At 33.5% G+C, this 230,686-nt stretch carries 251 protein-coding genes, 6 tRNA genes, 1 other RNA gene, 4 pseudogenes and 1 riboswitch (1 of these 263 only partly in view); of the genes and pseudogenes, 188 read left to right on the top strand and 74 right to left on the bottom strand.

All coding sequences use genetic code 11. The features are described from left to right. Positions 1–96: 96 nt before the first annotated feature. From FHP05_RS02995 to FHP05_RS02950, 10 genes are all read left to right on the top strand, one after another. On the top strand, positions 97–732 hold the full coding sequence (locus FHP05_RS02995) for a helix-turn-helix transcriptional regulator (protein ID WP_147665736.1): 636 nt from the start codon (positions 97–99) through the stop codon (positions 730–732). A 19-nt stretch (positions 733–751) separates the two neighbouring features. Continuing rightward, positions 752–1,567, top strand: coding sequence for a pyruvate, water dikinase regulatory protein (locus tag FHP05_RS02990; protein WP_147665735.1), 816 nt, complete (start codon positions 752–754; stop codon positions 1,565–1,567). 340 nt (positions 1,568–1,907) lie between these two features. After that, positions 1,908–3,731, top strand: coding sequence for a DNA primase (dnaG, locus tag FHP05_RS02985; protein ID WP_147665734.1), 1,824 nt, complete (start codon positions 1,908–1,910; stop codon positions 3,729–3,731). A 27-nt stretch (positions 3,732–3,758) separates the two neighbouring features. After that, positions 3,759–4,868, top strand: coding sequence for an RNA polymerase sigma factor RpoD (rpoD, locus tag FHP05_RS02980; RefSeq protein ID WP_147665733.1), 1,110 nt, complete (start codon positions 3,759–3,761; stop codon positions 4,866–4,868). A 79-nt stretch (positions 4,869–4,947) separates the two neighbouring features. Further along, on the top strand, positions 4,948–5,511 hold the full coding sequence (locus FHP05_RS02975; RefSeq protein ID WP_147665732.1) for a hypothetical protein: 564 nt from the start codon (positions 4,948–4,950) through the stop codon (positions 5,509–5,511). 80 nt (positions 5,512–5,591) lie between these two features. Beyond that, complete coding sequence (gene cccA, locus FHP05_RS02970; RefSeq protein ID WP_147665731.1) at positions 5,592–5,969, top strand: cytochrome c550; 378 nt, start codon at positions 5,592–5,594, stop codon at positions 5,967–5,969. Positions 5,970–6,043: 74 nt separating this feature from the next. Next, entirely contained in the window at positions 6,044–6,757 is a 714-nt protein-coding gene (locus FHP05_RS02965; RefSeq protein ID WP_147665730.1) for a tRNA (adenine(22)-N(1))-methyltransferase, read from the top strand. After that, entirely contained in the window at positions 6,750–7,868 is a 1,119-nt protein-coding gene (locus tag FHP05_RS02960; protein WP_147665729.1) for a Nif3-like dinuclear metal center hexameric protein, read from the top strand. The genes FHP05_RS02965 and FHP05_RS02960 overlap by 8 nt, the downstream gene beginning before the upstream one ends. Positions 7,869–7,916: 48 nt before the next feature. Continuing rightward, the gene (locus FHP05_RS02955) at positions 7,917–9,227 is read left to right on the top strand and encodes a DEAD/DEAH box helicase (RefSeq protein WP_147665728.1); all 1,311 of its coding nucleotides are present in this window, start codon (positions 7,917–7,919) and stop codon (positions 9,225–9,227) included. Positions 9,228–9,255: 28 nt separating this feature from the next. Beyond that, entirely contained in the window at positions 9,256–10,149 is an 894-nt protein-coding gene (locus tag FHP05_RS02950; RefSeq protein ID WP_147665727.1) for a deoxyribonuclease IV, read from the top strand. Between the two features lie 35 nt (positions 10,150–10,184). Here the strand turns inward: FHP05_RS02950 and FHP05_RS02945 are convergent, their stop codons facing one another. After that, on the bottom strand, positions 10,185–10,472 hold the full coding sequence (locus tag FHP05_RS02945; RefSeq protein WP_147665726.1) for a DUF2624 family protein: 288 nt from the start codon (positions 10,470–10,472) through the stop codon (positions 10,185–10,187). Positions 10,473–10,624: 152 nt separating this feature from the next. Between FHP05_RS02945 and FHP05_RS02940 the strand changes: the two genes are divergently transcribed. Further along, on the top strand, positions 10,625–10,927 hold the full coding sequence (locus FHP05_RS02940) for a hypothetical protein (RefSeq protein ID WP_147665725.1): 303 nt from the start codon (positions 10,625–10,627) through the stop codon (positions 10,925–10,927). Between the two features lie 186 nt (positions 10,928–11,113). Here the strand turns inward: FHP05_RS02940 and FHP05_RS02935 are convergent, their stop codons facing one another. Beyond that, a complete protein-coding gene (locus tag FHP05_RS02935; RefSeq protein ID WP_147665724.1) occupies positions 11,114–11,443 on the bottom strand; it encodes a hypothetical protein in 330 nt (109 codons plus the stop codon). 64 nt (positions 11,444–11,507) lie between these two features. Between FHP05_RS02935 and FHP05_RS02930 the strand changes: the two genes are divergently transcribed. The 11 genes from FHP05_RS02930 to FHP05_RS02880 all read left to right on the top strand — a co-directional run bounded on the left by FHP05_RS02930 (position 11,508) and on the right by FHP05_RS02880 (position 19,630). Further along, complete coding sequence (locus tag FHP05_RS02930) at positions 11,508–12,140, top strand: NfeD family protein (RefSeq protein WP_147665723.1); 633 nt, start codon at positions 11,508–11,510, stop codon at positions 12,138–12,140. 161 nt (positions 12,141–12,301) lie between these two features. Beyond that, positions 12,302–13,930, top strand: coding sequence for a Na/Pi cotransporter family protein (locus FHP05_RS02925; protein ID WP_147665722.1), 1,629 nt, complete (start codon positions 12,302–12,304; stop codon positions 13,928–13,930). 283 nt (positions 13,931–14,213) lie between these two features. Next, a tRNA-Asn gene (locus FHP05_RS02920) sits at positions 14,214–14,288 on the top strand. Between the two features lie 3 nt (positions 14,289–14,291). Beyond that, positions 14,292–14,365: transfer RNA gene (locus tag FHP05_RS02915), tRNA-Met, on the top strand. A gap of 29 nt (positions 14,366–14,394) precedes the next feature. Continuing rightward, positions 14,395–14,470, top strand: a tRNA-His gene (locus FHP05_RS02910). A 7-nt stretch (positions 14,471–14,477) separates the two neighbouring features. Next, positions 14,478–14,551 (top strand) — tRNA-Ile (locus FHP05_RS02905). A 10-nt stretch (positions 14,552–14,561) separates the two neighbouring features. Further along, positions 14,562–14,654 (top strand) — tRNA-Ser (locus tag FHP05_RS02900). A gap of 37 nt (positions 14,655–14,691) precedes the next feature. Next, a tRNA-Phe gene (locus FHP05_RS02895) sits at positions 14,692–14,764 on the top strand. Between the two features lie 522 nt (positions 14,765–15,286). Continuing rightward, the gene (locus FHP05_RS02890; RefSeq protein WP_147665721.1) at positions 15,287–15,898 is read left to right on the top strand and encodes a superoxide dismutase; all 612 of its coding nucleotides are present in this window, start codon (positions 15,287–15,289) and stop codon (positions 15,896–15,898) included. 230 nt (positions 15,899–16,128) lie between these two features. After that, complete coding sequence (locus FHP05_RS02885) at positions 16,129–17,334, top strand: MFS transporter (protein ID WP_147665720.1); 1,206 nt, start codon at positions 16,129–16,131, stop codon at positions 17,332–17,334. 184 nt (positions 17,335–17,518) lie between these two features. Next, on the top strand, positions 17,519–19,630 hold the full coding sequence (locus FHP05_RS02880) for a peptidoglycan D,D-transpeptidase FtsI family protein (RefSeq protein WP_147665719.1): 2,112 nt from the start codon (positions 17,519–17,521) through the stop codon (positions 19,628–19,630). 48 nt (positions 19,631–19,678) lie between these two features. On the opposite strand, the gene FHP05_RS02875 is transcribed toward FHP05_RS02880, so the two are convergent. Beyond that, positions 19,679–20,248 carry a hypothetical protein gene (locus FHP05_RS02875; RefSeq protein WP_147665718.1) on the bottom strand — a complete coding sequence of 190 codons (570 nt, stop codon included), beginning with the start codon at positions 20,246–20,248 and terminating at the stop codon, positions 19,679–19,681. A gap of 41 nt (positions 20,249–20,289) precedes the next feature. After that, positions 20,290–20,493, bottom strand: a complete 204-nt coding sequence (locus FHP05_RS02870; RefSeq protein WP_147665717.1) for a hypothetical protein — start codon at positions 20,491–20,493, stop codon at positions 20,290–20,292. A gap of 176 nt (positions 20,494–20,669) precedes the next feature. Here FHP05_RS02870 and rpmG point away from each other — a divergent pair, with 176 nt between their 5' ends. The 3 genes from rpmG to FHP05_RS02855 all read left to right on the top strand — a co-directional run bounded on the left by rpmG (position 20,670) and on the right by FHP05_RS02855 (position 23,020). Continuing rightward, positions 20,670–20,819, top strand: a complete 150-nt coding sequence (rpmG, locus tag FHP05_RS02865; protein ID WP_146936974.1) for a 50S ribosomal protein L33 — start codon at positions 20,670–20,672, stop codon at positions 20,817–20,819. Between the two features lie 67 nt (positions 20,820–20,886). Further along, positions 20,887–21,447 (top strand): 5-formyltetrahydrofolate cyclo-ligase, encoded by a 561-nt coding sequence (locus tag FHP05_RS02860; RefSeq protein WP_147665716.1) that lies wholly within the window; start codon positions 20,887–20,889, stop codon positions 21,445–21,447. 28 nt (positions 21,448–21,475) lie between these two features. Next, positions 21,476–23,020 carry a rhomboid family intramembrane serine protease gene (locus tag FHP05_RS02855; protein WP_147665715.1) on the top strand — a complete coding sequence of 515 codons (1,545 nt, stop codon included), beginning with the start codon at positions 21,476–21,478 and terminating at the stop codon, positions 23,018–23,020. Positions 23,021–23,034: 14 nt separating this feature from the next. On the opposite strand, the gene FHP05_RS02850 is transcribed toward FHP05_RS02855, so the two are convergent. Then, complete coding sequence (locus FHP05_RS02850) at positions 23,035–23,862, bottom strand: hypothetical protein (protein WP_147665714.1); 828 nt, start codon at positions 23,860–23,862, stop codon at positions 23,035–23,037. 135 nt (positions 23,863–23,997) lie between these two features. Here FHP05_RS02850 and FHP05_RS02845 point away from each other — a divergent pair, with 135 nt between their 5' ends. Further along, positions 23,998–24,204, top strand: coding sequence for a YqgQ family protein (locus FHP05_RS02845; protein ID WP_147665713.1), 207 nt, complete (start codon positions 23,998–24,000; stop codon positions 24,202–24,204). Continuing rightward, complete coding sequence (locus tag FHP05_RS02840) at positions 24,201–25,163, top strand: ROK family glucokinase (protein ID WP_147665712.1); 963 nt, start codon at positions 24,201–24,203, stop codon at positions 25,161–25,163. Before FHP05_RS02845 ends, FHP05_RS02840 begins: the two co-directional genes overlap by 4 nt. On the opposite strand, the gene FHP05_RS15245 is transcribed toward FHP05_RS02840, so the two are convergent. From FHP05_RS15245 to FHP05_RS02830, 4 genes are all read right to left on the bottom strand, one after another. Next, positions 25,155–25,304 carry a hypothetical protein gene (locus tag FHP05_RS15245; protein ID WP_191126210.1) on the bottom strand — a complete coding sequence of 50 codons (150 nt, stop codon included), beginning with the start codon at positions 25,302–25,304 and terminating at the stop codon, positions 25,155–25,157. The two genes, FHP05_RS02840 and FHP05_RS15245, sit on opposite strands and share 9 nt — an antisense overlap. Then, entirely contained in the window at positions 25,304–25,711 is a 408-nt protein-coding gene (locus FHP05_RS02835) for an efflux RND transporter periplasmic adaptor subunit (protein ID WP_147665711.1), read from the bottom strand. Before FHP05_RS02835 ends, FHP05_RS15245 begins: the two co-directional genes overlap by 1 nt. Positions 25,712–25,833: 122 nt before the next feature. Then, the gene (locus FHP05_RS15640; protein ID WP_269144267.1) at positions 25,834–25,965 is read right to left on the bottom strand and encodes a hypothetical protein; all 132 of its coding nucleotides are present in this window, start codon (positions 25,963–25,965) and stop codon (positions 25,834–25,836) included. Positions 25,966–26,277: 312 nt separating this feature from the next. Next, positions 26,278–26,457, bottom strand: a complete 180-nt coding sequence (locus tag FHP05_RS02830; protein ID WP_147665710.1) for a DUF2759 family protein — start codon at positions 26,455–26,457, stop codon at positions 26,278–26,280. Positions 26,458–26,611: 154 nt separating this feature from the next. On the opposite strand from FHP05_RS02830, the gene FHP05_RS02825 reads away from it, so the two are divergent. After that, the gene (locus FHP05_RS02825; RefSeq protein WP_147665709.1) at positions 26,612–27,238 is read left to right on the top strand and encodes an MBL fold metallo-hydrolase; all 627 of its coding nucleotides are present in this window, start codon (positions 26,612–26,614) and stop codon (positions 27,236–27,238) included. A 244-nt stretch (positions 27,239–27,482) separates the two neighbouring features. Here the strand turns inward: FHP05_RS02825 and FHP05_RS02820 are convergent, their stop codons facing one another. The 9 genes from FHP05_RS02820 to comGA all read right to left on the bottom strand — a co-directional run bounded on the left by FHP05_RS02820 (position 27,483) and on the right by comGA (position 32,428). Next, on the bottom strand, positions 27,483–27,725 hold the full coding sequence (locus FHP05_RS02820) for a DUF2626 domain-containing protein (protein ID WP_147665708.1): 243 nt from the start codon (positions 27,723–27,725) through the stop codon (positions 27,483–27,485). Between the two features lie 72 nt (positions 27,726–27,797). Next, the gene (locus FHP05_RS02815) at positions 27,798–28,484 is read right to left on the bottom strand and encodes a helix-turn-helix transcriptional regulator (protein ID WP_147665707.1); all 687 of its coding nucleotides are present in this window, start codon (positions 28,482–28,484) and stop codon (positions 27,798–27,800) included. Between the two features lie 92 nt (positions 28,485–28,576). After that, entirely contained in the window at positions 28,577–29,005 is a 429-nt protein-coding gene (locus FHP05_RS02810) for a hypothetical protein (protein WP_147665706.1), read from the bottom strand. Continuing rightward, positions 28,977–29,429 (bottom strand): competence type IV pilus minor pilin ComGF, encoded by a 453-nt coding sequence (locus FHP05_RS02805; protein WP_191126209.1) that lies wholly within the window; start codon positions 29,427–29,429, stop codon positions 28,977–28,979. Before FHP05_RS02805 ends, FHP05_RS02810 begins: the two co-directional genes overlap by 29 nt. Beyond that, complete coding sequence (locus tag FHP05_RS02800; RefSeq protein WP_191126208.1) at positions 29,377–29,715, bottom strand: type II secretion system protein; 339 nt, start codon at positions 29,713–29,715, stop codon at positions 29,377–29,379. The genes FHP05_RS02805 and FHP05_RS02800 overlap by 53 nt, the downstream gene beginning before the upstream one ends. Continuing rightward, a complete protein-coding gene (gene comGD / locus FHP05_RS02795; RefSeq protein ID WP_147665703.1) occupies positions 29,708–30,127 on the bottom strand; it encodes a competence type IV pilus minor pilin ComGD in 420 nt (139 codons plus the stop codon). The genes FHP05_RS02800 and comGD overlap by 8 nt, the downstream gene beginning before the upstream one ends. Further along, a complete protein-coding gene (gene comGC, locus FHP05_RS02790; RefSeq protein ID WP_147665702.1) occupies positions 30,120–30,449 on the bottom strand; it encodes a competence type IV pilus major pilin ComGC in 330 nt (109 codons plus the stop codon). Before comGC ends, comGD begins: the two co-directional genes overlap by 8 nt. 13 nt (positions 30,450–30,462) lie before the next feature. Beyond that, positions 30,463–31,506 (bottom strand): competence type IV pilus assembly protein ComGB, encoded by a 1,044-nt coding sequence (comGB, locus tag FHP05_RS02785; protein WP_191126206.1) that lies wholly within the window; start codon positions 31,504–31,506, stop codon positions 30,463–30,465. Next, the gene (gene comGA / locus FHP05_RS02780; protein ID WP_147665859.1) at positions 31,478–32,428 is read right to left on the bottom strand and encodes a competence type IV pilus ATPase ComGA; all 951 of its coding nucleotides are present in this window, start codon (positions 32,426–32,428) and stop codon (positions 31,478–31,480) included. Before comGA ends, comGB begins: the two co-directional genes overlap by 29 nt. Before the next feature lie 274 nt (positions 32,429–32,702). Here comGA and FHP05_RS02775 point away from each other — a divergent pair, with 274 nt between their 5' ends. Continuing rightward, positions 32,703–33,203 carry a shikimate kinase gene (locus FHP05_RS02775; protein WP_147665700.1) on the top strand — a complete coding sequence of 167 codons (501 nt, stop codon included), beginning with the start codon at positions 32,703–32,705 and terminating at the stop codon, positions 33,201–33,203. 44 nt (positions 33,204–33,247) lie between these two features. After that, positions 33,248–33,445: a YqzE family protein gene (locus FHP05_RS02770; protein WP_147665699.1), complete on the top strand. Its 198-nt coding sequence runs from the start codon at positions 33,248–33,250 to the stop codon at positions 33,443–33,445. A 30-nt stretch (positions 33,446–33,475) separates the two neighbouring features. On the opposite strand, the gene FHP05_RS02765 is transcribed toward FHP05_RS02770, so the two are convergent. After that, complete coding sequence (locus tag FHP05_RS02765) at positions 33,476–34,261, bottom strand: YqhG family protein (RefSeq protein ID WP_147665698.1); 786 nt, start codon at positions 34,259–34,261, stop codon at positions 33,476–33,478. Further along, positions 34,248–35,906 carry a DEAD/DEAH box helicase gene (locus FHP05_RS02760; RefSeq protein ID WP_147665697.1) on the bottom strand — a complete coding sequence of 553 codons (1,659 nt, stop codon included), beginning with the start codon at positions 35,904–35,906 and terminating at the stop codon, positions 34,248–34,250. The genes FHP05_RS02765 and FHP05_RS02760 overlap by 14 nt, the downstream gene beginning before the upstream one ends. A gap of 150 nt (positions 35,907–36,056) precedes the next feature. Further along, positions 36,057–36,176, top strand: a riboswitch (glycine riboswitch). A gap of 228 nt (positions 36,177–36,404) precedes the next feature. On the opposite strand from FHP05_RS02760, the gene gcvT reads away from it, so the two are divergent. From gcvT to gcvPB, 3 genes are read left to right on the top strand one after another with little or no spacing between them, the layout of a single operon-like run. Continuing rightward, positions 36,405–37,517: a glycine cleavage system aminomethyltransferase GcvT gene (gcvT, locus tag FHP05_RS02755; protein ID WP_147665696.1), complete on the top strand. Its 1,113-nt coding sequence runs from the start codon at positions 36,405–36,407 to the stop codon at positions 37,515–37,517. 18 nt (positions 37,518–37,535) lie between these two features. After that, a complete protein-coding gene (gene gcvPA, locus FHP05_RS02750) occupies positions 37,536–38,888 on the top strand; it encodes an aminomethyl-transferring glycine dehydrogenase subunit GcvPA (RefSeq protein WP_147665695.1) in 1,353 nt (450 codons plus the stop codon). Further along, the gene (gene gcvPB, locus FHP05_RS02745; RefSeq protein ID WP_147665694.1) at positions 38,881–40,338 is read left to right on the top strand and encodes an aminomethyl-transferring glycine dehydrogenase subunit GcvPB; all 1,458 of its coding nucleotides are present in this window, start codon (positions 38,881–38,883) and stop codon (positions 40,336–40,338) included. The genes gcvPA and gcvPB overlap by 8 nt, the downstream gene beginning before the upstream one ends. A gap of 71 nt (positions 40,339–40,409) precedes the next feature. On the opposite strand, the gene FHP05_RS02740 is transcribed toward gcvPB, so the two are convergent. Continuing rightward, the gene (locus tag FHP05_RS02740) at positions 40,410–40,775 is read right to left on the bottom strand and encodes a rhodanese-like domain-containing protein (RefSeq protein WP_147665693.1); all 366 of its coding nucleotides are present in this window, start codon (positions 40,773–40,775) and stop codon (positions 40,410–40,412) included. A 260-nt stretch (positions 40,776–41,035) separates the two neighbouring features. On the opposite strand from FHP05_RS02740, the gene mntR reads away from it, so the two are divergent. Continuing rightward, positions 41,036–41,455, top strand: coding sequence for a transcriptional regulator MntR (gene mntR / locus FHP05_RS02735; protein WP_147665692.1), 420 nt, complete (start codon positions 41,036–41,038; stop codon positions 41,453–41,455). A gap of 144 nt (positions 41,456–41,599) precedes the next feature. Beyond that, a complete protein-coding gene (locus FHP05_RS02730; protein WP_147665691.1) occupies positions 41,600–42,499 on the top strand; it encodes a patatin-like phospholipase family protein in 900 nt (299 codons plus the stop codon). 23 nt (positions 42,500–42,522) lie between these two features. On the opposite strand, the gene FHP05_RS02725 is transcribed toward FHP05_RS02730, so the two are convergent. Next, entirely contained in the window at positions 42,523–42,891 is a 369-nt protein-coding gene (locus FHP05_RS02725; RefSeq protein WP_147665690.1) for an SA1362 family protein, read from the bottom strand. A 160-nt stretch (positions 42,892–43,051) separates the two neighbouring features. Here FHP05_RS02725 and FHP05_RS02720 point away from each other — a divergent pair, with 160 nt between their 5' ends. The 26 genes and pseudogenes from FHP05_RS02720 (at position 43,052) to spo0A (ending at position 64,512) form a co-directional block, all read left to right on the top strand. Next, positions 43,052–43,546 carry a YqhR family membrane protein gene (locus tag FHP05_RS02720; protein WP_147665689.1) on the top strand — a complete coding sequence of 165 codons (495 nt, stop codon included), beginning with the start codon at positions 43,052–43,054 and terminating at the stop codon, positions 43,544–43,546. 94 nt (positions 43,547–43,640) lie between these two features. Beyond that, positions 43,641–44,090, top strand: coding sequence for a type II 3-dehydroquinate dehydratase (gene aroQ / locus FHP05_RS02715; RefSeq protein ID WP_147665688.1), 450 nt, complete (start codon positions 43,641–43,643; stop codon positions 44,088–44,090). Positions 44,091–44,112: 22 nt separating this feature from the next. Beyond that, complete coding sequence (locus FHP05_RS02710; RefSeq protein WP_147665687.1) at positions 44,113–45,174, top strand: M24 family metallopeptidase; 1,062 nt, start codon at positions 44,113–44,115, stop codon at positions 45,172–45,174. 44 nt (positions 45,175–45,218) lie between these two features. Further along, the gene (gene efp / locus FHP05_RS02705; RefSeq protein WP_147665858.1) at positions 45,219–45,782 is read left to right on the top strand and encodes an elongation factor P; all 564 of its coding nucleotides are present in this window, start codon (positions 45,219–45,221) and stop codon (positions 45,780–45,782) included. Positions 45,783–45,916: 134 nt separating this feature from the next. After that, entirely contained in the window at positions 45,917–46,840 is a 924-nt protein-coding gene (spoIIIAA, locus tag FHP05_RS02700; protein ID WP_147665686.1) for a stage III sporulation protein AA, read from the top strand. After that, positions 46,837–47,349 carry a stage III sporulation protein SpoIIIAB gene (gene spoIIIAB / locus FHP05_RS02695; RefSeq protein WP_147665685.1) on the top strand — a complete coding sequence of 171 codons (513 nt, stop codon included), beginning with the start codon at positions 46,837–46,839 and terminating at the stop codon, positions 47,347–47,349. Before spoIIIAA ends, spoIIIAB begins: the two co-directional genes overlap by 4 nt. Before the next feature lie 82 nt (positions 47,350–47,431). Next, complete coding sequence (gene spoIIIAC, locus FHP05_RS02690; protein WP_147665684.1) at positions 47,432–47,638, top strand: stage III sporulation protein AC; 207 nt, start codon at positions 47,432–47,434, stop codon at positions 47,636–47,638. A gap of 11 nt (positions 47,639–47,649) precedes the next feature. Beyond that, positions 47,650–48,042 carry a stage III sporulation protein AD gene (gene spoIIIAD, locus FHP05_RS02685; RefSeq protein WP_147665683.1) on the top strand — a complete coding sequence of 131 codons (393 nt, stop codon included), beginning with the start codon at positions 47,650–47,652 and terminating at the stop codon, positions 48,040–48,042. Positions 48,043–48,068: 26 nt separating this feature from the next. Further along, positions 48,069–49,247, top strand: coding sequence for a stage III sporulation protein AE (gene spoIIIAE / locus FHP05_RS02680; RefSeq protein WP_147665682.1), 1,179 nt, complete (start codon positions 48,069–48,071; stop codon positions 49,245–49,247). A gap of 9 nt (positions 49,248–49,256) precedes the next feature. Continuing rightward, the gene (gene spoIIIAF / locus FHP05_RS02675) at positions 49,257–49,898 is read left to right on the top strand and encodes a stage III sporulation protein AF (RefSeq protein ID WP_147665681.1); all 642 of its coding nucleotides are present in this window, start codon (positions 49,257–49,259) and stop codon (positions 49,896–49,898) included. Continuing rightward, positions 49,885–50,514: a stage III sporulation protein AG gene (gene spoIIIAG, locus FHP05_RS02670; protein WP_147665680.1), complete on the top strand. Its 630-nt coding sequence runs from the start codon at positions 49,885–49,887 to the stop codon at positions 50,512–50,514. Before spoIIIAF ends, spoIIIAG begins: the two co-directional genes overlap by 14 nt. Positions 50,515–50,526: 12 nt before the next feature. Continuing rightward, positions 50,527–51,069 carry a SpoIIIAH-like family protein gene (locus FHP05_RS02665; RefSeq protein ID WP_147665679.1) on the top strand — a complete coding sequence of 181 codons (543 nt, stop codon included), beginning with the start codon at positions 50,527–50,529 and terminating at the stop codon, positions 51,067–51,069. Between the two features lie 341 nt (positions 51,070–51,410). Continuing rightward, positions 51,411–51,911 carry an acetyl-CoA carboxylase biotin carboxyl carrier protein gene (gene accB, locus FHP05_RS02660; RefSeq protein ID WP_147665678.1) on the top strand — a complete coding sequence of 167 codons (501 nt, stop codon included), beginning with the start codon at positions 51,411–51,413 and terminating at the stop codon, positions 51,909–51,911. A gap of 14 nt (positions 51,912–51,925) precedes the next feature. Next, positions 51,926–53,281, top strand: coding sequence for an acetyl-CoA carboxylase biotin carboxylase subunit (gene accC, locus FHP05_RS02655; protein WP_147665677.1), 1,356 nt, complete (start codon positions 51,926–51,928; stop codon positions 53,279–53,281). A 16-nt stretch (positions 53,282–53,297) separates the two neighbouring features. Then, positions 53,298–53,687, top strand: coding sequence for an Asp23/Gls24 family envelope stress response protein (locus FHP05_RS02650; protein ID WP_147665676.1), 390 nt, complete (start codon positions 53,298–53,300; stop codon positions 53,685–53,687). A 130-nt stretch (positions 53,688–53,817) separates the two neighbouring features. Continuing rightward, complete coding sequence (gene nusB, locus FHP05_RS02645) at positions 53,818–54,204, top strand: transcription antitermination factor NusB (RefSeq protein ID WP_147665675.1); 387 nt, start codon at positions 53,818–53,820, stop codon at positions 54,202–54,204. Between the two features lie 174 nt (positions 54,205–54,378). After that, positions 54,379–55,236: a bifunctional methylenetetrahydrofolate dehydrogenase/methenyltetrahydrofolate cyclohydrolase FolD gene (gene folD / locus FHP05_RS02640; RefSeq protein ID WP_147665674.1), complete on the top strand. Its 858-nt coding sequence runs from the start codon at positions 54,379–54,381 to the stop codon at positions 55,234–55,236. After that, positions 55,229–56,572, top strand: a complete 1,344-nt coding sequence (gene xseA / locus FHP05_RS02635) for an exodeoxyribonuclease VII large subunit (RefSeq protein ID WP_147665673.1) — start codon at positions 55,229–55,231, stop codon at positions 56,570–56,572. The genes folD and xseA overlap by 8 nt, the downstream gene beginning before the upstream one ends. Position 56,573: 1 nt before the next feature. Beyond that, positions 56,574–56,801 (top strand): exodeoxyribonuclease VII small subunit, encoded by a 228-nt coding sequence (gene xseB / locus FHP05_RS02630; RefSeq protein WP_147665672.1) that lies wholly within the window; start codon positions 56,574–56,576, stop codon positions 56,799–56,801. A gap of 2 nt (positions 56,802–56,803) precedes the next feature. Next, entirely contained in the window at positions 56,804–57,688 is an 885-nt protein-coding gene (locus tag FHP05_RS02625) for a polyprenyl synthetase family protein (protein ID WP_147665671.1), read from the top strand. 702 nt (positions 57,689–58,390) lie between these two features. Continuing rightward, positions 58,391–58,960, top strand: coding sequence for a hypothetical protein (locus FHP05_RS02620; RefSeq protein ID WP_147665670.1), 570 nt, complete (start codon positions 58,391–58,393; stop codon positions 58,958–58,960). Positions 58,961–59,005: 45 nt separating this feature from the next. Next, positions 59,006–59,821: a TlyA family RNA methyltransferase gene (locus FHP05_RS02615; RefSeq protein WP_147665669.1), complete on the top strand. Its 816-nt coding sequence runs from the start codon at positions 59,006–59,008 to the stop codon at positions 59,819–59,821. A gap of 44 nt (positions 59,822–59,865) precedes the next feature. Then, positions 59,866–60,315, top strand: coding sequence for a transcriptional regulator AhrC/ArgR (ahrC, locus tag FHP05_RS02610; RefSeq protein ID WP_147665668.1), 450 nt, complete (start codon positions 59,866–59,868; stop codon positions 60,313–60,315). 69 nt (positions 60,316–60,384) lie between these two features. Continuing rightward, positions 60,385–62,106 carry a DNA repair protein RecN gene (recN, locus tag FHP05_RS02605; protein WP_147665667.1) on the top strand — a complete coding sequence of 574 codons (1,722 nt, stop codon included), beginning with the start codon at positions 60,385–60,387 and terminating at the stop codon, positions 62,104–62,106. 148 nt (positions 62,107–62,254) lie between these two features. Further along, positions 62,255–63,544 carry a SpoIVB peptidase gene (spoIVB, locus tag FHP05_RS02600; protein WP_407923412.1) on the top strand — a complete coding sequence of 430 codons (1,290 nt, stop codon included), beginning with the start codon at positions 62,255–62,257 and terminating at the stop codon, positions 63,542–63,544. A 172-nt stretch (positions 63,545–63,716) separates the two neighbouring features. Beyond that, positions 63,717–64,512: pseudogene (gene spo0A / locus FHP05_RS02595) on the top strand (sporulation transcription factor Spo0A). Positions 64,513–64,557: 45 nt separating this feature from the next. Here the strand turns inward: spo0A and FHP05_RS02590 are convergent. Both FHP05_RS02590 and FHP05_RS02585 read right to left on the bottom strand, forming a co-directional pair. Then, positions 64,558–65,907: an aspartate kinase gene (locus tag FHP05_RS02590; RefSeq protein WP_147665665.1), complete on the bottom strand. Its 1,350-nt coding sequence runs from the start codon at positions 65,905–65,907 to the stop codon at positions 64,558–64,560. A 116-nt stretch (positions 65,908–66,023) separates the two neighbouring features. Then, a complete protein-coding gene (locus FHP05_RS02585; protein WP_147665664.1) occupies positions 66,024–66,251 on the bottom strand; it encodes a DUF2627 domain-containing protein in 228 nt (75 codons plus the stop codon). Positions 66,252–66,386: 135 nt separating this feature from the next. On the opposite strand from FHP05_RS02585, the gene FHP05_RS02580 reads away from it, so the two are divergent. From FHP05_RS02580 to FHP05_RS02545, 8 genes are all read left to right on the top strand, one after another. Next, positions 66,387–68,117, top strand: coding sequence for a sigma-54 interaction domain-containing protein (locus FHP05_RS02580; RefSeq protein WP_147665663.1), 1,731 nt, complete (start codon positions 66,387–66,389; stop codon positions 68,115–68,117). Positions 68,118–68,189: 72 nt separating this feature from the next. After that, the gene (bcd, locus tag FHP05_RS02575; protein ID WP_147665662.1) at positions 68,190–69,281 is read left to right on the top strand and encodes a branched-chain amino acid dehydrogenase; all 1,092 of its coding nucleotides are present in this window, start codon (positions 68,190–68,192) and stop codon (positions 69,279–69,281) included. Between the two features lie 28 nt (positions 69,282–69,309). After that, a complete protein-coding gene (gene lpdA / locus FHP05_RS02570; RefSeq protein WP_147665661.1) occupies positions 69,310–70,731 on the top strand; it encodes a dihydrolipoyl dehydrogenase in 1,422 nt (473 codons plus the stop codon). A 36-nt stretch (positions 70,732–70,767) separates the two neighbouring features. After that, positions 70,768–71,760: a thiamine pyrophosphate-dependent dehydrogenase E1 component subunit alpha gene (locus FHP05_RS02565; protein ID WP_147665660.1), complete on the top strand. Its 993-nt coding sequence runs from the start codon at positions 70,768–70,770 to the stop codon at positions 71,758–71,760. A 15-nt stretch (positions 71,761–71,775) separates the two neighbouring features. Further along, positions 71,776–72,759 carry an alpha-ketoacid dehydrogenase subunit beta gene (locus tag FHP05_RS02560; RefSeq protein ID WP_147665659.1) on the top strand — a complete coding sequence of 328 codons (984 nt, stop codon included), beginning with the start codon at positions 71,776–71,778 and terminating at the stop codon, positions 72,757–72,759. A gap of 24 nt (positions 72,760–72,783) precedes the next feature. Further along, a complete protein-coding gene (locus FHP05_RS02555; protein ID WP_147665658.1) occupies positions 72,784–74,058 on the top strand; it encodes a dihydrolipoamide acetyltransferase family protein in 1,275 nt (424 codons plus the stop codon). A gap of 105 nt (positions 74,059–74,163) precedes the next feature. Beyond that, positions 74,164–74,595 carry a BrxA/BrxB family bacilliredoxin gene (locus tag FHP05_RS02550; protein ID WP_147665657.1) on the top strand — a complete coding sequence of 144 codons (432 nt, stop codon included), beginning with the start codon at positions 74,164–74,166 and terminating at the stop codon, positions 74,593–74,595. An 87-nt stretch (positions 74,596–74,682) separates the two neighbouring features. Further along, positions 74,683–75,675 carry an aromatic acid exporter family protein gene (locus FHP05_RS02545; RefSeq protein ID WP_147665656.1) on the top strand — a complete coding sequence of 331 codons (993 nt, stop codon included), beginning with the start codon at positions 74,683–74,685 and terminating at the stop codon, positions 75,673–75,675. 18 nt (positions 75,676–75,693) lie between these two features. On the opposite strand, the gene prli42 is transcribed toward FHP05_RS02545, so the two are convergent. Continuing rightward, positions 75,694–75,831, bottom strand: coding sequence for a stressosome-associated protein Prli42 (gene prli42 / locus FHP05_RS15240; protein ID WP_191126205.1), 138 nt, complete (start codon positions 75,829–75,831; stop codon positions 75,694–75,696). 100 nt (positions 75,832–75,931) lie between these two features. Here prli42 and mce point away from each other — a divergent pair, with 100 nt between their 5' ends. From mce to FHP05_RS02530, 3 genes are all read left to right on the top strand, one after another. Then, complete coding sequence (gene mce / locus FHP05_RS02540; protein WP_230973906.1) at positions 75,932–76,360, top strand: methylmalonyl-CoA epimerase; 429 nt, start codon at positions 75,932–75,934, stop codon at positions 76,358–76,360. A gap of 200 nt (positions 76,361–76,560) precedes the next feature. After that, positions 76,561–77,688, top strand: coding sequence for a M20/M25/M40 family metallo-hydrolase (locus FHP05_RS02535; protein ID WP_147665655.1), 1,128 nt, complete (start codon positions 76,561–76,563; stop codon positions 77,686–77,688). 107 nt (positions 77,689–77,795) lie between these two features. Further along, positions 77,796–79,043, top strand: a complete 1,248-nt coding sequence (locus FHP05_RS02530; protein WP_147665654.1) for a DNA polymerase IV — start codon at positions 77,796–77,798, stop codon at positions 79,041–79,043. 123 nt (positions 79,044–79,166) lie between these two features. Here FHP05_RS02530 and rnz read toward each other — a convergent pair whose 3' ends face one another. Together rnz and FHP05_RS02520 are read right to left on the bottom strand one after the other, a co-directional pair. Next, the gene (gene rnz, locus FHP05_RS02525; protein ID WP_147665653.1) at positions 79,167–80,084 is read right to left on the bottom strand and encodes a ribonuclease Z; all 918 of its coding nucleotides are present in this window, start codon (positions 80,082–80,084) and stop codon (positions 79,167–79,169) included. Positions 80,085–80,110: 26 nt separating this feature from the next. After that, positions 80,111–80,857, bottom strand: coding sequence for a glycerophosphodiester phosphodiesterase (locus FHP05_RS02520; RefSeq protein ID WP_147665652.1), 747 nt, complete (start codon positions 80,855–80,857; stop codon positions 80,111–80,113). Between the two features lie 298 nt (positions 80,858–81,155). Here FHP05_RS02520 and FHP05_RS02515 point away from each other — a divergent pair, with 298 nt between their 5' ends. Beyond that, positions 81,156–82,370 carry a Y-family DNA polymerase gene (locus tag FHP05_RS02515; protein ID WP_147665856.1) on the top strand — a complete coding sequence of 405 codons (1,215 nt, stop codon included), beginning with the start codon at positions 81,156–81,158 and terminating at the stop codon, positions 82,368–82,370. A gap of 120 nt (positions 82,371–82,490) precedes the next feature. Here FHP05_RS02515 and FHP05_RS02510 read toward each other — a convergent pair whose 3' ends face one another. Next, on the bottom strand, positions 82,491–83,411 hold the full coding sequence (locus FHP05_RS02510) for an aldo/keto reductase (RefSeq protein ID WP_147665651.1): 921 nt from the start codon (positions 83,409–83,411) through the stop codon (positions 82,491–82,493). A gap of 114 nt (positions 83,412–83,525) precedes the next feature. On the opposite strand from FHP05_RS02510, the gene FHP05_RS02505 reads away from it, so the two are divergent. The 13 genes from FHP05_RS02505 to sigF all read left to right on the top strand — a co-directional run bounded on the left by FHP05_RS02505 (position 83,526) and on the right by sigF (position 94,147). After that, entirely contained in the window at positions 83,526–84,074 is a 549-nt protein-coding gene (locus FHP05_RS02505; RefSeq protein WP_147665650.1) for an NUDIX hydrolase, read from the top strand. A gap of 1 nt (position 84,075) precedes the next feature. After that, positions 84,076–85,251, top strand: coding sequence for an endonuclease Q family protein (locus FHP05_RS02500; protein ID WP_147665649.1), 1,176 nt, complete (start codon positions 84,076–84,078; stop codon positions 85,249–85,251). Between the two features lie 100 nt (positions 85,252–85,351). After that, positions 85,352–85,999, top strand: a complete 648-nt coding sequence (spoIIM, locus tag FHP05_RS02495; protein ID WP_147665648.1) for a stage II sporulation protein M — start codon at positions 85,352–85,354, stop codon at positions 85,997–85,999. A gap of 121 nt (positions 86,000–86,120) precedes the next feature. Continuing rightward, positions 86,121–86,585, top strand: a complete 465-nt coding sequence (gene fur / locus FHP05_RS02490) for a ferric iron uptake transcriptional regulator (RefSeq protein ID WP_147665647.1) — start codon at positions 86,121–86,123, stop codon at positions 86,583–86,585. 147 nt (positions 86,586–86,732) lie between these two features. Beyond that, positions 86,733–86,939: a DUF4227 family protein gene (locus FHP05_RS02485; RefSeq protein ID WP_147665646.1), complete on the top strand. Its 207-nt coding sequence runs from the start codon at positions 86,733–86,735 to the stop codon at positions 86,937–86,939. A 3-nt stretch (positions 86,940–86,942) separates the two neighbouring features. After that, positions 86,943–87,830 carry a site-specific tyrosine recombinase XerD gene (gene xerD, locus FHP05_RS02480; RefSeq protein WP_147665645.1) on the top strand — a complete coding sequence of 296 codons (888 nt, stop codon included), beginning with the start codon at positions 86,943–86,945 and terminating at the stop codon, positions 87,828–87,830. A 45-nt stretch (positions 87,831–87,875) separates the two neighbouring features. Further along, positions 87,876–89,057, top strand: a complete 1,182-nt coding sequence (gene deoB / locus FHP05_RS02475) for a phosphopentomutase (RefSeq protein WP_147665644.1) — start codon at positions 87,876–87,878, stop codon at positions 89,055–89,057. Between the two features lie 10 nt (positions 89,058–89,067). After that, positions 89,068–89,886 carry a purine-nucleoside phosphorylase gene (locus FHP05_RS02470; RefSeq protein WP_147665643.1) on the top strand — a complete coding sequence of 273 codons (819 nt, stop codon included), beginning with the start codon at positions 89,068–89,070 and terminating at the stop codon, positions 89,884–89,886. Between the two features lie 13 nt (positions 89,887–89,899). Next, positions 89,900–91,204, top strand: coding sequence for a pyrimidine-nucleoside phosphorylase (locus tag FHP05_RS02465; protein WP_147665642.1), 1,305 nt, complete (start codon positions 89,900–89,902; stop codon positions 91,202–91,204). A 90-nt stretch (positions 91,205–91,294) separates the two neighbouring features. Then, positions 91,295–92,470, top strand: coding sequence for a D-alanyl-D-alanine carboxypeptidase family protein (locus tag FHP05_RS02460; RefSeq protein ID WP_147665641.1), 1,176 nt, complete (start codon positions 91,295–91,297; stop codon positions 92,468–92,470). 107 nt (positions 92,471–92,577) lie between these two features. Next, a complete protein-coding gene (gene spoIIAA, locus FHP05_RS02455; RefSeq protein WP_147665640.1) occupies positions 92,578–92,931 on the top strand; it encodes an anti-sigma F factor antagonist in 354 nt (117 codons plus the stop codon). After that, entirely contained in the window at positions 92,928–93,374 is a 447-nt protein-coding gene (gene spoIIAB, locus FHP05_RS02450; protein ID WP_147665639.1) for an anti-sigma F factor, read from the top strand. The genes spoIIAA and spoIIAB overlap by 4 nt, the downstream gene beginning before the upstream one ends. A gap of 11 nt (positions 93,375–93,385) precedes the next feature. Next, complete coding sequence (sigF, locus tag FHP05_RS02445; protein WP_147665638.1) at positions 93,386–94,147, top strand: RNA polymerase sporulation sigma factor SigF; 762 nt, start codon at positions 93,386–93,388, stop codon at positions 94,145–94,147. Between the two features lie 286 nt (positions 94,148–94,433). Here the strand turns inward: sigF and FHP05_RS15730 are convergent. Continuing rightward, positions 94,434–94,565: pseudogene (locus FHP05_RS15730) on the bottom strand (DUF4368 domain-containing protein); the annotation flags it as partial. A gap of 450 nt (positions 94,566–95,015) precedes the next feature. Here FHP05_RS15730 and FHP05_RS02435 point away from each other — a divergent pair. From FHP05_RS02435 to FHP05_RS02405, 7 genes are all read left to right on the top strand, one after another. Continuing rightward, positions 95,016–95,633 carry a stage V sporulation protein AA gene (locus FHP05_RS02435; protein ID WP_191126204.1) on the top strand — a complete coding sequence of 206 codons (618 nt, stop codon included), beginning with the start codon at positions 95,016–95,018 and terminating at the stop codon, positions 95,631–95,633. Further along, positions 95,611–96,039, top strand: a complete 429-nt coding sequence (locus FHP05_RS02430; RefSeq protein ID WP_147665636.1) for a stage V sporulation protein AB — start codon at positions 95,611–95,613, stop codon at positions 96,037–96,039. Before FHP05_RS02435 ends, FHP05_RS02430 begins: the two co-directional genes overlap by 23 nt. 28 nt (positions 96,040–96,067) lie before the next feature. Then, entirely contained in the window at positions 96,068–97,552 is a 1,485-nt protein-coding gene (locus FHP05_RS02425; protein WP_147665635.1) for a spore germination protein, read from the top strand. Positions 97,553–97,844: 292 nt separating this feature from the next. Beyond that, positions 97,845–99,155: a diaminopimelate decarboxylase gene (lysA, locus tag FHP05_RS02420; RefSeq protein ID WP_147665634.1), complete on the top strand. Its 1,311-nt coding sequence runs from the start codon at positions 97,845–97,847 to the stop codon at positions 99,153–99,155. Positions 99,156–99,235: 80 nt separating this feature from the next. Next, entirely contained in the window at positions 99,236–99,670 is a 435-nt protein-coding gene (locus FHP05_RS02415; RefSeq protein WP_147665633.1) for a peptidylprolyl isomerase, read from the top strand. A 15-nt stretch (positions 99,671–99,685) separates the two neighbouring features. Beyond that, positions 99,686–100,153, top strand: coding sequence for a site-2 protease family protein (locus tag FHP05_RS02410; RefSeq protein WP_191126203.1), 468 nt, complete (start codon positions 99,686–99,688; stop codon positions 100,151–100,153). Between the two features lie 267 nt (positions 100,154–100,420). Further along, positions 100,421–100,780: a GNAT family N-acetyltransferase gene (locus tag FHP05_RS02405; RefSeq protein WP_147665631.1), complete on the top strand. Its 360-nt coding sequence runs from the start codon at positions 100,421–100,423 to the stop codon at positions 100,778–100,780. Between the two features lie 163 nt (positions 100,781–100,943). On the opposite strand, the gene FHP05_RS02400 is transcribed toward FHP05_RS02405, so the two are convergent. Beyond that, complete coding sequence (locus FHP05_RS02400; RefSeq protein WP_147665630.1) at positions 100,944–101,033, bottom strand: YjcZ family sporulation protein; 90 nt, start codon at positions 101,031–101,033, stop codon at positions 100,944–100,946. A 140-nt stretch (positions 101,034–101,173) separates the two neighbouring features. Between FHP05_RS02400 and FHP05_RS02395 the strand changes: the two genes are divergently transcribed. From FHP05_RS02395 to FHP05_RS02345, 11 genes and pseudogenes are all read left to right on the top strand, one after another. Continuing rightward, complete coding sequence (locus FHP05_RS02395) at positions 101,174–101,911, top strand: segregation/condensation protein A (RefSeq protein WP_147665629.1); 738 nt, start codon at positions 101,174–101,176, stop codon at positions 101,909–101,911. A gap of 51 nt (positions 101,912–101,962) precedes the next feature. Further along, positions 101,963–102,538: an SMC-Scp complex subunit ScpB gene (scpB, locus tag FHP05_RS02390; RefSeq protein WP_147665628.1), complete on the top strand. Its 576-nt coding sequence runs from the start codon at positions 101,963–101,965 to the stop codon at positions 102,536–102,538. A 102-nt stretch (positions 102,539–102,640) separates the two neighbouring features. Further along, a pseudogene (locus FHP05_RS02385) lies at positions 102,641–103,453 on the top strand (D-alanyl-D-alanine carboxypeptidase family protein); the annotation flags it as partial. 95 nt (positions 103,454–103,548) lie between these two features. Then, entirely contained in the window at positions 103,549–104,133 is a 585-nt protein-coding gene (locus FHP05_RS02380) for a nucleoside recognition domain-containing protein (protein WP_147665626.1), read from the top strand. Position 104,134: 1 nt separating this feature from the next. Further along, complete coding sequence (locus FHP05_RS02375; protein WP_147665625.1) at positions 104,135–104,665, top strand: spore maturation protein; 531 nt, start codon at positions 104,135–104,137, stop codon at positions 104,663–104,665. Positions 104,666–104,734: 69 nt separating this feature from the next. Further along, complete coding sequence (locus FHP05_RS02370) at positions 104,735–105,475, top strand: pseudouridine synthase (RefSeq protein ID WP_147665624.1); 741 nt, start codon at positions 104,735–104,737, stop codon at positions 105,473–105,475. Positions 105,476–105,529: 54 nt separating this feature from the next. Then, positions 105,530–106,102: a thiol-disulfide oxidoreductase ResA gene (gene resA / locus FHP05_RS02365; protein WP_147665623.1), complete on the top strand. Its 573-nt coding sequence runs from the start codon at positions 105,530–105,532 to the stop codon at positions 106,100–106,102. A 24-nt stretch (positions 106,103–106,126) separates the two neighbouring features. Beyond that, positions 106,127–107,797 (top strand): cytochrome c biogenesis protein ResB, encoded by a 1,671-nt coding sequence (resB, locus tag FHP05_RS02360; RefSeq protein ID WP_147665622.1) that lies wholly within the window; start codon positions 106,127–106,129, stop codon positions 107,795–107,797. Beyond that, a complete protein-coding gene (ccsB, locus tag FHP05_RS02355) occupies positions 107,794–108,975 on the top strand; it encodes a c-type cytochrome biogenesis protein CcsB (protein ID WP_147665621.1) in 1,182 nt (393 codons plus the stop codon). The genes resB and ccsB overlap by 4 nt, the downstream gene beginning before the upstream one ends. A 138-nt stretch (positions 108,976–109,113) precedes the next feature. After that, positions 109,114–109,830 carry a response regulator transcription factor gene (locus tag FHP05_RS02350; protein WP_147665620.1) on the top strand — a complete coding sequence of 239 codons (717 nt, stop codon included), beginning with the start codon at positions 109,114–109,116 and terminating at the stop codon, positions 109,828–109,830. Further along, a complete protein-coding gene (locus FHP05_RS02345; RefSeq protein WP_147665619.1) occupies positions 109,830–111,605 on the top strand; it encodes an ATP-binding protein in 1,776 nt (591 codons plus the stop codon). The genes FHP05_RS02350 and FHP05_RS02345 overlap by 1 nt, the downstream gene beginning before the upstream one ends. Positions 111,606–111,653: 48 nt before the next feature. Here the strand turns inward: FHP05_RS02345 and FHP05_RS02340 are convergent, their stop codons facing one another. After that, positions 111,654–111,911, bottom strand: a complete 258-nt coding sequence (locus FHP05_RS02340; RefSeq protein ID WP_147665618.1) for a ferredoxin — start codon at positions 111,909–111,911, stop codon at positions 111,654–111,656. Between the two features lie 216 nt (positions 111,912–112,127). Here FHP05_RS02340 and FHP05_RS02335 point away from each other — a divergent pair, with 216 nt between their 5' ends. The 49 genes and pseudogenes from FHP05_RS02335 to nth all read left to right on the top strand — a co-directional run bounded on the left by FHP05_RS02335 (position 112,128) and on the right by nth (position 156,254). Continuing rightward, positions 112,128–113,174, top strand: a complete 1,047-nt coding sequence (locus tag FHP05_RS02335; RefSeq protein ID WP_191126201.1) for a helix-turn-helix domain-containing protein — start codon at positions 112,128–112,130, stop codon at positions 113,172–113,174. Between the two features lie 18 nt (positions 113,175–113,192). Beyond that, positions 113,193–114,743 (top strand): RecQ family ATP-dependent DNA helicase, encoded by a 1,551-nt coding sequence (locus tag FHP05_RS02330; RefSeq protein WP_230973905.1) that lies wholly within the window; start codon positions 113,193–113,195, stop codon positions 114,741–114,743. Then, complete coding sequence (locus tag FHP05_RS02325; RefSeq protein ID WP_147665615.1) at positions 114,730–115,296, top strand: CPBP family intramembrane glutamic endopeptidase; 567 nt, start codon at positions 114,730–114,732, stop codon at positions 115,294–115,296. Before FHP05_RS02330 ends, FHP05_RS02325 begins: the two co-directional genes overlap by 14 nt. Before the next feature lie 9 nt (positions 115,297–115,305). Then, positions 115,306–115,557 carry a hypothetical protein gene (locus FHP05_RS02320; protein ID WP_147665614.1) on the top strand — a complete coding sequence of 84 codons (252 nt, stop codon included), beginning with the start codon at positions 115,306–115,308 and terminating at the stop codon, positions 115,555–115,557. Between the two features lie 401 nt (positions 115,558–115,958). Beyond that, on the top strand, positions 115,959–116,537 hold the full coding sequence (locus tag FHP05_RS02315) for a genetic competence negative regulator (protein ID WP_147665613.1): 579 nt from the start codon (positions 115,959–115,961) through the stop codon (positions 116,535–116,537). A gap of 137 nt (positions 116,538–116,674) precedes the next feature. Then, complete coding sequence (locus FHP05_RS02310) at positions 116,675–117,955, top strand: Glu/Leu/Phe/Val family dehydrogenase (protein ID WP_147665612.1); 1,281 nt, start codon at positions 116,675–116,677, stop codon at positions 117,953–117,955. Between the two features lie 114 nt (positions 117,956–118,069). Continuing rightward, positions 118,070–119,059, top strand: a complete 990-nt coding sequence (locus FHP05_RS02305) for a YpdA family putative bacillithiol disulfide reductase (RefSeq protein WP_147665611.1) — start codon at positions 118,070–118,072, stop codon at positions 119,057–119,059. Between the two features lie 135 nt (positions 119,060–119,194). After that, positions 119,195–119,836, top strand: coding sequence for a glutamic-type intramembrane protease PrsW (prsW, locus tag FHP05_RS02300; RefSeq protein ID WP_147665610.1), 642 nt, complete (start codon positions 119,195–119,197; stop codon positions 119,834–119,836). A gap of 269 nt (positions 119,837–120,105) precedes the next feature. Continuing rightward, entirely contained in the window at positions 120,106–120,936 is an 831-nt protein-coding gene (sleB, locus tag FHP05_RS02295; protein WP_147665609.1) for a spore cortex-lytic enzyme, read from the top strand. A 14-nt stretch (positions 120,937–120,950) separates the two neighbouring features. After that, the gene (gene ypeB, locus FHP05_RS02290) at positions 120,951–122,291 is read left to right on the top strand and encodes a germination protein YpeB (protein WP_147665608.1); all 1,341 of its coding nucleotides are present in this window, start codon (positions 120,951–120,953) and stop codon (positions 122,289–122,291) included. A gap of 90 nt (positions 122,292–122,381) precedes the next feature. Further along, positions 122,382–123,053: a flagellar brake protein gene (locus FHP05_RS02285; protein WP_147665607.1), complete on the top strand. Its 672-nt coding sequence runs from the start codon at positions 122,382–122,384 to the stop codon at positions 123,051–123,053. 98 nt (positions 123,054–123,151) lie between these two features. After that, positions 123,152–123,838: a (d)CMP kinase gene (gene cmk, locus FHP05_RS02280; RefSeq protein ID WP_147665606.1), complete on the top strand. Its 687-nt coding sequence runs from the start codon at positions 123,152–123,154 to the stop codon at positions 123,836–123,838. A 13-nt stretch (positions 123,839–123,851) separates the two neighbouring features. Continuing rightward, a pseudogene (locus FHP05_RS15725) lies at positions 123,852–124,007 on the top strand (lysophospholipid acyltransferase family protein); the annotation flags it as partial. A 258-nt stretch (positions 124,008–124,265) separates the two neighbouring features. Further along, entirely contained in the window at positions 124,266–125,399 is a 1,134-nt protein-coding gene (gene rpsA / locus FHP05_RS02270) for a 30S ribosomal protein S1 (protein ID WP_147665605.1), read from the top strand. Between the two features lie 119 nt (positions 125,400–125,518). After that, positions 125,519–126,124 carry a YphA family membrane protein gene (locus FHP05_RS02265; RefSeq protein ID WP_147665604.1) on the top strand — a complete coding sequence of 202 codons (606 nt, stop codon included), beginning with the start codon at positions 125,519–125,521 and terminating at the stop codon, positions 126,122–126,124. A gap of 96 nt (positions 126,125–126,220) precedes the next feature. Then, the gene (gene der / locus FHP05_RS02260) at positions 126,221–127,531 is read left to right on the top strand and encodes a ribosome biogenesis GTPase Der (protein ID WP_147665603.1); all 1,311 of its coding nucleotides are present in this window, start codon (positions 126,221–126,223) and stop codon (positions 127,529–127,531) included. Positions 127,532–127,543: 12 nt separating this feature from the next. Continuing rightward, a complete protein-coding gene (locus FHP05_RS02255; protein WP_147665602.1) occupies positions 127,544–128,572 on the top strand; it encodes an NAD(P)H-dependent glycerol-3-phosphate dehydrogenase in 1,029 nt (342 codons plus the stop codon). Positions 128,573–128,643: 71 nt separating this feature from the next. Continuing rightward, on the top strand, positions 128,644–128,901 hold the full coding sequence (locus FHP05_RS02250; RefSeq protein ID WP_230973904.1) for a stage VI sporulation protein F: 258 nt from the start codon (positions 128,644–128,646) through the stop codon (positions 128,899–128,901). 229 nt (positions 128,902–129,130) lie between these two features. Beyond that, the gene (locus FHP05_RS02245) at positions 129,131–129,328 is read left to right on the top strand and encodes a DUF2768 domain-containing protein (protein ID WP_147665600.1); all 198 of its coding nucleotides are present in this window, start codon (positions 129,131–129,133) and stop codon (positions 129,326–129,328) included. 21 nt (positions 129,329–129,349) lie between these two features. Then, entirely contained in the window at positions 129,350–130,066 is a 717-nt protein-coding gene (locus tag FHP05_RS02240; RefSeq protein ID WP_147665599.1) for a hypothetical protein, read from the top strand. Positions 130,067–130,260: 194 nt separating this feature from the next. Further along, positions 130,261–131,739, top strand: a complete 1,479-nt coding sequence (gene spoIVA / locus FHP05_RS02235; protein WP_147665598.1) for a stage IV sporulation protein A — start codon at positions 130,261–130,263, stop codon at positions 131,737–131,739. A 327-nt stretch (positions 131,740–132,066) separates the two neighbouring features. Then, complete coding sequence (locus tag FHP05_RS02230; protein ID WP_147665597.1) at positions 132,067–132,339, top strand: HU family DNA-binding protein; 273 nt, start codon at positions 132,067–132,069, stop codon at positions 132,337–132,339. 171 nt (positions 132,340–132,510) lie between these two features. Further along, on the top strand, positions 132,511–132,735 hold the full coding sequence (mtrB, locus tag FHP05_RS02225) for a trp RNA-binding attenuation protein MtrB (RefSeq protein ID WP_147665596.1): 225 nt from the start codon (positions 132,511–132,513) through the stop codon (positions 132,733–132,735). Positions 132,736–132,829: 94 nt separating this feature from the next. Then, positions 132,830–133,576, top strand: a complete 747-nt coding sequence (locus tag FHP05_RS02220) for a heptaprenyl diphosphate synthase component 1 (protein WP_147665595.1) — start codon at positions 132,830–132,832, stop codon at positions 133,574–133,576. Positions 133,577–133,603: 27 nt separating this feature from the next. Beyond that, positions 133,604–134,308, top strand: coding sequence for a demethylmenaquinone methyltransferase (menG, locus tag FHP05_RS02215; RefSeq protein WP_147665594.1), 705 nt, complete (start codon positions 133,604–133,606; stop codon positions 134,306–134,308). A gap of 35 nt (positions 134,309–134,343) precedes the next feature. Beyond that, on the top strand, positions 134,344–135,315 hold the full coding sequence (hepT, locus tag FHP05_RS02210; RefSeq protein ID WP_147665855.1) for a heptaprenyl diphosphate synthase component II: 972 nt from the start codon (positions 134,344–134,346) through the stop codon (positions 135,313–135,315). Positions 135,316–135,394: 79 nt separating this feature from the next. Next, entirely contained in the window at positions 135,395–135,841 is a 447-nt protein-coding gene (ndk, locus tag FHP05_RS02205; RefSeq protein ID WP_147665593.1) for a nucleoside-diphosphate kinase, read from the top strand. A gap of 68 nt (positions 135,842–135,909) precedes the next feature. Then, complete coding sequence (locus FHP05_RS02200) at positions 135,910–136,680, top strand: CheR family methyltransferase (RefSeq protein ID WP_147665592.1); 771 nt, start codon at positions 135,910–135,912, stop codon at positions 136,678–136,680. A 172-nt stretch (positions 136,681–136,852) separates the two neighbouring features. Beyond that, on the top strand, positions 136,853–138,097 hold the full coding sequence (locus FHP05_RS02195; protein ID WP_147665591.1) for a tetratricopeptide repeat protein: 1,245 nt from the start codon (positions 136,853–136,855) through the stop codon (positions 138,095–138,097). Between the two features lie 40 nt (positions 138,098–138,137). Then, positions 138,138–138,704 carry a ReoY family proteolytic degradation factor gene (locus FHP05_RS02190; protein ID WP_147665590.1) on the top strand — a complete coding sequence of 189 codons (567 nt, stop codon included), beginning with the start codon at positions 138,138–138,140 and terminating at the stop codon, positions 138,702–138,704. Positions 138,705–138,863: 159 nt separating this feature from the next. After that, the gene (locus tag FHP05_RS02185) at positions 138,864–139,322 is read left to right on the top strand and encodes a DUF2487 family protein (RefSeq protein ID WP_147665589.1); all 459 of its coding nucleotides are present in this window, start codon (positions 138,864–138,866) and stop codon (positions 139,320–139,322) included. 155 nt (positions 139,323–139,477) lie between these two features. Next, positions 139,478–139,990: a QcrA and Rieske domain-containing protein gene (locus FHP05_RS02180; protein WP_147665588.1), complete on the top strand. Its 513-nt coding sequence runs from the start codon at positions 139,478–139,480 to the stop codon at positions 139,988–139,990. Between the two features lie 6 nt (positions 139,991–139,996). Continuing rightward, positions 139,997–140,671, top strand: coding sequence for a menaquinol-cytochrome c reductase cytochrome b subunit (qcrB, locus tag FHP05_RS02175; RefSeq protein ID WP_147665587.1), 675 nt, complete (start codon positions 139,997–139,999; stop codon positions 140,669–140,671). 15 nt (positions 140,672–140,686) lie between these two features. Continuing rightward, on the top strand, positions 140,687–141,466 hold the full coding sequence (locus tag FHP05_RS02170; RefSeq protein WP_147665586.1) for a menaquinol-cytochrome c reductase cytochrome b/c subunit: 780 nt from the start codon (positions 140,687–140,689) through the stop codon (positions 141,464–141,466). Between the two features lie 77 nt (positions 141,467–141,543). After that, positions 141,544–142,128: a lipoprotein heptaprenylglyceryl N-acetyltransferase LhaT gene (gene lhaT, locus FHP05_RS02165; RefSeq protein ID WP_147665585.1), complete on the top strand. Its 585-nt coding sequence runs from the start codon at positions 141,544–141,546 to the stop codon at positions 142,126–142,128. 52 nt (positions 142,129–142,180) lie between these two features. Then, positions 142,181–142,432, top strand: a complete 252-nt coding sequence (locus FHP05_RS02160; protein WP_147665584.1) for a sporulation protein YpjB — start codon at positions 142,181–142,183, stop codon at positions 142,430–142,432. A gap of 53 nt (positions 142,433–142,485) precedes the next feature. Next, positions 142,486–143,172 (top strand): zinc metallopeptidase, encoded by a 687-nt coding sequence (locus tag FHP05_RS02155; RefSeq protein WP_147665583.1) that lies wholly within the window; start codon positions 142,486–142,488, stop codon positions 143,170–143,172. A gap of 326 nt (positions 143,173–143,498) precedes the next feature. Then, positions 143,499–143,828 (top strand): nucleotide pyrophosphohydrolase, encoded by a 330-nt coding sequence (locus FHP05_RS02150; RefSeq protein WP_147665582.1) that lies wholly within the window; start codon positions 143,499–143,501, stop codon positions 143,826–143,828. A 33-nt stretch (positions 143,829–143,861) separates the two neighbouring features. Continuing rightward, positions 143,862–144,659, top strand: coding sequence for a 4-hydroxy-tetrahydrodipicolinate reductase (dapB, locus tag FHP05_RS02145; protein WP_147665581.1), 798 nt, complete (start codon positions 143,862–143,864; stop codon positions 144,657–144,659). Between the two features lie 31 nt (positions 144,660–144,690). Beyond that, a complete protein-coding gene (gene mgsA / locus FHP05_RS02140; RefSeq protein WP_147665580.1) occupies positions 144,691–145,107 on the top strand; it encodes a methylglyoxal synthase in 417 nt (138 codons plus the stop codon). After that, the gene (gene bshA, locus FHP05_RS02135) at positions 145,104–146,216 is read left to right on the top strand and encodes an N-acetyl-alpha-D-glucosaminyl L-malate synthase BshA (protein WP_147665579.1); all 1,113 of its coding nucleotides are present in this window, start codon (positions 145,104–145,106) and stop codon (positions 146,214–146,216) included. The genes mgsA and bshA overlap by 4 nt, the downstream gene beginning before the upstream one ends. Positions 146,217–146,244: 28 nt before the next feature. Continuing rightward, a complete protein-coding gene (locus tag FHP05_RS02130) occupies positions 146,245–147,447 on the top strand; it encodes a CCA tRNA nucleotidyltransferase (protein ID WP_147665578.1) in 1,203 nt (400 codons plus the stop codon). Continuing rightward, positions 147,423–148,415 (top strand): biotin--[acetyl-CoA-carboxylase] ligase, encoded by a 993-nt coding sequence (locus FHP05_RS02125; RefSeq protein ID WP_147665577.1) that lies wholly within the window; start codon positions 147,423–147,425, stop codon positions 148,413–148,415. Before FHP05_RS02130 ends, FHP05_RS02125 begins: the two co-directional genes overlap by 25 nt. Positions 148,416–148,518: 103 nt before the next feature. Continuing rightward, on the top strand, positions 148,519–151,308 hold the full coding sequence (dinG, locus tag FHP05_RS02120) for an ATP-dependent DNA helicase DinG (RefSeq protein WP_147665576.1): 2,790 nt from the start codon (positions 148,519–148,521) through the stop codon (positions 151,306–151,308). A gap of 438 nt (positions 151,309–151,746) precedes the next feature. After that, positions 151,747–152,136, top strand: coding sequence for a cell wall elongation regulator TseB-like domain-containing protein (locus FHP05_RS02115; protein ID WP_147665575.1), 390 nt, complete (start codon positions 151,747–151,749; stop codon positions 152,134–152,136). Between the two features lie 166 nt (positions 152,137–152,302). Then, the gene (locus FHP05_RS02110) at positions 152,303–153,487 is read left to right on the top strand and encodes a pyridoxal phosphate-dependent aminotransferase (protein WP_147665574.1); all 1,185 of its coding nucleotides are present in this window, start codon (positions 152,303–152,305) and stop codon (positions 153,485–153,487) included. A gap of 18 nt (positions 153,488–153,505) precedes the next feature. Then, a complete protein-coding gene (asnS, locus tag FHP05_RS02105; RefSeq protein WP_147665573.1) occupies positions 153,506–154,798 on the top strand; it encodes an asparagine--tRNA ligase in 1,293 nt (430 codons plus the stop codon). 88 nt (positions 154,799–154,886) lie between these two features. Continuing rightward, positions 154,887–155,579: a DnaD domain-containing protein gene (locus FHP05_RS02100; RefSeq protein ID WP_147665572.1), complete on the top strand. Its 693-nt coding sequence runs from the start codon at positions 154,887–154,889 to the stop codon at positions 155,577–155,579. Positions 155,580–155,582: 3 nt separating this feature from the next. Then, entirely contained in the window at positions 155,583–156,254 is a 672-nt protein-coding gene (gene nth / locus FHP05_RS02095; protein WP_147665571.1) for an endonuclease III, read from the top strand. Positions 156,255–156,272: 18 nt separating this feature from the next. Here nth and FHP05_RS02090 read toward each other — a convergent pair whose 3' ends face one another. Together FHP05_RS02090 and recU are read right to left on the bottom strand one after the other, a co-directional pair. Continuing rightward, positions 156,273–159,026, bottom strand: coding sequence for a transglycosylase domain-containing protein (locus FHP05_RS02090; protein ID WP_147665570.1), 2,754 nt, complete (start codon positions 159,024–159,026; stop codon positions 156,273–156,275). A gap of 17 nt (positions 159,027–159,043) precedes the next feature. Further along, positions 159,044–159,631 carry a Holliday junction resolvase RecU gene (gene recU / locus FHP05_RS02085; protein ID WP_147665569.1) on the bottom strand — a complete coding sequence of 196 codons (588 nt, stop codon included), beginning with the start codon at positions 159,629–159,631 and terminating at the stop codon, positions 159,044–159,046. A 113-nt stretch (positions 159,632–159,744) separates the two neighbouring features. Between recU and FHP05_RS02080 the strand changes: the two genes are divergently transcribed. The 7 genes from FHP05_RS02080 to FHP05_RS02050 all read left to right on the top strand — a co-directional run bounded on the left by FHP05_RS02080 (position 159,745) and on the right by FHP05_RS02050 (position 164,455). Beyond that, positions 159,745–160,695 carry a DUF2515 family protein gene (locus tag FHP05_RS02080; protein ID WP_147665568.1) on the top strand — a complete coding sequence of 317 codons (951 nt, stop codon included), beginning with the start codon at positions 159,745–159,747 and terminating at the stop codon, positions 160,693–160,695. 238 nt (positions 160,696–160,933) lie between these two features. After that, on the top strand, positions 160,934–161,143 hold the full coding sequence (locus FHP05_RS02075; protein WP_147665567.1) for a hypothetical protein: 210 nt from the start codon (positions 160,934–160,936) through the stop codon (positions 161,141–161,143). Positions 161,144–161,233: 90 nt separating this feature from the next. Beyond that, the gene (locus FHP05_RS02070; RefSeq protein WP_147665566.1) at positions 161,234–161,596 is read left to right on the top strand and encodes a DUF1798 family protein; all 363 of its coding nucleotides are present in this window, start codon (positions 161,234–161,236) and stop codon (positions 161,594–161,596) included. Positions 161,597–161,610: 14 nt separating this feature from the next. Next, a complete protein-coding gene (locus tag FHP05_RS02065) occupies positions 161,611–162,009 on the top strand; it encodes a cytidine deaminase (protein WP_147665565.1) in 399 nt (132 codons plus the stop codon). Positions 162,010–162,446: 437 nt separating this feature from the next. Next, positions 162,447–162,746: a cell division regulator GpsB gene (gene gpsB / locus FHP05_RS02060; protein ID WP_147665564.1), complete on the top strand. Its 300-nt coding sequence runs from the start codon at positions 162,447–162,449 to the stop codon at positions 162,744–162,746. Between the two features lie 78 nt (positions 162,747–162,824). Continuing rightward, positions 162,825–163,197, top strand: an RNA gene (gene rnpB / locus FHP05_RS02055) — RNase P RNA component class B. Between the two features lie 127 nt (positions 163,198–163,324). Then, positions 163,325–164,455 (top strand): THUMP domain-containing class I SAM-dependent RNA methyltransferase, encoded by a 1,131-nt coding sequence (locus FHP05_RS02050; RefSeq protein ID WP_147665563.1) that lies wholly within the window; start codon positions 163,325–163,327, stop codon positions 164,453–164,455. Between the two features lie 31 nt (positions 164,456–164,486). Here FHP05_RS02050 and FHP05_RS02045 read toward each other — a convergent pair whose 3' ends face one another. From FHP05_RS02045 to FHP05_RS02035, 3 genes are read right to left on the bottom strand one after another with little or no spacing between them, the layout of a single operon-like run. Beyond that, on the bottom strand, positions 164,487–166,178 hold the full coding sequence (locus FHP05_RS02045; protein WP_147665562.1) for a b(o/a)3-type cytochrome-c oxidase subunit 1: 1,692 nt from the start codon (positions 166,176–166,178) through the stop codon (positions 164,487–164,489). Further along, the gene (locus tag FHP05_RS02040; protein ID WP_147665561.1) at positions 166,178–166,681 is read right to left on the bottom strand and encodes a cytochrome c oxidase subunit II; all 504 of its coding nucleotides are present in this window, start codon (positions 166,679–166,681) and stop codon (positions 166,178–166,180) included. The genes FHP05_RS02045 and FHP05_RS02040 overlap by 1 nt, the downstream gene beginning before the upstream one ends. Before the next feature lie 24 nt (positions 166,682–166,705). Continuing rightward, on the bottom strand, positions 166,706–166,843 hold the full coding sequence (locus FHP05_RS02035; RefSeq protein ID WP_147665560.1) for a cytochrome c oxidase subunit 2A: 138 nt from the start codon (positions 166,841–166,843) through the stop codon (positions 166,706–166,708). 227 nt (positions 166,844–167,070) lie between these two features. Here FHP05_RS02035 and FHP05_RS02030 point away from each other — a divergent pair, with 227 nt between their 5' ends. Further along, positions 167,071–168,165, top strand: coding sequence for a type III polyketide synthase (locus FHP05_RS02030; protein WP_147665559.1), 1,095 nt, complete (start codon positions 167,071–167,073; stop codon positions 168,163–168,165). A 1-nt stretch (position 168,166) separates the two neighbouring features. Next, positions 168,167–168,679, top strand: a complete 513-nt coding sequence (locus tag FHP05_RS02025) for an isoprenylcysteine carboxyl methyltransferase family protein (RefSeq protein ID WP_147665558.1) — start codon at positions 168,167–168,169, stop codon at positions 168,677–168,679. A 53-nt stretch (positions 168,680–168,732) separates the two neighbouring features. Here the strand turns inward: FHP05_RS02025 and FHP05_RS02020 are convergent, their stop codons facing one another. Continuing rightward, positions 168,733–168,933 (bottom strand): cold-shock protein, encoded by a 201-nt coding sequence (locus tag FHP05_RS02020; RefSeq protein ID WP_147665557.1) that lies wholly within the window; start codon positions 168,931–168,933, stop codon positions 168,733–168,735. Positions 168,934–169,197: 264 nt separating this feature from the next. On the opposite strand from FHP05_RS02020, the gene FHP05_RS02015 reads away from it, so the two are divergent. Continuing rightward, positions 169,198–170,868, top strand: a complete 1,671-nt coding sequence (locus FHP05_RS02015; RefSeq protein WP_147665556.1) for a formate--tetrahydrofolate ligase — start codon at positions 169,198–169,200, stop codon at positions 170,866–170,868. Then, complete coding sequence (locus FHP05_RS02010) at positions 170,868–171,467, top strand: HD domain-containing protein (RefSeq protein WP_147665555.1); 600 nt, start codon at positions 170,868–170,870, stop codon at positions 171,465–171,467. Before FHP05_RS02015 ends, FHP05_RS02010 begins: the two co-directional genes overlap by 1 nt. A gap of 61 nt (positions 171,468–171,528) precedes the next feature. Here FHP05_RS02010 and FHP05_RS02005 read toward each other — a convergent pair whose 3' ends face one another. Then, positions 171,529–172,563: a C40 family peptidase gene (locus FHP05_RS02005; protein ID WP_147665554.1), complete on the bottom strand. Its 1,035-nt coding sequence runs from the start codon at positions 172,561–172,563 to the stop codon at positions 171,529–171,531. A 179-nt stretch (positions 172,564–172,742) separates the two neighbouring features. Between FHP05_RS02005 and FHP05_RS02000 the strand changes: the two genes are divergently transcribed. The 17 genes from FHP05_RS02000 to FHP05_RS01920 all read left to right on the top strand — a co-directional run bounded on the left by FHP05_RS02000 (position 172,743) and on the right by FHP05_RS01920 (position 187,569). Next, a complete protein-coding gene (locus tag FHP05_RS02000) occupies positions 172,743–173,699 on the top strand; it encodes a thymidylate synthase (protein ID WP_147665553.1) in 957 nt (318 codons plus the stop codon). 15 nt (positions 173,700–173,714) lie between these two features. Beyond that, complete coding sequence (locus FHP05_RS01995) at positions 173,715–174,212, top strand: dihydrofolate reductase (RefSeq protein ID WP_147665552.1); 498 nt, start codon at positions 173,715–173,717, stop codon at positions 174,210–174,212. A gap of 5 nt (positions 174,213–174,217) precedes the next feature. Next, positions 174,218–174,796: a molybdenum cofactor guanylyltransferase gene (gene mobA / locus FHP05_RS01990; RefSeq protein WP_147665551.1), complete on the top strand. Its 579-nt coding sequence runs from the start codon at positions 174,218–174,220 to the stop codon at positions 174,794–174,796. Between the two features lie 110 nt (positions 174,797–174,906). Then, positions 174,907–175,107 (top strand): twin-arginine translocase TatA/TatE family subunit, encoded by a 201-nt coding sequence (gene tatA / locus FHP05_RS01985; protein ID WP_147665550.1) that lies wholly within the window; start codon positions 174,907–174,909, stop codon positions 175,105–175,107. A 22-nt stretch (positions 175,108–175,129) separates the two neighbouring features. Continuing rightward, complete coding sequence (locus FHP05_RS01980; RefSeq protein WP_147665549.1) at positions 175,130–175,276, top strand: twin-arginine translocase TatA/TatE family subunit; 147 nt, start codon at positions 175,130–175,132, stop codon at positions 175,274–175,276. 119 nt (positions 175,277–175,395) lie between these two features. Beyond that, entirely contained in the window at positions 175,396–176,121 is a 726-nt protein-coding gene (gene tatC, locus FHP05_RS01975) for a twin-arginine translocase subunit TatC (RefSeq protein ID WP_147665854.1), read from the top strand. Positions 176,122–176,135: 14 nt separating this feature from the next. Then, positions 176,136–176,348, top strand: coding sequence for a YozE family protein (locus tag FHP05_RS01970; RefSeq protein ID WP_147665548.1), 213 nt, complete (start codon positions 176,136–176,138; stop codon positions 176,346–176,348). A 292-nt stretch (positions 176,349–176,640) separates the two neighbouring features. Further along, positions 176,641–177,081: a VrrA/YqfQ family protein gene (vrrA, locus tag FHP05_RS01965; RefSeq protein WP_147665547.1), complete on the top strand. Its 441-nt coding sequence runs from the start codon at positions 176,641–176,643 to the stop codon at positions 177,079–177,081. 21 nt (positions 177,082–177,102) lie between these two features. Next, positions 177,103–178,059 (top strand): peptide-methionine (R)-S-oxide reductase MsrB, encoded by a 957-nt coding sequence (gene msrB / locus FHP05_RS01960; protein ID WP_147665546.1) that lies wholly within the window; start codon positions 177,103–177,105, stop codon positions 178,057–178,059. A 29-nt stretch (positions 178,060–178,088) separates the two neighbouring features. After that, complete coding sequence (locus tag FHP05_RS01955) at positions 178,089–178,301, top strand: DUF6501 family protein (RefSeq protein WP_147665545.1); 213 nt, start codon at positions 178,089–178,091, stop codon at positions 178,299–178,301. A gap of 131 nt (positions 178,302–178,432) precedes the next feature. Continuing rightward, positions 178,433–178,672, top strand: a complete 240-nt coding sequence (locus tag FHP05_RS01950; protein WP_147665544.1) for an indolepyruvate ferredoxin oxidoreductase subunit alpha — start codon at positions 178,433–178,435, stop codon at positions 178,670–178,672. Positions 178,673–178,925: 253 nt separating this feature from the next. Beyond that, positions 178,926–182,594: a nitrate reductase subunit alpha gene (locus FHP05_RS01945; protein ID WP_147665543.1), complete on the top strand. Its 3,669-nt coding sequence runs from the start codon at positions 178,926–178,928 to the stop codon at positions 182,592–182,594. Further along, a complete protein-coding gene (narH, locus tag FHP05_RS01940; RefSeq protein ID WP_147665542.1) occupies positions 182,584–184,134 on the top strand; it encodes a nitrate reductase subunit beta in 1,551 nt (516 codons plus the stop codon). Before FHP05_RS01945 ends, narH begins: the two co-directional genes overlap by 11 nt. After that, positions 184,109–184,642, top strand: coding sequence for a nitrate reductase molybdenum cofactor assembly chaperone (gene narJ, locus FHP05_RS01935; RefSeq protein ID WP_191126200.1), 534 nt, complete (start codon positions 184,109–184,111; stop codon positions 184,640–184,642). The genes narH and narJ overlap by 26 nt, the downstream gene beginning before the upstream one ends. Positions 184,643–184,678: 36 nt before the next feature. Then, positions 184,679–185,401: a respiratory nitrate reductase subunit gamma gene (gene narI, locus FHP05_RS01930; RefSeq protein WP_147665540.1), complete on the top strand. Its 723-nt coding sequence runs from the start codon at positions 184,679–184,681 to the stop codon at positions 185,399–185,401. A gap of 77 nt (positions 185,402–185,478) precedes the next feature. Further along, positions 185,479–185,898, top strand: a complete 420-nt coding sequence (locus tag FHP05_RS01925) for a hemerythrin domain-containing protein (RefSeq protein WP_147665539.1) — start codon at positions 185,479–185,481, stop codon at positions 185,896–185,898. Between the two features lie 117 nt (positions 185,899–186,015). Continuing rightward, positions 186,016–187,569: an FAD-dependent oxidoreductase gene (locus FHP05_RS01920; RefSeq protein ID WP_147665538.1), complete on the top strand. Its 1,554-nt coding sequence runs from the start codon at positions 186,016–186,018 to the stop codon at positions 187,567–187,569. Positions 187,570–188,082: 513 nt separating this feature from the next. Here FHP05_RS01920 and FHP05_RS01915 read toward each other — a convergent pair. Together FHP05_RS01915 and FHP05_RS01910 are read right to left on the bottom strand one after the other, a co-directional pair. Continuing rightward, the gene (locus FHP05_RS01915; protein ID WP_147665537.1) at positions 188,083–188,991 is read right to left on the bottom strand and encodes a chemotaxis protein; all 909 of its coding nucleotides are present in this window, start codon (positions 188,989–188,991) and stop codon (positions 188,083–188,085) included. Positions 188,992–189,094: 103 nt separating this feature from the next. Further along, positions 189,095–190,075 carry a helix-turn-helix domain-containing protein gene (locus tag FHP05_RS01910; RefSeq protein ID WP_191126199.1) on the bottom strand — a complete coding sequence of 327 codons (981 nt, stop codon included), beginning with the start codon at positions 190,073–190,075 and terminating at the stop codon, positions 189,095–189,097. 299 nt (positions 190,076–190,374) lie between these two features. Here FHP05_RS01910 and FHP05_RS01905 point away from each other — a divergent pair, with 299 nt between their 5' ends. After that, positions 190,375–191,544, top strand: coding sequence for a tyrosine-type recombinase/integrase (locus FHP05_RS01905; RefSeq protein WP_147665535.1), 1,170 nt, complete (start codon positions 190,375–190,377; stop codon positions 191,542–191,544). Between the two features lie 70 nt (positions 191,545–191,614). On the opposite strand, the gene FHP05_RS01900 is transcribed toward FHP05_RS01905, so the two are convergent. The 13 genes from FHP05_RS01900 to FHP05_RS01840 form a co-directional block, all read right to left on the bottom strand. Further along, positions 191,615–191,875 (bottom strand): metal-sensitive transcriptional regulator, encoded by a 261-nt coding sequence (locus tag FHP05_RS01900; protein ID WP_147665534.1) that lies wholly within the window; start codon positions 191,873–191,875, stop codon positions 191,615–191,617. A 100-nt stretch (positions 191,876–191,975) separates the two neighbouring features. Next, positions 191,976–192,839, bottom strand: a complete 864-nt coding sequence (locus FHP05_RS01895; RefSeq protein WP_147665533.1) for a 5'-3' exonuclease — start codon at positions 192,837–192,839, stop codon at positions 191,976–191,978. A 14-nt stretch (positions 192,840–192,853) separates the two neighbouring features. After that, on the bottom strand, positions 192,854–196,531 hold the full coding sequence (locus tag FHP05_RS01890; RefSeq protein WP_147665532.1) for a dynamin family protein: 3,678 nt from the start codon (positions 196,529–196,531) through the stop codon (positions 192,854–192,856). A gap of 108 nt (positions 196,532–196,639) precedes the next feature. Next, positions 196,640–197,107 carry a flavin reductase family protein gene (locus FHP05_RS01885; protein ID WP_147665531.1) on the bottom strand — a complete coding sequence of 156 codons (468 nt, stop codon included), beginning with the start codon at positions 197,105–197,107 and terminating at the stop codon, positions 196,640–196,642. 104 nt (positions 197,108–197,211) lie between these two features. Next, on the bottom strand, positions 197,212–198,741 hold the full coding sequence (locus tag FHP05_RS01880) for an acyl-CoA carboxylase subunit beta (RefSeq protein WP_147665530.1): 1,530 nt from the start codon (positions 198,739–198,741) through the stop codon (positions 197,212–197,214). A 21-nt stretch (positions 198,742–198,762) separates the two neighbouring features. Next, complete coding sequence (locus tag FHP05_RS01875; protein WP_147665529.1) at positions 198,763–199,539, bottom strand: enoyl-CoA hydratase; 777 nt, start codon at positions 199,537–199,539, stop codon at positions 198,763–198,765. Positions 199,540–199,565: 26 nt separating this feature from the next. Continuing rightward, on the bottom strand, positions 199,566–199,784 hold the full coding sequence (locus FHP05_RS01870) for an acetyl-CoA carboxylase biotin carboxyl carrier protein subunit (RefSeq protein ID WP_147665528.1): 219 nt from the start codon (positions 199,782–199,784) through the stop codon (positions 199,566–199,568). Between the two features lie 12 nt (positions 199,785–199,796). Then, entirely contained in the window at positions 199,797–201,149 is a 1,353-nt protein-coding gene (locus FHP05_RS01865) for an acetyl-CoA carboxylase biotin carboxylase subunit (protein WP_147665527.1), read from the bottom strand. 28 nt (positions 201,150–201,177) lie between these two features. After that, positions 201,178–202,320: an acyl-CoA dehydrogenase family protein gene (locus FHP05_RS01860; protein WP_147665526.1), complete on the bottom strand. Its 1,143-nt coding sequence runs from the start codon at positions 202,318–202,320 to the stop codon at positions 201,178–201,180. A 110-nt stretch (positions 202,321–202,430) separates the two neighbouring features. Further along, positions 202,431–203,006 (bottom strand): TetR/AcrR family transcriptional regulator, encoded by a 576-nt coding sequence (locus FHP05_RS01855; RefSeq protein ID WP_147665525.1) that lies wholly within the window; start codon positions 203,004–203,006, stop codon positions 202,431–202,433. 232 nt (positions 203,007–203,238) lie between these two features. Then, complete coding sequence (gene parC / locus FHP05_RS01850) at positions 203,239–205,692, bottom strand: DNA topoisomerase IV subunit A (RefSeq protein WP_147665523.1); 2,454 nt, start codon at positions 205,690–205,692, stop codon at positions 203,239–203,241. Between the two features lie 31 nt (positions 205,693–205,723). After that, entirely contained in the window at positions 205,724–207,676 is a 1,953-nt protein-coding gene (gene parE / locus FHP05_RS01845; protein WP_147665521.1) for a DNA topoisomerase IV subunit B, read from the bottom strand. 346 nt (positions 207,677–208,022) lie between these two features. After that, positions 208,023–208,439: a CoA-binding protein gene (locus FHP05_RS01840; RefSeq protein ID WP_147665519.1), complete on the bottom strand. Its 417-nt coding sequence runs from the start codon at positions 208,437–208,439 to the stop codon at positions 208,023–208,025. Between the two features lie 226 nt (positions 208,440–208,665). On the opposite strand from FHP05_RS01840, the gene plsY reads away from it, so the two are divergent. The 4 genes from plsY (at position 208,666) to FHP05_RS01820 (ending at position 210,825) form a co-directional block, all read left to right on the top strand. Next, positions 208,666–209,247 (top strand): glycerol-3-phosphate 1-O-acyltransferase PlsY, encoded by a 582-nt coding sequence (gene plsY, locus FHP05_RS01835; protein WP_147665517.1) that lies wholly within the window; start codon positions 208,666–208,668, stop codon positions 209,245–209,247. A 102-nt stretch (positions 209,248–209,349) separates the two neighbouring features. Next, on the top strand, positions 209,350–210,288 hold the full coding sequence (gene folE2 / locus FHP05_RS01830; protein ID WP_147665515.1) for a GTP cyclohydrolase FolE2: 939 nt from the start codon (positions 209,350–209,352) through the stop codon (positions 210,286–210,288). Continuing rightward, positions 210,285–210,554 (top strand): membrane protein insertion efficiency factor YidD, encoded by a 270-nt coding sequence (gene yidD / locus FHP05_RS01825; protein WP_147665513.1) that lies wholly within the window; start codon positions 210,285–210,287, stop codon positions 210,552–210,554. Before folE2 ends, yidD begins: the two co-directional genes overlap by 4 nt. Further along, on the top strand, positions 210,535–210,825 hold the full coding sequence (locus FHP05_RS01820; protein ID WP_147665511.1) for a HesB/YadR/YfhF family protein: 291 nt from the start codon (positions 210,535–210,537) through the stop codon (positions 210,823–210,825). The genes yidD and FHP05_RS01820 overlap by 20 nt, the downstream gene beginning before the upstream one ends. A 71-nt stretch (positions 210,826–210,896) precedes the next feature. On the opposite strand, the gene FHP05_RS01815 is transcribed toward FHP05_RS01820, so the two are convergent. From FHP05_RS01815 to FHP05_RS01795, 5 genes are all read right to left on the bottom strand, one after another. Beyond that, positions 210,897–211,328, bottom strand: coding sequence for an acyl-CoA thioesterase (locus FHP05_RS01815; RefSeq protein ID WP_147665510.1), 432 nt, complete (start codon positions 211,326–211,328; stop codon positions 210,897–210,899). Between the two features lie 272 nt (positions 211,329–211,600). Then, complete coding sequence (gene tlp / locus FHP05_RS01810) at positions 211,601–211,840, bottom strand: small acid-soluble spore protein Tlp (protein WP_230973903.1); 240 nt, start codon at positions 211,838–211,840, stop codon at positions 211,601–211,603. Between the two features lie 223 nt (positions 211,841–212,063). Further along, positions 212,064–212,636, bottom strand: a complete 573-nt coding sequence (locus FHP05_RS01805; RefSeq protein WP_147665508.1) for a peroxiredoxin family protein — start codon at positions 212,634–212,636, stop codon at positions 212,064–212,066. Between the two features lie 143 nt (positions 212,637–212,779). Next, a complete protein-coding gene (acnA, locus tag FHP05_RS01800) occupies positions 212,780–215,482 on the bottom strand; it encodes an aconitate hydratase AcnA (RefSeq protein WP_147665507.1) in 2,703 nt (900 codons plus the stop codon). Between the two features lie 288 nt (positions 215,483–215,770). Next, entirely contained in the window at positions 215,771–216,886 is a 1,116-nt protein-coding gene (locus FHP05_RS01795) for a PAS domain-containing sensor histidine kinase (RefSeq protein ID WP_191126198.1), read from the bottom strand. Between the two features lie 205 nt (positions 216,887–217,091). Between FHP05_RS01795 and FHP05_RS01790 the strand changes: the two genes are divergently transcribed. Next, positions 217,092–217,577, top strand: coding sequence for a DUF2621 family protein (locus tag FHP05_RS01790; protein WP_147665503.1), 486 nt, complete (start codon positions 217,092–217,094; stop codon positions 217,575–217,577). A gap of 49 nt (positions 217,578–217,626) precedes the next feature. Here FHP05_RS01790 and FHP05_RS01785 read toward each other — a convergent pair whose 3' ends face one another. The 9 genes from FHP05_RS01785 to FHP05_RS01745 all read right to left on the bottom strand — a co-directional run bounded on the left by FHP05_RS01785 (position 217,627) and on the right by FHP05_RS01745 (position 223,876). Further along, positions 217,627–218,121, bottom strand: coding sequence for a CcdC family protein (locus FHP05_RS01785; RefSeq protein WP_147665501.1), 495 nt, complete (start codon positions 218,119–218,121; stop codon positions 217,627–217,629). Positions 218,122–218,151: 30 nt separating this feature from the next. Continuing rightward, entirely contained in the window at positions 218,152–218,508 is a 357-nt protein-coding gene (locus FHP05_RS01780) for a response regulator (RefSeq protein ID WP_147665499.1), read from the bottom strand. 31 nt (positions 218,509–218,539) lie between these two features. Continuing rightward, positions 218,540–218,977 (bottom strand): Na(+)/H(+) antiporter subunit B, encoded by a 438-nt coding sequence (locus FHP05_RS01775; RefSeq protein ID WP_147665497.1) that lies wholly within the window; start codon positions 218,975–218,977, stop codon positions 218,540–218,542. Positions 218,978–219,058: 81 nt separating this feature from the next. Next, the gene (locus FHP05_RS01770; RefSeq protein ID WP_147665495.1) at positions 219,059–219,763 is read right to left on the bottom strand and encodes a cytochrome c biogenesis CcdA family protein; all 705 of its coding nucleotides are present in this window, start codon (positions 219,761–219,763) and stop codon (positions 219,059–219,061) included. Between the two features lie 139 nt (positions 219,764–219,902). Beyond that, complete coding sequence (locus FHP05_RS01765) at positions 219,903–220,124, bottom strand: YneF family protein (RefSeq protein WP_147665494.1); 222 nt, start codon at positions 220,122–220,124, stop codon at positions 219,903–219,905. 45 nt (positions 220,125–220,169) lie between these two features. After that, the gene (sirA, locus tag FHP05_RS01760; RefSeq protein ID WP_147665492.1) at positions 220,170–220,631 is read right to left on the bottom strand and encodes a sporulation inhibitor of replication protein SirA; all 462 of its coding nucleotides are present in this window, start codon (positions 220,629–220,631) and stop codon (positions 220,170–220,172) included. A gap of 132 nt (positions 220,632–220,763) precedes the next feature. After that, positions 220,764–222,770 carry a transketolase gene (tkt, locus tag FHP05_RS01755; protein WP_147665491.1) on the bottom strand — a complete coding sequence of 669 codons (2,007 nt, stop codon included), beginning with the start codon at positions 222,768–222,770 and terminating at the stop codon, positions 220,764–220,766. A gap of 107 nt (positions 222,771–222,877) precedes the next feature. Continuing rightward, positions 222,878–223,111 (bottom strand): DUF896 domain-containing protein, encoded by a 234-nt coding sequence (locus FHP05_RS01750; protein ID WP_147665489.1) that lies wholly within the window; start codon positions 223,109–223,111, stop codon positions 222,878–222,880. Between the two features lie 126 nt (positions 223,112–223,237). Next, positions 223,238–223,876 carry a YneB family resolvase-like protein gene (locus FHP05_RS01745; RefSeq protein ID WP_147665488.1) on the bottom strand — a complete coding sequence of 213 codons (639 nt, stop codon included), beginning with the start codon at positions 223,874–223,876 and terminating at the stop codon, positions 223,238–223,240. A 271-nt stretch (positions 223,877–224,147) separates the two neighbouring features. On the opposite strand from FHP05_RS01745, the gene lexA reads away from it, so the two are divergent. Further along, a complete protein-coding gene (gene lexA, locus FHP05_RS01740; RefSeq protein WP_147665486.1) occupies positions 224,148–224,771 on the top strand; it encodes a transcriptional repressor LexA in 624 nt (207 codons plus the stop codon). 137 nt (positions 224,772–224,908) lie between these two features. Here lexA and FHP05_RS01735 read toward each other — a convergent pair whose 3' ends face one another. From FHP05_RS01735 to mutL, 7 genes are all read right to left on the bottom strand, one after another. After that, positions 224,909–226,165 (bottom strand): methionine gamma-lyase family protein, encoded by a 1,257-nt coding sequence (locus tag FHP05_RS01735; RefSeq protein ID WP_147665485.1) that lies wholly within the window; start codon positions 226,163–226,165, stop codon positions 224,909–224,911. Next, positions 226,162–227,406 (bottom strand): GTPase HflX, encoded by a 1,245-nt coding sequence (hflX, locus tag FHP05_RS01730; RefSeq protein ID WP_147665483.1) that lies wholly within the window; start codon positions 227,404–227,406, stop codon positions 226,162–226,164. The genes FHP05_RS01735 and hflX overlap by 4 nt, the downstream gene beginning before the upstream one ends. An 84-nt stretch (positions 227,407–227,490) precedes the next feature. Then, positions 227,491–228,414, bottom strand: a complete 924-nt coding sequence (gene spoVK, locus FHP05_RS01725; protein WP_147665481.1) for a stage V sporulation protein K — start codon at positions 228,412–228,414, stop codon at positions 227,491–227,493. 101 nt (positions 228,415–228,515) lie between these two features. Next, positions 228,516–228,734, bottom strand: a complete 219-nt coding sequence (gene hfq, locus FHP05_RS01720; protein WP_147665479.1) for an RNA chaperone Hfq — start codon at positions 228,732–228,734, stop codon at positions 228,516–228,518. 39 nt (positions 228,735–228,773) lie between these two features. Beyond that, positions 228,774–229,712, bottom strand: coding sequence for a tRNA (adenosine(37)-N6)-dimethylallyltransferase MiaA (gene miaA / locus FHP05_RS01715; RefSeq protein ID WP_147665477.1), 939 nt, complete (start codon positions 229,710–229,712; stop codon positions 228,774–228,776). A gap of 191 nt (positions 229,713–229,903) precedes the next feature. After that, the gene (locus tag FHP05_RS01710; protein ID WP_147665475.1) at positions 229,904–230,353 is read right to left on the bottom strand and encodes a Dps family protein; all 450 of its coding nucleotides are present in this window, start codon (positions 230,351–230,353) and stop codon (positions 229,904–229,906) included. Between the two features lie 55 nt (positions 230,354–230,408). Continuing rightward, positions 230,409–230,686: the 3' portion of a DNA mismatch repair endonuclease MutL gene (mutL, locus tag FHP05_RS01705; protein ID WP_147665473.1), read on the bottom strand. The gene runs 1,549 nt beyond the window's last position; 278 of the gene's 1,827 nt are visible here — the last part of the coding sequence; its start codon lies beyond the right edge, outside the window; it ends in the stop codon at positions 230,409–230,411.

The raw sequence follows: 230,686 nt of genomic DNA, 5'->3' as shown, positions 1-230,686 counted from the left end.
ATAACAATTGTATGACATAGATACCCTTTCGCTTCATTATCATATATAATATAATATTAAATAGTATGTCATATTGAGCGGTAGGTGGTGATACAATTGGAATTATCAGAAAGGCAGAAGAAAATAGTAGAAATTGTAAAAGAAAATGGTCCAATTACTGGTGAACATATTGCTGACCGATTGGATTTAACGAGAGCGACCCTACGACCAGACCTAGCTATTTTAACAATGGCTGGTTTTTTAGAAGCAAGACCTCGTGTAGGCTATTTTTATACAGGAAAGACAGGTTCTGAATTACTAACGGAAAAAATAAAAAAATTTAAAGTGCATGAATATCAATCTGTACCAATCGTTGTAAAAGAAAATGTCTCTGTGTACGATGCGATTACTACCATCTTTTTAGAAGATGTTGGTACATTATTTGTTGTAGATGACCAAGCTCATTTAACGGGTGTTTTATCAAGGAAGGACTTATTAAGGGCGAGTATTGGACAAAAAGACTTAAGTGCCATTCCTGTTCACATTATTATGACAAGAATGCCGAATATTGCTGTTTGTCGAAAAGAAGATCCTTTATTTGAAGTTGCAGAAATTTTAATTGATAGGCAAATAGATGGAGTTCCTGTAGTTAAAGATAAAGAAAATGGACTTGAAGTTGTAGGTAGAATTACGAAAACAACGATAACAAAAGCATTTGTTGAATTAGTCACAGATACAGATCAACACTTTTAAAAAAGGAGGGAACAAATAGATGAAAAGAAAACCGATCGCTTATGTATTATCTGATTCGGTAGGGGAAACGGCAGAATTGGTTATGAAAGCAGGTTTAAGTCAATTTAATAATGGGGAATATAAAATACAGCGAATTCCATATGTAGATGATACAAAGACAATCGATGAGGCCCTTCAATTAGCGGAACAAGAGGCAGGGATTATTGGATTTACAATCGTTAATCCTTCATTAAGAGAATATATAAATAAGAAAGCAAGAAAATTAGATATTGAAGTAATTGATATCATGGGACCAATGCTAAAATCGATGGAGCAAGCATTTGATGAAAAACCAAAACTAGAACCAGGGCTTGTGCATAAACTTGATAAAGAATATTTTAAAAAGGTAGAAGCAATTGAGTTTGCCGTTAAATATGATGACGGTAGAGATCCACGCGGAATTTCACATGCGGATATTATCTTAATTGGTGTTTCTAGAACTTCCAAAACGCCACTTTCTCAGTATTTAGCATTGAAAAGATATAAAGTGGCTAATATACCTATTGTTCCGGAAGTTGACCCACCAGAGGAATTGTTCCATGTAAATCCAAAGAAATGTATTGGACTTCGCATTAACCCTGAAAAATTAAATGGTATTAGAAAAGAACGACTGAAAGCTTTAGGCCTGGGTAATCAAGCTACATATGCTGACATGGAAAGAATCCAAAAAGAATTAGCATATTTTGATAAAATTATCCAAAAGATTGGTTGTCAAGTTGTTGATGTATCAAACAAGGCAGTAGAAGAAACTGCTAATATCGTTATACACTATATGCAGAGTCAAAAACTCTCTTAAAGAAAATGGAGAATGGAATTAAACGTGGGTAAAGCAATATAGTAGTAATTTCAACTCAAGTATATTATAATATATTTTCTTGAAAAATACCCTATCTATCAAGGTTGAAAAACTTTAAGAGAAAAGCAGGAATCCAGCTATACATGTAGAACTAATATAATATAGCAAGATTTTTGTTTGAATCATTAATGCCATATCAAAATTTATGTTAATAATCGTGACCTTCTATGACAGACTTATTCTTTTAGAAGGACTTTTTTTCGGTTTTAATAAAAAAAATGTCGAATTTTGCAGGATTTATTAAAAATATAGCGAATACTATAAAAGCATGGTGGTATATTTGTCTAACTATGTGCCTGATGAAGTTGTTGAAGAAATAAGAAAAACAAATGATATTGTTGATGTTATTGGTGAATATGTTCAGTTAAAAAAACAAGGAAGAAATTATTTTGGATTATGTCCATTTCACGATGAAAAGACTCCCTCTTTTTCTGTTACACAAGAAAAGCAAATTTTCCATTGTTTTGGTTGTGGAAAAGGTGGCAACGTAATTACTTTTTTAATGGAACTTGAGGGATTTTCTTTTATAGAAACAATAAAGTATCTAGCAGATAATAGTGGCATAGCTTTACCGAAAACGATTGTTCAAAAAGAATCTGGACTATCCTCTAATGATCAGCAAGTTATCTCTGCTTACAAATGGTTAGAAAAACTATATCATTATCTTCTTCGTTACGCCAAAGATGGTAAAGAAGGCCATGAATATTTAGTGACGAGAGGATTAACTGAAGAAACAATGGATGTGTTTAAGTTAGGATTTGCTCCTAATGAAAAGGAATTTACTGCTTCTTTTTTAGAGAAAAAAGGATTTCAATTACAAGAATTAATAAAGGTGGGGATCCTAACAAATCATGGGAATGAACAAATAACCGATCGGTTTGCTGGACGAGTTATTTTTCCCATTCGAAATCACATAGGTGTAACAGTCGGCTTTGGAGCAAGGGCAATTTCAGGACAGGAGCCCAAGTATTTGAATAGCTCTGAAAGTGACTTATTTCAAAAAAGTAAACTACTTTATAATTTTGATCAAGCAAAGAAACATATTCGAAAACAAAATGAAGTCATTCTATTTGAGGGTTACATGGATGTGATATCTGCATATCAAGCAGGTGTTAAAAATAGTGTAGCTACGATGGGGACGTCTTTAACAAAATCACAAGCCCAATTATTAAAAAGATATGTTGATACAGTTATTATTAGTTATGATGCCGATCAAGCTGGGATAGAAGCTACATATAGAGCTGCAACTTTATTAAAAGAAGCTGGTTGCATTGTGAAAGTAGCAGAATTAAAACAAGGATTAGACCCAGATACATATATTCAAACGTATGGTGGAAATGCTTTTTTAAGAAACGTTATCCAAGCAAGTGTTACCTTTATGACATTTTACATGCGTTTCCTAAAAAAGGACTTTCAATTACATTCAGAGGCCGATCAATTACAATATGTACAAACTGTACTTAAAGAATTAGCCAAACTGGAGAGCTCCATTGAAAGAGAATATTATTTAAAAACGTTAGAAGATGAATTTGATCTCTCCATGGACTCATTGAAACGAGAATTAACAGGATACATTAAAAAAAATCCACTGTATAAGGATAATGGAGAAAAAGAAAGCAATACTAATAAAACATCTGGGATTATAAAACAAAAAAGGCTTTTACCTGCTTTCCATAATGCTGAAAGACAGTTGATTGTATATATGTTGCAAAATCGGACTATAACTGATAAGGTGCAAGAGGAATTAGGTGCATCTTTTAATATAGATGAACATAAGATTATTGTTACTCATTTATATGCATATTATGAAGCAGGGCACCCAGCCGATGTTAGTTTATTTATCGGAAATTTAGAGGATGACTCATTAAAACAACTTGTTACTGAGATGGTGATGACTATTCCTGCACATGAGATTAGTGATGCAGAAATCAATGATTATATTCGAATTATTCGTGAAGAATATGACGATATAACTTTTATTAATTCATTAAAAAGGGAACAAAAAATTGCTGAACAGCAAAATGATCCAATAAGCGCAGCAAAAATTGCTATGCAAATAATAGAACAGCAAAAAAAGGTAAAGAGATTAAGGGAAGAGGATTAAAACGGAATAATAGAAGGAGGGGGACTCATGGCTGATAATCAAACGACACAAACAGATGAATTTGATCCAGATATGTCATTAGACCAAGCAAAAGAAGCTTTAATTGAAATTGGAAAAAAACAAGGCATCCTTGAATATGAAGAAATTGCCAATCGTTTGGCACATTATGAGCTTGATTCAGAACAAATAGATGAATTTTATGGGTACTTAGAAGAAAAAGGGATTGAAATAACGGAGGAGTCCGAGGATAAAACAAAAGGGAAGGAAAAGAAACAAAAAGCAATTGATATCAGTGTACCGCTTGGGATTAAAATTAATGATCCTGTACGGATGTATTTAAAAGAAATCGGACGTGTTGATTTATTAACAGCAGATGAAGAGGTTGAATTAGCGAAACGTATTGAACAAGGTGATGAACTAGCAAGGCGTAGGTTAGCAGAAGCAAACTTACGATTAGTAGTAAGTATTGCCAAGCGATATGTGGGTCGTGGGATGCTGTTTTTAGACCTTATTCAAGAAGGTAATATGGGTTTAATCAAAGCAGTTGAAAAATTTGATTACACAAAAGGATTTAAATTTAGCACATATGCCACGTGGTGGATTCGTCAAGCAATAACTCGAGCAATTGCTGACCAAGCACGTACGATTCGAATTCCAGTTCATATGGTTGAAACTATCAATAAGCTGATCCGTGTTCAACGACAATTGTTACAAGATTTAGGTCGTGAACCTACACCAGAAGAAATAGGGGAAGAAATGGATTTAAGTACGGAAAGAGTTCGAGAGATATTAAAAATTGCTCAAGAGCCAGTCTCTCTTGAGACACCGATTGGTGAAGAAGATGATTCCCATTTAGGCGATTTCATTGAAGACCAAGAAGCAGTATCACCATCAGACCATGCTGCATATGAATTACTGAAAGAGCAGCTAGAAGATGTCTTAGATACATTAACAGACCGAGAAGAAAATGTATTGCGCCTACGTTTTGGTTTAGATGATGGAAGAACTCGCACATTAGAAGAAGTTGGTAAAGTATTTGGTGTAACTCGTGAACGTATACGACAAATTGAAGCTAAAGCATTACGGAAATTAAAACATCCTAGTCGAAGTAAACGATTAAAGGATTTCCTTGATTAATTAAAGAGAGTAATTTCTTTATATTGCATCTGATGAATGGGATAAAAACCTCTATTTGAGAAAAAATTGAGGTGAGCTAATGCTTGATGATAGAAAGACAATCATCATACAAAAAATCAGATTTTGGAAAAAGCATAAACTGCTTCCTGAAAATTATTGTGATTATCTTCTTGCTTTATACACAAAAGGGGAATCTACAGCTAAGGAGAGCAAGGTGATCAATAGACGATCAGGTGGATTAGTTATCCTCCTGGTCCAATTTTCTCTTCTTGTACTCATGATACCGTTTTCATTTCTTGTGATATATTTTACCCAATTTCACGTTCTATTGCAACTGACAATTTTAATCTTATTTATCATGTATGCAGCTTGGCTTTTATATGACCTTTATGGAAAGAGAAATAAATGGTATCAAATTCCTTTACTTGTCTTTTTAATTTTAATTCTTTTAGGAACAAACTTTCTTAGTAAATTAATGATACTAAATGTATATCTATCTGGAGTGATAATGGTTATAAACTTTATTGCTTGGTATTTGATTGGGAAAAAATTTCATTTAAAATACTTAATATATAGTAGTATACTGGCGCTTTTTATTACACTTTCATATATTATTTATAATTTTTCTCATGTAATACTTTAAAGTATTGTCATTTTCAAGTAAGATAGTATATAGCTTTATGCTACATAAAAATAAAGGGATTCATAAGGAGGAATACGACAATGAAAAGAAATCCAGTTATCCCTTATGGAATCATTGCAGTCATAGGGATTCTTGCTATCGTTATTGTTGCTGGAATGGGTGTTGGTCAGCGTGATGCCATTCAGGCTGAACAAGATGGGGAAGCAACTGAAGAAAAAGGTGGCGAAGAAGCTGCTGCAAGTGATGACCCAGAGGCAATCTACGAATCTAACTGTTTATCATGTCATGGAGAGGACCTAAGTGGTGGAATGGGTCCAGATATTTCAAAAGCTGGTGCTGACCATGATGCAGACGAGTTAGTTAACATTATCCAAAATGGAATTGGCGATATGCCACCTACCCAAGTTGGAGATGAAGAAGCAAGTGTTTTAGCTGAATGGCTAAGTGAGAAAAAATAATTCAATATTTAAAAGAAAAGCTTTCTGATTAGCAGAAAGCTTTTCTTTTACTGATTGACAATGGAGAATGTATAATGATAAAAGACTTACCACTATCTTATCGACTTAAAACAATTGCTACATACTTATCAAAAGGGACAAAATTTATTGATATTGGTTCTGACCATGCATATCTCCCTTCATATGTATGCTTAAATGACCCTTCTGCTAAAGCAATTGCGGGTGAGGTTAATGAAGGACCATTTAATAGTGCCAAACAAACCATTAAGAAGTATGATTTGACTGGGCAAATTGAGGTTCGTCTAGGAGATGGTCTTGATGTTTTAAGACCAAATGACAGTGTATATGAAGTTGTTATTGCTGGAATGGGTGGCACATTAATCAGACGTATTTTAGAAAATGGTCAACATAAATTAAGAAATATAACGAGAATCATTGCACAACCGAATATTGATGAAAGAGATACGAGGATAGCTCTAACTACATTGGGTTATACGATTGTTCACGAGCAAATGATAGAAGAGAATGAACATATTTATGAAATCATTGTGGCAGACCTTGTTACAGATGACAATCAGACAAAATGGACTGACAAAGAGTTATTCCTTGGTAAAATTTTGTTATCTAAACGTGATGATCTTTTGATTAAAAAGTGGCAGTCACAATTAGCTGCGCATCGTAAAATTATTCAACAGATGAAGCAAGCGAAGCATTTAAATCAATCAAAAATACGCCAATTCGAAAAAGAGCAGACATGGATGGAGGAGGTCTTAGCTAATAATGAGTAAAAATAAATGGACAAATAAAGATATATTTTCACTTATGGAAGAATGGGCTCCAAAACATTTAGCTTATGAGTGGGACAATGTTGGTATGCAAGTAGGTTCTCATAATAGGCCGGTTAAGAAAATCATGGTAACACTGGATGTAATGGAGTCTGTTGTTGATGAGGCTATTTCTGAGCAGGTAGATTTAATTATCGCACATCATCCACTTCTTTTTAAACCGATCAAACGTCTGAATATAGATCAAAGCAAAGGACGTATTTTACAAAAATTATTGCAGCATAATATTACAGTTTATGCTGCACACACTAATCTAGATATAGCGGATGGAGGGGTAAATGACCTACTACTTGATGCCTTAGATATTAAACAGCGTCAAATTTTGATAAAAACATACGAAGAACCACTGTATAAATTAGCAGTTTATGTGCCAGCTACACATCAAAAGCAGGTAATGGATGCATTGAGTTTAAAAGGTGTAGGTCATATCGGAAATTATAGCCACTGCACTTTTCAAACAAAAGGACAAGGTACCTTCATGCCTTTAGAAGGAACAAATCCTTTCATTGGCTCACAAAACAAGATTGAACACGTTGATGAGGTCAAGTTAGAAACTATTGTGCAACATTCTAAACGAAAAGATGCCATTATTGCTATGTTAGGAGCTCATCCGTATGAAGAAGTTGCCTATGACTTATATCCATTGGAAAATAAAGGGAAAGCATATGGAATTGGACGAATTGGGATTTTAAAGGAAAAAGTCAGCTTACAATCATTTTGTGAACAAGTGAAACAAGCATTATCGGTTCCAGCGGTAAGAGTTGTTGGGGATTCTCAAAAGGAAATTAAAAAAATTGCGATTGTTGGTGGAAGTGGTGAAAAATATATCAACCAAGCAAAACAACAGGGGGCAGATGTCCTTATTACTGGTGATATGACTTTTCATACAGCACAAGATGCTTTACAAATGGGATTAGCTATTATCGACCCCGGACATCATGTAGAAAAAGTAATGATAGAAGGTACAATAAACTACCTTCAAAGAAAAGTAAACAATGAACAACTTGAAATAATCCCTTCTAAAATTTCAACAGAACCATTTCAATTTATATAAATCGGTACAAAACCGATTCATGCGGGATACAAAGGAGTTTTTAAAATAATGAAAAAGAATTTATTTAGCGAATTATCACTTCAACCGCAAGTACTTCAAGTTATTGATAAGCTAAAGTTTAATGAGCCGACCAAAATACAGGAAAAAGGAATTCCAGCAGTTTTAAAAGGAAAAGATATCATTGCACAGTCACAGACAGGTTCAGGTAAAACACATACCTATCTAATACCTTCCCTAGAAATGATTGATGAAGACCGTAATGAAGTACAATTTATCATTACTGCGCCAACAAGAGAATTAGCCATGCAAATTTATGATGAGATTCGTAAAATGATTTCTTTGGCAAATAAAGAACAAGTATGGACTACACGTTTATTAGTAGGCGGTACAGATAAACAACGATTAATCAAAAAGCTAGAAAAACCTCCACATATTATTGTCGGAACACCTGGAAGAATCCTTGATCTGGTAAATGAAAATGCCCTATCTATATATTCGGCTTCTACTTTTGTAATCGATGAGGCCGATCTAATGTTTGATTTAGGATTTATTAAAGAGGTAGATCAACTGTTAGTGCGTTGTCAACAAGACATTCAAGTACTTGTGTTTTCTGCAACAATACCTATAAAATTAAATCATTTTTTAAAGAAATATTTAAAGAATCCGGAGCAAATAAAAATAGAAAATCAACTTGCACCAGAAACAATGGAACATCGATTAATTGCAATACGTCACAGAGAAAAAGCAACAATATTATATAATTTGTCACAAGTAATCCATCCATATTTAGCCATTATATTTACAAATGGAAAAGAAGAAGCTGAATCACTCGGAAAGCAATTAATCCAAAAAGGCCTTAATGTTGGAATTTTACATGGTGGGTTAAATCCAAGGGTTAGAAAGCGAGCATTGAAGGATATTCAGAACTTACGTTACCAATATATTGTTGCGACTGATCTAATTTCTAGAGGAATTGATATCAAAGGGGTAAGTCATGTGATTAATGCAAGCTTACCGAAAGAAGAACACTTTTATATTCATCGAGTTGGTCGAACAGCACGGATCAATATGCAAGGGACAGCAATAAGTCTCTATCATGATGATGATATTCCTCTTATACAGAAACTAGAACAAAAAGGAATTCAGTTTTCCTATGTAGACGTAAAAGATGGAACATGGCAAAATGCAAAACGATGGAATAAAAGAGAGCATCGGCAAAAGAAACATACATCCATTGACAGAGAAGCCTGGAAATATGTAAAGAAACCAAAAAAGCGTAAGCCTGGTTATCGAAAAAAAATGAAACAACAACATGAACAAGTGAAAAAGCAATTGCAGCAGAAAAGAAGAAAGAAATGACTTAAATGCAAAGAAGAGGGTGGAACAAATGTTAAAACTAGGGTCACATGTTTCAATGAAAGGGAAGAAAATGTTATTAGGATCTAGTGAGGAAGCTGTTTCCTATGGTGCTAATACATTCATGATTTATACTGGAGCACCACAAAATACAAGAAGAAAACCAATCGAAGAGCTAAACATTGAAGCTGGTTTAGAACATATGAAAAAGAATGGAATCGAAGAAATTATTGTCCATGCCCCATATATTATTAATATTGCAAATACAAAGAAAGCAAGTACATTTGAATTAGGGGTTAATTTCCTTCGTAGTGAGATTGATCGGACAAAGGCACTTGGGGCTAAACAGATTGTATTACACCCTGGAGCACATGTGGGGGTAGGGTCTGATAAAGGAATTGAGAAAATAATTGAAGGTCTTAATGAAGTTCTACAGCCAGAAGAAGATGTTCAGATTGCTTTGGAAACAATGGCAGGAAAAGGGACAGAAATAGGCCGAAATTTTGATGAAATCGCAAAGATTATTGATGGTGTAACATATAATGAGAATTTGTCTGTCTGTTTAGATACATGCCATATTCATGATGCTGGATATGATGTTATTCATGATTTTGATGGGGTATTAAATGAATTCGATCAAACGATTGGATTGGATCGTTTAAAGGTACTTCATATAAATGATAGTAAAAATGAACGTGGTGCTGGGAAGGATAGACATGAAAATATTGGTTTTGGTCATATCGGATTTGAACCTTTACATTATGTTATTAAGCACCCACAGCTAAAACATATTCCTAAAATATTAGAAACACCTTATGTTGGGGAGGATAAAAAAAATAAAAAACCCCCATATAAATTTGAATTAAATATGTTTCAATCTGGAGAATTTGATCCTGATCTATTGGATAAGATAAAAGGACAATAAGAATAAGAAAAGGATACCCAATGGGTATCCTTTTCTTATTCATTAAATAAATGTTGTAATCCGTGAGATTGTATAAGTTCTTCTAATAAATTCCTTGCCTTAATTGCCGTTTCAATGGATGTTATATTTGCTAAATCAGTCAACATTTTCTCTTTGCCCTTTTTATGAAATGGCTGGACTGGATTGGACTTTAAATAAGATACAATGTCCTTTGCTTCTTCTTTTGAGATAGAGAAGCCATATTGTTTGCTGTAATAAAGCACTTCATCTGCAGAAAGTAATTGAAGTCTTCTTATAATTAACTCTTTTAATAAATAAGACATTTACCATTCCCCTTTATGATATAACTTATACAGTATATGCAACAATATTCAATAAATAAACTTGTCCAATTGGTTACCATAAAATGACGATAGTATATTTGGTGAATCTCCATAAGCTATATACGAATTTCAGATAAAAGGGGGTTACAAATTTGGACAGAAATGATTTAGAACCAAATAAAAATAATAACCAAGAAGAAACAGCTACCGAAATAACGGGTGATATAGATCGAATGGATACAAATGATGATGTATCCGAAAATACCGTGATGGGATGGGTAGCGCTTGCCTTATCAATCATTTCATTTTTCTGGTTACCAATCGTATTAGGTGCCGCCGGTATTATTGTTGGTATTTTTGCCAGAAATAGAAATGCTGAGACATTAGGAAACATTGCGATCATTGCAGGTGCTGTGTCGATTATATTAAGTTTATTCATTCGGCCATTAGTATAAAATAAGAAAGCTCCCTTAGCTAAGGGAGCTTTCTATTTATATATATACAAAGATGTTTTATCGCAGGTTCACTGGCTCTGGCTCTCTCACTAAAGGGAAATCAAGAACTATAAGGGGGCGATGAAGAAAACCTCAACTGATTAAAATTTTACTTTATAGGTTATGAATGAATCCAATAAATATTTTTTATCCATTATTTAAATATTTTGGGAATAAATAGTATTTTCCTTGTTGTAACTGATAAGGATTTATGTTTTGATTTAACATTTTAAAATCACTTATCATTTGTTCTATGTTTATTTGCTCCAATTGTTTTATATCATTGATTTCTTCCAAAATTGATAAAACAGTATCCCCATGATGAATTTCTCTTTTTAACACATGAAAATCCTTATTCGTCTGTATAATTTCATCTTCATACATTGGAAATGCTTCATCAATCGCTATATCCTTGTATATACTTATCAAAAGGAGGATAATGATACCATATAGTGTAAGCCTTTTTAATAATCCCATTTATTTTTCTCCTTTATGAAACATTTTCTCCTCTTTTACGTAAATAAGGAAGGGAGGGTTGATGATGCAAATTTTTACTTATGATTGGATAGGCTTATTTATTACAGGATTTGCTACCCTATTTCTAATAGGAGAAGTCCTTGTTAATATGCGTGGTTTTTTTGGATTATTAGGTATTGGTTTTATTACTGTTTATTTTTCAGTTTATGTTGAAGCAGATTCGCTTATGCTAATGCTTTTGATGTATTTTATTGGAATTGTCTTGATTATTATTGATGGAAAATTATTAAATGATGGAACATTAGCAACGATTGGATTAGCTACCATGTTAGTGTCTGTAGCACTACCATCGGCAAGCTTTGTTGCGGGAACATATGCTGTATTAGGTGTTATCTTAGGTGGTGCATCCTCTTTATTATTTTTAAAAGTATTTAAACATCGAGAAATGTGGACGAAAATGACATTAAAAGACCAATTAACAACCGAGGCCGGTTATACTTCTATGAATATGGAGCATAATAAACTTATTCATGAAAAAGGAGTAACGGTGACAGATATGCGTCCTGTTGGAACTATTCGGGTGAATGGAAAGAATTATAGTGCAATAACAAATGGACATTGGATCCCGATTAATACATCCATCCGCATAATTCAAGTAGATGGAACAAGAATTCTTGTAGAGCCATTAAAAGAATAATACTATCCATAATTTTATGTTAGCTATAATTGATAGGAATTCATAAAAAAAGAATTGTAAATTTAATGTAAATTCTTCATGAATTATCTTTACAATTACTTTTTTTTTGTCATAATGGAGTAGGCTGACATAATACTGACATAATGAAGGGATGAAGACCATTGGATATTGATATTCAAGGAGTCGTTTTTGAATTTCTTGGTGGACTTGGAATCTTTCTAATAGGAATTAAATATATGGGAGAAGGACTTCAAAAATCAGCAGGAGATCGATTACGAGATATACTTGATAAATTCACAAGTAATCCATTTCTTGGGGTTCTTGCAGGAATAATCGTTACAATTTTAATCCAAAGTAGTTCAGGTACAACAGTTCTAACGGTAGGATTAGTAAATGCTGGTTTTATGACATTAAGACAGGCAATTGGTGTCATTATGGGGGCTAATATTGGTACAACTGTAACCGCATTTATTATTGGTTTTGATATTGGAGCATATGCATTACCGATTGTTGCGATAGGTAGTTTCATGCTATTTTTCTTTAAACATAAAAAAGTAACTGCAATCGGACAAGCTGTTTTTGGTTTTGGTTCATTGTTTTTTGGACTAGAACTGATGAGCAGCGGAATGAAACCATTACGTTATTTAGATACGTTTCATGAACTTACAGTTGATATGAGTGCAAGTCCAATCTTAGGAGTTGTTATTGGTACAATTTTTACATTAATTGTTCAAAGTTCAAGTGCGACTATTGGAATTCTTCAAGGTCTATTTTCGGAAGGATTAATTGAATTAAAAGCAGCTCTTCCGGTCCTATTTGGTGATAACTTAGGGACAACCATTACAGCTGTTCTTGCATCATTAGGAGCAACAGTTGCAGCAAAAAGAGCCGCATTAACACATGTTATATTTAACGTAATTGGTGCGACTGTTTTTCTTTTATTCCTAGGAGTATTTACTAATTTTGTGCAACTGTTACAGGGTTATTTTAATTTAAACCCGGAAATGACACTTGCTTTTGCACACGGAAGTTTCAATATAACCAATACGATTATACAATTTCCATTTATCGGTGCGTTAGCATGGATTGTAACGAAGATTGTACCAGGGGAAGATGTGATTGTTGAATATAAACCAAAACATTTAGACCCTATATTTATCCAACAATCATCAGCTGTCGCATTGGATCAAGCAAAGGCTGAAATTATCAGGATGGGAGAATATGCACATAAAGGATTGGAAGAGACGAATTTATACTTAACAACACAACAACAAAAGCACTCAGAAATGGCAATGCAAATAGAAGGGGCATTAAACAACTTAGATCAAAACATTACAGAATACTTAGTGAATCTTTCAGCAATGTCTATGTCAGAAGAGCAAAGCGGTAAACATACTTCATTAATGGACACAGTACGTGATATTGAACGTATTGGTGACCATTTCGAGAATATTATTGAATTAATTGACTATAAAATCTCTAATAAAGTTGTACTAACAGAAGAAGCCCAAGAAGATTTGAATAACATGTTTGATTTAACAATTTTAACTGTAAAACAAGCTGTACAGTGCTTAGAAAATGAAGATAGAGAAGAAGCGCTAGCTGTTGTTCAAAAAGAGGATCAAATAGATAAGATGGAACGAGTTTATCGTAAAAAACATATCATTCGGATGAATGAGGGCGTTTGTGTTGGTTCAGCTGGAATAGTATTTGTTGATATTATAAGTAATTTAGAAAGAATTGGTGACCATGCAGTAAATATTGCTGAAGAAGTCTTGGGAGATGAGTAAGGGGGAGAAAAAATTCTCTCCTTTTTTTATAATTTTTTCCATTTTACTATTGAACTTTTTAAAATATGATGGTATAGTAAATATTGTCGTTTTGAGGAATAAGTTTTTAATATATGTCATTTTGAAAAAGTTGTTGACGAATAAAGATGGATATGTTATTATAATTCTTGTCGCTGCTTTCAAAGTGATGAAATCCAAATGGATTATGATGTAGTAGAAAGTATAGGATGCAGGGGTTAAAATAGATCTAGCTCATTAAATTATAAATGAACTTATATAACATTCCACAGTAGCTCAGTGGTAGAGCAATCGGCTGTTAACCGATTGGTCGTAGGTTCGAATCCTACCTGTGGAGCCATATGGCGGCGTAGCTCAGCTGGCGAGAGCGTACGGTTCATACCCGTGAGGTCGTGGGTTCGATCCCCTCCGCCGCTATCCTTTGAAATTGAATACCTTAATTGATGGCGGTCGTGGCGAAGTGGTTAACGCACCGGATTGTGGCTCCGGCAGGCGTGGGTTCAAATCCCACCGGTCGCCCCATCAAAAAGGACCCTTAGCTCAGTTGGTTAGAGCTATCGGCTCATAACCGATCGGTCGCAGGTTCGAGTCCTGCAGGGTCCACTTTAGCTATGGAGGTATACCCAAGTCTGGCTGAAGGGGTCGGTCTTGAAAACCGAAAGGGGTGTCAAAGCCCGCGGGGGTTCGAATCCCTCTACCTCCTCCATTTATATTATTATTAAAATGATGGTAAATAATTATAAGGCTCGGTAGCTCAGTCGGTAGAGCAAAGGACTGAAAATCCTTGTGTCGGCGGTTCGATTCCGTCCCGAGCCATCATAAAAGGCTAATGATTCTAGAATCATTAGCCTTTTTGCATATTTCTTACTTGCAATAGAAAATCTTGCCTTTGTCGTGTTATTTACACCTTCAATAGAGCCATTATTAAGTGGATATTTAAAAGGATTTCTAATCTCTCTGTATGCCAGTCTTTAAACATTTTAATTGTTAGTTATATACCATTTAAAGTATTATTCCACCATTTCTACTCTAAGGTCTGGCAAAATTATAAGGACTTCCTTTTCTTCTACATTTACTCTACAATGATGATCTGATATTTATTTTTGTCCGCATTACTTAAAAATCATCAATCGCTAACATTTCTGGAAGCAGTCTTAGCCTTTATTAGATTCAATCATTTACACGACACTTATAGGGTAAACCTAGGTTGATAAGTCTTGTACGGATATTTTTTATGGAAAATCATGCAAAATTGTTGCAAGAATGTGGAACAATTGGTATCTTCAATATAAAGGATACAATAATTTCCTTTTAAAATTTTGAAGGAGGAATTAATTTATGGCTACATTTGAACTACCAAAACTACCATATGAGTATGATGCATTAGAACCTCATATCGATAAAGAAACAATGAATATTCACCATACAAAGCATCATAACACTTATGTAACAAAATTAAACGGTGCATTGGAAGGGCATGCTGACTTACAAAATAAATCATTAGACGAGCTAATCAGTAATTTAGACTCTCTACCAGAGTCTATTCGTACAGCTGTTCGCAACAATGGTGGTGGACATGCTAACCATAGTTTATTCTGGACTGTATTATCACCAAACGGTGGTGGCGAACCTACTGGAGAATTAGCAACAAAAATCAATGAAAAATTTGGCAGCTTTGATAAATTTAAAGAAGAGTTTGCAGCAGCTGCAGCAGGTCGTTTTGGTTCTGGATGGGGTTGGCTTGTACTTCATAATGGCGAATTAGAAATTATGAGTACACCAAACCAAGATTCACCAATTATGGAAGGAAAAACACCTTTACTTGGTGTTGACGTTTGGGAACATGCATATTATTTAAAATATCAAAACAGACGTCCTGAATACTTATCAGCATTTTGGAATGTAGTTAACTGGGATGAAGTTTCCAAAAACTATACAAATGCAAAATAAATAAGAGCTATGAAAAACACTGGAATTTATTTTTCAGTGTTTTTTTTGTGATTTAACATGGATAATAGCTTCGTGATGAATTTAATATAAACTATATTAGGATAAATGGTTAGCGAAAGGCAAGGCTGTTTTTTAAGAAGGAATGAGAGGTATTATCTTGTAAAAACATTTGATTTTTGGATAGAAGCCCCTAAATTGCCTACACTAAATAGGACAAAGGGGTAATTCAAATGGCAAAATCAGCAAATCAAACATTCTTCGCTAAGTTTAAACTGAATCGAGATCTTTATATATTGTTACTTATTGGGGGTCTTTATGCATTAGCAACATTTTTATCTAATACATTTGTAAATGTTTTTTTATGGAGACAAGCTGGAGACTATATCACAATTGCAAGTTATAATCTAGCTACATTTTTCTTTCATTTTCTTTCTTGTTTAGTAGCGGGAAAGCTAGTAAAAAAGATGAACCGTGTATATGTTCTTCGATTAGGAGTAACATTTTTGGCTCTTTTTTATATTGTAGTATTGTTTATAGGAGAGTCAGCAGCAACTTATCCAATGCTGCTAGGTAGTGTTTTGGGGATTGGTTCGGGTTTATACTGGCTTAGTTATAATTTATTAACATTTGAAATAACCGAACCCGATACAAGAGATTTATTTAACGGTGTATTTGGAATTCTAGAGTCTGTGGCACGGATGATTGGGCCAGTATTAGCAGGTTTTATCATAGCTAGAATGGATGATTTTGTTGGATATATAACTATATTTTCCATATCTTTTAGTATGTTTATCATCGCTGTGATTTGTAGTTTTTTTCTGCATTCTAGAGTTGTCCGAGGCAAGTTTTATATAAAAGAGGTTATTTCACAAATGCGAACAAATCAAGATTGGGGAAAAGTCATTTATGCCCACTTTTTCCAAGGTTTGCGAGAGGGAATTTACGCTTTTGTGATAACTATTTGGGTCTATATTGTAACAAAAAGTGAGCTATCACTTGGCATGTTTAATTTATATATTTCTGGAATGTCATTTATTTTTTATTTTCTAACTATGAAGTTTATAAAAAATGAATACAGAAAACGTTCTATCCTTTGGAGTTCACTTATTTTATATTTATCACTATTTATTTTTTTACCGCATATGACCTATATGACATTAGTTATTTATGCACTTGTCATTGGGATTTTTTATCCTTTATTGTATGTGCCATATACATCCATGTCATATGATGTAATAGGAGAAGCATATCAGGCAAAGGAACTAAGAGTAGAATACATTGTACTCAGAGAACTTAGTATCCATGCTGGGAAAATTCTTTCTGTAGTCATTTTCCTCCTTACTACACTTTCGTTTGGTCCAGATATTATTCCCACCGTCTTAATCATATTAGGTCTTAGTTACTTACTCATTTATTATTTTTTGAAAGATATATAATGGATGTTGCTTTCACATCACCTGTGACTAATGTGGTGTTGTACACTTTTTTAAAAAAACGAATAGGAAACAACGTATTTTTTAAAAAAACATAAATCTACCCATTAACGAAATCCTATTTGATGATATAATGGGATAAGCATCATGTTTGAATGTTTATTGTAGGATAAAATGGGGGAGAAAGATGGCAAAAATAAATCATAAAAAAGGAAAAAAATCACGCGTTCCTATTCGCTTAAATATATTATTTTTTATTGTGTTTTTATTATTTTCGGTTCTAATTGTTCAGCTCGGTATTGTACAAATATTAAAAGGAGAAGAGCATCAAAAAGAAATTGATCGTACGATTCAAGATCGAACAAAAATACCTGTCCCGAGGGGGAAGATATTTGACCGAAATCATAATATAGTGGTTGATAATAAACCAATATATTCCATAACATACACACCACCCAAGGGAGTACAAGCGAAGGACAGGTTAGAGGTTGCAAAAGATTTATCGAAGTATATTAAAATGTATGATGATAAGGAAGACAAAAAGAAGAAATTCAAAACCATTACAGACCGAGATTTAAAAGAATATTGGTTTTTATTAGGTAAAAATGAAGAAAAAGTCATAAAACGTTTGTCTAAAAAAGAAAAGGAATTAGATAATGCAAAACAATATAAAGTTATGTTAAAAAAAATTAAAGACGATGAAATTGCTCAATTAGATGAGAAAGATAAAGAAATAATTTTAATTAAGAAAGAATTAGATAAGGCATACTCATTAACACCACAAATTGTAAAAAATAAAGGAGTAACACCAGAAGAGTATGCTCTCGTTGCAGAACATCTTAGTGAGTTACCAGGAATCAATGCAACGACAGACTGGAATAGAGAATATCCATTAAAAGATACTTTGAAAAATTTACTTGGCTCGATTACAACTGAAAAAAGAGGAATACCATCTGAAAATTTACAAGATTATTTAGCAAAAGGTTATAGCCGAAATGACCGTGTAGGTATAAGTGGTTTAGAGAAAGAATATGAAGATGTATTACGTGGAAGAAAAGAACAAATTGAATACACTACAAATAAAAAAGGAGATGTAATAGCAGCTAAAACAGTTGTAGAAGGAGAACGCGGGAAGGATCTTGTATTAACTATAGATATGGAATATCAAAAGCGATTAGATAAAATCGTTCAAAAACATTTAAAAAATGCTATTCAGCAACATCCATATCAAAATAGATTTTTAGAAGATGCTTTGGCCATTGCAATGAATCCTAAAACAGGAGAAATTCTTGCGATGTCTGGTCAGCATTATAATCGAAAGAAAAGTAAGTATGAAAACCATGCATATAAAGTACTTTATGATGCTCATCGTCCTGGTTCAGTAATTAAGGGGGCAACAATGCTTTCAGGCTATCAATCAGGTGTTACATCACCAGGACAGCAATTTTTTGATGCACCAATAAAAATTGCTGGTACAAAGGTAAAAAAGTCAGTCTCTAGTATGGGCTGGGTGAATGATATTGATGCATTAAAACGGTCTTCAAACGTTTATATGTTTTACATTGCAATGCGTATGGGTGGGGAATACAATTATAGACCAAATAAAAGTATTAAATTTAACAATAGTGCCCTACAGGAAATACGTAACTACTATAGTCAATTTGGTTTAGGGGTTCCAACAGGAGTTGATTACCCGTATGAAGCGACAGGATATAAAGGTGATAAGCCCAAAAATTTATTGGACTTCTCAATTGGGCAATATGACACATATACAACCATTCAATTAGGTCAATATGTATCTACAATAGCTAATGGAGGATATCGTGTAAAGCCACATTTTGTAAAGGAAATACATGATCCAGTTCCAAAAAATGGCGAACTTGGTCCATTATTTAAAGAGATAAACCCGGAAATTTTAAATAAAATCCAAATGAAAGATTCTTGGATAGATAGGGTACAAGAAGGTTTCCGTCAAGTATATCAAACTCCAGGTGGTACTGCATACAGGACTTTTGGAGGTAAATCATATAAGCCTGCTGGTAAAACAGGAACAGCTGAGAATGCAGTATTTCATGAGATTACAGGAGAAAGACTAGCAGATACAAATAACTATGTACTTGTCGGATATGCTCCTCATGATGACCCAGAAATTGCCTTTGCTGTGGTCGTTCCAAATCTAGGCGTTATGTCTGGACAATATCCTGCCAGTCAAAAAATTGGTGAAGAACTTTTAGATACGTATTTTCAATTGAAAAAAGAGCGTGTACAAACAGATAAGAATGATGAACAAGAAGATTAAATTAATCCCCCTCATGGAATGGTTTATACTATCGATGAGGGGGATTAATTATTTAGTGATTGCTTCTGCGATTTCATAAAAAGACATATCGCTTTTTACTTTAAATTCACCTAATTGAACACGTAAACTATAATCTTTATCTTCAAGATATTTATTGAATTTAGATGCATCATCAATGATATCATTTGCGGCTAACATGTCTCCGATATCAGAAGAAGGCATACCAGATTCGATTTTTAATGTATATGTTTTTACTTTATCTTTTTTATCTTCTTTGTTATCTTTTTTGTCGCTATCATCTTTTGATTTCTTATCTTTTGACTCTAAATCTTCTTTATCGTCTTTTTCTTTTTTCTTATCATCGTCTGACTTACTCTTTGTAGAGGCGACTTGTGTTTTATCTGCATCTTTATTTACTTGATCCTTATCAATTGATAAAGTAATATATTGTTCTTCTGTAATGACACGATAACCTTCTTCTTTCATTTCTGCGATCATATCGTCAACGGACATCTTTACTGCCTTTTCTTTGGGCTCTTCGACGAAATAGTAAATCATGAGTAAAATAGTGCCTGCAGTTAATAAACCTAATGAAAACGAACGAATGGTTTGTTTCATGATGAACCTCCTCTCACACGGACGTACCTAAAATATTATTATTAAGAATCTTTCTGGAAACTATCTGATAAAATTTCCTCTTCAAGGACTTTTATTTTTTTCTTTAATTGATATGTGTCTTGCATAGTTGAAAGAGATAATTGTTCTACTTGATTCTCTAAATCTTCTATTTTATCTTTCATAAAAAAGGATAGTACAAACAATATAACCGCAACTATAATTATTGTGATTCCTGCAAATAACATTTTCACCCCTCCATTTCAGCTCACAATATAGTTATATCATATTTGAAGACAAGTTAAAACTATAAAATAATAAAATATTCTTGATTGCATTACGAACTTTTGCTATCATATATAAGTCGAATTGAATTAATAGTTGTGCCATTAAATGTGATAATAAAGAATTTGGAGGGATATTCATGCGTGTTAATATTACATTAGCTTGTACTGAAACAGGAGATCGTAACTACATCACAACAAAGAATAAACGTACGAATCCTGAACGACTTGAATTGAAAAAATATTCACCTCGTTTGAAAAGACATACATTGCACCGCGAAACAAAATAAATGACAACATAAACTCTTATCAGCTATGTTTGATAGGGGTTTTTTCATATACTTAAAGGGTGATTTTATGGAAAAAGAAAATTTAAGAAAAAAGACAATTCAATCATTATATTTATTGGCCGAGGAAAAAAAGAATATTGAGATACAGTTATACCACCATTTATTTACATCTACTTTATGGAAAGAAGCGACTATTATTGGGGTTACTATTTCACAGAATCATGAATGGAATACAAAACCAATCATTGAAAAAGCATGGGAAGAAGGAAAAACAGTTACAGTTCCAAAATGTATTCCTAAAACAAAACAACTTACATTTTACCAACTAACGAATCTACAACAATTAGAAAAGTCCTATTTTGATTTATTGGAACCAAATCCTAAAAAAACAAAAGAAATTATTAATAAGAAGATAGATTTACTCATTGTTCCTGGAGTTGTTTTTGATAGAAATGGCTACCGAATCGGTTTTGGTGGTGGTTACTATGATCGATTTTTAGAGAAATTTACTAATACAACAGTATCACTTCTACATACGACACAACTTCTCGAAGAAATTCCTAAAGAAAGCCATGATATTCCCGTAGAATATCTAATTACAGAAAACGGATGGATCCACAAAGGATGATAAACCACTGAGGCCAGAGGGGGATAACATGACATTGGGTAGAAAGTTCATACAATATTCTTTAGCATTTCAGCTTGTGAAAGAAAAATCGTATGATATTTTATATGTTTCAGACTCAAATAATGGTGAAATATGGCTAAAAAAGGAAGTAGATAGGAAAAATATTTCCGTTATACGAATTGCCGTAAATGGTTTTCATTGGAAAAATCATTTGAAAAATGATGTTATGAGCGTTTTTCAGAAGGTGCAAACAATAAAAAAAATGTTTAAAAGGAAAAATATAAATATATCAAATATTTACATTGCTACTCATAGTCCTGTCGATGATTGGGAAATATTGAAGAAACCAATGCATTTAAAAGATAAATATCCTATCCAAATGAATGTATTTTATTTGGATCAAACCAATAAATTAACTGAACTGGAAAGATTAACATCTGTGTTACAAATAAAACCAGTAACATTTGACGAAATTCCAAATGAGGCAGAACAATTACAGCAAGTTCAAGAAATGCAACATACATTTGTTTCTCTCGTGCAAAATAAAATCGATGCAGAAAAAAAGGTATTTTCTTACGGAAAATTATATTTAACCTATTTATTGATTGCAATGAATGTCATTGTATTTCTTATTATGACTTTTAACGGGGGAACAACAAATACTGAGAATTTGATTGCATTTGGGGCTAAGTTTAATCCAGCGATGATTATGGATGGTGAATGGTGGCGAATCATTACTTCCATGTTTATCCATATTGGTTTTCTCCATTTATTTATGAACATGCTTGCTTTATATTATCTTGGGAATGTTATAGAGAGAATCTACGGTTCCACAAGATTTATGATAATTTATTTTCTTGGTGGTATTGGTGGAGGACTTAGTAGTTTTGCCTTTACTACTAATGTGTCAGCAGGTGCATCGGGAGCAATATTTGGTTTATTTGGTGCTATTTTGTTTTTTGGCTTATTTTACAAAACATTATTCTTTAAGACAATGGGGTATAATATCCTTTTCTTAATCGGATTTAATGTACTCATTGGTTTTACGGTTCCAATGATTGATAATGCTGCACATCTTGGTGGCTTACTAGGTGGCTTTATTGCCTCAGCTATTGTACATTTACCATATAAAAAAAGTTGGGTTATCCGTTTGGGTTCCATAATTGTTTACTTCGTATTATTTACAGGTTTAACTTTTTACGGTATTTCAACTAATGTAAACTCCGCATCCTATCAATGGATATATACACAGGAACTACTTGAAAGTGAGGAATATGAACAGGTAGTTGTTCAAGCTACAAAAGGCTTAGAAAATGCAGAAGATTTAGAAGCACCTCTTTTGTTTCAGAGATCGTACGCCTACATTAAATTAAATAACAATGAATTGGCATTAGATGATTTAGAAAAAGTGGTTATGCTTGATCCTGACATGGCAGAAGCACATTATAATTTAGCAATACTTTATATCGAGATAGGGGAACAAGAAAAAGCTGAGGATGCTATTAAAAAAGCATATCAGCTTGACTCAGAACATGAATCCATTCATAAATTGTACAATCAGATGATAAAATGATTGTCAAAAGCGAATTAACTTGAGGAGATTTTTTGAATCAATTTCTTCTTTTCGTGGTTTGCTTCATATAAAACAAGAAGATGATTATGATTTTTATTTAATAAAATGATTGGAACATATGTGTCGGTTGGCTTATTACGAGTTACGATTGGCAAAAGATAGTTTTTATAAAGACCTTCCCATAATTGGCCCATGATCCTCCTTGTCTGTTCGTTTGTTAAAGATGGAAAAGGTTTTTCCTCATATTCATATAATTGAGTAAAGGGAATAATTTCATATTCTGAGCGATTAATTTCAAAATGGTCAATTAACTCGTCCCAGTGCGCCTGTAAGTCTTTTTCTAATTGTTGCTCAAGTGTTTTTTTGATTGCTTGTTGAGAAGGATTTGATGGTGTATGAAAAGATGTACTACCTTGAATATATAGCGTGTCATGAGACATTTCTTGGATGCTTTTTATGGATTCTGATGTATGGTGGGATTCACCATGATGTAGTGTAATGGTTTTCCATATCCCGTTTTTCTTTTTAAAGGATTCTTGAAATGTAATTAAATCTGTTTGTTCCAACCAATTATTATGAATTGCCTTTAATACTCCGTTTACATAGACAATTGAAATATCTTGTCGTAAATAAAGCGGTTCATCTGTTTGCGATGAAACTTTCCATTGAACAGAACCTTTCTTTTCTTGTAAATGTAGAGATGTATTACTATTTGAAAAATGGATAGATTCATCTGGTGGAAAATAAGTGATTGTTGATTTTGTTTTTGAGTGAAAATCAGACAAAATAAGGGATACTAGAATGATAATGAATATGCCAAGAATGGTTACCAGTTTTTTCATGAAAGATCAACCTCATTATTTTACCTATTTTTTTGATAAACTTGCTTCACATTATTCTATGAATGATTTGTAATGAATATGTCCGTAGAAGAATAACAATCAATCATTTTATGGTATAATTTATATGGTGATTATGTGAAAACAGTATATGACGTACAACAATTATTAAGAAGATTCGGTATTTTTGTTTATGTGGGAGATCGGATAGCTGACCTAGAATTAATGCAAATTGAATTGAATGAATTATATAAACAAGACTGTATTTTAGCGAAAGATTACCAGTTAGCTATCCTTATATTGAAAAGGGAAATAAGAAGTATTGAAAAGGAAGATAGCTTATGACTAGGCTAAGTGTTGGTATTGATATCGGGGGGACTACGATAAAGATTGGTTTTTTAGACAAAAAAGGGCACATCATTAAAAAATGGGAATTGAAAACAAATACGTCTCATTCAGGTACTTTTATTGTAGAAGAAATAATAAATAGTATTTTTATACAGAAGCAAACGTTGGGAATAGCTGATGAACAAATTATAGGGATTGGTATTGGTGCTCCCGGATTTATCGACAGAAAGAAAGGGACCATAACAGCGGTAAATATTGGTTGGAATAACTTTAAACTACAGCAACAAATGGAAGAAGTATCCGGTCTACCCGTGTTTATTGAAAATGATGCAAATATGGCTGTTCTAGGTGAGAATTGGATGGGTGCAGGAAATAAAAATAGTAATATTATTTTTATTACCCTTGGAACAGGAGTTGGGGGTGGCATTATAGCGAATGGAAATCTATTAAAAGGGGAGAATGGTGCAGCGGCCGAAATAGGTCATATGATAGTAGAAACAACCGGGCCAAAGTGTAATTGTGGAAGAAAGGGCTGTTTAGAGACCATTGTTTCTGCTACAGGTATGATTCGTCAAGCAATGGAGCGTATTGAAGAAAATCCAACTAGTCCATTGGCGTCTCTTTACCACAATGTACAAACACTATCCGTTGAAGATATTTTTGAATTAGCGGAAAAAGGAGATTCAGATAGTAAAGAAATTATTGACTATACAGCAGATGTCCTAGGATTAGCTATTGCAAATATAGCTACAATTATTAATCCATCATATGTATTAATCGGTGGTGGGGTCTCTAAAGCAGGTAAACCCTTATTAAAACCACTCCAGAAATATTTTAGAAAATATGCATTACCTAGAATTAGCAGTCCCTGTGAACTTAAACTTGCTCAACTTGGAAATGATGCAGGAATGATTGGAGCAGCATACCTTGTTAATGAACAAGTAAGCTTAGATTAAAGTTTCTTTATGAATGAATGCAAGAACTATTGGATTAATAATCGGTGTAAATGGTAAAAATTCTGCTGCTACAGTAGTGCCAAGTTTTGCAACTACAATTCCAGTTAATCCACCAAGTACTGTAATTAGCATGGCTTCCATTAACTTAAATTCATCATAGGATCATACATTTCGGGAGTTGGTGTATTGATAACTACTTCATCAAGTTTAACACCATCGATTTTTTCAACAAATTCATCATTCATATTCCCGGTTTCAATATCACGTTTTTCCAATGCTCCGTCAATTAACACATAGACAAATGATGTACCTTCTTGCATAAACTCATCATCCATTCCAAACATGTCATCCACCATATCTGAGTCTTCATCTTCTATATCCATCATCAAATCATTCATAATTGCCATATGTGGAACAGCAATTTTCTTATCTCCTCCAAGATTGACTTCTAACGAAACATGAAAGCCTTGACGGCGATCTTTTGTATCATCCGTAATACTAACTGTAAATGGATACATTGTTACATTGGTGTCTTCTTCCATATACATATCAATATCTCCTGATCTATCTTCATTCGGATATTGGGAAACAGATTTTATAGTTCCTCCCTTTCCATTTTCACTCTTTATACATTTTGGGATGATAGTTACATCTTGTTTTGGTTTAATCTTTACGGCATCGAATTCCTCATTGTACCGATGACGTTAAAAGGTTTATTAGAGATGAGTTGCACAACAGGCTCCATTGTTCCTTCTTCTATTTTTTCTTGATTTGTATTTACTTTTACAACCGTTCCGTCCATTTTACTTTTGACTGATAATGCTTGTTTTTGTTTATCAATTTCATTAATTATTCATAGTGATTTTCTCGAGGCTTAAGGCCGGGTTTGTAAAAAGTAGCCGCCTGTAGTGCAGGGTAACGGATTAAGTGATCCATTTAAATTGTTCATATTTTGAATGTGATTATTGAATTATGAAATTGATTCAAGTGGAAATAATATATAGAATTATATCTAAGTTTGAGATGAAAGGGGTATCTATAATAGAAGATGAAAAAAACGCAGAGAAAAAATTCTCTGCGTTTTTTTATTGAATTGTTTGTGAGGAACGATAATCTACATAGCTTCTTTCAAAACGTTAATAATCGTTGCGATTGAGAAAAAGCCAAATGTTAATGTAGACAATCCTGCGAAAACAATAGCGAGTCCGTTTTTAAATTTAAAGGAACGAAATAATCCTATGAGAGATACAACAGCAACAACTAGGAAAATAATTGCTAAAACAAGATGGTTCATAAATATTGTCCTCCTTAAATTTCGTATGTGAGTTGAATTTCATTGCTTACATATCCTATTATGTATTTAGTCACTAGTTCTTATCCTATTATACCATTTTGGTATTGTCAGGGCAAATTCAAATTAAATTATATAAAAAGGGTGGTATTAATAAATGGAAATCATGAAAATGCAATTAGGTCCATTGGGAACAAACTGTTATATCATTTATGTTGATAATCAAGCCTTAATTGTTGACCCAGGTGGAGATGCTGAGAAGGTAATTGCTTTTGTAGAACAGCATGATTTAATTCCACAAGCAATTATATTAACACATGCACACTTCGATCATATTGGGGCGGTACAGGAAATTCGAGAGCATTATAAATTAGAAGTTTATTTACACGAGCAAGAAAAACACTGGTTAGAGGACCCAGTTTTGAATCGTTCGATTTTGATGGGGACAGAATTAAAGGCAAATGCCCCTGACCAATTACTTGTTCCAGGGGAAGTAAACATTGGTTCATTTCACTTTAAAGTTCTTCATACGCCTGGTCATTCACCGGGTAGCACAAGTTTTGTGTTTTTTAAAGAAAAGTTTGTTATCGCAGGAGATGTTTTATTTAGAAGTGGAGTAGGGCGAACCGATTTGCCTCAAGGTGATTTTAAACAATTAGAGAACAGTATACGTAACCATCTATATCAATTGCCAGATGAATTTGTCGTATACCCTGGTCATGGACCAAAAACAACAATAGGTGAAGAAAAAAGAACGAATCCATTTGTTTCTATAACTGGGTAATATTAAAATAAAGAATAAAAAGAAAAGAGGCTGATGGGGATCAGCCTCTAAGGGGGGATGTGTTCTGCTCTATTGTTGGTTAGGGATATAAGTTAAGCTACAGTTCTTACTATAAAGGTATATTAACAACTTGTCAATAGTGTTATCTATAAAAACATAAAAAACCCCGCACAGTTTATGCAGGGTTTTTTACGATTTGTTGATAGCGTTAGCTAAGTAATAATTACTAAATCTTAAGCTTTTCCTAGTGAGCAAATCCTGGTACAAGAATAAATTCGGAGTACCAAGTGAAACCGATGACAAACAATGTACAATAAAGTCCAAATAAATACATATACATACGTTCTGACAGTTTCAAATAACCTACTGTAAGGAAAAAAGCTGTTTGAGCAAGGAATAATAATGCAATATCAGATCGATCTCCAACATAAAACATTACTGTAAATATCCCTGTCCAAAAGGCAAGCATACGGAATACTCTGTCCATGCTTTCCCCTCCTTTAGTTAACCTTTTCAATGTTATTATAAACGAGTCTTGCTCGAATGTAAATAAAACTTGTTAAATAACAGATAATTTCGCTATATACGTACAATTTTCACATCCATCAAAAATATTATTTGTCTCAGATAATTTAATATGTGTAAAAAGGGCTTCAAACATTCCTTTGAGAAAATACTTATGCATATCACAAATAGCATGATCTTTAGATGCAATTTCCTTAAAAGGGCAATTATTTATGGAGTAGGTGATAGAATCATCTTCCTTCGAATAAGTAAAACTTGCATACATGCCAAGCATTTTTCCAGCTTCTTCTAAAATCTGTAACTTTTCATCCATAGTTATTGTACTTTGTCTTTTATATTGACGGATAACCTGTTTACCATATTCATAACCTGTATCATATAATGCTTTTCTTCCCGGGTCACCCAATCTTGTTAAAGTATCTAGTGCAATGGTAGAGAGTAATTTGTAATCTCGGTGCGGGAAGTTAAGTTCAATGATATCATCAGCAAGTTCGTATAGCCTACTTGGTCTTCCACCTTTTCCTGTTTTTTTTGTGTAAGAGATAATTAATTCAACATCTTCTAGTTTTGACAAATGCATTCTGGCCACATTAGGATGTATATCGAATTCTTTTGCTACTTCATTTACTGTTGCAGCATTTGTACTCTTAATAATATATTGATAAATATTAAAGCGTGTAGGGTCACTTAATGCATTAGTTACTTTTAATTTCTGTTCCATTTTGACCACCTCTAATCTTTGTTACTACCATTATAGTAGAAAAAGCATTTTTTAGCTGTATAATTAAAAAAATGTCGAAAAAAATACACAATCTAATCGCTTGTTTTGTCATTTATATTAAATTTTGATTCATTATTCTTTTCAAGATCAGAAAGCTTGATATAACTTACCATTGTTAAAGAAGTGTTATTTTTTTTAGTAATAATTTCATAGGTGGAATGTACGAGATCACTGTTGAATTCATAATTTACTTTTACAACCCCAGTTGGAAAATGATACAAGTATCTGTTGTTTTTATGTGAACCATCATGGTTTTGTAGATCATTTTTAAAAGCGGTAACTCCCATTTGATATAGTGTTTCCATTTCAATTTGTTCCATAAGATTACGTGATATGGTTACTTCATTTTGATATATTTTAATACTTGTCATTAAAATAATGAAAACAACAGTAGTTAAAAATAAAACATAAGGAAGAAAAAAACCTTTTTTATTACTCATAATAAATAATTTGTTTTTCATATTGTTCACCCTTATTTGTTGTAATAGATACCTTCATTCCATAATCGTTGGGTGAGAAGTATATTTTATCTGTATTTCGTAGATAGACTTCATATCCCTTTTGATTTACTTTTCTTATTACAAGTTCTCCTTGTAGTTGAAAACTAATTAAATCACCTGTACTAGAACTTAATTGTAATTGGTTGTTAGAGATATTATAATCAGTTGAATGTTTCATTTCATCTTGTAAAAAATAGAAAAAATGTTGAATTGAAAATTGCTCATGGTTGGTTGTATAGTTATATGTTGATTGTAATAAGTAAATGAAAAGGGGAAGGGTAAGAGAGATGATGATTAGCGTAAATAATGAGGAAATCATCGTAAAACCTTGTTTATTCTTGGGGAAGTCCGTATAAACAGATGGAATCTCCTTTGTTTTTAACATTTGTCCATTTGACACATCCTTTGATAAAGTCATCTTCTCTTGTAAATGAGAAGATGACTTTTTTTGAATTAACCTTTTTTTGAAATTGTTTGGGAGCACTCTTATTGTTCCATAAAAAAGGCTGTAACTCATCATGCAACATATTTGCTAGTATTAAATTCTCACTTGCTAGTTTTCTTTCTTTAGTAAGTAATGTGGTTAGTGGAACCATTGTGGTGATGAGCATGAAAATAATCGTTGTGGCTACAAGCACTTCTAATAAAGTAAATCCTTTATGATTATTCACGAATATATCCTCTTCCTCTCCCAAGTGGAAATACAATTTGCAGATTTTCATTGTTCTTTTGAATGAGAATATGTCCAGCCTTGTTGATAGTACCGTTAACAAAGTAAAAATGTTTATATGTTGTATAAGTTATTTGCCAGTTTTTTGGTAAATATCGGATGATGGGTTTCTCTGTTCGTGTTTTAAAAATAGTGTAATGGTCTTTGTGGAATTCAATCGTTGAACGGCTTCTTGTTCCAAGGGACAGGTTTTGTATATATAAAATGTCAGATTCTAATGTGTTGAGAAACTGTTTTTCTTCTTGTTTTTCAAAAAGAGATTTTGATATAGGAACACTTAATGTAATTAAAATGGATAAAATACTAAGTACAATTAAAACCTCCAGCAACGTAAAACCTCTATGATCATTCATTGCTATTTGTAGGAGCAGTTACTTTTCCGGTAGTCTTATTGTACATTAATTGTTGTTTGTTAGATTTAGAACAATATAGTTGATCTTCTGTAATGTAATCTTTTTCTTTTAATACAATTAGACTGTCTGGGAAGGAGCCATTATCAAGTGAATATGACTCTACCTGTGCTTGTACAACGGCAACTAGAGCCTCACATCCTTTGTTATTTACTTCTTTCGTTTTACCAGTTAAATTAGGTATCATTAAAAGTACTAATACCGAAATGATCATCAAAACAATTAACATTTCAATCAATGTAAACGCAGCTTGGTTTTTTCGCATTGTAAATACTCCTTTATACTGTTTTTATGAGTTGAAACATCGGCCACATCAGGGCTATATAAATAAAAATAATGAAGCAAGCTAAGCAGATAAAAAATATCGGTTGAATGGAAATTATCATCTTCATTAAACGTTCATGAAATTCCTCCGCTTTTAATTCGGCGTAAATGGTTAAATCCGTTTCTAAAGCATAGCGATCGGAATGTTTTTGAAAAATCATTCCGAGTTTAGGATCAAGTAAAGGTAAACTTTGTAAGAGGCTTGTAATATATACACCTTTTTTTAATTGCTCTGTCATCAATCCTGTATAGAAAGCGATAATAGGAAGATTCTTTTGTTCGTGCATAATAGTCAGGATTTCCTTTAACGGTATTCCTGTTTTTAATAATGTGCTTATATGTGTAGCAAACAGATAAGATGTGTGTAATTGAATGTATTGGCGGAAGATTGGGATACGATGATAGATTTTTATTCGTCTTTCTATATTCCATTTGTGTTTTATAACGTACCAAACTAAAGCAGTGATAAGCGTAATAAAGATTATCATTACCATCGTTTGAAATAACAAATTAATAAAGAAAATAGAAAATTTTATGGTGATACCTGTATTTGGGGTGGATTGGAAAAGGTCAATAAATGAAGGTAGTACGGATTTTTTAATGAAAAACAGAAGAACTGCAAAAATAATGAATAAAATGAAGGGATATCTTGATATTTGCTTTAACTTCTTTGTGTGTTTCATACGTTTTTCAAATAATTCTGCACATTTCTCTATATTTTCTGTTAGATTACCATCTTTTGTAAAATATAAAAAAGAAGTAATTGTTGGATGAAAATCCGCCTCCTCAAGAGCTTTATCAAAAGAGACCCCATTTCTTAATGATAAAATAATTCGTTCTGCCGGTTTTCGTAATTCATAATCCCATTGAAAGGCTTCTAGTGCTGCTAAAAGGGGATAGCCATTATTAAGAGACTGAGATAATCTGTTTAAAAAGCGTAATTGAATGTCTGTTTTTAATGATTTATTTTTAAAAATCTGATTCGGAAATATATCCATATGCATAGGCCTTCTTTCGTAAATGATGAAAAGAATGCAAGGTATTTGCTGCCATTTTTCCCTTCCCTTCTAATGCAAGATGAATTTGTTTTTGATGAAGTGTTTCCATGATAGCAGCCCGTCTTGTTATTTTATTATCTACTCGAATTGGAAGTAATTGTAAGGAAGCGACTCCGATTAATGTTTGTGCTAAATCGGTTTTATTCAATCCCATCTCAAGTAAACGATATAATGTTCCAAACGTATCATTCGCATGCATGGTGCTTAAGACAAGATGTCCAGTTAAAGACGCATCAAATGCAAATTGGGCAGTATAAGCATCTCGAATCTCACCCACCATAATGATGTCAGGATCATGTCGTAATGCGGCTTTTAATCCTGTGTGATAGGATATTCCAGCTTTTTCATTAACCTGTACTTGTAAAATATCGTGTAGATTCTTTTCAATAGGATCTTCTAATGTAATCGTTTGGAAAGATCCTTCTTTGATAATGGATCTTAATAAAGCATATAATGTTGTCGTTTTCCCACTGCCGGTTGGGCCGGTTAGCAAGATTAACCCTGCACGATTAGTTATCCAGTTTTTCAATTCCTGGTACTGATTTGGAAAAAGAAATAAATTTTTCAGAGAATTCACTTCATTTTGTGGTAAAATTCGAATTGCGAGGCTTTCTTTTTGATTAATTGGTAAGGTAGACAAACGTAAGGAAAAAATTTCGTTTTGTAAATGGTATGGAAGCATTCCGTTTTGTGGCTTTCTTGTTTCACCTATATCCATTCCAGATGTAAACTTATAATATGTTAGCAAGATATCATATTGGCGCGGAGAAATGGATTGGTAGTACATTCGTTTCCCATGGATACGAAAATAAATTTTTGTATCATCCGTAAAAGGATAGAAATGAATGTCTGTTGCATACATTTGACAAGCAGCTGATAGTAATTTTTCTGAAAGTGAGGTAGCATGATTATTCACTCATATCTCACCTCCTTAAAAGGTCTTTTATACTGTAATTATAATTATTCGACAAAAGAACATAAAATCCTTCTTTTTTTTAAAAAAAATAAAAATATATTTATTTTGTAAAAATACTGTTTGTTATCGAAAACTTTATCTTTGAAAAGATAGATGAATTTGCTTCAACAATATATTTTTTTTAACAAAAGAAATTAAAAATAAGGGAGCTTAGGAAAAAATGAAAACAATTTATTTGATTGGATTTATGGGAAGTGGAAAGTCAACGATTGGAGGAAAATTGGGGGAAGTATTAATCGAGAACTATTTAGATACAGATAGGGAAATTGAAAAAGTATATAAACAAAACATTCCAGAAATATTTTCTGAAAAAGGAGAGGAGACCTTTCGTCAATATGAAACAGCAATTTTAAAAAAGGTGAATCAACCGATTATTTCTACAGGTGGTGGGATTGTTGAAAGGAAAGAAAATATACATATTATGAAACAAAATGGAACAATTATTTATTTGGCTACTTCTTTTAAGGAAATATTTAAAAGGCTAGAAAAGGATGTAAATAGACCATTATGGAATAAAGATATAGCAGATAGAAAAGCACTTTACAATAAGCGTGTTCATTTATATGAGAAACATGCTGATGAAATAATTGTTACAGATGGTAAATCACCAGAAATGATTGTAAATGAAATTTTAATGCGATTAAGGAATAAAAACAAATGAAAGTGAAAAAATAGTAATGATATACAAACTAAAGAGGTGAATGTATGTCATTTAATGATGTTATAAAATCATTAACAGTACAAGCTGTTGAGTTTCTAAATTCCTCTCCGAAAGAAAGAAAGGAAAAGAAAGAAAAGATGAAAGCATCTATGAAAAAACCTACTCATTCAACCTATTCCAATAAATGGTTTGGTGTCCTTCCTTTTGTTGTAAAATCATCTTTTAAACAAAAAGAAAAATAGCAAGTTCAGTAGAGCTTGCTATTTTCTTTTTTAGGTAAGACTTTTAGACAAATAAAATATCCCTCCGTTTACAACCTGTAGCTTTATTGTGGGCTGATACCGATTTTTTAAATCCATTTCTTCTTTTAGTAGTTGCTCCTCGTTTTCATCTTGATTATCCTTATAAAAATGATGTAATAATTTTAATTCACTGTCCAGTGTTCGAAGTGATTCTTCTGCCCATTGATGATTTTGATCCTGTATATATTGTTTTAACACATTTTCAATTCGTTTATACCCACTTTTAGGCATGATTATAGGAGAAATAGAATAGCAATAATCTGGAATTGTCATTTGCAATGATATATTTTTTAAAAGATCCATCATTTTTGTCCTCATCATTCCATTAACTAAGTTTAATCCAATGGAAAAAAGTTCTTCTTTCATTTGTTTTCCGATATAACTTATTTTTATATTTGTTACTAACCAAGGATATAATGCTTTGTTTTGTGCTGAGATGTCTTTTTGGTATAGCTTTGTATATCTTTCCTTTTCTTTTAAATGATGAATGATTTGTTGTAAACGAGGGCTTCCGAAATGAATCCATTCTCCTTTATACTCGCGTTTTTCTGAATTTGTAATAAATGTAAGTTGCATAGGGTCACCGGTTTTACCCATCTTTTTCATATAATGCCAGTAAAAAGGCCGGTTCATTAATGCTTTATCCATTTCTTCTGTTAGCTGGACTGTGAATACCCCTTCCTCACGTGATAAAATACGGCATTCGTGTGTTGTGAAAAAGGTTTTAAGAAATTGATTTAAATTAGACAGTGCCATATTGATCACCACTTTCGCTTAATGTCTGGCCTTGTATAATAGATGTTAAGTTATCGAGTTTTATTTTCATTTCACCAGATGTTTCTGATTGACGATAAATATTTTTTACTTCAGTCTCTAAATTATTTAATTTCAGTTCTGCTAATATGTCGTCAATTTTGCCTATTACTCCTTCAAATAAATTTAATTTATCGTATAGTGTTTTCATAATATGTTCTTCCACGGTGTTTAAAATGGCAAGGTTATAGATATAGACATCTTTTTCTTGACCATATCGATGAATACGACCAATTCGTTGTTCTAAACGCATTGGATTCCATGGTAAATCATAATTTATTAAGTGGTTTGCAAACTGTAGGTTAATTCCTTCTCCAGCAGCTTCTGTTGCGATTAATACTTGTGCATGGTCTTTAAAAATTTTTTGCATCCAATCTTTTTTTCCAGTTTTAAATCCACCGCGAAAAGGTACAGAAGAGATTCCGTGTTGTTGCAAGTACCACTGTAAATAATATTGTGTTGCTCTATATTCTGTAAAAATAATTACTTTCTCATCACCGATTTTCTGTACTAAATCTATTACTTTTTTTGCTTTTGCATGATGTGGTAATTGTTCTATTTCTATTATGAAATTATGCACAAGGTTTGAGTTGTTTTCTTGATTTTGCTTTTCCATTATTTTTTTAAATGACATAAAGCAAGCTTCCCTTGAAGAACAAATTTCTCGTAACAAGGTTAGCTTTACAAGGGGAGAAGAATAGGTATCTTTATCAAGTTTGCTATAAAATGCCTGCTCCTCAGGTGAAAAATTAATCCAAACTGTTTTAATCTTTCTTTTGGATGACGACATAGTTGTTTGTTCTCTTGTATGACGTACCATTACCTTTTGGATTAATTGTTTTAGATATTGTTTATCTGTATGATTTGACTGTTTATCATACTTCTTTTTAAAGGATTCATAATTTCCTAAATGACCTGGTTTTAAGATTGAAACAAGGTTAAATATTTCTATTAACTTATTCTGAATTGGTGTAGCTGTTAAAAGTAGACAGTATTTCTTTTTTAATTGTTTTACAAATGAATAGTTTTTTGTTCGATGATTTTTTAATTTATGTGCCTCATCAATAATAATAAAATCATAGTCAATTTGAAGAATGTCTTCTTGATGTGGTTCTCTTTTGGCTGTATCTAAAGAAGCAATAATCACATCACAATGTTCCCAGCTGTAATTTTTTCGGTAAGCAATAGCAGGAATATAGAATTTTTCATTTAATTCTTTTACCCATTGATTGACAAGTGAAGCAGGTACTAAGATTAGTATTTTTTTTGCAAGTCCTCGAACCATATATTCCTTTAAAATAAGACCTGCTTCAATTGTTTTTCCCAAACCTACTTCATCAGCTAAGATTGCCCGACCATTCATATTCTCTACCACTTGTTTTGCTGCTTTAATCTGATGTGGCAGTGGTTTAAGATGGGGTAAATGATTTACAGCTATTAAACCATCAAAATTAGGTGTTAGTGTAAACATTTCGGCATCATAAGCCAATTTGAAAAGTTCCCACGATGAAAGTGGTGTTTCTTTCTTTAACTTTAAATTCAAATTTTCAATAAAATTGTTATCATATTTAATATCCAATTGATTCATATTTTTACACCCTTTTTTAAATGTGGAGACAAATGCAAAAAGAATTAAGGCGAATCCACAATTTCTATGCTATAATGATTTTGAAATAGGTAGATTTCACTAAGTAATACATAGTTTAACCAAAGAATAAAAAAACATCATAAAAAGCGGATGATTGTAAGGGGAGAGTGTACAAGGGAATAATATTATTCAGAATATTATCTCCTGTTTGTGCCGCCGAAGGAGCAAACAATCAGTGAATCTCTCAGGCAACAAGACTCTTATATGACGCATCTCTGGAGAGTGTTTACAGCATTCTGTAAACCACCCAAGAAGCAAGCACTAAAAGGAATTATGTTTTTGTGTGCGCAACTTTCTGGTTAAAGGACAGAGGCTTTCAACCATTCTGGTGGAGTCTCTATTTCTTATGTGTATTTTTAGAAAAAACGAAAGGTTCTAGATGTTGCAAAAAATATTTGTGACGTCAACTAACCGAATAACAGAAAGGAAGTGGGCTAAATGAGTGAATTAAAAAGAACCCCATTATATCCAGAGTATGAAAAACATGGGGCTAAGACCATTGATTTTGGTGGTTGGGATTTACCAGTTCAATTTGCTGGGATTAAGCACGAACACGAAGTAACAAGAACGAAGGCTGGCTTGTTTGATGTCTCTCATATGGGCGAAATTATTGTAAAGGGTCCCGAAAGTCTTATCTTTTTACAAAAAATGACAACGAATGATGTTTCTAAACTAACCCCAAATAAAGCACATTATACATTTATGTGTTATGAAAATGGCGGAGTAGTGGATGATTTCCTAATCTATATGATAGAAGAAGATCACTATCTATTAGTCGTTAATGCGGCAAATACAGTGAAAGATATGGATTGGTTGAACAAACATAACACATATAGTGAAGAAGATTTAAATATTGAGGATGTTACCAAAAACTATGTACAGTTAGCTTTGCAGGGACCCAAAGCAGAAGAAATTTTACAGAAAATAACAGATACAGATCTTTCAACGATTCGATTTTTTCGCTTTTTATCAGATGTTCGTTTTACAGGAATAGATAGTGAAGCAATTGTTTCTCGGACAGGATATACAGGGGAAGATGGTTTTGAAATATATATTGATAAAAATGAAGGACAAAAGCTTTGGAAATTACTTTTAGAAATAGGTAAAGAAGATGGCCTAGAGCCAGTTGGTTTAGGGGCAAGGGACACACTTCGTTTTGAAGCAAATCTACCACTATATGGACAGGAATTATCACAAGATATAACACCGATAGAGGCTGGATTAAAATTTGCCGTTAAGCTGGATAAAAAAGTAGATTTCATTGGAAAAGAAGTTTTACAAGAACAAATAAATAATGGAACAGACAGAAAATTAGTTGGACTAGAGATGATAGATAGAGGAATCCCAAGACATGGATACTCTGTTTTATCAGGTGATGAGGTAATTGGCCAGATTACATCCGGAACACAAGCACCGACTTTAAAGAAAAATATCGGCCTCGCGTTGATTCAAACAAATTTCGCTGAAGTAGGCACAGAGGTTGAGGTACAAGTTCGTAAACGTAAATTAAAGGCTATTATTATTGAAACACCATTTTTAAAAAGAAAATAAATAAGGGGAGGCTTTCTAATGGACTTTCGTTACTTACCAATGACTGAAGATGATAAACAGAAAATGTTGGATACAATTGGAATAAATACAACGGACGAGTTATTTTCTGATATTCCAAGTAGTATTCGATTATCAGAACCACTAAATTTAAAAAAACCAGCAAATGAACCAGCATTAAAAAAAGAATTAACGAAGATGGCAGGTAAAAATGCTAATCTTATTGACTATACATCTTTTTTAGGTGCGGGTGTTTATGATCACTTCATTCCTTCTGTTGTAGACCATGTCATTTCAAGATCTGAATTCTATACTGCTTATACACCGTATCAACCTGAGATTTCACAGGGAGGCTTACAAGCGATTTTTGAATTTCAAACAATGATTTCGGAATTAACCGGACTTCCTATCGCTAATTCCTCTATGTATGATGGTGGAACAGCATTAGCAGAAGCAGTTACCTTAAGTGCTGGTCAGACGAGAAAAAACAAAGTACTTGTTTCTAAAGCGGTTCACCCCGAATCAAGAGAAGTTATTCAGACGTATGCAAGGGCACAACATATTGAAGTTGTTGAAATTGATATCAAAGATGGAAAAACAGATCTTCATCATTTAGAAGAGCTTTTAGATGATGAAATTGCTGGTGTAGTCATTCAATATCCGAACTTCTTTGGGATAGTAGAGCCACTTGCAAAAGTAAATGAATTAATTAAACAAAAGAAAAAGACAATGTTTATTGTTTCAAGTAATCCATTAGCTTTGGGATATTTAACACCACCAGGGGAGTTTGGAGCAGATATTGTCGTTGGGGACACACAAGTATTTGGTATTCCGGCACAATTCGGGGGACCACATTGTGGTTATTTTGCAACAACCAAGAAGCTTATGCGTAAAGTTCCTGGCCGCCTAGTTGGACAAACGGTTGATGAAGATGGAAAAAGAGGATTTGTTTTAACTTTACAAGCAAGAGAGCAGCATATTCGCCGTGATAAGGCAACATCAAACATCTGTTCAAACCAAGCGTTAAATGCACTTGCAAGTTCTGTTGCAATGAGCTCCATTGGCAAACATGGTTTAAAACAAATGGCTGTTTTAAATATGCAAAAAGCGCGTTACGCAAAACAAAAACTTGATGAACTTGGTTTGAAAACTATCTTTGATGAGGCATTTTTCAATGAGTTTGTGATTGAATTACCTGTATCTGTTCAAAAGGTAAATGAACAGCTTTTTGACAAAGGTTTCATAGGTGGGTATGATCTTGGCTTTTTCTATCCTGAATTAAAAAATCATATGTTACTTGCAATCACTGAAATTCGGACAAAAGAAGAAATAGACACTTTTGTAGAAGAATTGGGGGCGATTATCCATGGCTAATAAAGATTTTCCATTGATATTTGAACGAAGTCAAGCAGGAAGAGTAAGTTTTAGTTTACCTGAAATGGATGTTCCAGAAGTCGAGCTTACGGATGAATTTGATGAGGAATATGTTCGTGATACACCTCCGGAACTTCCTGAATTAAGTGAATTGGAATTGATGCGTCATTATACTGCATTATCTACACGTAATTTTGGTGTTGATTCTGGTTTCTATCCACTAGGATCATGCACAATGAAATATAATCCGAAAATAAATGAAGATGTAGCTAGATTACCTGGATTTAGTCATATTCATCCATATCAAGATCCTGAAACAGTGCAAGGTGCATTGGAAATGATGTATGATATGCAACAAGAACTAAAAGAAATTACTGGAATGCATGAAATATCATTACAACCAGCTGCAGGTGCACATGGGGAATGGGCAGGTCTAATGATGATTCGAGCATTTCATGAAGCAAATGGTGATTTTCATCGAACAAAAGTGATTGTTCCTGATTCAGCGCATGGAACAAACCCCGCATCTGCAACAGTTGCTGGATTTGAAGCGGTGACAGTGAAGTCCAATGAAAAAGGACTGGTAGATTTAGAGGATTTAAAACGTGTTGTCGGTGATGACACTGCTGCCTTAATGTTGACAAATCCAAACACATTAGGACTTTTTGAAACGGAAATTTTAGAAATGAAACAAATTGTTCATGATGCAGGTGGAAGACTGTATTATGATGGGGCTAATTTAAATGCCATTATGGGGTATGCGCGTCCAGGAGACATGGGATTTGATGTTGTGCATCTAAACTTACACAAAACATTTTCTGGTCCACATGGTGGAGGTGGCCCTGGTTCAGGTCCTGTTGGTGTTACGAAGGAATTAGAGCCATTTTTACCGAAACCAGTGATTGTTAAACGAGATAATTTCTATGATCTTGACTATGATCGTCCAAAATCAATCGGTCGTGTAAAACCATATTATGGAAACTTCGGAATTTACTTACGTGCCTACACCTATATACGTACATTAGGTGCAGAAGGATTGAAAAAAGTAAGTGAATATGCTGTATTAAACGCAAACTATATTATGCGTAGATTGGAAGATGCTTATGTACTACCGTTTAATCAGCATTGTAAACATGAATTCGTATTATCTGGAAAGAAACAAAAACAATTAGGTGTACGTACATTAGATATCGCAAAACGCTTACTTGATTATGAATATCATCCACCAACCATTTACTTCCCATTAAATGTAGAGGAAGCAATGATGATTGAACCACCGGAAACTGAAACAAAAGAAACGTTGGATGATTTTATTGAGACAATGCTTCAAATTGCTGAGGAAGCAGAAAATAATCCAGAACTTGTTCAAGACGCACCACATACGACAATTGTAAGACGACTAGATGAAACATTAGCAGCAAGAAAGCCTGTTCTGCGTTTCACAAAATAAATAGATTAGAAATATAAAAAACCAGGCATTGTAATAGTAGATACAATGCCTGGTTTTATGATATATCTATCTTATTTAACTTTTCCTGTCCATTTTTTAAAACCACCTTTTAGATGGCTCAAATCTTGATACCCATTTTTATGAAGAACCTGTGCAGCTCTTGCTGAACGAAATTCACTTTGGGCATAGAGATAGATTGGCTTATCTTTTCTTAATTCAATTAATCTTTGTTTTAACTGTGTTAAAGGAATATTTCTAGCACCTAAAATATGTCCATTCTTAAATTCTTGTGGTTCGCGAACATCAATGAGTTGTGCTTTTCGATAACCTTCAATAAATTGTGCCTCTGTTAATGTCTTTAAATAAGTACGTTGCCTAAAGTATCTAAAGACACTAATTGTAAGTAAAATAACAAGAACAATAATTAAAACCTTCATGCATACTTCCCCCGTATTTCATTAATACTTATAATTATATGGTCAAACTAATTTTTTTTCAAAGGTTTTCCTGTATTTATAGAATAACATAAAAGCTATAAAATAATAAGGAAACAGTTTTTACCTAATACAAAATTATTTATGTAAACAATGAGGTGTTTGTCAAATAGAAAAAGAAAGGTTGTATGTATGACCTTTTTAAGGTATGCTATGTATGAAAGATTTTTGCCCTAAATGAAAAAAGTAAAAGGGGAGATACAATGCCAACACCTAGTATGGAAGATTATATTGAAAAAATATATTTATTAATAGACACGAAAGGATATGCACGGGTATCCGATATTGCAGAAGAATTAGAAGTCCATCCATCTTCGGTTACTAAAATGGTACAGAAACTTGATAAAGATGATTATTTGGATTATGAAAAATATAGAGGATTCGTTTTAACAGATAAGGGGAAGAAAATAGGAGAACGTCTTGTATTTAGACATGAATTACTTGAAGACTTTTTAGAAATCATTGGGGTGGATAAAGAAAACATTTATAATGATGTGGAGGGAATTGAACATCATTTAAGCTGGAATTCAATTGATCGTATCGCTGATTTGGTGAATTATTTTAAAGTAGATGAAACAAGGGCAAAAGAATTGCGAAAAATGCAAAATTTAACATCAAAATAAGTTCTACATCCTATCTCTCTTGCTTATACTATACAAACGGGACAGCAAATGAAAAATTTTACTTCATTTAAATATATGATCCCTTGTTAAAATAAGCATCACATAGTATCTGACTTTGTATTATGCTGTAAGGGGAGATAATGGATGAAAATTGATGCTGTTTTTTCTGGTGGTGGTGTGAAAGCATATGCCTTTATAGGTGCCCTAGAAAGCTTGGAAGCAAAAAGTCTACGTATCGAAAGGGTTGCGGGGACATCCGCTGGAGCCATTTTCGCTTCATTACTAGCTGCGGGCTTCTCACTTGAGGAAATTAAGCAGAAATTACAAGGTTTAGATTTGAGAAGATTTTTAGATGCACCAAAGCTAACTTCCATTATTCCAGGTAGTAAATGGCTTTTTTTATATTTTCAAATGGGTCTTTATCATGGTAGAAAATTGGAGCAGTGGATAAGGGAATTATTAGCTGAAAAAGGTGTTTATACATTTGCTGATCTTAAGGAAGGTTACTTAAAAGTTGTTGTAAGTGATTTGACTCTAGGAAAATTAGTTGTCCTGCCAGATGATTTATATAGGGTTTATGGGATAGATGCAAAGTATTTTCCTGTTTCCGAAGCGGTTAGAATGAGTGCGGGATTCCCATACTTTTTCATGCCTAGTAAATTACATGGAACAAAAAAAGAAGCCAGTTTTGTAGTAGATGGAGGGCTTTTAAGCAATTTTCCATTATGGATATTTGAAAATAATAACAAGCAAAAAAAGCCGTATCAACGACCTGTTCTGGGAATAAAATTAAGTGAATCAGTCGAAAATCCACGTCCAAAAAAAATCAAAAATGCAATCGATATGTTTTTAGCTCTTTTCTCAACTATGAAGCAAGCACATGATGCTAGGTACATATCAAAGTCAGACCAACATAATATTGTTTTTATTCCTGTACAAGGAGTGGAAACAACAAATTTTCATATTCGTGAATCGTCTATCGAACAATTAATTAATCTTGGGAAAGAGCATACAGAGATATTTTTAAAACGGTGGCCATCCTAAGAATGATACAAAAAACGAACTTCTTAGTTTGAAGCTCGTTTTTTCCTTTTTGACTTATTTCCATCAATTACTCGAAGATGGGAATATTTTTTATTAGCATTTTTTCGAATGGGAGATTCTTTTTTTGTCTGATTGTGTTTTGGTTTGTTTGTGTTGGAATATTTTCGTTTTGATTGTTTGACGGCCTGCTGGTATTTCTTCATCTCATTTGAATTGTTTCGATTTCTGAAAAAGAAGAAATAGATCCCCGCGATGATGAGTGCACTAATGGCTAATCCAGTAAGTGTTCTTACAAGAAAACCTGTTAAATTGGTAAATACTTGTGAGGTAACCCCGATTATGGCAAGACCGATTATCACATAGATGAACAGAGATGCCTTACCTTTTTTCATTGATTTTGTCACCCTCCTTATTTAAATCCTACTTTCTTGTATTCCACTATTTCTAGTAATTATACCTTTTTTTGCAATATCTATTCCATTTGATAATTCGTAATTCCTTTGCATTTCTTTTTATGTATTTGGTGATAGTAAGAATGGAGGTGTTTTTATTATGTCAGAAAATAATAAAGTAAAACAAGATGATAAGCCTATTCCAGCTGAAGAATCTACTTTAAAAAGAGCGTTAATGACTGGTTTTATTGGTGGATTATTTTGGAGTATAATTTGGGTGTTTACATATTATTTTAGTTTTTCAGAGCTTGCACCTAAATCGTATTTACTTCGTTCATGGTTGCATAGGGAGTGGACAGATAAATTATTAGGTGATGTTGTATCCATTTTATTAACTGGTATTATATCAATGATTATTGCTTTAATATACTATATGCTCATAAAAAAAGCTACAACTTACTTAGCAGGAATAATGTATGGGATTGTATTATGGGTGATTCTTTTTTATATATTACAACCTATTTTCCCTAATATACCATCATTACATGAATTAGACAAAGATACTATCATTACAACATTATGTTTATTCATTGTTTATGGTACTTTTATTGGATATTCTATTTCTTATGATTATCATGAATACCAAAATGAATAAGGAAGTTTTAAAATAGAAAAAAATGACAACAATAATTATCTTCCAGCTGTTTTTATGATAAGATAATAGAAGAAATAGCAAGGGGAATGAAGATATGAATAGAATTTTATTACTTAATGGCCCGAATTTAAATTTATTAGGCAAGCGTGAGGTAGACGTTTATGGCCAATTTACATTAAATGATATAGAGACAGAAGTAAATAAAGTTGCCAAAGAAAAAGGCTTTGAGGTTGATTGTGTCCAATCAAATCATGAAGGAGTTCTAATTGATGAGATTCAAGTCGCGGTAGGAAAATACGCAGGAATTATTTTTAATCCAGCCGCTTATACACACACAAGTGTTGCCCTCCTTGATGCTATCCGTTCGGTTGATGTTCCAATAATCGAAGTACATATTTCGAACATTCATAAGCGGGAAACATTTCGCCAAAAATCGATAACAGCATCAGCATGTGTTGGGCAAATTGTTGGTTTAGGATTAGCTGGATACCGATTAGCATTTCTAGCTCTTGTGGAGGAAATCATACCTTATCATAATCATTAAGTGTTCAAAGGAGATGGAGATATTGGAGAAAGTTACAAAAATAAGAGAAATATTAAATGAGCAAAATTTAGATGCACTTTTAATTACAAAACCAGTAAATAGAAGATATGTGACTGGATTTACTGGTACTGCAGGTGTTGCGATTGTAGGTGACTCAGACGCTGTATTTATTACTGATTTTCGTTATACCAAACAGGCAGATGCACAAGTGAAACAGTTTGACATTATTGAGCATAAACAAGGGATGCTTCAAGAAATAAAAGCACAATTAACAAAAATGCATGCGAAAAGAATAGGTTTCGAAAAAAATGATTTAACTTTTGCTGCTTATGAACAGTATAAAAAACATATTGAAGGTGAATTAATCCCAACGGAGCAGATTGTGGAACAACTTCGTCTTTACAAAACAAAAAATGAATTAGCTATTATGCAAAAAGCTGCTAAAATTGCGGATGATGCATTTCTACATATTCAAAAATATATTAAGCCTGGCGTCAAGGAAATTGAAATATCGAATGAACTCGAATTTTTTATGCGAAGGGAAGGTGCCACATCATCTAGTTTTGACACAATTGTAGCTTCTGGCTATCGTTCTGCATTACCACATGGTGTTGCATCAACAAAGGAAATCCAATCTGGAGAACTTGTTACAATGGACTATGGTGCCCTGTATGAAGGATATTGCTCTGATATCACAAGAACGGTTGGGGTTGGAGAAATTAATGATCAATTGAAGGATATTTATGATACCGTTTTAGAAGCACAACTACGGGGAGTTAAAGGTGTTAAACCCGGAATGACTGGTAAAGAAGCAGATGCACTGACAAGAGAATATATCACAGAAAAAGGCTATGGCCAATATTTTGGTCACTCAACAGGTCATGGTCTAGGTATGGAAGTACATGAAGCGCCTTCATTATCAAAAGCATCTGGCACAGTATTAGAACCTGGAATGGTTGTAACTGTTGAACCGGGGATTTATATTCCAGATATTGGTGGATGTAGAATTGAAGATGATATTTTTATCACTGAATCTGGAAATGAACGCTTGACAAAGGCTCCAAAAGACTTGATTATATTATAGATATGGATTTTCATTGATTGTGAATTGAAGGAGGAAATAATATGATGATTTCAGTTAACGAATTTCGAACTGGACTTACGATTGAGTTCGAAAATGATGTATGGCAAGTAATTGACTTTCAGCATGTGAAACCTGGAAAAGGTGCTGCGTTTGTACGTAGTAAATTACGTAGTTTACGAAGCGGTAATATCCAAGAGAAAACATTCCGTGCAGGTGAAAAAGTGGCCAGGGCCCATGTAGACCACCGGAAAATGCAATATTTATATGCATCTGGTAACACACATGCATTTATGGATACAACTACATATGAACAAATTGAATTACAGTCCAGTCAAATTGAATATGAATTGAAATTTATTAAAGAAAATACTGAAGTTGCACTTGTTATGTATGAAGGAGAGGTATTAGGTATTGACTTACCGAATACGGTTGAGCTTGAAGTGAAAGAGACAGATCCAGGTATTAAAGGAGATACAGCAAGTGGAGGCTCTAAACCTGCAACACTTGAAACAGGTCTTGTTACACAAGTACCATTTTTTGTTAATGTAGGTGATAAATTAGTTATCAATACATCGGACGGTAAATATGTTTCCCGTGCTTCTAATTAAATGAGATAACTATACTTTTAAAACAGTCCATTCGGGCTGTTTTTTCTTTTGGAAAAATAAATGATAAGTCATAATTTGTCCAAACAGACATACATTTACTATAAAGCTGATGATATAAAAAAGTAGGGGTTACAATGGATGAAATTTTACGTCTTTTTCCTAAGCAGATCCGAGATAATATGGAAAAACAAATCGCAAAACGTTGGGGGAGCCTTCAGGAAATTCGCTTTCGATTACATCAACCGATTGAACTGATTTTTGATTATGATATTGAATGGATGAATCACCCAATCCCCACAGCCGAAGACAGTGTTTTTGTTGTAAATCAGTTAAGTGAATTTTCCCTATATCGTTTATCAGATGAACTTCGGGAAGGTTTTATCACAATAGAAGGTGGTCATCGAGTAGGGATTGCTGGGAAAGTGAACACTGTAAATGGGGCAGTAAAGGCAATTCAACATATTACATTTTTTAATATTCGGATTGCTAAACAAAGGATTGGTGTTTCACAGCATATCATTCCCTATTTATATGAAAATGGTTATAAAAATAGTTTATTTATTGGAGCTCCTCAGACAGGAAAAACAACCTATATTCGTGATTTAGTTCGAATTATTTCAACAGGGTGGGAAAATGTTTCACCGAAAAAAGTGGGTGTAATTGATGAAAGGTCAGAGATTGGCGCATCTATTAAAGGAATCCCACAGCATGATCTTGGGCCTAGGACAGATGTTCTTGATGCTTGTCCAAAAGCAGAAGGAATGATGATGATGATTCGATCGATGTCCCCAGAAATATTAGTTGTTGATGAAATCGGAAGCAAAGAAGATGTGGAAGCACTATTAGAAGCAATTAATGCAGGAGTTCATGTTGTTTGTACCATTCACGGTAATTCCATTACAGAATTGAAAAAAAGGCCGTCTATACGACCTTTATTTAAGCAACAAGTTTTCGAGAGGTTCATCCTCATTGATCAAAAGCAAGTTGGAAAAGTGAATACCATTTATGATGAAACGATGCAAAACTTACTACGAAAAAAAAGGTATGTTGTCAGATGAAGTGGATTGGAGCACTTCTTGTCATGATTGCAACAACGTGGATTGGCTTTGAATGGAGTAGCAAATTTTCGAATCGGCCAAAGCAGATTCGCCAATTAAAAAATGCATTACAAATTTTAGAAGGGGAGATCTTGTATAGCCAGTTACCACTGCAGGAGGCATTTTTTGTTATCAGTAAACAAATTCCCCAACCGATCAAACATTTTTTTCAAACATTAGCAGAACAAATGGAAAAAAACCAAGCAGCATTTCCATTAATATGGGAAAAGGAAGTCTCTAAATTAATTCGACATTCCTACTTAGGAAAAAATGAAGGAGAGATTTTGTATCAATTTGGCCGCTCAATTGGTCAGCATGATTTTTCTCAACAACAAAAACATATTTTTTTAACAATGAGTCATTTAGATAGGGAGTTACAAGAGTCAAGAGACGAGCAACTAAAATTTGCAAATATGGCAAAATCACTTGGATTATTATTAGGCATATTTATTGTGTTAGTACTTCTGTAATTTTGCTAGGTAAAACCATGTTAGTGGTTCACTTACCATTTATACAGAATAAATATACAGATAGTTGGGGGGGTCATGAATCATGATATTAGATGCTACCATTTTATTTCAAATTGCCGGAATTGGCATAATTGTTGCAATTATTCATACTATATTAAAACAAATGGGAAAAGAGGAAATTGCCCAATTTGCAACATTGGTAGGCTTTATCATTGTCCTAGCTATTGTCATTCATGGTCTCTCTGATTTGTTTCAAGAAATTAAATCTATATTTCTGTTTCAAGGTTAGGTTAGATTTATATGGAAATTATTCATCTTGTTGGAATTGGAATAATCGCCAGTATTTTATATATTACTTTACGAGAATTAGGAACGACATTTGGATTTTTAATTATATTGATTGCTAGTGTAATTATCTTTTTGGCTGTCATTAAACAGATTGGTACTATTTTTCAATTAATTCATCATTTAGGACAAAAAGCATCTATTGAAGGAATGTATATAGGAACTATTCTAAAAATCATTGGAATTGCATATATTACAGAAATTGGAGCAGATTTGACTAGGGATGCTGGATTACATGGTGTTGCAACAAAAATTGAACTAGCTGGCAAAATATTTATTTTAATTATTGCGATACCAATCATAACCACTGTTATTGAATCTATTTTAAATTTTCTACCGATTACTTAATTGGTATTCTCGAAAGAGGGAACTTGATGAAAATTAAACGACTAATATTATTCATCCCCCTTTTTTTACTGTTTACCGGGCAAACTTTTGTACAAGCAGAAACGGAAGAAGATAGTGACTTGTTAGTGGAAGAAGAAATCTTTGAACAAATTTCATTGGATCATATTGAAACATATTGGAAAAGATTAGGAAATGATTATGGGGGTTATTTACCCGAAATTAAAAAGACAAGCTTAATGGAGTTTGTTAAAGAAAATAATACATTTTCGATTAAAAATAGTTTGCTAGGTGCTTTGAAATATTTATTACATGAAATTATTTTAAATGGAAAATTATTAGGAATGATTTTTTTACTTACTTTATTTTCCGTATTTTTACAAACCTTACACACCTCTTTTGATAACGGAACAGTTAGTAAAATTGCTTATTTTGTTGTTTATATTGTGCTATTGTTTTTAGCTTTAAATAGCTTTTATATTGTTGTTTCTTATGCAAAAGACGCAATTGATGGGTTGAGTAGTTTCATGATTGCGTTAATTCCGCTTATGCTTGGTTTAATGGCTAGCTTTGGAAATGTAATGGCAGTCTCCTTCTTTCATCCGATTATCGTATTTTTAGTCCATGTTAGTGGTGTTCTTGTAGCAAAGATTATTTTTCCACTACTACTTATGTCAGCACTTCTTTTTATCGTTAGTAGTTTAAGTGATAAGTATAAAGTAACTTATTTAGCAAATTTATTTAAAAATATTGCTTTAGGTTTATTAGGCGCCTTTTTAACCATTTTTTTAGGTGTTATGTCTGTACAAGGAGCGGCAAGTGCGGTACAAGATGGAATTGGAATGAAAGCGGCAAAATTCGTTACTGCAAATTTTATCCCTGTAGTAGGACGAGCATTTACGGATGCAACAGATACGGTTTTAAGTGCATCATTATTGCTAAAAAATGCAGTAGGAATCGTAGGCGTTGTCATTATTTTGTTTATCACTTTATTTCCAGCCTTAAAAATTTTTGCGATTGCGCTTATATATAAAATAGCTGCAGCATTACTACAACCAATTGGTGATGGACCGGTTATTACCAGTTTACAAACCATCAGTAAATATATTATGTATATCCTTGCCAGTTTAATGGTTGTTTCTATTATGTTTTTTCTAGGAATTGTCATTATTATTGCGGCAAGTAATTTGACAATGCTTTTAAGGTAGGGTGATCTCGTGGATTATATTATTCAATGGACAACACAAATTATTATATTTATAATCCTAGCCATTATTATCGATCTGATCATTCCTAATAATGCATTGGAAAAATATATCCGGTTTGTAATGGGGCTGATTTTACTATTACTATTTTTGCAACCCATATTACAACTTTTTCAAGTAGATGTTCAATCAACTGTTGAAAAGACATTTGCCCGTACAATGAACCAAATGGAGACAAATTATTCTAAGGGGTCACTAGAAAATATGATTGAAATTGAAAAAAGTGAAATAGAATTGACACAACATGCATATATTTTAGAAGAAATGGCTGTCCAATTAAAAGAACTTGCAAAAGAACCCCTTCAAGAGGAGTTTCAAGTCGAAATTATGACCATCGATTTTCTATTTGAAAATGAGGAGGATTTCTCTTATGAAAACTTGCAAGAGGTAATTGTTTATGTAGGAGAAGAAGAAAACAAGGATAGGGAGGGAGTAGTTAATGAAGTGGATGAGGTAGTCATTGGTCCAGAAGACAAAGAAACAGAAAAAGATGAAATAGACAAAGAGGAGATAATCTCTCATTTAGAGGAAATTTGGCAGCTATATGATAAAAAAATAGTTATCGAATGGGAGGGGGGAAATGTTGTTTCGTAAATTAAAAGATTTTCTGTCTAGTAGAAAGGGAGATGAACAAAAAAAGCCCTTAAAAGGATATATCATCATAATTGGATTGATTGGGCTTTTGCTTTTGATTGTTGGTAATATATTTACCCCTGAGAAAGAGAATGATTTAGAAGTAGAACAATATTCACATGAAACAACACAAGAATCAAACCAGAATAATCATGATCCATCATCAACGACAACGGATTATAAGACATTAGAAAAAAGTTATGAAAAAGATCTACAAAACATGTTAGAAAATATTCAAGGAGTTACTGGAGTAGAAGTGATGGTTAATCTAGATTCAACTAATATTAAAATATATGAAAAGAATCTAATTAAAGGGAAGCAAGTAACAGATGAACAAGATAAAAATGGAGGAAGTAGAGAAATAGAAGAAAATACCGAGGAAACACAAATTGTTGTTGTCCGGCAAGGGGACAAAGAAACTCCTTTACAAGTTCAAACAAAAAAACCTGATGTAAGAGGGGTCTTTGTTACTGCAAAAGGAGTTGAACAGCCAACGACAAAGAAATGGGTCATTGAAGCAGTTTCCAGGGTGCTCGATGTCCCTACACACAAAGTCTCTGTTATGCCAAAAAATTAAGGAGGAAAGAAAATGTTAAAAAAGCAAACTGTATGGTTATTGACGATGTTAAGTCTTATTATTGTTTTAAGTGTTTATTATATTTTTTCACCGGATAGGGAAGACCTAGCTTTTAAAAACGATGATGGACAAGAGGAACAAATGAATACAGATGAAGTCACAGAAGATGTGGATGTAGATATTACAAATGCAAGTAATGATGAATTATTTACAACCATCCGAATGGATATTGAGGATGAGCGTAGTAGAACAAAGGACCGTTTTAAAGCAATAGTAGCTTCCAGTGAAGCAACTTCAGAAGAAAAAAATGAAGCATTGAATAGTATAGAACAAATTGAACAAACTACATCTAAAGAATTTATTTTGGAAAAAATGTTATTAGACTCAAAAGAATATAAGGATGTTTTAGTCCGTTCTAATGATGACAAAGTTCAGGTGCATATTAAAGAGGATCAATTATCAAAAGAAGAAGTAGATCATATCATGCAAATTGCCAGAGACGAGTTTGGAGATAAAACAGTCGATGTTATTTTTCAAGAAGCTACAACAAAATAAGTATATAAAAATATGATCTAGGAAAATGCCTGGATCATATTTTTTTGCTTCTAGATTTTAATCAAATGAATGAAGATTCGCATGAAATGAATAACACTGCTATACTAAAATCATAAAATGACAGCAATAACTAAAATAATTAAAGTGATGTTTTCGTAAAAACTTTATATTGTGCAAATTTTATCGCCCTACATGTTATCACTATAATATAATAAGTTCGGTGGAAGGAAATATATTTTATAATTAAAAATAAGTTATGTATTGAAGTTTCCCTTCGTATTGGCGTAATATATTAAGAGGAGTTATTAATACCTAATCATAATTTGAAGGGGTGTACCATATTGTTAACAATTGAAGAAATTCGAGAATTAATAAAAATAGTTGATGAGTCATCACTTGATGAGTTTACTTATGAAACCAACGGTGCAAAAGTGAAAATGAAAAAAGATACACAATATCATGAAGGATATACAATATATCAACCAGTTCAGACAGATGAAAAAACACAGGAGCAGATGTCTGTTGAAACGATGCCTGTTCAGTCAGATTCCAAACAAACGGAAACAGGTGAATCATCGAAAAAAGAAACAACCTCTGACTATGACCATGAAATCGTTTCTCCTATGGTTGGAACGTTTTATGCTGCACCAAATCCTGAAAGTGATCCATATGTGAAAGTTGGCTCCGAAGTTCAATCTGAATCAATTGTTTGTATTGTAGAAGCGATGAAATTATTTAATGAAATTGAAGCGGAAGTGACTGGCGAAGTTGTGGAAATAATGGTAGAAGATGGAGAGTTAGTGGAATATGGTCAGCCATTGTTCAGAGTGAAAACAACATGAGGGGAAGAAAAAAAGTGATAAAAAAACTGTTAATTGCCAACAGGGGAGAGATAGCCGTACGTATTATACGCGCGTGCAAAGAAATGGATATTAAAACAGTTGCAGTATACTCAGAAGCTGACCAAGAGTCCCTACATGTGCAGTTAGCGGATGAAGCATATTGTATAGGGCCAGCTTCTAGTGCAGAGAGTTATTTGAACTTCACGAATATAATGAGTATTGCAACATTATCAGATGTTGATGCAATCCATCCAGGATATGGTTTTCTTGCGGAAAATGTAGACTTTGCTGAAGTGTGTAAAGCTTGTAATATCATATTTGTCGGTCCGTCACCTGAATCTATTCAAAAAATGGGGATAAAGGATGTAGCTAGGGAAACAATGAAAAATGCTGATGTTCCTATTGTTCCGGGTTCAGATGGTGTAATTAAAGATGAAGCAGAAGGAAAAGAAATTGCTGAAAGAATCGGTTATCCAGTTATAATTAAAGCAACAGCTGGTGGCGGTGGCCGAGGAATTCGAGTTGCCTACAATGAAGAGGAACTCATAAAAGGAATTCAAATTACACAAAAAGAAGCGGAGACTGCTTTCGGAAATCCTGGGGTCTATTTAGAGAAATATATAGAGGATTTTCGTCATGTGGAGATACAAATACTAGCAGACCAATATGGAAATGTGATACATTTAGGTGAAAGAGATTGTACTATTCAAAGAAGACTACAAAAGCTCGTAGAAGAAACACCTTCCCCAGCAATTACACCAGAAATTCGCCAATTAATGGGAGATGCAGCTGTAAAAGCGGCTCAGGCGGTTAACTATGTTGGTGCAGGTACAATTGAGTTTATCTTTGATCGTACAAGTAAACAATTTTATTTTATGGAGATGAATACAAGAATCCAAGTAGAGCACCCTGTTACAGAGATGGTAACTGGTGTTGATTTAATAAAAGAACAAATTAAGATTGCAAATCAAGAGCCCTTAAGTATGAAACAAGTAGATATTCAAATCAAAGGTTGGTCAATGGAGTGCCGCATTAATGCTGAAAATCCATATAAGCAATTTATGCCATCACCTGGTAAAATAGATATGTATTTAGCTCCGGGTGGATTAGGAGTTCGAGTTGATTCAGCGGCATATACTGGTTATAAGATTCCACCACATTATGACTCTATGATTGCGAAACTAATTACATATGGATCGACACGTGAAGAGGCAATCAGTAAGATGAAGCGTGCACTTGATGAATTTGTGATAGAAGGTATTCATACAACAATTCCTTTTCACCATACATTGATGAACCATGAAGTCTTTAATAATGGAGATTTTAATACAAATTTCTTAAAAGAATATCCAATTGTTGAAACGAAATAATTAGAGGAGTGAGGCTATGAGTGAAAATCCTTTATTAGATGTAAGTGAAGATACAGGCTTGGGTAAAATTGAAATTGCTCCCGAAGTAATAGAGGTTATTACTGGAATTGCGGTGTCTGAAGTTGATGGAATCGCATCCATGCAAGGAAATTTTGCATCTGGAGTTGTTGAACGATTTGGGAAAAAGTCACATAGTAAAGGTGTAAAGGTAGATTTATCAGAAGAAAAGGTTTCCATCGACCTTTATGTGAATTTAAAATTTGGTGTATCTATACCAGAAGTTGCTGGAAAAGTACAATCAAATATTCGTCAAACAGTTAAAAATATGACAGCATTAGAAATTTCCGAAATCAATGTACACATCGTTGGTATTGAAATGAAAAAAGAAAGCAAAGAAAATCATTAATAATCAAGGCCAAAAGAAATTTATTCCTTTTGGCCTTGATTTATCATGTTCACAATTCATATGTTTGATAGCATAACATGATGAATCATGGTATTCTTTGTAAGAGAAATAATTGAAGGAGTACGGTCAAATGAATAGGCGAGAAGCACGTGAAAAAGCATTTCAAATATTATTTCAATTGGATATTAATGATTCTGCAACAGAAGAAGTCATTCGAGATTTTCTGAAAAAGGAAAAGGAAGATGCCTACTTAAAAAGTGTTGCAGAAGGTGTTCTAATGAACAGAAAAGAAATTGATGAAAGAATCTCAGATAAACTGAAAAACTGGTCATTCGATCGACTAGCTTCAGTTGAAAAAACTACTTTACGTATTGCTACGTATGAAATGTATTACATAGATGGAATTCCGTTAAAGGTAACGATTAATGAAGCGGTTGAATTAGCAAAAAAGTATGGAGAAAGCTCTTCTGGAAAATTTGTTAATGGTGTTTTGTCCCGTATGAATGAAGAAAAATAATTAATGGATAAATCCTATGACATAACAAAAAAGTCACTTTTAAAATGCTTATTATATGGAATTATTTTGAAGTAAAAGATTTATTTCAATAGCGCTAATCTTGACAATAAAGTATAGGGAACAACTATAAGTAAAATACTTCTTAGAATCTTGTTATAAGAAAGGTATGATAACATGGGTGCAGAAATAATTAATGGGAAAGAATTATCTAAATCTCTAAAGGGAAAAATGAAAAAAGAGGTATCTATATTAAAGGATAAAGGTCTAATTCCGCATTTAACCGTTGTTTTAGTCGGGGATAACCCAGCATCGAAATCTTATGTATCCGGAAAGGAAAAAGCCTCTCGCGAAGTTGGTATTTCATCTGAAATCATTCATTTAGAAAATTCAATAGCGGAAAAGGATTTGCTTGAAGTAATCGATAAACTGAATAAAGATAAAAATGTACATGGGATATTAGTACAGCTTCCACTTCCAGAACACATTCAGGAACAACATGTTATTGAAGCCATTAACCCAGCGAAAGATGTTGACGGCTTTCATCCGATAAACATTGGTAGAATGATGACAGGTCAAGATACCTTCTTACCATGTACACCATATGGAATTATAACCATGTTAAAATCAAAAAACATTCCAATGGAAGGAAGACATGCAGTCATAATTGGACGCAGTAATATTGTTGGTAAACCAATTGGACAAATGTTATTGAATGAACATGCAACCGTTACATATTGTCACTCAAGAACTCCTAATTTGAAAGAACATACAACAAAAGCAGATATTTTAATTGTCGCTATTGGAAAAGCAAATGTAATTACTGCCGATTATATAAAAGAAGATACAGTTGTTATTGATGTTGGAATCAATCGATTAGATAACGGTAAGTTGACGGGCGATGTGCACTTTGAAGAAGTAGAGAGAAAAGCAGCGTATTTAACACCAGTTCCTCGTGGAGTTGGTCCAATGACAATTACAATGCTTTTAGAAAACACAATTAAAGCTGCAAAAGGATTGACAAATATTGATTGACAAATATTTGACCGTTACTGCCTTAACAAAATATATTAAGCGTAAACTTGATATGGACAAGCATTTACGTACAGTATGGCTTAAAGGGGAAATCTCTAATTTTAAGCACCATAACCGAGGACATATGTACATGACAATAAAAGATAAACAAACTCGAATTCAGGCTATTATGTTTGCTGGAAATAATCGTTATTTGAAATTTATGCCTGAAAATGGAATGCAAGTCCTTATAAAAGGGGAAGTTAGTGTCTTCGAAGCAGCAGGACAGTACCAGTTATACATTAAAGCCATGGAACCTGATGGAATTGGTGCATTGTATGTTCAATTTGAACAACTAAAAAAGAAGTTACAAGAAAAAGGGTATTTTTCTGACCACTATAAAAAGCCGATTCCTTCTTTTCCGAAACATATCGGTGTAATTACATCTCCGACAGGGGCTGCGGTAAGAGATATTATAACAACGATTAAACGAAGATATCCAATTGCTGAGATAACCATAATTCCCGTTCTGGTTCAAGGACCTACGGCAGCACAAACTGTTGTGAATGGAATTAAATTGGCCAATGAAAAGGAAATTTTTGATGTTTTAATTGTCGGTCGTGGTGGGGGTTCCATTGAGGAATTATGGTGTTTTAATGAGGAAATCGTGGTAGATGCCATCTATCATTCCAAATTGCCAATTATTTCTGCCGTTGGCCATGAAACGGATACAACTTTATCAGATTTTGTTGCTGATTTAAGAGCTCCAACGCCAACAGGTGCCGCAGAACTTGCCGTGCCATCCTACCAACAATTGATGGAAAAAATAACTGCATTAAGAAATATGATTCAAGGAACAATCCAGCAAAAATTAAATCATCATCAAAAGATGCTTAAACGTTTAGAGGAATCATATGCATTCCGTTATCCAGAACAATTAATAAGACAAAAAGAACAAGAACTAGATAAAGAAGTTGATCGTCTCAGAAGGCAGACGCAGAATATTTATCGACAAAAACAGGAAATGCTTCATTTTCTTAATAGACGTTTAAATACCCAATTTCCTAAAAAAAAGTTAGACCATGCTTTATTAGAGTTTTCTCGAATAATGAATCGCAAAAGTGAAAGCATGAAAAGTTATATAGAACAAAAGTCGAACCAACTTGCTCTAAATATTGAAAAACTAGTTTTATTAAACCCACTAAAAACATTAGAACGCGGATTTTCAATAACATATACTCCACAACAGGAAATATTAAAAACAAGTGAACAGATTGAGGAAAACGAACAAATTACCGTTCGAATCACAGATGCTACCTTACACTGTAAAGTTTTAAATAAAGAGGAGATTGAATAAGATGTCCACTGAAAAAATATCATTTGAAGCAGCTATGGAGAAATTAGAAGAAATTGTAAAAAAGCTAGAAGAAGGGGATGTACCATTAGAGAAAGCACTAACCTATTATCAAGAGGGAATGAAACTATCCAAACTTTGTAATGATAAATTGACTCATGTTCAAAAACAAATGGTACAGATTATGAATGAAGAAGGAGAAATGACATCTTTTGATATGCAGGAGGAATGAAAATGGATACACCACTCCAGAAATTTATTTTAGAAATTCAAGAAATACTTGATGAAGAATTTAGTAAGTTGTATAGTGTAATGGATGCTCCGAGTTTATTAAAAAAATCTATGCTCTATTCATTAGAAGCAGGCGGTAAAAGAATTCGACCAATGTTATTAATAGCGACATACAAAGCGTATAAATCTGATATTCAAAAAGTGCTTTCCTCAGCAACAGCATTAGAGATGATTCACACCTATTCTCTTATCCATGATGATTTACCAGCAATGGACAATGACGATTATCGTCGTGGTAAATTAACAAATCATAAAGCATTTGATGAAGCAACTGCAATCCTTGCAGGGGATGCATTATTAACACACAGCTTCTATCTTATTGCGAATGATACGTTGTTATCTGATTCAGAAAAGGTACATATGATTCGTCTGTTGTCCCTATATAGTGGACCAAATGGCATGGTTGCTGGACAGGTTTTAGACATGGAAGCTGAAAATGATCCAATCAGCATCGAGCAACTGGAACAAATTCATGTATTAAAAACTGGTGAACTAATCAAGTTTGCTGTTAAAGCTGGAGCTATATTAGGAAATGCAACAAAGGAACAAATCCAACATTTGGAAACCTTCTCCTATTATTTAGGGTTATTGTTTCAAATCCAAGATGATATATTGGATGTCATTGGCAATACTGAAAAATTAGGGAAAGCAGTTGGTAGTGACGAAGACCAAAACAAGAGTACCTATCCAAAACTTCTAGGATTGGAAAATGCAAAAAAACAACGTGATGCTTACGCAGGAAAAGCAAAAGCTTCTCTACAAAAAGCAGGTGCGGATACAATTATACTAATGGAGTTAGTCGATTATTTTAGTCAAAGAGATCATTAAAATAGATAACCTTGGGTAGAAATTTTACGTTATTTATGATACAATATACATATACAATAGGATGGTGCAGTATTCTAGTCAGTCCTCTGTTTCTGAAGGCGGGGCTAAAAATTCGCCAAAGGGCATATCGATGAAGTTTCTTGTGTTGGCTTGAGGCGCCCAGCCTTGGGTTAATGCTGGAAGTTAAGGTTTTTGGGCGATCCACAAAGGCATGTGGGCGTTGACCCAATTACCGCGGAGGCCCATATCTGTGAGGATAGCTGAGCCAAGTTATTTTTATGGAATGGGGTATGAACCTGCATAAAGAGTGAAGGGATACTTTACATGCAGCGTAGCCTGCCTTGAGTGGTGGTTGAGGGGATTAGAGGAAAATGATAAAACCATTTAGCGGCCACTAAATGTTTATATCTATCTCTATGAAATCAACATTGCAAAAGAGGCTAGGGAACAGTAAAAGACTGTTGAGGAAATCTCCTAGACTGTTCATCAGACATTTAAACGGGATTATAGTATGGACTAAGTGGTAATCCAGTCTAGCTTTTGGTGACAAGGCTAAAATGAATTTAAAGGGGAACCACCCTAATGGCAACATAGGGTATTCATTTGGGAAAACCTACTGGACCTAAGCCATAGTTTTTACCGTTTAAATGGCCATCCTAGAGAAATACATAGTATGAAAATTACACATTTAAGAGGTATCTAATGGATGTACATATAAAAAATTCGATTAAATTCAGTTTAACAATTGCCGTTATCACATTTGTGCTAGCGGCTATTTTTTCAATTGTTTCATCATCTATTCTCAGTAACGTAATATGGATCATCGGACTTTTTGTTGTGTTGGGCATTGTCTTGATTGGGATTGTTTTTGATATGCTTGGAATTGCTGCAACCGCTGCAAATGAAACGCCATTTCATGCGATGGCATCAGAAAAAGTTCCTGGTGCAAAAAGTGCCATCCGTATTGTTCGAAATGCTGATAAATTTGCTAGTTTTTGTAATGATGTGATTGGAGATATTTCTGGTATTGTAAGTGGTACAGCCTCAGGAATTGTTGTCATCCAAATAGCAAATTTATTAGGCCACCAAGATGGTTCTACAGTGTATATTGTTATTTCAGTTGTTTTAACCAGTTTTGTTGCAGCGCTTACTGTAGGTGGAAAAGCAATTGGTAAATATTTTGCTATCCGTCAATCAACGTATATTATTTTTCGAGTAGCTAAAATAATTGACTTTTTTGAAAAACGGTTAAAATTGAAAATATTCCCATAAATCAACAACATATATTTAAATTAAATGTAAAGGATAAATGAACGTATGAGTAAAAAGAGATTAGACGTGCTACTAGTAGAACGAAACCTAGCCCCGACAAGAGAGAAAGCAAAACGACTTATCATGGCAGGATTAGTTTTTTCAAATGAAATGCGTCTGGATAAACCTGGTATGAAGATAGATGAGCAAATTCCATTAAAAGTAAAAGGAAAAGACATCCCATATGTAGGACGCGGAGGATTGAAGTTGAAAAGAGCATTAACAACATTCTCCATCGATGTTCATGAAAAAATAATGGTAGATGTCGGTTCATCAACTGGAGGATTCACCGATTGTGCTCTACAAAATGGAGTAAGATTAAGCTATGCTGTTGATGTCGGCTACAACCAATTAGACTGGCGATTAAGAAATAACGAACGTGTAATCGTCATGGAACGGACTAATTTTCGCTATGTAACTAAAGAAATGTTTGAAGGCGCATTTCCAAATTTTGCATCCATCGATGTGTCTTTCATTTCTTTAACATTAATTTTCCCAGTATTAAAAACAATTTTACAAAATAAAAGTGAAATTGTTGCTTTAGTAAAACCTCAGTTTGAAGCTGGACGTGATCAAGTTGGCAAAAAGGGAATTGTTCGTGATAAAAAAATACATCTCGATGTACTAAAAAGAATTGTTAAGTTTGCGAAAGACGAACAATATCAACTTTTTGGATTAACATTTTCTCCAATCACAGGAGGAAATGGAAATATTGAATTCCTTTTACATCTTGGTTGGAATAATGATGAGCGTGAAGAACAAATAATGGATGATTCATTTATTATTAATGTCGTAGAAGAGGCACATACTACGTTAAAATAAGGATATGGATATATACATTTTAAATAGAAATGTTGGGAGTAAATATGAGTAAATTGCAACGACAAATTAAAATTAGGGAATTAATTATGGAAAACGATATAAAAACACAGGATGAGTTAGTGACAAGGCTAAAAAACCTTGGCTATAATGTCACACAGGCCACTGTTTCTAGGGATATTAAAGAGATGCATCTTGTGAAAGTACCATCTACAAGTGGTGACTATAAGTATAGTCTTCCTGGAGATCAACGGTTTAATCCATTAGCAAAGTTAAAGCGTTTATTAATGGATGTTTTTGTGAAAATAGACTATGCAAACCATTTTATAGTCTTAAAAACCTTACCAGGGAATGCCCATGCAATTGGTGTTCTTATCGATAATTTAGAATGGGAAGAAATCATGGGTTCTATCTGTGGTGATGATACATGTTTAATTATATGTCGAAATGAAGAGGACTCTGAATTAGTAAGAGTTCGTTTTTTAGAGATGCTGTAAATATGTGTATAGTGCTAATTACAATTTCAATGATTTTGTAATATTTTTTGTAAGTGGGGGTGTCTATTGATGCTTACAGAATTATCAGTACGAGATTTTACCATAATCGATGAAATATCTATTCATTTTCGTGACGGTTTGACCGTATTAACTGGTGAAACAGGTGCTGGGAAATCGATTATTATTGATGCCATTCAATTATTAATCGGTGGAAGAGGCTCTGTAGAATATGTTAGACATCAATGCAAAAAGGCGGAGATTGAAGGGTTATTTATTATTGAAGATGAACATCATCCTGTGTTTTCTTTAAGTAAACAATACGGTATTGAAATATCAGAGGAACAAATCGTATTGGAACGAACGATTACCGCTAAAGGCAGGAGTATTTGCCGCATTAATGGCAAGTTAGTAACATTAGCAATTTTACGAGAAATTGGTTCTACATTAGTTGATATTCACAATCAACATGAAACGCAATCATTAATGGACTCTTCTTATCATATTGAATTATTGGATAATTACAATGCCAATACAATTCGAAAAGCAAAAGAGGAATATTTGATTTTATATCATAAATTAAAGAAACTGAAAAAACGATATAAGGATTTAAGTGAAAACGAACAAAAAATAGCTCATCGTTTAGATTTGTTGGAATTTCAATATCATGAAATTGAAACGGCAGACCTACAGATGAATGAAGATGAACTTTTAGAAAAAGAACGTTATCAATTGGCTAATTCGGAGCGAATTCATCAAGCTATTTTAGAGGCGTATAATGCACTATATGGTGAAAATAAAGGTTTAGATTGGTTACATATTGCACAACAAGCATTAACAGATAAACAAGAATATGACCCCTTTATACATGAACAGGCTGAAAAATTATCTAATTTTTATTATGATATAGAGGAATTAACGTATGATTTAAGGAATTATACAGATAATATCATGTATAATCCAGAAAGATTAAATGAAATCGAATTAAGGTTAGATGAAATTAATCATCTGAAAAAAAAGTACGGACCATCTGTAGAAGCTATATTAGACTATATGGGAAAGATTGAGGAAGAGATTGAGCAAATTAAGTATAAAGATTCTCATTTAAGTAAATTAGAACATGAAATGAAGGAACTTGAAAAGGATGCCTATCTAGAAGCGAAACACTTGCATGAAACACGTAAGCATGTCGCTAAATTATTAACACAGGAAATACATCTCGCATTTAAAGATTTGTATTTAGAAAATGCAAAATTTGTTATTTCTTTTCAGAAAGAGGATCAATTAAAATTTTATCAGAAACAAATTCCCTTACATGAGAATGGCTTTGACCAAATTCAGTTTTTAATTTCAACGAATCCTGGTGAACCCGTAAAAGAATTAGATAAAATTGCGTCTGGTGGAGAATTATCAAGAGTGATGCTTGCATTAAAGGGAATTTTTGCGAAACAACAACAAATAACAAGTGTAATTTTCGATGAAGTAGACACTGGTGTGAGTGGAAGAGTTGCTCAAGCAATGGCTGATAAAATTTATTCAATTTCTAATCAATCACAAGTTCTTTGTATTACACATCTTCCGCAAGTAGCTGCAATGGCAGATGCACATTTATATATTAAGAAAACAGAAAAGAATCATCGTACAGTAACAATTGTAAAGGAATTAGAAAAAACGGATAAAATTGATGAATTAAGCAGAATGCTCACTGGTTCAGAATTAACAGATACAACTGTTAAACATGCGAAAGAATTAATTGATATCGCGAAAGAACGAAAAGAATCAACGGTAGTATGAGGAAAAGGTTGGTAATGCCAACCTTTTTTTATTACAAAAAAGGAAATGTTATACATCTTTACTTATCTTTAACGAGTTTAAAAATAGGAGTAAAAGGTCAAATTATAAGTACAGACATAAAAATTGGTGTGGGTTTAAATAGAGGAGAGTGAATGGATTGAAAAATAATATTAAAAAAGTAATTGGTTTCATGCTTTTAGCTATTTTGTTCACCATTCCTTTTTTAACCCCAGTACAAAAATATTTAGCCATCCCAAATGAAATAACGATATTAAATCAAGATATTCCGTTGCAACTTCCTAATTTAGGTAATACTGTAAAGGTAAATACAAAAGAACAATCAGTTGTTGAAGCCTATGATTCGTCTAATATTGAAATGAGTGAACTTGAATCCGGGACGGAGGAACTAACTTATCAAGTTGCAGGTGTACCCATTAAAAAGGTTGATGTTTCTGTTTTAAAGGATAAGAAAGTTATTCCTGGAGGACAATCCATTGGTGTAGAATTACAAACAAAAGGAGTACTTGTTGTTGGCCATCACTTAGTTTCTACAGATAATGGTACAGAATCACCGGGCGAAGATGCCAAAATTCAAACAGGTGATGTTATATTAAAAATAAATAAACATGATATTAAAGAGATGACAGATGTTAAACCAATTGTGGAAAAGGCTGGAAAAGAAGAACAAGCATTAAATGTGACACTAAAACGTGGAAATAAGACAATGGATACAACTTTAAAGCCTATAAAAGATAAACAATCGAATGAATACCGTATTGGTTTATATATTAGAGATTCCGCTGCAGGAATTGGTACGATGACATTTATTGATCCAGAAACAAAGAAATATGGTGCTTTAGGACATGTCATTTCAGATATGGATACAAAAAAGCCTGTTGAAATTCATAATGGAACGATTGTTCGTTCATCTGTCACGTCCATTGAAAAGGGAAATAACGGGACACCAGGTGAAAAACAGGCGAAGTTTTCCGTTAAGGACAATAAAATTGGAACAATCGATAAAAATAGTCCTTTTGGGATATTTGGTAAATTAACAAAACAAATTACCAATGGAAATTATGACAAACCCCTATCGATTGCATTACCACATGAAGTTAAGACAGGTCCGGCTACAATCCTTACTGTTGTAGAGGGGGAAAAGGTGGAGGAATTTGATGTAGAAATCGTGAATACTACTCCCCAGAAAAAAGCCGCAACGAAGGGTATGGTTGTAAAAATAACTGATCCTAAATTACTCGAGAAAACTGGTGGAATTGTTCAGGGGATGAGTGGTAGTCCAATTATCCAAAATGATAAAATTGTTGGTGCCGTAACACATGTATTTGTAAATGATCCGACATCAGGTTATGGTGTTCATATTGAATGGATGTTACAAGAAACCGGAGTTGATCTGACATCAGAACAAAAGGCTAGTTAATAAAGGAAGGCTTGTAGGGGACTACAAGCCTTCCTTTATAATTGCATGAAAAAAGACTAATAAAGCATAAAAATCTATATTTTTAGAAAAATAAAGAGGATAATTTAAACAAATGTCGAATATATAACTATAGATGACCTGTTACGAGATGGGAATAAGGGAGGAATCATGAGTGGAGAAAATTAAGATTTGTTTAGTCGATGATAACAAGGAATTAATCCAAATGTTAGAGGATTTTTTTGCAACACAGGAAGATATAGAAGTAATTGGAGTAGCGCATAACGGAAAAGAGTGTCTTGAAATGCTACAGAATTTAGAGCCAGATGTTCTTATTCTGGATTTAATTATGCCACATTTAGATGGCTTAGCTGTATTACATGAATTAAAAGGGGCAGAAGGAGAAGTACCAAATGTTATTATGCTAACAGCGTTCGGCCAAGAAGAAGTGATGAAAAAGGCTGTTGAGTTAGGAGCTTCTTACTTTATTTTAAAACCGTTTGATTTAGAGTATTTAGCAAATCAAATTAGACAAACAAAAGGAAAAGTGTCCCCAATATTTACCTCTACTATGAATTTGTCTGTAGGGAAAACAAAAACAAAAAGGAAAAATCTAGAATCAAGCATTACAGAAATTATCCATGAAATTGGTGTACCAGCACATATAAAGGGTTATATGTACTTACGTGAAGCAATTACAATGGTATATAATGATATTGAATTATTAGGATCCATTACAAAGGTGTTATACCCTGATATACCCTGATATCGCAAAGGAATTTAATACAACATCTTCACGGGTAGAACGGGCAATTCGCCATGCAATTGAAGTAGCATGGAATCGTGGGAATGTGGATTCCATTGCTAATTTATTCGGTTACACTGTAAGTGCTTCCAAAACAAAACCAACTAACTCGGAGTTTATTGCGATGGTTGCTGATCGCTTACGATTAGAAAATAGTGTAGTATAAATGAAATAAAGTGATGATTCTATAGAATCATCACTTTATTCTTTCTTATTCCGCAAAAAATACTTTATAAAGTGAAACAATGGCCTTATTAATATCCTTCTCTAATACTCCAAACATCATAGATACTTCAGATGAGCCTTGATTTATCATACGAATATTAACATCTGCTTGTTTTAATGCGGTTGTAGCTTTTTGGGTAACACCAACTGTATTCAACATTCCTTCGCCAACAATCATAATTAATCCTAGACCGTGTTCAATTTGAACGGTGTCTGGTTGCAAGGTATGATTGATTTTATTTATGATTTTTTCTTCTTTTTCAGGTGTTAATTGTCCTTCATGAATAATAACGGACATGTCATCAATACCGGAGGGTGCATGCTCAAAAGAAATATTCTCTTCTTCTAGAATTTCAAATATTTTCCTACCAAACCCTATTTCACGGTTCATCAAGTATTTATGGATATATAAACTACAAAAACCAGCATCACTAGCAATCCCTACAACACATTGTTTATGCTGCTTACGCTCAGCAACGATATATGTTCCCTCAGATTGAGGGTTATTCGTATTTTTAATAGCAACTGGAATATTTGCTTTGAATGCAGGTATTAATGCTTCATCATGAAAAACAGAGAAACCAGCATATGACAATTCACGCATTTCTTTATATGTTAAAACATCAATATTTTTAGGATTATGAACAATATTAGGGTTTACTGTATAGACGGAATCAACATCTGTAAAATTTTCATATAGATCCGCTTTTACACCTGCAGCTATAATAGACCCTGTAATATCAGAACCACCCCTTGAAAAGGTAACTAGCTCCCCTGATTTTGAAAATCCAAAAAAACCTGGAATTACCATAATCCCTTTCTTTTTTCGTAACTTATATATTTGTTGATAACTTTCATCTAAAACTTGTGCATTTCCTGGTTCATTACTGACAATGATACCAGCTTCTTTTGGGTTTAAATAAGTTGCCTCCATTCCACATTCTGTTAAATAAGCACTAATTATTTTGGCTGAACTATCTTCACCAATTGCTTTCATTTCATCTAGTTTTGCTTCTGGCGGCAAATGACTTTCCAAAACAGAATATATGGAATCCTCGATACTTGTTAAAACGGCTTGGTTAATATTTAAATTATGTATAATCTCAGAAAAGCGTTGTAATATAGAATCTAGATAGGAGTCATATGTGTTAGATTCCTGTGATGCCTCGAACAATTTAATTAATTGATCCGTAATTTTATAATCATATAATTTACTTTTTCCAGGTGCAGATACAATAATAAGTTTTCTTTCTTCATCTTGTTGGATGATATTAACTACTTTTTTTATTTGTTCTGCATCAGCGACAGAACTTCCACCAAATTTAACAACTTTCATTATTTAATCCTCTCCAAAAATTAAAATTATGTTTTATCATAACACATTTAAGAAAATATTGTGAAAAAACACAATAAAAAATAAAAAATCTTGCACAAGCTGCAAGATTTTTTGGATTAATCCTTCTTTTTAATAAGATTTTTCTTTCGGTCCCGATGTACAATGAAGCCACCAATAAACCAAAAACCACCAATTAATAAAATGAAACCTACAATAAATTGAATACTCGTATGAAAGAATATTGGATGAAAATCATCAAATAAAGTGTCGCGCATCAGTTTAATTCCGATAACTGATAAAATACCCGGAATAAATAATAATAGAAATGCAATTATTCTTGCCACTTTATATACCCCTTTATCAATTTGTCCATGTTTAGTATACAGAAAAAATTAGTAAAAAGCTAAAATAATTATTTGAAATTATTTGCAGGTTCATTTAAGATATAAGTGTGCAGTTCTTTGCAGGAGGAGGTCGATATGAAAAATGTTTTAATTGTTGGTGCAGGAAAAATAGGTGAGACATTTTTAAAATTGCTTCATTCTTATAAACATATGCCATCTATTTATATTATTGATCATCAATCTGATGCGCCAGGTTTAAAACTCGCAAAATCTTATCAAATTCCTCATGGTAAAGATTGGAGCGAATGCACCAAAGAAATTGGTATGTATGACATTATTATCAATACAATTGATGATGGCAGTATTCAAAATGAATTATACGAGATTACACAGCGTCTTCAGATGACATTTATACCTAATGAAGTAGCGAAGTTTTTGTATCGTCTGTTTATTGAAAGAGAGAAGAGAGAAAAAGTTACACAAGAAAAATACCATGAACGCAGGCAAATGCAAGAATTGTTAGAGTCGATTATATACTCTTTTAACGATGCGATAAGTGTTGTTGATAAAAATGGAAACGGTCTCTTTATTAATCCGGCCTATACAAGGCTTACAGGACTTACTGAGAATGATGTAATTGGAAAGCCTGCTTCAACAGATATTATTGAAGGCGAAAGCATGCATATGGAAGTTCTAAGAACAAAACGTCCTGTAAGAGGTGTTCGTTTAAAAATAGGGCCAAATAAAAAAGAAGTCATTGTGAATGTGGCTCCTGTCATTGTGAACCATGAATTAAAAGGTAGTGTCGGGATTATCCATGATGTTTCTGAAATTGTTTTATTAACAAATGAATTAAAAAGAGCAAAGGAAAGAATTCGAAATTTAGAGTCTACATATACTTTTTCTGATATCATTACCCAATCATCAGAAATGACACTGGCTCTTGAGCAAGCTAAGGTTGGTGCTAAAACTTCAGCAACTGTTTTATTAAGAGGACAATCGGGAACAGGAAAAGAGTTATTTGCCCATGTTATTCACAATGAAAGCAAACATCAATCGAAACCTTTTATTCGTGTTAATTGTGCATCTATATCGGAATTGATGTTGGAAAAAAACTTATTTGGTTATGTGAATCACGAAGGTAAACAAAACATTGTCAAAGGATTATTTGAGGAAGCAGATAAAGGTACTATTTTTCTTGCCGAGATTGATGAACTGTCATTAAAAATTCAGGAAAAATTATTGCATGCCATTCAAAACAATGAAATTTTTCGTGTGGGTAGTAATGAGGCAATACCTATCGATGTTCGAATCATTGCTACAACAAGTATTCATATCGAGAAAGCGATTCAGTCAAAAACGTTTTCTGAGAAGCTATATTATCATATAAATCGAATACCGATTTTTATTCCATCTTTAAAAGATCGTCTATCTGATATTCCATATTTGGTAGAGCATCTTATTGAAAAGCTAAATCATGAATATGGAAGAAATGTAACGTCTATATCAAATGCAGCCCTAGAACGATTATATGAACATGATTGGCCTGGGAATGTTCGTGAGCTAGAAAATACTATTGGTAGAGCGATGATTTATATGGGTACAACTGAGAGAGTCTTAGAAAAACATCATTTACCAAGTTTTTGGGTATATCCGATATCTTATCAAAAAATGGATATAGCTCCACATGCGAATCAAACATTGGAAAAAGCGATGGAACAATTTGAAAGGGAATATGTACTACATGCATACCGTGCAAATGATTTTAATAAAACAAGAACAGCAAAGGCTTTAAATATTTCAATTCGCAGTTTATATTATAAAATTGATAAATATCATTTGGAACGTGAAAAGAATCAAGAATAATAATGATTTTTTTCATATAATTTAAGCGCTTACATTTATGTTGGAAATATATTTTTTAGGGAGGAATTATAAATGAAAATATTTAATTACATGGAAACGTATGACTATGAACAACTTGTTTTTTGCCAAGATGAACAGTCTGGATTGAAAGCAATTATTGCCATTCATGATACAACATTAGGACCTGCACTTGGTGGTACAAGAATGTGGACATATAAAACAGAGGAAGAAGCAATAGAAGATGCTTTACGCTTAGCAAGAGGGATGACTTATAAGAATGCTGCAGCTGGATTAGATTTGGGTGGTGGAAAAACAGTTATTATTGGTGACCCGAAAAAAGATAAAAATCCAGAAATGTTTCGCGCTTTTGGAAGATATGTTCAAGGATTAAATGGTCGGTACATTACGGCAGAAGATGTTGGGACAACAGAGGAAGATATGGATTTAATTTATACTGAGACAGACTATGTCACAGGAACCTCCGGAGCTAAATCATCAGGAAATCCGTCACCTGTTACTGCGTTCGGTGTATATAAAGGAGTCAAGGCCGCTGCCAAAGAAGCATTTGGTGATGATTCTCTTGAGGGTAAGACGATTGCTGTACAGGGTGTTGGAAATGTAGCCTACAATCTATGTGAGCATTTGCATAAAGAAGGTGCAAAATTAGTCGTTACAGATATTAACAAAGAGGCAGTTCAACGTGCAGTGGAAGCTTTTGATGCAGAAGCAGTAGACCCGGATGATATTTATGATGTTGATTGCGATATTTACTCACCATGCGCTTTAGGTGCAGTCATTAATGATGATACAATTAAACGGTTGAAAGCAAAGGTAATTGCAGGTTCTGCAAATAATCAATTACAAGAATCCAGACATGGTGATATTTTATTTGAAAAAGGCATCGTGTATGCGCCAGACTATGTCATTAATTCTGGTGGAGTAATTAATGTAGCAGATGAATTACATGGATATAACCAAAAAAGAGCACTAAATAAAGTGAAAACAATTTATGATACATTGCTTCGTGTTTTTGAAATCTCTAAGCGTGACCAAATTCCATCATATATTGCTGCTGACCGTATGGCGGAGGAACGAATTGCAGCAAAAAAACAATCCCGAAGCCAATTTTTATTAAATGAACACCATATTTTAAGTAGAAGATAGACAATCTGTCTGAGATAGGAGTGTTAAGATGTCAAAAGAATATGATTTAGTCATCCTCGGTGGGGGAACTGGAGGATATGTTGCAGCTATTCGCGCTGGACAACTCGGAATGAAGGTAGCAGTAGTGGAAGCAAAGAAGTTAGGTGGTACATGTTTGCATCATGGATGTATTCCATCAAAGGCTTTACTCCGTAGTGCAGAAGTGTTTCGTCAAACGAAAGAAGCTTCCATATACGGCGTCGAAACAAACGAACCGACATTAGACTTCGGAAAAGTTCAAGAAAGAAAAACTCAAATTATTGAACGACTTCATTCAGGTGTACAAGGTTTAATGAAAAAGGGAAAGATAGATATATATCATGGTTTTGGGCGTATTTTAGGACCAAGTATATTCTCGCCAATGCCTGGAACCATATCTATTGAACATGGAGACGGAGAAGAGAATACCATGTTAGTTCCTAAAAATGTTCTAATTGCTACTGGATCTAGACCGAAATCTCTGCCAGGCTTAGAAATTGATGGAACTTCTATCATGACTTCTGATGAAGCTTTAGAAATGAATCAATTACCAGCTTCTATTATTATCGTTGGAGCAGGAGTTATAGGAATTGAATGGGCATCCATGTTAGCAGATTTTGGAGTAGATGTGACGGTTATAGAGTATCTTGACCGTATTTTGCCAACAGAAGATTCAGCTATTGCAAAGGAAGTGGAGCGTCAATTAAAGAAAAAAGGTGTACAATTTTATACCAATGCCAAAGTTCTACCTGAAACTGTTGATAAAGAAAAAGGTGTTTCCATTACGGCTGAAATGGAAGGTGAAAAACAAGTATTTCAGGCAGATAAAATGCTTGTTTCTGTAGGAAGAGCCGCAAATACATCCAATATAGGTCTTGAAAATACGAGTATTGTTGTGGAAAATGGCTTCATTCAAACAAATGAATGGTACCAAACGAAAGAAACGCATATTTATGCGATTGGTGATGTAATTGGTGGCATGCAGTTAGCACATGTTGCTTCACATGAAGGAATTACCGCGGTTGAACATATGGCTTCTGAAAAAACATATCCGATTGAATACGATAATATTCCATCATGTGTATACTCCAGTCCAGAAGTTGCTAGTGTTGGTTTAACTGAAGCTGAAGCGAAGGAAAAAGGTTTCACTATAAAAACTGGTAAATTTCCTTTTCAAGCAATTGGAAAGGCCCTTGTTCATGGTGAATCGGATGGTTTTGTGAAAATAATTGTTGATAAACAGACTGAAGATCTTCTAGGAATTCATATGGTCGGACCACATGTTACAGATTTAATATCAGAAGCAGGTTTAGCCAAAGTATTGGATGCAACAGCTTGGGAGATATCTCAAACAATTCATCCGCATCCATCTTTATCTGAAATTATGGGTGAAACTGCTTTGGCAGTCGAAAAGTTACAAATTCACGGATAGTGCAATCTCTGTTTAATTTTAAGGGAGGGAATAATCATGACTAAGAAACGACATGAATCATTAGGATTATCTGATGAACAAGTCATTGAAATGTATAAAATGATGTTACTAGCTAGAAAAGTAGACGAAAGAATGTGGTTATTAAATCGTGCGGGGAAAATTCCGTTTGTTATTTCCTGTCAAGGTCAGGAAGCTGCACAAGTAGGTGCATCGTTTGCTCTGAATAGAGACGAGGACTACGTTGCGCCATACTATCGGGATTTAGGAGTTGTTTTGGCCTTTGGAATGACGGCAAGAGAGCTTATGTTAGCTGCTTTTGCAAAGGCAGAGGACCCTAACTCTGGTGGACGCCAAATGCCAAGTCATTTTGGTCAGAAGAAAAACCGTATCCTAACAGGTTCATCTCCAGTAACAACGCAAGTACCACACGCAGTTGGCGTAGGTTTAGCCGCTAAAATGGAGGAAAAGGAGATTGTCTCTTTTGTAACATTGGGAGAAGGCTCGTCTAATCAAGGAGACTTTCATGAAGGACTAAATTTTGCTGGCGTTCATAAATTACCTGTAATCACAATGGTTGAAAATAATGGATATGCCATTTCTGTTCCACTTGATAAGCAACTAGCATGTGAAAGTATTGCAGATAGGGGAATTGGATATGGAATGCCTGGTATTTCTGTGGATGGAAATGATCCATTAAAAGTATATGAGGTTGTAAAAAACGCCCGAGAAAGAGCAATAAACGGAGAAGGGCCAACACTGATTGAAGCTAGAACAGCTCGATTTACAGCCCATTCTAGTGATGATGATGACAGTACCTACCGTGACATGCAGGAGGTTGAAAAGGCACGTGAAAATGATCCAATTCTAACGTTTGCAACCTATTTAAAAGAAGCGGATGTTTTAACGGATGATTCACTGAAAGAAATAGATGATGCATTGAAGAAAATTGTCAACGAAGCAACGGACTATGCTGAAAATGCACCATTTGCTGAACCGGAATCCGCTTTAAAATATGTGTATGAAGAATAGGGAGGGAGTATTACAATGACTGTGATGACTTATATCCAGGCAGTAACGACTGCTTTAAAGGAAGAAATGCAACTTGATGAGAATGTGTTTATTTTAGGGGAAGATGTTGGGAAAAAAGGTGGAGTATTCCGTGCAACTGACGGTCTTTATGATGAATTTGGTGAATACCGAGTACTAGATACACCTTTAACAGAATCTGCTATTGCAGGTGTTGGTATTGGTGCGGCGATGTATGGGAAACGCCCTGTTGCAGAAATGCAATTTGCTGATTTTATTATGCCGGCAGTTAACCAAATTATTTCCGAAGCAGCACGGATTAGATATCGTTCCAATAACGACTGGACATGTCCAATCACAATACGAGCTCCTTATGGTGGGGGTGTTCATGGAGGGCTATATCACTCTCAATCTGTTGAAGCTGTGTTTGCTAATCAGCCAGGACTTAAAATTGTTATGCCTTCCACACCATATGATGTAAAAGGATTATTAAAAGCAGCTATACGTGATAATGATCCAGTATTATTCTTTGAACATAAGCGAGCATACCGACTATTAAAAGGGGAAGTTCCTGAAGAAGATTACGTACTTCCAATCGGTAAGGCGGATGTGAAACGAGAAGGTTCCGATGTAACGGTAATTACATACGGACTTTGTGTGCATCTAGCATTACAAGCAGCTGAGAAATTAGAAAAAGAAGGAATAGACACACATATTCTTGATTTAAGAACAGTCTATCCGTTAGATAAAGAGGCTATTATCGAAGCTGCATCCAAAACTGGAAAAGTTTTATTAGTAACTGAAGATAATTTAGAAGGAAGTATTATTGGTGAGGTTTCTGCTATCATTGCTGAAAACTGTTTATTTGATTTAGATGCACCAATTCAACGATTAGCTGGACCAGATATCCCGGCAATGCCATATGCGCAACCAATGGAACGTTATTTTATGGTAGATGAGACAAAAGTAGAAGCAGCAATACGTGATTTGGCGGAATTCTAAAAGGGATTATAAGGAGGGATTATAATGGCCATTGAAAAAATTACAATGCCTAAACTTGGAGAGAGTGTTACCGAGGGCACAATTAATACATGGCTTGTAAAAGAAGGGGATCATGTAGATAAATACGATCCAATTGCAGAGGTAATGACGGACAAGGTAAATGCAGAAGTGCCTTCATCCTTTTCAGGAACAATTAAGGAAATTATTGCAAAAGAAGGGGAAACATTAGAAGTAGGTGAAGTTATTTGCTCGATTGAATTAGAGGGCGGAGCTGCAACTACAGATGAAAAAGCGGATCATCTCGAAGAAACAGAGAATAAACAAGCACAAACAACAGAAGATACTTCTGACCAAACGATGAAAAAGCGTTATTCCCCCGCTGTCTTAAGATTAGCCCAAGAACATGATATTAATTTACTTGATGTAGAGGGAACTGGACGTGGTGGAAGAATCACCCGAAAAGATGTCGAAAAGGTCATTGCTAGTGGTAAAGCAGAAACGAACAATGTAATTTCTAACCAACAAGAAACATCAGAAAAAGCTGAATCAAAAAGCGTTCCTTCTAAACCGGAAACATCTATAACTCCTGAAGCTGATACAGGTGATATAGAAATACCAGTTAGTGGTGTGCGTAAAGCAATCGCAAATAATATGGTTCGTTCTACGACAGAAATTCCACATGCATGGATGACAGTGGAAGTGGATGTTACAGATCTTGTTTCATACCGAAATGAAATCAAGCAATCATTCAAAGAAAAAGAAGGATTTAATGTAACGTATTTTGCGTTTTTTGTAAAAGCTGTAGCACAGGCATTAAAAGAATTTCCACAGATGAACAGTATGTGGGCAGGGGATAAAATTATCCAGAAAAAAGATATTAACCTTTCCATTGCTGTAGCAAAAGATGACGAATTATTTGTTCCTGTCATTAAGCACGCTGATGAGAAAAGTATTAAAGGAATTGCAAAATCTATCCATGAACTTGCCATGAAAGCACGGTCTGGTAAACTTTCTATGGATGATATGCAAGGTGGTACATTTACGGTAAACAATACAGGATCATTTGGTTCTGTACAGTCCATGGGTGTCATTAATCCACCACAAGCAGCTATTTTACAAGTAGAATCAATTGTAGAGCGTCCCGTCGTTCTAAATGGAATGATTGGTGTACGAAATATGGTTAATCTATGCTTATCACTTGACCATCGTGTTTTAGACGGATTAATTTCAGGTCAATTCTTAGCTAGAGTGAAAGAAATACTAGAAAATATGAATAAACAAACGACAAATGTTTATTAATTGATTACCCGAAAGGCTGCAAATTGAATTATTTGTTTAAAATTGGTAAGCTAGAAATGTGAAATAAAATACTTTAACATTTAATGATAAAAGGTGGGTAATCAGATGGATTTCAATATGTTTATGAACGATGTAGTCAATGTTGCACGCGAAGATATGAAGGAAGCGGGTTACGAGGAGCTTACAACTCCAGAAGAAGTAGACACTGCTTTAAGTCGAAAAGGAACTACATTAGTAATGATAAATTCTGTCTGCGGTTGTGCTGGCGGTGTTGCTAGACCAGCAGCAGCAAATGCAATACATTATGATAAACGTCCAGAACACCTAGTAACTGTATTTGCTGGACAAGATAAGGAAGCTACAGAAAAAGCACGTGAATATTTTGTTGGATTTCCTCCTTCTTCACCATCTTTTGCTTTCTTAAAAGATGGTGAAATTGTTACAATGGTTGAGCGTCACGATATTGAAGGTTTTAGCCCAGTAGATGTGATGACAAAACTTCAAAATATTTTTGATGAACATTGTGAAGAAATATAATTTTTAATATGATATAAAGAAGGCTGTCTCTATATTGGGCCAGCCTTTGTTATTTTTTAAAGTTATTGAGTGGAGAGGGACATTCCTATGAAAATTGGCTATCGAACAATTAAAACTGCTGTAGGTACCCCAATTGCTATTTCTATTGCTCAATTTTTAGAGTTGGAAAATTTCGTTACCGCTGGGATCCTTACGATGCTCTGTATCCAACCTTCTAGAAAGCAATCTGTTGATAGTGCATGGAATCGTTTTGCAGCTTCTATTCTTGCTAGTTTATTTTCCTTCTTCTTTTTTGAAGTATTTGGTTATAATACAATTGTATTAGGGGTGATGCTTGCCTTTTTCATTCCTACTACAGTTTTATTGAAAATTAGCCAAGGAATTACAACGAGTTCTGTCATTATTATTAACTTATATAGTGCAGAGTATATTGATTATCTATTTTTATTCAATCAATTTATGCTAATTTTTGTAGGTGTAGGTGTTGGACTTTTAGTGAATTTATATATGCCGAGTCTGGATAAATCACTAAAAGGAAAACAAAAAAGATTAGAAAGTTATTTCCAAACTATTTTACATGAAATTGCGTTATATATAAGAAATAAGAATATGGATTGGGCTGGGAAAGAATTAGTTGAAGCGCAGAAATTGCTTGACGAGACGCTTGATTTAGCAGAATTAGATCGAGAAAACCATATGTTTCGCTCAAAACACACATATTATGATTACTTTAACATGCGTAGGAAACAATTCATTCTTCTAGAAAGAATGCTCCCACTTGTAGTAAAATTACCAAATACAGATACAGTTTCAGAACAAATAGCTAATTTTTTCGAAAAACTGTCAAAATCTGTACACCCTGAGAATACAGCGGTTGTTTTCTTAGAGGAGCTGGAGGATTTACGTGAGCAATTTTTAGATGAAGATTTACCATCAACGAAAAAGGAATTTGAAACAAGAGCAAATCTATTTCGTTTATTACATGAAATTGAAGACTATTTGATTTTAAAAAAGCGATTCAAAAAAACAGATTTCGAATTTGTGAAACGAATGAAAAAGACTGGTAAAAAAAGTGTTTAATAACCAGTCTTTCCCTTTTTATATAAACACCGATAAGCCCATTGTAATTGCAGATAATACCATAGCAAAAATCATGACGTAGATAGCCATCTTCATTCTACGTTCACGTTTTGATTTCCTTTTTGGATAAGCCTTTTTTGGTTGGTTTTTGGCCATTTTAATGTCCCCTTTCATACAAGCATACTAACTGTATTTTATCGTTAAATGTGGATTTGGACAAGAGGAAAATGAAATATTCGTTAAGGAGTGGGGAAGGGTGAATGATATTCAAAAGGTTTTTCCTCCAAGCAAAATAGACCATATTGGAATTGCAGTTCATTCTATTGAGAAAGCTTTATCTTTTTACATAGAACTTTTGGGTCTATCACTGGAAAAAATAGAAAGTGTTCCTTCTGAAGGAGTAAAAGTTGCTTTTTTAAAAATAGGAGAAACACGAATAGAATTGCTAGAACCGCTACATAAAGAATCATCCATTTATACATATTTACAAAAAAATGGAGAAGGTATTCATCATATTGCATTGGAAACGAAAAATATGGAAAGCCAATTAGAACAACTAATGAAGAATGGTGTAAAAGTCATTCCTAAAACCCCGAAAAAAGGGGCAAATAATAAACAAATTAGCTTTATTCACCCCCATTCTACTCACGGTGTGTTATATGAGCTATGTTCTAAAATAAACTAGGTTGCTTTCTAAAAAATGGTGGTATCGGAATTCAACTTTAAAAAATATGATCAATAATGTATCAAAAACATTCTAAACTAAAAAGAAGACTGGGGAATCTCCCTTGGTTACTTACTGCAATGGTTAAATACTTTATGATAAAATTGTAATTGTGATTTTATTTATGGATAAAAAGGTTTAAAATAGGAGGACTTGGATCTATGATCAAAATTAATCAACAACGACTAATTGATGAATTTATGGAATTAGTACAAATTGACTCAGAAACAAAAAATGAAGCCAATATAGCCAAGGTGCTAAAAGAAAAATTTACTGGACTTGGTTTAGAAATAGTAGAAGATGATGCCAAAGAGAAAACAGGGCATGGAGCTGGTAATTTAATCTGTACACTAAAAGGTACAAAAGAAGATGCAGATACAATCTATTTTACATCCCATATGGACACTGTTGTTCCTGGACAAGGAATTAAACCGTCTATTAAGGATGGATATATCGTCTCTGATGGAACAACTATTTTAGGAGCAGATGATAAGGCTGGATTAGCAGCTATTATAGAAACCATTCGTTCTTTAAAGGAAAATAATGTGGAACATGGAGATGTTCAATTTGTCATTACAGTAGGAGAAGAGTCAGGATTAGTCGGTGCAAAAGCGCTTGATTCTAGTCTGATTCATGCAAAATATGGCTATGCCATTGATAGTAATGGTCAAGTTGGTGATATTATTGTAGCCGCACCAACACAAGCAAAAGTATTTGCTGTCATTAGAGGCAAGACAGCACATGCAGGTGTTGCACCTGAAAAAGGAGTTTCTGCCATTACCTTAGCTTCTAAAGCAGTTGCTAAGATGCCACTTGGTAGAATTGATGAAGATACAACCGCAAATATCGGTCGATTTGAAGGTGGGAAACAGACAAATATTGTTTGTGATTATGTAGAGATATTTGCTGAAGCAAGATCACTCGTACCAGAAAAAATGGAAAAACAAGTAGCGAAAATGAAAGAAGCTTTTGAATCAACTGCAAAAGAATATGGTGGTGAGGCAGAAGTTGATGTGAAAGTAATGTATCCTGGCTTTAAGCAAGAAGCTGGTGATGAAGTTGTTGAAGTGGCTAGAGAAGCTGCTAAAACAATTGGGCGTGAAAGTAAATTATTAAAAAGTGGTGGAGGTAGTGATGCAAATGTCATTAGTGGATTTGGCATCCCCACTGTCAATCTAGCGGTTGGATATGAAGAAATTCACACAACAAATGAACGCATACCTGTTGATGAGTTAGTAAAAGTGACAGAATTAGTACAAGCGATTATTATAGAAGTAGCAAATAAATAATATGTATAAAATCCTAGCAAATCGTTGTTAGGATTTTTTGCATTTGTTATGTGGTATAATAGAAACAATTGTTCTTGTTTGTATTATTTACAAAAAGGGTGTTTCACATGTTACAGTTCAAACCACAAAAAGGGAGAATTATTTTTCACATCGATATGAACTGTTTTTACGCATCAGTGGAAATGGCCTACGATAAAAAGTTAAAAGGAAAAGCCTTGGCGATTGCTGGTAATCCAGAAGAAAGAAAGGGAATCATCGTAACGAGTAGTTATGAAGCAAGAGCAAAAGGTGTTAAAACAACAATGCCTTTATGGCAAGCAAGAAAATTATGCCCAAATTTAATGGTGAAAAGACCTAATTTTGAACGATACCGTAAAGCCTCCCGAAAAATATTTCAGCTGTTATCTGAAATCACGCCATTGGTGGAACCGGTTTCTATTGATGAGGGATATTTAGATGTCACAGAAGTTGACTATCCAAGAGGCTCTATTCAGTTAGCAAAAGATTTGCAACAGGCTATTAAAAATAGATTAGATCTACCTTGTAGTATCGGGATTGCACCAAACAAATTCCTTGCAAAGACAGCTTCTGATATGAAAAAACCAATGGGAATCACTGTATTACGTAAACGCGAATTAAACGAAAAGCTTTGGCCACTTCCAATTGAGAAAATGCATGGGGTAGGGCAGAAAACAGCAGAAAAATTACATTCTATCCAAATTAAAACAATTGGTGATTTAGCCAAGAAGGATGTCTATATATTAAAACAATTATTAGGTATAAATGGAGAGCGTTTGAACAATCGAGCAAATGGGATTGATCCGAGGATAGTTGACCCTAAGGCTGTTCATGAGTTTAAAAGTATTGGTAGTTCACAAACACTTCCAAGGGATACAACAGATGAGCAAGTCATTGTCCAACTAATGAAACAGCTTTCTCTTCAGGTAGAACGTAGAATAAAAAGAAAACAATCATCAGGAAGAACGGTTCAATTAATGATACGTTTCCAGGATAGAAATACAATTACAAGAAGTAAAACATTACCATCTTATATTGATAATGAAGAAGATATTATGTCCGTAGCATATGAATTATTTAAAACACACTGGGATGGAAAGCCTATTCGTCTAATTGGAATTACTTTACAGGACATAGAGGAGAAGAAAAATATTGTCCATCAGCTCGATTTATTCACGTATGAAAAAGAAGAAGGAAAAGAAAAACTTCAAACTGCTATCCAAGAATTAACATCTAAATATGGAGAAAATCCTTTTAAACAACTTGACGAACAACCAAAGGATGAGCAACCAAGAACCAGCTTTCAAAAAGACTTTCTAGATGATTATTTAAAATAATTATTACACTGTGTAGTTTATTGGATTCTATTCAAAAATTATTCAAATCAATTATAAACAAAACGAAGATTAAGAAGGAATCAAAGCCTTTCTCAATCTTCGTTTTCCTTTGGATTGAATCAACTATTCTATCGTGGTTTCAAAAAAGTCCTCTGCTAAGATTGTATTATGAAAGATATCTTTCGCTTCTTCTAACAAGATAGGGTAGTCTATTGACTGATAGCGTGAAGAAATATGGGTTAAGATAAGTTTTCTTACAGCACTATTTTTCGCTAACAATGCAGCCTGTTCTGTAGTGGAATGATAGTATTTCTCTGCAAGTTCCTTATTTTCCTTATTAAATGTTGCTTCATGAACAAGTACATCGGATCCCTGGACAAATTTTTGGTTTTTTTCTGTTGATTTTGTATCGCCAAGAATGGATATAATTCTTCCATGTTTTGTAGGTCCAAGGAAATCTTTTCGGAAAATAACTTCCCCATTTGGTAGTGTATATGTTTCATTTTCTTTTATTTGTTTATAAATAGGTCCTGGTGGTATCCCCATTTTTATTAGTTTGTCAACTTGTAGTTTTCCTGGTCTATCTTTTTCAACAATACGAAAACCGAAGCTAGGAATTCCATGATTGAGTTTTTTACAATACATTTCAAAATTTTCACTTTCTGCTATTTTTCCTTCCTTTAATTCTTCAATTATAAGGGGATAAGTGAGGTGCGTTGCACTTAACTCTAAACTGGTTTCAATGTATTCTTTAATTCCTGTTGGTCCATAAATGGTTAATGGTTGATTTCCCCCTTGAAAAGACCGGCTACTTAAAAAACCTGGTAAACCAAAAATATGATCTCCATGCAAATGTGTAACAAATATTTTATTTATTTTTCGTGGTTTGATAGAGGTGTAAAGAATTTGATGTTGGGTTGCTTCCCCACAATCAAATAACCAAACACTATTTGCTTCTTGTAATAAAGAAAGAGCAATGCTTGATACATTTCGTTCTTTCGAAGGCATACCAGCACCTGTACCTAGAAAAGTTAATTTCATATACTATCACTCCTACATTCCATACCTTATTCTTTTATTATTTGATTATATATGTTTTGTATGTTTATTGCTTTGTCAGGAACATCTGTTATTATACCATCACATTTATAATGAAGACATTTGAGTAGATGTCTTTTTTTATTAACTGTGTAGACACGTAAAGGAATTTCCGCCTTTTTTGATTGATGGACCATGTTTTTACGTAATAGGCGATAATGAATATGTAGTGCATCTGCCCCTATCTCTTTGCTGTATGGGATTAAATCTTTTTGGCGTTTGGATGTGATGAATGCTTTGTGTACCCTTTGAGGTGTCTTCGTAAGGCGTTGAATACTTTTTGGATTAAAACTAGATAAAATAGTACGATCAATTAATTGATAATGCTCTAGCATTTCTAAAACGATTTCCTCTAAATTTTTATAATCTATTTTACTATTTTTTAACTCTAGATTTAAGGAGATTGATTTCGATTGAACCCATGCTAAAAAATGTTCTAACGAAACGATGCTAGTTCCTCTATATTTTTTAGAAAAATGAGTACCAACATCAAGCGCAATGATTTCATCATATGTAAAATCTTTAATATAACCTTTATGACTGGTTACTCGGTTTATTTTGATGTCATGAAATAAAATGGGAACACGATCTTTTGTCAATTGAACATCGGTTTCAATGATATCTGCGCCTAACTCATATGCCATTTGAAATGCTGGCATTGTATTTTCAGGTGCATATTTACTTGCCCCTCGATGAGCAATTATTTTAACAGGCATCTTTGCATCCACCTCTCTATTTGATTGTGTTTTATTTTCGTTAAGATGTCAATTCCTTTTTCATTTCCCTTGGCAAAAAATACAACTTGAAAACAGGAACATATATTCGTATAATTTATAATATGCTATAGAAAATAAAAATATTTTCGATACAGTATTATTGCTTCGAATTGATTCATTAATTTTTCCAATAACAATAACCTTTAAGAAAAGAGTTTAAAACAGAAAGGGGTAATTTCTGTTGAATTCAAATATTGATTATTATGCACTTCCTAGACGAAATATTTTATGTATAGATATGAAAAGCTTTTATGCAAGTTGTGCTGCCTTAATTAATGGACTTGATCCACTAACTACTTATTTAGCAGTTGTGGCTGATGTAAATAGAAAGGGAAGTGTTGTATTAGCTGCCACCCCTGCATTAAAGCGGGATTTTGGTATACGTACAGGAAATCGTTTATTTGAAGTTCCGCATGATGATAGAATTATACTTGTATCCGCCCAAATGAGTTTATATTTACAAGTATCTATGGAAATTACACGCTTATTTAATAAATATGTTCCAGAAGAGTCTATTCATACGTATAGTGTGGATGAAAGTTTTTTAAATGTTGACGGAACAGAGCATATTTTCGGTGATGCCGAAACAATTGCACATTTAATTATAGAAGAGTTAAAGGATACATTTGGTTTGACAGCGGCCATCGGGATTGGCCCGAACATGCTTATGGCGAAATTATGTCTTGATTTAGAGGCGAAGAAAAAAGGAGTAGCCCGGTGGACATATGCAGATGTTTCAAAGAAATTATGGCCTGTCTCTCCTTTATCTAAAATGTGGGGGATTGGTCTGCCACTAGAGAAAAGATTAAATCGAATGGGAATTTCTACAGTTGGGCAATTAGCTAATTATTCCTTAAAACAATTAGAAAAAGTATTTGGTGTGATGGGAAATCAATTATTTTATCATGCCAATGGAGTGGACTTATCGGAATTAGGTGCTCCTATATTAGAAGGACAAATAAGTTATGGAAAAAGTCAAGTTTTATTACGAGATTATCAACATACAGAAGATATTGCCTATGTTATTTTAGAAATGTGTGAGGAAGTGACTAGAAGGGCACGTAATAATAAAAAAGTAGGTAGGACTATTTCTCTTGGAATTGGATATAGCAAAGAAGAAGGTGGTGGAGGCTTTCATCGCTCATTTACACTGCAAACACCTACTAATATTACAATGGAAGTATACCATACATGTATGTACTTATTTAAAAAGTTTTACAACCAACAAACTGTACGAAAAATATCTATTACTTTAGGAAATATGACAGATGATGAAGGAATCCAACTTCAGTTATTTACAAAGTCAAGAGTTCATGAACGAAAGCTTGGTTATGTGATGGATCATGTACGTGAGCAGCATGGACAAGATGCATTACTACGAGCAGTATCATTTACAGATTCAGGAACAGCTCGTAGGCGTGGGAAACTTATTGGAGGACATTATGCAAAATAAAGTGGAACTTCAATTAGTGTGAGAATTTTTCCCCACTACCTTTGAAATCTTGAAGTAAGGATCTTACAGTTAGCTAAGTGATGTTTAACAGGACTAATCTTGAAATTAGTCCTGTTAAATTCATCGATGACTCGCATAGCTGATTGGTTTTGTAAGTTCTTGTATTTTTCTATATATTGTACCATTCATTGGAGTATTTAAATGAATATGGATATTCTCCTTTATTTGCTCTAGAGAACTTGCGCCAAATACAGCACTACTTACAACCGAGCTTTTTAGAATATATTTTAAAGCAAGTTCATTCATAAATTGTCCTTCTTCTAAATAGCTAGATAGCTCTTTAAAAATTGTTTGTAGTTCTGTCACTGTATAGTCAAGATAACCATCAGCACCTTTTTCTTGGATAATATGATTTCCGTTTGATGAGAGCATTCCTTTTGCTAAAGGGCCACGTGCAAGTACACTAATCCCATTTGATTCAAGTAAAGAAAGTATCTCTTCTTCAGGTCGTCTATCCAATAAGTTGTATTGCATCATAACAGCATCAATATTGGAGTGTTTTACATACTCACGAATAACATTTGGACGAATAGAAGATATTCCATAAGCTCGAATTAATCCCTCTTTTTTCAATTGTTCAAAGGCATCAATCGTTTCTTCAATTGGATCATCAATAGTTCCGCCATGCAACATATAAAAATCGATATAGTCTGTTTGCAAACGGCGAAGGCTTTCCTTTACAGCCGTTTTTATATATTTCTTAGAAGGATCCCAAAACCAGTCTCGTTTTTCAGAATCAAAATGGTTTCCAACCTTGGTTGTTAAAATAATCTGATCACGTTTCTTTTTAATGACTTCACCAATTATTTCTTCATTTTTACCGAAATCATATAAGTCTGCTGTATCAAGGTGATTAATTCCATTGTCTAAAGCATAATCAATTATTCGTTCTGCATCTTGTTTATTTGTTCCAAGGGACATAGTTCCTAATGTTAATTCAGAAATACATAGATCAGATTTTCCTAATCTTTTTTTCTTCAATACTGTCACATCCTTTAATATCTATTGTAGAAAGACTTCCACCGAATGACAACCATTTTATAATGGACATATGCTACAATATAAGTTGAGAACTGATGTAAAGGGTGAGATATTGTGCAAAGTTTTTTTGAAAAAACAACGAAAACAAAACCAATTTTTAAAGGTAAAGTTGTTCAATTACAGGTAGATGATGTAGAGCTACCAAATGGAGAAATGGCAAAACGTGAGATCATTAGACATCCAGGTGCAGTCGCTGTTATTCCAGTAACAAAAGAAGGAAAAATTGTTTTCGTGAAACAATATCGAAAACCACTTGAGAAAGTATTGATTGAAATTCCAGCAGGTAAATTAGAATCTGGAGAAGCACCTGAAAAAACAGCAGTAAGGGAATTAGAAGAAGAAACTGGGTTTACAACAAACGATTTGACATTTGTAACTTCTTTCTATACATCACCAGGTTTCGCTGATGAACTGATGTATATTTATTTAACGACGGAATTAGAAGCATTGGAACAACCTCCAGCAGGTGATGAAGATGAATTCATTGAGTTAATAGAATTAACATTAGAAGAAGCAAAACAATATGTAAAAGAAAACAAAATACATGATGCAAAGACAAATTTTGCCATATTGTATCTGGAAATGTTGGAGTGTGTAAAGTGATATGAATGCATACTTTGCTGACCTGCATATACATATAGGTCGGGATATGTACGGTCATCCTGTAAAAATAACAGGATCAAAAAAGCTTACATTAACAAATATATTAAAAGAGTCTAGCCGTAATAAAGGAATTCATATTATTGGCGTAATTGATACCCATGCACCAAATGTACAACTCGAAATAAAGAAATTGATGGATCAAGGCTTAGCAAAAGAGCTTGCTGATGGGGGAATTCGATTCGAGGATGTAACCCTTATTTTGGGAAGTGAAATAGAAGTTTATGATGAGTTTTGTCAAGGACCAATCCATGTTCTCTGTTTCTTTCCATATTTAAAGGAAATGGAAGCATTCTCTAAGTGGCTATCCACTAAAATGAAAAATATTACCTTAAGCTCACAAAGGTATTACGGGACAGCAAAAGAACTGCAATACAAAGTAAAGGAGCTTTCAGGAATCTTTATACCTGCCCATGTTTTCACTCCTTTTAAAAGCATGTATGGTAAAGGAGTGAAGCAATCATTAGCAGAGGTTCTTGATCCTGATTTAATAGATGGTATTGAATTAGGACTTAGTTCAGATACATGGATGGCTGATAAAATCGAGGAACTTCATAACTATACTTTCTTATCGAATTCTGATGCTCATTCTTTAGGTAAAATTGCACGTGAATATCAACAAATTTATGTGAAGGATCCTTCTTTCAAAGAGTTGGTATGGGCACTTCACAATATCAATGACAGGAAGTGGTTAAAAAACTTCGGCATGAATCCAAAGCTTGGTAAATATTATTCCACTGTATGTCAAGAATGTTTTCAATTACATCCGCCAACTGCAAAACAATGCAAACATTGTGGTTCGAATAAAATAATTAAAGGTGTATTTGACCGTATTCAAGAAGTTGGTCAAACAGATATAGAACATCCTAAACGCCCACCATATTTGTATCAAGTGCCTTTAGAATATCTGCCATCACTAGGGCCAAAAACATATCAAAAATTACTGCTAGCATTTGGAACGGAAATGAATGTAATCCATCACGCTTCTTACGAGGAATTACTAGAAGTTGTTCCAGAGAGGCTCACCAAGATGATCATGAGCATGCGAGAAGGGAAATTAGCTATTGAAGCTGGTGGAGGCGGAAAATATGGCCGTGTTTCAGAAGGAAAAACAAAATAAGTAAAAACTCTTAAAAAACAAAAATATAGATTGAAAAGACATGTTCACTAGATATCCTTCATAGATTTAATATAGAACTGAAAATGAATGGAGGATATCTATGTATGAACAAAAAACGATTGCCATTGCCCACATAAAAGAACATGCAACAACCTATGTTTTTATGATTATTTTATTTCTAACTGGAATCACGTTTGGTGCATTTATTGTAAATAGTATGCATTTCGTTCAAAAACAAGATTTATTTTTTTATTTAGAAAGATTTTTTGGTGAATTTGTAACAGAAAATTCAATTAATCGTTTGGAAATATTAAAAGGAAGTTTTCTATACCATGTAAAATATTTATTGCTCATCTTTATTTTAGGACTATCAGTTATTGGTCTACCAATTGTATGGATATTATTATTTCTAAAAGGATTAGTTGTTGGCTTTACGGTAGGATTTCTTGTGAATCAGCTCGGAATAAAAGGTTTTTTAATTGCTTCGTTATCTATTGCTCCACAAAACTTATTTATCATACCAGTTTATTTAATAGCTGGTAGTTTATCAATGATTTTCTCGATATCATTAATAAATAAGTTGTTTTCTCGGAAAATATCACAACAAGTTTTTCGACCATTTGGCCAATATATGGTTATTTTTGGTATTCTTTTGATCATTTCGTTTTTTGCAGCTAGTGTTGAGGCGTTTGTTTCTAATGGGGCAATGCAATCTTTTATTAAGGCATATTACTCACCATCAAAATAAAAAGCATATTTTCATTTTGAAATTACGGCGTTTTCTTATATAATAATAATACTAATTATATTTTGACAGTCATTTTTTGTGTGCATATAATAAAGATGGGATATGAGGGAGGGAATCTGTCATGGAACATCGTCTTGACCGAATTAAAAAACAACTCCATGCACAAAGTTATAAATTAACTCCGCAAAGAGAAGCAACTGTAAAGGTTTTATTAGAACGAGAAGAGGACCATTTAAGTGCAGAAGACATTTATTTATTAGTAAAAGATAAAGCACCAGAAATTGGATTAGCAACGGTATATCGTACATTGGAATTATTACTCGAATTACAAATTGTTGAAAAAATTAATTTTGGTGATGGAGTTTCTAGATATGATCTTCGTCAGGAAGGGTTTGAACATTTTCACCATCATCTTGTATGTGTTGAATGTGGTTCCATTGAGGAAATTTTCGATAATTTATTAGAAGATGTTGAAAAAAGAGTTGAAAAAGAATGGGGATTTCAAGTACAAGACCATCGTTTAACTTTTCACGGTGTTTGTAAACAATGTAAAAAAGAAAAAGCAGCAATGAAAACAACAACATAAAAAGATAGTTAGCCTTTTTTCACAAGGAAGAAAGGCTTGTTTATGTTATTTTAGTGAATAAATAGAAAAATTTAATAGAAAACTGTATAAAACCATTCATTTTTGGCATATCTTTTAATAAGTGAGTAAAAAGAGAGGTAATGCTAGATGAAAAGGATGGTTTGGCGTTCGGTAAAATTATTTATTGTGTTCATTGCATGCACTGTTTTGTTTTATTTAGGATTGCGTATTATGCATATTGAATATGAGCAGTTTCAACGATATGATCCACCAGAGGGACCTGCTATAAAAGTTTTTAATAATGAAGGGGAGTATAAAAATCGTTTTCACCCTTTTTTAAGATTTGGAGAGTAATATATGCTAAAATATGCTACAAAGGATTTTTATCATTATTTACAAATAGAAAGAGGCCTTTCTGATAACACAATAACAGCATACCGTCGAGATATAGATAAATATTGTATTTTTATAATGAAAGAGATTAAAAAAAAGGATTGGAAATTCGTAACAAGATTAGATATTGTTTCCTTCTTACGTCAGCTAAAAGAAGAAGGAAAATCATCCGCAACAATTAGAAGAACAACTTCTTCCTTACGCATGTTCCATCGATTTTTATATAGAGAAGAAATTGTAGACATTGATGTAAGTCAACATATTGAAATCCCCAAAAAAGAACGAAAACTACCAAATATTCTCTCAACAGAAGAGGTTGAAGCTTTATTAAATATAAAACAGGACACGCCACTACATATTCGAAATAAGGCAATGCTTGAGCTTCTTTATGCTACAGGTTTACGTGTAACAGAGCTGATTGAATTAAAAGTAGGAGATTTTCATTTGACAATGGGTTTTGTCCATTGTTTCGGAAAAGGTTCAAAAGAACGAATTATCCCGGTTGGAGATTTAGCTTTACAGGCAGTGAGTGATTATTTACAACATGCACGACCTATGTTAAAAAAAGGTGATGAAAATACATTGTTTTTAAATCATCATGGTCGTCCTTTAACAAGGCAAGGGTTTTGGAAAATCATTAAGAAACTTGCAAAACAAGCACATATCAATAAAAAGATATCTCCACATATGTTACGCCATTCATTTGCTACTCATTTATTAGAAAACGGTGCAGATTTACGTGCCGTTCAGGAAATGCTTGGTCATGAAGACATTTCAACAACACAAATTTATACACATGTAACAAAAGCTCGTATGAAAGATGTTTATAAAAAATATCATCCAAGAGCATAATATAGTTGTCTGACATCATACAACCAATATGGAGGAGGTATTACAATGGAGAAGTTTAAACGAATTTTTTTAATTGTATTAGATTCGGTCGGTTTTGGGGAAGCACCAGACGCGGAACAGTATGGTGATAAAGGTGCAGATACGATTGGCCATATTGCAGAACATATGGATGGACTTCAAATGCCGAATATGGAAGAATTAGGATTTGGTAATATTCGACCAGTTAAAGGAATTTCTGAAGTGAAACCCGCTTTAGCGCATTACACCAAAATGCAAGAAGCTTCTGTAGGAAAAGATACTATGACAGGACATTGGGAAATAATGGGACTACATATTGATAAGCCATTTCAAACATTTCCAAATGGTTTTCCGGACGAGCTTATAAAAAAACTAGAAGAAAAGTCTGGCAGAAAGGTAATTGGGAATAAAGCAGCTTCTGGAACAGTAATTATTGAGGAATTAGGAGAAGAGCATTTGAAAACAGGTGCAATTATTGTCTACACTTCTGCAGATTCTGTCTTACAAATTGCAGCACATGAAGAGGTTGTACCATTAGAAGAATTATATAAAATTTGTGAAATTGCTAGAGAGCTAACTTTAGATGAAAAGTATATGGTGGGGCGTGTCATTGCCCGCCCATTTATCGGTACATTAGGGAATTTCGAAAGAACCGCAAATCGACATGATTATGCTTTGAAACCATTTGGTCATACGGTAATGAATGAATTAAAGGATCAAGAATATGATGTCATTGCACTTGGGAAGATCTCTGATATATATGATGGCGAAGGGATAACCGAAGCAATACGAACATCTAGTAATGATGATGGCATGACAAAACTAGTTGAATCAATGGATAAAGATTTTACTGGATTAAATTTTATTAATCTTGTCGATTTTGATGCGAAATATGGTCACCGCCGTAATCCAAAAGGATATGGGGAGGCATTGGAAGCATATGATAAGCGACTTCCAGAAGTGCTTGAAAAATTAACAGATGATGATTTATTAATAATTACAGCAGATCACGGTAATGACCCAATACATCACGGAACAGATCATACGCGTGAATATGTGCCACTGATTATTTATCATCGTCATATAAAAGAAGGAAAAGAATTACCAACTCGAAAAACATTTGCTGATATTGGAGCAACGGTAGCTGATAATTTCGAAATTAATTTACCAAAGCACGGAACAAGTTTTTTAAAAGATATTAATAAATGAGGGAAAGCGGATGGATAAACATAAGATAAATGAAGCAACTGCATTTATTAAAAAGCAGTTTCACATAACACCTTCCATTGGATTAATTCTAGGTTCAGGCCTAGGAGTTTTGGCAGGGGAAATTGAAAATCCAATAAATATTGATTATAAGGATATTCCCCATTTTCCAGAATCAACTGTTTCTGGACATAAGGGACGTCTTGTCATCGGAACTTTGCAAGGTAAGTCAGTTATTGCAATGCAAGGGCGCTTTCATTTTTATGAAGGATATACAATGAAACAAGTAACGTTTCCTGTTCGCGTGATGAAAGCCTTAGGTGTTCATTCTTTAATTGTAACTAATGCAGCCGGTGGCATTCGGGAAGATTTTAAACCAGGGGACTTAATGCTTATAACAGATCATATCAATAATATGGGGACGAACCCATTAATTGGGCCAAATGACACGGAAATGGGGGCGCGTTTTCCAGACATGTCAGAACCATATGACAGGGAATATATTGATTTAGCAACAACATGTGCAAAAGAGCTTGATTTGAATATCCGTAAAGGAATTTATGTTGCAAATACAGGTCCAATGTATGAGACGAGTGCAGAGGTGAAAATGCTTCGAATGCTAGGTGCAGATGCAGTCGGTATGTCTACCGTACCTGAGGTTGTTGTTGCTAATCATGCACAAATACGTGTGCTAGGAATTTCTTGTATTTCAAATATGGCTGCTGGGATTTTACCTCAACCATTGACACATGATGAAGTAATTGAAACGACGAATAAAGTAAAAAAGCATTTCTTACAGTTTGTTCAACATGTGCTTAAAAAATTACCATAAAAAGGTGATCATAATGCGAATGTACAATATTATTGAGAAAAAACGAGATGGAAAAGTACTAACGGAAGAAGAGGTTCGCTTTTTCATTGAAGAATATACAAATAATCGTGTTCCCGATTATCAAGTCAGTGCTTTACTAATGGCAATATATTTACAACAAATGAATGACTCAGAATGTGTGCATTTGACAAATGCAATGGTAGATTCGGGAGATATCATTGATTTATCACAGATTGATGGTGTCAAAGTAGATAAGCATTCCACCGGTGGAGTTGGAGATACCACAACACTAGTTCTAGCCCCCTTGGTTGCATCCTTAGGTATACCAGTAGCTAAAATGAGTGGACGAGGTCTGGGACATACAGGTGGAACATTAGATAAATTGGAATCTATTCCAGGTTTTCATATCGAACTAACAAATGATGACTTCATTCGAACCGTCAATCAGAATAAAGTTGCTGTCATTGGGCAAACAGGAAATTTAACCCCTGCAGATAAAAAATTGTACAGTTTAAGAGATGTTACAGCAACTGTTAATTCCATTCCTTTAATAGCAAGTTCGATAATGAGTAAAAAAATTGCTTCTGGTGCAGATGCGATTGTACTAGATGTTAAGATTGGTTCTGGGGCATTTATGAAAGAAATGAATGACGCGGTACAACTTGCTAAAACAATGGTAGCAATCGGAAAAAAGACAGGAAGAAATACAATGGCCGTGATTTCGGATATGAATCAGCCATTAGGATGTGCCATTGGTAATGCGCTTGAAGTCAAAGAGGCCATTGATACATTGCAAGGAAAGGGACCAAAGGATTTAACAGAACTTTGTCTTACACTAGGTAGTCAGATGGTTGTTGTAGCTGGTAAGGCAAAAACAGTTGAAGAAGCTAGAACAAGATTAGAAGAGAATATAGCGAATGGAAAAGCATTCCAGACATTTCAAACATTTATAGCTGCACAAGGTGGAGATATAAATGCCATAGATAATCCTGAAAAATTACCACAAGCATCTTACCAAATTGAATTACTTGCAAAATCCTCAGGAACTGTTGTTCAAATGGATGCTAATGCAATTGGAACGGCTGCAATGCATTTAGGAGCTGGAAGAGTAACGAAAGAAACGGAAATAGATTTGTCTGTAGGACTCATTCTCCATAAAAAAATTGGTGATCAAGTTAAAGAAGGGGAAACACTATTAAAGATTCATTCTAATGATAGGCAAGTAGATTATGTCAAAGATATTTTGTACAATAGTATCATCATCGAAGATAGTCAAGTGGAACCTCCTCCACTTATTCATCAATTAATCACGATATAAACGCACTTATTTATAAGTGCGTTTTTTTTGTTATAAAAATATTTAAAAATGGGAATCATATATTTTATATTGAATGTTGGAGGTAAAGTTATGAAAAATAAAATAGTTTTATTCTTTTCCCTATGTATTGTTTTCCTTGTTCTATCATTTCAAATCCCTGTTTTTGCTGAAGAGGAAAAAAATGAATTAGAGTTAGCACCTGATGCACAGTCTGCCATTTTAATGGAACGTGATACTGGAAAGATTATGTTTGATAAAAACGCACATAAAAAACTACCACCTGCTAGTATGGTGAAAATCATGACTTTATTATTAATAATGGAACAGATTGATAAAGGCGAACTGAAAAAAGAAGAGATGGTTCGGATTAGTGAAAATGCTGCTTCAATGGGCGGTTCACAAGTATTTCTAGAAAACGGTGAAGAAATGTCTGTTGATGACTTAATTAAAGCCGTTGCTATTGCTTCTGGAAATGATGCAAGTGTTGCTCTTGCAGAAAGAATTGCGGGAAGTGAAGAAGCATTCGTAGCTAAGATGAATCAAAAAGCAGAAGCATTGCAATTAAAAAATACAGTGTTTAAAAATGTAACAGGTTTACCTGTTAAAGGACAATATAGCACTGCTCATGATATGGCGATTATTGCTAAAGAATTACTTAAATACGAAGATATAACAACATACACTTCTATCTATGAGGATTACTTACGAAAAGGAGAAAAAAATGAATTTTGGTTAGTGAATACAAATAAACTTGTACATCATTATCAAGGTGTGGATGGATTAAAGACAGGATACACGAATGAAGCGAAGTACTGTTTAACTGCTACAGCTGAGAAAAATGAGATGCGTGTTATAACTGTTGTGATGGGAGCAGAGACAATTAAAAAAAGAAATAAAATGACATCTAATATGCTAGATTATGCATTCAATCAATATGAAACAAATCAATTATATAAAAAAGGGGAAAAGGTAGAGAAACTACAATTACTGAAGGGAGATAATAAAAATGTCAATATTGTAACATCGCAATCCATTAGTACGCTTTTTAAAAAAGCAGAGCCATTAAAAGATGTTAAAACAGAGATGACAATACAAGATGATTTTCAACTACCATTAAAAAAAGGTGATAAAGTGGGTGTGTTAAAAATAATGAAAGGAGATAAAACACTGTCTGAAACACCATTAGTGGTAGATGCGGATGTCAATAAAGCATCTTTTCTAACACTCTTTAAAAGAACGATACAAAATATGTCGAAAGCACCATGATATATTCGACTTTAAATGAATTTCTTCTTCTTTTGTCTAAAAGAAGGAATTCATTGGATTTATAAAGAAATAGTTTAAGTACATACTTTGAGCAAAGGGGGATTTCAATGAGTTTACAATACAAATTTGATGTGAAACAAGATGTTTTGATTGTAAGGTTAAGTGGGGAATTAGATCATCATGAAGCAGAAAACTTAAGAGAGCACTGGAAGGATATGATATACAATAATCCTATCAAACATGTTGTTTTAAATTTAGAGTCTGTCACGTTTATGGATAGTTCGGGATTAGGTGTTATTTTAGGTAGGTATAAAGAAGTACTGCAATTAGGTGGGGAACTTGTTGTATGTTCTGTCTCATCTTCAATCAAACGTCTGTTTGAAATGTCTGGTTTATTTAAAATCATCCGATTGGAAAAGAGTGAACAATATGCTTTAGTAACATTGGGGGTGGCTTCGTGAAAAACGAGATGTATTTAGAAATTATGAGTATAAGTGAGAATGAATCATTTGCAAGAGTGGCTGTAGGAGCATTTATTTCCCAGTTAGATCCAACAATGGAGGAGTTAACGGAAATAAAAACGGTAGTGTCTGAAGCTGTTACAAATTCTGTTATTCATGGCTATCAAAATGAACCTAGTCATAAAATAGCTATTACATGTATTTTGCATGAGGAAGAAATCGAGTTGATCATTGCGGATAAAGGTATAGGAATAGAAAATATTAACGAAGCAAGACAACCACTATACACATCAAAACCAGAATTAGAGCGATCGGGAATGGGCTTTACGATTATTGAGAATTTCATGGACTCTGTTGAAGTAGTATCATCTAAAGAAAAAGGAACGACCATGCATATGAAAAAGATACTAACATCAAAAAAAAGTAAAGTAGCTTATAAATAGGAATGGGGCCTATGAAAGTTAATGTTAAAAAAGACTATAAAAAAAGTAAAGACCTATTAACCGATAGCCAAATAAAAGAACACCTACTTAAGAGCCAACAAGGTGATAAAGCTAGTAGAGATTTACTTGTAGAGAAAAATGTTCGCTTAGTTTGGTCTGTTGTACAGCGATTTATGAATAGAGGTTATGATCCCGAAGATCTCTTTCAGATAGGTTGTATAGGATTAATTAAGTCCATTGATAAATTTGATTTATCGTATGATGTTCGTTTTTCAACGTACGCTGTACCTATGATCATAGGGGAAATTCAACGGTTTCTTCGTGACGATGGAAGTGTGAAAGTAAGTCGGTCATTAAAGGAAGCCGGTAACAAAATACGAAAGAAAAAGGATGAATTAACAAAAAAGTATGGAAGGTCGCCTACCATTAATGAAATCGCTGATAACCTTGGACTATCAAGAGAAGAAATTGTACATGCAGAGGAAGCTGCTAAAACACCACAATCCATTCATGAAACTGTCTTCGAAAATGATGGAGACCCAATCACATTACTCGATCAATTAGCAGATGACCAGAAAAGCTGGTTTGAGAAACTTACATTAGAAGAAGCAATTCGTGGATTGAATAAGCGTGAGCGACTTATTTTATATTTAAGGTATTATAAAGATCAAACACAGTCAGAGGTAGCAAAACGATTGGAAATATCTCAAGTACAAGTTTCAAGATTAGAGAAGAAGATTCTGCAGGAAATGAAAAATAGAATAAATCATTAAAAACCACCTATTAGTGTGGGACCTGACCCCCAAAGTTAGAGTTAAAAAACTAACTTTTGGGGGTCGCCACCGTGGTGCTAGTAGTGGTGAATAGATTTTTTAAAAAAGGCATAGTCTAAATGCTTTAGGCTATGCCTTTTGTCTGGCTTTCTCACTCCGTTGATTTCCACTTCAGGTGGACGCTTTCCGCGGGCATGGCCTCAACTCTTATTGTTCCACTGTCGTGGAACAATAAGGATTTTCGGACTCATGCTATTCCCGCTGGAGTCGCCACCTTACGTTCCAATCAACTGGTCTGCATCTTTACATTTGGTTCAATTTCAATTGCTCTGATACAGTTGTAGTAGATTTGAATGCGTTGTTCTTGTTTACCGTTTACTTTTTCAGTTTGATAAATAATAATTTTATTGACAAACTCTCGTGTTAATTCAGCTCTGCCTCATAACCTGCAGACATTTTACGGAAGCGGTCATCGGAAATTTTACCGAATACATTATCTTCATACAATTTTTTGATAATCGTATCAAGTGATTTCATTCTTTCTTTTACTTTTGATTTTAGTAATTTAAAATGAATTTCCTCATCTGGTGCAGTTATTTTTTCGGAAACAATTGAAAACTTAGAAGAAGGAAATATTGAACTAGAATATATTGACTTAGATTTAACATCTTAATAATTTTAAAACCGAGTAACGAACACATCTTGTTCGTTACTCGGTTTTCACATCCGCTCAAAGCCTGTCATTCCACTTAGTTTTATTCATCACTGTCAGCAATCCTTATTTCGGTGTTTTTTTTAATAAAATTTAATTTTTATCAAATAATATATGATACAGATGGAATGGAAAGTGGAAAGGAAGTTTAATCCCTTGTCAACTATTGTATATTTGCGAATGAAAGATAAAATCCAATTAAAACAAAATCAACGGGTTGCATTAAAGGATATTGCCTATATTTCAACCGATGCTTCTATAAAAGAAGATTTACAAAATATGTTTATTTATCAAATTACAGAAGAAGACAAGAATATTGTTGTTCTGGATTGTTTTATTATTATCGATTTTCTCCGCAAGTATTATCCACAAATTCAATTTGAAGTTTTTGGAGCTGAACAAACCATTATTAATGTTAAAGAAAAACAAAAAAAGCCTTCCATCTTTTTGATTGTATTGGTGTGGTTTCTTCTATTTATCGGGACTGCAATGACAATTATGAATTTTCACTATGATGTGAGCATGCAAGAAGTGCAGCAAAAATTACATTATTTATTAACAGGTGAAAAGGTAGAATTTCCTCTTTGGATTCAAATACCTTATTCCCTTGGCTTAGGAGTAGGAATGCTTCTGTTTTTCAATCATTGGTTTAAAAAGCGTATTAATGAGGAACCAAGCCCAATTGAAGTGGAACTTTTTAACTATCAAGAAGCCCTCAACAATTATATAAAGAAACATGAAAATGTTCTCTATGATCACAAACATCCTGATTAATGTTTTAGAAATCGTCATTGGTTTTTCAAGTGGTATTGCAGTAGGTTGTGGGTTTATTGCATTAATTATGATGTTACAGATTATTCCAAGATTAATTCAACTTACAAACTCAAGTAAGTTTTTAAATCTATATACGAGTGCCATTTTATTTGGGGCAATATTTGGATCATACATATCCTTTGTTCTAGTGACATGGAACTATCCATTGGTTGTATTGATTCTTTGGGGAGCTTTTCATGGTATTTTCAATGGTATGTTAGTTGCGGCATTAGCTGAGGTGTTAAATGTGTTTCCAATCCTTTTTAGAAGAATTGGGATGGAAAGGTACCATGTATTGTTATTAATGGCATTTTTATTTGGGAAAATAGGTGGTTCTCTTTTTCAATGGCTTTTCTTTATAAAATAAAAAGTATTTTATATTTGGAGTGAAGGAAATGACACAAGAATCGGTTCCAAAATCGAATCATGATGTAGAAGAATACATGACAAAAAGAATTGGAATAGGAAAGTCTTTTGATGTTGGCGTTCGTCAATTACTTGTTTTAAAAACCAATGTTCAGCTGTACTATGTTAATGGATTAGTCGATAGCGTTATGATAACTAAAATGATTGAGGAATTAGTGGAAATTAATGACAATGAATGGGCTAATAAAAGAAACATAGCGAAAATAATTGAAAATCGATTACTGAATATCCAAGTGGAAAAAGTAGAAACAATGGATGAAGCAGTTGATCAAGTTCTAACAGGGTTAGTTTCTATTTTTATAGATGGAATAAAATATGCAATCATTGTTGATGTAAGAAGTTATCCTGGAAGAACACCAGAAGAACCAGATACAGAGCGGGTAATTCGCGGTTCTCGGGATGGCTTTACTGAAAACATTATAGAAAACACTGGTTTAACAAGAAGAAGAATTAAGGATGAGCGCCTTCGAAATGAGATGCATACCGTTGGTGAGAGATCCAAAACAGATGTTTGTATTAGCTATTTACAAGACGTCGCAGATAATCATTTTATTGATTTTGTAAAACAAAAAATAAGTGAAATCGAAACAGATGGAATACCGATGGCCGACAAAACATTGGAAGAATTCATTATGGGCGGTAAATGGAGCCCTTTTCCAATGGTGCGTTATACAGAACGGCCTGATGTAGCTTCCAAACATTTAATGGATGGACATGTTTTATTATTTGTCGATACATCACCAACCGTTATTATTTTACCAACCACTTATATTAATTGTTTAGAACATGCGGAGGAATATCGCCAAGCTCCAGCAGTAGGTACATTTATTCGCTGGATTCGTTTAATAGCAATCCTTGGCTCTTTATTCATCCTTCCTTTATGGCTTTTATTTGTAATGGATCCATCGCTTTTGCCACCACAACTCAGCTTTATTGGTCCAAATGAGGAGGGGAATGTCCCCATCTTTATTCAAATCATTTTGGGATTAATTGGTGTGGAATTTCTACGAATGGCTGCTGTTCACACTCCAACACCTCTAGCTACTGCAATGGGTTTAATTGCTGCTGTACTAATTGGTCAAATCGCGATTGATGTAGGACTACTTAGTCCAGAAGTGATTCTTTATCTAGCGCTTAGTACGATTGGATCCTATGTAACCCCAAGCTATGAGGTCAGTATTGGAAATAAAATTACTACATTCTTTTTGGTGATTCTTACAGCTCTCTTTGGTGTCCCGGGTTTTATGATTGGAACATTGATTTTCATCTTATATTTAGTCAACTTAAAAGCATTCAATACGCCTTACTTGTGGCCATTTATTCCATTTGATTTAACGGCAATGTTTCGTTTTATAGTGCGTGTTCCTGTTCCATTAGTAAATAATCGGCCGAGCATTGTTCATCCGAAGAATGTCTATTCACAGCCACTTCAAAAACGAGGAAGAAATAAATAATGAAATCTATTATTTTGTAGGGAGGTACGAAAATCTCTCACTAATTAATTTTCGCAGATTAACTGGCTGTAAGACCTCCACTTCAAGAATTCGAAACCCTAAGAATTATAAGCGGAGGATTAACAGCCATTAAAGGCCCGATTCGTTCAACTAACAATCAGTGGGAGATGAAGAAAAACTCCCACTGATTGAAGTTTCACTTTATCGCTAATTTTTAAATTTTGTAACTTTTGTTTTTACCCTTCTTGTGATAAAGTAAACATTAATTATAAAACTATATGGGGGTGCTAAGATGCAATCAGTACATGAAATTTATCAAGTTAATGAAAAGGGTCATTTGGTTATTGGGGAAGTAGATGCCACTACCCTTGTTGAGAAATATGGTACTCCTTTGTATGTATATGATATCAACATTGTAAGAAATAATTGTCGCGAGTTTGTTGATACATTTAAACAAAATAAAGTAAAAGGACGAGTCGCATATGCAAGTAAAGCTTTTTCATCCATTGGGGTTTTACAAGTAATCCAACAAGAAGGTCTATATGTTGATGTTGTTTCAAAGGGAGAACTGTATACGGCGATGAAAGCTGGTTTACCACCAGAGAAAATCCATATGCATGGCAATAATAAGAGTAGAAGTGAATTAGAAATGGCCATACAACATAAAATAGGATGTATTGTCATTGATAATATTTATGAAATCCATTTATTAAGTGAACTATTAGATGAATATAACCAAGAAATGGATGTCTTGCTTCGAGTAACACCTGGTATTAAATCAAAAACACATCGTTATATTATGACAGGTAATGAGGATTCCAAATTTGGCTTTAATCTTCAAAATGGTCAAGCGAAAAAGGCTTTCGAAATATTACAGAACCACCCATCCATTCATTTGAAAGGACTCCATTGCCATATTGGATCACAAATATTTGAAACAGAAACATTTGTATCTGCTGTTCAATTAATATTTGAAGAATTATCTGAATGGCGTACATCTTATGAGTACATTGCCGAAGTTGTCAATTTCGGTGGCGGTTTTGGTATTTCTTATACGAAAGATGATAATCCCTTAGCACGATCGGCATATGTAGAACAGCTTATAGAAGCTGTACAAGAACAAACAAACCGATTAAACATTCCAATACCCGAAATTTGGATTGAACCAGGTCGATCGATTGTTGGTGATGCAGGCGTTACACTGTATACAATTGGTTCAATGAAGGAAATCCCTGGCCTTAGAAAATACATATCTGTGGATGGTGGAATGACAGATAATTTACGTCCTGCACTTTATCAAGCAGAATACGAAGCCGTAATTGCTAATAAAGCCAATTTGCCAAATACCCAAAATGTTTCAGTAGCGGGTAAATGTTGTGAATCCGGAGATATGCTTATTTGGGACTTACCCATACCTCAAGTTGAGGCAGAAGATATATTAGCAGTGTTTACAACCGGTGCTTACGGTTATTCGATGGCCAATCACTATAATCGATTTTCTAAACCAGCTGTTGTTTTTGTTGAGAACGGGCAAGACCAGTTAGTTATCAAAAGAGAAACATACCAAGATGTTGTGAAAAATGATCTTCCGTATTTAAAATAGTTGTTTTCTTTTCATATAAAAAGATACATGTTAAGATAGTTTTTGAAGAGTTTATATTAAATAGGAATAAGGTGATTAAAATGACAAAAGGATATATTCTAATGGAGAATGGTAATAAAATAGAGTTTGAACTTTATCCAAACGAGGCGCCAAAAACGGTAGAAAATTTTAAAAAATTAGCTAATGATAAGTTTTACGATGGTTTAACATTTCACCGTGTTATTCCAGGATTTGTAAGCCAGGGTGGTTGTCCTATCGGTAATGGTACAGGAAGTGCTGGCTATACAATCAAATGTGAAACAGAGGGAAATCCACATAAACATGTTGAAGGTTCATTATCAATGGCCCACGCTGGAAGAGATACGGGAAGTTGTCAGTTCTTTGTTGTTCATGAACCCCAACCACATCTTGATGGTGTACATACTGTATTTGGTCAAGTGACATCTGGAATAGAGCATGCAAAAGCAATGAAAAACGGAGATGTCATGACAACAATTCAGATAACAGAAGAATAAATACTCACAATCACAGTGGATATTTATTTATTAATATACTTAATTTTAATTGTTGCACCTATTAGCACAATCATACATGAAAGTGGTCATATGATTGGATCATTCTTAAGTAAATCTGATCATATGAAACTTTCAATTGGCTATGGGAAAGAAATTATTCATTTTTCTAAAAAGAATATCGAGGTAACAATCCGTCTCTTTTTCTTTTTAAATGGAAATACAAAAAGTGAAAGACATAGACCATATGGCGTGATGGAACATATTTTAATTTCTGTTTGTGGCCCTCTTAACAATATTATATTTGTCTTTTTATTTTATTTCATTTATATGATTCACCCTAATGATTATATTTTATTGTTTATATTTTTCAATGGATGGCTTGCGATTACCAATATTATCCCGTGTAAAATAAAAGATAGGTACTCCGATGGGTACCTAATAGTAAAAATGATAAAAACTAAAATACTTAAAAATGAAATATAAAATCAAAAAATTATTTACACATTGTTTCAGATAAAGGATGAGCTATTTTGAATCAACGTAAAAAAAATATAATCCTTTTTATTACATTGCTTGTGTTAGGTATTATATGGGGGATTGCTTATTGGTTTATTTTTGTTTTATAAAGCATTTACAAATTTATGTAACAAAAACATATTATTACTAAATACTTGTGAATATTTGTAAAACTTTGCTCGATAAAGCATAAATTAATAACAAAAGCAAGTCACTTTATGATGAGGGATACTTATGTTAATTCGTTATAAAAAGAATATAGAAAAAATAGCAATGGGTTTATTGTCTTTTATGCCTACAGTAAAAGATGTAAAAACATTACAACAAATTATTAAAGAATATGACACGAATCCTAATTGGCATCTTCATCTTTGGAAAGCAGAAGACGATATGATTGGTGTGATTGGATTACAAGTTGATGATGATCGATTGGAAGCAGGCATTCAACATGTTGCAGTTAGTCCATCCCACCGTAATCAAGGTATTGGTAAGAAGATGATTGCCGAAATTAATCAACAATATCACAACTATCATATTTGGGCAGAGGCAGAAATTGATGACTTTTATAATAAATGTTGCGATGATGTCGATTAACAGGATAATCATATAACTTTATATAATAAAAAAGTGAACCCAGCCCATATGGAGGGCTGGATTTTTCATTTCTTTATTATTTGGAATGTTTAACTTAAAATATGTGGACCGTATTCAGTGGGAATAGAATCCCACTGAATACAGTCTTAGTTATTGCGTCGCTTTAAAACCAAGCAGCACCTACAATAATTAACAAGATGAATAATACGACGATTAATGCGAAACCGCCACCGTAACCATATCCTCCACTCATGAACAATTCCTCCTTTTTTCATTGTGAAAATGAATGGAAATATTTATCTTACGTTAATACTTTATGTAACATGTTATCATCATGTATGGGCGCTCATAATAAAATTTACTTTTTTAAAATAAGGGGAGCGAAGAAACAGAATGGGCCAAGCATATAAAGTGAAATTAGATATGTTCGAAGGGCCGCTCGATTTACTATTGCATTTGGTAAATCAATATGAGATTGATATTTATGATATTCCGATGGCAGAATTAACAGAGCAGTATTTACAGTATGTTCATACAATGAAACAGCTCGAATTAAACATTGCAAGTGAATATCTTGTCATGGCGGCAACATTATTAACTATTAAAAGCCAAATGCTTTTGCCGAAACAAGAAATTGATCCAGAATACGGAGAATATGAAGAAGACCCGAGAGAAGAATTGATGCTACGCTTAATCGAATATCGAAAATATAAAGAGGCAGCAAAAGTATTTCAAGAAAAAGAAATAAAAGCAAATCAGACCTTTACAAGAGCCCCATTAGCCATAGAAAAAAAAGATGTAAAACCGATAATGACTCGTGGTGAGACATCTATTTATGATATGTTAGATGCATTACGAAATATGTTTCAACGAAAACAATGGAATAAACCATTGGAAACAAAGATTGAACGTCAAGAAATCCCAATTGAACGACGGATGGAGGAAGTATTAGAATTGGTCAACCATTCTAAAAAAGGCATTTTGTTTGATGACCTCTTCCCATATCCCTCACGGTCGCATATTGTTGTCACATTTGTGGCGTTATTACAATTAATGAAAAAGAATAAGGTAGTTTGTAAACAAGAGGAAAACTTTGAAAAGCTTTACCTATACAGAGCTTTCGATAACTAATTTATAATCGCTTATTTGATAAGTATGTTTTTTTATAGGGGATGGTTCAACATGAAGAAAGACGAACATAAAGCAATAGTCGAAGGTCTTTTATTTGCTAGTGGAGATGACGGGATAACAATAAGACAAATCGTAAAAATTTTAGAAATAGATAAATCATCTGTTAAACATATTTTAGACGAATTAAGCAATGATTATATGCAGATGGACAAAGGTATTATGATCATGCAGGCAGATGAGGTTTTTCATTTAACAACGAAGCCTGAACATAGTCATTTTTATAAGAAATTACTTGAAACACCTCAAACAAATCGTATGTCCCAAGCAGCATTAGAAACATTAGCAATCATAGCTTATAAACAACCAATTACAAGAGTGGAGATTGAGGAAATTAGAGGAGTAAGAAGTGATCGCGCTGTACAAACGTTACTTAATCGCTCCTTAATCGAAGAAGTAGGGCGTAAAGATGCTGTAGGTAGACCAATATTATATGCAACAAATAAAGTGTTTTTAACTTATTTTGGTTTAACATCTTTAGAAGAACTTCCGCCATTACCTGAAGACATAGATAAGGATGTAATAGAACAGGAGGCAAGTTTGTTTTTTCAACAAATAGAAAATGAATAAAAATAACCTTAATCATAGATAGTCCTGTCGCAATTCAATTGTGACAGGACTTACTTACTTCTTGTGGCAAATATAATCATAATAAGAAAAGTCCTGCATAAAATGTACAAATCACAATACAAGCAGGGGGCAACCACTTTGCGTATTTGGATATGCTTAATAATTGTTTTATTTAGTTTTTCTTCTAGTGTAAGTGGACAAGGTTCATTAGATGTTTCCGCAAATAATGCTGTGTTAATGGATCATTCCACAGGCAAGGTATTATTTGAAAAAAATGCACATGAAAAGAAGCCGATTGCCAGTATTACGAAAATAATGACCGCTATTATTGCAATAGAATCTGGACAAATGTCAGAACAAACAAAAACAAGTAGACGGGCAATTTATACGGAAGGATCTTCCATTTATTTAGAACAAGGAGAAAAAATGTCCATTGAAGATTTAATATATGGGCTTATGCTGCGGTCAGGAAATGATGCAGCGGTAGCTATAAGTGAACATATTGGCGGCAGTGTAGAAGGATTTGTTCATCTGATGAACGAAAAAGCAGATTGGCTTGGAATGACTAACACAGCTTTTAAAAATCCGCATGGTCTTCATGAGGAGAATCATTATTCTACCGCCTATGATATGGCTATTTTAATGCGTTATGCAATGAATAATAAGGTTTTTAGGGAAATATCTGGAACCAACTTTTATCAGGCAAAAATGCGTTCATATGGTTGGAAAAACAAGAATAAATTATTAACTTCTCTGTATGATTATTGTACAGGTGGTAAAACTGGTTTCACTAAAATATCAGGTAGAACGCTCGTTACAACAGCAGAGAAAGAAAATCAACAATTAATTGCAGTAACATTAAATGCTCCAGATGATTGGAATGATCATATTTCTATGTATGAATTAGGCTTTAAAGAAGATGTGGATGCCGTGAACCAGCTAGAATCCAATCATTCTCTTGTTCGAGATATATTTGCTATGATAGGACGGATTATAAGGGTGAACAAGCCATGGTCAATTTAATTTGGGCTTCCATGGCGATTATCGGTATCGTATATGCTCTCTTTAATGGGACAATGGACCAAGTAAATCAAGCAATCTTTGAAAGTGCGAATCAAGCAGTCACATTGACAATTGGCTTAATCAGTATTTTAATATTTTGGTTAGGTATTATGAAAATAGCAGAAAAGGCAAGCATTCTAAATATGTTAGCAAAATTATTTCGTCCGATTATTTTAAAAATTTTTCCGGATTTACCTAAAGATCATCCAGTAATTGGTTATATATTATCGAATATAACCGCAAACATCTTTGGATTAGGAAATGCTGCCACGCCAATGGGAATTAAAGCGATGGAAGAGATGAAAAAACTAAGTAATTCGGATGAAGCATCACGATCGATGATTACCTTTCTTGCATTAAATACATCAAGTCTAACGCTGATTCCGACAACAGTTATTGCGATACGTATTCAATTTGGTTCACAAGAGCCTACTGAAATTGTTGGTACCACAATCATTGCTACCATTATTTCGACTGTTGCTGCTATTTTAATTGATCGCTATTTTTATTATAAAAGTTTACGGAGGAAATAAAATGGCATTTATATCAATGATTAGCTCCTGGATTATCCCACTGTTTATTTTGATTGTTTTATTAGTTGCAACATGGAAAAAACTCCCAACATATGAATTATTCGTCGAAGGAGGAAAAGAAGGAATTCAGATGGCCCTTTCTTTACTTCCTTTTTTATTAGGAATGATAGTTTCCATTGCAATTTTACGAAGTTCGGGTGCATTGGAAGCTTTTATTCAACTTATTTCCCCTTTATTAAGTTGGTTAGGTATACCACCTGATATTATTCCACTAGCACTTGTTCGACCAATTTCAGGTACTGCTGCTTTAGGTATGACAACAGAATTAATTAATACCTATGGACCAGATTCTTTTATCGGTAGACTTGCTTCAACCATGCAAGGTAGTACGGACACAACACTGTATATCTTAACAATTTATTTCGGTGCAGTTGGTATAAAAAGAATGCGTTATGCACTTAAGGTTGGACTACTAGCAGATTTGATTGGTATAATAGCTTCAGTAATCGTTGTAACGTTTATTTTTAGTTAAAAAATTGTGCAGCGTTAACAAAATGTTAGCGCTGCTCTTATGTTTAAAAAAATATAATGTGGTGATAAGATGACGAATTCAATGATAAGATTACAAAAAATGATTGCCCAAAGTGGTATAACGTCAAGAAGGAAAGCAGAAGAACTTATTCAAGCAGGGAAGGTAAAAGTTAATGGAGAAACTGTAACAACATTGGGGACAAAGGTATCACCGAAAGACAATATTGAAGTAAATGGTGTTAAAATTGAAAAGGAAGAACCTGTTTATTTTATGTTATATAAACCACGTGAAGTAATTTCTAGTGTGGAAGATGAAAAAGGCAGGAAGGTTGTGATTGATTTACTCCCAAACATTGAGGAACGAATCTTTCCAATCGGAAGGCTTGACTATCAATCGTCTGGATTAATTTTATTAACGAATGATGGAGAATTTGCTAATATATTAATGCATCCGAGGCATGGAATAGAAAAGGTCTATATTACAAAAGTAAAGGGTGTTCCAGATAAATCTGCATATACACAAATGAAAAAAGGAGTACGTGATGGGAAAGATACTTTAAAAGCCATTCGTTCTAAGGTTATTTCTGTTGATTCTAAGCAAAATACTTCCATTTTAGAAGTTACGTTAAGAGAAGGAAAAAATCGACATATTCGTCGTATGATGGAGAATTTAGGATATCCGGTTTTAAAAATCAAACGAGAAAAATATGGTTTGCTTACACTTGATGGATTAAAGCCAGGAGAGTTTCGATCACTAACCCCGAAAGAAGTAAAGCAAATGTGGGGCCTTGCTTCTAAAATTGTTAAATAATCGACATAATTTCCACTATGCTTGAGTGGTATAATGGTCTGAGGAGTGATGGAGATGAGTTTGGAGGAACGAAAAGCAAAGAAAAAGAAAAAAATGAGGAAACGTTTTATTTTCCGTTCTGTTATTTTAGTTGTCATGTTGGCTGCCATTACTTATGCTTTGATTGCTAATTACAATAAAGACAAATCAATATACCGTGCTGGGGATAAAGCACCAGATTTTAAATTGGAGCAATTTAATGAAAATAATGAATTGGAAAGTATTCAATTAAGCGATCTAAAAGGTAAAGGTGTCATGCTTAATTTCTGGGCAACTTACTGTAAGCCTTGTGAGGCAGAAATGCCATTTATGGAAAAATTATATCCGGAATATAAAGATAAAGGGATTGAGATAGTCGCTGTTAATCTAGATGTAAATACATTAGTTGTTGACCGATTTATTGATAAATATGATCTAACATTTCCGGTTCTTCCTGACCATAAAGAACAAGTTATGGATTTGTATAATGTAGGCCAACTACCTAGCACATTTTTTATAGATGAAAATGGTGTTATTGTAGACAAGGTTGACGGTGCATTAACACTTGAACGACTAGAAGAACAATTTCAAGAAATTGTACCAAAATAATGTTAAATGTTAGGAGGGGCTAATATGGAAAAAATCAAATGTGAGTGTGGGCATGTTAATCCACTAGGTACAGTTCTTTGTGAAGCCTGTGGTAAACCTATTGAAGGTAATCAGCATATCGACGGTAACGAAAATAAAAAACTTTTGAATATGCGTTATGAAGGATCTGCGCGTAGATCTAAAACATATACAAGTTCATTTATTGATAAAATATGGACTTTCTTTTCATCTGTTAAGGTTGGTGTCTGGTTAATTGTTATTGCTTTAATCGCATCTGCGTTAGGCACGATTTATCCACAAGAACAATACATACCTGCTGAAGCGATATCCAGGGATCCAGCAGTCTTTTATGAAGCTACATATGGAACTACAGGTAAACTTTATTATCAATTAGGTTTTCATGATTTATATGGATCATGGTGGTATATGATTTTACTAGCTCTAATAGGTGTTTCTTTAGTGATATGTAGTTTAGATCGATTTATTCCTTTGTATCGAGCACTAAAAAAACAAAGAGCAAAAAGACATGAAACATTTATAAGAAGACAGCGATATTTCAGTGAAACAGAACAAGTATCAGAAGATGAAATAACAAAAGTAAAGAATAGACTTCGAAAACAGCGATATAAAATTTCGGAAGAAAATGGACATATTCTTGCAGAAAAAGGTAGGTTCTCCCGGTGGGGTCCTTATGTAAATCATATTGGACTTATTATTATTTTAATTGCAGCATTGTTAAGACAAACACCATTATTGTTTTTAGATGAATATGTTTGGGTCAGGGAAGGTCAACAAACCGTTATTCCCGGAACAAAAGGTGAATATTATATTGAGAATAAAGAATTCATTTTAGAAATATATGATGAAAGCGATGGAGAAATTTATAAAGATGCACTGGAAATGCAAGGGGAAGCTGTTGCGAAAAACTACCAGACGAACGCCATTATTTATAAAAAGAAAGAAGAATCTGTTGTTGGGGCTGAACCTGAACTTGAAGTGATTAAAGAAGCTGAAATAAAAATGAATAACCCTTTAAAATTTGATGGGTATACACTATATCAGGCAGGATATCAGTTAGACGAATTTGATACGATGTCCTTTAAAGTACATCAAACCGATGATACAGATAAAGAATCACTTGGCACATTTACGGTTGATTTAACAAAACCAGATCAAACGTATGAATTGGATAATGGTCTTCGTGTACAAATTGATCAATACTACCCAGACTATGAATTGGATAAGGGAGAACCTAGATCAAAAACTAAATTTCCGAGAAACCCTGCATTTGTCTTTTTAATATATCCACCTGAAGAGAACAAACCTGAAGTAAGCTTTGTAGGTATCGGAAGAAATATTGATCCAACAAATGAAAATCAATACAAATTAGGAATTGCTGATTTTTCTATGCGCGATGTTAGTGGGTTAACTGTACGTAAAGATTATACATTACCATTATTTATAATAGGTGCTGCAATCTTCATGATTGGTGTTATTCAAGGAATGTACTGGCAGCATCGTCGTGTATGGATTCATCCAAAGGGAAAAAATGTCCTCCTAGCTGCACATACAAATAAAAATTGGCATGGTCTAAAACAAAATATCGAAAAAGCTATTACTGATACAAAAATTAATCTTGTTGAAGATCAACAAGAGTTAGAAGAAGAAGTTAAGAAAAAAGGAGGAAAATCATGAGTTTATTAGAAATTAGTAGTACGATGCTGTATACAGCATTTATTCTTTATTTGATTGCAACAGGATTTTTTGGGGCAACAATCAAAAGCAAAAAACAAAAAAGGGGTATCTCTGAAAAAATAGGTATTACTTTAACAATTATTGGGTTTATTGCACAGCTTGTATATTTTATTACCAGATGGATGGCAAGTGGGCATGCTCCAGTAAGTAATATGTTTGAATTCGTAACTGCTTTTGGTATGGCAATGGTGTTAGCGTTTATTATTTTGTATTTTATTTATCGGTTAACGGTTTTAGGTTTATTTGCCTTACCGGTAGCTATGATTGTTATTGCTTATGCAAGTATGTTTCCAAGTGATGTTGCGCCGCTTGTACCTTCATTACAAAGTAATTGGCTTGGAATACATGTTACAACAGTAGCATTGTCAATTGGAATTTTATCCATTAGCTTTGTTGCTGGATTGATTTATTTAATTAAATTTGTTGACCAATCAAATAGAAGTAAACGAACAACCTGGCTGGAAATCATACTTTTCACATTGTTTGTGTTTATCGGTTTTAGTGTGATCAGTGTCATCTTTAATTTCATTGACTATGAAGCGAAATTTCAATATATAGATGGGACAAATGAAGTAGAAACTGTCTATGAGATGCCTGCAATTGTTGGACCACATGATGGTACTGCATTGACTGAAGATGCAATGAAACCATGGTTTGAAGCACCAGGATGGATGCTTGGGAAAGATGCGGGTCGGAAATTTAATACATTAATTTGGTCATTTATTACTGGCCTTGTTATCTATCTACTATGTCGCTTAATTGCTAGAAAAAGAATTGGTGCTGCATTACAACCTCTTATGAAGAAGGTTAATCTTGACCTTGTAGATGAAATTTCGTATCGTGCAGTAGCAATCGGATTCCCATTATTTACGCTTGGTGGTTTGATTTTTGCTGCTATTTGGGCTCAAATCGCATGGGATCGCTTCTGGGGTTGGGATCCAAAAGAAGTGTGGGCATTGATAACATGGTTTTTCTATGCTGCATTTCTACACTTACGTTTATCGCGAGGTTGGCATGGAGAAAAATCAGCATGGTTATCCATTGTAGGATTTGCTATTATTATGTTTAACCTTGTTGGTGTGAATTTATTATTAGCTGGGTTGCACTCATATGCGTGAGAATTTAATGGAAAAATGAAACAAGAAAAACATGGCACAAGCAACCCAATTTGCATGTGCCATGTTTTTTTCTTATACATTTTTGTGATATTCATTTATACTATAAATGGTAGACTGAATTTATGAGGGGGATGAACAATGGGGAAAGACAAAAAAATATTAGTTGTAGATGATGAAGAGAGAATCCGCCGTTTATTAAAAATGTATTTAGAGCGAGAAGATTTCATAATTGAAGAAGCTGAAAATGGAACGGAAGCATTAGAACTTGCGTTAAAGAATGATTATGATTTAATTTTATTAGATATAATGATGCCAGAAATGGATGGTATTGATGTTTGTCAGGAACTACGCAAAGAAAAAAATACACCTGTTATTATGTTAACTGCAAAAGGGGAAGAAACAAACCGGGTACAGGGATTTGAAGTAGGGGTTGATGATTATATAGTGAAGCCCTTCAGCCCACGTGAGGTAGTTTTACGCGTGAAGGCAATATTAAGAAGAGCCTCTCAAAGTGGTTATAATCAAGTGGATGCTCAAGCGAGGAATATTCTAGTTTTTCCGCATTTATCGATTGACCATGATGCACATCGTGTGACAGCAAATGGTGAAGAAGTAAATTTAACACCAAAAGAATATGAATTGCTCTGTTTTTTAGCAAAATCACCGGATAAAGTTTATAATCGGGAACAATTATTAAAAGAAGTATGGCAGTATGAATTTTTTGGCGATTTACGAACAGTAGACACACATGTGAAACGATTACGGGAAAAATTGAATTCGGTTTCCAAAGAAGCTGCTAAAATGATTGGGACCGTTTGGGGTGTAGGATATAAATTTGAGGTAGATGATGATTAATGAAATTTTGGCGTAGTGTTGTAGGTAAGCTAGCAGTAACCATTTTATTGCTAGTTTCTTTTGTTTTATTTATTTTAACCATTTTATTACTAGAGTTTTTCGAGAATTTCCATACAGAAGAGGCAGAAAAAGATATGTTACAAACAGCCACAAAAGTATCAGTCATGGCTGAGCAGTATAAAGATAAGGATTTAATTACAGATACAACAGAAAGGGTAAAGGATCCGTCCAGTCGAATTGTAATTTATTTTCCTGATGAAACCGTATGGGTTTCTGGTAGTAATGATGAACATTTAAGCAAAATTAGTGAAGAATGGCTTTTAAACAAGGCAAATAAAAAAGAATTGTTGACAGATAAACAAAAAGTAAAAAAACAGGTGAAATTACCTGATCATGATATGGGAGCATTTTTGGTTGGTACGACGACAAATGATAATGATACCGCGGTTTTTATTTATCAATCGTTAGCTATTATGGATCAGACGAAGCAAGAAACGACAAAAATAATAGTTTTAGCTGCAGGTATAGCGATTATTCTTACAACTATTTTCGCCTTTTTTTTATCAACTCGTATTACATCACCTTTAATCAAAATGAGAGAAGCTGCATTTGATCTAACAAGAGGAGAATTTAATACAAAAGTACCTATACTGACCCATGATGAAATTGGGGAACTAGCAATGGCATTTAATCGCATGGGTAGACAGTTAAAATTTCATATTAATGCTTTGCGTCAAGAAAAAGAACAATTATCAAGCATACTAAGTTCTATGGCGGATGGTGTCGTTACATTGAGTCGTAATGGTGAAATGATTGTTACGAATCCACCAGCAGAAAGGTTTTTTGATGATTGGTTTTTTGAGTATAATTATCCAGAACAAACAAATCATCTTCTATTGCCGGTTGAACTAAATGATGTACTAGAGGAAGTTATCCAAGGTGAAAAAGAAGTTCTAAAAGAAATTAGTTTACAAGGAAGAAGTTGGGTAATGATCATGACTCCTTTATATGATCAATCCTATGTTCGTGGAGCTGTAGCTGTTATTCGAGATATGACAGAAGAAAGACGCCTAGATAAATTAAGAAAAGACTTTATTGCAAATGTTTCCCATGAATTAAGAACACCAATTTCCATGCTTCAAGGATATAGTGAGGCAATTGTTGATGATATTGCAGAAACAAAAGAGGAAAAAAATGAATTAGCACAAATTATTTATGAGGAATCCTTAAGGCTAAGTAGGTTGGTAAACGAATTACTTGATTTAGCACGAATGGAAGCTGGTCATATTCAATTGAAGATAGAGCCAGTCTATATAGATGAATATATTTCTCGTATTTTACGTAAATTTAGAGGGGTATCAGACGATAACCAAATTGACCTTAAAGTGAAAAAAGATATATCTGTTGAAATTGCTTATTTTGATGTTGACCGTATTGAACAAGTTCTTACCAACTTAATTGACAATGCAATAAGGCACACCAGTGAAGGTGGTTTTGTAACTGTCGATGTGATTTATCACGGTAAAACATTAGAAGTTTCTGTGCAAGATACTGGAAGTGGGATACCAGAGGAAGACTTGCCGTTCGTGTTTGAGCGGTTTTATAAAGCAGATAAATCAAGAACACGAAAAGATAATAAAAAAGGAACTGGACTAGGTTTATCAATCGCGAATAATATTATTAAGGCACATCAAGGAACGATTACTGTTAAAAGTAAACTAAATCAAGGAACAACATTTTCCTTTAAAATTCCTTCCAAGAAAATGGAAGAGTAAAATGATTCCCTCCAAGTTAGTCTATACTCTTGGAGGGAATAATAAGTTTCATTTGCTTGGTTCACTTATATTTGGATTACTATGAAATGGTTGCTTGGAAACTTTAATAGACTCACTAGGGCATGCATCATAAGCATCGAGTACATCATCAATAAATGATGTAGGAACGAGCATGTCTCCTGAATTATTATCTAAAATGGATTGTGAAATACCTTCCTCATCATAATCAAATACATCTGGACAGGCAGCCCCACAAACACCACAAGCAATACAGGTTTCCTTATCAACCATTGTATATATACGCATAATTAACGACCCCCAAAATATGTCAAACACCTAATTCCTTTGCTTCGTAAAATCTCTTATTTATATTTTATAGGGAGAAACTTTCAAATTCAATATGATTCACATAAATTCAGGCTTTCAATGAAACAACTATGAATTGTTAATTTTTAAAAAATATACTATTTTTAAGATGGTTTTAGTAGTGTAGCGAAGATTAAGAAAAAAAGGATGAGCACCATGTATTTTGATAGTATTATTTTATACAGTACAAAAAAAATTGGTCAATCTCGGACAAGTTCTGCAATTTATCATTTATTAAATGGAAGAAAATCTATTCAAACATTACAAGATGCTAAAATCTTTGAACTTGAATCCTTTTATTCTATCTATCCAAATTTAAGTAAAGTAGTGTTCCAACAAAAATTAACTAAACTGGTTAAAAACGGCTATTTAACAATTGTAAATAATGATAATGTATTTGATATTACAGATGCGGGAGAAAAATGGTTACAAACACAACAAAGCCATTTTTGTTTTCAAGCATTAAATGGAATAAAATATGCTAAAACAGCTGATATATTTTTCAAACGTTTATTACTATTTATTCAAACAATCATTAATAGTAATGAGGAATTCTTTTCATTTATACCTATTAATGATGAAAAGGAGATAACAGCTTGGGTAAAAATATTCTATAAAAAAGTACGTCCATATCAGAAAAAAGTTAAAAAGAATCTTTTTAAAGAATTAAAGCTTCTTTTAAAAACCATACCCGAAGAATTATCTAATATGTTTGTTGATCGATTATCAGGTTATAAAAATTATGGTTTAAGCACACAGCAATTAGCTGCTAAATATCAATTATCTGTTGATGATATTAACATACTATTCGTTGGAATGACTCATCACATTTTGTCTGAGTTAGAAAGGGAAAAATTTAAATATAATCTTTTGTCATTATTTGTAGAATTACCATCAGAACGTCTTCCGATTTCTCTATCAGCAAATAAAACAAATCAATTATTACGAAAAGGCTCTTCGTTAGACGAAATTGCAAAATTAAGGAAATTACGAATAAATACAGTGGAAGATCATATTGTGGAAATTTCATTGTATGATCCATATTTTCCCTTTGAAAGTTATGTTTCTGAAGAAGAACAAATAATAATTACAGATGCAATTCAAAGAACAAAATCATACAAATTAAAAGATATTAAGGAAAAAGTTAATGAACAAATTAGCTATTTTCAAATTCGACTTATATTAACGAAACTAACCAAGTAAATGGGAGGTGGTGATAGATTGAATACAACAGGTGCTTTAGAAAAAAAGCTAAAAAAATATTTTAATTATGACTCATTTCGTAAAGGACAACGAGAAATAATTGAGGATGTATTACAAGGAAAAGATGTTCTGGGAATATTACCAACAGGATCAGGAAAATCAATTTGTTACCAGCTTCCTGCATTGCTCTTACCAGGAACAGTCATTGTTGTTTCTCCTTTAATTGCTTTAATGATGGATCAAGTGAAACAATTGAAAGCAAAGCACTTTAAACAAGTTATCGCTTTAAATAGCTTTTTAACACCTATAGAACGGCAGCAAATATATCAAAGATTACATCAATATCGCCTTGTATATGTTTCACCTGAACTTTTACAGCAAGAGCAATTTGTATTCTATCTTAAAAAAATGAATATCAGTCTCTTTGTTATTGATGAAGCACATTGTATTTCTCAATGGGGGCATGAATTTAGACCAGATTACATGAAATTAAAAGAAACAATTCAAATTATACATAATCCTCCAGTATTAGCACTTAGTGCAACAGCAACTCCAATGGTGCAACAGGATATTATGAAATCATTAAATAAACCAGAGATGAACAAGCATATTTATCCAATCGATCGAAAAAATCTTATCTTTTCGATCAGGAAGGTAAATGAACACGAAGAAAAACTAGCAAGTATTATCCATCTATTAACTATTTATAAATTACCTACACTTATTTACTTTTCTAGTAGAAATACAGCCGAATGGATGGCACAAACACTTGCTTATGAAATACCTGAATTAAGGGTTGCATTTTATCACGGAGGAATGGAACCAATGGATAGAGTAGCAATTCAACAACAGTTTATGAATGATCAACTACAAGTCATTTGTTGTACAAGTGCTTTTGGTATGGGAATTGATAAAAGTAACATCCGTTTGATTATCCATTACCATTTGCCGACACAAATTGAATCATTTGTTCAAGAAGCAGGTAGAGCGGGAAGGGACGGCAAAACAAGTTTAAGTATATTACTATACTCTGACAAAGACTTTTTTATACCAAAACAAATCATCCAAAATGAATTACCGAGTATAGAAATCATTCAGAACGCATTTCGTGTTTTATATACTTTACAAAAAGAAAGTAATATATTTTCTTTAACGGAAGAGCAAATAGAACAATTATTTCAAATAAATGAAATACAATGGAGATTTATGCATGCACAGTTTGAAAAACATGATATCATTAGAGATAATAAGATTATCTATGATAAAGGTAAGTGGAAAGAGGCATATCAACAGATAGTGGACAACATTCAAGAGAGAACCCGAATGAAAGAAAGTAAGTTACATGAAATGTTAAGATGGATTCATGAGGAAAATTGTTTGCGTGAAGCTTTATATCAACCATTTCAATCGACATTTACGAAGCCAGAAGATTACTGCTGTAGCAATTGTGGTTTTACAGTAGAACAATGGAAACCAGATATCCAAACAAGCCATCATAATCAACCTACATCTTGGCAAGAAAAATTACAGCAACTATTCCTTATCGGTGATGAAAATGAAGCAAAGTGAATTATTAAAACAACTAACTGATCAGGAAGTTAAGAAGTCTTTATTATTAAGTCAAACTTTCATTCTTCTTATCGCATTTGGATTAAGTTTTATTTTATTTCAATATTTCTCTGATTGGTTGACTTTGTTTTACTGGGATGTAAACGAAATATTCATTTATGGCGTTATTCCAGGCTTTATAATTGTTTTAGTTGATATATTTCTCATGCTTTTTCTACCTAAAAAATGGTTGGATGATGGTGGAATAAATGAACGAATTTTTAAGGTTCTTTCACTTGGGGAAATTTTTTTATATACGTGGTTTATTGCAATAGCGGAGGAACTTTTATTTCGAGGTGTCTTACAAACAGTTTTTGGTTTTTTTAGTGCAAGTGTCATCTTTATTCTTGTTCATTTTCGCTATTTAAACAAACCTGTGTTACTTATTTCTGTTATCGTTACAAGTTTTCTTCTAGGGTTTCTTTATGAAGCAACAGGTAATTTATATACTGTAATAGTGACTCATTTTATTGTTGACTTTTTATTAGGAATGATTATTCATTTTAAAAGGTAGGTGTATCTAGTGGTAGATTCCATATCAAATGATCAAGCAACAACATTAAGAAATTTAGTGGATAAGAATGAAGGAACAACCGAACAATTATCACACGATTCCAAAGAACGAGAGATAGATGTGTTAAATTTACCACCAAGAAGTGTCGTTCACCAAAAACATACAAAAACCTATTTAAAACTAAGTAAACCTTTACTACGGCTTGTATTTGTTTTTTTCGTGTTATTAGTTGTATTTTTAACTTATTTTCTAGTTAATTAATATGTAGTTCTATTGGCTGTGTTTTAAGGGGGGCTTTCAATCACCTATAACGGATTTGCTTCATCCTTACCTAAAATAAATTTCTTTACATACATAGGCATTACGTGTTCTTACTTTATTAAAATAGGTACAGCTTTTAAGTTTGACAAACATAAAATGAGGTATTCAACATAATGATTTTAATAGTACATCTAAATAATTGTAATGATGCTCCCGAAACTTTATTTAAAATACATGAACGAAAAGTCCAATTTTATTTTGACTGGAAAGAAATAAAATATTATCATTTTTGAAATACTATTCAAATAAAATTAAATAGCATATAATATAACAAATAAAGAAATTTATATGGTTTTTAGATAAAAACAGAAATGTAGTTAGGTTAAAGGAGGGTGCTATGTATGAGAATTGAAAGAGTATCACCTAACCAGTTTACAATATTTTTAACGTTTGATGATCTGATAGACCGAGGTTTTACAAAAGATGATTTATGGTATGATGCTTCAAAAATTCGCAACCTTTTTAGTGACATGATGTATGAAGCAAGTTCCGAGTTAGACTTTGAACTTGAAGGTGAGCTTGTTGTGCAAGTGCATCTAATGCAGGCACAGGGAATGCATATCATGGTTACACAGGAGGCAAAGAGTTTAGATTGGGAAGAAGATTATATTGAAATGAAAGTGACGCTTGATGAAAGTACAGAATTGAATTTCTCCTTTGTTGACTTTGAACATTTAATTCATGTTTCACCACATCTCGCTAATTTGTCAATTGTTGGTGGTAAGGTATTTCATATGAATGATCAGTATTATTTTTTATTACAAGAATCTGATTTAAAGGGAAATAATAAGGATGATATTATCGCAATTTTGTCTGAATATGCAGCACCCAGCATTCTAACATCCCATCGTTTGATGGAATACGGAAAACCAATTTTTGAAAAAGAAGCAATACAACAACTGATGGATAAATTCCAATAAACTCAAAAAAATAGTGGATTGAAGATTATTAATCCTGTTAATTGCGAAGATATAATTGTAATATTATAATGTAAGTGTATACTAATGCATGAGTAAAGGATTTTATATATTCAAAGGATATTTTAGGAGGTAAATTCATGGTAGCCGATAAAGCAGCAGATTCTACGAACGAAGAAAAAAAGAATATAAATATTTTAACATCGACCAGATCGGTAATCAAAACCGCGTTAAGTAAGTTGGGTTATCCAGACGAGGTATATCAACTATTAAAAGATCCAGTACGTATGATTACTGTAAGAATTCCAGTGCGTATGGATGACGGTTCAATTAAAGTATTCACAGGATATCGTGCTCAACATAATGATGCAGTGGGTCCAACTAAAGGTGGTGTACGATTTCATCCGGATGTTACAGAAGAAGAAGTAAAAGCCTTATCTATCTGGATGACATTAAAAGCTGGTATTGTTGATCTACCTTATGGTGGTGGAAAAGGTGGTATCATTTGCGACCCAAGAGAAATGTCATTCCGTGAGTTGGAAGGTTTAAGTCGTGGATATGTACGTGCACTAAGTCAAGTAGTTGGACCAACGAAAGATATTCCAGCACCAGATGTGTTTACAAACTCACAAATAATGGCGTGGATGATGGATGAATATAGCCGAATCGATGAATATAATAGTCCCGGATTTATTACAGGGAAACCGATTGTTCTTGGAGGGTCTCATGGTAGAGAATCTGCTACTGCTAAAGGTGTAACAATTGCTATAAATGAAGCAGCGAAGAAACGTGGTATCGATGTAAAGGGTGCCCGAGTTGTCATTCAAGGATTTGGAAACGCCGGTAGCTTTCTTTCTAAATTTTTATATGATGCAGGTGCGAAAATCGTTGCGATATCTGATGCATATGGAGCTTTGCATGATCCAGATGGTTTGGATATTGATTACCTATTGGACCGTCGTGATAGCTTTGGAACGGTAACAACTTTATTTGATGACACAATAACTAATCATGAAATGCTAGAGTTAGATTGTGATATCCTAGTTCCTGCAGCTGTTGAAAATCAAATCACCGAAAAAAATGCCCATAATATTAAAGCAAACATTGTTGTCGAAGCTGCAAATGGACCAACAACAATGGAAGCAACAAAAATTCTTACTGAAAGAGGCATTCTTTTGGTACCAGATGTGCTGGCATCTTCTGGTGGTGTAACAGTATCCTATTTTGAATGGGTTCAGAATAACCAAGGATATTATTGGACTGAAGAAGAAATTGACAAAAAACTTCATGAAACAATGATTTCTGCATTTAATACAATTTATGATACAGCTCAAACAAGAGGTGTTGATATGCGTTTAGCAGCATATATGGTTGGTGTAAGAAATACTGCTGAAGCATCTCGATATCGTGGTTGGGTTTAGTAGTTAATATAAAAAAATAAAAAAATATCTTTAAATAAAAATATAAAAAACTCTTATCGTATCTATAAGATAAGAGTTTTTTATGGTGCATATTATAAAAGGAAGTGCTAAACAATGCAAAAGGAAGAAATAATTATTATTGGAGGCGGCCCATGTGGGATGTCTTGTGCTATTGAACTACAAGGAAAGGGATATCAGCCACTAATTATAGAAAAGGGAAATATTGCTAATACAATTTATCATTTTCCTACACATCAAACATTTTTTAGTTCTAGTAATAGACTAGAAATTGGAGGTATGCCATTTATTAATGAAAGGCAAAAACCAGTACGAATTCAAGCTTTAGCATATTATCGTGAGGTTGCCAAACGAATGGATTTACGTGTTCATACTTTTGAAAAAGTAGAGCATGTTGCAAAAAAAGAAGGCCTATTCTCTATAACAACGAAAAATCAGACAGGGGACCAACAACAATATACCGCCGAGCATGTTGTTATTGCTACGGGATATTATGATCAGCCAAATTACATGAACATTCCTGGAGAAAACTTAAAAAAAGTGTCACATTATTTTAAAGAAGGACATCCATATTATGATAAAGATGTCGTTATTATCGGTGGGAAAAATTCTGCAGTAGATGCCGCCTTGGAACTTCATAATGCAGGTGCAAATATTACTGTTCTATATCGTGGAAGCACATATTCTAAAAGTATTAAACCATGGATTTTACCAGATTTTGCCTCACTTGTTCGAAAAGAAATTGTTCAAATGGAATTTAATGCAACTATTACAAAAATAACCGAAACAGAGGTTTTCTATGAAGTGAATGGAACAGAGCATCGTGTTAAAAATGATTTTGTCTTTGCGATGACTGGATATCGACCCGATGTTACATTACTACAAAATGCTGGTGTAATAATTGATGAAATAACTGGGAAGCCATTATATAATGAACATACTTTAGAAACAAATATTTCAAATTTATATGTAGCTGGTGTGGTAGCCTCTGGAAATGATAATAATGCCATTTTTATAGAAAACGGGCGTTTCCATGGAGGAGCAATCGCCGAAAATATCGCTAACAAGGAAAAAGTAAACCATTAATTTTAAAAATAGCATGCTTTTAAGCTTGCTATTTTTTTCATTTTTAGAATATAATTTAAAAATTATATTCAATTCCATTCATATACATGATAAGCTTTAATTATTAGTAATAAATAGGAATGAGGTTTATCGATTATGATTGCCATTCTATCAGCTGCTATAGCTCCTGCAATTGCCTTAATGGCATATTTTTACTTAAGAGATTATTATACAGAACCACTAACTTTAATTATACGTACCTTTATCTTTGGCGCATTACTCGTTTTTCCTCTAATGTTTGTTCAGTACACATTTAAAACAGAACTATTTTTAGGTTCGTTTGTTCACGCTTTTATTATAAGTGGATTAACAGAGGAATTTTTTAAATGGTTTGTATTTATGTATGTTGTATATCAACATACGGAGTTTGATACACATTATGATGGAATAATTTATGCTGTAGCTATTAGCCTTGGCTTTGCGACTGTTGAAAATATATTGTATTTACTTAGTAATGGAATAGAATACGCATTAACAAGAGCAATTTTTCCTGTATCATCTCATGCTTTATTCGGAGTTATGATGGGCTATCACTTTGGAATGGCGAAAATTATTCAGAAAAGACAAAAGTGGAATATTTTTTTAGCACTTTTATTACCATTTATATTACATGGTACATATAATTTCATTTTAAAAACATCGGAAAACTGGCTACTAGTTTTAATACCATTTATGATCTGTTTATGGGGAATAGGAATATACCGTATAAAATTAGCTTCTCGGCATCCTATAAGTTAATCATTTAAAGCAGTTTTCTAAAAAATGATGCTATCGGAAGATTATTTGTAAAAAAAGATGAAATCGTATCAGTATCAAAGGATGCGAGAATAATCTAATACAATAAATAATGCATAATCACTGTTATTAAAACAGTGATCTTTTTGTTTTCTTAGTTTGAAAGATAGAAAATATTATTATTGTGTTAAATCAATTCGTATATTCATGAATAAAAATATCATTTTTTCGAAAAATAGATAACACATGAATGAGTTATATGGAGGTAAAACATGTTATCTAACAGAATATTTCAAGTTATTGTTGTTGTTACGTTACTAAGTGTTCTTCATTATGCCTATCCAAGTAAACCAGTAAATGCATTTAGCTCGCAAGTTGTTCAACATGGTGCTGTTGGAGATGATGTGATTGAATTGCAAGCTCGATTACAATATTTAGGTTTTTATAACAAGGAAATTGATGGAGTTTTTGGTTGGAGTACATATTGGGCCTTACGGAATTTCCAGTATGAATTTGGATTAGAAATCGATGGCTTAGCAGGTACGACGACAAAACAAAAATTAGCAAAAGCAAGTAAGTACAATGAGCAATATGTTAAAGAGAAGATTTATAGCGGTAAAAAGTTTAGCCATTATGGTGGGACAAAAGAGAATGAATCCACCAAAACAAAGAATCAGGGACAAGCGAATGAGAATACATCAAATCAAGCAAATCAGGCAACCCCTGCAGTAAATGTACCTAATGGATATTCTCAAAATGATATCACATTACTATCTAATGCTGTACATGGAGAGGCAAGGGGGGAACCTTATGAAGGTCAGGTTGCAGTAGCTGCAGTCATTTTAAATCGAGTACAAAGCCCAACTTTTCCAAATACTATTTCTGGTGTAATTTTTGAGCCACGTGCATTTACTGCGGTTGCTGATGGACAAATCTGGTTAACCCCTAATGACACATCGAGACGAGCTGTTTTAGATGCTATTAATGGTTGGGATCCATCTGGAAATGCCCTTTACTATTTTAATCCAGATACAGCTACATCTGAATGGATTTGGACCAGACCACAAATTAAGAAAATAGGGAAACATATATTTTGTAAATAGAAAGGTTGATAAAAATGTTACGTTCCATACTTATCGTTGTGTTAACGATTGGGGTCTTAGGAACATCTTTTTGGGGTTATAAAGAACACCAAGATAAAAATGCTGTTTTAATTCAAGCAGAAAACTCCTATCAGCGTTCATTTCATGAATTAACATATTATACAGATCTACTACATGATAAAATCGGAACATCATTAGCAATGAATTCGAAGTCAAGTTTATCTCCTCAACTGGTTGAAATTTGGAGAATATCATCAGAAGCATTAGCAAATGTAGGTCAATTACCATTGTCTTTGCTTCCATTCAATAAGACAGAAGAATTCCTTTCGAATATTGGAGACTTTACGTACAGAACTGCAGTTAGGGACTTAGATAAAGAGCCCCTTTCCGATAAAGAAGTAGCCTCTTTAAAGGACTTGTATGAACAATCGAAGGAAATTAAAAATGAACTACGTCAAGTACAGCATGCTGTGCTTGAAAATGATTTACGTTGGATGGATGTTGAGTTAGCACTTGCTACACAAGAGGAACCACTAGATAATACCATTATTGATGGTTTTAAAACGGTAGAAAAGAAAGTAGAAGGCTATGCAGAAACAAATATGGACTCCCCTATTATTGGAGAGATAGGAAAAAAACAAGATTTAACAAACCTAGATGGAAAGAAAATATCAAAGAAAAATGCCATCACGTATGGGAAGAAACTATTTAATATCAAAGATCACAAAGATATCCAGCTATCTCAAAGTGGTGAAGGGTCTGATACCCCTTTATATACGCTTTCTTATGAAGGAAAAGATAAACGAGCATATTTGGATATGTCTGTACATGGAGGCCATCCCATATCCTTACTAATTGAACGACCGATTGAAAAGAAAGAATTAAGTTTAAATGAAGGGTTTGAACGAGCAAAAAAATATATTGAAGAGAATGATTTTAAAAATATGTCCCTTTATCAAAGCACGGAATATAAGCAGATTGGAGTATATTCATTTATTTATGAAGAAGATGATGTGAAAATTTATCCTGATTCATTAGAAGTTAAAATTGCACTTGATAACGGTGATATATTAGGGCTTACAACAAAAAACTATTTCATCAATCATAAAGAAAGAGATATACCAACACCTGATCTAACAAAGGATGAAGCACTACAAAAAGTAAATAAAAATGTGGAAATATTGGAGGACTCTTTGGCGGTTATTCGTAATGAACTAGGAGAAGAGGTACTAACATATGAATTTTTAGGAACCTATGGTGACGAAACTTACCGGATTTTCATTAATGCAATGAACGGTAAGGAAGAAAAAGTGGAAAAATTAGGTAGTTCGGAAATGAATTATTCTGGAATGTAAGGAAGGGTTTTATTGCCTTTCCTTTTTTTTATTAATCTGTAATAATAGACATATATTGTCTAAAAAGGGTATGGCAAAGGGGAACTTCCTATGAAAATTGGTACAATGATAACATTACAGCGATATGAAGAACGATCAGATACTACGCTTAAATATAATAGTAAAATAATCGAAAAAAGTGAAGATTATTTTTTTATAACACTTCCTATTGAAGAAAAAACAAACAAGACAACTATTTTACCTAATGGATCAAAATTGTTAGTAACTTTCTTGAAAAAAGACTCTACTGGGAACCACGATATTTTTCAATTTAAAACAAAAATACTAAAAAAGAAGAACTTGGAATTACCGGTATTAGTTATAGCAAGCCCTAAGGAAGACGATATAAAACGTATTCAAAGACGTCAATTTGTACGTGTTAAAACGACGCTAGATTTGGCAATACATCATCAAAAGGGAGAAGTCTCGCCATTTACGACCGTTACAACAGATATCAGTGCAGGTGGGCTTGCCATGATTGTTCCACAAGGAGTTACATTAATATTAGATGAGGCTGTTTCTATATGGCTTGTCCTTTTAAAGAATGAAAAGAATATTGAATACATGAATTTTGAAGGAAAGATTGTTCGTATACCGAAACCAGAAGATCCCATTCAAATTGGTTCTGTGAAATTTAATGATTTAAGTATGAAACAAGAACAACAACTAACACAATATTGTTTTCATGTTCAACGGCAACGGATAAGAGAGAAAAAGCTTTAAAGAGCATGATTTTAAATGTTTATGATTAATTGAGTATGATATGATAATAACGAGTTTATTTCATAGAAATATTTTTTGACGACAAGAGAGGAATGACTATGTTGGTTAACAGACATACAATTAAAATTGCAATTGATGGGCCAGCCGCGGCTGGAAAGAGTACCGTTGCGAAATTGGTAGCACAAGAGTTATCTTATATATATATTGATACAGGTGCAATGTACCGAGCTATCACTTTAAAAGCATTAGCACATTCTATTCCTTTAGATAATGAAGCACAATTAACACAATTACTAGAACAGACAGTAATTAAACTCAAACAGGCAAAAGAGGGACAACAAGTTTTCTTAGATGGAGAAGACGTAACACTACAAATTCGGTCACAACAAGTAACCAATCACGTGTCTTACATTGCTAAACTACCTAAGATTAGACAGGAGATGGTGAACCGCCAACAATCTTTTGCAAAACAAGGTGGAGTTGTGATGGATGGGCGAGATATAGGTACATATGTTCTTCCAAATGCTGAAGTAAAAATATTTTTAGTGGCTTCTGTAGATGAACGGGCTAAAAGACGGTTTAAGGAAAATAGGAGAAAAGGAATCCCATCTGATTTAGAAGAAATTAAAAATGAAATTAGAAAGAGAGATCAAATCGATTCAAGTAGAAAGGTTTCTCCTTTAGTAAAGGCAGAAGATGCAATTGAGATTGATACAACAAATCAATCAATCAAACAAGTAGCAGAACTTATATTAGAAGAAGCTTATCATGTCTTAAAGCGATAGGTGTGACATAAAGATAAACCTTTATAAAATTGCGAAAATAAATGTATCCATCATCTTCTATCAATTATATCGAATCAAAGTATATGGAAAAGAAAATATTCCTAAAAATAGGCCTGTAATTATTTGTTCGAATCATATTTCTAATCTTGACCCACCAGTTGTTGGAATAGAAGGAAAATATAAACCTTTCAGGCGTTTAACAGTTACATAAGGAAAACCTGTTAAAATGGACGGTTTTCGTGGTCGAAGAGCAAGTCCCGAAGAGGCTGCAGACACAATTATGCAAGAAATTGGTAAATTATTTCACCATTCTTAATAATTTGCTTGACAAATATATACAATTGTTAGAAGTTATTAAGAGAGGATATTTTTTTAAAAAGAAATGGACTAATTTTGTTACATTCGTTTTGTCGAAGGAGGAAAAATGATGGATGAGCTAAACAAAGAATTGCCTGATCTTAATGTAGGGGATACAGTTACAGGAACTGTAGTAAAACTGGAAGAAAAACAAGTACTTGTTGACATTGGGTATAAAACAGAAGGGATTGTCCCAATTAGCGAATTATCAAATCTTCATGTTGAAACTCCTAGTGAAATCATTAATGAGGGGGATGAACTTTCGTTAATGATTAAGAAAAAAGAAGATGATAAAATTATTCTTTCCAAAAAAGCTGTCGATGCTGATAAAGCATGGGTAGAATTAGAACAAAAACTTGAAAATGATGAAGTCTTTGAAACAGAAGTGAAAGATGTTGTAAAAGGTGGACTTGTTACTGATGTTGGTGTCCGAGGATTTATCCCAGCATCTTTAGTTGAAACTTATTTTGTGGAGGACTTCTCTGAATACAAAGGAAAAACATTAGCAGTAAAGATAGTTGACTTAGATCGTTCTACAAATCGTGTTATTCTTTCGCATAGAGCAATCGCAGAGGAAAAAGCTGAAAAAGAAAAAGAAGCGGTGTTACAATCGCTAGAAAAAGGACAAGTTTTAGAAGGAACAGTTAGCAAATTAACACCTTTTGGAGCATTTATTGACCTAGGTGGAATAGATGGACTTGTCCACATTTCTGAACTAGCTCATGAACATGTAGAAAAAGCTTCTGATATCGTTTCAGAAGGCGAAACAGTAAAAGTAGAAGTGCTTTCTGTTGATCGAGATAGTGAAAGAATTTCTTTATCACGTAAGAATGTTATTCCTGGTCCATGGGAAAACATTTCTGAACAAGTTAAATCTGGTGATGTTTTAGAAGGAAAAGTAAAAAGACTAGTAAGTTTTGGTGCTTTTGTTGAAGTTATTCCTGGTGTTGAGGGTTTAGTACATATTTCTCAAATTGCTAATCGTCATATAGGAACACCTCAAGAAGTATTAGAAGAAGGTCAAGATGTTCAAGTTAAAGTATTAGAAGTAAATGAAGAAGAAGAAAGAATGTCTCTAAGTATTCGAGCATTAGAAGAAGAGGAACAGGAAAAAGAGTTCAAGCAATATGAAAAAACGGAAGACCAATCTAGTTTTCAATTTGGAGAAATTATAGGAGGTAAATTAGATAAGTATAAAAACTAATCATCATTCTAATTTACCTAACGAAAAGACCTTTCTATTATTAAATGGAAAGGTCTTTTGTTTAAAAGATACGAAAACCGTCATAATAGTAGTAAGTTATATTTGACGGAGGTAGTATTATGACTTCAGGCCTTATGTTTTATTGGTTAGGTTGGATATTTTGGGTGATCAGTTATTTTTTTATAAAACAAAATAAAGAGCAACAATTTTTCTCCTTTTGGATACTCATCATTATTGGAACATCTAATATATTTATCTCAATTGGATTTTTAGATTTCTCTATTGCATATTTTATCTTATTTTTTGGTTCCTTTTTACTTTTGCTGCAAAACTTAGACATGTTTTATCATTTATTTGTATCATTTACGATTATGGTTGGATATGCTAGTTATTTAATTTGGGAAAATGAAGCACCTTTCTTATCTATTTTTCCACGATTATTTCTCTTATCCGCATTAATAGTGTCTATGTCCTCCTTTTTAACACAGGGGTTAAAATCTAGGTGTATTGTAGCTATTGTAGGAGTTTGTGGTGGTGAATTATTATATTATTTATTTTTACTTCATTATCAAGCACATAGTACAATGGGGAGCCTCGTATTCTTAGATACAACTATTATAATTATTAGTTCTTTATTTTTATTAGAAATACTCTTCCGATTATATACAAAAATAACTGCATTTTTTCATCACTTAAAAAGCCAATATATTGGATATACTAGATGATAAAATAATGAGCTTAAACAATATATAATTGTTTATATTTCATTCTTTTGCTAGAATAAATGAAGTTACAAAAAAGAGAGAAAGGGTGATCCTTTCATGCAAAAGCCCATCGTAGCAATTGTTGGAAGGCCTAACGTTGGAAAATCGACTATATTTAACAGACTAGTGGGAGAGAGAATTTCCATTGTAGAAGATAAACCGGGGGTTACACGAGATCGTATCTATGCTCAAGCGGAATGGCTTGCAACCACATTTCATCTTATTGATACAGGTGGAATTGAAATTGGTGATGAGCCACTATTAGAACTTGTAAGGCAACAAGCAGAAATTGCTATTGATGAAGCACATGTCATTATTTTCATGGTTAATGGGAAAGAAGGAATTACGGCTGCAGATGAAGAAGTCGCCAAACTATTGTATAAATCAAATAAGCCTGTCGTACTGGCTGTAAATAAAATTGATAATCCAGAGTTACAAAGTGAGATATATGAATATTATTCATTGGGATTTGGTGAACCTTATCCAATTTCTGGTGCCCATGGCCGTGGCCTTGGCGATTTATTAGATGAAGTTGTGAAACATTTCCCTACTCTATCAAGAAATGAAAAAGATGATGATATCATCTATTTTAGTTTAATTGGAAGGCCAAATGTTGGAAAATCGTCATTAGTTAACTCTATTTTAAATGAAGAACGTGTTATTGTTAGTGATATAGAGGGTACAACAAGGGACGCCATTGATAGTTATTTCAAAAAAGATGATCAAGAATACACAATTATTGATACAGCTGGTATGCGTAAACGGGGTAAAGTGTATGAAACAACGGAAAAATATAGTGTCTTACGTGCATTAAAAGCAATTGATCGCTCGGATGTTGTCTTAGTTCTTATCGATGCCGAAACTGGTATAAGAGAACAAGATAAACGAATAGCGGGCTATGCTCATGATGCAGGAAGAGGTATTATTATTGTTGTTAATAAATGGGATACAATAGATTCAAAAGAACAATCAATGAAAACATTTGAAGATGATATTCGAAAACATTTTCAATTTCTAGATTATGCGCCAATTGTATTTTTGTCAGCTAAAACAAAGAAACGGATCCATACATTATTACCAGTAATCAATGTAGTAGGCGAGAATCATGCAAAACGCATCCCAACAAATGTCTTAAATGATGTCATTATGGATGCCATTGCAATTAGCCCACCATCTACAATGAAGGGGAAACGACTTAAAATCTTATATGCAACACAAGTCTCTGTCCAACCACCATCATTTGTTATATTTGTTAATGATCCAGAATTAGTACATTTTACTTACAAACGTTTTTTAGAAAATAGAATTAGAGAGTCATTTGGTTTTTTAGGGACACCAATTAATATCTTTGCAAGAAGACGGCAATAAGGAGTGGAGATAATGTCCAAAATAGCGGTATTAGGTGCAGGAAGTTGGGGAACAGCTTTAAGTATTGTCTTGGCTGATAACGGTCATGATGTTAGATTGTGGACACATAATGAAGTGCAAGAAGAAAATATAAATGAAACCCATAAAAATGAAAAATACTTGGAAATTATGATTCCAGAAAAAATCATAGCGTATTCAAATATGAAAGAAGCTATTTCCAACACAGATGCTATCGTACTTGTTGTTCCGACAAAGGCAATTAGGGAAGTGTGTCAAGAATTGAATAGCATTATGACACATAAACCAATTTTAATTCATGCCTCAAAAGGAATTGAACCAAATACATTTAAACGAGTATCAGAAATGATTGCTGAAGAAATGAATTTATATTCATATGAAGATATTGTCGTTTTATCTGGTCCAAGCCATGCAGAAGAAGTTGCAATGAGACAACCTACAACAGTAACAGTTGCCTCATTAACATCAGATTATGCTAAACATGCACAAGATTTATTCTTTAATGAATCTTTTCGGGTGTATACAAGTGATGATTTATTAGGTATTGAATTAGGTGGAGCGCTTAAAAACATTATTGCTTTAGGTGCAGGAATTTCTGATGGACTAGGCTATGGAGATAATGCAAAAGCAGCCTTAATAACAAGAGGGCTTGCTGAAATAACACGTTTAGGAACATCCTTAGGAGCAAACCCATTATCCTTTTTAGGATTACCTGGGGTAGGTGATTTAATCGTTACATGCACAAGTGTTCACAGTAGAAATTGGCGAGCAGGAAACTTATTGGGGAAAGGATTTAAACTAAATGAAGTTTTAGAACAAATGGAAATGGTTGTAGAAGGAGTCAGGACAGCAAAAGCTGCATATAAATTTGCAGAAAAAGAAGATGTAGATATGCCAATCACAAACGGTATTTATCACGTATTATTCCATGACAAACAACCTAAAGAAGTTGTTGAACAATTAATGAATCGAACGAAAAAAGAAGAATTAGATGATATTTATCATATGTTCAAACAAGAATGAAACACAAATAGCACACAGCCTCCTCCGTTACATATACTATGTTGAATGAAAAATATAAGGAGGAGAAATGTGTGAAGAAAGAAAACCCTTTTGACAAAATTCAACAAAAAACAAATTTAAACCCTAGTGAAATATACAAAGTAGCTGATTCTATGAAAAGTGCAGATTTTTCTGATGAAAGTACGGTTAGAAATTTAGTTAAAAGATTGTCTAAATTGGCAAATAAGCCATTATCAAAAGAAATGGAGGACAAAATTGTCCAATCGGTTACTTCAAATAATATGCCTCTAGATATGCAATCATTAAACAAGTTTTTGAAAAATAAGTAGATGTAGGCAAATGATTATACAGTGAAATGTTTTGTTGCATACAATACAACGCATGAGCATTCATTGAAGGAGTTGCTACGGGTGTTATTTAGTCAAACCGAGGTAAAGTTGACCCCATTTTACCTCGGGTTTTTCTTATGTATAATTATATATAAGCTAATCTCGATTTACATCTTCTAATTATGTTATAATGAATTTTTAATAATGGAAAGAATTCGGGAGTGAGAACATGTCTGCAGCAGAAATAAAGGAAATGATTTCTTTTATTGGAATTGGTTTATTAATATTATCAATCGCATTGATTCATATCGGAAGAAATAAACTTAAAGGATGGTTTGCTGGAATTGTTTCATTTCTTGCGTATGTATGTCTAGTGTTTGGTGCACTTATTGTATTTTATGTCGTTTTAAGTGGTCCAACCCAATAGGATTTGTAAGGAGAGAAATTTATGAAACGTACATATATTTATATAATAGGAGTCATACTTCTTATCTTAAGTGGGTGTATGTATCCGAAAGAAGAACTAGCTAAAAATAAAGTTCCAAATGAAGTACAAATGGAAATGGTACAAAATGCTGTAACGAAATATAAAGAAGAAACAAATGGATTAGTACCAATCAAAACGAAGGACAGTGATACACCCATTTTCGAGAAATACTTAATTGACTTTTCACAGTTAAAAGAAAGGAATTTACTTACAGAAATACCAGCAAATGCATATGAAAATGGTGGAGTATATCAGTATACATTAGTTGATCCGGAAAATAACCCAACAGTAAAATTACTTGATTTACGAACAATAGAAGCAATACGAAATGTAAATGTACATTTAAATATTTATCGAAATAAACATATTTATCCACCATTTGATAAAGAAGTTGTTCCGGGGGTATACACAATAAATTATAAGAAATTAGGTCTAGATGAACCCGCAAATGTGACAAGCCCATTTTCCGGAGAAAGCCTACCTATAATTATTGATACAGATGGTAAATTATATATCGATTATCGTAAAGATTTATATGATGCTTTACAAACATATGATCATGATTTTAAAGAGGGAGATGATATTCGATATATTTTAGTTGAAAATACACCATTTGTACCTGCTTATTCCCTTCCTTACACTATTAAAAATAATGAGCCTGTTTTTTTAAAAAAATAATTAGCATAAATAAGCCCTTGTAGCAATATATTGTTGCAAGGGTATGTTTATGGACATTTTTAGAATCCGTAAAGGACTATATTCTTTTTCTTCATATCAAGTCATATTTTGATAGGACAACATCATAGACTTGTAATAATCAATTATCCGAATTGTGTTCATTATTAATAGCAGGGATATCAGGAGGGGTTCCCATGAAGAAGGTTGATATTTTTAAAGATATTTCCAAACGAACAGATGGGGATATTTATCTAGGTATTGTGGGTGCAGTGAGAACAGGAAAATCAACATTCATTAAAAAGTTCATGGAATTGGTTGTATTACCAAATATGAACGATGAAAATGAGCGAGCACGTGCACAAGATGAATTACCTCAAAGTGCAGCAGGTAAAACAATTATGACAACAGAACCGAAGTTTATTCCGAATCAAGCAGTTTCTGTTGAAGTAGATGAAGGTCTCGATGTAAATATTAGGCTTGTTGATTGTGTTGGATATGCTGTAGAAGGAGCAAAGGGATTTGAAGACGAAAATGGACCAAGAATGATTCACACTCCATGGTATGAAGATCCAATACCTTTTCACGATGCTGCAGAAATTGGAACAAGAAAAGTTATTCAAGAACATTCTACAATCGGAGTTATTGTTACATCAGATGGATCAATTGGTGAAATTGCTCGCCATGATTATGTAGAAGCAGAAGAACAAATTGTAGAAGAATTAAAAGAAGTAGGTAAACCATTTATTATGGTCATTAATTCGACCAAACCTACTAGCCAAGAAACGGAATTGATGAGACAAGATTTGGCAGAAACACATGATATTCCTGTATTGGCAATGAATATAGAATCTATGACAGAGCATGATGTAAACAATGCATTACGAGAGGCACTTTACGAATTTCCAGTGCTTGAAGTAAATGTGAATTTACCCAGTTGGGTAATGGTCCTTCATGAAGATCATTGGTTACAGCGAAGCTATCAAGAAGCTATTCAATCTACCGTTAAGAATATTAAACGACTAAGAGATGTGGATCATATAATTGGAGAATTTACAGCATATGATTTTATCGAACAAGCAAATATTGCCGGAATGGAAATGGGTGAAGGTATAGCAGAAATAGATCTTCATGCACCAGATTACTTATATGATGAGGTATTAAAGGAAATTGTTGGTGAGGAAATACGGGGCAAGGATCATCTTTTACAATTAATGCAAGACTTTTCTATTGCAAAACGAGAGTATGATCAAATTGCCGGTGCATTACAAATGGTGAAGCAGACTGGTTATGGAATCGCTGCTCCCAGCCTAGAAGATATGGAGCTAGATGAACCAGAAATCATTCGTCAAGGAGCAAGATATGGAGTTCGCTTAAAGGCTGTTGCTCCATCCATTCATATGATAAAGGTAGAAGTTGAGTCTGAGTTTTCACCAATTATCGGAACAGAGAAACAAAGTGAAGAATTAGTTCGATATTTGATGCAAGATTTTGAAGAAGATCCACTATCTATCTGGGAATCAGATATCTTTGGAAGATCCTTAAGTTCTATTGTAAGAGAGGGGATTCAAGCTAAAATAGCTTTAATGCCCGAGAATGCAAGGTATAAATTAAAAGATACACTTGAGCAAATTATAAATAAAGGATCAGGCGGACTAATTGCCATCATTTTGTAAAAATAATCAATCATTTGTTCTACAGCAACAGTAAATGTTGCTGTTTTATTTTTAAAAAATAGCTTGAAAGGCTAGTATTTTCAGTATACTAAATGTTATAATTATGGTGAAAAATCGATGTAAAAACCTTTAAAAGTTACTTTTTTATTAAAATTTGCAAGAAATGGCAAGTTTTTGTTGAATTTTTTCTGAGTGTAAGTTATTATATTCCTTGTCACCATTGATTTTAATGGCTTTCAAGTATAAAAGGAAGCAGATTGGTAAACAAATGATGATAGTAATAATTGTTCCAATTTAAAAGGATCATCTTGGGAGGAGGTGAATATCATGAATAAAACAGAATTAATTAATGCAGTTGCTGAAAAAAGCGAACTTTCTAAAAAGGACGCTGGAAAAGCAGTTGATGCGGTTTTTGAAACTGTCATGGATTCACTTAGTGAAGGTGAAAAAGTTCAATTAATTGGCTTTGGAAACTTTGAAGTGCGTAATCGTTCTGCACGAAAAGGACGTAATCCGCAAACTGGTGAAGAAATCCAAATACCTGCAAGTAAAGTTCCAGCATTTAAGCCAGGAAAAGCCCTAAAAGATGCTGTTAAATAAAATTACATAGGGCAAAAGGGTGCGTGTTGCGCACCCTTTTTATTATGTGAATATGTGCTCCTTTTACACGTACTTGCAAAACAATATACGAATATGAATTAGCTTGTTATAATCAATACAGAGAAAGAAGCGAGATTATATATCCAATTCATTAAAAGGGGGAGCTAGAAAATGGAAGATGCTACTAGTAAAACTGACTTTTTTGTTGTAAAGGCATTGGAAGACGGTGTCCATGTTATTGGATTAACACGTGGTACGGAAACACGCTTTCATCACTCAGAAAAGCTTGATAAAGGAGAAGTTATGATTGCACAGTTTACAGAACATACTTCTGCTATTAAAGTAAGAGGGAAAGCTTTCATACAGACAAGCCATGGCGAGCTTAGTAATGAATAAACCTTTTAAGCATTTGTTAGTTATCTAACAGCTTGTATTATGTTATAATAACAAAAGCTGAACGGAATAGTAAGAAGGGCCAGGGTGATGTGTTTTGCATAATATTTCTTCTGAATTAGAAAAAATAAAAACAGACATTGAAGATGAAGTACACTATAAATATTTAGAAAAATATATTCAAAAGCCCAAGATAGAACAAGAAAAATTATTTCTTATATACAGTATATTGTTAAATCACAATATATCATTTTCAAAAAAAAATAATTACATAATTACAACGATGTTAGTACAACTTGCATTAGATACGCATGATTTAGTAAATAATGATGAAACAGTGGATCAATCCGGAGTCACCATTGAACAACAATTGAATGTATTAGCAGGAGATTATTATAGTAGTTTGTACTATTTGTTTCTTTCAAAAATAGAAGAGCAAAGATTAATTCATACGCTTGCCGTAGCTATTCGCGAAATTAATGAAGCCAAAATTAAATTATATTACCATGAATTTAAATCTTTTGAGGAATTATTAGATATTGTTAAGAAAATAGAATCTACCCTATATACACATATAGCGTTATTTATAGATGAATCTACTTTGGTCCCATTTATTGAAGAATGGTTATTACTAATCACTTTATCAAAATTAAAATATAAAAAAGAACCAACAATTTTTGATAAGATGTATATTTCATCAAATGATACAGACTTTATGAACTTTATCGACACACAAATGGAGCAACAAATGAGACAATTGAGGGAGATTACTTCTCAACTCCCTGAACGCTATATATCTTTAAAAAACCATTCAGAAATATTTTTAAACAAATTAGTAAAATAAAAATCGGACTGTAGGAAGGGCTGCAAAATGAAACAACAATCTAAAGAAGAGCGTGTACATCATGTGTTTGAAAAAATATATAATAAATATGATACGATGAATTCAATTATATCTTTTCAAAAGCATAAGTCGTGGAGAAAAGATGTCATGAGTCGGATGAATGTACAAAATGGAGAAAGTGCTTTAGATGTATGCTGTGGTACAGGAGATTGGAGTATGGCTTTAGCGGAAGCGACATATCCAAATGGACAAGTAATCGGTTTGGATTTCAGTGAAAACATGTTAACAGTTGCTAGAGAAAAACAAGAATTAACAAATTTTAGTAATCTTGAATACATTCATGGAAATGCAATGGAACTACCATTTGAGGATAATACATTCGATCATGTGACGATTGGGTTCGGTTTACGAAATGTACCAGACTATATGACTGTTCTTAAAGAAATGTACCGTGTTGTAAAACCTGGTGGTAAAGTTACTTGTTTAGAGACATCACAGCCAACTATGCCAATATTCCGTCAGTTATATTATTTTTATTTTCGCTTTATCATGCCGTTTTTCGGTAGAATTTTTGCAAAAAGTTATAAAGAGTATGCCTGGTTACATGAATCAGCTAAGGACTTTCCAGAGAAAAACAAACTAAAAGAAATGTTTTTACAAGCTGGATTTTCTAAAGTTGATGTGAAAAGCTATACAGGTGGTGTAGCTGCCATGCATATGGGATACAAATGAGTAATTTACCTCAAAAATCACAAAAGGTGAATCGCATGAAATTAGCCAAAACATATAGTTATTTAAAAAAAGAACTTCACATAATAGAAAAGGCTTTAGGGACAGTTATTCAGGCGGAACATCCTGTATTAAGAACTGCATCAACACAATTATTAAAAGCAGGAGGAAAGCGAATTCGTCCTGTATTTGTTTTGTTAACAGGGAAGCTTGGCCATTTTAATGTGGAACAAATTAAAACAATTGCCGTTTCATTAGAATTAATTCATATGGCTACACTAGTACATGATGATGTAATAGATGATGCTGAATTAAGAAGAGGACATCCCACAATCAAACATCAATATGATAATCGTGTAGCTATGTATACCGGAGATTATATGTTAGCTAGAGCACTTGAAAGCATCACAAGTATAAAAGACCCAGCAATTCATAACTCTCTATCAAAAGCCTTAGTCGAAGTTTGTATCGGCGAAATTGAACAAATGAAATATAAGTATGACTGGAATCAAAATTTACGTACTTATTTAAGGCGAATTAAACGGAAAACAGCACTACTAATTGCGACAAGTTGTCAGCTTGGTGCTCTTTCAGCAGGATTGAACCAATCAGAAGTTCGCAAATTATACAAGTATGGGTACTACATTGGGATGTCTTATCAAATTATTGATGATATCCTGGACTTTACCTCTACACCAAAGGAACTCGGAAAACCTGCAGGAAATGATCTTTGTCAGGGGAATATTACCTTACCAGTACTGTTTGCAATGCGAGATGAAACATTTAAAAAACAATTAAAAAACCTGTTTGAAGATAAGGATAAAATCACTCTTAATAATATGGATTATTATATTGAAAAGATAAAAGATTTAGGTGCAATCGAAGCTTCTTACTATGTAAGTGAACTTTATTTAAATAAAGCATTAAACATTATTCAGGATATTCCTGAATCGACTTCAAAACGTACTTTAGAAAATATTGCACACTATATCGGAAAAAGACGTTCTTAATCTATATTTGTATATTTATTGGAAGTTTGGTAAAATTTTATCGGTTACATGAATTATAATAAAAACAGAGGTGTTAAATATGGAAAAAACTTTTCTAATGATTAAACCAGATGGTGTACAACGCAATCTAATTGGAAATATTGTTGAAAAATTTGAAGCAAAAGGATTTAAATTAGTTGGAGCAAAACTAATGCAAATTTCCGACAGCTTAGCTGAAAAACACTATGGAGAACATAAAGAGCGCCCATTTTTCGGAGAATTAGTTGAATTTATTACATCTGGTCCTGTATTTGCAATGGTATGGGAAGGGGAAGATGTAATCAAAACTGGACGCACAATGATGGGAGAAACAGATCCTAAGGAAGCTCTACCTGGAACAATCCGTGGTGACTTTGGTTTAACTATCGGTAAAAACGTTATTCATGGGTCAGATTCTCCAGAAAGTGCTGAAAGAGAAATTAACCTTTTCTTTAATCAAGATGAACTGGTTACTTACACAAAACAAGATAGTACATGGATTTACTAAATATGTAGGCCTCCGCTGTTACGGGGGCTTTTTATCAAGGAGAAATACATATAAAAGAGGTTAATGAAATGCCAGATTATCATTCATTTATTTCACGAATTTATTCAAAACTTGGTATTGATTTATCTTTATATAAAGAAGCGCAAATGAAACGGAGACTCACTTCCCTTAGAAATAAACATGGCTTCAGTGATTTTTCAACTTATTTCCACGCTTTAAATCAGGATGAACAATTACTGCATGAATTTACAGATCGAATTACAATTAATGTATCAGAATTTTTTCGGAATCCAAAACGATGGGATGTTTTACGAAAATCAATCATTCCTTCACTTATTAAAAACAAACAAAAGTTATCGATTTGGAGCGCAGCATGTTCTACTGGAGAAGAGCCTTATAGTATTGCCATTTTATTTAAAGAATACTTTCCCAAAATCGATATAAAAATTTTAGCGACAGATATTGATGAAAATATTTTGGGAAAAGCAAAGCAAGGTATATATAAAGAGCAATCTTTAAAGGAAATACAGGATATATTAAAACGGAAATATTTTAAGCCTGAACATCATTTATATAAAGTAGATCCATCAATAAAAGCGAATATTACTTTCAAAAAACATAACCTACTAGCAGATCCTTATCCACCCAATATTGATCTTATTCTTTGTCGAAATGTGCTGATTTATTTTACAGATGATGCAAAAGAAAGCATATATATGAAGTTTGGTAAATCGCTACAAAAAAATGGTTTCTTATTCGTTGGTAGTACAGAACAAATATTTAACCCTAATTATTATGGATTGCATTTATATGATACTTTCTTCTATCAAAAATCATAAAGATAAACACTCTTATCTATTACATAAAGGTAAGAGTATTTTTATCATAAGTTGATTGGCTGTAAGACCCCAACTGATTGAAGTTTCACTTTATAGAAATGAATGAATCATTACATAGAAAACCAAAACCTATGGACGAGGAAAACGAATAGAATTAGAAAGGAGAAAATTTATGGATATCATATTACAAGCAACACAACTACTAGAAAAAAATCATGCAAAGGAAGCAATTCATCTTATTAAATCTCATTTATCTGAATTAAATGATGAAGAAAAGCGGATATGTGCTGATTTCTTCATGCAATGGGGATTCTTAGATGAAGCAATGGCCATTTTACATGATTTACGTAAAATAGATCCTGAAGATAGCGAACTAAAACTCATGTTGGCTGAGATTTACACAGAGGATGAAAATGATAGGGAGGCAATGGAATTACTATTGCAAATTAATGAGAATGATGAAGCATATTTGCCTGCATTAATCCAATTAGCAGATTTATACGAAGCTCAAGGGTTATTTGAAGTAGCTGAACAGAAACTACTTCAAGCAAAACGATTAGCGCCTGAGGAAGAAATAATTGACTTTGCTCTTGGTGAGTTATTGTATTCAGTAGGCGAGTTCAACCGAGCAATTTTGTATTATGAAAAAGTAAGCGTAGATATAAATGGTGTATCGACAAGAGAAAGATTAGCAAATTGCTTTGCTTCAATTGGAAAGTATGAAGAAGCCATTCAAAACTTTCAAGCTATCGAAAAACCCAATACAGATACTCAGTTTAAATATGGTTTGACAGCATATTACGCAGATCGATTAGATATTGCAATCTCTGTTTGGAAAGAATTGCTTATGAAAGATCCTTATTACCATTCCTCATATAAGTTGCTTGCTCAAGCTTATGAAGAAAAAGGAATGATTCAAGAAGCATATGAAACGGCAATGAAAGGTATTTCGTATGATGAATTTAATAAAGAACTTTATTACTATACTGGAATACTTGCTCAAAAATTAAATGATTTAGCTAAGAGCGAAGCAATGTTTAGACAAGCTATTTCTCTTGATCCGGATTATAAACATGCTATCCTTTCTTTGGTGAAACTTTTTAAAGAAAAAGAAAAGCCCGAGTTTGTTGTTGATTTATTGACCTCTATCAAAGAAACAAAATCTGAAGATCCCTTATATGATTGGGAATTAGCAAGAGCATATCGTGAATTAGAGCAGTTTGATGATGCATTAAAATACTTCCAAGATGCATATACTAATATGAAAGACGATAGTGATTTTTTAAAGGAATATGGATATTTTCTAATGGAAGAAGGGAGGAATACCGAAGCAATTGATATTTTTACCAAATACCTGACGCTTATACCTGATGACTTTGAAATTGTGGCATATAAAGAAAGATTATTGGATATGTAGTAGGGATAAGTGTTTATAAGGAAGGTGACAAGACTCATATATGAAAACACCTATACCGATTAGGGATAAAAAGAAATTCATTGCATGGTTTCTAAAGAATTTTCAACTAAAAAAACGGGAAAGTGTATGGATTTTAAATTATTTATTAAATCATGATTCTATCCTGAAGAACATTCATTTTGTTAGAGAAGCGAGATTTTGTCCGAGGAGTATGGTGATATCAACTGTTTGTTCAGAAAAGGTACCTTTTCGCTTTTATAAACGTCATATTGTTACAACAAACGCTGAAAAATCCTTCCATGATTTACGAATGAATCGTGATGAAGCCCTTTATATTGAACTTCATTTTAAACATGCAAAAGATGATCTGATGTATGCATCCGTTTTAGAAGAAAACCCTTTTATACCTGAAGATTACTATATATCAGAAGATGATAAGAAGGCAGCATCACAACTATTAGAACAAACTCTTTATTTATATCAGAAAAAGCAATTAAACCATAAGATTGATGCCGCTTTAGACGCTGGAAATAAAATGGAGTTTTTAAGGCTTTCTAATAAGCTAAAAGAACTTGAATATAAAAAAAATCAACCTCCACTTAATTAAAGGTTGATTTTTTTTTATGATTCAAGCTATGATTACATATAGAAACTTATTTTATTTAGAAAATGGCTTTTTTCGTATGAATTGATGCCACATACACCTCTTGTGAGGAAATTTATGCAATAATAATTTAGGAAACGACCTAAAAAAGGAGTGAATGCAATGCAGTGGCAACAAGATGACATTAAAAAATATGTACAAGCCAAGGAATATATCGATACAATTATTATGCCATTACAACCCTTTCATCTTACAAAAGATGAAAAAATCGCACAAACGAGCTATGAAAATGAAATATTAACTATCTTTTCAAATGAATTGGAAAAAGAATTATCTGGTAGGACCATGCGTATACCTTCATATACATATGTTCGTTCAGCTGATAAAGAAAAAGAAATCGAGAGAATGAAGACTTGGGTAACGGATATTCAAGAACAACCATTTGAACATCTCTTTTTCCCTACTTTCGATATGACTTGGAAAAAACATGAAATTAATTTACCTGGTAATTTAATTTGGTTACCTGTTACTCAGGTCGAAGAAATACAATCAAAGGAATTTAAAAAGTGGATTCATGAAAATGTTTTACAAGTAAGTGAATTAATTCGTTCTTATTGGTAGATAGTTTTTCGTTTTTTAAAAAGAAAGAACAACTTTTTGACATTTGTTAGATATTGATTGACCCTGTCCTAAGTTTACGCTATCATGGTAATGTCCTAGTAATCTGATTGAATATATTATGTCCGTGACATCAAAGTAAAAGAGGGGGGAAATTCATGAGTGATAAAAAGAAACAAGTAACCCGTAGACAGTTTTTAAATTACACGCTAACTGGTGTAGGTGGATTTATGGCAGCAGGATTATTAATGTCACCTTTACGTATGGCAATTGACCCTGTGCTGCAACCATCCGGTGATGGGGACTACGCAAATGTTGGTCTAGCTGTTGATGACATTACAAAAGATCCTCAACCAGTTGAATGGGAAATTGAACAAGTAGATGCTTGGTACAAATCAGATGTTACTCAAAAAGCATTCGTATTTAAAGACGATAAGGATGAAATAGTGGCTCTTTCCCCAAAATGTACACATCTAGGTTGTATGGTTTCATGGGAAGGAAGCGAAAGTCATCCAGATCAATTCTATTGTCCATGTCATGACGGACGCTTTACAAAAGATGGTACGAATATTGAAGGAACACCACCAACAGAGCCGTTACATGAATATGAGCATAAAGTTGAAGATGGAATGCTGTTTCTCGGAAAAGCATATCCAAGAGGGGAGGCGTAATAGTATATGTTACAAAAAATGTATGATTGGATTGATGAGCGTATAGATATTACGCCGATATGGCGGGATATCGCAGACCATGAAGTACCAGAGCATGTAAACCCAGCACATCATTTTTCTGCTTTTGTTTACTGTTTTGGTGGATTGACATTCTTTGTTGTTGTTATTCAAATCTTATCTGGTATGTTTTTAACGATGTATTATGTTCCAGATATTGAAAACGCTTGGAAATCCGTTTACTATCTGCAAACACAGGTAGCACATGGTCAAATTGTACGAGGAATGCACCACTGGGGCGCCAGTGTAGTAATCGTCATGTTATTATTACATACACTTCGAGTGTTTTTCCAAGGAGCATATAAAAAACCACGTGAACTAAACTGGATGGTTGGAGTACTATTATTCTTTGTCATGCTTGGTTTAGGTTTCACTGGATATTTATTACCATGGGATAACAAAGCTTACTTCGCAACAGAAGTTGGTTTAAACATTGCTGGTCAAGTTCCATTAATTGGTGACTGGCTCATTACACTATTAGGTGGTCACCCTGAAATTATTGGTGCGCAAACTCTAACAAGATTCTTTGCTATCCATGTATTTTTCTTGCCTGGAGCATTGTTTGCATTACTAGCAGTACACTTTATTTTAATACGTAGACAAGGTATTTCTGGTCCACTATAAGAGGAGGGATAAGCTGTGAAAAGGGGTAAAGGAATGAAATTTGTCGGCGATTCACGTATAAACGCCGAAAGTACATCAACCGTTCCGAAAGACTATTCTGAATATCCTGGTAGAACGGAAGCATTTTGGCCAAACTTTTTATTAAAAGAATGGTTAGCTGGCTCTGTGTTTCTAGTAGGTTTTCTCACGTTGGTATTAACACATCCATCACCATTAGAAGGTATGGCTGACCCAACTACTGCAGGTTATATACCATTACCAGACTGGTACTTTTTATTCTTATATGAATTATTGAAGTACAAATATGCGAGTCAAGACTTTATTTTACTCGGTGTCATCGTCATTCCGGGGCTTGCATTTGGAGCACTTTTATTAGCGCCATTCCTAGATAATGGACCTGAGAGAAGACCAAATAAACGCCCAATTGCTACTAGCTTAATGTTATTAGCTTTAGTTGCTACTATTTGGTTAACATATGACTCTGCAGGTGCTGTAGACTGGGAAGCTCGTGCAGAGGCAAATAAACCTATTCCTGCATCAGAAGTAGAAATCGATACATCTGATCCAGGTTATGCAGTTTATGAAAACAGCTGTATGTCTTGTCATGGAGATGATTTGACAAATGGAGCTGCCGGACCACCATTAATTGGAATAGAACATACAACAGAGGAAATTGCTGACATTTCTGTTAATGGTATTGGTGATATGCCGGCCGATGTTTTCCAAGGAACAGATGAAGAATTGCAACAATTAGCTGAGTTTATTACTTCTGTAAATGAACAAGCTGGTGAGTAATTAAAAAAAAGCACCTTTGCCATTATTTTTGGTAAAGGTGCTTTTTTAGTAAATACTATAAACAGGAGGGATGTACTTTGTTAAGATATTTATTAAGAGATCGGCGTGTACTTATCTTTCTATTTATTACGAATTTGATAGGTACAATTTATGGATTTTACTGGTATCGCTTCCAATTAGCCGATACACCACCTATTTTTTATTTATTTGTTCCAGATAGCCCGACAGCCAGCTTGTTTTTTACAGTATTTTTGCTCTTCTTTATTTTTGGAAGAAATTTACCCTACATAGAAGCATTAGCAATCATTACATTGTTTAAATATGGTATTTGGGCTGTCGTAATGAATGTTTTTACATTAATCATAGAAGGTTCATTAAGCCCTCAGGGTTATATGTTAATTCTTTCACATGGTGCTATGGCCATAGAAGGATTATTATATGCACCATTTTATAAAATTAAATTAAAACATATTGTAGTTGCGAGTATTTGGACATTACATAATGATGTGATTGATTATGTATTTGGTATGATGCCAATTTATTCCTCTTTAACGGATTACATGGATAAAATCGGGTATTTTACATTTTGGTTAAGTATGTTATCAATTTTTATAGCATATAAATTAATGCAAAAACATAACCATGCGGCCTTGAAGGTGTAATAAAGTATTCTTCCCTCACATATATTAAATAAAAAGAATGTGGGGGATCTCTATGAGAAAACTTACGAGATTAGTGTTAAAAAACTTTTTGTGTATCATAGGGATAATGGTTGTTCAAGGAAGTGTAGTTTATGCTGAACCAAATCAAGAGCTAGTTCATAAAAATGTAGCAATGACACCATTTTATTGGGTGATAATTATTGTGGGTGGCTGTATTGCTATTACACTAACTTATGTAAGTTGGCGAAAATATAAGGGTGAAAAAAAGAAAAAAAAGTTAAAAGAAGACAAAACAGTTGACTGATTTGTTCGATTTGACTAAAATTGACCTATATCATAGCGTGGAGGTTTGAATAGATGTTTAACAGTTTAGGTGGATTACTCATTTATTTTGCTCTATTAATGATTATTCCAATATGGACCCAATCAAAAGTAAAACGCACATACCAAAAATTCTCAAAAGTACCTACCTCATCTAGGATGGCAGGTGCACAGGTTGCAAGACAGATATTAGATGATAATGGACTATATCATGTAACTATTGAAGAAACAAAAGGAATGCTTACGGATCACTATGATCCTCGTTCTAAAACAGTTAGACTGTCTAGTTCAAACTATCATGGACATTCGATGGCTTCTTCGGCTGTTGCTGCCCATGAAGTTGGACATGCTATTCAAGATGCAGAAGAATATGCTTTCTTAAATTTTCGTTCCGCTTTAGTTCCTGTTGCAAATTTCGGTTCAAATGCTGCATTTTTCCTTATCTTTGCGGGACTTATTTTCGATATGTTGAATTTAGCTGTCTTTGGACTAATATTTATGGCGGCTGCTGTATTGTTTCAACTTGTTACACTGCCTGTTGAATTCGATGCTTCTAATAGAGCAATGGGACAGCTAGTAAGTGGGGGAATTATTACAAATCGAGAAGAAAGAGACACGAAAAAAGTATTGAGTGCCGCAGCAATGACATATGTTGCTGCCGCTGCTATTGCTGTAGCAGAACTATTGCGATTTGCGTTTATTATATTTGCTAATAGAGAATAGTCCTTTTAAAAATGAAATTTAATTCAGTGGGGGTATTCTCAACCACTGATTGATAACTGAACGAATTAGGTGTTTACTGGCTAACCGTCCTCCGCTTAAATTCTTATGTTGTCTAAAAGTTTTGAAGTAGGGGTCTTACAGCCAGTTATCCTGTGATAAACGTTTTAAAATATTTGTATTGGAATGGGGGTGGCTATTTATGTCACCCTTTTTATATTTTATACTATTTAAATGTCATTCTCTTAAATATTTGTCAAAGAGGGTGCAATTAGCTAACATAAATATATATTCTAATGTTTATTAAGTGAAGGAGATTTATACTAGCCATGTCAAATTATAATTCAAAAGAAATTCAAACTCGTGTTGATGACTATATTTCACAATTTAAGGAAGGATATTTTTCTCCATTAAGCCTAATGGCGAGAATGACAGAAGAAGTTGGAGAATTGGCGCGAGAAGTCAATCATTATTATGGTGAAAAGCCGAAAAAACCAAGTGAAGTGGATAAAACGATAAAAGAAGAACTTGGTGATATGATATTTGTACTAACATGTTTCGCGAATTCTCTTAACATTAATCTATCTGAAGCATTTGACATTGCTATGACAAAAATTGAAACAAGAGATAAAAATCGCTGGACAAGAAAGGATAGCTAAAAGATATACTTAAAAACTAGGAGTGAACTAAAATTGACAATAAAAGTAATTATTTCTGGACCAAGAGGACGAATGGGTCGAGAAGCGTTAGATATGATTATAAATGATAAAGATTTAGAACTTGTTGCTTGTATTGATCGAATGAATGATGGTAAGAGACTATCTGATGTTGAAGGAATGCCGAATGTAAATGTTCCTATTTTTGTTGAACCGAATCAATGTTTTCAATCAGTTTCTGCCGATATATTTTTAGAATTATCCATACCAGAAGTAGGTTTCGACCATACTAAATTAGCGTTGATGTCTAAGATAAAATCAGTTGTCGGTACATCTGGTTTTACTTCAGAACAAATTGATTTATTAACCAATATTGCAAATGAAAATAAAGTAGGTTGTATTATTGCACCTAACTTTGCGATTGGAGCTGTTTTAATGATGCAGTTTGCTAAGAAGGCTGCTACATATTTTTCAGATGTTGAAATTATCGAAAAACATCACGATCAAAAATTGGATGCTCCATCAGGTACAGCAGTGAAAACAGCTAAAATGATTCAAGAATCAAGACAAGCGAAACGGCAAGGTCATCCAAATGAAAAAGAAACAATGGATGGTGCAAGAGGTGCGGATACGGAAGGTATTCGGATACATAGTGTTCGCTTACCTGGACTAGTTGCTCATCAAGAAGTTATATTGGGTGGCTTAGGACAAACATTAACCATTACACATGATTCATATAATCGTAAATCATTCATGACTGGTATAAAATATGCTCTTGGAAAAGTAATGCAATTAGAAAAGTTAGTTTATGGAATGGAGAATGTAATGGATTAGTTATTTATAGATAATAAAAGGAGTTGACTATATGAAAATCGCATTAATTGCACATGATGAAAAAAAGAAAGACATGATTCAATTTACTACTGCCTATTCACCCATTTTAAAAAGTCACCAATTATATGCGACAGGGACAACTGGTGCACTAATTAGTAAGAAAACCGGTTTACCTGTACATAAAGTTAAATCAGGTCCATTGGGTGGTGACCAACAAATTGGTGCAAAGGTTGCCAATAATGAAATAGATATTGTTATCTTTTTTAAAGATCCATTAACAGCGCAACCACATGAGCCGGATATTAGTGCATTAATGCGTTTATGTGATGTTTATTTAATACCATTGGCAACAAATATGGCTACTGCTGAAGTGATGGTTAAAGGATTGGAACATGGTGATCTTTCCTGGAGGGAAATAGTAAAAGAGCAGGAAGGAAATGATATATGAAAATAGGAATTACGTGTTATCCTACAGTTGGTGGATCCGGTGTCATTGCCACAGAATTAGGCATGTTATTAGCAGAATTAGGCCATGAAATTCACTTTATTACATCTGGGCTACCATTTCGTTTAAATCAAGTAAATCCAGCAATCTACTACCATGAAGTAGAAGTAAGTCATTATCCCGTTTTTCAACATGACCCATATGACTTGGCTTTAGCATCTAAAATGGCTGAAGTTGTTGATCAATACAAATTAGATATTTTACATGTGCATTATGCGATGCCACATGCAATCTCTGCTATTTTGGCACGTGACATTGCAAAACATAACGTAAAAATTGTTACAACTCTACATGGGACAGATATCACTGTCTTAGGAATGGATCAAACATTTAAAAATATGATTAAGTATGGTATTGAGCAATCCGATGCAGTAACGGCTGTTTCCAATAGCTTAGCCAGACAAACAAAAGAATTATTAGATATAGAAAAAGAAATTAACGTTATTTATAATTTTGTTAATGAAAATGATTATTATAAAAAACAACTACCATTATTAAAAAATGAATATGGTATTTCAGAGTCAGAAAAAGTCATCACACATATATCTAATTTTCGTAAGGTTAAACGAATAGAAGATGTTATTCGTACGTTTTTCCTTATTCAACAGAAATTAGACGCAAAGTTAATGCTCATTGGAGATGGGCCAGAATGTTCCAAAGCTTTTCATCTCGTTAAACAACTGCAAATAGAAGATAAAGTATTATTTCTTGGAAAACAGGAAAATATAAGTGATTTACTTTCTATTTCCGATTTGAATTTCTTACTTTCTGAAAAAGAAAGTTTTGGTCTAGTTTTATTAGAAGCAATGAATTGTGAAGTACCTTGTATTGGAACGAATATTGGTGGTATTCCGGAAGTAATTAAGCATAATAAAACTGGCTATCTTATTGATGTAGGAGATGTAGAACAAGCAGCTGCACACGCTATTGAGCTACTTTCTGATATAGATAAATTAAATCGTTTCTCTAAACAAGCTTATAATTATGCTAGGAAGAATTTTCACTCCACTCAAATCGTGGATCAGTATGTAGATTTATATAAAAAACTTTAAAAAGTTAGTCGAGAAATTTGGTGATATAATGTTTACCAAGCCTTTCCTTGATGCACTTTACATTATTGAAAAAATTGAAGCAAAAGGATTCAAGGCGTATTTTGTAGGTGGATGTGTTCGTGACTTATTATTAGAACATGATATGAAGGATATTGATATTGCTACATCTGCAACACCTAATCAAATACAAAATATCTTTGATAAAGTCATACCAGTAGGGATTGAACATGGAACGGTTATTGTTCGGCATCAGAAAAAGTCATATGAAGTAACAACATTTCGCTTAGATGGTTCTTATTCTGATGGGCGCCATCCTGATTCCGTTCAATTTATTGATCGAATTGATGAAGATTTAGCAAGAAGAGATTTTACAATGAATGCTCTTGCAATGGATAAATACGGAAATTTGGTTGATTTATATGGTGGTAAAGAGGATTTGAAAAAGAAACTTATACGTAGTGTTGGAGATGGAATGGAGAGATTTACAGAAGATCCATTACGTATTATAAGGGCGATCCGCTTTGCAAGCCAGTTAGGGTTTTCAATTGAGGAGAAAACTCTATTAGCTATGGGAGATTTAAAAAATGAAATTGAACATTTAGCAGTTGAACGAATACAACACGAAATGGGAAAGTTTTTTGCTGGAAAATATGTTGATATTGGATTTTCCTATTTAACATCTTTGTGCTTACATAGGCATTTACCTTTGTTTAAAGAAAACCCTTATATTATTGATAAATTCCCTAGACCAATCGAATCATTTCTATCTTTTGGTGAAGTCATTGCAGTCTGTCACCTTCTTGAACCAAAATTAACAGTGCAAGAGTGGGTTAAACAATGGAAATGTTCCAATAAAATAAAAACAGAAGCCATTACCCTTGTAGATATATTTAATCATTATAAAAAACAAGGACTAGATGAATGGCTTGTTTACCAACTAGATCCAATATATGATGAAGGTTTTTTGAGAATTGTCCATTATTTAGATAAGAATCATGAAATAAATAAACATGAAATAAAGTGTTTAAGAAATAGTTTACCAATTACTTCAAAAAAAGATTTAATACTTAATGGGCATGATATTATAAAGATATTTCCACAAGAAAAAAAGGGGCCATGGATTCAAAAGTTAATAAACAAAATTGAAAAAGAAATTGTTGAAAAGCGTTTAAAAAATAATAAAAATGATATAAAGGAGTGGATCAAATGCAATCCACCCGAAATAAACTAATTGAAATTTTATCAAATAACCAAGAAACATATATTTCTGGACAATTAATTTCCGAAAGATTAAATATTTCTAGAAGCGCAATATGGAAACATATGCGGGAATTGGAAAAGGATGGTTATGTTATTGAAGGCAAGCCCAAACGAGGCTACCGTATTTTAGAATTCCCTAAGAAAATAAGTGAAAATACACTAAAATGGGGATTAGAAACAGAGTGGATTGCTAAAACAATCATTCATAAACCAGAAACAACATCCACACAACATATAGCACATCAACTTGCACAAGAAGGCGCTTCTCATGGAACGATAGTTATTGCGGATGAACAAACAAAAGGAAAAGGGAGAATGAATCGCAAATGGCATTCTTCTAAAAATGAAGGAATTTGGATGAGCATCATTCTAAGGCCGGCAATACCACCACATAAGGCACCACAATTAACCTTACTGACTGCTACAGTGTTAGCAGATGTCATCATGAAAGAAACTAATATAAAGCCTTATATTAAGTGGCCGAATGATATTATCATTCATAATAAAAAAATGAGTGGAATTCTTACAGAAATGCAAGCTGAACAAGATCAAGTACAATACATTATTATTGGAATTGGAATGAATGTAAATCAAGATATAAAAAGTTTACATAAAGAAATCCACACAAAGGCAACATCTTTGAAAATGGAAGCAGATAAAGAATTTGATATCCGATATTTAGTCCAAAAAATTTTACAACAATTTGAAAAAACATATGAGCTTTATTTACAGAAGGGGTTTCCTGTTATTAAAACAAAATGGGAAAGTTATGGTTTTCGTATTGGAGAAAAGATTTTAATAAAAACAATGAATCATGAATGGAAGGCAACTTTTTCTGGAATTGATCATGATGGAGGATTACTAGTAAGAAACCTTGATGATGGAAAGATGGAAAAATTATATTCCGCAGAAATAGATTGGTTTAGGGAAAATTCGTAATTTGTTAAAAAGGATTTTTATAATCTTAAATAACTTAAAACTCTTATCATAGATAAGGGTTTTAGCTGTGGATGACTAGGAAAAGTTAGGTGGTGGAATACATTTGGAAAGATATATTGTTGTGGATCTTGAAACAACAGGCCATTCACCAAAGGCAGGAGATAAAATTATTGAAATTGGAATTGTCGTAATTGAAGAAAATGAAATTACGGAAACATTTTCATCTTTTATCCAACCAGGGAGGGTTATCCCATCTTTTATAACAAAACTAACAAATATAACTAATGATGATGTAAAACAAGCACCAACATTTAAAGAAATAGAAAAAGAAATCAAATCATTTTTTCATGAGGGAATTTTTATAGCTCATAACGTAAAATTTGATTTTGAATTTTTAAATGCAGAATTGGTCATGAATGGGAACGAGCGATTAAAAAACGCAGCAATAGATACAGTAGAATTAGCAAGAATTTTATACCCGATGGCACCAGGATTTAAGCTAGGACAACTTGCAGAATACGTCCATTTAGAACATCAAAATCCTCATCGTGCATTATCAGATGCTTATGTAACAGCAAAATTATTTTTGCTAATGAAGAAAAAACTAAATCAATTACCAGTAGAAACAATAAATAATTTATTAAAGTTAGAACCTTTTCTAAGATCAGACTTGTTTGGGTTGCTTCAAAAGCAAAAACAAGTCCTACGTCAAAATCCAAGAAAATCGGAAGGTATAACAAGCTTCCATGGTCTTGCATTTCGTGAAGTTGAAGAGATAAAAACAAATTCGACCTCTAACATTTCTTCGTATGGAGACTTTTTAGATAATATTTACGAACAAGGTGGACATCTAGAAAAAACTCTACCGAAATATGAAAAACGTATTGGTCAAAGGCAAATGTCTGAAATCATTTATGATGCATTTAAAGAACATAAGCATGCACTTATTGAAGCTGGAACAGGAACTGGTAAGTCACTTGCTTATTTACTTCCGGCAATTTATGAAGCAGTTGTACAGGAAGAACGTATTGTGGTAAGTACATTTACTACTCAATTACAAGCACAATTAATGGAGGAAGATATCCCCCTTGTAATGAAACTTATTCCTTTTCCTTTTCAAGTTGCTTTATTAAAAGGGAAGCAGCATTATATTAGTCTAGAGAAATTCGAAAATGAATTAGAAGATGTAGAGGGTAATCACTATGGGGAAATTCTTACAAAAGCAATGATTTTAGTATGGCTTACAGAAACAAAAACAGGTGATATTGATGAGATTCAGCTTCCTTCAAGCGGATATTCATTCTATCGAAAAATATCTACAGAGGCTGAAGGAACGATTGATCCAACTTCTCCTTGGTTTCGGATTTCTTATTATCAAAAAGCAAAAGAAAAAGCAAGAATTGCAGATCTTATTATTACAAATCATGCTTTATTATGCACGGATTTATTCCATGATACAAAACATTTACCTAGCTACCAGAAGGCAGTCATCGATGAAGCACATCATTTAGAAGAAACAGCTTCCAGACATTATGGTTTACAACTAGATTATATGCATACAGTATTTTTACTAAATCAAATTGGTACATCAGACGGGAAGAAGTGGTTAAGTAAAGTATTGATGGAAAATCCAATCTTTACACAGCGGGTATCTATCCAAAAGTGGGATTCACTGTTTATTCAAGTTAAATCAGATTTGGATGAGTTATTTCGTTATATTTATCAGTATGTACTAGATAAAAATAAATATAATAAAACATTAAGTGATATTGGTCGATTGCAATTTGAGTTAGTAGAAGAAAAATGGGAAAGTAATCATTGGGATTTTTTAAAAGAAATGGTTGCAAGAATAACGATGTCTATAACAGAAATGACATTTTTATTTGAGCAAATGCTGTTAAACTCTTATGGTGATTCGCACCTTCATGATAAAATCAAACAGTACCAAGAAAGAATAGAAAACATCAAGGATAAATTAACTCGTTTGTTTCTTATAGAAGACTCGACCCAATTTAAATGGATTGAAATTGAAACATTTGGAGCGAAGAATGCAGTGTATGTTTTTTCTGAACCAAAAGAAATTGCTTCTGCTTTGCAAGAACGATTATTTAATAAAAAAGCTAGTATCATTATGACCAGCGCAACATTAACAACGAAAAATTCCTTCTCTTTTATGGAAAAAAGACTAGGGTTAAAAGAAGAACATACACTCAAAAACCAAATTGCATCACCCTTTGATTATAGAAGTCAAGTTCAATTATTAATACCGAACGACTTTCCTGATATTAGACAACAAAACCAAGATGAATTTCTTTATGCTACTTGTGAGGCAATTTTATCTTTAGCAGATATAACAAGAGGAAGAATGCTTGTCCTATTTACCTCTTATGATATGTTGCGTAAATCATATTATTTATTAAAAGAAATGATGGCCGAAGAATATATCCTAATTGCTCAAGGAATAACCAGTGGAAGTCGTATGCGCCTAAAGAAAAAGTTTCAAACATTTGAAAAGGCTATATTATTAGGAACGAACTCTTTCTGGGAAGGAATTGATATTCCAGGAGAAAGTTTATCTAGCTTAGTAATTGTTCGATTGCCATTTCAGCCACCAAATCATCCTGTTTATAAAGCAAAGACAGAGCTTCTAGAAAGTAATGGTAAAAATCCTTTCTTTCATTTCGCATTACCACATGCAATTATACGTTTTAAACAAGGATTCGGCAGATTAATTCGTTCAAAGGAAGATCGTGGGATTATTTTTGTTTGTGATGCACGTTTAAGAAAATCACGTTATGGGTCTCAATTTATAAACTCTATCCCCAATGTCCCGATTCATTTCGATACAACAAATCATTTAATGAGATTTGCAAAAAATTGGTTTCAAAAATAAATTCGATGCTATAGCTGTTTTATCGAGATTAGCTTAGCTGGCTGTAAGGTCCGATTTCTAGAATTTATCAAAAATTATAGGTAGGGGACAGGTAGCAAGTCAAACGACCGATTCGTTCAAGGGCTTTTAGCTCATACCCTTCCGGTGTTAACAATCAGTGGTGGATGAAATAATTCGCACTGAATGAAATTTCACTTTATGTAAAAACATACTGATTTAGGAAAAAATCAGTATGTCTAAATATTGGTGTAGGTTTAAAAAAATTGTTGAAATTCATAAAAACGAAACAAATCCTGTGAAAAATTGCTATACTATATATGGGATGAAGTTTCACCTTATGTTCAACATTATCTATTATTATGTACGTTTTGGAAAGTGATATAAGTAACATTTTTTTCATCGAATGTTTTATTTTTGATAAGTTTGTGGAGTGAGAGTATGAAAAATGAGTACAAACAAATAATCCCAAATTGGCTCAAGTGGAGTATCCTTATTTTTTGCTTATTTTTAATTGGTATGATAATTTATGGATTCACCCTTTATTTCAACGTATTACATAATAAAGAGGGCCAGTTTGATCAATCAGAAAAAATCATTCTTAATGAAACTAACCTGGTTTCTGTCGAGAATGTTAGCCGTTTTCATGGTGAACAGCTTTTCCATGTGCTTACAGGAAAAGATAAGACAGGTGATATCTTTTATGCTTTTTTGCCGAAAGTAAAATCTGATAAGAAGCAAGAAATTACGATGATAAATCATGCAAATATCTTATCGAAACAAATGATAAAAAAGAATGGAAGGATTCATGCCAATCTTGTCAATATATAGACATGGTACCAGGATTAGTTGATGAGCAACCAGTTTGGGAAATGAAGTACATGGATCAATCAGGAAGATATGTGTTTGATTATTTATCGATGTATGATGGTTCGAGTGTAGAGGAATTTCGTTTAAAACGTTTTTATAATCATGAGTGAGAAAGGCGGTTTTACATATGGAATTAGCAAGTCGAGTGAAAAGCTTAACACCTTCTTCAACATTGGCCATTTCTGCAAAGGCTAAAGAATTAAAAAAGGAAGGCCATGATGTTATTGGGCTCGGTGTTGGTGAACCAGATTTTAATACACCCCAATATATATTGAATGCTGCTATGAAAGCTATGGAAGAAGGAATGACAAAATACACGCCTTCTGGTGGAATAGTCGAACTAAAGCAGGCTATTATAGATAAATTAAAAGATGATAATAATTTAGACTATAAGGAGAATGAAATCATTGTTACAACGGGTGCAAAACATGCATTATATACGTTGTTTCAAGTTATTTTAAATAAAGGGGATGAGGTGATTGTCCCTGCACCATACTGGGTGAGCTACCCCGAGCAAATTAAATTAGCAGAAGGAGAGCCCGTATTTGTTAAGGGGTCAGAAACGAATGATTTTAAAATTACTCCACAGCAACTGGAGGAAGCAATAACAAAAAATACGAAGGCTTTTATTCTTAATTCTCCAAGTAATCCTACGGGAATGATGTATTCCAAAGATGAATTAATAAAACTTGGTGAAGTTTGTCAAAAGTATAATATAATTATTGTTTCTGATGAAATATATGAAAAACTCATCTATACGGAAGATGCCCATGTTTCCATTGCAGAACTATCTGACACATTAAAAGCACAAACAATTGTCATAAATGGTGTGTCTAAATCACACGCAATGACCGGTTGGAGAATTGGTTATGCAGCAGGACCTGAAGCAATTATTAAAGCAATGACAAATCATGTTTCCCATGCAACATCCAATCCAACATCTATTGCACAATATGCTGCACTAAGAGCATATAACGCAAATGAAGATCCTACAATTGAAATGCGTAAGATTTTTAGTGAGCGATTAGATACCCTTTATGAATTGATGACTAACATTCCGGGAATTTCATGCGAAAAACCAAAAGGGGCATTTTATTTATTTCCAAATGTGAGTGAGGCAGCCAAAATGAATGGATTTAATAGTGTGGACGACTGGGCAAAAGCACTTTTAGAAGAAGAGAAGGTTGCACTTGTTCCTGGTTCTGGTTTTGGCTCACCAGAAAATGTTCGACTATCATATGCGGTATCTAAAGAAAATTTGGTTGAAGCTGCACAAAGAATAAAACGATTTGTAGAAAAACATCAAGAATAGTTTTTGGAGGGAATTAATATGAAAACAACTATACAACATGTAGCAAAACACGAAGGACAAGAAGTTACAATTGGTGCCTGGTTAGAAAATAAACGTTCAAGTGGAAAAATTGCCTTCTTACAGTTGCGAGATGGTACTGGATTCATGCAAGCAGTTGTAGCAAAAAATAGTGTGGATGAAGAAGTTTTTAAACTTGCAAAAACATTAAACCAAGAATCTTCTATATACATAACTGGAACAATTGTAGAAGATAAACGTTCACCACTTGGTTTTGAAATGCAAGTAAAACATATTGATCTAATCCAAGAAGCAGTTGATTATCCGATTACACCTAAAGAACATGGAACAGAGTTCTTAATGGATCATCGTCATTTATGGCTACGTTCTAAACGTCAGCATGCAGTAATGAAAATACGAAGTGAAATTATCCAAGCAACATATAGATTTTTCTCAGATCATGATTTTATGAAAGTAGACCCACCAATTCTTACTGGGGCATCTGCAGAAGATACAACAGAATTATTTCATGTTGAATATTTTGATGAGGAAGCATATCTTTCACAGAGTGGACAACTTTATTTAGAAGCAGCTGCAATGGCATTGGGCAAAGTATTTTCTTTTGGACCAACTTTTCGTGCGGAAAAATCAAAAACAAGACGTCATTTGATTGAATTTTGGATGATGGAACCGGAGATGGCTTTTGTTGAACATGAAGAAAGTTTACAAATACAAGAAGAATATGTCAGCTTTCTAGTGAAATCAATTTTAGACAATTGTCAGCAAGAACTTCAAGTCTTAAATCGTGACATTTCAAAATTAGAAAAGATTACTGCACCATTTCCAAAGATTACATATAAAGAAGCAATTCAATTATTAAAAGATAAAGGATTTACAGATATTGAATGGGGTGATGATTTTGGTGCCCCACATGAAACGGCTATTGCTGAGAACTATGACAAACCAGTATTTATTACAAACTGGCCAAAGGATATAAAAGCATTTTATATGCAACCACATCCTGAAGAACCAGAGCTTGTTTTATGTGCTGATTTGATTGCACCTGAAGGATATGGGGAAATCATTGGTGGTTCGGAACGTATTCATGATTATGAGTTGATGAAAAAGCGCTATGAAGAACATCAATTATCAGGTCCAGCATATGAATGGTATCTAGAATTACGAAAATATGGAAGTGTACCACATTCTGGCTTTGGGCTTGGCTTAGAAAGAACTGTTGCATGGATAGCAGGTGTAGAACACGTCCGTGAAACGATTCCGTTTCCACGTCTTTTAAACCGTCTGTACCCTTAACCTAAAACGAAATCCCTTGCCTGATGCAGGGGATTTTTATTTTTAGTTATTCTGTTGCATCATGATATACTATGAATGAGGTGCTAATATGGATAAGCAAATAATGTTACAAGATCTTTTAGTTAATCAATTGTCCATTCCAATAAAACTGCTTACAAATTATCATAAATTAGGTCTAAATGAAACAGACGTGATGGTAATTATACAAATTCATCGATTTATTGTGAAAGGTGATACATTTCCTACACCTGATGATTTATCGTCCTGCACTACATTAAATAAAACGGAATGTTCGCATATATTACGTAAACTTATTCAAAGGCAGTTTTTATCTATTAATCAAATAGAAAATGAAAAACATCAATTAAGCGAAAGATACTCGCTGGAACCATTATGGAATAAGCTGTTTACTGTTGATGAAGATGAGCAAGAAAAACCTGATGAAGGAAATTTATTCATTTTATTTGAACAAGAATTTGGTCGCCCATTATCACCATTTGAAATAGAAATGATAAATGCATGGTTGGATGATGATGGTATTGTTCCAGCTTTAATTAAAGCAGCTTTACGTGAGGCAGTATTAATGGGAAAATTAAACTTTAAATATATTGATCGTATTTTAAGAAATTGGAATAAAAAGGGAATTAAAACTGTAGAAGAAGCGAGAGAATTATCCAGATCTTTTCGAGGTAATCAACAACCACCAAAACAAACTTCATATAAGAAAAATGAAGAGAAAGATGATTCCTTATACTTTAACTGGTTAACAGGGGAGGATTAGTGGATGCTTAATAATCGTGAAATTCGTTATTGTCTAGATGAGATGGGGAAGATGTTTCCAAATGCAGCGTGTGAATTGGTACATACGAATCCATTTGAATTAGTTATTGCTGTTGTTTTGTCTGCTCAGTGCACGGATGAGTTAGTAAATAAGGTAACTAAAAAATTATTTAAAAAATATAAAACTCCTGAAGATTATCTATCTATTCCTTTAGAAGAATTACAACAAGATATTCGTTCAATTGGGCTATTTCGCAATAAAGCAAAAAATATTCAAAAATTATCACATCAAATCATTCATGATTATAATGGACAAGTTCCTCAAGAGAGAGAGGAATTAATAAAACTTGCTGGTGTAGGAAGAAAAACAGCCAATGTAGTTACATCTGTCGCATTTAATCACCCTGCAATTGCTGTAGATACCCATGTGGAACGGGTAGCTAAACGTTTAGGAATCTGCAGGTGGAAAGACTCTGTAATGGAAGTTGAAAACACATTAATGAAAAAAGTTCCAGAAGATGAATGGAGTATGACGCATCATCGAATGATTTTCTTTGGTAGATATCATTGTAAAGCAAGAAATCCAAATTGTTCTGAATGTCCCTTGCTAACTTTATGTAGAGAGGGAAAGAAACGGATGAAAAAGCGAAACAAAGAAAAAAACCCCGTACAATAAACATGTACGGGGTTTTTTTTAATTATTAGCATCTTCATCTTTTTCATCGTTGTCTTCTTCGCTTTCTTCGCCTCCTTGATTTCCTTCATTACCTTTATTTCCTTCACCTTTTTCACTTTCTTCTTGTTCTTCATTTTTATTATTGTCTTCTTTCTTATCTTCGTCTCCTGTCACAGGTTTTTCTTCCATTGGGACAGTAACTTGAACAGAGTTTGCTTCACTTCGTTTACCATTTTCATTACCAATAGCGGTAACAACAATTGTATACGTTTCTCCAGGCTGTGCACCTTTTATATCGACACCCATAGATTCCTTTATTTCTTTTTGTCCATTTACAGATACTTCAAATTTAGCTGGTGGACCATCATAAGCCCAATTTACTTGGATGATGGTATCTTTATAATGTGCATTTAAATTTTGAACAGATGGGATGTTTGTATCTTCATCTTCAGTATCCTCATCTTCATCTTCTGGATTACCTATTTTCAGTTTAACTGTTCTTGCCTCACTCTTGTCATTATTATTACTTATGGCAACTACTTGTATTTCATATTCCGCGTCCATTTCAACTTGATTAATATCTAACGACAGTTCATCTGTTGTAGAAAGTGATTGCATTTTACCATCATTAATTCGGGCACTGACTTCAAATTGAATGTCTTCTTTTTTATCGTAAGACCATTCTACATGAATGGATTGCTTATCTTCATTATATGTTGCTTTTAATCCACTAACAGGATCTAATTGCTCATATTTAACAGATTCCTTTTTAGGCTCTGTTCCTTTCACAAATAATTCTGTTACAATTTGTGAGCTTGGTGTTTGGTTACTTGGAAGAGAAGGCGGATTAGAACCTTTTTCTACACCTACCTTCACAACAGAACTAGGCATTTTAAAATCAGGAGTTTCCACATCTTTCGATATCTCTGTCATTGTGTTACGAAATAGATCTCGGGCTATCTTTGTATATCCAGAAGGAATAGATAACTTTTTATCATTCTCATCAAAATTCCCCGTCCAAACTGAAATAGTATAGTTTGGAGAATAACCGATAAACCAGGAGTCTTTACTATCGTCTGAAGTCCCTGTTTTACCTGCAATTGGGATTCCAGCTACATTTGCAGAGCGTCCAGTACCTTCCTGAACAACTGATTTTAACATATCTGTAACCATATATGCTGTGTAGTCTGACATTGCAGCTTTTGGTTCTGGTGTTAAATCAACGACTTTCCCATCTGGAAATTCCACTTTTGTCACGGTATATGGCTCAATATAAACACCTTCGTTCCCAAATGCTTGATATGCTCCAGCCATTTCGATTGGACTAAACTCATTACTTGTTCCACCAATGACATCTCCAACACCAATTGGATGTTCATAGTGAAGACCTAATCCTTCCGCAAATTCCTTGACCTTATTTGCACCAACTTCTTCAAATGTTTTTAATGCCGGTACGTTTAAGGAGTGAGTTAAAGCATATCTGGCACTTACCCAGCCTTGATATGTTCTTGTAACATTATTAATCGGATTTTTAACATTTTTGTCATATGGTTTATCATCATTGATTTGATGATATGTGGACCATTTATTATACTCTATGGCTGGTCCGTATGCCATAATTGGTTTGGCAGTTGATGCTGGTTGAAACGTTTGTTGGGCATAGTTTAATTCACCTTTCCCTTCACTGTTTCTTCTCCCACCAATTGCTTGAATAGCGCCTGTTTTCGTATCTACAACGGTCATCCCGGCTTGCATCGTGTCATTTGGGAATTGGATAGGATTTTGCTCACTGTCTGTTAATAAAGACTCAACATATTCTTGAGCGTCAGAATCTAATGTTGTATATATTTTTAATCCGTCTGTATAGATGTCTGCACCATCCAATTTTTCACTTACTTCATCTTTTACTTGTTGGATAAATCCTTGGTATTTTGCGCCTTCTGGTACTTTATCTGTTAGTAATGATGGAATATCTACTTTACGTGCTTCGTCTGCTTCTTTTTGGCTAATTTTATCATGGCGAACCATTAATTTTAACACAGTATCCATTCGTTCTTTGGTAAGTTCTGGGTTCTTATATGGATTGTATGCTGTTGGTCTCTGAGGTAAACCAGCTAGTATGGCAGCCTCAGGTAATGTCAAATCATGTAGGTCTGTTTTACCAAAATAAGCTTTCGCTGCGCTAGCTACACCATAGGCATTATTCCCATAGAAAATTTTATTTAAATACATTTCTAAAATTTGCTCTTTTGAATACTTTCTTTCCAGTTTTAGTGCTAGCCATTGTTCTTGCACTTTTAATTTAATTTTTTTATCTTTTGCAAGAAAATAATTTTCAACTACCTGTTGAGTAATTGTACTTGCACCTTCAGACCCAAATCCATGTTTAAAGTTTGCAACAATTGCTCCTCCAATTCTTCTTATGTCAATTCCAGGGTGCTTGAAGAAACGGGCATCTTCGGTTGCAGTCACTGCATCTACCAATACTTCAGGTAGATCATCATAAACGATTTTTGTTCGCTTTTCTGTTCCAGGTTCGGCAACTACTTCTCCCTCTTTATCTAAAATTTGTGATGAAAATGGATCAGATAATTTTGCTGCATCAATTTTTGGTGCTGTGGCAATATAATACGTGAATAGAACACCAATCCCTATTCCTATTGCCAAGACAAGGAATAAGGTGGATAACATGATTTTTTTCCATAATGGTTTTTTCTTTGTTGTAGGTTTTTGTTTTTTTCTACCCATTCGGGTTTGGTTATTTGCAACCATTTTTTTACCTCCGATATTTAAAAATACAGTTGATCGACTACAGATAAGTAATCAATTCTTGCTTGATATTTAAAAGGAATTAAAACGCCGTCCTTCTGAATACTAGTATATGGGACTGACTTACGTCCATCATTATTTTGTTGCTCCCAAAAATAAACTATTTTTTCTCCAGGATATAAATATGTTTCGTCATGCTCTTTGAAACGAATAATAAAAAAACTAATACCCCCATGTTTTAAAATTGCATTCATATGCCTTATTTGATGTTCATGAATATTTGCTAAAGGAAAGGATGTTTTGTTTTTCGTTTCTTTTGCTTCAAAGTCGATATGCTTTCCCTGATAAATACCATTGTAATCTGTTGTTGAAGCTTGTTTGAAATATGCTTCAGTAATAACAGCTGCACTCCTTTTAGGATAATTTACATTGACAATTTGTATTGGTGTTGGTTTTTTATGAATCACTGCTCGATTAGTTTCTAAATAATAGGAATTCGTCACATTAATATCTTCTTCAAGTGACATTCCTCGATTGGAATATGCAATTTTCGTGGAAGACTTTGGTTTCTTTTTCACTCTTTTTCGCATTCCGTTTGGGTAATTCATCGTATTCCTCCTAATGTATGAAAGTATCATACCAAAAAAATCATCATTTGATAATATTTTATATCAATAATTAACAAAAACGTTAGTATTTATCACAGAAAGTAGGATGTAAGATGAAACAAACACGAAAAACAAATGACTACCTCCATTATATATCAAAACAGACACAAGACCATAATTTCGATAATATATCTCGCACAAAAGCATATTATTATTATTTTCAAGAACATCCAGAAATAGAATGGGCATTTGTTGCAAGTCTTGTGTCACGAAATGCTGGATGGAATATGACTGATTTAAAATTACCTATGTTTGAAAGCTTATTAGGCGAAAGAGAAAGATGGCAGTTATTTATGACTTATGAAAGAGCAAATTGGCTTATTTTTTTAGATGCCTACCCTCAATTACTTATTTATGCTTTGTCAAAAAAATTAAGACAACCATTATTTTTTTTATTAGAAGAATTCCATATCTCTAAATTTATGCAATTAGAATGGAAATATTTTTGGAAAAGTAATAATAAAACAAGATTGGTTATTTCTTTGATTATTAATGAGCAAAATGTTATAGAAAATGCCGTTATTCAACATCCATTTTATAAAACGAATGTATTTCAAGGATTGCCATATTTTTTACAAAATATATTTTGGATGAATGCGGTTATTATACCAACCAAGAGTGGAAATATATACGGAAAACATGTAAAGGGATTTACGAAATTAAAAAATCGAATTCAAATGGGTAAGGAAATTGCATCGCTTCTTTTTCATCCCTCCATTTATCCAGATATAAAAGAATTTACAAAAACAATTCCCCATACCGGATCCCGTTATGATTATGAACAATTTTTAAATAATCCTTTGCCTAAAGCGATGGCATTACGCAGTGCATATCCATTTATAAACCATAGAAATGTAAAACAAGAAGATTGGTATACTAAAGAAAAAATGAAACCAAAATGGAAAAGTCCAGTTATCATTCGAAATCCAAAAGAAATTAGTTCCTCGTTTTATTGGAAGCGGAAGTTGTTTGACCGATATCGCAGGTTTAAATCTAATGGATAGGTTTGCTTGTTCGTCATTAAAATCCTTTTGTTATTAATAAAGCTATTGTTTTAAATAATCATAAATCTGAAGAAATCTATATTTAGAAACATTAATAAAAATTGTCAAAAAGATTGGATTAAATCACAGAATAATAAATTAATTGCTAGATTGATTCTAGTTTTGTCGAACATGCAGGGAAAGGGAATAAGATAGCGTATAAATTATATAAGTGAAATAAAAAGGGTAGGTGTATAAAATGGGGATTGCATTGAAAGAAAATGATAGAAAACATGGTGGTGTATCGAAACAATATTTTAAAAAAGAATTAAAACAAATGGAAATCCAATTATATGTACTAGAACAAAAAGTATCTTTACAAGTGAATCGCTCTTTAGAAGATTATTATTACGAAGTTACAAATGAACTAGATAGTTTAAGACAAAGCATGAGCCATTTAGAAAAATGAACGCCTTGTAAAATTTAAAAAAGTATCATCCGCACCTTAAACATGTTAAAGTAAAGTAAAGGTCTTTGTATAATTGGAGCGATTTACACGATGAGTTTACTTATATTAACAAAGCTATTAAATGATCATTTAGAACAATTGAAAATTTTATATTCAACAAATAAACAACCAGAAAATAGTAGGGATAAACAATTTTTTTTAGAAGTGAAAGACAAAACAGGCCCAATCTTTGAACTTCTAAATCAATGGGAAGAAGAAGCATTAGTACAAGGAAAGAAGAGAAATATTACATTATATCCACAACAAATCACATCTACAAAGGAAAATATGGAGTTAGTTTTAATGCATAGTTACTATCATGATGTCAGAAAAAGACGATACATGGAATTAAATCAATCGATTCAATATGTATTTGACCAAGTTGTTCGTGAAATGGAACAAGCTATACGGTAGAAGGGGAAGATAATATGGCAAATAAAGATTTAATAGACCTAGCAAGAAAGGCTCGAGATAAAGCATATGTCCCTTACTCTAAATTTCCCGTAGGTGCAGCATTAAAAAGTAAATCTGGTAATATTTATACTGGGTGTAATATTGAAAATGCTTCCTATCCATTAACATGTTGTGCAGAGCGTGTTGCAATTTTTAAAGCTATTTCAGTTGGTGAAACTGATTTTCTTGAAATGGCTGTTATTGCAGATACAAATCGACCTGTACCACCGTGTGGGGCTTGTCGTCAAGTAATGAGTGAATTCTTTCATTCTAGTATGCCGATATATTTATCCAATTTGAATGATAAAATAAAAATAGTAATCATGGAAGAACTTTTACCATTTTCTTTTCAGCCTGTCGATTTAGAAAATTAAATGACTTATAGAGCTTTCTTTTTAATGGTATAATGAATATAGAACATAATTGTAAACAGACATAATAGAATGGTAAAGAGAGCTTGATTCAGTCAGGATTAAAACTAAATGAATCATACCTATCGTTTACACAGCGCATATCTAAATATGTTTATTAGGATATGATTATAAAACCTGAAGCAAAAAAAGGGTCATGTCCGAATAATTGTGTAAATATTAAATGGACCAAGTAACATGAGCGAAAGAAATATACGTAGACTCCTGCGGGAAAAAAGGTCTCGCTTAAGACCCCCGAGAGCGTAGCTCGAGGAGGCTCAGCAGCCGCCCGCGGAAAGCGGAGTATATTTCTGTAGCGATAACCATTATAAAGTTATCATTTTACACACAATTCCGGACATAACCTAAAAAAGAGGAAAGTTTAAGTGCGGGGTGAAGACATGGACAAAGATAAAATTCAATTGACAGGTAAAGATATTCTTGAAAAGGATTTTAAAGTTTCGATGAGAGGATATAATCAAGATGAGGTAGACAAATTTCTAGATATTATTATTCAAGATTATCAGCTATTTCAACAAGAGATAAGTAAGCTACATCAAGAAATTAATCAATTAAAGAATAATAAGAGAATGATAAAGCCGAACCAAGTTACACAACCAAGTCAAGTTAATTATGATGTTTTAAAACGATTATCTAATTTAGAAAAAGCTGTATTTGGTGGTCAATTAAAAGAAGAATAAGTATAAACAAAAACAATCAAATTATTTCCAGTGAAAAACAAAAGAAAATATGCTATACTAAGTATATGTTCATGTTGGATACTTACGTAATCGCTATGCATTTAAATATGTGTAGAGGAAAGTCCATGCTCACACAAACTGAGATGTTTGTAGTGTTCGTGCCTGACGAAATCATAAGTCAGGGTAATAACGGCAACAGAAAATCCTAAGTCCTTGTAGATACGGATGAATATGTTTGAAAGTGCCACAGTGACGAAGCTGGTTTGGAAACAAATCAGGTGGAACGAGGTAAACCCCGCGAGTGAGCAACCCAAATATTGGTAGGGGCATTCTTGATTAGGGAACTCAACCGAAAAAGAGACAAGCGTATACTTGTAGATAAATGATTACGACCCTGGTACGAGGTTGACTACCGTTTGTAGTACAAAGGTACAGAACATGGCTTATCAAGTATTTAACACGTCTAAATGAACATGAAAAAACCTATTTATGAAGGTATCTTTCATAAATAGGTTTTTTGTTTGGATTAGAATAGATGTGGTAAACTATGGGTAAGTATAAAAGAAAGGAATACATATATGAAACAACAAATTACTTTAATAGCAACTGCCGCAATGGGACTTGAAGCTATCGTCGGAAGAGAAATAAAAGAACTTGGATATGAACCAAAAATAGAAAATGGTAGAGTTCTTTTTCAAGCTCCCATGTCAGCAATCCCTCGTTGTAATTTATGGTTAAGATCTGCTGATCGTTTAAAAATATTAGTAGGGGAGTTTAAAGCAGTTACATTTGATGAACTATTTGAAGAGACAAAAGGCTTACCATGGGAAAACTTTATCAGTGAAGATGGTGAATTTCCAGTTTCAGGAAAGTCCGTGAAGTCAAAATTGTTCAGTGTATCAGATTGTCAAGCAATCGTGAAGAAGGCTATTGTTGAGAGATTACGACTTAAATATGGTGTTGTATCAAAAATGATGCCTGAAACAGGCTCTTTATATAAGATAGAAGTTGCTCTACGAAAAGATATTGCATCACTTACAATAGATACATCTGGAACAGGACTGCATAAGAGGGGCTATCGTGTTGGACAAGGAGAGGCACCTTTAAAAGAAACGCTTGCTGCTGCATTATTATTGCTAACAAATTGGACTCCTGATAAGTTGTTAATCGACCCTTTTTGCGGTTCTGGAACAATACCTATTGAAGCGGCATTCATTGGACAAAATATAGCCCCAGGTTTCAACCGTTCATTTGCATCCGAATCATGGGATTTTTTACCGAAAAACAGTTGGGAAAAGGCCTTTGAAGAAGCTGAGGATTTAGCAAATTATGATCAAGATTTACAAATCATCGGCTCGGATATTGACCACAAAATGATTGATATCGCAAAACAAAATAGTCTAGAAGCAGGTCTCGGTGAAATAATTACATGGAAACAAATGCAAGTAAAAGACCTAAATATACGTGATAACAATGGATATATTGTTACAAACCCACCATATGGACAACGGATAGGAGAAGAAAAAGAAGTTGCAACAGTCTATCAAGCTTTAGGACAAATCATGAAAGACCATCAAACTTGGAGTGTTTATGTTTTAACTGCATTTAAGAATTTCGAGAAAACTTATGGTAGTAAAGCAACGAAGAAAAGAAAACTATTTAATGGCTTTATAGAGACAAATTACTATCAATATTTTGGTAAAAAATAAAAAGCAGGGAATTTTCCCTGCTTTTATTTTTTTATTGATTACCTATTGGCCACGCAAATGGCGGTGAGCCAGGAGGTGAGTTTTGAAGCAAATCAAATACTGGAATAGAGTAAGCAAACAAGATTAATGCTACTGTGATTCCAACCCACATTTTCCAGTTGTCAAACCATGCTGGAGTAGGATCTGCATCTGGCTCTTCTTGTGCTAATGGATAAGCAGTTTCTCCTTTTGGAGCGAAAAATGCCATTTTAACGAAAATGTAAATCATTAATAGGATCGCAATAAAGAGAATTGTTCCACCTACTGCTTGTGCTAATTGATAACCAATCCATTCTTGTGCTTGTGCTGTTCCACCATATTCGGAGAACTCAGAACGACGTGGTCCTCCTTTTAATCCTTGAATATGCATGGAGGTTGACATAATAAGCATACCTGTTGACCATACAATGGATTGAATAATTCCTAATTTATTTAATTGAGGTGTTAATTTTCTACCAGTCAAGTGTGGTACTAACCAGTATGTAACACCGAAGAATGTTAAAATTACAACGAATGCAACTGTTAAATGGAAGTGTCCAGTAACCCAAATGGTATTATGAACAACTGTATTTAATTGGTGTGATGCGTTGATAATTCCACCTGCACCACCAGGGATAAATCCTACCATTCCAATGAATGGAGCTAAGAAACGAACGTCTTTCCAAGGTAATTTCTTCAGCCAACCGAACATCCCAGTTGCGCCTTTTTTACGACCAGTTATTTCAAATGTAGCAAACATAGAGAATGCAGTCATTAATGTTGGTATAACAACCATCATTGTCAATGCAACTTGAATAAACTTCCATGTAGGATGAATACCAGGTTCTGTTAACTGGTGGTGGAAACCTACTGGAATGGAAAAGAATAATAGTAAAACAAATGACATTCTTGCTAACGCGTCACTAAATATTTTTCCACCAATAATTTTTGGAATAATAACATACCATGTCATATAAGCTGGTAGTAGCCAGAAATAAACTAATGGGTGACCGAAATACCAGAATAATGTTCTACTTAATAATACGTTAATTGTTGACGCATAACCTAAAGACCATGGAATAAATTGAACTAGTACTGCAACTGCTACACCAAGTGATGCAATAAACCACATAATCATATTGATTGTTACCATAAATGCTGGTAATGGTGTTTTTTCACCTGGATGCTTCTTTTTCCAAACAGCAACCTGGTGCCAGTTCACAAAAGCTGCTATCCAGGAACCTATAATCACTAGAGCAAGACCAATATAAAATAATGGATGACCTTTTAATGGAGCATAGAAAGTGTATAGGACACTTGCTTTACCTAATAAAACAATAGTTGCCGCTATAATAGTTCCGATTAACATTACCCAGAAACTTAACCAGCCAAGTTTACGTTGTTTATCCGACATACCAACTGATTTTTCCATCAGTGTAAATTGGAATCCAATGATGAAAAATGTTGTCATAACAAGTGCTAAAATAACACCATGGACAGTAAGAATTTGATAGTAGCCTATTCCCCAAGGTAAAGTAATTTTCCCTGATCTTACCAACGTTTGTAATAATCCCATTAATCCACCGATTAGAAGGGATCCAAATGTAACATACATAAAAGACATATATAATTTCTTACTTTTATCAGCGATTGGATATGCACCAATCTCTTGTTTTTCAGTAGTTTCTGCTTTTGCTAAACCCATTATTCATACACCTCCAGCGTACCAAACATTAAGTGGTGACCAACACCACAGTATTCGTTACATACAATTGTATATTCACCAGGTGTATCTAAAACGGTTTCCATTTTACTTACATAACCTGGTTCAACCATCATATTGACATTTGTCCCGGCGACATTAAAGCCATGTACAACGTCAGGTGAAGTGATTTGGAATAAAACATTAGAACCTTTTGGGATTCTGAGGTGTTTCAGAGCATTTCCTTCATCGTCTACTCCAAAGTCATAATTAAATGCAGATGCCACGATATTAACTACATAACGTCCTTCATCTACTTTTGTAACTCCTAAGTTTTCAGGTTTAAAAGCATCATAGGCTTCCACGTTGTTTGGATCAATAATTTGACCGTGACTTTGTGGGTGAGTACCTTTCCAAAATGCTCCATAACCTAAAATAACCATAAATAAGATTAAAGATCCAATACCAAAGACCAACCAAATCTTTTCATACTTGTGTAAATGCATAATCGTTCACTCCCTTGTCTCTGTTTATCTTGTTACAAAAATTCCAAATACCCAAAACCAACTAACAACAATAAATGCTAGAACAAACATAACAGAGGCCAATGTCCCTTTTAAATTTGGCTCTTTTTTATTGTCGTGTTTTTTCTTTGTTTCGGATGCCATGTTTTCAACTCCCTCACAGTAATATTGTCTTCATTCTTATCATACAAAATAAAACTTGATAACTTAAGGTATAAATAGATATGTCATACTTTGTTCAAAATAGTCTCTTAAGCATGATTAACCAAGTTTTCTAACCAATAAGTTTAAAAAGAATGTGAAGAAAATGTGAATACTTTAAGGATAATATTTGAAAAAAAGGGTAGGCTATGTTTTAAAAAGGTGAGAATATGTCGATTATTGGTTCTGTTGGATTGGGTATTCCCTCTTTTGAGATCAATCAAACAACTGTTAAGCAATTGGTAAAACAACTTTTTAAAAAAGAAAGAATGATAGAGCGTTTATTACCTATTTTTGATAATGCTGCAATTGAAAATAGACAATTTGTTGTTTCAACTGATTGGTTTCATCAGGATTGGGATTTTTCTAAGAGAAATGAATTGTATATAAAGTATGCACTGGATTATTCTTTACAAGCTATTGATCATTGTTTAACGAATGAAAATTTTTTAAACGAGAAAATCGCTTATGAAGAAATAGATATGATTATCTTTGTATCAAGTACAGGTATTTCTACACCGTCAATGGATGCACGTATCATGAATAAACGTCCCTTTAGAGAGGACATCCATCGTTTACCTATATGGGGATTGGGATGTGCAGGAGGAGCGAGTGGCCTAGCTCGTGCATCTGATTGGACTTCTACATATAAGGATGAGACAGTTTTACTCATTTGTTGTGAGTTATGCAGTTTAACTTTCCAGAAAGAGGACAAAAAGAAACGAAATATCGTAGGTACTGCACTTTTTGGCGATGGTGTAGGTGCAGCTCTCGTTATAGGAGAGCACTCTCCATTAGTTAAACGTTTAAATAGGAATCAAAAACCTATGATTAAAAACGCAAGTTCCTTTACCAAAAAGGATACAGAGTCAATTATGGGATGGAATGTAAATGAAAATGGACTTGAAGTTGTGTTTTCTAAAAGTATTCCATCACTTATCCACTCACTATGGAAACCCCATCTAGAAGGTTTTTTACAGTTATTAGATATAAAAAGAGACGATATTCATTCCTTTATCGCACATCCCGGTGGAAAGAAGGTGCTTGAAGCGATGGAAGAAGCTTGTTCTATCCCAACATCAAAGTTTTATCATTCTTATCAAGTCCTGAAAAATCATGGAAATATGTCATCACCAACTGTCTTGTATATTTTAAAAGAGTGGATGAAAGACAAAGAAAGGGATTGCTCTACTTGTGATCAAAGTATCTTGTCTGCATTAGGCCCTGGTTTTAGTTCAGAATTATTATTATTGGAGTGGAGATAAGATGACAACATGGATGTGGCTACTTTTATTATTTATCATTGGACAACGTTTACTGGAACTTAAAATTGCAAAAAGGAATGAAAAGTGGATGAAGGAAAGGGGAGGGATTGAAACAGGGAAAGAACATTATAAATGGTTTTTAATTGTTCATTCTTTATTTTTCATTTCAATCTTTTTAGAAGTGAGTCTTCAAAATAGAATGGATCACAGTTTGAATTACTTTTTATTAAGCCTCTTTATCGTACTACAGACATTACGGATATGGTGTATTGTTTCTTTAGGGAGATTTTGGAATACAAAAATAATCGTTTTACCAAGGGTTGCACTTATTAAAAAAGGTCCTTATAAATATGTGGACCACCCTAATTACATTATTGTAGGTATGGAGTTATTTGTTATACCTCTTCTATTTGGAGCGTATGTTACAACATTTGTTTTTCCAATTTTGCATTTGATTTTGCTTAAAATTAGAATTCCGAAAGAAACGGAAGCATTGTCAATGTTATCGAAATAATAACAAAAAAGCGGTAATCTATATAGGATTACCGCTTTATATATGCTAGTTCTTTATTTTTTTACAACATTTGCTGCTTGTGGGCCGCGTTCACCTTCAACGATTTCGAAAGTTACTTCCTGACCTTCTTCTAATGATTTGAATCCCTCTTCTTGGATAGCGGAATAATGTACGAAAACATCATTTCCTTCTTCTACTTGAATAAAACCGTAACCTTTTTCTGCATTGAACCATTTTACTACTCCATTTTCCATGTAAATAATCCTCCTAAAAACTTCACGTGGAACGTGTTAATACAAAGAAGAAGTATAAATCTAAAGTATAAAAGATTGTACTATTTAATCTTTAAAATATCTTCTTTGCTTATTTTCACTATAACTTATTTTATCCGCTTCGTCAATGAACACGCCTTAATATCACCAGTTTAGGTAAATTCTAGGATTTAAAATGGTATCATTATATAATAGAAGTGCCATATTACTTTTATGCACTTTAATTATCGAAAGGATTGGGATTAAATGAAAACAGATATACAAATTGCTCAAGAAGCTACGCTAAAACCAATTTCTGAAATTGCCAAATCATTAGGTCTACAAAAAGAAGATTGGGAACCATATGGGAATACAAAAGCAAAATTATCAGATCAATTAGTAGATCGTTTGTCCGATAGACAAGATGGTAAAATCGTTCTTGTGACATCTATTAACCCAACTCCGGCGGGAGAAGGGAAATCTACTGTTACTGTAGGCTTAGGTCAAGCATTAAATAAAATAGGAAAAAAAGCAGTCATTGCTTTACGTGAACCATCATTAGGACCTGTGATGGGATTAAAAGGCGGGGCAGCTGGTGGGGGATATTCACAAGTATTACCGATGGAAGATATTAATTTACATTTTACTGGGGATATTCATGCTATTACAACAGCCAATAATGCACTTTCAGCAATAATTGATAATCATATTCATCGAGGAAATAAATTACAAATTGATCCTCGGAAAATAGAATGGAAACGTGTCTTAGATATGAATGACAGAGCACTAAGAGAAATTGTAATTGGGTTGGGCGGACCATCCCAAGGAATACCCCGTGAAGATGGATTTAATATTACGGTTGCTTCCGAAATTATGGCCATTTTGTGTTTGGCAAACAGTTTATCTGATTTAAAAGAAAGAATTTCACAAATAGTGATTGGATATACATATAATGAAGAACCTGTAACTGTAAAGGATTTAAAAGTAGAAGGTGCGTTAACCCTTTTATTAAAAGATGCTTTTAAACCAAATTTAGTACAGACAACAGAGAATACACCAGCAATTATTCATGGTGGCCCATTTGCTAATATTGCACATGGATGTAATAGTATTATGGCAACTAAAACAGCTGCTAAGTTAGGGGATTATGTCATTACAGAAGCAGGGTTTGGAGCAGACCTTGGCGCCGAGAAGTTTTTAAATATTAAAGCAAGAGCGGCAAAATTTGATCCTGATGCAGTTATTATTGTGGCAACTATTCGTGCTTTAAAAATGCATGGCGGAGTAGAAAAAAGTGGATTAACAAAAGAAAATGTGCATGCATTGAAAAAGGGTATGGAAAACTTGGAAAAACATATTGAAACAATTGAAAAGTTTGGACTCCCTTATGTAGTTTCTATTAATAAATTTCCGACCGATACAATAGATGAGATTAATTATATCGAAAAATGGTGTGAAGAAAGAAAAGTAGATGTTGCTTTAACAGACGTTTGGGCTAAAGGAGGAGAGGGTGGAATCGAACTAGCCGAAAAAATAGTGCATAAAATTGAAACGAATCAACATAAGTTCGAACATTTGTATCCTCTTGATATGTCATTGGAAAAGAAAATAAGAAAAATAGCCCAAGTCGTTTATGGTGCAAGTAATATTGAATTATCAAACAAAGCGAAAAAACAATTAGCATATTTCGAAGAACAAGGATGGGGACAGTTACCTATCTGTATGGCTAAAACACAATATTCATTATCTGATGATCCCACATTACTAGGAAAACCAGAAGGATTTGTTATTACGATTCGTGAACTAAGACCATCTATTGGTGCGGGGTTTATCGTAGTCTTAACTGGAGAAATGTTAACGATGCCCGGTTTGCCAAAGAAACCTGCCGCATTTAAAATGGATGTAACAAATGACGGTAAAGTAGTTGGGTTATTCTAATGTACGACCAAGGCAAGCAACTAGAAGCTGTAGAAAACTATGTATATAATTTATTTCATAAGGACAGTACTGGACATGACTACTATCATTTATTGCGGGTTATGAAAATGGCTAAAATAATGGCACAACAAGAAGGAGCAGACCTTTTTATTTGCCAAGCTGCAGCATGGTTACATGATGTTGGCGATATAAAACTTTTCTCTAATCCAAAGCTTGCGTTGGATCGGATGGAGGAATTTTTATTATCTATTCACATAAAAGATGAGGATATTAAAAAAATTAAACTAGCCATCCAAGATGTATCTTATAGTAAAGGGAAACAGCCGAAAACAATCGAAGGGAAAATAGTTCAAGATGCCGACAGATTAGATGCGATTGGTGCAATTGGAATTGCTCGGACATTTGCTTATGGCGGTGCAAAGGGACAAGGAATTTATCATCCAGCACAACCGAAAGAAACGAGTATACAACACTTTTATGACAAGTTGTTACATTTAAAATCATCCCTTCATACAAAGAGTGCTAGACATATAGCAGAAGAACGTCATCAATTTATGGAGGTATTTTTAGATCAATTCTTTAAGGAATGGAATATGTGAAATGATGTAAGCAATCATATGATTGCTTACATCACTATTAGGGTAGGTTACTGTTAGGGGGTTAGTTCTCTATTCGTTTTGCCCCTAAATATTTTGGACTCCAATAGGGATTATCCATCTCACTTATTTCCACTCCACGTGATTCACCGGCATGAATAAACTTTCCATCACCTAGATATATTCCTGCATGAGACGGACCTGGTTTATATGTTTCAAAAAATATAAGATCTCCAACAGATGGTTGCTCAACAGGGGTTCCGTAATTCCAAATATCTGAAACAGTCCTTGGAATTTGAATATCTTCTGCTTGGTAGACAAACTGAAGGAATCCACTACAATCAAAACCACCAGGAGATGTTCCACCCCATTTATAAGGAGTACCAATTTGAGCTCGTGCTGTCTGGATGACATCTGTGGATGGCGCTGGATCTGTGGGAACAGTTTTTGTTTTATTTTCATTTTCTTCTTTGTCTTGTTTTTCCTTCACCTTTAATTGGTGTTCATTATTTATTTTCTCTTCCTTTTTTGTTGCCTTCTTTTCATTATCAGCATGCACCTTTTTCAAAGGTTGTTGTGGAACTTCATTTTCTAATGTAATATTATGTTCTTCTTCCGCAACTTTTATCGCTTGAGCGGTTAGTGGACCGTAAATTCCATCTGCTTCTCCAGCATAATACCCGAAATATTGAAGAATTTCCTGTGTTAATTTAACATTTTCACTTGTTAATCCCGGGTAAATTTTTTCGGATAACTGTTCTATTTTTTTTAAGTTTTGTCTTCTTTCCGCTCGAATGATTGAAAATAATGTCTCGGTATCAGTATGACCTGTGATTGAAATGTTATTTTCTTTTTGAAATTGCTTTAATGCATGTTCTGTTAAGATGCCAAAGTCACCATCCACATTATCTTCATAGTATGATAATTTTTTAAGTTTTAATTGTAAGGTGGAAACTAGCTTACTATGTTCCCCGTATTGAAGGGTTTCATTTTCCCTTAGTAGATCATATAAAGTATCTGGCTGAGCAGCAAACGGCTGACTTAAGATCATTCCATACATGAATGAATGTTTCACTGCATGTTTTAACGTTTCATTCATTTTTATGGTCCCCTTTCATCATGTGCCTTTAGTTCAAATTTATGGGGATTATAAATATATTATGTTTTACGTTTACATTACAATAGAACATATAGATTACAACTGAACTTATTACATGTATAATGAGTGTTGGTTATTTTAAAAATATAAGAGAAGTAGAAATCTGTGGAGGTATATATATGCAATATGGTGAACAAGCATACTTGGATTTATGTCATCATGTGCTTCAAAATGGCATAAAAAAATCTGACCGTACGAATACTGGGACCTTATCATCTTTTGGTCATCAAATTCGCTTTGATTTAAGTAAGGGGTTTCCGTTATTAACTACAAAGCGGGTACCTTTTCGATTAATTATAAGTGAACTATTATGGTTTATTAAAGGAGACACAAATATCCGCTATTTATTGGAACATAATAATAATATTTGGAATGAATGGGCTTTTAAAAACTGGATAGAAAGTAAAGATTACAAAGGACCAGACATGACTGATTTTGGGAACCGTAGTCAACAGGATGAAAAATTTAAACAACAATATGAGGAACAGATGGAGATTTTTAAACAACGGATACTTGATGACTTGGATTTTGCAAAATCCTACGGTGATCTCGGATTTGTCTATGGTAAACAGTGGCGAAAATGGCAGACAAGCCAGCAAGGTACCATTGACCAGTTGAAGAATGTGATACAATCTATAAAAACAAACCCAAACTCCCGTAGACATATTGTTTCTGCCTGGAACCCAGAGGACATTCCACATATGGCATTACCGCCATGTCATACATTATTTCAATTCTATGTAGTTGATGGAAAACTATCTTGTCAATTATATCAACGTAGTGCGGATCTTTTCTTAGGTGTACCGTTTAATATTGCGAGTTACGCATTACTTACTCACATAGTTGCTAATGAATGTGGACTTGAGGTTGGGGAATTTGTACATACATTCGGTGACACGCATCTTTATATAAATCATTTAGACCAAATAAAAATCCAACTTGCTCGGGAACCAAGAGAATTACCACAACTTCAAATAAGTAATACGGAAAAAGATATATTTGAATTTGATGTAGATGATTTTAAGTTAGAAGGCTATCATCCACATCCAGCCATTAAGGCACCAGTAGCAGTCTAGGAAGGTGAATATAATATGATATCGCTTATTGTTGCAATGGGGAAAAATCATGTCATTGGCTCCAATAATCAAATGCCGTGGCATTTACCAAAAGATTTAAAGCATTTTAAAGAAACAACTATGAACCATACTATTATTATGGGAAGAAAAACATTTGAATCCATCGGGAGAGCGTTACCCAAACGAAAAAATGTTGTACTTACAAGAAATAAGACAATAAATCTTCCATCGAATGTAGATATAATTGATGATTTTGATACTATTATAAAGTGGCATGAGAATCGTCCAGAAGATGAATTTTTTGTGATTGGTGGTGGGTCCATTTATAAACAAATACTACCCCATGCCCACCGTATGTATATTACATGTATTGATGAGGAATTTACTGGGGACACATTTTTTCCAACATTCGATAAGAAAGAATGGACATTGACAGAAAAAACAAAAGGTCCAAGAGATGAGAATAATGATTATGATTATTATTTTCTCCAATATGATCGTCTAGATGGGTGAGAGTGATGGATGTTTGTTGTGTGGCATTATCTGGTGGCAAGTCATCAAGAATGGGAACGAATAAATCTTTATTACTATTAAATAATAAAACAGTAATAGAGAAAATAATAAATGAATTACATGATATAAGTTGTCATGTCTATCTTGTAACAAATGAACCAGTCATATATCAATTTTTACAAATCCCATTGATTAGAGATCGATATAAAGAAAAAGGACCATTAGCAGGAATAGAAACAGCATTTTATCATATTGATGCATCTATTTTTGTTTTTAGTCCTTGTGACACGCCGTTTATAAGTAGTAGTATTTACCGTTATTTACTTAAGCAAATAGGCGACAAAGATGCTGTTATTCCTGTTTATAATGGTCAAATTCATCCATTATCTGGAATTTACCGAAAAAAAGTTTTACCAAATATACAAAGACAAATAGAGCAGAACAAATTACGGGTCAAAGATTTTGTAAACAATATTGATGTGAAATATGTTGATGATTTCGACTATATCCCAGATAAAGTACTTGCCAAACATTTCTTTAATATGAATGATCCTGATGCATATGAGAAAGCAAAGTCGTTTTAAACTTGTACAGATATCATGAATCATGATAAACTAAAGATGGTTTCAAGAAGAAACGTTAAATATTATATGTAATTTCAAAATTTAATCATTAATAAAAAGGGTGCATAGATATGCTATCAAGTATCGGTTTTCCAGGTTTGATTTTGATTTTAATTATTGCATTAATTATTTTCGGTCCATCAAAACTTCCTGAAATAGGAAAAGCAGCTGGTCAAACATTAAAGGAATTTAAAAAATCAACCAGTGATTTAACAAGCGATGTAAAAGATGAAATTAATGAAGCAAAAGATATTGTTAATGACAATAAATAATTTCATTTTGGGGTGAGGGGCCATGCTAAGTAATATTGGATTTCCAGGATTGTTTTTGATTTTATTTATTGCCTTAATCATTTTTGGACCTTCGAAGTTACCGGAAATTGGGAAATCACTAGGTACAACATTAAAAGAATTTAAGAAAGCAGCAAAAGATACAAAATGAAATGTACATGCATTTTAATGGGGAAGGTGTAGGGAGATAAACCTTACATCTTCTTTTCTGCTTACATAATAGGAGTGAGTTTGGTGAAAAAGGAAAAACAATCCGCTGAAGAGAAGGAGATGAATGTAACAGGTCATCTTTCCGAATTACGCAATCGGTTAATTGTTACAGCTCTTTTTTTTCTTGCATTTTTCATATTAGGATTTGTGTATATAAAAGATATTTATCATTTCTTTGAACAGGATATCCCTTTTACATTAGCAGTAACAAGTCCAGGTGAAATAATTTGGATATATTTCACATTGGCTGGGGTTATTGCGCTTGTTGGTACAGTGCCTGTTTTTAGTTTACAATTATGGTTATTTATTAAACCTGGGCTAACTTCTAAAGAAAGAAAAGCATCACTCATGTATATCCCAGTTATTTTCATTTTATTTATTGGTGGTCTTGTTTTTGGGTATTTTATGTTTGTCAAGTTAATCTTACCATTCCTACTTTCATTAAATGATGGGATGTTTACAGAAATATTTACAGTTGATAATTATTTCCGTTTTGTATTTCGGGTAAGTTTGCCATTTGCCATCTTTTTTGAAATTCCAATTATGGCCATGTTTTTAACACAACTCGGAATACTAACTCCTGAATTTATGAAAAAAACAAGAAAGTATGCCTACTTTATTATGGTTATTGTTGGTGCTGCTGTTACACCACCAGATTTTGTATTACAAATCGTAGTAGCTATTCCATTAATTGTGATATATGAAATAAGTATCCAATTATCAAGTGTTGTATTTCGTAAAAAACAGAAAAAACATGCAGCATTTATGGAAAATGATACCATTTAAATAAGGGTGATGGAATGCGTACATTTTATCAATTTATTTTAACTTATCGGGGTAAACTACAACCAGATGATGAGAGCCGATTAGCGGATTGGGTTTTTCATGAACATGATTTTCCGAAACACGCTGTGACATACAATGAAATTAGTGAGTATATCGAACAATTTAGTCCATTTGTAAATGCTGTTCATGTCTTTGATGAGCTATGGCAGGTTTATAAAGAAGAATGAAAAGCTCTGGTGCTACCAGAGCTTTTCATTACCAATAATATTATGGTACGATAACATTTAAATATAAATATTTCCGAATGAATAACAAATAATGTTACAAATAAATTCATAAATAGACAATTAGGAATGCTAAAGGACAGGATACTTACTAAAATTGCTATGGAAATTGTTGTATTTTGCGCTTGCCGGGGAAATAATATTCTCATTTCCTACCTTGAATGAAATAGCCTACACTCATTTTTAGGCATGGCGTATAATAGACTAGATAATTTTTTTGAAATGGGGGATTAACATGATGTTTCCACCTTCGCCACATCATAAGTCTTATTATACACCTTTAAGAACGCAAAACTTACAACCTCGGCCAACTAATAATATAATGACACAATTAAAACGCTTCCTTCCTTTTTCTAGTGGCAATTCTTTACTGACGAACCCGAATAATGTCTCAAATGTGATCACAAATATTCAACAAGTTTTAAAAGTAGTTGAAACGACAGCACCATTAGTTAAGCAATATGGACCAATGGTTAAAAATATTCCGGCAATGATTAAGATGGTGAAAGCCTTTAAGGAAATAGAAAATGTGGAAGACACTACTGGAGAAATAGAATCAACAGATAATGCAACTATATCAACTACTAAAACTCCTAAGGCGACTACAACATCGAAAGAAGAACAAATACATGAAAAAAGGAAAACAGGAATCTCTACACCAAAGCTATTTATATGAAACTTGGAGGGATAGAAAAAGATGACGAATCGAGAAGTAGCAACATTTGCTGGTGGTTGTTTCTGGTGTATGGTTGAACCATTTGATAAAAGACCTGGAGTGTATGAAGTCATTTCTGGTTATACAGGAGGACATGTTGAAAATCCTAGTTATGAACAAGTTGCTTCACAAACAACAGGACATGTAGAAGCTGTTCAAATCACGTTTGACCCAACAAAGATGCCTTATGAAGAACTTGTTCAAACCTTCTGGCAACAGATTGACCCTACAGATGCAACAGGGCAATTTAATGATCGGGGAGAGCCGTATCAGACGGCTATTTTTTATCACAATGAAGAACAGAAACGAATCGCAGAACAATCGAAAGAAAAGCTTGAAAAAAGTGGTAAATTTTCCAAATCAATTAGAACAAAAATACTTCCAGCCCAACCTTTTTATAAAGCGGAGGAAGGGCATCAAGATTATTATAAAAAACAGGCATTTCATTATAAATTGTATAAAAAAGGTTCTGGTAGAGAGGATTTCATAAAGCGTCATTGGGAGAAAAATAATACAGAAGATCGAAGGAAACAATTAAAGCCAATGGAATACTATGTAACACAAGAAAATGGAACAGAACCACCATTTAAAAATGAATATTGGGATAATGAAGAAGAAGGAATTTACGTTGATCTTATCTCTGGAAAAGTTTTATTTTCTTCTAAAGAAAAATTTGATGCTGGTTGTGGTTGGCCAAGCTTCACAAAACCAGTTGATCCCTATCATGTCACAGAACGACTAGATACAACACATGGAATGATTCGTACAGAAGTAAGAAGTAAAGAATCAGACGCACATCTTGGTCATGTTTTTCCGGATGGGCCGAAAGAACATGGTGGTTTACGCTATTGTATGAATTCGGCTGCAATGCGTTTTATTCCAAAAGATCAAATGAGAAAAGAAGGTTATGAAAAATATTTATATATTTTCACAGAATAATGAACAGTTGATAAAGGAGTGGTCTTTTAATGATACATTTAAAATGGGAGACAAGCCCAACAATTAAACAAATAAAATGCATCCATGCAGATGCAACAAAATTTATTGTTCATCGTAAATTAACCCCTGGAAAAGTCTATGATGTTAAAAATGAAACAGAGGAATTTTATTTTATCATAGATAACAGTGATCGTATTGCTGGATTTCGTAAAGAGTACTTTGAAGAATTGACGAATGAATGATCAAATGAGGAACAATCTAATGGTAACTTTTCTTGAAACAATTAAAGTTATTATGTAAAATTAGTATGAAAATATTCATATGAACTATATATTACAGTACGATGTTGTAGGCACCGAAGGAGGAGAGGCAGTTGGCATTTGTTATTACATCACCTTGTAAAACAGAAAAAGCGGCCGAATGTGTTGAAGTTTGTCCTGTTGATTGTATAGAAGAGGGCGAAGACATGTTTTACATCGACCCAGATATTTGTATAGATTGTGGAGCATGCGAAGCTGTATGTCCAGTGGAAGCTATTTTTATTGAGGATGAAGTTCCCGAAGAGGAAAGCGAATATATTGAATTAAATAGGAAGTTCTTCGAAAATCGTTAATTCGAATTTTTTAAGCACCCACTTTATAAAGTGGGTGTTTTTTTACGTGAATTACTCCCATTTCAAGTGAAATTTGGCACTATTCGTTGATCAATAAAACAATTCCTAAGATGAAATAATAAACAGAGAAATGTATTGAATAACCTCAATTTGCCAATACTAGAAAATAGATTTATATCATGAGTAGTAGATGTTTATCTAAAAATGTGTATTTAAAGTATAAGAGATTCCTTTACTTTTTTGGAGGTGCCAAATGAAACAATCATCTACACCATTTTGGAGACGTTTATCCTATTTCGGGAAGGCAGAAAAATTGAATGAACAATATGAACGTTCTCCTCTTAGTCGTGATTGGGAGAAGGTGTATCGAAGAAGATGGCAGCATGATAAAGTGGTTCGTACAACACATGGTGTCAATTGCACAGGTTCATGCAGTTGGAAAGTCCATGTAAAGGATGGCATTATTGCATGGGAAACACAACAAACAGATTATCCTACAACAGGTCCAGACATGCCCGAATACGAGCCTCGTGGTTGCCCAAGAGGAGCCAGTTTTTCTTGGTATACGTATAGTCCACATCGAGTACGTTATCCATATATTCGATCCACATTATTATCATTATGGTCTGAGGCTTTAAACGAGCAAAAGGACCCTGTGAAAGCATGGAAAAGTATTGTCGAGAATCCTGAAAAGGCAGAAACATATAAAAAGGCTCGCGGAAAAGGTGGTTTTGTAAGGACAACATGGGATGAAATTAATACACTTATTTCTGCATCTATCATTCATACGATTCAAAAGGAAGGACCTGACCGGATTTTTGGTTTTTCTCCAATTCCTGCCATGTCCATGGTCAGTTATGCAGCAGGAGCAAGATTTTTGAATTTAATAGGTGGTTCATTACTCAGCTTTTATGATTGGTATGCTGATTTACCACCAGCATCTCCTCAAGTATGGGGAGAGCAAACAGATGTTCCGGAGAGTTCTGATTGGTATAATTCAAGCTATTTACTTGTTTGGGGATCTAATTTACCACAAACACGTTCACCCGACTCTCATTTTATGGTTGAAGCGCGTTATAAAGGAACGAAGGTAGTTGCTGTCGCACCTGATTATGCCGAATATGTAAAATTTGCTGATACATGGTTACCAGTTGAAGCAGGAATGGATGCAGCACTTGGTATGGCGATGACTCATGTCATTTTAAAAGAATACTATGTCGATCAAGAGACTCCATACTTTAATGATTATGTTAAACGATATACAGATCTACCTTTCCTAATTATGTTAGATCAGGAAGGGGATAATTACCGCGCGGGGAAATTTCTCAGAGCTGAAAACATTGGGATGGATATATCAAATGCTGAATGGAAAACAGTTGTTTATGATAAAAACAATGATAAATATGCAGCTCCTAACGGGACAATTGGTCATCGATGGGAAGAGAATCAAACATGGAATCTCCATTTAAAAGATACAGACAATAATTTAGAAGGTATTGATCCATTATTATCCTTTGTTGATGATGCGGATGAAATTGTTGATGTAGAATTCCCGGAATTCATGGCAACAGACAAGGGAATTTATAAACGAAAAGTCCCGGTTAAAACAATTACAATTAATGGAAAAAAACAACGAATTACTACTGTGTTTGATTTGTTAATGGCTAACTGTGGAATTAGTCGAGGAATTCCCGGAGAAGAAGTCATAACTTATGAAGATGAAAATGCTCCATTTACACCTGCATGGCAAGAAAAACTAACTAATGTTCCGGCAAAAGATGTTGCCCAAATTGCAAGGGAATTTGCTCAGAATGCCATTGATTCCAATGGGCGGTCCATGATTATCATGGGTTCAGGAATTAATCATTGGTACCATTCCGATATGATCTACCGTACCATCTTAAATTTGGTTCTGTTAACTGGATGTCAAGGGGTAAATGGTGGTGGCTGGGCACACTATGTTGGCCAAGAAAAAGTGCGCCCACTTGAAGGTTGGCAAACAATTGCAATGGCAAGAGATTGGGGAGGTCCACCTAGATTACATGCTGGTACATCTTTTTTCTATTTTGCTACCGAACAGTGGCGATATGAAGATCAAAAAGTAGATAATTTAACGTCACCATTAACAAAGAAAAGTCGTTATCAACATCTAGGTGATTATAATTCGCTTGCGTCAAGGTTAGGTTGGCTACCATCCTATCCTCAGTTTAATAAAAACTCAACACAGATTGCAAAAGGAAAAACAAGTGAAGAGGCGGCAAAAACGATTGTTGAGCAAATAAAATCTGGAGAATTAGAATTTGCTGCTGATAATCCAAGTGATTCAAAAAACTTCCCTAAAATACTATTTGTGTGGAGAGCGAATCTAATTGGAAGTTCAGCGAAAGGTCATGAATATTTTCTAAAACATCTATTAGGAACACATGAAGGCACATTAAGTGAACAAGAAAACGAGCAACAAACAAATGAAATTAAGTGGATTGAAGATGTACCAGAAGGAAAGCTGGATCTATTGATTAATTATGATTTTAGAATGAGTGGTACAGGGCTCTATTCTGATATTGTATTACCTGCAGCAACATGGTATGAAAAATATGATTTATCAAGTACAGATATGCATCCATTTGTACATCCATTCAATCCAGCTATTGCTGCCCCGTGGGAATCAAAATCAGACTGGGATGCTTTTAAATCATTAGCGAAAACATTTTCCAAAATGGCTGAAATCTATTTACCTGAACCTATTTCTGATGTGGTAACTTCACCATTACTACATGATACAAAAGATGAAACATCACAGGCATATGGAACAATTCCTGATTGGAAACATGGTGAATATGAAGCACGTCCTGGAGTTAATTTTCCACGCATTCAAGTTGTGGAGCGTGATTATCCACAAGTCTATGAAAAATATGTCACATTAGGAGAAAACGTACGTGATCAAATTGGTGCAAAAGGTATCGGATGGCATGCGAAAGAAGAGTATGACAAATTAAAGAAATTATTGGGAACTAACAAAGAAAAGAAAATGCCTAGTATAGAAACGGATCGTAAGGCAGCGGAAGCCATTTTAACACTGTCAAGTACGACAAATGGTTCATTAGCAAAAAAGGCCTGGAAAGCCTTAGAAGAAAAAACAGGTCAGAAAGATTTGCAAAAACTAGTTATCGAACGGGCTGAGGAACATCTTTCTTTTCATGATATAACAACACAACCAAGGAAGGTATTATCATCTCCTGTATTTAGCGGAACGGAAACCGGAAATAGGCGATATTCACCATTTACAACAAATATTGAACATAAAATACCTTTTCGAACACTTACAGGAAGACAATCTTTTTATCTGGATCATGATGTAATGTTTGAATTTGGTGAAGAATTACCGACTTTCAAACCACCTTTACAAAAATTAACTTTTTATGACAATGATCGAAAACCAAAACCTGTTGAAAATGAAATTACTTTACGTTATTTAACACCGCATTTTAAGTGGTCATTTCATTCTACATATGGAGACACATTACCTATGTTAACCTTCTTTAGAGGGGGACCACATGTTTGGTTAAATAATGAAGATGCTAAATCCGTTCATATAGAAGATAATGATTGGATTGAAATGTATAACCGTAATGGGGTGGTTGTGGCAAGAGCTGTTGTTAGTCACAGGATACCAAGTGGAATTGTTTATATGTATCACGTGCAAGACAGATTAATTAATGTTCCAGGGTCTAAAATCACAGGGACACGTGGAGGAACATTTAATAGTCCTACACGTATTCACGTGAAACCAACACAAATGATTGGTGGTTATGCACAACTTAGTTATGGATTTAATTATTATGGACCAACTGGAAATCAGAGGGATGAACAAGTAGTTATCCGCAAAATGGATAGAGACGAGGTGGATTGGCTTGAAGATTAAGGCACAGTTTGGCATGGTGATGAATTTAGACAAATGCATTGGGTGTCATACATGTAGTGTAACATGTAGTAATACGTGGACTAATCGCCCTGGTACAGAGTATATGTATTGGAATAATGTGGAAACTAAACCGGGAGTTGGTTATCCAAGAGAATGGGAAAATAATGATGAACGAAAAGGTGGCTGGCATGTAAAAGATGGAAAACTACAACTTCGTGCTGGTGGAAGGGTTAGTAAATTACTAAATATATTTTATAACCAGAATTTAGTTCAAATTGATGAATATTATGAGCCATGGACATATGATTATGAAAACTTGATAAATAGTCCAGAAAAAGACCACCAACCAGTTGCAAGGCCGATTTCCCAATTAACTGGTGAATACATGGATATTACATGGGGTCCGAATTGGGAAGATGATCTAGCAGGTGTTCACGAGACAGGTAAACGTGATCCGAATATGAGAAATCTTGATGAGCAAATAAAATTTGAATTTGAAGAAACCTTTATGATGTATCTACCACGTATTTGTGAACACTGTCAGAATCCATCGTGTGTCTCATCTTGTCCATCAGGGGCAATGTATAAAAGAGAAGAGGATGGCATTGTTTTAGTGGATCAGGATACATGTCGTAGTTGGCGTTTTTGTATGACGGGCTGTCCATATAAAAAGGTTTACTTTAATTGGAAAACACATAAGGCAGAGAAGTGTACATTTTGCTTTCCGCGGATTGAGAATGGTCAGCCAACAATTTGTTCAGAAACATGTGTCGGTCGGATTCGTTATATTGGGATTGTCTTATATGATGCAGATAAAGTATTAGAAGCAGCATCTGTTGAGGATGAAAAAGATTTATATGAAGCCCAATTGGAAACATTTTTAGATCCTTTTGATCCCGAAATTCAAAAAGAGGCGCGTAAACAAGGAATTCCGGATGATTGGATAGAAGCTGCCCAACATTCTCCAGTATATAAATTAGCTGTTGAACAAAAAATTGCTTTACCACTACATCCTGAATATCGGACAATGCCAATGGTTTGGTATATTCCTCCATTAAGTCCATTTATGAATGCATTAGGTGGTCAGGTAGATTCTTTAAGCCCAGATGTCATTTTTCCAACAATTAATCAGTTTCGGATTCCCATTGACTATTTAGCAAATATGTTTGCAGCTGGAGATTCGGATGTCATACGAAATGTATTAGAAAAGCTTGTTGCAATGCGTTCATACATGCGTTCTGTTCAGTTGGACAAGCCTTTTGACAAATCAATTTTAGAAAGGGCAGGGATGACAGAGGAAATAGCAGAAGAAATGTATAAATTGTCTGCCATTGCTAAATATGATGATCGTTATGTCATCCCGAAATCACACAGAGAAGATGCAGGGGACATGTATGCACAACAAGGATCAGGAGGTTTTGATTTTATGGAAGCATGTCGCAGTTGTATGGGTGGAAATCAAGGAGATGCTGACCCAATGGAATTTTATGAAAGTGGTTTTTGGAGGGAATTGGATGAAGACTCATCAAAAAGTGTATAAATTAGCATCTAGCTTTTTGCAATATCCACAAAAAGAATGGATAACCAATTTATCTGAATTAAAGCAAGAAATGAATAAAATGAAAGATTCAAGTGTAAATGCTTATTTAAACTCTTTTATTCATTACTTAGAGACCACTCCTTTTCGGGAATTATGTGAGAAATATGTGAAAACATTTGATTTCCATGGAATTGCGTGTTTGAATCTGACGTATCATGTTTTTAAAGATTCACGTGAACGCGGACAAGCGTTAGTAAAATTACGTCAACTTTTCAAGGAATCTGAGTTAATGATTGAATCTGATGAATTACCAGATTATTTACCCTTGATCTTAGAATTTCTAGCTATTGCTGATGAAAAACATGCAAAACGTATCTTAAAATTACACTTGAATTCTATAAAGAAATTAGAAGAACGACTATCCGAAAAGAAGAGCCCATATCATTTTTTAATCAAAGCAACTGTCGATGTTTCCTCTGAAATAATGAATAATAAAAATGCATCCTAAGATGTATTTACTCCTAATGAAAAGGATTGAGAAAATATGTCCAATCTTGATATCTTTTTTTGGCTTGTTTTTCCTTATATATCACTCACTATATTTGTATTAGGTCATATATATCGCTATAATACAGATCAATTTGGGTGGACAGCTAAATCAAGTCAATTTTTAGAACAGAAAAGATTACGAATTGGTAGTACTTTATTCCACTACGGGATTATCTTTGTATTCTTTGGTCATGTTGCTGGTATATTAGTTCCGAAAGCACTATTTGACTTTTTTGGAATAACAGATGATATGTATCATTTTGGTGCTATATGGTTTGGTGGAGCAGCAGGGGTTGCGGTTGTAGTCGGAGGTTTTTTGCTCTTTTTACGGCGTGTTTCCATAAAGAGAATAGCAAAAAATAGTTCTGTTAGTGATTATGTTGCATTAGTTACTCTCGGAGTAGTTGTTCTTATTGGATTTACCAATACAGTTGGATATACAGCAACTGGTGGGGAATTTGACTATCGTGTTGTAATTGGACCATGGATGCGAGGAATACTAACATTTCAACCTGCACCAGAATTGATGGCAAATGCACCGATTGGATTCCAATTGCATGTATTTACTGCATTTGTCCTATTTGCGATATGGCCTTTTACAAGATTAGTTCATGTGTTTAGTCTACCCTTAAAATATTTAAACAGAAGATATGTAGTATATAGGAATCAACATACACATGATTTATCAAAACTTAAAAAAAGAAAAGAATTTCATTAAAAATTCATTTAGTCCCTGCGTATTGCAGGGGCTTTTATGTTATGATGAAAATACATATAGGATTGGAGGATAAAATAATGGCTATAGGACCTTCTTTACGTAAACTTACTGCCCATCGTGCGATTCATAATGGAGCATTTTCAGAGGCTAGAGATTTAACCGAAGTGGTGGAGAGACTTTTCCATGAAGACCGCATAGAAGAATGTTTAAAAGCCGCGAAAACATTAATCGAACACTGGGAATCTCGTATAATTGCACATGCTGATGCAGAGGAAGATGGTTTTTATCAAGAAATCGTGAAAAATAAACCAGAGCTAGAAAAGGATATACATATGTTAACAAGAGATCATGATTTACTCCGAATCATTGTTGGCAAAATTAAAGAAGAAGTAGATCAAGATACCATTACAAATGATGTTTTAAATTATTTTAATTCTTTACTTGTTGTTAATGAAATTCATAGTAGAAGTGAAGAAGAGACATTATTATCAGAATGAAGTATTTTATCCCTACAAAATGCATTAAAAACACTTGTATTAGTGTTTTTAATGCATTATTTTATTTTTATCCGGGGATAATAATAATATAACCAATAGTAAAAAGGGGATAGATTAATGACAAACCATAATCAATTAACAGATTCTCCTGAGCCGTATTGGCGTGATTCGGTTCAGTTTGAGAAATATCCAAAACTAAAAGAAACGAGTAGAGCAGAGGTTGGAATAGTTGGTGGTGGTATCACTGGACTGACTGCTGCTTATCTTTTGGCACAAGAAAATATAAAAGTCATTTTAATCGATTCAGGATCTATACTCAATGGAACAACCGGCCATACAACAGCAAAAATAACTGCTCAGCATGGGCTAATATATGATGAGCTTATCCAAAATTTTGGGGAAGAAAATGCAAAGTTGTACTATCAAGCACAGATAGAAGCAAAGCAGATGATTGAGGGAAATATTTCAACACATGATATAGATTGTGATTATCGGAATGAAGATGCCTATATTTATACAAATAAAAACTCATATATTCGGAAATTGGAATTAGAGAAAAAAGCCTATGACCAATTAGGAATTGAAGGGGAGTTAACAACTAAAATACCATTAAACATCCCTTTTAAAAAGGCATTAAAAATGAAAAACCAAGCAATGTTTCACCCGCTAAAATATTTAAGGAAACTAGTGGATGAATGTGTAAAAATGGGAGTTCAGATATTTGAACAAACAACAGCAACAGATGTGGAGTATAATAAAAAACCTACAATTGTTACACGTGATGGAGCACGAATTATTTGTGATTATGTGGTAGAAGCATCTCAATTCCCATTTTATGATGGACAAGGATTTTATCCAACACGCATGTATGCAGAAAGAGCCTATGTCATTGCCGTAAAATCATTCCTAACATATCCAGGTGGAATATATATTAATGCGGAATCTCCAACTAGATCCATTCGTTCAACATCTTTAAACGGAGAAGATTTATGGTTGATTGGTGGAGAAAACCATAAAACAGGACAAGGAAAATCGACAACGAAACATTATCAAGCATTGTACGATTATGCTAATAAATACTTTAATGTCTCTGATTATATGTATCGCTGGTCGGCACAAGACTTAACAACATTAGATAAAATTCCTTATATCGGCTCAATTACAAAAACACAATCAAATGTTTTTGTTGCAACAGGATTCCGTAAATGGGGTATGACAAATGGAACAATTGCAGCAAAGGTAATTACTGACTATATCTTAAATAGGAAAAATCCATATATGGAATTGTTTACGCCATCCAGATTTCAAATAAATCCATCATTAAAACAATTTACAGCCGTGAATTTCGATGTAGCAAAACACCTAATTAAAGGTAAATTAGAGAACACAAAAGACATTCAATCGATAGAAAATTTAACACCGGGTAATGCATTAGTTACAAGAATTAATGGAAATCGAACAGGTGTATTTATGGATGAAAATCATAAAGTGTATATGCTTGATACAACATGTACACATCTTCGTTGCGAAGTAGAATGGAATTCAGGAGATCAAACATGGGATTGTCCATGTCATGGATCTAGATTTTCTTATACTGGTGAAGTTATAACAGGACCAGCAACAAGACCATTAGATCAGACAATTATCGATGATTTCAAAAAGGAAAAATAAATTTAATATCTCACTATCACAAGTATACTTTATTTATGAGATACGGTGATAGTTTTCATTTATTACTTCCTATAATATATATTATGTAAACTAGAATAGATTAAATCCACTATCTACGACTATTTAGTGACATCTTTTTACATTCCTTATAATTGCACGCTTTTATATGGATATCTACTCTAGCTTGTAAATGCTTGAAGCTATTTGTGTGAGTGCTAAAATCGAAAACCAATAGTAAATGTTGCATATTTTTCTTTTGACGAAAGATCTTCATCTTCATACATACTGTCATTCCTAGCGCACCACCAAAAAAGCGACTTTCCATAGAGTTGCTTCTCTGATACGTTGAAGAAATATAATGAAAAAGTATATATTAGCGATGTAATCCCTCCCGTTTTGGGTTATTTAAGCAAATAATACACAACCAGTTGTCTATACTTAATCGACAACTGGCCGAAAGGTTCTGTTATTCATTAGGGTTATTTTTATTAATAACGAAAATGAAATAAGTCATTATAATATATACTGATCAATCTCTTTCACTAATTCCACAATCTGAGGTTTACTTACTTGTGAACTTGCTCCTACTTGTTTGCCCTTATGGAATAGATCATCTGTAATTAAAGATGAGAAAATAATAACTGGAATTTCTTTTAAACGAGCATCTTCTTTAATTTTCTTTGTTAAATGGTGTCCATCCATTTGTGGCATTTCAATATCTGTAAGTACTAATTGGACTTTTTCTGATGGATCCATTTCATTGTCATTTGATAAAGATGATAAATATTCCCAAGCTTCCTTTCCATCGCCAAAAAATGTTACTTTTTCATAACCTGCTTTCACTAACGTATCTTTTAATAATTCCCGTAATACAGCAGAATCTTCAGCTGCTATAATATGCTTACTAGATCGCTCTCGTGGTCCCAAGGTATTTAATGTATCAACATTTATACCAGATTCAGGAGCAATATCGATGATTATTTTTTCAAAATCTAATAAAACCGGCATAGTTTCTTCTAACTTTATAATTCCAATTGCATATACTTGATTCCCAGTTGATAATTCATTTGGTTTTTCGATTTGCTCCCATGAAATACGGTGAATCCGTGATACATGATGTACACGAAATGCAATTTTAATTTGATTTAATTCCCCAATAATAAATTTGTCCTTTGATGCATCAGATGAATTTTCCACATTTAAAACTTGTGCCAAGTTAATAACTGGTAATACTTCATCACGCAGCATAATCAAACCTTCTACATTATCTGGTGAATTTGGTATTTTTGTTACCGGTACAGGTTGAATGATTTCACGTACTTTTAGCACGTTTATCCCATATGTCCCAAGTCCAACTTCAAATAAAATAACTTCCAATTCATTTGTGCCACTTTCTAATAAAATATCAGCATTATCTATCATAATGAAACATTCTCTCCTAATTCTCCACTTATTTTAAAAACGTCTTTATCCTTTTATCGGCTTATTTTAAAAAATATATAGTCATATTTCCTCTTTTTAATAACTATTGATGTTCAGATGCTTTCATCTGTATTAATTTACGAACATACTCTTCCATTGTTAGATCTTGATGTTTTGCTAACTCTTTTAAACGATTTTTTAATGAGGAAGAAAGATTAATGGTTAACACTTCCATATCACTTTCCAAAAGCAGGCCATTATGTCTCTTTATAACAGAACCTTTTATAATATGCTTTTGTAATAAATTTATTTCATATGGATGCGAGTCTTCATTTAACTCTTTTATGAAACAGGGCTTTACTTCTAGTTGAATATGTTGTTCCCTCTTGGTTACCCGGATATTCCGGTAGCTTAGTGCACGATAAAATAATTCAATAAGTGGAAAAATAGGTGAAGCGATATGTTTTGGTATTGGAAAGCGAAAAATTACATACCCACGTTTCGTAATATAGGATTTCTCTAAAAAGTTTTCCACAGCAAAAAAATTATGCTGTTGCATCTGATCAAAGACTATAATCTCCCCACTCTCAGTCCATACTTCTCCACTTCCATTGGATAATTTCATAATTCTTCCTAGTTCAAACGTTTGTTTGTTTTTCACCGTCTGAAATAAGTACAATCCTGTTGCTTTATGATAAAAGTCCTTTTTTCTTCGTTTTTGTTGTTTTGGATGTGATCTTTTGAAATTGACAACTTCTTCTTCTTTAATAAAATATAGATTTCTTCCTTTATATAGTTGTTTGGTTGCTTTTAATTCTCCTTTTTTTATATAGGTAGCAACGGTCGTGGGATGTACTTGTAATTGTTTGGCTACTTCCCCAGTTGTAAGCCCAGGTTTTTTTAACTTACCCTTTAACTCCTCTACGTCCTCTTTCTTAAATAAATGCGTTTCATCAATTTGCCAAGAATCTTCATAAATTGGATGCAATCTTTTTTCTTTAATATATTTATAAATTGTTGGAATCGACAAATTCAAAATCTCCGCAACTTGTTTTGTTGTTAGTAATTGTTCATCATTTACCACAATAAACTCTCCTGACATTCTAAGTTTTAATATATGTATACTAATATCATCATATCATAATTAAATATTAATATAAAAATAATAAAACATCATATATTAAGTCTTAATTATAAAATATATAATAATATTAATAATGGTGACAAATAGACCATTTTTCTACTATTAAAAGATATTAAGTGTTATAATATCAATTAATTCATTTATATTATAGGTATTGTATATTTATATATATTGATTCTGTTGTATATAAAATAAAGTATATATAATATAATTAGTATCAATAGATTGGAGTATATATAATGACTACAAATCATTCATTGACGAATAATACAAATAAGGATAAACTATCATTGTCAAATATAACATTAAATAAACAGATGATTCCGAACTTAGTACACAATATGCTAAATGTAACTTTGTATCATAAAATGTTAGATATCATAGATTCTAAAAATGATGAGGATTATTCTTATTTTAGTGATTTAGAAATGATCTATCTGTTTGTTCACGAGGAAAAGGACCAAGATGAGAGGAAAAACCGAACAAAAGAGACAAAACAGGAGTATTTGCGAGAACTATTATGGATCTATGATCTATTTATGAACCATGGTGAGATAATATCTTTTCACCTATCAAATCTGGATATTTATTCAATATTTAAGAACATAGAAAGAAAACATATCCGCAAGTTTCAAGACTGGTTAAAAATTGTTCCTAATGGTAAAGGAAATAAGCCGTATTCGGTTGCAACAATAGCAAGGAAAACAGGAATCTTTAAGTCTTTCCTAACATTTTTGTATCATAAAAAATATATAACAAAGCCACTTCATGCAACATTTAAAAGTGCTAATATACATAGACGCGATCGACCGAACCGAGATCTATATACAGAAGAAGCAATCCAGTTATTACATTATTATGAAAAACATCCTATCGTCTTTGGCTTCTTGTCTGTTCTACTCACAACGGGAGCAAGGATTAGGGAGATTTCTACAGCTAGAATTTGTGACTTATCCTATGATGGTGACGGACACTGGTTAGAAGTCATTGGAAAGGGAAATGAAAAACGAGAGCTATTTATTTTTCCGAATGTATTCCAAGCGATTATTGATTTTCGTAAGAGACGGGGCTTAGAAACAAATTTGAATAAAAACGATAAATCCTTTCTTTTTGTTACGGCAAGACATCGTCCCTATTCTTATAAATATTTATCCAAATATTTATCTGATGCACTGTCTAGAGCTGACCTTCCTTTTATAAACGACGAAAATCGCTCGATAACACCACATACATTGCGTCATGGCTTTGCAATAATAAGTGCTGAGGAAGGTGCAGATATTTTTCGAATCATGCAAGCATTAGGACATAAAAAAATAGAAACAACGATGATTTACCTCGAAAAACATGAACAACGAAAAAACCACGTTGCAAAGAAATGGAAGAATTCATCAATCATTCAATCGTTTTAATAGCATAAAAAAACCAGGAAGTACATTCATTTACTCCCTGGTTTTTCCATTTTAACGGAAAGAAATTTCTTTATCTACTTTTGACTAATAATTGTATTGCTTCTTGTACAACATCAGAACTTTCTTCACCGTTTTCATATTGTTCTTTTACACATACTTGTAAATTTTCCGCAACAATTAATGCAATTGCTCTATCTAAGGCAGAACGTGCTGCAGATAATTGACTGATGACATCTTTACATTCCTTTTCTTCATCCATCATGCGTAATACACCGCGTACCTGCCCTTCTACTCTTTTTAAACGGTTTTTTACTTGTGATGTATATTCCATTTTAAATCCCCCTATACCTCTAAGGGTATTATAAGACAATTTGACACGTACGTCTAGTTTTTAAGGTTCTTACAACATAGTATTTATCAAAAATGATATTTTATACCAAATCTAATAAACGGGTAAACTGTAATTTTTTAAAAACAGTTATAACTTTCTCTTGATTATATTCCCACACTGCATTATCTAAATTACATGTAATAGGAATATCGCATTTTATCTCTGCTAACTCACGAGATAAATGTAACATGTCTATGTCTGTTTGTAATTTGTCTTGTAAACTAGTTGATAATTGATAAATATTTTCAAGTAAGGTATCAATGGTTTCATATTCAGTTAATAGTTTACGTGCTGTTTTCTCCCCTATTCCTTTCACTCCTGGATAGTTATCAGCCGTATCTCCCATTAAACCTTTCATATCAATCATTTGATGAGGGTAAATACCCTTTTTTTCATAAAAGTTATCTAGATTATAAACTTCATAATTTCCCTGACCTTTTTTCATAATAGCAACTTGTATTTGTTCATCAACAAGTTGTAAGATATCATGATCACCAGTCAGGATTAGAACATCATGATCTACACCATATTCTTTGGCAAGTGTTCCGATACAATCATCTGCTTCATAGTTTTCCAGACCAATGTTTGGAACATCAAAAGCTTCCACTACATTTTTTACTAAATCAAATTGTGGAACCAATTCTTCCGGTGGTAAAGATCGATTTGCTTTATATGGTTCATACATTTCAGTACGAAACGTCCTAGATTCCATGTCCCAGCAACAGATTACATGGGATGGTCCGAATTTATGAATTGCATTCAAGAAGTATCGGAGAAATTGCTGTACCCCATTTGTAGGAGTTCCATTTTCTGTCTTCATAAAATTTCCTCGATATGCCGTTGCATAATAGCCTCTAAATAATAAAGCCATCCCATCAACAAGCATAACTGCCTTTTTCTCCATGAATAAACATCCTTTTATTTTTCAATTGTTGTAAGAATTTCTGTTAACATCTCTTTTGTTTGTAAATACGTTTCTGCATCATTGGTATCTTTTATAAAAGCTAGTTGATTATCAACATATATATCAATCTCTTCCATTACTTTTTTCTCTAATATATCGATATATGTTTTCCATTGATCATAGAAGGAACTATCCATCATTTCTTTGGAATCTTGTAAATACTGCTTTATTTCTGGTTTTAGAATTGTAAGTAAGTCCTCACGTATTTTCTCTTTCTCATTATTTACGAAAAATGCTTTTGTTCCCTTAAACTTCGCTAATGCTTTTTGGAACATACTAACTGAAATATCTTGAAATGCTTGTTTGAATTCCGGTGTTTTCAATGAAAAGTTTTCAAAAGAAGCCAATGTGATTTTCGTGTCTAGTTTCTTTATTTGTTCAATTATATTTTGATAGATTTCCGCTGTCAAATCATTGATAAACTTTTCAATCCGTAAGCTAATTGCACGTATTTCTTGAAGTAATTCATAACCTGAATAATCAAGTAAACTACGCATGCAGGTTTGTAATTGATGAATTCCTTCTCTCCCTGATTTAGTAATGGTAGTTGGATTGAATTCATCTTTAAACATATCATGGAAACGTAATGCAAATCGTTCTTCCAAATAATAGATTTGCTTTTGGATTCGCTCTTGTAAACGAGTTATATAGACGGATAAATCAAGATTAGAAATAATTTGTTTCATCTTAGTTTGTTCTTGTTGTAATTGAAGACGATAATTTTCCTTCTCTTTTTCATCCAAGTGTAAAACATCTAAATAATTTGCTACGGTTTTCTCTGCTCGTTTCACATCAAATATAAGTGATTCTATAAGCAATGCAACTAAATCTTCATGGACGAAATGGAAAAAGTCTTGTTCAAACTGATCCATTTCCCTGTTTAATGGTTGATTATTTTCTATTTCTTCTAAAGACTTTTTACTTGAGACTGGATAAATTCTAGGGAAGCGTATTCCAAGTTGTAACAATTGTTCTTGAACATAATTAGTGACTAATTCTAATTCCTTCTTATCTTTTGCTAAGTCAGAAGCATTGATAATAAAAAACATTTTATCTAATTCAAAGGATTCTTTCACTCTACCTAGTTGCATTAGAAAGTCTTTATCTGCTCGTGAAAGAGCATGATTGTAATATGTTACATAAAGAATAGCATCAGCAAATTTAATATAATCAAAAGATACATTCGTATGTCTTGCATTAATAGAATCTGCTCCAGGTGTATCTACTAAGGTAATTCCTTGCTTTGTAATCGAACAATCATAATAAAGATCAATTGCTTCCACATATGCTGCCTTTTGTTCCTCAACAGCAAATGAAGCAAATTCTTCTAATGTAATCATCATTGTTTTCCCAATATATGGTTCTAATTGTTTATATCCAAGTATCAATGCTTTTATATAAGCTTGATACATTTTATTTAATTCAGCTTTTTCGGGTATACGTTTTTCTTCGGCCCATTGTAATAACTCACCAAAATGATTTGTTTTTGGTGGATTGAAAGGTTTCACAATTTCAATTAAATCATCCATTAACAATTGTTCTGATTTCAAATAAACTTTTGCAGTACCATGTTTTTTTGTTTCTGATACAGGCGAAATTCGATTAATTACTGCTGTTGTCGGATTTGGTGATGATGGCATTAAATTTTTTCCAATTAAGGCATTAATCAAGGAAGATTTTCCTGCACTAAATGCACCAAACAAAGCAATTGTTAGATTTCGATTTTCTAAACGGTCTTTTTTGGTACGAATCGATTCTATAATTTTTTCAAATCCAGGTAATGATTCAATAACAGACACAGCCTGATCAATCCATGGAATGATCTCTTTACTCGAATGCGATGTGGTAGTTCGTGTTTGTCTCTGTTCTTGTTCAATAACTTTTTTCGTCGTACTTTTCTTCTCTTGATTTAGAATGATTTCATCTGTTGACATTTCTTTAATAGTTTGATTTCTTTTTAATTTTCGTTGTAGTAATTGTTTTGTATCCTCTGTAATTACTATGTCATCTAAGTGGTGATCAAGATTGTCAAAAGATTCTTGTAGAGATTTTTGGATTGCTTCTTCTTGTTCTTCTCCTTTTTGTAATTTCATTAATTTTTCTAATTGCTCTTCTAAGGAGTCTCTCTCTTCCTTTGTTTGTTCTTCAAATGTACAAATTATATCTTCTTTGATTGTATTTGCTTGTTGTTTATATTTCTGTTTAATGGATGCACTCAGTTCATCCGTATAATTTAATACATAATTCCCATTTACTTTTGCACCAGGATTAAGCTTTCTTTCCAAATCTTCTTTTGTAAAAGAAATGGCAATTCCTTGGATTATATTTTTTAATTGTGAATCCGTAATACGATAATCATTTAATAAATTTAAAAATTTCTCACGGATTTTCCATTGAATATTTGATTGGATGGAATCATTTAAACCAGTTAAAAATACTTCTTCTCTCCGCTTTTTTTCATGAGCAGTTTTTTTCTTTGCACCAAAAAATCCAACTTTAAAGTCTGACTGGTTTGCTTCTAGATACATTTTTGCTTTATCTCTTAATTCCCGTGGCATGAGATAAGCATTATCCAATGTTGTATTTAAGTCACTTTTAAATTGAATTTCTAATGCTTGTGTTCTTTCTTCAATCGCTTCTATTTTTCTCTTCATTTTTTGGATTTTTTCAGGCACATTTTCTTCTGCAATTGTATCGTCTGTATATAATGCCGCTATTTGCTCTGTTGCTTTATTTTTTTGATACATCTTATGCTGTTTGATGATATATTCTATTGCTTCATCGATACGAAAAAGGTCTTGATGATTTTTTTGCAATAACATACGTAGTTTCTCTTTTACTTGAGGAAATTCATTTATTTCTAGTTGATCATCGAACAGAGAAGTATAATAGACTTTCTCTGGATTTAATCCCCAGTGTGTAAAAGTTTCTTGTACATTATGTTTAAAATTTTCAAATGATAATTCTTTTTCATCATGTTTATCAATTTGGTTCACGATAATGAAATAAGGAATTTTCATTGCCTGGATTTGTTGTAGAAATTGTAAATTCACTTCTGATTGAACATGATTATAATCCATTACATAAAAGAGAGCATCAACCAAATGTAAGGATGATTCGGTCATTAGACGGTCTGCATCATCTGCTGCATCGATTCCTGGGGTGTCAACAATTATACAGTTTTCAGGAATGAGGTTTTCTTTTGTATTAATTTCAATTTGTTTAATCATATCTTTATCCATACAATAATCCTTAATCATTTCTATATCATATGGTTCTTTATATTGAATAGGATTATCTTTATGAAAATAAACACGGGCATATCCTTTACCAGATGTTAGTTTTACAATATTGGCACTTGTTGGTATCGGACTATTTGGCAAAATTTGCTTTCCAAGTAATGCATTAATCATAGATGATTTCCCTGCAGAAAAATGACCTGCAAAACTGATAACAAATTCTTTATCTTCAAGTTTTTTATATAAATCAACTATTTTATTTGCATTTTCCATATCTTCTTCTTGTATCATTTCTTGGAATAATGCAAGAAGCTGTTGTTTATTCATTTTTATTGAATCTTTCATTGCTAGCGTCACAATTTCAATCCTTTCTTTCCAATATGCTATATCCATTATACGTAAACTTTTGTATGTTATCTACCATAAATAAATCAGAAAAACCCCTTCTAGATTAAAAAGGGGTTTTTCTATTACAATTTTTCTATTACAATAGTAATCTTTTTATTCTTTTTCGATTGTACGATAATTTCCACCAAAATATAAAATAGGATTGCCTTCATTTACATTCAAATGATCAACTTCTGCAATAAAAATGGTATGATCACCTGCTTTAATCGATTTTTTCACAGTACATGTTAGTGTTGCTAATGAATCTTCAATAACAGGTGTTCCATCTATATCAATAAATGGAATTTCTCTATCTTTTTCTTTTTGTTTCGAAAAAATCATGGAAATATCTTTTTGTTCCTCACTTAAAATACTAATTCCAAGTGTATTTGTCTCTAATAATTGTGGATGCATACTTGCATTTTCGCCGATTGAAATAGCGATTAATTGTGGTTGTAAAGATATAGACATAAAAGCGTTTACAGTCATTCCTAATCTATTACCAGATTTATCTTTTAACGAGACAATGGTTATACCTGTTGTAAATTTACCCATCGCATCTCGAAATGCCCTCTCATCCATTACATATCTCCCCCTTAAAGCTAGCTAAAAATATCCATAATTCCAATGTATCATTAATTAGATAAGATTTGAATTAAGTTGCATTTTTAAGGAGGATCTTTTATTTAGACTGGATAAACTCCATGTTTTCGTTCAGTAAACACAACATTTTTCTTATCATAAACAGAAAAACGTTTGATTAGCTCATCTCTTAAATCATTCGGATTGACGATAGCATCAATTACCATATCTGCGGCTAAACGATAGATATCAATATCATTACGGTATTCTTCTTGCTTCTCTTTTACATAAGCTGGTCGTTCTTCTTCTGGTAATTCTGCTATTTTCTTTGCATATACAGCGTTTACAGCAGCTTCTGGTCCCATTACAGCTATTTGAGCAGTTGGTAAAGCGATACAAGCATCTGGTTCAAATGCTGGTCCTGCCATTGCATATAATCCTGCTCCATATGCTTTCCTTACGATAACAGAAATCTTAGGTACAGTAGCTTCACTCATCGTTGCAAGCATTTTTGCTCCGTGACGAATAATTCCTTGTTTTTCAACATGCGTTCCAATCATAAATCCTGGAACATCAACTAAAAACAGTAACGGAATATGAAATGCATCACATAACTGAACAAATTTAGCAGACTTATCTGCAGAATCTGGAAAGAGAACGCCACCTTTAACACGTGGTTGATTAGCAATAATTCCTACAGATTGACCATTGATTCGAGCAAAACCTGTAATAAGTTCTTTTGCAAACCGCTTTTTAATTTCAAAGAAACTGTCTTCGTCTATGATATGATCAATAAAGTCATGCATATTAAATGGTGCATTTTGATTTTCTGGAATTAGTTTTGCAATTGATTTTTCAAATGACTTGGCATCTTTAGCAGGATGAGTTTTTGGTTTATGTCTAAAGTTCATTGGGAAATAAGATAAATAATCCCGGGCATTTTCAATTGCTTCCTCTTCCGTCTTTGCTAAAATATCTCCGCATCCTGATACAGAACAGTGCATTTTTGCACCACCCATTTCTTCTAATGTCACCTTTTCTCCAATTACTTTTTCCGCCATCCTTGGAGAACCTAAGTACATGGATGCATTTCCTTTAACCATAATGACGATGTCACAAAATGCAGGAATATATGCACCACCTGCAGCAGAAGGGCCAAATAATAAGCAAACCTGTGGAACGCGCCCTGACATTTTGATTTGATTATGGAAAATAGCACCTGCTCCTCTTCTACCTGGAAACATTTCAATTTGATCAGTAATTCTAGCACCAGCAGAATCAACAAGGTAGAGCATTGGTATTTCAAGTTTCATAGCTGTTTCTTGAATACGAATGATTTTTTCTACGGTTCTTTTTCCCCAAGAACCAGCCTTAACGGTGGAATCATTTGCCATGACACAAACCTCTTGGCCATTAATTTTACCAATTCCGGTAACAACTCCATCTGACGGTAGATCATCATTCATGCAATTTGCAAAAAATGCATCCTCCACATTTAAGTCATCATCAAATAATAACTCTAAACGTTTACGAGCAAATAGCTTTCCTTTTTCTTCATTTTTTTGATGATATTTTTCTTTTCCGCCTTGTTTTATCTTTTCAACGCGGTGTTGAAGTTCTTCTACAAAAGACATCCTTTATCATTCCTCCTACGTCTATTTCCCTTGATACATTGGTTTTCGCTTTTCTTGAAAAGCAATTAAACCTTCCATGCGGTCTTCTGTTGGAATTGTTTTTTCATAGCAGATATTTTCAATTTGCAGTCCTCTTGCTATGTCTGTCCCTATTCCTAAATCAATCGCAAGTTTTGCTTGTTTTAATGCAATTGGGCCATTTTCAACAATGGATTGTCCCATTTCTAGAGCAGTTTCTAGAGCACTAGATGGCGCAACTTCTTCAATTAAACCAATAGCAAATGCTTCCTCTGCAGATACCGGTTTAGCAGTATAGATTAATTGTTTTGCTTTTCCAATTCCAATTAATCGAGGTAATCTCTGAGTACCCCCTGCACCTGGGATAATAGCTAATGATGTTTCTGTTAGCCCTATTTTCGCAGTATTTATAGCTATACGTATATCGCAAGCTAATGCTAATTCAAGTCCACCACCAAAAGCGGCCCCATTTATAGCAGCAATCACTGGCATTTTCATCTTCTCAATTCGTGAGATAACAGTTCCGATTATTTGAACAGCTTGAACTGTCTCTGAATCTGACATTCCTTTTCTCTCTTTTAAATCTGCACCAGCACAAAACACTTTTTCTCCAGCACCGGTTATAATTGTACAGTGAATTTCTGGATTCTCATCAATATTTTCAAGTGTATTCATAAGCTGATTCAATAAGTCTTGTGATAAAGCATTGGCAGCTTCGGGTCTATTTAAAGTAATAATTGCAAGATGATTATGCTTTTCTAACTTTACTAGTTCCGTCATCATACACCTCCTATACTAAAAAAGATTTATTCTTCCTCTACAATAACGAGTACATCTCCTTCGTTAACAAAATCTCCCTCGGCAATTTTTACTTCTTTAACTGTACCATCTTCATCTGATGTGATAGGAATTTCCATTTTCATTGACTCTAGTATTACAACATCTTGGTCTTCTTCGACATGATCCCCAGCCTTCACTAAAATTTTCCATACACTTCCTGCCATTGATGCTTTTATTTCTTCCATTTTTATTCCTCCTCATTTTTTTACGGTTGTTAAATAGAATTCTTCTACAAATGATATTTGTGTGTTTCCAGCTTTAAATTGCTCATGGTTGATAACCGTTTGAAGCATTGGAATATTTGTCTTAATACCTTCCACAAGATAATTTTCTAAAGCCTTGGACATCCCTTGAATTGCTTCTTCGCGATCCTTACCTTTTACAATTAATTTAGCAATCATCGGATCATAAAAAGGGGTAACTTGGTAATTATCTGTGACACCTAATTCATGACGAATATTTTTTCCTTCTGGTACAGATAGTTTAGAAATTTGCCCCGGTGACGGAAAGAAAGTAATCGGATCTTCTGCATAAATCCTTGCTTCGATTGCATGACCATTAATATTAATTTCATCCTGTGTAATTGCTAGTGATTTACCACTTGCAATTAAAAATTGCTGTTTCACAATATCGATTCCAGTTATTTCTTCTGTAATCGGATGTTCTACTTGAACCCTAGTATTCATTTCTAGAAAGTAAAAATTTTCCTCTTCATCTACCAAAAATTCAACTGTACCTGCATTTGTGTAATTGACTGCTTTTGCAGCTTTAACAGCGGCTTCTCCCATTGCTTCTCTTGTCCTTTGAGTGATAAAGGATGAGGGAGCTTCTTCGATTACTTTTTGATTCCTTCTTTGAATCGAACATTCACGTTCATATAAATGGACAACATTCCCGTGATGGTCAGCTAATATTTGAATTTCAATATGTCTGGCATTGTCAACCTTTTTTTCAACAAACATTGACCCATCACCAAAAAACGTCTTTGCTCTTTTTGCGTTTTGTTCAAATGCTTGTTGTAACTCGTCGTCAGAATGTACAACTTGCATTCCTATACCTCCACCACCTAAGGATGCTTTTAACATTACCGGGTAACCGATTTTGTTCGCCACTTCGATTGCTTCTTCTGTTGTAGGAACTGCTTCCATTGTTCCAGGGACAACTGGTACACCAGCTTTATCCATTATTTTTCGTGCTGCAATTTTACTTCCCATTTGTTTTATAACTTGACTTGTTGGGCCGATAAACGGAATACTTTCTTCCTCACATTTTTCAGCAAACATCCCGTTTTCACTTAAAAAACCATATCCTGGATGAATAGCGTCTACTTGACTTTCTTTAGCAATTGAAAGAAGTTTATCGACATTTAAATAACTTTCGTTAACACGAGGACCTCCCAATAAGAAACTTTCATCTGCCATCATGACAAAAGGAGCGTCTTTATCTGCCTCTGAATAAACGGCAACAGTTTCAATTCCCATTTCTTTACATGTACGAATAATTCGTGTTGCAATTTCGCCTCGATTTGCAATGAGTACTTTTTTAATCATGATATCTCTCCCTTCCTCTAAACAGCTATTAGCAACCTAATTGTCTAGCAATAACCATTCTTTGTACTTCTGATGTCCCTTCCCCAATTTCTAATAGTTTAGCATCTCGTAGATATCTTTCTACTTCATATTCACGCATATAACCATATCCACCATGAATTTGAATTGCTTGATTTGCTGAACGAAATGCTGTTTCTGTTGCAAATAGTTTGGCATATGCTGCTTCTTTTGTGAATGGTTTTTCTTTATCTTTTAACCATGCAGCTTTATACAACATGTTTCGTGCTAACTCTACTTCCATTGCCATATCACTCAGTTTAAATTGAATTGCTTGAAATTTAGATATGGAATTGCCAAATTGTGTTCTTTCTTTCGCATAAGCTAATGCTTTTTCTAAAGATGCTTGTGCAATCCCTACACCTAGTGCAGCAATAGAAATTCGACCACCATCTAATGTATATAAAAATTGTTTAAAACCTTTTTGAGGATCACCTAATAAATTTTCTTTGGGAACCCTTACATTTTCAAGTACGATTTCAGCCGTATCTGAGCCCCTTACTCCCATTTTGTCATAATTACTTGTAATCGTTAATCCCTCTGTGTCAGTAGGTACAACAAGTGCCGAAATAATATTTTTGCCCTTATCATCTTTCCCTGTCACTGCTGTAACGATAATTGTTTTAGCAAAACTTGCATTCGTTATAAAACATTTTTCGCCATTGATGACATACATATCTCCATCAAGTACAGCTTTGGTTCTCGTTCCTCCAGCATCAGATCCTGCATTAGGTTCTGTTAATCCAAATGAGCCGAGTGCTTTTCCTTCTGCCATTGGAACCAGATATGTTTCCTTTTGTTCTTCCGTACCAAAATAATAAATTGGGCTTGCCCCTAGAGATACGTTTGCTGCATAGCTTAAACCGGTACTCCCACAAACACGGCCTATTTCCTCCACCGCAATGGCATAGGAAATTGTATCTCCATCTGACCCACCATATTTTTCTGGAAAAGGAATTCCCATTAACCCCAGTTCACCCATTTGTTTAAAAATATGCTCTGGAAATTTTGCCTCTTTGTCAATCATAATTGCCTCAGGTTGAATGACTTCTTCTGCAAATTCGCGAACCATTTTTTGAATCATTCGTTGTTCACGTGTTAAATCAAACATAATACCCCTCCTTGTTTAATCAAACTACAGACTGATTGGTCTGTTCACATTAAAAATAAATTCATATTCGATAAAATAAATCGGCATATGAAAGTGCTTACATTTTATAAAATTTAATATTGAACAACTGCCTGTAAGATTAAATCTTCATAGTAATGAGCAATTTCTTCTATGGTCTTCTCGCCGCCCCGTCTATACCATTTATAAATCCAATTTACCATCCCTAAAATTGCCATACTTGTTATGATAGGATGCAGTTCCTTTCTGAATTCTCCAGTTTGAATGCCCTCGTCTATTGTTTGAATAATGATATCACGAAATTGGTCTCTTTTTTTCTTAATGATGGTTTCATATTTTTCTGGTAAATAAATATGTTCTTGATAAAAAACAGAAATATGTGCTTGATATATATCGAAAACCTCAACAAATGTAATGATAATTCCACGTAATTTGTTTGTCGGTGAATCTGCGATATCTCGTACATTATTTGCTTTTTCAAGAGCATGTGTAATAAATTCATCATGAATCAGAAAGAGTAATTCATCTTTTGAAGAAAAATGATGATAAAATCCACCTTTAGAAGTTCCGACCGCTTCTACTATTTCCTTTACACTTACACCATGGAACCCATGTTTTTCAAATAGACTCAAGGCAGTATGAAAAATTTTCTGCTTTAATTCCGAAATCATTACCTCCCTTCCCCAATTACAATATATCTTATCATACTTTTCTGATAATAAAAAGGTTTTTTTTAAAATTAAATAATGTATGTCCCTTCATTTATCTGGATAATATTTATATGCTGCTGAACTGAAGTTTAAATATAAAGGTGAAGAATGGTAAGTGAAAGCACTATTCTATCATGAAATCCGACTACCTATAAAGAAAAAAGACAGTTCCAAATTTAGAACTGTCTTACTTTCAATTATTTTCAATTTCACGAAATGGTTGTTCATATATTGCCTTTTTCCACACATGTGAGACTTCACCGTCATGATCGCTATCAATTATGAAGGATCCATTACTATAACGATCACTAATGGAAAATCCTAATGGCTCAATGGTATGTTGTTGCCCTTCTGTTGTTCGGAAGCATATTTTCTCCTCGTTTGTTACCATGAAGAATCCACGTAAGCGATGTGGTTTATTTTTTAATTCACGAAGCATGATAGACCCACGACGTGCACGATTTGATTTCTCAAACTGATTTAATTTCATGCGTTTACATGCACCACGCTGTGTGATTGCTATTAAATTTACTTTTTCCTCTTCTGTAAACACTTGTCCACTGATTACTTTTTCATTTGTTTTTAAATCAATAGATTTAACACCTGAAGCACGAATACCAATTGGTTTTAGTTCGGATTCATGAAACCATAAACCATAGCCCACATTTGAGGCAATAAACACTTCCTTATTTCCATCAGTTTGTAATACCTGAATGACCTGATCACCTTCATTTAATTTGATAGCAATTAGAGGTCGTGTATATGTCTTTGCTTCATAGTCTTTCAATTTACTCTTTTTAATCATTCCATTTTCTGTTATGAAAATAAGATAGTGGTTATCATCAAATTGTCTTATTGGGATACATTGAATAATAAATTCATCCTGTTCAAGAGTAACAAGATTGGAGATGTGCTGACCAATATCTTTCCAGCGTATATCAGGTAATTTATGGACAGGTAAATATAAATAGTTTCCTCTATTCGTAAATAAAAGAATGTCATCTGTTGTATTCATTTCAATCATTGAAATTAAATGATCATCATCCTTTATTGCAAAGCCTTTCCCATTTGAGGCAGTATAAGAGCGTAAGCTGGTGCGTTTAATATAGCCATCTCTTGTTACAGAAACAAGAACATCTTCACTAGCAACCGTCACCTCAATACCGATTGTTATTTCCTCAATTTCTTTTTCAATCGTTGTTTGTCTTGGTGTTTTATATGTCTTCTTCATAGAACGTAAGTCTTTTTTAATGTTCTGGTACAATTTTTTTTCATCATTTAAAATGGCTTCATATTGGTTAATTTTTTTCTGTAATTCTTCCATTTCCTTTTCTAATGACAAAATATCTGTATTTGTTAAACGATATAATTGTAACATTACGATTGCTTCAGCTTGTTGTTCAGTAAAACCAAATTTGGCAATAATGTTTTCTTTTGCGTCCCGTTTATTCTTAGATGCACGAATTGTTTCAATTAATTTATCTAAAATAGATATTGCCTTTATAAGACCTTCTACTATATGGGCACGTTCCTTTGATTTTTTTAAGTCGAAAGCGGTTTGTCTTGTAAAAACTTCCTTTTGATGATCAATATAAGCATCTAATAATTGTGGTAATGAAAGTAGTTTTGGTGTTTTATTCTGTATTGCAACCATATTGAAATGATAGGTTACTTGCAAATCTGTATTTTTATATAAATAATTCAAAATCCCTTCACTATCGACATCTTTTCGTAATTCAATTACAATACGAAGTCCCGTACGATCAGTTTCATCACGTACTTCAGCAATGCCTTCTACTTTCCGGTCGAGGCGTAATTCATCGATTTTTTTTACTAGATTTGCTTTATTGACATCGTAAGGGATTTCGTCGATAATAATTTGTTCACGATTTCCTCTAACAGGCTCGATTTTTGCTTTTCCCCGTACGACGACTTTCCCTTTTCCTGTTTCATAAGCCTTTTTTATTCCATCAATACCTTGAATAATACCTCCAGTAGGGAAATCAGGACCTTGCATAACAGTCATTAGCTTGTCTACATTTACATCTGGTTTATCAATTTTCATAATCACAGCATCAATTACTTCTGCTAAATTATGTGGTGGGATATCTGTTGCATAACCTGCTGAAATTCCTGTTGACCCATTTACTAGTAAATTGGGGAATTTAGCAGGTAACACAGTTGGTTCTTTTGTTGTATCATCGAAGTTAGGAATAAAGTCCACTGTATCTTTATGAATTTCTCTCAACAGTTCAGAGGCAATCTGTGATAACCTTGTCTCTGTATAACGCATCGCAGCAGGTGGATCACCATCCATACTACCGTTATTCCCGTGCATCTCAATTAAATTATTGCGCATTTTCCAATTTTGACTAAGCCGAACCATTGCATCATAAACAGATGTATCACCATGTGGATGATAGTTCCCAATTACGGTTCCCACTGTTTTAGCAGCTTTTCGATAATTCTTATCATGTGTATTATTTTCCTCGAACATTGCATATAAAATTCTTCGTTGTACTGGTTTTAGTCCATCTCTGGCATCTGGTAATGCTCTATCCTGGATAATATATTTACTGTATCTTCCAAAACGATCACTAATTACTTCCTCTAAAGAAAGGTCTAAGTACTTTTCTGTTTGTGTCAATCGATATCCCCCCTAAAATATTTCTTCGCGATCACGTATGGATATTTTCATTTTCTAAAATACTTTCATCATCTTCTAACCCAAATTCAACATTATTTTCAATCCATTTCCGTCTTGGTGCCACTTTATTCCCCATTAATGTTGTTACTCTTCTTTCTGCACGAGCTAAATCATCAATCGTTACACGGATTAATGTTCTTGATTCAGGGTTCATCGTTGTTTCCCATAATTGTTCTGCATTCATTTCCCCAAGACCTTTGTAGCGCTGAATAGAGTAGCCATTTTTGAATTTTTTTACGGCATCATCTAGACCAGCTTCATCCCAGGCATAAATTATCTCTTCTTTTTTTCCTTTTCCCTTTGCAATTTTATAAAGTGGTGGTAAGGCGATATATACTTGACCATTTTCCATCAATGGTCGCATATACCGGTAAAAAAAGGTTAATAATAAAACTTGAATATGTGCCCCATCTGTATCTGCATCTGTCATGATAATAACCTTATCATATTGCACATCATCCAATTCAAAATCGCTACCGACACCAGCTCCTATTGTATGGATAATCGTTGAAATTTCCTCATTTTTAAAAATATCTTCTAGTTTTGCTTTCTCTGTATTAACTACTTTTCCTCGAAGTGGCAAAATCGCCTGAAACTTACGATCCCTACCTTGTTTTGCAGATCCACCTGCTGAATCTCCCTCCACAAGGTAAAGCTCATTTCTATTTGGATTTCTTGATTGTGCAGGTGTTAATTTTCCACTTAAAAGACTATCTCTTCTTTTTCGCTTTTTGCCAGTTCGCGCATCTTCCCTTGCTTTACGTGCTGCTTCTCTGGCTTCACGGGCTTTTGCTGCCTTTTTAATTAGTAATTGAGATATTGTTGGGTTTTCTTCCAGAAAAAAGGATAATTGCTCTGAAACAATTGCATCTACTGCAGATCTTGCCTCAGATGTTCCTAATTTCCCTTTCGTCTGCCCTTCGAATTGCAATTTTTCTTCCGGAATTCTCACAGATACGATTGCTGTTAATCCCTCACGAATATCTGTACCTTCTAAGTTTTTATCTTTTTCTTTTAATATACCTAATTTCCTTGCATGGTCATTGAAACTTCTTGTTATGGCAGCACGTGCTCCTGATTCATGTGTTCCACCATCTTTTGTTCGGACATGGTTTACAAATGAAAGCATATTCTCTACATAACCGTCATTAAATTGAAAGGCAAATTCAGTTTCAATTTCTTCATGTTTACCTTCAAAAGAAATCACTTCATGAAGAACATCTTTTCCTTCATTTAAATATTCAACAAAGGCGTTAATTCCATCTGGATAGTGGAAGATTTCCTTTTCATCAGTGCGTAAATCAGAAAAATGGATTTTTAACCCTTTTAATAAAAATGCTGCTTCTCTCAATCTTTCTGTAATGGTTTCCGCATGAAAAGTGGTTGCAGAAAATATCGATGAATCTGGCTTAAAATGAATGGTTGTCCCTTTCTTTCGAGTACTTCCTTTATTTTCTGGAGGAGCAACTGGTTTACCACCATTTTCAAACCGTTGAAAATAGCTGACGCCCTCACGGCATGTTGTAACCTCCATCCACTCGGATAAAGCATTTACTACGGAGGCTCCGACTCCATGTAACCCACCACTTGTTTTATATCCACCTTGACCGAATTTCCCACCAGCATGTAACACGGTGAATATTACTTCCAGTGTTGGCTTCCCTGAGCGATGCATCCCAGCTGGAATCCCTCTACCTTGGTCTTCAATAGATACACTATTATCTTTATGTATAGTAACTTGAATGACATCACCGAAACCCGCTAATGCCTCATCAACCGCATTATCTACAATTTCAAAAACAAGGTGATGTAATCCCCTTGTATCTGTACTTCCTACATACATACCAGGCCTTTTACGGACTGCATCTAAACCTTCTAAAACTTGGATAGATTCATCAGAATAGTTTAATGGTGCTTTTTTCAATTCTGTTCGACCCCTTTCAAACACTAGCTAAAAATACATACCAATCATCATAATAGAACAAACGTTTGTTAATGTAAAATGCTTTACTAATGATAAACTCATGTATAAGCATGTTTTAGTATACTATAAATATTTTTCAATTTATAGATGAAGTATATAATTCGAAGGTTTTTGTAAAGAAAAAGGATGACAATTTGCCATCCTTTCCTATAGAAAATATTTATTTAACGCCCAATTATTTTAGGACTATCCAGTCATATCTTCAAACTTTCGAACTGTTAAATCTAATGACATCGAGGAATCTTTACTATATTTAAGAATGAAATAAATCTTATGAATGAGTTTCTTATTTCACCAATACAGCATGAGCAACCTTAATACACATATCCATGATAACAGTAAAATCATGTTCTTTTAAATAATGATAGGCATCTTCATTTACAACACCCTGTTGTGCCCAAAACACTTTACTATTCGTCTTTATAGCATCTTTTGCTATTTCCGGTAAAAATTCTGATCTTCTAAATACATTAATAATATCAATTTTCACATCAATCTCTGCTAAGGAAGCATAAGCTTTTTCACCTAAAACTTTATCAACTGCAGGGTTAACTGGAATAATACGGTAGCCGGCATCCTGCATTGCTTTTGCAATTTGGTAGGATGTACGTTCAGGTTTATTTGATAAACCAACAACAGCAATTGTCTTAGCTTGTTTTAACATTTCTCTTATTTCATTATTGGATGGATTCTGCCATGACATATATATAATACCTCCCCATTTTTATAGTTTCTATACACTATGTTACCATATGATTTCATTACGTGTAAGAAAGATGAAAAGAAGAATTCCACTATTAGAAATCGTTCTTCAAAAAGGAGTATTTCTTTAAAAAGGAAAATGATGTTTATTTTCTAGCTCTTTTCATGGTAAAATAAGCATAATCATTATATTTAATGTAATATTTTTATGAAAGTAGGAATATTTTATGGAATATGTTATTTTTTGCTTTTTGGCATATTTATTAGGTTCCATTCCATCTGCTATTATTGTGGGTAAGTTAGGCTATAATATAGACATTCGTAATCATGGAAGCGGAAACATGGGGGCTACGAATACATTTCGGGTGTTAGGTATTAAAGCCGGCATCCTAGTTATGGTTGCAGATATTTTAAAAGGAACAATTGCTACTCTGCTTCCTTTATTATTTGATGCTGATGTTTACCGATTACTGGTTGGTATCTTCGCAGTTTTAGGCCATACATATCCTTTATTTGCAAAATTTAAAGGCGGAAAAGCAGTTGCAACCTCAGGTGGAATTATATTAGGTATTAATCCAATTCTCTTTATTATCATGGTATCATCATTTTTCATTACACTTTATCTATCTAAATATGTATCCCTTTCATCAATGATTACGGGTATTATAACGATTATTGTTACGATTATTATGAAGGATGTCGGTTTAATAATTGTAACATCATTATTAACGATATTTGTTTTTTATAGGCATCGTGAAAATATTACTAGAATTAAGAATAAAACCGAACCCAAGATTACTTGGATGTAGAAAAACACTGTTTTAATACTTTGATATAGTTTGTTTGAATAAACATCATCTTTTCAGTATACTTACATTGACTTATTATTTAAAATAGAAAGGGACCTTGGAATGGATAAATTCAAGTTCAACAATCATTTAAAACAGTTACCAAGTAAACAGGAACGGTTAAAATTATTTGGTTCTGTAAGCCCTGGGCCCAAAACCAAGCCCGTTAATAAATGTGACATGAAAGACTTACAAAATGTACAAAAAGACTTTTTATTTAAATTAGATCAAGTAGGAATTGATCGTGTGAAACATCCTGTAACAGTTATAAGCAAAACACATCCAAATGAACAAACAACAATCGCAAATTTCACTTTTACTTCTGCTATCAAACAAACAAGTAAAGGTACAAATATGAGTCGATTCATGGAACAATTAAACAACTATCATAAAAAAGGTTTCATTGCAGATTTTACGACATTAAAAACATTTACAAAAGAATTAGCTTCTCGTTTAAAACAAGAAGATGCAACCATATCGGTAGGATTTCCGTGGTTTTTTGAAAGACGTGGCCCTCAATCCAATTTACCTGGTCTAAATCATGCTGATATAGAAATGACAACTACATATCATAAAACAAATGGTTTTTCTATTTCTGCTTCTCTAACGGCATCCATTACTACATTATGTCCATGTTCAAAAGAAATAAGTGAGTATAGTGCGCATAATCAAAGAGGACATGTAACGATGGATGTTCAGTTCATGGAGCACTATGATGAAGGAGAAATGGATTGGAAGCTGGAACTATTGGAAGCTGCAGAAAGTAATGCAAGTGCAAGACTACATCCTGTTTTGAAACGTCCAGATGAAAAAATGGTTACCGAACAAGCATATGAAAACCCGCGTTTTGTAGAAGATGTTGTCCGACTAGTGGCTGCTGATTTATATGAAATGGACTTTATTCGTGCATTTAAAGTAACTTGTCGAAATGAAGAATCCATTCACATGCACGATGCAATAGCTTCCTTAAGTTTTGATAAACTTAAGGAAGTGGGGTCATGAAATACCTACTCATTAAGTTAATCGAAATATATCAAAAAGTAATTAGTCCATTAAAACCTCCTACCTGTCGATTCTATCCATCTTGTTCATCCTATAGCTTAGAAGCAATTAAGCGATTTGGAGCGATAAAAGGTGGATTCTTAGCAATAAAAAGAATTAGTAAATGCCACCCGTTTCACCCTGGAGGAGTAGATTTTGTTCCAGAAAAAGAAAAGAAAAGATCTAGCACCAAAGGAGTTGTTCCACATGAACATTCAAGTAAATAATATGGCAGCTAAATGGTATAAAGAAGAATTAGATATGGAAAACAGTAGTTTCCTACGATATTTTGTAAGATATGGTGGAAAAGGACATATACCTGGATTTTCTTTAGGAATTAAACAAGAGAGTCCAGAATATATCCATACTTCTGTTAAGGTAAATGGAATTACATTTTTTATAGAAGAAAGTGATAAATGGTATTTCGATGGTGTTGATTTACTTGTTGATTTCGACACTAAGCTAAACGAACCAGTTTTCACTTATCAACCAAATTAATAATAGACTAAATGAAAAGCAGGCGTCATTTTCGCCTGCTTTTTGTTTAATTAACTTACCAAACAAACATCTTAGTTATTTCTTTCTTTGTTCAATGCATTTACATATGCTTCATGCCAATCTGGAAAGGCTTTTTTTACTGGAAATGGTCGGAATGTTTCCTTTTTCACAATGACGTGTTGTGTTTTACCAGTTACTGCAATTTCACCATTTTCTTTTAAAATCTGGTATGCGTATACCGTTCGTAAACCATCATAGTGATCAAGCCAAGTTTCAACAATTGCCTTTTCCCCATATCGTACCGGTTTTTTATAGGAAATAGTTACATCAGTAACTGGAGAAAGGAAATCTTGTTTTTCCATATCTGCATAATGAAATCCTAATGTTTCGATAAACTTTGTCCGGCCAATTTCAAACCAAACAAGATAATTCGCATGATAAACAACTCCCATTTGATCTGTTTCCTGGTATCTTACCTCGATTGGTGTCTTTGTTTTTATCATAGAAACCCTCCTCAATCCCAATTATTTCTAGTTTATCATAAAGTGAAACTTTAATCAGTTGGGATTTCATCTCGCACTGATTGTAAGCACTACAAATATATGACCTAACACGTTTTACCTGATGATGGAATCCCCAAGTTACTATTGAATTGGCTTATAGCTAGTTAATCTACGAAAATGTTGGGATGAAGAATGATTTTTTATGATATTCGTTACCACTATTAAAAAGATATTATTTGATGAAAACCACCCTCATATGAGGGTGGTTTTCTTTATTGCTGCTCGTCATGTGTATGTTCGTCTTTTATTTCTTCACGCATACCTTCTATTGCAGCTTTTCTGCGTTTGTTTTTGGCGATTATTTGTTCACGTTGTTCACCAGTTAAGTTTTCAAGTGTTTCTTCAGATGCATGGATATTTTGAATTGTATCCTGAACCATATTTTGCAACTTTTCTACATTATCACTACGATCATCTGGTTTTGGCTGATTTCTATACATATTATCACTCATAAAATTCCTCCTATCTTATTATTATCCCCCTTATTTTTTCCATATATGTGAAGGATATACTGTTATAAAGTGAAACTTCAATCAACAGGAATTCTTTCATCGCCCACTAATAATTTTTGATTCCCGCGAATTATTGAAGAAGGAGACTTACAGTCAGTTAATCTGCAATAAAATAAAAAAGCATCATTCCGTGCAAACAACGGAAAATGCTTTTATTTTTGTTTTATTCTAATGAGTTCATCATTTCAACCATATATTCATACGTCATTGGACCGATTTTTCTTTCTTGTTGGATAACACCGTCTGTTCCAATAAAGTATGTAGTAGGTAATGCAATAGCCTTATATGTTTCTCCTCCGATTTCAGAGTCTTTATCAAAGAGAATAGGAAAGGTGAATCCGTTTTCTTCAATAAATTGTTGCGCATTTTTTGGGCTTTTCTCTGATGTATTAACTGCTAAAATTTCAATATCTTTATGATGTTTTTCATAGAACGTTTGCATCTCAGGCATTTCTTTTTTACATGGTGGACACCAAGATGCCCAGAAATTTAAAATCACCTTTTTACCTTTTAAATCAGATAGTTTTACCTTTTCCCCATCTAGGTTTTCTAGTTCGAAATCAGGAGCAACTTCTCCTACAGCTATGCCACCTGCCTCTTCAGACATAATGACTCCACCGTTATCCGTTTGTTGTGCAACCTGATTTTTTTCATCATTTGGTTTATTAAATGTAGAGTATAAGAATATGCCGATTAAAACAACAATTAATGATACCCCTATTATGCGTTTATTCATGATCTATGCTCCTTAAAAATAATAATACCTATCTATTATTGTATGTTTGTTAGGGCATAGAGTAAAGTGATTTCAATATTGTTCAAAAATTTGTCTTAAATAGTAAAAACTCCTACACCATAAAGATGTAGGAGTTTCGATTATTATCCGTGAAGTTTATTTCTAAGTACCATTTGTAAAATACCACCATGACGGTAGTAATCCATTTCAACATCACTGTCGAAACGAACAACTGCTTTGAATTCTGTTTTCTTTCCATTTTCGTCTACTGCCGTAACATTTACGAGGTCATGTGGTTTAACATTTTCGTCAATTTCAACGTTAAATGTTTCTTTACCAGTTAAACCAAGTTTGTCTGCATTTTGGCCATTTTCAAATTGAAGTGGGAGAACACCCATCATTACTAGGTTGGAACGGTGAATACGCTCATAGCTCTCAGCAATAACCGTTTTAACGCCTAATAAGTCTGTACCTTTTGCAGCCCAGTCACGAGAAGAACCCATTCCATAATCTTTACCAGCAACTACAACAAGACCTGTTTCGTTCTCTTGGTATTTCATTGCCGCATCATATATAGGCATTACTTCTTCTGTTGGCCAATATGTTGTGTAGCCACCTTCTGTACCAGGAGCAATTTGATTTCGAATACGAATATTCGCAAATGTACCACGCATCATTACCTCGTGGTTACCACGACGTGAACCATATGAGTTAAAGTTACGAGGTGATACATTTTTATCCTGCAAATACTTACCAGCTGGCATATCTTTTGCGATTGCTCCTGCTGGTGAAATATGGTCAGTTGTTACAGAGTCACCAAATTTACCAAGTACACGTAGTTCATTTAAAGGTTCAATTTTACCAGGCTCTTTTGTTAGTCCTTCAAAGAATGGTGGGTTTTGAATATATGTTGATTCACTATCCCATTCAAATAATGGTTCATCTGTTGTTTGAATTGCATTCCATTTTTCATTATTTTCGAATACTGTTTCATATTCTTTACGGAAGATTTCTGGTACAACAACAGATTCTACTGCTGATTTAATATCTTGCATGGTTGGCCAAATGTCCTTTAGATAAACTTCTTCGCCATCAGCATTTGTACCTAAAGCATCATTTGTTAGGTCAATATCTACCGTACCAGCTAGAGCATATGCTACAACTAGAGGTGGTGAAGCTAAATAATTAGCTTTTACTTGTGGGTGAATACGTCCTTCAAAGTTACGGTTACCTGATAACACAGATGTTACAGTTAAGTCATTTTCTGCAACTGCTTCTTCAATTTCTGGACGCAATGGACCGGAGTTACCAATACATGTAGTACATCCATATCCAACTGTATTAAAGCCAAGTTTGTTTAGATATTCTGTTAGTCCAGCATCTTCTAAATAACGAGTAACTACTTTAGATCCTGGAGCTAGGGAAGTTTTTACAAACTCTGGCACTTCAAGCCCCTTTTCGACAGCATTTTTCGCTAGTAAACCAGCACCAAGCATAACATATGGGTTAGATGTGTTTGTACAAGAAGTAATCGCTGCAATTGCTACAGCACCAGTTTCCATTTGAGATTGTTTACCATTTAGATGGTTAATGGTTACCTTTTTATCAAATTCTGATTTATCTAATCCAAGTCCTTGGTTACCTTGTGGTGCTGTAACTGCCTTCTTGAATTCACTTTGCATTTGTGATAGTGGAATTAAATCCTGTGGACGTTTTGGTCCAGATAGGTTTGGTTCCAAGTCAGATAAGTTAATTTCAACTACTTCTGTGTATTCAGGATCTACTTGATCTGCTGAGTACCATAAGTTGTTTGCTTTACAATATGTTTCAACTAATTCAATTTGTTCTTCACTACGTCCAGTTAAACGAAGATAGCTTAATACTTCTTCATCTACAGGGAAGAAACCACAAGTAGCTCCATATTCAGGTGCCATATTGGAAATAGTAGCACGGTCTGCTAGTGGCATATCTTTTAAAGCCGGTCCAAAATATTCAACAAATTTACCGACAACATTTTGTTCACGTAATACTTGAGTTACTTTTAAAGCAAGGTCTGTTGCAGTTGTACCTTGTGGAAAGCTCCCAGTAAATTTAACACCAATAACTTCAGGTTGAGGGAAATAAGATGGCTGACCAAGCATTCCTGCTTCAGCTTCAATTCCACCAACACCCCATCCAAGTACACCTAAACCATTAATCATAGTTGTATGTGAGTCTGTTCCAACTAGTGTATCTGGGAATGCATCATATTCGCCTGCTTCATTTTCAACGCCATGTACAACATTAGCAAGGTATTCTAAGTTAACTTGGTGCACAATTCCTGTTGCTGGTGGAACTGCACGATAGTTTTTAAATGCCTTTTGTGCCCAATGTAAAAATTCATAGCGCTCAGCATTTCGTTCAAATTCTAATTCCATATTTGCTTGTAAAGCATTTGGTGTACCATATTCATCAACTTGTACAGAGTGGTCAATAACAAGATCTACTGGTACTTCTGGGTTAATACTATCTGGCTTTCCACCCATATCAACCATTGCTTTACGTAATGAAGCTAAATCAACAACAGCTGGAACACCAGTAAAGTCTTGTAAAATAACACGGGATGGTTTGAATGGAACGTCAACACCTTTTCCATCTTTAGTACCCCATTTTGCCAAACCTTCAACATGTTCATCACTAATTACATGTCCATCATACTGTCTTAGTAACGATTCTAAAAGAACACGAATGGAATAAGGTAAACGCGAAACATTACCAATATTCGCATCTTCAAGTGCTTTGAGTTGGTAATAATTATACTTTTTACCATTTAACTCAAATTGTTTTTTTGCATCAATTTTCGTCATTTAACTTTTACCCCTCTCTTACGATAAAATGAAACTACATAAAAAGAGAAAGAATAGATTTTCTACCATATGAATACGCATGAATACGAAAATCTTGTTCCTTCTATTTTTTACCCCAAGGAAACTTAACTATGTGTTAGCTATCATCCCCTATTAATATATTAAATGAAACTAGCACATAAAACAAATGATTCATGTTTAGATACCTATATTAAAAACTTATTTATAATGATAAGTTTATCTTATATATCTTATTGTATAAATGAAAATATAATAATACCTTATAATCTATCGTTTTAACAATGGAAGTATTATTCTAAATGTACTTCCTTTATCCTTGTTTTGGAAATAGGTAATTGTACCCTGATGGCGCGTTATTATTTCTTTACAAATTACTAAGCCTAATCCAGTTCCATTTTCTTTTGTTGTAAAGAAAGCTTCTTCCAGTCGTTGAATTTGGTCATCATCTATTCCAATACCTTCGTCAATAACATCTATTCTCACTTCATCACAGATAACGCTTACAATAATGTGGATAGTTCCTTGATTATCCATTGCTTCAATGGCATTTTTAATTATATTAATAAAAACTTGTTTTATTTCAGATTTATTACCTTTTATATGAATATTTTCGGCCTTCTCTGTATCCAACTCAATTATAATATTTTTTAATTTTGCTTCTGGTCTTAATAATTCAATTACTTCTAAAAGCATGGTAATGATACTTTCCTCTTTTTGTATATTATTTGATATTGGCTTTGATATATAAAGTAATTCTGATGTAATTGCTTCCATTTTCTTGATTTCTTCAACCATAATATCAAAATATACATCTTTTTCTTTAACTCCTGATTGAAGTAACTGAAGAAACCCTTTTAAAGAAGTTAAAGGATTCCGTATTTCGTGTGCGATTCCAGTCGCTAATTTACCAGCAATAGACATTTTTTCTGAATAACTAATTAACCTTTGAACTTCTTTTTTAGCTGATATATCTTTGATAAAACCAATATAATATTCTTTTTTTGTTTGTGTATCTCGATGTTTTATAATTGTTACATGACACCATATATAGTGGCCATTTAATTGGGGGATTTGAGATTCAATTTGATATTCTTTATTGTTTGGATTCATTATATTTTTTAAAATAATATTCGCATCTTCTTTGTTTAAAAATTTCCTCCAAGACCAGTTGACTATATCAGAAGGATGATATCCTAAAATCCTTTGCACGGCATTTGATATGTATAGAAGTTTTCCGCTTTTATCCCAAATGGAGATAATATCATTCGTATAATCTTTAATCCAGTCTTTAATTACTTCATTAAATGGGATATTATTCAACGAAAGATTCTCATCCGTAACTACATTTTTTTCTGGATGAGTAAATAATTTTTCTTTTTTCATCATCATACCCCCTTTCGATTTAATTGTATGTACTTGTTTATCTACTTGTATCCAATTATAATAGAATTACTCATTACAATATATATGTGTTTCCATTTTTAAACAGTTATTAATAGTAATATACTACAAATAACATAATAAATAAACACAAATTAATAAATATTATGGATATTAGGTATTTTTTGTCAATTAAGAGGGTGATAAAATGTCAGTATTAATGGATTATTTCATCATTTTTTGGGGTTTTTTAATGATTGGTACGATGGCTATTGGTGGATTTTTTATGTTTCGTAAATTTCTGAAACAGCTTCCGAAACAGGATGGTAAATCCGATATGGATTGGGAAATTTATTATATGGATAAAACAAAACATATGTGGAAACAAGAGGAAAAAGACTTTCTCGAAGATCTAGTATCTCCTGTTCCTGAATTGTTTAGGGATGTAGCTAGACATAAAATCGCGAGTAAAATTGGTGAAATTGCTTTAAAGCAAAACAAACAAAAAATTTCACGAGATAATGTTATCGAGGGGTATATTATTGCTACCCCAAAACGAGATCATCGTTTTTTACGAAAAAAACTAGCAGAGAAACATATCGATACCTCCCCATACGAGCCGTTATTTCAGGCCTCGAAGGCCGACTATGAGGAAAACTGGCAGGACCGTTATAAAAACAAATCAAACACATAAAAAGGCGCCTTTCCTTATGAAGGCGCCTTTTTATGTACATTTCAAAATCTTAGTCAGAAATGTAACGTTGGTGTGTTGTTGTATATAGTTTTTTTTCTAGTTTTTTAAACTTAATAAGCATTGCTATTCTCCAAGAAGCTATCATCCCAAATGCTAATAAAAAGAACATACCACTTGTTTCACCTAATGATATTTTACTTCCTAAATAAGTTTTCGCCCCAACACGGACAGCTAATAATCCAAATAAAATAAAAACAAATGCTTTTGATGGAATTAAAAAGATAGCATTATCTTTTATCTCAAATTTTGAAGTCTTAATTAAAAGAAAAGAAAAGACGACTCCGACACATAATGCTTCAATAACCTGTGACCATTGCACCCGAAATACAGGGAAAATAAACATCAATGCCCCAGTACTCATAAAGATAGGCGGTAAAATAATCTTTTTTACAGAAGCAGGCTCCTTGGAGGCTTTTAAACGAACAAAAATCATTGTTGTTGCCATAAATAAAGCAACTATAGAACTTGCAATAACCCAAAACATATAATCCACTCTCTTCAATACAACGTCTCTCTATAATACGTGGTGAAGTGTTTCTAATACACGATTCTCATCAAAAGGCTTTATAATAAAGTCCAGTGCACCAGCTTCAATTGCACTAACAATAACCTTATGTTGGCCCATTGCTGAACAAATAATAATTTTAGCTTGTTTATTTTGTTTCATAATTTGCTTTGTTGCTTCAACACCATTCATTAAAGGCATTGTAATATCCATTAGAACAAGGTCTGGTTGATATTCTTCATACAATCTAACTGCCTCAACACCATTCTTGGCTTCTCCAACAATATCGTAATCATGTTTTTTTAATATGTTTTTTAGTGTCATACGAATAAATTTCGCATCATCAACGATTAAGACCCTTGCCATTATATTTGTTTCCTCCATTTACAAAAGACATTTAGTCAACTATTTTTTTGTCATTTGCTATACTCAGAATAATGGTAATAGTCGATCCTAATACTGTAAAATACACACCTAAATCAAATAACATAGCCGTCGCTAACTCAATTTCACCATATAGCGGAAGCTCAACTGTTCCAAATGTGTGTGTTAAAAAAGGAACTCCAAAAAGAAATGAACCAGCACCAGTCAGAATAGCTATTACTAAACCAATTGGTATAAGTAATCGATAATTAATTGGTAAAATTTCATCAACACTATTTTTCCCGTAGGCCATATACAGAAGGATAATGGATGCTGAAGTGACTAAACCACCAACAAAACCACCACCTGGAGAATTATGACCTGCTAATAATAAATAAATAGCAAAGCCTAGCAAAATAAATGAAATTAATGAAGTTGTCGTACGCAAAATGAGATTGTTTGGCTTATACATAATATTAAAACGTTCCTCTCTCTTCATAAAACCCATAATATAACATATAGTTTACCATAGATTCTTCTATTTTAAAATGTATCAAAATCCTGAAAATCCAAATAAGCTTGATAAATATGACGTTAATTTCGTCATCCAGTCAAAAAATAAAGCAACCCCCATAAAAATCATAATATAGCCGCCGATTTTCACGAATAATTGACTGTGATTCCTGATCCATTTCATTTTACCAATAAAGAATGAAAGAATAAGGAATGGCAAAGAAAATCCTAATACATAACTAATCATCATAATCATTCCTAATTGTGGTTCTGATGCTGCTAGTGAAAGAACAATTGCCAAAATAGGTCCTGTACATGGAGTCCAACCTAAAGAGAAAGCCATCCCTATAATAAATGAACCAACAAAACCAGCAGGTCTATTTTTAAAAGTTATCTTTTTATCTTTCATCAGAAATTCAAAATTAAAAATTCCAACAATAACTAAACCAAAAAACACGATAAGAATTGCACCAATTTGCCTAATTAAATCTTGATATGTTAATAAAAACTCAGAAATGGCAGATGTTGCAAACCCAAGCATGATAAAAATACTTGAAAATCCTAGTAAAAAGAACACTGTATGTAATAAGCTTTTTTTATTAAGCATTTTATTGTCGTCTCTAAGTTCAGACACACTCATTCCAGTAATATAAGATAAGAAAGCGGGATATAGTGGTAGTACGCAAGGCGAAATAAAAGATAAGAACCCTGCTCCAAATGCAATAAAAATATTTATTTCTGACATCATTGTTTCACTCCTAAGGGATTGTTGTCCTCATTTTACCAAAAAGCATGAGAAATACCTAGCGTATGATTCTGACAAATGAGTGACTCTTTACGTGAAAAATCCTTTTACAACAAATTGTAAAAGGATTTTAAAAGCGTTATTTGTCCATTTGACTGTTCATCGCACGCATCATTTGATTGATTTTCTTCTGCGATGGTTTTTGCCCCATCTGCATCATTAATGTACGTAGCATTTGCTCATTGATTGGTGGATTTTCTTTCAAATATTTCATCATATATCTTTTTGCAATAAAAAATCCGAGAGCAACACCAGCAACTAATGCTGCAATTACTAATAATACAACCCAATACCAACTCATTTAAAGATTTCCTCCTTCGTGTTGTCCCTAGTACAGTATAGTTGATTAATACTGGGAATACAATACTTCATTTATATTTTTTTTCCTATATTTAGAAGTAGCTGAAGATACCCACCCAAAATTATTATGATTTATACCTACGATAAAAAAATAAGGATAAAATAATCGCAAAATCGGAAACAATAGATATTCAGCATCTTCTAATGTCTGACACTGAAATTCTATATATTTTTCATAATTATGTAAAGTAATATATGTAGATGCTGTGCCAATTTTAATTTGGTTGTTCTGAATATTGATATACGTATCCTCTTTTTGATTTGTGCTTAGATGCGATAAAAATAAGGTAATTGGAATTTTTTTTGTAATATATTGAAACTGTAATGCTAAGTCTTCACGTTCTTGATATTTATGATATGTTTTAATAAAACGATATAAAAGATCATTCTTATAGTAAAAATGCTGTGCTATTTTCTCTTGAATCCAATAAATATAGTAGACTTTCATAATAATCTCCTCCTCTATATTTGTTTTCTAGTATACAAGATAGAGGAGGATTAAACTGTCAATTCCTGTTGCAAAGAACAACTAGTTTTGTCGAATGTAAATGTATGATTTTGTTTTGATAATTGTCTTTATTTACTGTTTCACTAACTTTTCAACCTTACTAACTACATTATCGACTGTAAAACCATATTCTTCCATTACTTTTTCACCATTAGCTGATGCTCCAAATGTATTAATTCCCATAATAATTCCTTCATTGCCAGTATATTTTTCCCATCCTAATGGAGAGCCCATTTCAATTGCAACACGATGTGTAACATTTTCAGGAAGGATTTCGTTTTTATATGCTTTTTCTTGCTTGTCGAAACGATCCCATGAAGGCATACTTACAACAGATACATCGATATCTTTACTTTTTAATTTCTTTTGTGCCTTAATTGCTAATTGCACTTCCGACCCTGTAGCAAGTAATAAAGCATCTGGGATATCTTTTCCTGCCTTCGAAATAACGTATGCGCCACGTTTTACTCCTTCATATGCCTTTTCTTTTGTGCCATCCAATGTTGGTAGATTTTGCCTTGTAAGTACTAACACGGTTGGTTGAGTTGTTGATTCTAAAGCTAGCCTCCAAGCAGCCTGTGTTTCATTACCATCTGCAGGTCTAATTACAGATAGATTTGGCATTGCTCGTAAAGATGCTAGTTGTTCAATTGGTTCATGTGTTGGTCCATCTTCACCAACAGCTATGGAATCATGTGTAAATACGTAAGTAACAGGTGTATGCATAATGGCTGACATACGGATGGCTGGACGTAAATAGTCACTGAAAACAAAGAATGTCCCTCCATATACTCTTACACCACCATGAAGAGCCATACCATTTAATGCTGCGCCCATCGCATGTTCTCTTACACCAAACCATATATTTCTACCTGCATAATTTTGAGTGGAGAAATCACTTTCATTTTCAATCATGGTCTTATTAGAACTTGCTAAGTCAGCACTTCCACCTATAAAATATGGGATATGTTCTGCTATTTCATTTAATATTTTCCCAGAAGATGCTCGAGTTGCTAGTGTATCCTCATTAGGCTCAAATGTTGATAATTGTTTTTCCCAGTTCTCTGGTAGCTTTCCATTAATAGCTAGTTTTAATTGTTCTGCTTCTTGTGGATAATTTGTTTCATATTGAGAAAATAGATGTTCCCATTCTTTTTCTGCTTGTTGTCCATGATCCATAATTTTCTCTTTGAAATCAGTATATACTTCTTCAGGGACACAAAATGGTTCGTGATCCCATTCATAATATTCTTTTGTTAATTTCACCTCATCTGTTCCTAATGGAGCTCCATGTGATGCAGATGATGCTGATTTATTAGGGGAACCATAACCGATGACTGTTTTTACTTCAATTAATGTAGGTTGTTCTTTGTTATTTTTTGCTTTTTGAAGAGCATCTTTTATTTCTTCTAAATCATTTCCATCTTCAACTCGTAAAACTTGCCATCCATATGCTTCGAAGCGCTTTTGTGTATTTTCTGAAAATGCTTGATTTAAATCACCATCTAGAGAGATATCATTAGAATCATATAGGGCTATTAATTTGTTTAGCTTTAAATGGCCTGCTAGTGATGCAGCTTCATGTGAAATTCCTTCCATTAAATCCCCATCACTAACAAGTGCGTATGTATAGTGATCTATAATAGATAAATCATCTTTATTATATTTATCAGCCAAATGAGCTTCAGCCATCGCCATTCCAACAGACATTGCAATACCTTGTCCTAAAGGTCCAGTCGTTGCTTCCACTCCATCTGTATCTAATACCTCAGGATGACCTGGGGTATTAGAGCCCCATTTTCGAAAGTTTTTTAAATCATCCATGGATACATTGTAGCCAGATAAATGTAATAAACCATATAAAAGCATAGACCCATGCCCAGCAGATAAAACAAATCGATCCCGATTAAACCATTTAGAGTTTTTAGGATTATGATTCATAAACTCCGTCCATAGTACATATGCCATTGGCGCAGCACCCATCGGTAAACCTGGATGACCTGAGTTTGCATTTTCAATGGCATCAATTGCTAATGTTCGCAAAGAATTTACAGAAAGCTTTTCAATATTAGTCACCATATACAAGCCCCTTCCTTTTATTTATATCAGATTTATAATTATACTTTTATCTTATAATGAAATGGCTAGCTTCACAAGTAAATTCATTGTTTCATTATTAGAGCTTGTTAATGTTTCTTATTTCTCTCTTGTAAATCACGAACCTTTTTAGGGGTCACATCTTTTCCTTCAGGATCAACTACGGTCATTGTTTTGAACTGATTCTTAAAGGATTTACGTATATTTTGAAGATATTCTTCTCTCAATTGTTTTTGTTCTTTCTTTTCTTCGTCTGTCAATCCATCTATTTTTGCCTTTCTTGCTAATTGATTAATCCTATTTAACTTTTCTTTCGTTAGCATTATAATCCTCCCTCACTAATTGACTTCACTAATTTACTACAGTGTTTGAATAAACAAAAATATAATAAAAAGCAAGAACATTAGACTGTCCTTGCTTTTTTATCATAGACATATATGAATAACCAATCAAGTATTTTGGTATTCTTGATACCTCCGATGTACTGTTGCTTTTGAGACATCATAACCTAATCCTTTTAATGTATATGCTATTTCCTCAAAAGTTAAATTCTTATTACGAAGGTTAATAACTTCTTCAATCGGGAATGATTTACGTTCACGGCCCGGCGATTTTGTTCGATTAGATAAGTTTTTTGTTGGATCAAACCCACTACTGATTGCTTTTTTCATACCCCTTTTTATTTTAGCATTATGTATTTTACGCTGATATTCCTCTACAATACCAACAATTTGCATAACCATGGAATCTGCTTCTGATATTTCTAGTTTTCCATCATGGATTGCTGTATAAATTGTAATATTCAATTTTGATAATTGATGAAATAAAGCTATCTTTGTATTTCCTCTTCCTAGTCTTGTTTCATCTTGTATGAGTAAGCAATCTGCTTCTTTATTTGCAAATGATTCTAGAACTTTAAATATACCTTCTCTCTCTATTTCATACCCACTTGCCTGCTCTGTTACTACATCAATAATATCCATATTGTATCGGTTTGCAAGTTGTCTTAATTCAGTTTGTTGACGTTTTAAGGATGTTTCCTGTGTTTTCTTTTTCGTACTAACACGACAATATATAATAGCTTTCATTTAAAAATCTCCTAGAAAAAAGTTTAAGAAGTTATTAAAGAAAAATATAAAAAGATTAATGACATTATAAAAACTATAACATAGATCATATCTGTTCGGAATAATTTACCAAACATACTTCTCAGCTCCTTTCAACATAAGAACGAATGTTCGTATTTAAGTATAACAGAACATAAGTTCTTGTCAACTAAAATTAGAACGAATGTTTGCTTTAATTATGTATAAATGGTAAACTATCATTAATCAATCCTATGTGTGAGGTGAATACATAATGACTAAATTATCTAAAAGACAGGCGGCAATTTTAGATTTTATAAAGCACGAAGTACAAACAAAAGGTTATCCACCATCTGTTCGTGAGATTGCGGAAGCTGTCGGCCTAGCATCGAGTTCAACCGTTCATGGTCACCTCTCCCGGTTAGAAGGGAAAGGATACATACGAAGAGACCCAACAAAACCCCGTGCCATAGAGATACTAGACCAATCTGAAGAGAATGATATTCCAAAGGATGAAGCACGCTATGCCCCTGTAATTGGTAAAGTTACAGCCGGGATTCCTATTACCGCTATAGAGAATATTGAAGAATTTATTCCAATTCCAAACTCTTCAACAAATCCAGATGATAAATTATTTGTCCTCATCATTGATGGAGATAGTATGATAGAAGCTGGAATACTAGATGGAGATAAAGTGATTGTAAAACAACAACATACTGCATTAAATGGGGAAATTGTAGTAGCAATGACAGATGATAATGAAGCAACTGTAAAAAGGTTCTATAAAGAAAAGAACTATATTCGCCTACAACCAGAAAATGCTACAATGGAGCCATTAATCTATGATAATGTTACCATCTTAGGAAAAGTGATTGGGTTATATCGAAAAATACAATAAGAATTACTCTAGAAATAAAAACAGCCCTATTTTACCAAAGCTTCTAATCTTTAAAAATAAGTAAGATTTTTATTTATCTACTTATTTTTAAAGATACTTAGTGGTAAATAGGGCTTATTTTTATATAGTATTTTACTTTATGAATTGGAGGATATATTCAGTAATCCTTCCTCTAACATGCTTCTAACTGATTCTGTGATAGCAATTTTAACATGTGTATATGTAAGGCCACCCTGTACATATACTGTATAAGGTTCTCGAATTGGACCATCTGCAGATAATTCGATACTTGACCCTTGAATAAATGATCCTGCAGCCATAATCACTTCATCCTCATATCCTGGCATTTCGCTTGGAACTGGTAAAACATAAGCATCTACTGGAGAATTCTTCTGAATCATTTGGCAAAATTTAATCATTTGCTCGCTTGTTTCAAAAGTAACAGATTGGATCAAATCTGTACGTTTTACTTGATAGGAAGGAGTTGTGGCAAATCCCATTAACTCTAAGAAACGTGATGTGAATATTGCTCCTTTTAATGCCTCCCCTACAATATGTGGAGCAAGGAAAAAACCTTGAAACATTTCTTGTAACATATTAAAGGTAGCACCCATTTCTCCTCCTAATCCCGGTGCTGTCAAACGGTTGGCACATTTTTCTATCAAGTTTTCTTTACCGACAATATAACCTCCTGCTCGAACAATACCACCACCAGGGTTTTTAATTAATGATCCTGCCATAATATCAACACCTACATGTGTAGGTTCTATTTCTTCAGCAAATTCTCCATAACAATTATCAACGAAAACTATTAGTTCAGGATTGATTGTCTTTACAAAATCAGTCATTTCTTTTATTTCTTGCACGAAAAAAGACGGGCGATGATCATATCCTTTTGATCGTTGAATACCTATTACTTTTGTTTTATCATGAATGGCACTTTTAATTCCATCATAATTAATGGTTCCATTTTTTTGTAAGGGAACTTCATTGTAATGAATCCCAAATTCTTTTAACGAACCAGAAAAAGAAGTATCACCCCTACCAATAACACCCTCTAACGTATCATATGGTTTACCAGTAATATATAACAATTCGTCACCTGGGCGTAAAAGTCCAAATAAGGCGGTGGAAATAGTATGTGTGCCAGAAACAAAATGAGGTCTAACAATTGCAGCTTCTGCACCAAAAACATCAGCATAGACCTGATCTAATACTTCCCGCCCCATATCATTATATCCATAGCCACTGGTTGATTGGAAATGGTTATCACTCACCCGATTATTACGAAAGGCTTCTAGGACACGTTTTTGATTTTTCTCTACTATTTCATTTATTTTTTGATGTTCAGTGTGAATATCTGTTTCTGCCTGTTGTATCATTTTGTCTATCATTTATCTCTTTCTCCTTTAAATCTGTTTAATGGATGATTTTTACGTAAAAAACCAGAAATCACATAATGATTATGTTCTGGATCAAAATGCTTCTCTTCAATAATTGCTTCATGTGTCAGTTGAAAAAGAATATTTCCTTGATCTGGCTCTAAAACAATTGTGAATGGTTCCCAGATTTGTTTAAGTACTTCTTCAATCTTTAATAGAAGCATTTGAAGATCTTTTTTATCTAATGCACTAATTTTACAAGAAGGATGGTGCATCGGTATTAATTCTTCTTTTAATAAATCTTTTTTATTATAAACTGTAAGTGTTGGAATCGTGTCGGCAGTTAATTCCTTTAAATGTTCAAGAACTGTATCTTGTTGGCTTTCCATATTTGGATGGGAACCATCAATAACATGCAAAATAAAATCAGCTTCAGTTACTTCTTCTAATGTAGATCTAAATGCTGCAATTAATGTTGTTGGCAAATCTTGAATAAATCCAACGGTATCAGTTATTAAAACCTTCAATCCAGATGGAAGCAAAATTTGCCTTGTAAGGGGATCAAGAGTCGCAAACAACTTATCTTCTCCTAATGAACCACTATCTGTTAATCGATTAAATAAGGTTGATTTTCCTGCATTTGTATATCCAACAATTGCTATCTGAAAAACATCATTTTGCTTTCGTCTTTTCCGATATAGTTCACGCTGCTGTACAGCTGTTTTTAATCTTCTTTTAATATCATCGATTCTCTGCCTTATATAACGCTGCTCTGTTTCGAGCTTTGTTTCACCTGGGCCTCTTGTACCAATTCCACCTCCAAGTCGAGACAATTCTATTCCCCGTCCTCTTAGTCTTGGCAAATTATATTCTAATTGAGCAAGCTCTACCTGTAGTTTCCCTTCTTTTGTTTTTGCTCTACTTGCAAAAATGTCTAAAATAAGTTGACTTCTATCAATTACCCGAATTCCTAAATCATTTTCTAAATTACGTAATTGCCCTGCCGAAAGTTCGTCATTGGAAATGACCAAATCAATACCCAATGAAACGATTTCTAATTTTATTTCCTTTAATTTTCCAGTGCCGATATAAAAAGCTGGATGTATTCGTGAGCGATTTTGTGTAATTACCTTTCTCACTGTACCTCCAGCAGTTTTGGATAGTGAAATTAATTCATTTACAGATGTTTGAAATTTTTCATCAGTATCATCTGGACGTTTAACAGCAATAATTAAAATATCTTCTTTTGGCATAGATGCCTACCTCTTTCTATCCATAGTCGAAAGACTTCTCGTGATGTTATCATAGCAAAAATAGATAAGAACTACAAAAAGGAATCATTTAAGGTCGTGAAATATTATATCTTCCTCTGTAATATAAATTAAATCATCCATCGTCCAATCGGTGTGATACAAAAGCCTTACAGCATGATTACGAATGGCGCATTCAATGACATTACGAACAAAACGTCCATTTGAAAAATTCTTTCGTTCTTCATCAATCTGCTTTGAAAGTAAAATTTTTAATTTCCATGCTGCTTCTTTTGTTAGTTTATATTCTCTATCAGTAACCATTTTTTTTGCGATTTCCATTAATTGATTTATATTATAGTTAGGGAAATCCAAAATAAATGGAAATCGAGACTTCAATCCAGGGTTTAGCGTTAGAAATTGTTCCATCTCGTTTGGATAGCCAGCAAGAATTAATACAAAATCTTGTTGATGATCTTCCATATGTTTTACTAATGTATCAATCGCTTCTTTCCCAAAGTCTTTTTCCCCACCACGTGCTAATGAATAAGCTTCATCGATAAATAATATGCCTCCTAAGGATTTTTGAATAATGGCACGGGTTTTTTGAGCAGTTTGACCAATATATTCTCCAACAAGGTCAGCACGTTCTGCTTCAATTAAATGACCTTTAGATAATAGATTTAAGCTTTGATAAATTTTTGCTAGTTTTCTGGCTACTGTTGTTTTACCTGTACCCGGATTTCCTTTAAATAACATATGAAGTACTTGTTTTTGACAGTGTAGACCAGATTCACTTCGTTTCTTATTAATGATAATTGTTGCATAAATTTCTTGAATTTTTTCTTTCAATGCAGACATACCAACAATTGAAGAAAAGGCCTCATCAATATGGGAAAAAGGGTTCTTTTTAAATAGGTGGTTACGTTCATTCAAGTGATTCGTAACCTTATGATTATCTAAAATAATATTAATCTGCCCATTTTTATTATTCGTTATTTTGGTAGTCAATTCATCACCCCTAATCACAATATTATACGTTTTATAGGTTATTTTGTGACAAAGGCCTAATTAAAAAACGCAGACACTAATTTGTGTCCGCGTTTATGTATTTAATCTAATTTAATATTTTTTATTGGAACAAATGTAGAGATTGCATGTTTGAAAATTAATTGCTGTTTTCCATCTGTTTCTAATAAAATAGTAAAATTATCGAAAGCTTTTATTACACCTCTTAATTGAAATCCATTAGTTAAAAACACCGTGACCAAAATATGGTCCTTTCGCAAAGTGTTTAAATATTGGTCTTGAAAGTTCCCGGTTTGCGCCATTTTATAAGTCCTCCTCTTTTTCTATCTATATATTTATTTCTACGTATCTTTTAATAATCCTGCTAAATCTTTTAAAATTATTTGAAATTGCTGTTTTGTTTCCTCGGGTGTTATGGAATACCAATTTACATTCATTTTGTTTCTAAACCATGTATATTGACGTTTAGCATATCTCCGTGAATTGCGTTTCAATAATTCAATGGCTCGATTTAAATCATATTCACCTTTAAAATAAGGAATAAATTCTTTATACCCAATTGCACGCATTGCTTGTGTGTTTTCAAGACCTTGTTGATACAGATGAAAAACCTCTTCTTCCAACGCATTATGTAACATGAGGTCAACACGGTAATTAATTCGTTCGTATAAAAGCTTTCTTTCCATTTCAAGACCTATTAGTACCCAATCATATGGACTTTTTTTATTCATTTTTCGTTTTATTATTTCATCCATTGTTAGACCTGTCTGTTCATAAACTTCAAGTGCTCTTATAACGCGACGATGGTTGTTTGGATGTATTTTTTTTGCTTGTTCTGGATCAACTTGTTGTAATTTCTCGTATAATGGCTGGATTCCATGGTTAGCTATTTTATCCTCTAAATCCTTCGTAAATTGTTCATCTCTTTTTATTTCAGCAAATTGATAGTCGTACATAACAGATTGAATATATAAACCGCTTCCACCAACAATAATCGGTAATTTATTACGTGCAAGGATTTCATCAATATACTGTGTGACTAAACTTTTAAAATCTGCTACAGTGAAGGAATCTTTTGGTTCTTTTATATTTATCATATAATGGGGAATACCTTCTGTTTCTTCTTTTGTTATTTTAGCTGTACCAATATCCATTCCTTTATACACTTGCATGGAATCACCACTAATAATTTCCCCATTAAATTTCTTCGCCATTTCAATACTAAGCTTTGTCTTCCCTACCGCAGTAGGTCCAACTATTGCCACAACTTTTGGTTTCATTCCTATTCCCCTAATCATTTCATAAGACATTTAATATATTTTACCCCGGCAAGCTTGTTGTAAAAATCCCATTTCAAAAAGCAAAGTAAGACCAAGTGTTGTAATTTAGGGATCAGCAGCCAGTAAATGCCCGTTTTGTAAAATAACAATCAGTGGGGATGAAGAAGGCTCCCACTGATTGAGGTTTCACTTTATCTTTCATGAAGAAAGGCTTGAAGCATCCAAACCATTTTTTCATAGTAGGATTGCATCCCAATTAATAAATCGGTAGTTGGTTCGTCCTGTATTTCTCCTGCTAACGGTAATCCCTCACTACGTATTTCCTTTACTAATTGTTCTAAATCCTGAATTAATTGACTGATTATTTCTTGTTCTGTATCATCTGCACTTGCTTCTTCAATGGTTGCTTCTTTCAGATATTTGGACATTGTTGCAAGTGGTTTTCCTTGAATCATAAGTATACGTTCTGCAGTTTCATCCAGTTGTGCGGCAAATTGATTGTACATCTCTTCAAATACCTCATGTAATTGAAAGAAATGTTTTCCTTGGATATACCAATGATATCTGTGTAATTTCACATACATTGTAAATTGATTAGATAATAGTTGATTGAGATAATTGATTAAATTTTGATTTTCCATAAAAACCCTCCTAATATATAAATAGTTTGAACACATGGTGATGTCTTTATACATCCTATTGTATTCGTTTAAACATTTTTTCAAGTTCATAAGATGTGAAATGAACAATTATTGGCCTTCCATGTGGGCATGTAAATGGGTCTTTTGTTTTTCTTAAGTCCTCAAGTAGTTGAAACATATCATCATTATTTAAATAATGATTAGCTTTTATGGATCGTTTACATGACATTAATGCAGCTAGTTCATCACGAACCATTGGTAAATCAATTTTTCCATCTACGATAATTTGTTGAACCATCTCACGAATAACCTCTTCTTCATGCCCGGATGGAA

This window comes from Cerasibacillus terrae, from assembly GCF_008039555.1.
Taxonomy (GTDB): Bacteria; Bacillota; Bacilli; order Bacillales; family Amphibacillaceae; genus Cerasibacillus; species Cerasibacillus terrae.
The sequence above is the reverse complement of the archived record's forward strand: the minus strand, read 5'-3'. Positions and strand labels throughout refer to the sequence as shown.

Excerpts from the sequence above, each read along its gene's own strand:
- FHP05_RS02990 (WP_147665735.1), top strand. The coding sequence starts at position 752 with ATGAAAAGAAAACCGATCGCTTATGTATTATCTGATTCGGTAGGGGAA.
- rpoD (WP_147665733.1), top strand. The coding sequence starts at position 3,759 with ATGGCTGATAATCAAACGACACAAACAGATGAATTTGATCCAGATATG.
- FHP05_RS02975 (WP_147665732.1), top strand. The coding sequence starts at position 4,948 with ATGCTTGATGATAGAAAGACAATCATCATACAAAAAATCAGATTTTGG.
- cccA (WP_147665731.1), top strand. The coding sequence starts at position 5,592 with ATGAAAAGAAATCCAGTTATCCCTTATGGAATCATTGCAGTCATAGGG.
- FHP05_RS02965 (WP_147665730.1), top strand. The coding sequence starts at position 6,044 with ATGATAAAAGACTTACCACTATCTTATCGACTTAAAACAATTGCTACA.
- FHP05_RS02960 (WP_147665729.1), top strand. The coding sequence starts at position 6,750 with ATGAGTAAAAATAAATGGACAAATAAAGATATATTTTCACTTATGGAA.
- FHP05_RS02955 (WP_147665728.1), top strand. The coding sequence starts at position 7,917 with ATGAAAAAGAATTTATTTAGCGAATTATCACTTCAACCGCAAGTACTT.
- FHP05_RS02950 (WP_147665727.1), top strand. The coding sequence starts at position 9,256 with ATGTTAAAACTAGGGTCACATGTTTCAATGAAAGGGAAGAAAATGTTA.
- FHP05_RS02945 (WP_147665726.1), bottom strand. The coding sequence starts at position 10,472 with ATGTCTTATTTATTAAAAGAGTTAATTATAAGAAGACTTCAATTACTT.
- FHP05_RS02935 (WP_147665724.1), bottom strand. The coding sequence starts at position 11,443 with ATGGGATTATTAAAAAGGCTTACACTATATGGTATCATTATCCTCCTT.
- FHP05_RS02930 (WP_147665723.1), top strand. The coding sequence starts at position 11,508 with ATGCAAATTTTTACTTATGATTGGATAGGCTTATTTATTACAGGATTT.
- FHP05_RS02890 (WP_147665721.1), top strand. The coding sequence starts at position 15,287 with ATGGCTACATTTGAACTACCAAAACTACCATATGAGTATGATGCATTA.
- FHP05_RS02885 (WP_147665720.1), top strand. The coding sequence starts at position 16,129 with ATGGCAAAATCAGCAAATCAAACATTCTTCGCTAAGTTTAAACTGAAT.
- FHP05_RS02880 (WP_147665719.1), top strand. The coding sequence starts at position 17,519 with ATGGCAAAAATAAATCATAAAAAAGGAAAAAAATCACGCGTTCCTATT.
- FHP05_RS02875 (WP_147665718.1), bottom strand. The coding sequence starts at position 20,248 with ATGAAACAAACCATTCGTTCGTTTTCATTAGGTTTATTAACTGCAGGC.
- FHP05_RS02870 (WP_147665717.1), bottom strand. The coding sequence starts at position 20,493 with ATGTTATTTGCAGGAATCACAATAATTATAGTTGCGGTTATATTGTTT.
- rpmG (WP_146936974.1), top strand. The coding sequence starts at position 20,670 with ATGCGTGTTAATATTACATTAGCTTGTACTGAAACAGGAGATCGTAAC.
- FHP05_RS02860 (WP_147665716.1), top strand. The coding sequence starts at position 20,887 with ATGGAAAAAGAAAATTTAAGAAAAAAGACAATTCAATCATTATATTTA.
- FHP05_RS02855 (WP_147665715.1), top strand. The coding sequence starts at position 21,476 with ATGACATTGGGTAGAAAGTTCATACAATATTCTTTAGCATTTCAGCTT.
- FHP05_RS02850 (WP_147665714.1), bottom strand. The coding sequence starts at position 23,862 with ATGAAAAAACTGGTAACCATTCTTGGCATATTCATTATCATTCTAGTA.
- FHP05_RS02840 (WP_147665712.1), top strand. The coding sequence starts at position 24,201 with ATGACTAGGCTAAGTGTTGGTATTGATATCGGGGGGACTACGATAAAG.
- FHP05_RS15245 (WP_191126210.1), bottom strand. The coding sequence starts at position 25,304 with ATGGAAGCCATGCTAATTACAGTACTTGGTGGATTAACTGGAATTGTA.
- FHP05_RS02835 (WP_147665711.1), bottom strand. The coding sequence starts at position 25,711 with ATGTATATGGAAGAAGACACCAATGTAACAATGTATCCATTTACAGTT.
- FHP05_RS15640 (WP_269144267.1), bottom strand. The coding sequence starts at position 25,965 with ATGGACGGAACGGTTGTAAAAGTAAATACAAATCAAGAAAAAATAGAA.
- FHP05_RS02830 (WP_147665710.1), bottom strand. The coding sequence starts at position 26,457 with ATGAACCATCTTGTTTTAGCAATTATTTTCCTAGTTGTTGCTGTTGTA.
- FHP05_RS02825 (WP_147665709.1), top strand. The coding sequence starts at position 26,612 with ATGGAAATCATGAAAATGCAATTAGGTCCATTGGGAACAAACTGTTAT.
- FHP05_RS02820 (WP_147665708.1), bottom strand. The coding sequence starts at position 27,725 with ATGGACAGAGTATTCCGTATGCTTGCCTTTTGGACAGGGATATTTACA.
- FHP05_RS02815 (WP_147665707.1), bottom strand. The coding sequence starts at position 28,484 with ATGGAACAGAAATTAAAAGTAACTAATGCATTAAGTGACCCTACACGC.
- FHP05_RS02810 (WP_147665706.1), bottom strand. The coding sequence starts at position 29,005 with ATGAAAAACAAATTATTTATTATGAGTAATAAAAAAGGTTTTTTTCTT.
- FHP05_RS02805 (WP_191126209.1), bottom strand. The coding sequence starts at position 29,429 with ATGTTAAAAACAAAGGAGATTCCATCTGTTTATACGGACTTCCCCAAG.
- comGD (WP_147665703.1), bottom strand. The coding sequence starts at position 30,127 with ATGAATGATCATAGAGGTTTTACGTTGCTGGAGGTTTTAATTGTACTT.
- comGC (WP_147665702.1), bottom strand. The coding sequence starts at position 30,449 with ATGCGAAAAAACCAAGCTGCGTTTACATTGATTGAAATGTTAATTGTT.
- comGB (WP_191126206.1), bottom strand. The coding sequence starts at position 31,506 with ATGGATATATTTCCGAATCAGATTTTTAAAAATAAATCATTAAAAACA.
- comGA (WP_147665859.1), bottom strand. The coding sequence starts at position 32,428 with ATGTATGCAACAGACATTCATTTCTATCCTTTTACGGATGATACAAAA.
- FHP05_RS02775 (WP_147665700.1), top strand. The coding sequence starts at position 32,703 with ATGAAAACAATTTATTTGATTGGATTTATGGGAAGTGGAAAGTCAACG.
- FHP05_RS02770 (WP_147665699.1), top strand. The coding sequence starts at position 33,248 with ATGTCATTTAATGATGTTATAAAATCATTAACAGTACAAGCTGTTGAG.
- FHP05_RS02765 (WP_147665698.1), bottom strand. The coding sequence starts at position 34,261 with ATGGCACTGTCTAATTTAAATCAATTTCTTAAAACCTTTTTCACAACA.
- FHP05_RS02760 (WP_147665697.1), bottom strand. The coding sequence starts at position 35,906 with ATGAATCAATTGGATATTAAATATGATAACAATTTTATTGAAAATTTG.
- gcvT (WP_147665696.1), top strand. The coding sequence starts at position 36,405 with ATGAGTGAATTAAAAAGAACCCCATTATATCCAGAGTATGAAAAACAT.
- gcvPA (WP_147665695.1), top strand. The coding sequence starts at position 37,536 with ATGGACTTTCGTTACTTACCAATGACTGAAGATGATAAACAGAAAATG.
- gcvPB (WP_147665694.1), top strand. The coding sequence starts at position 38,881 with ATGGCTAATAAAGATTTTCCATTGATATTTGAACGAAGTCAAGCAGGA.
- FHP05_RS02740 (WP_147665693.1), bottom strand. The coding sequence starts at position 40,775 with ATGAAGGTTTTAATTATTGTTCTTGTTATTTTACTTACAATTAGTGTC.
- mntR (WP_147665692.1), top strand. The coding sequence starts at position 41,036 with ATGCCAACACCTAGTATGGAAGATTATATTGAAAAAATATATTTATTA.
- FHP05_RS02730 (WP_147665691.1), top strand. The coding sequence starts at position 41,600 with ATGAAAATTGATGCTGTTTTTTCTGGTGGTGGTGTGAAAGCATATGCC.
- FHP05_RS02725 (WP_147665690.1), bottom strand. The coding sequence starts at position 42,891 with ATGAAAAAAGGTAAGGCATCTCTGTTCATCTATGTGATAATCGGTCTT.
- FHP05_RS02720 (WP_147665689.1), top strand. The coding sequence starts at position 43,052 with ATGTCAGAAAATAATAAAGTAAAACAAGATGATAAGCCTATTCCAGCT.
- aroQ (WP_147665688.1), top strand. The coding sequence starts at position 43,641 with ATGAATAGAATTTTATTACTTAATGGCCCGAATTTAAATTTATTAGGC.
- efp (WP_147665858.1), top strand. The coding sequence starts at position 45,219 with ATGATTTCAGTTAACGAATTTCGAACTGGACTTACGATTGAGTTCGAA.
- spoIIIAA (WP_147665686.1), top strand. The coding sequence starts at position 45,917 with ATGGATGAAATTTTACGTCTTTTTCCTAAGCAGATCCGAGATAATATG.
- spoIIIAB (WP_147665685.1), top strand. The coding sequence starts at position 46,837 with ATGAAGTGGATTGGAGCACTTCTTGTCATGATTGCAACAACGTGGATT.
- spoIIIAC (WP_147665684.1), top strand. The coding sequence starts at position 47,432 with ATGATATTAGATGCTACCATTTTATTTCAAATTGCCGGAATTGGCATA.
- spoIIIAD (WP_147665683.1), top strand. The coding sequence starts at position 47,650 with ATGGAAATTATTCATCTTGTTGGAATTGGAATAATCGCCAGTATTTTA.
- spoIIIAE (WP_147665682.1), top strand. The coding sequence starts at position 48,069 with ATGAAAATTAAACGACTAATATTATTCATCCCCCTTTTTTTACTGTTT.
- spoIIIAG (WP_147665680.1), top strand. The coding sequence starts at position 49,885 with ATGTTGTTTCGTAAATTAAAAGATTTTCTGTCTAGTAGAAAGGGAGAT.
- FHP05_RS02665 (WP_147665679.1), top strand. The coding sequence starts at position 50,527 with ATGTTAAAAAAGCAAACTGTATGGTTATTGACGATGTTAAGTCTTATT.
- FHP05_RS02650 (WP_147665676.1), top strand. The coding sequence starts at position 53,298 with ATGAGTGAAAATCCTTTATTAGATGTAAGTGAAGATACAGGCTTGGGT.
- nusB (WP_147665675.1), top strand. The coding sequence starts at position 53,818 with ATGAATAGGCGAGAAGCACGTGAAAAAGCATTTCAAATATTATTTCAA.
- folD (WP_147665674.1), top strand. The coding sequence starts at position 54,379 with ATGGGTGCAGAAATAATTAATGGGAAAGAATTATCTAAATCTCTAAAG.
- xseB (WP_147665672.1), top strand. The coding sequence starts at position 56,574 with ATGTCCACTGAAAAAATATCATTTGAAGCAGCTATGGAGAAATTAGAA.
- FHP05_RS02625 (WP_147665671.1), top strand. The coding sequence starts at position 56,804 with ATGGATACACCACTCCAGAAATTTATTTTAGAAATTCAAGAAATACTT.
- FHP05_RS02620 (WP_147665670.1), top strand. The coding sequence starts at position 58,391 with ATGGATGTACATATAAAAAATTCGATTAAATTCAGTTTAACAATTGCC.
- FHP05_RS02615 (WP_147665669.1), top strand. The coding sequence starts at position 59,006 with ATGAGTAAAAAGAGATTAGACGTGCTACTAGTAGAACGAAACCTAGCC.
- ahrC (WP_147665668.1), top strand. The coding sequence starts at position 59,866 with ATGAGTAAATTGCAACGACAAATTAAAATTAGGGAATTAATTATGGAA.
- recN (WP_147665667.1), top strand. The coding sequence starts at position 60,385 with ATGCTTACAGAATTATCAGTACGAGATTTTACCATAATCGATGAAATA.
- FHP05_RS02590 (WP_147665665.1), bottom strand. The coding sequence starts at position 65,907 with ATGAAAGTTGTTAAATTTGGTGGAAGTTCTGTCGCTGATGCAGAACAA.
- FHP05_RS02580 (WP_147665663.1), top strand. The coding sequence starts at position 66,387 with ATGAAAAATGTTTTAATTGTTGGTGCAGGAAAAATAGGTGAGACATTT.
- bcd (WP_147665662.1), top strand. The coding sequence starts at position 68,190 with ATGAAAATATTTAATTACATGGAAACGTATGACTATGAACAACTTGTT.
- lpdA (WP_147665661.1), top strand. The coding sequence starts at position 69,310 with ATGTCAAAAGAATATGATTTAGTCATCCTCGGTGGGGGAACTGGAGGA.
- FHP05_RS02565 (WP_147665660.1), top strand. The coding sequence starts at position 70,768 with ATGACTAAGAAACGACATGAATCATTAGGATTATCTGATGAACAAGTC.
- FHP05_RS02560 (WP_147665659.1), top strand. The coding sequence starts at position 71,776 with ATGACTGTGATGACTTATATCCAGGCAGTAACGACTGCTTTAAAGGAA.
- FHP05_RS02555 (WP_147665658.1), top strand. The coding sequence starts at position 72,784 with ATGGCCATTGAAAAAATTACAATGCCTAAACTTGGAGAGAGTGTTACC.
- FHP05_RS02550 (WP_147665657.1), top strand. The coding sequence starts at position 74,164 with ATGGATTTCAATATGTTTATGAACGATGTAGTCAATGTTGCACGCGAA.
- FHP05_RS02545 (WP_147665656.1), top strand. The coding sequence starts at position 74,683 with ATGAAAATTGGCTATCGAACAATTAAAACTGCTGTAGGTACCCCAATT.
- prli42 (WP_191126205.1), bottom strand. The coding sequence starts at position 75,831 with ATGGCCAAAAACCAACCAAAAAAGGCTTATCCAAAAAGGAAATCAAAA.
- FHP05_RS02535 (WP_147665655.1), top strand. The coding sequence starts at position 76,561 with ATGATCAAAATTAATCAACAACGACTAATTGATGAATTTATGGAATTA.
- FHP05_RS02530 (WP_147665654.1), top strand. The coding sequence starts at position 77,796 with ATGTTACAGTTCAAACCACAAAAAGGGAGAATTATTTTTCACATCGAT.
- rnz (WP_147665653.1), bottom strand. The coding sequence starts at position 80,084 with ATGAAATTAACTTTTCTAGGTACAGGTGCTGGTATGCCTTCGAAAGAA.
- FHP05_RS02520 (WP_147665652.1), bottom strand. The coding sequence starts at position 80,857 with ATGCCTGTTAAAATAATTGCTCATCGAGGGGCAAGTAAATATGCACCT.
- FHP05_RS02515 (WP_147665856.1), top strand. The coding sequence starts at position 81,156 with ATGAAAAGCTTTTATGCAAGTTGTGCTGCCTTAATTAATGGACTTGAT.
- FHP05_RS02500 (WP_147665649.1), top strand. The coding sequence starts at position 84,076 with ATGAATGCATACTTTGCTGACCTGCATATACATATAGGTCGGGATATG.
- spoIIM (WP_147665648.1), top strand. The coding sequence starts at position 85,352 with ATGTATGAACAAAAAACGATTGCCATTGCCCACATAAAAGAACATGCA.
- fur (WP_147665647.1), top strand. The coding sequence starts at position 86,121 with ATGGAACATCGTCTTGACCGAATTAAAAAACAACTCCATGCACAAAGT.
- FHP05_RS02485 (WP_147665646.1), top strand. The coding sequence starts at position 86,733 with ATGAAAAGGATGGTTTGGCGTTCGGTAAAATTATTTATTGTGTTCATT.
- xerD (WP_147665645.1), top strand. The coding sequence starts at position 86,943 with ATGCTAAAATATGCTACAAAGGATTTTTATCATTATTTACAAATAGAA.
- deoB (WP_147665644.1), top strand. The coding sequence starts at position 87,876 with ATGGAGAAGTTTAAACGAATTTTTTTAATTGTATTAGATTCGGTCGGT.
- FHP05_RS02470 (WP_147665643.1), top strand. The coding sequence starts at position 89,068 with ATGGATAAACATAAGATAAATGAAGCAACTGCATTTATTAAAAAGCAG.
- FHP05_RS02465 (WP_147665642.1), top strand. The coding sequence starts at position 89,900 with ATGCGAATGTACAATATTATTGAGAAAAAACGAGATGGAAAAGTACTA.
- FHP05_RS02460 (WP_147665641.1), top strand. The coding sequence starts at position 91,295 with ATGAAAAATAAAATAGTTTTATTCTTTTCCCTATGTATTGTTTTCCTT.
- spoIIAA (WP_147665640.1), top strand. The coding sequence starts at position 92,578 with ATGAGTTTACAATACAAATTTGATGTGAAACAAGATGTTTTGATTGTA.
- sigF (WP_147665638.1), top strand. The coding sequence starts at position 93,386 with ATGAAAGTTAATGTTAAAAAAGACTATAAAAAAAGTAAAGACCTATTA.
- FHP05_RS02430 (WP_147665636.1), top strand. The coding sequence starts at position 95,611 with ATGATCACAAACATCCTGATTAATGTTTTAGAAATCGTCATTGGTTTT.
- FHP05_RS02425 (WP_147665635.1), top strand. The coding sequence starts at position 96,068 with ATGACACAAGAATCGGTTCCAAAATCGAATCATGATGTAGAAGAATAC.
- lysA (WP_147665634.1), top strand. The coding sequence starts at position 97,845 with ATGCAATCAGTACATGAAATTTATCAAGTTAATGAAAAGGGTCATTTG.
- FHP05_RS02415 (WP_147665633.1), top strand. The coding sequence starts at position 99,236 with ATGACAAAAGGATATATTCTAATGGAGAATGGTAATAAAATAGAGTTT.
- FHP05_RS02405 (WP_147665631.1), top strand. The coding sequence starts at position 100,421 with ATGTTAATTCGTTATAAAAAGAATATAGAAAAAATAGCAATGGGTTTA.
- FHP05_RS02400 (WP_147665630.1), bottom strand. The coding sequence starts at position 101,033 with ATGAGTGGAGGATATGGTTACGGTGGCGGTTTCGCATTAATCGTCGTA.
- FHP05_RS02395 (WP_147665629.1), top strand. The coding sequence starts at position 101,174 with ATGGGCCAAGCATATAAAGTGAAATTAGATATGTTCGAAGGGCCGCTC.
- scpB (WP_147665628.1), top strand. The coding sequence starts at position 101,963 with ATGAAGAAAGACGAACATAAAGCAATAGTCGAAGGTCTTTTATTTGCT.
- FHP05_RS02380 (WP_147665626.1), top strand. The coding sequence starts at position 103,549 with ATGGTCAATTTAATTTGGGCTTCCATGGCGATTATCGGTATCGTATAT.
- FHP05_RS02375 (WP_147665625.1), top strand. The coding sequence starts at position 104,135 with ATGGCATTTATATCAATGATTAGCTCCTGGATTATCCCACTGTTTATT.
- FHP05_RS02370 (WP_147665624.1), top strand. The coding sequence starts at position 104,735 with ATGACGAATTCAATGATAAGATTACAAAAAATGATTGCCCAAAGTGGT.
- resA (WP_147665623.1), top strand. The coding sequence starts at position 105,530 with ATGAGTTTGGAGGAACGAAAAGCAAAGAAAAAGAAAAAAATGAGGAAA.
- resB (WP_147665622.1), top strand. The coding sequence starts at position 106,127 with ATGGAAAAAATCAAATGTGAGTGTGGGCATGTTAATCCACTAGGTACA.
- ccsB (WP_147665621.1), top strand. The coding sequence starts at position 107,794 with ATGAGTTTATTAGAAATTAGTAGTACGATGCTGTATACAGCATTTATT.
- FHP05_RS02350 (WP_147665620.1), top strand. The coding sequence starts at position 109,114 with ATGGGGAAAGACAAAAAAATATTAGTTGTAGATGATGAAGAGAGAATC.
- FHP05_RS02345 (WP_147665619.1), top strand. The coding sequence starts at position 109,830 with ATGAAATTTTGGCGTAGTGTTGTAGGTAAGCTAGCAGTAACCATTTTA.
- FHP05_RS02340 (WP_147665618.1), bottom strand. The coding sequence starts at position 111,911 with ATGCGTATATATACAATGGTTGATAAGGAAACCTGTATTGCTTGTGGT.
- FHP05_RS02335 (WP_191126201.1), top strand. The coding sequence starts at position 112,128 with ATGTATTTTGATAGTATTATTTTATACAGTACAAAAAAAATTGGTCAA.
- FHP05_RS02325 (WP_147665615.1), top strand. The coding sequence starts at position 114,730 with ATGAAGCAAAGTGAATTATTAAAACAACTAACTGATCAGGAAGTTAAG.
- FHP05_RS02315 (WP_147665613.1), top strand. The coding sequence starts at position 115,959 with ATGAGAATTGAAAGAGTATCACCTAACCAGTTTACAATATTTTTAACG.
- FHP05_RS02310 (WP_147665612.1), top strand. The coding sequence starts at position 116,675 with ATGGTAGCCGATAAAGCAGCAGATTCTACGAACGAAGAAAAAAAGAAT.
- FHP05_RS02305 (WP_147665611.1), top strand. The coding sequence starts at position 118,070 with ATGCAAAAGGAAGAAATAATTATTATTGGAGGCGGCCCATGTGGGATG.
- prsW (WP_147665610.1), top strand. The coding sequence starts at position 119,195 with ATGATTGCCATTCTATCAGCTGCTATAGCTCCTGCAATTGCCTTAATG.
- sleB (WP_147665609.1), top strand. The coding sequence starts at position 120,106 with ATGTTATCTAACAGAATATTTCAAGTTATTGTTGTTGTTACGTTACTA.
- ypeB (WP_147665608.1), top strand. The coding sequence starts at position 120,951 with ATGTTACGTTCCATACTTATCGTTGTGTTAACGATTGGGGTCTTAGGA.
- FHP05_RS02285 (WP_147665607.1), top strand. The coding sequence starts at position 122,382 with ATGAAAATTGGTACAATGATAACATTACAGCGATATGAAGAACGATCA.
- cmk (WP_147665606.1), top strand. The coding sequence starts at position 123,152 with ATGTTGGTTAACAGACATACAATTAAAATTGCAATTGATGGGCCAGCC.
- rpsA (WP_147665605.1), top strand. The coding sequence starts at position 124,266 with ATGGATGAGCTAAACAAAGAATTGCCTGATCTTAATGTAGGGGATACA.
- FHP05_RS02265 (WP_147665604.1), top strand. The coding sequence starts at position 125,519 with ATGACTTCAGGCCTTATGTTTTATTGGTTAGGTTGGATATTTTGGGTG.
- der (WP_147665603.1), top strand. The coding sequence starts at position 126,221 with ATGCAAAAGCCCATCGTAGCAATTGTTGGAAGGCCTAACGTTGGAAAA.
- FHP05_RS02255 (WP_147665602.1), top strand. The coding sequence starts at position 127,544 with ATGTCCAAAATAGCGGTATTAGGTGCAGGAAGTTGGGGAACAGCTTTA.
- FHP05_RS02245 (WP_147665600.1), top strand. The coding sequence starts at position 129,131 with ATGTCTGCAGCAGAAATAAAGGAAATGATTTCTTTTATTGGAATTGGT.
- FHP05_RS02240 (WP_147665599.1), top strand. The coding sequence starts at position 129,350 with ATGAAACGTACATATATTTATATAATAGGAGTCATACTTCTTATCTTA.
- spoIVA (WP_147665598.1), top strand. The coding sequence starts at position 130,261 with ATGAAGAAGGTTGATATTTTTAAAGATATTTCCAAACGAACAGATGGG.
- FHP05_RS02230 (WP_147665597.1), top strand. The coding sequence starts at position 132,067 with ATGAATAAAACAGAATTAATTAATGCAGTTGCTGAAAAAAGCGAACTT.
- mtrB (WP_147665596.1), top strand. The coding sequence starts at position 132,511 with ATGGAAGATGCTACTAGTAAAACTGACTTTTTTGTTGTAAAGGCATTG.
- menG (WP_147665594.1), top strand. The coding sequence starts at position 133,604 with ATGAAACAACAATCTAAAGAAGAGCGTGTACATCATGTGTTTGAAAAA.
- hepT (WP_147665855.1), top strand. The coding sequence starts at position 134,344 with ATGAAATTAGCCAAAACATATAGTTATTTAAAAAAAGAACTTCACATA.
- ndk (WP_147665593.1), top strand. The coding sequence starts at position 135,395 with ATGGAAAAAACTTTTCTAATGATTAAACCAGATGGTGTACAACGCAAT.
- FHP05_RS02200 (WP_147665592.1), top strand. The coding sequence starts at position 135,910 with ATGCCAGATTATCATTCATTTATTTCACGAATTTATTCAAAACTTGGT.
- FHP05_RS02195 (WP_147665591.1), top strand. The coding sequence starts at position 136,853 with ATGGATATCATATTACAAGCAACACAACTACTAGAAAAAAATCATGCA.
- FHP05_RS02190 (WP_147665590.1), top strand. The coding sequence starts at position 138,138 with ATGAAAACACCTATACCGATTAGGGATAAAAAGAAATTCATTGCATGG.
- FHP05_RS02185 (WP_147665589.1), top strand. The coding sequence starts at position 138,864 with ATGCAGTGGCAACAAGATGACATTAAAAAATATGTACAAGCCAAGGAA.
- FHP05_RS02180 (WP_147665588.1), top strand. The coding sequence starts at position 139,478 with ATGAGTGATAAAAAGAAACAAGTAACCCGTAGACAGTTTTTAAATTAC.
- qcrB (WP_147665587.1), top strand. The coding sequence starts at position 139,997 with ATGTTACAAAAAATGTATGATTGGATTGATGAGCGTATAGATATTACG.
- FHP05_RS02160 (WP_147665584.1), top strand. The coding sequence starts at position 142,181 with ATGAGAAAACTTACGAGATTAGTGTTAAAAAACTTTTTGTGTATCATA.
- FHP05_RS02155 (WP_147665583.1), top strand. The coding sequence starts at position 142,486 with ATGTTTAACAGTTTAGGTGGATTACTCATTTATTTTGCTCTATTAATG.
- FHP05_RS02150 (WP_147665582.1), top strand. The coding sequence starts at position 143,499 with ATGTCAAATTATAATTCAAAAGAAATTCAAACTCGTGTTGATGACTAT.
- mgsA (WP_147665580.1), top strand. The coding sequence starts at position 144,691 with ATGAAAATCGCATTAATTGCACATGATGAAAAAAAGAAAGACATGATT.
- bshA (WP_147665579.1), top strand. The coding sequence starts at position 145,104 with ATGAAAATAGGAATTACGTGTTATCCTACAGTTGGTGGATCCGGTGTC.
- FHP05_RS02130 (WP_147665578.1), top strand. The coding sequence starts at position 146,245 with ATGTTTACCAAGCCTTTCCTTGATGCACTTTACATTATTGAAAAAATT.
- FHP05_RS02125 (WP_147665577.1), top strand. The coding sequence starts at position 147,423 with ATGCAATCCACCCGAAATAAACTAATTGAAATTTTATCAAATAACCAA.
- FHP05_RS02115 (WP_147665575.1), top strand. The coding sequence starts at position 151,747 with ATGAAAAATGAGTACAAACAAATAATCCCAAATTGGCTCAAGTGGAGT.
- FHP05_RS02110 (WP_147665574.1), top strand. The coding sequence starts at position 152,303 with ATGGAATTAGCAAGTCGAGTGAAAAGCTTAACACCTTCTTCAACATTG.
- asnS (WP_147665573.1), top strand. The coding sequence starts at position 153,506 with ATGAAAACAACTATACAACATGTAGCAAAACACGAAGGACAAGAAGTT.
- FHP05_RS02100 (WP_147665572.1), top strand. The coding sequence starts at position 154,887 with ATGGATAAGCAAATAATGTTACAAGATCTTTTAGTTAATCAATTGTCC.
- nth (WP_147665571.1), top strand. The coding sequence starts at position 155,583 with ATGCTTAATAATCGTGAAATTCGTTATTGTCTAGATGAGATGGGGAAG.
- FHP05_RS02090 (WP_147665570.1), bottom strand. The coding sequence starts at position 159,026 with ATGGTTGCAAATAACCAAACCCGAATGGGTAGAAAAAAACAAAAACCT.
- recU (WP_147665569.1), bottom strand. The coding sequence starts at position 159,631 with ATGAATTACCCAAACGGAATGCGAAAAAGAGTGAAAAAGAAACCAAAG.
- FHP05_RS02080 (WP_147665568.1), top strand. The coding sequence starts at position 159,745 with ATGAAACAAACACGAAAAACAAATGACTACCTCCATTATATATCAAAA.
- FHP05_RS02075 (WP_147665567.1), top strand. The coding sequence starts at position 160,934 with ATGGGGATTGCATTGAAAGAAAATGATAGAAAACATGGTGGTGTATCG.
- FHP05_RS02070 (WP_147665566.1), top strand. The coding sequence starts at position 161,234 with ATGAGTTTACTTATATTAACAAAGCTATTAAATGATCATTTAGAACAA.
- FHP05_RS02065 (WP_147665565.1), top strand. The coding sequence starts at position 161,611 with ATGGCAAATAAAGATTTAATAGACCTAGCAAGAAAGGCTCGAGATAAA.
- gpsB (WP_147665564.1), top strand. The coding sequence starts at position 162,447 with ATGGACAAAGATAAAATTCAATTGACAGGTAAAGATATTCTTGAAAAG.
- FHP05_RS02050 (WP_147665563.1), top strand. The coding sequence starts at position 163,325 with ATGAAACAACAAATTACTTTAATAGCAACTGCCGCAATGGGACTTGAA.
- FHP05_RS02045 (WP_147665562.1), bottom strand. The coding sequence starts at position 166,178 with ATGGGTTTAGCAAAAGCAGAAACTACTGAAAAACAAGAGATTGGTGCA.
- FHP05_RS02040 (WP_147665561.1), bottom strand. The coding sequence starts at position 166,681 with ATGCATTTACACAAGTATGAAAAGATTTGGTTGGTCTTTGGTATTGGA.
- FHP05_RS02035 (WP_147665560.1), bottom strand. The coding sequence starts at position 166,843 with ATGGCATCCGAAACAAAGAAAAAACACGACAATAAAAAAGAGCCAAAT.
- FHP05_RS02030 (WP_147665559.1), top strand. The coding sequence starts at position 167,071 with ATGTCGATTATTGGTTCTGTTGGATTGGGTATTCCCTCTTTTGAGATC.
- FHP05_RS02025 (WP_147665558.1), top strand. The coding sequence starts at position 168,167 with ATGACAACATGGATGTGGCTACTTTTATTATTTATCATTGGACAACGT.
- FHP05_RS02020 (WP_147665557.1), bottom strand. The coding sequence starts at position 168,933 with ATGGAAAATGGAGTAGTAAAATGGTTCAATGCAGAAAAAGGTTACGGT.
- FHP05_RS02015 (WP_147665556.1), top strand. The coding sequence starts at position 169,198 with ATGAAAACAGATATACAAATTGCTCAAGAAGCTACGCTAAAACCAATT.
- FHP05_RS02010 (WP_147665555.1), top strand. The coding sequence starts at position 170,868 with ATGTACGACCAAGGCAAGCAACTAGAAGCTGTAGAAAACTATGTATAT.
- FHP05_RS02005 (WP_147665554.1), bottom strand. The coding sequence starts at position 172,563 with ATGAATGAAACGTTAAAACATGCAGTGAAACATTCATTCATGTATGGA.
- FHP05_RS02000 (WP_147665553.1), top strand. The coding sequence starts at position 172,743 with ATGCAATATGGTGAACAAGCATACTTGGATTTATGTCATCATGTGCTT.
- FHP05_RS01995 (WP_147665552.1), top strand. The coding sequence starts at position 173,715 with ATGATATCGCTTATTGTTGCAATGGGGAAAAATCATGTCATTGGCTCC.
- mobA (WP_147665551.1), top strand. The coding sequence starts at position 174,218 with ATGGATGTTTGTTGTGTGGCATTATCTGGTGGCAAGTCATCAAGAATG.
- tatA (WP_147665550.1), top strand. The coding sequence starts at position 174,907 with ATGCTATCAAGTATCGGTTTTCCAGGTTTGATTTTGATTTTAATTATT.
- FHP05_RS01980 (WP_147665549.1), top strand. The coding sequence starts at position 175,130 with ATGCTAAGTAATATTGGATTTCCAGGATTGTTTTTGATTTTATTTATT.
- tatC (WP_147665854.1), top strand. The coding sequence starts at position 175,396 with ATGAATGTAACAGGTCATCTTTCCGAATTACGCAATCGGTTAATTGTT.
- FHP05_RS01970 (WP_147665548.1), top strand. The coding sequence starts at position 176,136 with ATGCGTACATTTTATCAATTTATTTTAACTTATCGGGGTAAACTACAA.
- vrrA (WP_147665547.1), top strand. The coding sequence starts at position 176,641 with ATGATGTTTCCACCTTCGCCACATCATAAGTCTTATTATACACCTTTA.
- msrB (WP_147665546.1), top strand. The coding sequence starts at position 177,103 with ATGACGAATCGAGAAGTAGCAACATTTGCTGGTGGTTGTTTCTGGTGT.
- FHP05_RS01955 (WP_147665545.1), top strand. The coding sequence starts at position 178,089 with ATGATACATTTAAAATGGGAGACAAGCCCAACAATTAAACAAATAAAA.
- FHP05_RS01945 (WP_147665543.1), top strand. The coding sequence starts at position 178,926 with ATGAAACAATCATCTACACCATTTTGGAGACGTTTATCCTATTTCGGG.
- narJ (WP_191126200.1), top strand. The coding sequence starts at position 184,109 with ATGAAGACTCATCAAAAAGTGTATAAATTAGCATCTAGCTTTTTGCAA.
- narI (WP_147665540.1), top strand. The coding sequence starts at position 184,679 with ATGTCCAATCTTGATATCTTTTTTTGGCTTGTTTTTCCTTATATATCA.
- FHP05_RS01925 (WP_147665539.1), top strand. The coding sequence starts at position 185,479 with ATGGCTATAGGACCTTCTTTACGTAAACTTACTGCCCATCGTGCGATT.
- FHP05_RS01920 (WP_147665538.1), top strand. The coding sequence starts at position 186,016 with ATGACAAACCATAATCAATTAACAGATTCTCCTGAGCCGTATTGGCGT.
- FHP05_RS01915 (WP_147665537.1), bottom strand. The coding sequence starts at position 188,991 with ATGATAGATAATGCTGATATTTTATTAGAAAGTGGCACAAATGAATTG.
- FHP05_RS01905 (WP_147665535.1), top strand. The coding sequence starts at position 190,375 with ATGACTACAAATCATTCATTGACGAATAATACAAATAAGGATAAACTA.
- FHP05_RS01900 (WP_147665534.1), bottom strand. The coding sequence starts at position 191,875 with ATGGAATATACATCACAAGTAAAAAACCGTTTAAAAAGAGTAGAAGGG.
- FHP05_RS01895 (WP_147665533.1), bottom strand. The coding sequence starts at position 192,839 with ATGGAGAAAAAGGCAGTTATGCTTGTTGATGGGATGGCTTTATTATTT.
- FHP05_RS01890 (WP_147665532.1), bottom strand. The coding sequence starts at position 196,531 with ATGGATATAGCATATTGGAAAGAAAGGATTGAAATTGTGACGCTAGCA.
- FHP05_RS01885 (WP_147665531.1), bottom strand. The coding sequence starts at position 197,107 with ATGGATGAGAGGGCATTTCGAGATGCGATGGGTAAATTTACAACAGGT.
- FHP05_RS01880 (WP_147665530.1), bottom strand. The coding sequence starts at position 198,741 with ATGTCTTTTGTAGAAGAACTTCAACACCGCGTTGAAAAGATAAAACAA.
- FHP05_RS01875 (WP_147665529.1), bottom strand. The coding sequence starts at position 199,539 with ATGACGGAACTAGTAAAGTTAGAAAAGCATAATCATCTTGCAATTATT.
- FHP05_RS01870 (WP_147665528.1), bottom strand. The coding sequence starts at position 199,784 with ATGGAAGAAATAAAAGCATCAATGGCAGGAAGTGTATGGAAAATTTTA.
- FHP05_RS01865 (WP_147665527.1), bottom strand. The coding sequence starts at position 201,149 with ATGATTAAAAAAGTACTCATTGCAAATCGAGGCGAAATTGCAACACGA.
- FHP05_RS01855 (WP_147665525.1), bottom strand. The coding sequence starts at position 203,006 with ATGATTTCGGAATTAAAGCAGAAAATTTTTCATACTGCCTTGAGTCTA.
- FHP05_RS01840 (WP_147665519.1), bottom strand. The coding sequence starts at position 208,439 with ATGTCATGGCAGAATCCATCCAATAATGAAATAAGAGAAATGTTAAAA.
- plsY (WP_147665517.1), top strand. The coding sequence starts at position 208,666 with ATGGAATATGTTATTTTTTGCTTTTTGGCATATTTATTAGGTTCCATT.
- folE2 (WP_147665515.1), top strand. The coding sequence starts at position 209,350 with ATGGATAAATTCAAGTTCAACAATCATTTAAAACAGTTACCAAGTAAA.
- yidD (WP_147665513.1), top strand. The coding sequence starts at position 210,285 with ATGAAATACCTACTCATTAAGTTAATCGAAATATATCAAAAAGTAATT.
- FHP05_RS01820 (WP_147665511.1), top strand. The coding sequence starts at position 210,535 with ATGAACATTCAAGTAAATAATATGGCAGCTAAATGGTATAAAGAAGAA.
- FHP05_RS01815 (WP_147665510.1), bottom strand. The coding sequence starts at position 211,328 with ATGATAAAAACAAAGACACCAATCGAGGTAAGATACCAGGAAACAGAT.
- tlp (WP_230973903.1), bottom strand. The coding sequence starts at position 211,840 with ATGAGTGATAATATGTATAGAAATCAGCCAAAACCAGATGATCGTAGT.
- FHP05_RS01805 (WP_147665508.1), bottom strand. The coding sequence starts at position 212,636 with ATGAATAAACGCATAATAGGGGTATCATTAATTGTTGTTTTAATCGGC.
- acnA (WP_147665507.1), bottom strand. The coding sequence starts at position 215,482 with ATGACGAAAATTGATGCAAAAAAACAATTTGAGTTAAATGGTAAAAAG.
- FHP05_RS01795 (WP_191126198.1), bottom strand. The coding sequence starts at position 216,886 with ATGAAAAAAGAAAAATTATTTACTCATCCAGAAAAAAATGTAGTTACG.
- FHP05_RS01790 (WP_147665503.1), top strand. The coding sequence starts at position 217,092 with ATGTCAGTATTAATGGATTATTTCATCATTTTTTGGGGTTTTTTAATG.
- FHP05_RS01785 (WP_147665501.1), bottom strand. The coding sequence starts at position 218,121 with ATGTTTTGGGTTATTGCAAGTTCTATAGTTGCTTTATTTATGGCAACA.
- FHP05_RS01780 (WP_147665499.1), bottom strand. The coding sequence starts at position 218,508 with ATGGCAAGGGTCTTAATCGTTGATGATGCGAAATTTATTCGTATGACA.
- FHP05_RS01775 (WP_147665497.1), bottom strand. The coding sequence starts at position 218,977 with ATGTATAAGCCAAACAATCTCATTTTGCGTACGACAACTTCATTAATT.
- FHP05_RS01770 (WP_147665495.1), bottom strand. The coding sequence starts at position 219,763 with ATGTCAGAAATAAATATTTTTATTGCATTTGGAGCAGGGTTCTTATCT.
- FHP05_RS01765 (WP_147665494.1), bottom strand. The coding sequence starts at position 220,124 with ATGAGTTGGTATTGGGTTGTATTATTAGTAATTGCAGCATTAGTTGCT.
- sirA (WP_147665492.1), bottom strand. The coding sequence starts at position 220,631 with ATGAAAGTCTACTATATTTATTGGATTCAAGAGAAAATAGCACAGCAT.
- tkt (WP_147665491.1), bottom strand. The coding sequence starts at position 222,770 with ATGGTGACTAATATTGAAAAGCTTTCTGTAAATTCTTTGCGAACATTA.
- FHP05_RS01750 (WP_147665489.1), bottom strand. The coding sequence starts at position 223,111 with ATGCTAACGAAAGAAAAGTTAAATAGGATTAATCAATTAGCAAGAAAG.
- FHP05_RS01745 (WP_147665488.1), bottom strand. The coding sequence starts at position 223,876 with ATGAAAGCTATTATATATTGTCGTGTTAGTACGAAAAAGAAAACACAG.
- lexA (WP_147665486.1), top strand. The coding sequence starts at position 224,148 with ATGACTAAATTATCTAAAAGACAGGCGGCAATTTTAGATTTTATAAAG.
- FHP05_RS01735 (WP_147665485.1), bottom strand. The coding sequence starts at position 226,165 with ATGATAGACAAAATGATACAACAGGCAGAAACAGATATTCACACTGAA.
- hflX (WP_147665483.1), bottom strand. The coding sequence starts at position 227,406 with ATGCCAAAAGAAGATATTTTAATTATTGCTGTTAAACGTCCAGATGAT.
- hfq (WP_147665479.1), bottom strand. The coding sequence starts at position 228,734 with ATGGCGCAAACCGGGAACTTTCAAGACCAATATTTAAACACTTTGCGA.
- miaA (WP_147665477.1), bottom strand. The coding sequence starts at position 229,712 with ATGAAACCAAAAGTTGTGGCAATAGTTGGACCTACTGCGGTAGGGAAG.
- FHP05_RS01710 (WP_147665475.1), bottom strand. The coding sequence starts at position 230,353 with ATGGAAAATCAAAATTTAATCAATTATCTCAATCAACTATTATCTAAT.